Source organism: Photorhabdus laumondii subsp. laumondii (assembly GCF_003343245.1).
In the GTDB taxonomy this organism is placed as follows: Bacteria; Pseudomonadota; Gammaproteobacteria; order Enterobacterales; family Enterobacteriaceae; genus Photorhabdus; species Photorhabdus laumondii.
Map to the genome: position 1 here is coordinate 3,690,973 of NZ_CP024901.1, position 230,686 is coordinate 3,921,658.

General features: G+C 44.6%; 166 protein-coding genes, 1 tRNA gene and 12 pseudogenes (2 of these 179 running past the window's edge). 43 read left to right on the top strand and 136 right to left on the bottom strand.

The window, feature by feature from the left end; all coding sequences use genetic code 11:
- Both PluTT01m_RS16165 and PluTT01m_RS16170 read left to right on the top strand, forming a co-directional pair.
- Positions 1-381 carry the 3' end of an Rpn family recombination-promoting nuclease/putative transposase gene (locus tag PluTT01m_RS16165; protein ID WP_011147344.1) on the top strand. It extends 594 nt beyond the left edge of the window, so the window shows 381 of its 975 coding nt (coding positions 595-975); its start codon lies beyond the left edge, outside the window; it ends in the stop codon at positions 379-381.
- A 108-nt stretch (positions 382-489) separates the two neighbouring features.
- Positions 490-762, top strand: a pseudogene (locus tag PluTT01m_RS16170) (ISNCY family transposase); the annotation flags it as partial.
- Between the two features lie 204 nt (positions 763-966).
- Here PluTT01m_RS16170 and PluTT01m_RS16175 read toward each other — a convergent pair.
- The 10 genes from PluTT01m_RS16175 to lsrR form a co-directional block, all read right to left on the bottom strand.
- Entirely contained in the window at positions 967-1,209 is a 243-nt protein-coding gene (locus PluTT01m_RS16175; RefSeq protein WP_125026243.1) for a hypothetical protein, read from the bottom strand.
- Between the two features lie 732 nt (positions 1,210-1,941).
- Positions 1,942-3,264, bottom strand: coding sequence for an MFS transporter (locus tag PluTT01m_RS16180; protein WP_011147346.1), 1,323 nt, complete (start codon positions 3,262-3,264; stop codon positions 1,942-1,944).
- A 309-nt stretch (positions 3,265-3,573) separates the two neighbouring features.
- Positions 3,574-5,184: an AMP-binding protein gene (locus PluTT01m_RS16185; protein WP_011147347.1), complete on the bottom strand. Its 1,611-nt coding sequence runs from the start codon at positions 5,182-5,184 to the stop codon at positions 3,574-3,576.
- Positions 5,177-6,343, bottom strand: coding sequence for an MFS transporter (locus PluTT01m_RS16190; RefSeq protein WP_011147348.1), 1,167 nt, complete (start codon positions 6,341-6,343; stop codon positions 5,177-5,179). Before PluTT01m_RS16190 ends, PluTT01m_RS16185 begins: the two co-directional genes overlap by 8 nt.
- Positions 6,344-6,367: 24 nt before the next feature.
- Positions 6,368-7,732, bottom strand: a complete 1,365-nt coding sequence (locus PluTT01m_RS16195; RefSeq protein ID WP_011147349.1) for a Gfo/Idh/MocA family oxidoreductase — start codon at positions 7,730-7,732, stop codon at positions 6,368-6,370.
- Complete coding sequence (locus PluTT01m_RS16200) at positions 7,729-8,940, bottom strand: citrate/2-methylcitrate synthase (protein WP_011147350.1); 1,212 nt, start codon at positions 8,938-8,940, stop codon at positions 7,729-7,731. The genes PluTT01m_RS16195 and PluTT01m_RS16200 overlap by 4 nt, the downstream gene beginning before the upstream one ends.
- A gap of 161 nt (positions 8,941-9,101) precedes the next feature.
- Positions 9,102-10,115, bottom strand: a complete 1,014-nt coding sequence (locus PluTT01m_RS16205; RefSeq protein WP_041380187.1) for a nucleotidyltransferase domain-containing protein — start codon at positions 10,113-10,115, stop codon at positions 9,102-9,104.
- A gap of 122 nt (positions 10,116-10,237) precedes the next feature.
- A complete protein-coding gene (locus PluTT01m_RS16210; protein ID WP_011144720.1) occupies positions 10,238-11,263 on the bottom strand; it encodes an IS630-like element ISPlu19 family transposase in 1,026 nt (341 codons plus the stop codon).
- A 783-nt stretch (positions 11,264-12,046) separates the two neighbouring features.
- Positions 12,047-13,639, bottom strand: a complete 1,593-nt coding sequence (gene lsrK, locus PluTT01m_RS16220; protein ID WP_011147352.1) for an autoinducer-2 kinase — start codon at positions 13,637-13,639, stop codon at positions 12,047-12,049.
- 215 nt (positions 13,640-13,854) lie between these two features.
- Positions 13,855-14,856 carry a transcriptional regulator LsrR gene (lsrR, locus tag PluTT01m_RS16225; RefSeq protein ID WP_173362512.1) on the bottom strand — a complete coding sequence of 334 codons (1,002 nt, stop codon included), beginning with the start codon at positions 14,854-14,856 and terminating at the stop codon, positions 13,855-13,857.
- A gap of 231 nt (positions 14,857-15,087) precedes the next feature.
- Between lsrR and lsrA the strand changes: the two genes are divergently transcribed.
- From lsrA to lsrG, 6 genes are all read left to right on the top strand, one after another.
- A complete protein-coding gene (lsrA, locus tag PluTT01m_RS16230; protein ID WP_011147354.1) occupies positions 15,088-16,623 on the top strand; it encodes an autoinducer 2 ABC transporter ATP-binding protein LsrA in 1,536 nt (511 codons plus the stop codon).
- Positions 16,617-17,618: an autoinducer 2 ABC transporter permease LsrC gene (gene lsrC / locus PluTT01m_RS16235; protein WP_011147355.1), complete on the top strand. Its 1,002-nt coding sequence runs from the start codon at positions 16,617-16,619 to the stop codon at positions 17,616-17,618. The genes lsrA and lsrC overlap by 7 nt, the downstream gene beginning before the upstream one ends.
- A complete protein-coding gene (gene lsrD, locus PluTT01m_RS16240; RefSeq protein ID WP_011147356.1) occupies positions 17,618-18,619 on the top strand; it encodes an autoinducer 2 ABC transporter permease LsrD in 1,002 nt (333 codons plus the stop codon). The genes lsrC and lsrD overlap by 1 nt, the downstream gene beginning before the upstream one ends.
- A gap of 62 nt (positions 18,620-18,681) precedes the next feature.
- Positions 18,682-19,701 (top strand): autoinducer 2 ABC transporter substrate-binding protein LsrB, encoded by a 1,020-nt coding sequence (gene lsrB, locus PluTT01m_RS16245; protein ID WP_011147357.1) that lies wholly within the window; start codon positions 18,682-18,684, stop codon positions 19,699-19,701.
- Between the two features lie 68 nt (positions 19,702-19,769).
- Positions 19,770-20,645 carry a 3-hydroxy-5-phosphonooxypentane-2,4-dione thiolase gene (gene lsrF, locus PluTT01m_RS16250; RefSeq protein ID WP_011147358.1) on the top strand — a complete coding sequence of 292 codons (876 nt, stop codon included), beginning with the start codon at positions 19,770-19,772 and terminating at the stop codon, positions 20,643-20,645.
- 11 nt (positions 20,646-20,656) lie between these two features.
- Positions 20,657-20,956 carry a (4S)-4-hydroxy-5-phosphonooxypentane-2,3-dione isomerase gene (lsrG, locus tag PluTT01m_RS16255; protein WP_011147359.1) on the top strand — a complete coding sequence of 100 codons (300 nt, stop codon included), beginning with the start codon at positions 20,657-20,659 and terminating at the stop codon, positions 20,954-20,956.
- Positions 20,957-21,031: 75 nt separating this feature from the next.
- On the opposite strand, the gene tnpA (PluTT01m_RS16260) is transcribed toward lsrG, so the two are convergent.
- From tnpA (PluTT01m_RS16260) to PluTT01m_RS16275, 4 genes are all read right to left on the bottom strand, one after another.
- A complete protein-coding gene (tnpA, locus tag PluTT01m_RS16260; protein WP_011145659.1) occupies positions 21,032-21,460 on the bottom strand; it encodes an IS200/IS605-like element ISPlu2 family transposase in 429 nt (142 codons plus the stop codon).
- 401 nt (positions 21,461-21,861) lie between these two features.
- Positions 21,862-22,266: a type II toxin-antitoxin system YafO family toxin gene (locus PluTT01m_RS16265; RefSeq protein WP_011147360.1), complete on the bottom strand. Its 405-nt coding sequence runs from the start codon at positions 22,264-22,266 to the stop codon at positions 21,862-21,864.
- A 2-nt stretch (positions 22,267-22,268) separates the two neighbouring features.
- Positions 22,269-22,448, bottom strand: coding sequence for a hypothetical protein (locus PluTT01m_RS16270; RefSeq protein ID WP_011147361.1), 180 nt, complete (start codon positions 22,446-22,448; stop codon positions 22,269-22,271).
- Positions 22,439-22,753, bottom strand: a complete 315-nt coding sequence (locus tag PluTT01m_RS16275; protein WP_011147362.1) for a hypothetical protein — start codon at positions 22,751-22,753, stop codon at positions 22,439-22,441. Before PluTT01m_RS16275 ends, PluTT01m_RS16270 begins: the two co-directional genes overlap by 10 nt.
- 686 nt (positions 22,754-23,439) lie before the next feature.
- Here PluTT01m_RS16275 and PluTT01m_RS16280 point away from each other — a divergent pair.
- Complete coding sequence (locus PluTT01m_RS16280; protein WP_011147363.1) at positions 23,440-23,919, top strand: Hcp family type VI secretion system effector; 480 nt, start codon at positions 23,440-23,442, stop codon at positions 23,917-23,919.
- Positions 23,920-24,028: 109 nt separating this feature from the next.
- On the opposite strand, the gene PluTT01m_RS16285 is transcribed toward PluTT01m_RS16280, so the two are convergent.
- Genes PluTT01m_RS16285 through PluTT01m_RS16295 form a run of 3 tightly spaced genes read right to left on the bottom strand, consistent with a single transcriptional unit; the run spans position 24,029 to position 25,500 of the window.
- Positions 24,029-24,391 (bottom strand): hypothetical protein, encoded by a 363-nt coding sequence (locus tag PluTT01m_RS16285; RefSeq protein ID WP_125043777.1) that lies wholly within the window; start codon positions 24,389-24,391, stop codon positions 24,029-24,031.
- A complete protein-coding gene (locus PluTT01m_RS16290; protein ID WP_041380192.1) occupies positions 24,384-24,737 on the bottom strand; it encodes a hypothetical protein in 354 nt (117 codons plus the stop codon). The genes PluTT01m_RS16285 and PluTT01m_RS16290 overlap by 8 nt, the downstream gene beginning before the upstream one ends.
- Positions 24,730-25,500: a DUF4225 domain-containing protein gene (locus tag PluTT01m_RS16295; protein ID WP_011147365.1), complete on the bottom strand. Its 771-nt coding sequence runs from the start codon at positions 25,498-25,500 to the stop codon at positions 24,730-24,732. Before PluTT01m_RS16295 ends, PluTT01m_RS16290 begins: the two co-directional genes overlap by 8 nt.
- A 586-nt stretch (positions 25,501-26,086) precedes the next feature.
- Between PluTT01m_RS16295 and PluTT01m_RS16300 the strand changes: the two are divergent.
- Positions 26,087-26,296: pseudogene (locus PluTT01m_RS16300) on the top strand (AraC family transcriptional regulator); the annotation flags it as partial.
- A gap of 244 nt (positions 26,297-26,540) precedes the next feature.
- Here the strand turns inward: PluTT01m_RS16300 and yfcD are convergent.
- Both yfcD and PluTT01m_RS16310 read right to left on the bottom strand, forming a co-directional pair.
- The gene (yfcD, locus tag PluTT01m_RS16305; RefSeq protein WP_011147367.1) at positions 26,541-27,107 is read right to left on the bottom strand and encodes an NUDIX hydrolase YfcD; all 567 of its coding nucleotides are present in this window, start codon (positions 27,105-27,107) and stop codon (positions 26,541-26,543) included.
- Positions 27,108-27,588: 481 nt separating this feature from the next.
- On the bottom strand, positions 27,589-29,466 hold the full coding sequence (locus tag PluTT01m_RS16310; RefSeq protein ID WP_011147368.1) for a lipase family protein: 1,878 nt from the start codon (positions 29,464-29,466) through the stop codon (positions 27,589-27,591).
- A gap of 683 nt (positions 29,467-30,149) precedes the next feature.
- On the opposite strand from PluTT01m_RS16310, the gene PluTT01m_RS16315 reads away from it, so the two are divergent.
- The 5 genes from PluTT01m_RS16315 to PluTT01m_RS16335 all read left to right on the top strand — a co-directional run bounded on the left by PluTT01m_RS16315 (position 30,150) and on the right by PluTT01m_RS16335 (position 35,498).
- On the top strand, positions 30,150-31,190 hold the full coding sequence (locus PluTT01m_RS16315; protein WP_011146697.1) for an IS630-like element ISPlu16 family transposase: 1,041 nt from the start codon (positions 30,150-30,152) through the stop codon (positions 31,188-31,190).
- A 441-nt stretch (positions 31,191-31,631) separates the two neighbouring features.
- Positions 31,632-32,042, top strand: coding sequence for a type III secretion system chaperone (locus PluTT01m_RS16320; protein ID WP_011147370.1), 411 nt, complete (start codon positions 31,632-31,634; stop codon positions 32,040-32,042).
- Between the two features lie 69 nt (positions 32,043-32,111).
- Positions 32,112-33,641, top strand: a complete 1,530-nt coding sequence (locus tag PluTT01m_RS16325; protein ID WP_011147371.1) for a hypothetical protein — start codon at positions 32,112-32,114, stop codon at positions 33,639-33,641.
- A gap of 169 nt (positions 33,642-33,810) precedes the next feature.
- Entirely contained in the window at positions 33,811-34,431 is a 621-nt protein-coding gene (yfcG, locus tag PluTT01m_RS16330) for a GSH-dependent disulfide bond oxidoreductase (protein WP_011147372.1), read from the top strand.
- 152 nt (positions 34,432-34,583) lie between these two features.
- Positions 34,584-35,498, top strand: a complete 915-nt coding sequence (locus PluTT01m_RS16335; RefSeq protein WP_011147373.1) for a TIGR01777 family oxidoreductase — start codon at positions 34,584-34,586, stop codon at positions 35,496-35,498.
- Here the strand turns inward: PluTT01m_RS16335 and PluTT01m_RS16340 are convergent.
- The 14 genes and pseudogenes from PluTT01m_RS16340 to PluTT01m_RS26945 form a co-directional block, all read right to left on the bottom strand.
- Complete coding sequence (locus PluTT01m_RS16340) at positions 35,479-36,063, bottom strand: UbiX family flavin prenyltransferase (RefSeq protein WP_011147374.1); 585 nt, start codon at positions 36,061-36,063, stop codon at positions 35,479-35,481. The genes PluTT01m_RS16335 and PluTT01m_RS16340 overlap by 20 nt on opposite strands.
- A 46-nt stretch (positions 36,064-36,109) precedes the next feature.
- Positions 36,110-37,627 (bottom strand): amidophosphoribosyltransferase, encoded by a 1,518-nt coding sequence (purF, locus tag PluTT01m_RS16345; RefSeq protein WP_011147375.1) that lies wholly within the window; start codon positions 37,625-37,627, stop codon positions 36,110-36,112.
- A 14-nt stretch (positions 37,628-37,641) separates the two neighbouring features.
- Entirely contained in the window at positions 37,642-38,148 is a 507-nt protein-coding gene (gene cvpA / locus PluTT01m_RS16350; RefSeq protein ID WP_011147376.1) for a colicin V production protein, read from the bottom strand.
- 214 nt (positions 38,149-38,362) lie between these two features.
- Positions 38,363-39,046, bottom strand: coding sequence for a cell division protein DedD (dedD, locus tag PluTT01m_RS16355; RefSeq protein ID WP_011147377.1), 684 nt, complete (start codon positions 39,044-39,046; stop codon positions 38,363-38,365).
- Positions 39,036-40,334, bottom strand: a complete 1,299-nt coding sequence (folC, locus tag PluTT01m_RS16360; protein ID WP_011147378.1) for a bifunctional tetrahydrofolate synthase/dihydrofolate synthase — start codon at positions 40,332-40,334, stop codon at positions 39,036-39,038. Before folC ends, dedD begins: the two co-directional genes overlap by 11 nt.
- A complete protein-coding gene (gene accD, locus PluTT01m_RS16365) occupies positions 40,327-41,271 on the bottom strand; it encodes an acetyl-CoA carboxylase, carboxyltransferase subunit beta (RefSeq protein WP_011147379.1) in 945 nt (314 codons plus the stop codon). The genes folC and accD overlap by 8 nt, the downstream gene beginning before the upstream one ends.
- A gap of 102 nt (positions 41,272-41,373) precedes the next feature.
- Entirely contained in the window at positions 41,374-42,063 is a 690-nt protein-coding gene (locus PluTT01m_RS16370; RefSeq protein WP_041380194.1) for a DedA family protein, read from the bottom strand.
- A gap of 46 nt (positions 42,064-42,109) precedes the next feature.
- Positions 42,110-42,904, bottom strand: coding sequence for a tRNA pseudouridine(38-40) synthase TruA (truA, locus tag PluTT01m_RS16375; protein WP_173362530.1), 795 nt, complete (start codon positions 42,902-42,904; stop codon positions 42,110-42,112).
- A 41-nt stretch (positions 42,905-42,945) separates the two neighbouring features.
- Positions 42,946-43,956 (bottom strand): aspartate-semialdehyde dehydrogenase, encoded by a 1,011-nt coding sequence (locus PluTT01m_RS16380; protein WP_011147382.1) that lies wholly within the window; start codon positions 43,954-43,956, stop codon positions 42,946-42,948.
- Positions 43,957-44,007: 51 nt separating this feature from the next.
- Positions 44,008-45,135, bottom strand: coding sequence for a 4-phosphoerythronate dehydrogenase PdxB (gene pdxB / locus PluTT01m_RS16385; protein ID WP_011147383.1), 1,128 nt, complete (start codon positions 45,133-45,135; stop codon positions 44,008-44,010).
- An 89-nt stretch (positions 45,136-45,224) separates the two neighbouring features.
- A pseudogene (locus PluTT01m_RS16390) lies at positions 45,225-45,314 on the bottom strand (AraC family transcriptional regulator); the annotation flags it as partial.
- 284 nt (positions 45,315-45,598) lie between these two features.
- Positions 45,599-45,841 carry a hypothetical protein gene (locus PluTT01m_RS16395; RefSeq protein WP_041380197.1) on the bottom strand — a complete coding sequence of 81 codons (243 nt, stop codon included), beginning with the start codon at positions 45,839-45,841 and terminating at the stop codon, positions 45,599-45,601.
- 91 nt (positions 45,842-45,932) lie between these two features.
- Positions 45,933-46,187 carry a colicin Z C-terminal domain-related protein gene (locus PluTT01m_RS28290; RefSeq protein ID WP_158538248.1) on the bottom strand — a complete coding sequence of 85 codons (255 nt, stop codon included), beginning with the start codon at positions 46,185-46,187 and terminating at the stop codon, positions 45,933-45,935.
- Between the two features lie 4 nt (positions 46,188-46,191).
- Positions 46,192-46,344 carry a hypothetical protein gene (locus PluTT01m_RS26945; protein ID WP_157852121.1) on the bottom strand — a complete coding sequence of 51 codons (153 nt, stop codon included), beginning with the start codon at positions 46,342-46,344 and terminating at the stop codon, positions 46,192-46,194.
- Between the two features lie 601 nt (positions 46,345-46,945).
- On the opposite strand from PluTT01m_RS26945, the gene PluTT01m_RS16410 reads away from it, so the two are divergent.
- Positions 46,946-47,833 (top strand): DMT family transporter, encoded by an 888-nt coding sequence (locus PluTT01m_RS16410; RefSeq protein ID WP_011147384.1) that lies wholly within the window; start codon positions 46,946-46,948, stop codon positions 47,831-47,833.
- Here the strand turns inward: PluTT01m_RS16410 and PluTT01m_RS16415 are convergent.
- The 3 genes from PluTT01m_RS16415 to PluTT01m_RS16425 all read right to left on the bottom strand — a co-directional run bounded on the left by PluTT01m_RS16415 (position 47,830) and on the right by PluTT01m_RS16425 (position 51,024).
- Positions 47,830-49,251 (bottom strand): sensor histidine kinase, encoded by a 1,422-nt coding sequence (locus PluTT01m_RS16415; protein WP_011147385.1) that lies wholly within the window; start codon positions 49,249-49,251, stop codon positions 47,830-47,832. The genes PluTT01m_RS16410 and PluTT01m_RS16415 overlap by 4 nt on opposite strands.
- Positions 49,238-49,915 carry a transcriptional regulator TctD gene (tctD, locus tag PluTT01m_RS16420; protein WP_011147386.1) on the bottom strand — a complete coding sequence of 226 codons (678 nt, stop codon included), beginning with the start codon at positions 49,913-49,915 and terminating at the stop codon, positions 49,238-49,240. The genes PluTT01m_RS16415 and tctD overlap by 14 nt, the downstream gene beginning before the upstream one ends.
- Positions 49,916-50,367: 452 nt before the next feature.
- The gene (locus tag PluTT01m_RS16425; RefSeq protein ID WP_011147387.1) at positions 50,368-51,024 is read right to left on the bottom strand and encodes a DUF7424 family protein; all 657 of its coding nucleotides are present in this window, start codon (positions 51,022-51,024) and stop codon (positions 50,368-50,370) included.
- A 376-nt stretch (positions 51,025-51,400) separates the two neighbouring features.
- Between PluTT01m_RS16425 and PluTT01m_RS16430 the strand changes: the two genes are divergently transcribed.
- Genes PluTT01m_RS16430 through PluTT01m_RS16440 form a run of 3 tightly spaced genes read left to right on the top strand, consistent with a single transcriptional unit; the run spans position 51,401 to position 54,357 of the window.
- On the top strand, positions 51,401-52,381 hold the full coding sequence (locus tag PluTT01m_RS16430; RefSeq protein WP_011147388.1) for a Bug family tripartite tricarboxylate transporter substrate binding protein: 981 nt from the start codon (positions 51,401-51,403) through the stop codon (positions 52,379-52,381).
- A gap of 13 nt (positions 52,382-52,394) precedes the next feature.
- Positions 52,395-52,826 (top strand): tripartite tricarboxylate transporter TctB family protein, encoded by a 432-nt coding sequence (locus tag PluTT01m_RS16435; RefSeq protein ID WP_011147389.1) that lies wholly within the window; start codon positions 52,395-52,397, stop codon positions 52,824-52,826.
- A 10-nt stretch (positions 52,827-52,836) separates the two neighbouring features.
- Positions 52,837-54,357, top strand: coding sequence for a tripartite tricarboxylate transporter permease (locus tag PluTT01m_RS16440; protein WP_011147390.1), 1,521 nt, complete (start codon positions 52,837-52,839; stop codon positions 54,355-54,357).
- 486 nt (positions 54,358-54,843) lie between these two features.
- Here the strand turns inward: PluTT01m_RS16440 and fabB are convergent, their stop codons facing one another.
- Positions 54,844-56,058, bottom strand: a complete 1,215-nt coding sequence (fabB, locus tag PluTT01m_RS16445; protein ID WP_011147391.1) for a beta-ketoacyl-ACP synthase I — start codon at positions 56,056-56,058, stop codon at positions 54,844-54,846.
- Positions 56,059-56,795: 737 nt separating this feature from the next.
- Between fabB and mnmC the strand changes: the two genes are divergently transcribed.
- Positions 56,796-58,838, top strand: a complete 2,043-nt coding sequence (gene mnmC / locus PluTT01m_RS16450; RefSeq protein WP_011147392.1) for a bifunctional tRNA (5-methylaminomethyl-2-thiouridine)(34)-methyltransferase MnmC2/FAD-dependent 5-carboxymethylaminomethyl-2-thiouridine(34) oxidoreductase MnmC1 — start codon at positions 56,796-56,798, stop codon at positions 58,836-58,838.
- Between the two features lie 74 nt (positions 58,839-58,912).
- On the opposite strand, the gene PluTT01m_RS16455 is transcribed toward mnmC, so the two are convergent.
- From PluTT01m_RS16455 to hutU, 8 genes are all read right to left on the bottom strand, one after another.
- Positions 58,913-59,191 carry a YfcL family protein gene (locus PluTT01m_RS16455; RefSeq protein ID WP_011147393.1) on the bottom strand — a complete coding sequence of 93 codons (279 nt, stop codon included), beginning with the start codon at positions 59,189-59,191 and terminating at the stop codon, positions 58,913-58,915.
- 21 nt (positions 59,192-59,212) lie between these two features.
- A complete protein-coding gene (locus PluTT01m_RS16460) occupies positions 59,213-59,764 on the bottom strand; it encodes an elongation factor P hydroxylase (RefSeq protein ID WP_011147394.1) in 552 nt (183 codons plus the stop codon).
- 22 nt (positions 59,765-59,786) lie between these two features.
- Complete coding sequence (locus tag PluTT01m_RS16465) at positions 59,787-60,590, bottom strand: sulfite exporter TauE/SafE family protein (protein ID WP_011147395.1); 804 nt, start codon at positions 60,588-60,590, stop codon at positions 59,787-59,789.
- An 88-nt stretch (positions 60,591-60,678) separates the two neighbouring features.
- On the bottom strand, positions 60,679-61,764 hold the full coding sequence (gene aroC / locus PluTT01m_RS16470) for a chorismate synthase (protein ID WP_011147396.1): 1,086 nt from the start codon (positions 61,762-61,764) through the stop codon (positions 60,679-60,681).
- A 74-nt stretch (positions 61,765-61,838) separates the two neighbouring features.
- Entirely contained in the window at positions 61,839-62,771 is a 933-nt protein-coding gene (gene prmB / locus PluTT01m_RS16475) for a 50S ribosomal protein L3 N(5)-glutamine methyltransferase (RefSeq protein WP_041380199.1), read from the bottom strand.
- 231 nt (positions 62,772-63,002) lie between these two features.
- Positions 63,003-64,397 carry an amino acid permease gene (locus tag PluTT01m_RS16480; protein WP_011147398.1) on the bottom strand — a complete coding sequence of 465 codons (1,395 nt, stop codon included), beginning with the start codon at positions 64,395-64,397 and terminating at the stop codon, positions 63,003-63,005.
- A gap of 87 nt (positions 64,398-64,484) precedes the next feature.
- Positions 64,485-66,029, bottom strand: coding sequence for a histidine ammonia-lyase (gene hutH, locus PluTT01m_RS16485; protein WP_011147399.1), 1,545 nt, complete (start codon positions 66,027-66,029; stop codon positions 64,485-64,487).
- An 8-nt stretch (positions 66,030-66,037) separates the two neighbouring features.
- A complete protein-coding gene (gene hutU / locus PluTT01m_RS16490) occupies positions 66,038-67,717 on the bottom strand; it encodes a urocanate hydratase (RefSeq protein WP_011147400.1) in 1,680 nt (559 codons plus the stop codon).
- A gap of 727 nt (positions 67,718-68,444) precedes the next feature.
- Here hutU and PluTT01m_RS28295 point away from each other — a divergent pair.
- Positions 68,445-68,651 (top strand): HAD hydrolase family protein, encoded by a 207-nt coding sequence (locus PluTT01m_RS28295; protein ID WP_255562394.1) that lies wholly within the window; start codon positions 68,445-68,447, stop codon positions 68,649-68,651.
- A 34-nt stretch (positions 68,652-68,685) separates the two neighbouring features.
- On the opposite strand, the gene hutC is transcribed toward PluTT01m_RS28295, so the two are convergent.
- From hutC to hutI, 3 genes are all read right to left on the bottom strand, one after another.
- On the bottom strand, positions 68,686-69,417 hold the full coding sequence (gene hutC / locus PluTT01m_RS16500; RefSeq protein ID WP_011147402.1) for a histidine utilization transcriptional repressor HutC: 732 nt from the start codon (positions 69,415-69,417) through the stop codon (positions 68,686-68,688).
- A gap of 105 nt (positions 69,418-69,522) precedes the next feature.
- On the bottom strand, positions 69,523-70,479 hold the full coding sequence (hutG, locus tag PluTT01m_RS16505) for a formimidoylglutamase (RefSeq protein WP_011147403.1): 957 nt from the start codon (positions 70,477-70,479) through the stop codon (positions 69,523-69,525).
- 10 nt (positions 70,480-70,489) lie between these two features.
- Positions 70,490-71,737 (bottom strand): imidazolonepropionase, encoded by a 1,248-nt coding sequence (gene hutI / locus PluTT01m_RS16510; protein WP_011147404.1) that lies wholly within the window; start codon positions 71,735-71,737, stop codon positions 70,490-70,492.
- A 278-nt stretch (positions 71,738-72,015) separates the two neighbouring features.
- On the opposite strand from hutI, the gene smrB reads away from it, so the two are divergent.
- Positions 72,016-72,549, top strand: a complete 534-nt coding sequence (smrB, locus tag PluTT01m_RS16515) for an endonuclease SmrB (RefSeq protein ID WP_041380200.1) — start codon at positions 72,016-72,018, stop codon at positions 72,547-72,549.
- 20 nt (positions 72,550-72,569) lie between these two features.
- On the opposite strand, the gene sixA is transcribed toward smrB, so the two are convergent.
- The 3 genes from sixA to fadI form a co-directional block, all read right to left on the bottom strand.
- Positions 72,570-73,052 (bottom strand): phosphohistidine phosphatase SixA, encoded by a 483-nt coding sequence (gene sixA, locus PluTT01m_RS16520; protein WP_011147406.1) that lies wholly within the window; start codon positions 73,050-73,052, stop codon positions 72,570-72,572.
- Positions 73,053-73,458: 406 nt separating this feature from the next.
- Entirely contained in the window at positions 73,459-75,642 is a 2,184-nt protein-coding gene (fadJ, locus tag PluTT01m_RS16525) for a fatty acid oxidation complex subunit alpha FadJ (RefSeq protein ID WP_011147407.1), read from the bottom strand.
- The gene (gene fadI, locus PluTT01m_RS16530; protein ID WP_011147408.1) at positions 75,642-76,952 is read right to left on the bottom strand and encodes an acetyl-CoA C-acyltransferase FadI; all 1,311 of its coding nucleotides are present in this window, start codon (positions 76,950-76,952) and stop codon (positions 75,642-75,644) included. The genes fadJ and fadI overlap by 1 nt, the downstream gene beginning before the upstream one ends.
- Before the next feature lie 584 nt (positions 76,953-77,536).
- Between fadI and fadL the strand changes: the two genes are divergently transcribed.
- Entirely contained in the window at positions 77,537-78,874 is a 1,338-nt protein-coding gene (gene fadL / locus PluTT01m_RS16535; RefSeq protein WP_041380202.1) for a long-chain fatty acid transporter FadL, read from the top strand.
- Positions 78,875-79,077: 203 nt separating this feature from the next.
- Here fadL and mlaA read toward each other — a convergent pair whose 3' ends face one another.
- Positions 79,078-79,830, bottom strand: coding sequence for a phospholipid-binding lipoprotein MlaA (mlaA, locus tag PluTT01m_RS16540; protein WP_011147410.1), 753 nt, complete (start codon positions 79,828-79,830; stop codon positions 79,078-79,080).
- A gap of 189 nt (positions 79,831-80,019) precedes the next feature.
- Between mlaA and PluTT01m_RS16545 the strand changes: the two genes are divergently transcribed.
- Positions 80,020-80,094 (top strand) — tRNA-Arg (locus PluTT01m_RS16545).
- 298 nt (positions 80,095-80,392) lie between these two features.
- On the opposite strand, the gene PluTT01m_RS16550 is transcribed toward PluTT01m_RS16545, so the two are convergent.
- The gene (locus PluTT01m_RS16550) at positions 80,393-80,746 is read right to left on the bottom strand and encodes a hypothetical protein (protein ID WP_011147411.1); all 354 of its coding nucleotides are present in this window, start codon (positions 80,744-80,746) and stop codon (positions 80,393-80,395) included.
- Between the two features lie 455 nt (positions 80,747-81,201).
- Complete coding sequence (locus PluTT01m_RS16555) at positions 81,202-82,455, bottom strand: dicarboxylate/amino acid:cation symporter (protein ID WP_011147412.1); 1,254 nt, start codon at positions 82,453-82,455, stop codon at positions 81,202-81,204.
- Between the two features lie 490 nt (positions 82,456-82,945).
- Here PluTT01m_RS16555 and ybfF point away from each other — a divergent pair, with 490 nt between their 5' ends.
- Complete coding sequence (gene ybfF / locus PluTT01m_RS16560) at positions 82,946-83,707, top strand: esterase (RefSeq protein WP_415881255.1); 762 nt, start codon at positions 82,946-82,948, stop codon at positions 83,705-83,707.
- 66 nt (positions 83,708-83,773) lie between these two features.
- Here ybfF and PluTT01m_RS16565 read toward each other — a convergent pair.
- The 4 genes and pseudogenes from PluTT01m_RS16565 to PluTT01m_RS16580 form a co-directional block, all read right to left on the bottom strand.
- Positions 83,774-86,833: pseudogene (locus tag PluTT01m_RS16565) on the bottom strand (C80 family cysteine peptidase); the annotation flags it as partial.
- Positions 86,834-86,844: 11 nt separating this feature from the next.
- A complete protein-coding gene (locus PluTT01m_RS16570) occupies positions 86,845-87,729 on the bottom strand; it encodes an IS982-like element ISPlu6 family transposase (RefSeq protein ID WP_011144786.1) in 885 nt (294 codons plus the stop codon).
- Complete coding sequence (rtxA, locus tag PluTT01m_RS16575; protein ID WP_082303130.1) at positions 87,717-94,901, bottom strand: MARTX multifunctional-autoprocessing repeats-in-toxin holotoxin RtxA; 7,185 nt, start codon at positions 94,899-94,901, stop codon at positions 87,717-87,719. Before rtxA (PluTT01m_RS16575) ends, PluTT01m_RS16570 begins: the two co-directional genes overlap by 13 nt.
- Positions 94,902-95,467: 566 nt before the next feature.
- Positions 95,468-95,861, bottom strand: a pseudogene (locus tag PluTT01m_RS16580) (antitoxin Xre/MbcA/ParS toxin-binding domain-containing protein).
- Between the two features lie 263 nt (positions 95,862-96,124).
- Here PluTT01m_RS16580 and PluTT01m_RS16585 point away from each other — a divergent pair.
- Positions 96,125-96,379 carry a type II toxin-antitoxin system Phd/YefM family antitoxin gene (locus tag PluTT01m_RS16585; protein ID WP_011147415.1) on the top strand — a complete coding sequence of 85 codons (255 nt, stop codon included), beginning with the start codon at positions 96,125-96,127 and terminating at the stop codon, positions 96,377-96,379.
- Positions 96,380-96,558: 179 nt separating this feature from the next.
- Here PluTT01m_RS16585 and PluTT01m_RS16590 read toward each other — a convergent pair whose 3' ends face one another.
- Complete coding sequence (locus PluTT01m_RS16590; protein WP_011147416.1) at positions 96,559-97,497, bottom strand: Rpn family recombination-promoting nuclease/putative transposase; 939 nt, start codon at positions 97,495-97,497, stop codon at positions 96,559-96,561.
- A 490-nt stretch (positions 97,498-97,987) separates the two neighbouring features.
- Complete coding sequence (locus tag PluTT01m_RS16595) at positions 97,988-99,004, bottom strand: formamidase (RefSeq protein ID WP_011147417.1); 1,017 nt, start codon at positions 99,002-99,004, stop codon at positions 97,988-97,990.
- 485 nt (positions 99,005-99,489) lie between these two features.
- On the opposite strand from PluTT01m_RS16595, the gene PluTT01m_RS16600 reads away from it, so the two are divergent.
- A complete protein-coding gene (locus PluTT01m_RS16600) occupies positions 99,490-101,043 on the top strand; it encodes a Fic family protein (RefSeq protein WP_011147418.1) in 1,554 nt (517 codons plus the stop codon).
- Between the two features lie 282 nt (positions 101,044-101,325).
- Here the strand turns inward: PluTT01m_RS16600 and PluTT01m_RS28300 are convergent.
- From PluTT01m_RS28300 to PluTT01m_RS16630, 6 genes and pseudogenes are all read right to left on the bottom strand, one after another.
- A pseudogene (locus PluTT01m_RS28300) lies at positions 101,326-101,505 on the bottom strand (hypothetical protein); the annotation flags it as partial.
- A gap of 56 nt (positions 101,506-101,561) precedes the next feature.
- Positions 101,562-101,963: a hypothetical protein gene (locus PluTT01m_RS16605; RefSeq protein WP_011147419.1), complete on the bottom strand. Its 402-nt coding sequence runs from the start codon at positions 101,961-101,963 to the stop codon at positions 101,562-101,564.
- Positions 101,963-102,523: a Panacea domain-containing protein gene (locus PluTT01m_RS16610; RefSeq protein ID WP_011147420.1), complete on the bottom strand. Its 561-nt coding sequence runs from the start codon at positions 102,521-102,523 to the stop codon at positions 101,963-101,965. Before PluTT01m_RS16610 ends, PluTT01m_RS16605 begins: the two co-directional genes overlap by 1 nt.
- 204 nt (positions 102,524-102,727) lie before the next feature.
- Positions 102,728-102,811: pseudogene (locus PluTT01m_RS27655) on the bottom strand (tail assembly protein); the annotation flags it as partial.
- 205 nt (positions 102,812-103,016) lie between these two features.
- Positions 103,017-113,597 (bottom strand): MARTX multifunctional-autoprocessing repeats-in-toxin holotoxin RtxA, encoded by a 10,581-nt coding sequence (rtxA, locus tag PluTT01m_RS16620; protein WP_041380207.1) that lies wholly within the window; start codon positions 113,595-113,597, stop codon positions 103,017-103,019.
- A gap of 1,150 nt (positions 113,598-114,747) precedes the next feature.
- The gene (locus PluTT01m_RS16630; RefSeq protein ID WP_011147422.1) at positions 114,748-115,389 is read right to left on the bottom strand and encodes a hypothetical protein; all 642 of its coding nucleotides are present in this window, start codon (positions 115,387-115,389) and stop codon (positions 114,748-114,750) included.
- 959 nt (positions 115,390-116,348) lie between these two features.
- Between PluTT01m_RS16630 and PluTT01m_RS16635 the strand changes: the two genes are divergently transcribed.
- The 3 genes from PluTT01m_RS16635 to PluTT01m_RS16645 all read left to right on the top strand — a co-directional run bounded on the left by PluTT01m_RS16635 (position 116,349) and on the right by PluTT01m_RS16645 (position 118,745).
- Positions 116,349-117,038 carry a PAS domain-containing protein gene (locus PluTT01m_RS16635; RefSeq protein ID WP_011147423.1) on the top strand — a complete coding sequence of 230 codons (690 nt, stop codon included), beginning with the start codon at positions 116,349-116,351 and terminating at the stop codon, positions 117,036-117,038.
- A gap of 39 nt (positions 117,039-117,077) precedes the next feature.
- The gene (locus tag PluTT01m_RS16640; protein ID WP_011147424.1) at positions 117,078-117,764 is read left to right on the top strand and encodes a helix-turn-helix transcriptional regulator; all 687 of its coding nucleotides are present in this window, start codon (positions 117,078-117,080) and stop codon (positions 117,762-117,764) included.
- 312 nt (positions 117,765-118,076) lie between these two features.
- Positions 118,077-118,745 carry a helix-turn-helix transcriptional regulator gene (locus PluTT01m_RS16645; RefSeq protein ID WP_011147425.1) on the top strand — a complete coding sequence of 223 codons (669 nt, stop codon included), beginning with the start codon at positions 118,077-118,079 and terminating at the stop codon, positions 118,743-118,745.
- 324 nt (positions 118,746-119,069) lie between these two features.
- On the opposite strand, the gene tssE is transcribed toward PluTT01m_RS16645, so the two are convergent.
- The 33 genes from tssE to PluTT01m_RS16825 form a co-directional block, all read right to left on the bottom strand.
- The gene (tssE, locus tag PluTT01m_RS16650) at positions 119,070-119,498 is read right to left on the bottom strand and encodes a type VI secretion system baseplate subunit TssE (protein ID WP_011147426.1); all 429 of its coding nucleotides are present in this window, start codon (positions 119,496-119,498) and stop codon (positions 119,070-119,072) included.
- A 4-nt stretch (positions 119,499-119,502) separates the two neighbouring features.
- Positions 119,503-120,042, bottom strand: a complete 540-nt coding sequence (gene tssJ / locus PluTT01m_RS16655) for a type VI secretion system lipoprotein TssJ (RefSeq protein WP_011147427.1) — start codon at positions 120,040-120,042, stop codon at positions 119,503-119,505.
- Positions 120,020-121,108, bottom strand: coding sequence for a type VI secretion system baseplate subunit TssG (gene tssG, locus PluTT01m_RS16660; RefSeq protein WP_011147428.1), 1,089 nt, complete (start codon positions 121,106-121,108; stop codon positions 120,020-120,022). The genes tssJ and tssG overlap by 23 nt, the downstream gene beginning before the upstream one ends.
- Positions 121,072-122,832 (bottom strand): type VI secretion system baseplate subunit TssF, encoded by a 1,761-nt coding sequence (tssF, locus tag PluTT01m_RS16665; protein ID WP_011147429.1) that lies wholly within the window; start codon positions 122,830-122,832, stop codon positions 121,072-121,074. Before tssF ends, tssG begins: the two co-directional genes overlap by 37 nt.
- A gap of 526 nt (positions 122,833-123,358) precedes the next feature.
- Positions 123,359-124,342 (bottom strand): T6SS immunity protein Tli4 family protein, encoded by a 984-nt coding sequence (locus PluTT01m_RS16675; RefSeq protein WP_011147430.1) that lies wholly within the window; start codon positions 124,340-124,342, stop codon positions 123,359-123,361.
- A gap of 43 nt (positions 124,343-124,385) precedes the next feature.
- Complete coding sequence (locus tag PluTT01m_RS16680; RefSeq protein WP_011147431.1) at positions 124,386-126,863, bottom strand: T6SS phospholipase effector Tle1-like catalytic domain-containing protein; 2,478 nt, start codon at positions 126,861-126,863, stop codon at positions 124,386-124,388.
- Entirely contained in the window at positions 126,851-127,363 is a 513-nt protein-coding gene (locus PluTT01m_RS16685; protein ID WP_011147432.1) for a Tli1a family immunity protein, read from the bottom strand. Before PluTT01m_RS16685 ends, PluTT01m_RS16680 begins: the two co-directional genes overlap by 13 nt.
- Before the next feature lie 51 nt (positions 127,364-127,414).
- Positions 127,415-127,927, bottom strand: a complete 513-nt coding sequence (locus tag PluTT01m_RS16690) for a Tli1a family immunity protein (protein ID WP_011147433.1) — start codon at positions 127,925-127,927, stop codon at positions 127,415-127,417.
- Between the two features lie 574 nt (positions 127,928-128,501).
- Positions 128,502-128,642 carry a hypothetical protein gene (locus PluTT01m_RS26950; RefSeq protein WP_157866904.1) on the bottom strand — a complete coding sequence of 47 codons (141 nt, stop codon included), beginning with the start codon at positions 128,640-128,642 and terminating at the stop codon, positions 128,502-128,504.
- 72 nt (positions 128,643-128,714) lie between these two features.
- Positions 128,715-132,086: an ImcF-related family protein gene (locus tag PluTT01m_RS16695; RefSeq protein WP_011147435.1), complete on the bottom strand. Its 3,372-nt coding sequence runs from the start codon at positions 132,084-132,086 to the stop codon at positions 128,715-128,717.
- Positions 132,083-133,201: a hypothetical protein gene (locus PluTT01m_RS16700; protein WP_041380211.1), complete on the bottom strand. Its 1,119-nt coding sequence runs from the start codon at positions 133,199-133,201 to the stop codon at positions 132,083-132,085. The genes PluTT01m_RS16695 and PluTT01m_RS16700 overlap by 4 nt, the downstream gene beginning before the upstream one ends.
- 553 nt (positions 133,202-133,754) lie before the next feature.
- Entirely contained in the window at positions 133,755-134,759 is a 1,005-nt protein-coding gene (locus PluTT01m_RS16715) for a T6SS immunity protein Tli4 family protein (protein WP_228957283.1), read from the bottom strand.
- 98 nt (positions 134,760-134,857) lie between these two features.
- On the bottom strand, positions 134,858-136,471 hold the full coding sequence (locus PluTT01m_RS16720) for an esterase/lipase family protein (protein WP_041380217.1): 1,614 nt from the start codon (positions 136,469-136,471) through the stop codon (positions 134,858-134,860).
- A gap of 3 nt (positions 136,472-136,474) precedes the next feature.
- The gene (locus PluTT01m_RS16725; protein WP_011147441.1) at positions 136,475-139,000 is read right to left on the bottom strand and encodes a type VI secretion system Vgr family protein; all 2,526 of its coding nucleotides are present in this window, start codon (positions 138,998-139,000) and stop codon (positions 136,475-136,477) included.
- Between the two features lie 838 nt (positions 139,001-139,838).
- Positions 139,839-143,225 carry an ImcF-related family protein gene (locus PluTT01m_RS16730; RefSeq protein WP_165828660.1) on the bottom strand — a complete coding sequence of 1,129 codons (3,387 nt, stop codon included), beginning with the start codon at positions 143,223-143,225 and terminating at the stop codon, positions 139,839-139,841.
- Entirely contained in the window at positions 143,206-144,357 is a 1,152-nt protein-coding gene (locus PluTT01m_RS16735; protein WP_011147443.1) for a hypothetical protein, read from the bottom strand. Before PluTT01m_RS16735 ends, PluTT01m_RS16730 begins: the two co-directional genes overlap by 20 nt.
- Positions 144,354-144,611 carry a PAAR domain-containing protein gene (locus tag PluTT01m_RS16740; RefSeq protein WP_011147444.1) on the bottom strand — a complete coding sequence of 86 codons (258 nt, stop codon included), beginning with the start codon at positions 144,609-144,611 and terminating at the stop codon, positions 144,354-144,356. Before PluTT01m_RS16740 ends, PluTT01m_RS16735 begins: the two co-directional genes overlap by 4 nt.
- Entirely contained in the window at positions 144,608-147,097 is a 2,490-nt protein-coding gene (locus tag PluTT01m_RS16745; protein WP_011147445.1) for a T6SS phospholipase effector Tle1-like catalytic domain-containing protein, read from the bottom strand. The genes PluTT01m_RS16740 and PluTT01m_RS16745 overlap by 4 nt, the downstream gene beginning before the upstream one ends.
- On the bottom strand, positions 147,085-147,597 hold the full coding sequence (locus PluTT01m_RS16750) for a Tli1a family immunity protein (RefSeq protein WP_011147446.1): 513 nt from the start codon (positions 147,595-147,597) through the stop codon (positions 147,085-147,087). Before PluTT01m_RS16750 ends, PluTT01m_RS16745 begins: the two co-directional genes overlap by 13 nt.
- Positions 147,598-147,648: 51 nt before the next feature.
- A complete protein-coding gene (locus tag PluTT01m_RS16755) occupies positions 147,649-148,161 on the bottom strand; it encodes a Tli1a family immunity protein (RefSeq protein ID WP_011147447.1) in 513 nt (170 codons plus the stop codon).
- 51 nt (positions 148,162-148,212) lie between these two features.
- Positions 148,213-148,728, bottom strand: a complete 516-nt coding sequence (locus PluTT01m_RS16760; RefSeq protein ID WP_011147448.1) for a Tli1a family immunity protein — start codon at positions 148,726-148,728, stop codon at positions 148,213-148,215.
- Between the two features lie 9 nt (positions 148,729-148,737).
- The gene (locus tag PluTT01m_RS16765; protein WP_011147449.1) at positions 148,738-149,520 is read right to left on the bottom strand and encodes a toxin Tle1 chaperone Tla1; all 783 of its coding nucleotides are present in this window, start codon (positions 149,518-149,520) and stop codon (positions 148,738-148,740) included.
- Between the two features lie 3 nt (positions 149,521-149,523).
- Positions 149,524-151,923, bottom strand: coding sequence for a type VI secretion system Vgr family protein (locus tag PluTT01m_RS16770; protein ID WP_011147450.1), 2,400 nt, complete (start codon positions 151,921-151,923; stop codon positions 149,524-149,526).
- Between the two features lie 522 nt (positions 151,924-152,445).
- On the bottom strand, positions 152,446-152,586 hold the full coding sequence (locus PluTT01m_RS26955) for a hypothetical protein (RefSeq protein WP_157866905.1): 141 nt from the start codon (positions 152,584-152,586) through the stop codon (positions 152,446-152,448).
- A gap of 72 nt (positions 152,587-152,658) precedes the next feature.
- Positions 152,659-156,030, bottom strand: coding sequence for an ImcF-related family protein (locus tag PluTT01m_RS16775; protein WP_011147451.1), 3,372 nt, complete (start codon positions 156,028-156,030; stop codon positions 152,659-152,661).
- Complete coding sequence (locus PluTT01m_RS16780; RefSeq protein WP_011147452.1) at positions 156,027-157,145, bottom strand: hypothetical protein; 1,119 nt, start codon at positions 157,143-157,145, stop codon at positions 156,027-156,029. Before PluTT01m_RS16780 ends, PluTT01m_RS16775 begins: the two co-directional genes overlap by 4 nt.
- Positions 157,146-157,686: 541 nt before the next feature.
- Positions 157,687-158,691: a T6SS immunity protein Tli4 family protein gene (locus tag PluTT01m_RS16795; protein WP_232507871.1), complete on the bottom strand. Its 1,005-nt coding sequence runs from the start codon at positions 158,689-158,691 to the stop codon at positions 157,687-157,689.
- Between the two features lie 223 nt (positions 158,692-158,914).
- The gene (locus tag PluTT01m_RS16800; RefSeq protein ID WP_011147455.1) at positions 158,915-160,006 is read right to left on the bottom strand and encodes a T6SS immunity protein Tli4 family protein; all 1,092 of its coding nucleotides are present in this window, start codon (positions 160,004-160,006) and stop codon (positions 158,915-158,917) included.
- Positions 159,999-161,609, bottom strand: coding sequence for an esterase/lipase family protein (locus PluTT01m_RS16805; protein ID WP_011147456.1), 1,611 nt, complete (start codon positions 161,607-161,609; stop codon positions 159,999-160,001). The genes PluTT01m_RS16800 and PluTT01m_RS16805 overlap by 8 nt, the downstream gene beginning before the upstream one ends.
- Before the next feature lie 2 nt (positions 161,610-161,611).
- Positions 161,612-164,140: a type VI secretion system Vgr family protein gene (locus PluTT01m_RS16810; protein WP_011147457.1), complete on the bottom strand. Its 2,529-nt coding sequence runs from the start codon at positions 164,138-164,140 to the stop codon at positions 161,612-161,614.
- A 176-nt stretch (positions 164,141-164,316) separates the two neighbouring features.
- Complete coding sequence (locus PluTT01m_RS16815; RefSeq protein WP_011147458.1) at positions 164,317-164,808, bottom strand: Hcp family type VI secretion system effector; 492 nt, start codon at positions 164,806-164,808, stop codon at positions 164,317-164,319.
- A gap of 18 nt (positions 164,809-164,826) precedes the next feature.
- Complete coding sequence (locus PluTT01m_RS16820) at positions 164,827-166,554, bottom strand: OmpA family protein (RefSeq protein ID WP_011147459.1); 1,728 nt, start codon at positions 166,552-166,554, stop codon at positions 164,827-164,829.
- Positions 166,551-166,820, bottom strand: coding sequence for a DotU family type IV/VI secretion system protein (locus tag PluTT01m_RS16825; RefSeq protein WP_071824125.1), 270 nt, complete (start codon positions 166,818-166,820; stop codon positions 166,551-166,553). Before PluTT01m_RS16825 ends, PluTT01m_RS16820 begins: the two co-directional genes overlap by 4 nt.
- 109 nt (positions 166,821-166,929) lie before the next feature.
- On the opposite strand from PluTT01m_RS16825, the gene tnpA (PluTT01m_RS16830) reads away from it, so the two are divergent.
- The 3 genes from tnpA (PluTT01m_RS16830) to PluTT01m_RS16840 all read left to right on the top strand — a co-directional run bounded on the left by tnpA (PluTT01m_RS16830) (position 166,930) and on the right by PluTT01m_RS16840 (position 169,130).
- Complete coding sequence (tnpA, locus tag PluTT01m_RS16830) at positions 166,930-167,232, top strand: IS66 family insertion sequence element accessory protein TnpA (RefSeq protein ID WP_011144474.1); 303 nt, start codon at positions 166,930-166,932, stop codon at positions 167,230-167,232.
- Positions 167,226-167,561: an IS66 family insertion sequence element accessory protein TnpB gene (gene tnpB / locus PluTT01m_RS16835; RefSeq protein WP_011144475.1), complete on the top strand. Its 336-nt coding sequence runs from the start codon at positions 167,226-167,228 to the stop codon at positions 167,559-167,561. Before tnpA (PluTT01m_RS16830) ends, tnpB begins: the two co-directional genes overlap by 7 nt.
- Positions 167,562-167,624: 63 nt before the next feature.
- Positions 167,625-169,130, top strand: coding sequence for an IS66-like element ISPlu20 family transposase (locus PluTT01m_RS16840; protein WP_011145417.1), 1,506 nt, complete (start codon positions 167,625-167,627; stop codon positions 169,128-169,130).
- 49 nt (positions 169,131-169,179) lie between these two features.
- On the opposite strand, the gene PluTT01m_RS16845 is transcribed toward PluTT01m_RS16840, so the two are convergent.
- The 7 genes and pseudogenes from PluTT01m_RS16845 to prtA all read right to left on the bottom strand — a co-directional run.
- The gene (locus tag PluTT01m_RS16845; protein ID WP_041380999.1) at positions 169,180-169,572 is read right to left on the bottom strand and encodes a DotU/TssL family secretion system protein; all 393 of its coding nucleotides are present in this window, start codon (positions 169,570-169,572) and stop codon (positions 169,180-169,182) included.
- Entirely contained in the window at positions 169,569-170,918 is a 1,350-nt protein-coding gene (gene tssK, locus PluTT01m_RS16850) for a type VI secretion system baseplate subunit TssK (protein ID WP_011147460.1), read from the bottom strand. The genes PluTT01m_RS16845 and tssK overlap by 4 nt, the downstream gene beginning before the upstream one ends.
- Positions 170,919-170,933: 15 nt before the next feature.
- On the bottom strand, positions 170,934-172,460 hold the full coding sequence (gene tssC, locus PluTT01m_RS16855; RefSeq protein WP_011147461.1) for a type VI secretion system contractile sheath large subunit: 1,527 nt from the start codon (positions 172,458-172,460) through the stop codon (positions 170,934-170,936).
- A gap of 31 nt (positions 172,461-172,491) precedes the next feature.
- Positions 172,492-172,989: a type VI secretion system contractile sheath small subunit gene (tssB, locus tag PluTT01m_RS16860; RefSeq protein WP_011147462.1), complete on the bottom strand. Its 498-nt coding sequence runs from the start codon at positions 172,987-172,989 to the stop codon at positions 172,492-172,494.
- Between the two features lie 1,155 nt (positions 172,990-174,144).
- Complete coding sequence (locus PluTT01m_RS16865; RefSeq protein ID WP_011147463.1) at positions 174,145-189,795, bottom strand: non-ribosomal peptide synthetase; 15,651 nt, start codon at positions 189,793-189,795, stop codon at positions 174,145-174,147.
- Between the two features lie 119 nt (positions 189,796-189,914).
- Positions 189,915-190,061 (bottom strand): hypothetical protein, encoded by a 147-nt coding sequence (locus PluTT01m_RS26960; RefSeq protein ID WP_011147464.1) that lies wholly within the window; start codon positions 190,059-190,061, stop codon positions 189,915-189,917.
- Between the two features lie 908 nt (positions 190,062-190,969).
- Positions 190,970-191,944: pseudogene (gene prtA, locus PluTT01m_RS16870) on the bottom strand (serralysin); the annotation flags it as partial.
- Between the two features lie 56 nt (positions 191,945-192,000).
- On the opposite strand from prtA, the gene PluTT01m_RS16875 reads away from it, so the two are divergent.
- Positions 192,001-193,026 carry an IS630-like element ISPlu19 family transposase gene (locus PluTT01m_RS16875; RefSeq protein WP_011144720.1) on the top strand — a complete coding sequence of 342 codons (1,026 nt, stop codon included), beginning with the start codon at positions 192,001-192,003 and terminating at the stop codon, positions 193,024-193,026.
- Here PluTT01m_RS16875 and PluTT01m_RS16880 read toward each other — a convergent pair.
- From PluTT01m_RS16880 to PluTT01m_RS16890, 3 genes are all read right to left on the bottom strand, one after another.
- A complete protein-coding gene (locus PluTT01m_RS16880) occupies positions 193,002-193,484 on the bottom strand; it encodes a zinc metalloprotease (RefSeq protein ID WP_232507872.1) in 483 nt (160 codons plus the stop codon). The genes PluTT01m_RS16875 and PluTT01m_RS16880 overlap by 25 nt on opposite strands.
- A gap of 142 nt (positions 193,485-193,626) precedes the next feature.
- Positions 193,627-195,243: an IS1634-like element ISPlu4 family transposase gene (locus PluTT01m_RS16885; RefSeq protein ID WP_011144714.1), complete on the bottom strand. Its 1,617-nt coding sequence runs from the start codon at positions 195,241-195,243 to the stop codon at positions 193,627-193,629.
- Between the two features lie 367 nt (positions 195,244-195,610).
- Positions 195,611-196,624: an IS630-like element ISPlu10 family transposase gene (locus tag PluTT01m_RS16890; RefSeq protein ID WP_011144854.1), complete on the bottom strand. Its 1,014-nt coding sequence runs from the start codon at positions 196,622-196,624 to the stop codon at positions 195,611-195,613.
- A gap of 781 nt (positions 196,625-197,405) precedes the next feature.
- On the opposite strand from PluTT01m_RS16890, the gene PluTT01m_RS26150 reads away from it, so the two are divergent.
- The 5 genes from PluTT01m_RS26150 (at position 197,406) to PluTT01m_RS16905 (ending at position 200,677) form a co-directional block, all read left to right on the top strand.
- Entirely contained in the window at positions 197,406-197,615 is a 210-nt protein-coding gene (locus PluTT01m_RS26150) for a helix-turn-helix domain-containing transcriptional regulator (protein WP_011147465.1), read from the top strand.
- A gap of 82 nt (positions 197,616-197,697) precedes the next feature.
- Positions 197,698-198,345, top strand: a complete 648-nt coding sequence (locus PluTT01m_RS16895; protein ID WP_011147466.1) for a hypothetical protein — start codon at positions 197,698-197,700, stop codon at positions 198,343-198,345.
- Positions 198,309-198,659: an ABC-three component system protein gene (locus PluTT01m_RS27660; RefSeq protein WP_324251490.1), complete on the top strand. Its 351-nt coding sequence runs from the start codon at positions 198,309-198,311 to the stop codon at positions 198,657-198,659. Before PluTT01m_RS16895 ends, PluTT01m_RS27660 begins: the two co-directional genes overlap by 37 nt.
- Complete coding sequence (locus PluTT01m_RS16900) at positions 198,643-198,894, top strand: ABC-three component system middle component 8 (protein WP_011147468.1); 252 nt, start codon at positions 198,643-198,645, stop codon at positions 198,892-198,894. Before PluTT01m_RS27660 ends, PluTT01m_RS16900 begins: the two co-directional genes overlap by 17 nt.
- Positions 198,881-200,677 carry a DUF2326 domain-containing protein gene (locus PluTT01m_RS16905; protein WP_011147469.1) on the top strand — a complete coding sequence of 599 codons (1,797 nt, stop codon included), beginning with the start codon at positions 198,881-198,883 and terminating at the stop codon, positions 200,675-200,677. Before PluTT01m_RS16900 ends, PluTT01m_RS16905 begins: the two co-directional genes overlap by 14 nt.
- A 91-nt stretch (positions 200,678-200,768) precedes the next feature.
- On the opposite strand, the pseudogene PluTT01m_RS16910 reads toward PluTT01m_RS16905, so the two are convergent.
- The 11 genes and pseudogenes from PluTT01m_RS16910 to trmJ all read right to left on the bottom strand — a co-directional run.
- Positions 200,769-201,161, bottom strand: a pseudogene (locus PluTT01m_RS16910) (enhanced serine sensitivity protein SseB C-terminal domain-containing protein); the annotation flags it as partial.
- A 65-nt stretch (positions 201,162-201,226) separates the two neighbouring features.
- On the bottom strand, positions 201,227-202,522 hold the full coding sequence (pepB, locus tag PluTT01m_RS16915) for an aminopeptidase PepB (protein WP_011147471.1): 1,296 nt from the start codon (positions 202,520-202,522) through the stop codon (positions 201,227-201,229).
- A gap of 308 nt (positions 202,523-202,830) precedes the next feature.
- A complete protein-coding gene (gene iscX, locus PluTT01m_RS16920; protein ID WP_011147472.1) occupies positions 202,831-203,031 on the bottom strand; it encodes a Fe-S cluster assembly protein IscX in 201 nt (66 codons plus the stop codon).
- Positions 203,032-203,049: 18 nt separating this feature from the next.
- Positions 203,050-203,385 (bottom strand): ISC system 2Fe-2S type ferredoxin, encoded by a 336-nt coding sequence (fdx, locus tag PluTT01m_RS16925; RefSeq protein ID WP_011147473.1) that lies wholly within the window; start codon positions 203,383-203,385, stop codon positions 203,050-203,052.
- Positions 203,386-203,387: 2 nt separating this feature from the next.
- Positions 203,388-205,238 (bottom strand): Fe-S protein assembly chaperone HscA, encoded by a 1,851-nt coding sequence (gene hscA / locus PluTT01m_RS16930; RefSeq protein WP_011147474.1) that lies wholly within the window; start codon positions 205,236-205,238, stop codon positions 203,388-203,390.
- An 11-nt stretch (positions 205,239-205,249) separates the two neighbouring features.
- Positions 205,250-205,771 carry a co-chaperone HscB gene (gene hscB / locus PluTT01m_RS16935; protein WP_011147475.1) on the bottom strand — a complete coding sequence of 174 codons (522 nt, stop codon included), beginning with the start codon at positions 205,769-205,771 and terminating at the stop codon, positions 205,250-205,252.
- Positions 205,772-205,808: 37 nt separating this feature from the next.
- Positions 205,809-206,132, bottom strand: coding sequence for an iron-sulfur cluster assembly protein IscA (gene iscA, locus PluTT01m_RS16940; protein WP_011147476.1), 324 nt, complete (start codon positions 206,130-206,132; stop codon positions 205,809-205,811).
- A gap of 109 nt (positions 206,133-206,241) precedes the next feature.
- Positions 206,242-206,628, bottom strand: a complete 387-nt coding sequence (iscU, locus tag PluTT01m_RS16945; RefSeq protein WP_011147477.1) for a Fe-S cluster assembly scaffold IscU — start codon at positions 206,626-206,628, stop codon at positions 206,242-206,244.
- A gap of 24 nt (positions 206,629-206,652) precedes the next feature.
- On the bottom strand, positions 206,653-207,867 hold the full coding sequence (locus PluTT01m_RS16950) for an IscS subfamily cysteine desulfurase (protein ID WP_011147478.1): 1,215 nt from the start codon (positions 207,865-207,867) through the stop codon (positions 206,653-206,655).
- Between the two features lie 49 nt (positions 207,868-207,916).
- On the bottom strand, positions 207,917-208,411 hold the full coding sequence (gene iscR, locus PluTT01m_RS16955; RefSeq protein ID WP_011147479.1) for a Fe-S cluster assembly transcriptional regulator IscR: 495 nt from the start codon (positions 208,409-208,411) through the stop codon (positions 207,917-207,919).
- A gap of 86 nt (positions 208,412-208,497) precedes the next feature.
- Positions 208,498-209,223, bottom strand: a complete 726-nt coding sequence (gene trmJ / locus PluTT01m_RS16960; RefSeq protein ID WP_011147480.1) for a tRNA (cytosine(32)/uridine(32)-2'-O)-methyltransferase TrmJ — start codon at positions 209,221-209,223, stop codon at positions 208,498-208,500.
- A gap of 133 nt (positions 209,224-209,356) precedes the next feature.
- On the opposite strand from trmJ, the gene suhB reads away from it, so the two are divergent.
- The gene (suhB, locus tag PluTT01m_RS16965; RefSeq protein ID WP_011147481.1) at positions 209,357-210,160 is read left to right on the top strand and encodes an inositol-1-monophosphatase; all 804 of its coding nucleotides are present in this window, start codon (positions 209,357-209,359) and stop codon (positions 210,158-210,160) included.
- A 102-nt stretch (positions 210,161-210,262) separates the two neighbouring features.
- Here suhB and treC read toward each other — a convergent pair whose 3' ends face one another.
- From treC to glyA, 5 genes are all read right to left on the bottom strand, one after another.
- Positions 210,263-211,924, bottom strand: a complete 1,662-nt coding sequence (gene treC / locus PluTT01m_RS16970) for an alpha,alpha-phosphotrehalase (protein ID WP_011147482.1) — start codon at positions 211,922-211,924, stop codon at positions 210,263-210,265.
- A gap of 99 nt (positions 211,925-212,023) precedes the next feature.
- The gene (gene treB / locus PluTT01m_RS16975; protein WP_011147483.1) at positions 212,024-213,445 is read right to left on the bottom strand and encodes a PTS trehalose transporter subunit IIBC; all 1,422 of its coding nucleotides are present in this window, start codon (positions 213,443-213,445) and stop codon (positions 212,024-212,026) included.
- 148 nt (positions 213,446-213,593) lie between these two features.
- On the bottom strand, positions 213,594-214,541 hold the full coding sequence (gene treR / locus PluTT01m_RS16980) for a trehalose operon repressor TreR (protein ID WP_011147484.1): 948 nt from the start codon (positions 214,539-214,541) through the stop codon (positions 213,594-213,596).
- Positions 214,542-214,613: 72 nt separating this feature from the next.
- On the bottom strand, positions 214,614-215,759 hold the full coding sequence (locus PluTT01m_RS16985; RefSeq protein ID WP_011147485.1) for a 3-phenylpropionate MFS transporter: 1,146 nt from the start codon (positions 215,757-215,759) through the stop codon (positions 214,614-214,616).
- 319 nt (positions 215,760-216,078) lie between these two features.
- On the bottom strand, positions 216,079-217,332 hold the full coding sequence (gene glyA / locus PluTT01m_RS16990) for a serine hydroxymethyltransferase (RefSeq protein ID WP_011147486.1): 1,254 nt from the start codon (positions 217,330-217,332) through the stop codon (positions 216,079-216,081).
- A 368-nt stretch (positions 217,333-217,700) separates the two neighbouring features.
- Here glyA and hmpA point away from each other — a divergent pair.
- Positions 217,701-218,894: pseudogene (gene hmpA / locus PluTT01m_RS16995) on the top strand (NO-inducible flavohemoprotein); the annotation flags it as partial.
- Between the two features lie 655 nt (positions 218,895-219,549).
- Here the strand turns inward: hmpA and PluTT01m_RS17000 are convergent.
- The 4 genes from PluTT01m_RS17000 to PluTT01m_RS17015 form a co-directional block, all read right to left on the bottom strand.
- Entirely contained in the window at positions 219,550-219,972 is a 423-nt protein-coding gene (locus tag PluTT01m_RS17000; protein WP_011147489.1) for a regulatory protein RecX, read from the bottom strand.
- Complete coding sequence (locus PluTT01m_RS17005) at positions 219,969-221,363, bottom strand: DUF6880 family protein (protein WP_011147490.1); 1,395 nt, start codon at positions 221,361-221,363, stop codon at positions 219,969-219,971. Before PluTT01m_RS17005 ends, PluTT01m_RS17000 begins: the two co-directional genes overlap by 4 nt.
- A 59-nt stretch (positions 221,364-221,422) precedes the next feature.
- A complete protein-coding gene (locus PluTT01m_RS17010; RefSeq protein ID WP_011147491.1) occupies positions 221,423-222,004 on the bottom strand; it encodes a recombinase family protein in 582 nt (193 codons plus the stop codon).
- 347 nt (positions 222,005-222,351) lie between these two features.
- Complete coding sequence (locus PluTT01m_RS17015) at positions 222,352-222,672, bottom strand: DUF3846 domain-containing protein (protein WP_011147492.1); 321 nt, start codon at positions 222,670-222,672, stop codon at positions 222,352-222,354.
- Between the two features lie 194 nt (positions 222,673-222,866).
- Here PluTT01m_RS17015 and PluTT01m_RS28305 point away from each other — a divergent pair.
- Positions 222,867-223,481: pseudogene (locus PluTT01m_RS28305) on the top strand (transposase); the annotation flags it as partial.
- Here the strand turns inward: PluTT01m_RS28305 and PluTT01m_RS17030 are convergent.
- Positions 223,478-224,503 carry an IS630-like element ISPlu19 family transposase gene (locus PluTT01m_RS17030; protein ID WP_011147494.1) on the bottom strand — a complete coding sequence of 342 codons (1,026 nt, stop codon included), beginning with the start codon at positions 224,501-224,503 and terminating at the stop codon, positions 223,478-223,480. The pseudogene PluTT01m_RS28305 and the gene PluTT01m_RS17030 sit on opposite strands and share 4 nt — an antisense overlap.
- A gap of 62 nt (positions 224,504-224,565) precedes the next feature.
- Between PluTT01m_RS17030 and PluTT01m_RS17035 the strand changes: the two are divergent.
- Positions 224,566-224,808 (top strand): annotated as a pseudogene (locus PluTT01m_RS17035) (transposase); the annotation flags it as partial.
- Here the strand turns inward: PluTT01m_RS17035 and PluTT01m_RS17040 are convergent.
- The 6 genes from PluTT01m_RS17040 to PluTT01m_RS17060 form a co-directional block, all read right to left on the bottom strand.
- On the bottom strand, positions 224,795-225,445 hold the full coding sequence (locus PluTT01m_RS17040; RefSeq protein WP_041380234.1) for a DUF4276 family protein: 651 nt from the start codon (positions 225,443-225,445) through the stop codon (positions 224,795-224,797). The pseudogene PluTT01m_RS17035 and the gene PluTT01m_RS17040 overlap by 14 nt on opposite strands.
- On the bottom strand, positions 225,442-226,530 hold the full coding sequence (locus PluTT01m_RS17045; protein ID WP_041380236.1) for an AAA family ATPase: 1,089 nt from the start codon (positions 226,528-226,530) through the stop codon (positions 225,442-225,444). Before PluTT01m_RS17045 ends, PluTT01m_RS17040 begins: the two co-directional genes overlap by 4 nt.
- A 559-nt stretch (positions 226,531-227,089) precedes the next feature.
- Positions 227,090-227,677 (bottom strand): hypothetical protein, encoded by a 588-nt coding sequence (locus PluTT01m_RS17050; RefSeq protein WP_011147497.1) that lies wholly within the window; start codon positions 227,675-227,677, stop codon positions 227,090-227,092.
- Positions 227,601-227,942, bottom strand: coding sequence for a hypothetical protein (locus tag PluTT01m_RS26965; RefSeq protein WP_146748378.1), 342 nt, complete (start codon positions 227,940-227,942; stop codon positions 227,601-227,603). The genes PluTT01m_RS17050 and PluTT01m_RS26965 overlap by 77 nt, the downstream gene beginning before the upstream one ends.
- Positions 227,943-228,161: 219 nt before the next feature.
- The gene (gene tssI, locus PluTT01m_RS17055) at positions 228,162-229,283 is read right to left on the bottom strand and encodes a type VI secretion system tip protein TssI/VgrG (RefSeq protein WP_082302925.1); all 1,122 of its coding nucleotides are present in this window, start codon (positions 229,281-229,283) and stop codon (positions 228,162-228,164) included.
- Between the two features lie 423 nt (positions 229,284-229,706).
- Positions 229,707-230,686, bottom strand: partial view of an aldehyde dehydrogenase family protein gene (locus PluTT01m_RS17060; RefSeq protein WP_011147499.1) — the 3' portion only. The gene runs 412 nt beyond the window's last position; only the last 980 of its 1,392 coding nucleotides appear in the window; the start codon falls outside the window, past its right edge; the stop codon is at positions 229,707-229,709.

Below are 230,686 nucleotides of genomic sequence, written 5' to 3' on the forward strand. Positions count from 1 at the left end.
TTGAATGCGGGGTATAATACAACTGAGCAGCGCAATGTGGTGTTACGCTATATTTTACTGAATGGACATACGCCGGATCTCTCACAATTTGTCCATCAACTGATTGAACAATCTCCGGAGCATGAAACGATGTTGATGACTATTGCAGAACAGCTTGAACAAAAAGGGCTTGAGCGAGGTATCAAGCAAGGTATTGAGCAAGGTATTGAACAAGGTATTGAACAAGGTATTGAGCAGGGTATTGTGCAAGGCCGAGAGGAAGGCCGAGCGGAAGGTAAACTGGAAACGGCTCGTGCCTTATTACGGCATGGCGTGAGTTTGGATATTATTGTCACCAGTACCGGGCTGAGCCGGGATAAAATTGAAATGTTAAAGCATTAAATTCATCTTCTCTTTTACAGTAAAATGCCGATATTTAAGATCGGCATTTTTGTTCTTATTCAGGATGATGGTTACTTTTACGTTTGCCCGGCGAAGCTGAAACCGGTCAGACTGAAACAGCAATCTCCGGAGCATGAAACGATGTTGATGACTATTGCAGAACAGCTTGAACAAAAAGGGCTTGAGCGAGGTATCAAGCAAGGTATTGAACAAGGTATTGAACAAGGTATTGAGCAGGGTATTGTGCAAGGCCGAGAGGAAGGCCGAGCGGAAGGTAAACTGGAAACGGCTCGTGCCTTATTACGGCATGGCGTGAGTTTGGATATTATTGTCACCAGTACCGGACTGAGCCGGGATAAAATTGAAACGTTAAAGCATTAAATTAATCTTCTCTTTGTACAGCAAAATGCCGATATTTAAGATCGGCATTTTTGTTCTTATTCAGGATGATGGTTACTTTTACGTTTGCCCGGCGAAGCTGAAACCGGTCAGACTGAAGCAACTTTATAGGGGGCGAAATGACACCCTAAGAATATGGGGAACGCGGTTAGGTGAGTTGTTTGCAGAAACAAATGATTCGAAACTTCAATGTTCATGCGCCTGATGTGACCGTTTATTACTGATTTTGGCATCTGAACAGAATTCATGACACCCTTTATTGATGAGATCGGCGGTTATTTTATTGATGAGAGCTTGCCGAATACCCTGCTGTTGACCCAGATCCCATTCAGAAATGGAATGGGCTGAGGGTTGACCAGAAAAGCTATATATTGGATGATGAGCTATTGATAATTTCAATTTGGTGATGGGTAAGTCATTTGACTTCATTCTGAAAATATTATCTGGCGGTAATCGATATTTTGATAAAGTGGTTATTATTATGCGAATACAAGTTAAAAACTCATTTAAATGAATGGCATTCATTGAATAGTTGTTGTAAATAAATAACTATTCCAAAATAGTACTCCACTTCGTACAACTCCTTGTGTAGCAAGGGCATACATAGCAGAGTTATGAGTTAGTACGGTCTATCAAGCATCAAATTTGCACTATTCAGATATCAATCAAATAGACTAACTGTATCGGTATTATGAAATCCTATTTATACCCGTTATCCTTCAAGTTGCCTCTTTGTTGGCTGTACTCGCTCACCCCGGTCACATAGTTACCTATGCTCCCAGGGATTCACTCCCTTGCCGTCACGATGCATCTTAAAATCCATAGGGTATAAACACCCTCCAATTTAAATAATTTAATTTTAAGACATACTATATTTAATTCAAATTTAAAATATAAAATATAACTTTTTCACTATATATATTTATAACTAAATACCTATATTCAATTATTTATTAAAATCATAAAAACCAATAGCGAAATTAATTTAAAATTTATGATTGATATTATTTTAAAAACAACATAGATATTAAAATTTACAATCCAACATAGTATCAAACATTCTTTACCAATTAATTAACAGCAAAGTATCCCCTCATATTTCAATTATTCAAGATTAATCATTTAGAATATATTAACCACCTATTATTCTTATAAAATCATCTATTTATGCCTTCTATAACTCACATCCTTAAATGTTAAAGATAAAGCGGCTATAATAGCTGGAATGGATAAAATGGCAAAAATAGTGCTATAACTTAATTCAAGCCTGATCAATTCTGCGCCAAATAAAGTACCGAAAATCCCACCAAATCTTCCAAATCCTAACATCCAGGCAACTCCCGTAGCCCTACAATGAGTCGGATAAAATTGTGCAGAGATTGATCCCATCGACGCCTGAGCGCCATTCATCGTTATCCCGGCAAGAAATATAAGAATACTCAATAATAATACATTTTCTTCCTGACCAATAAAAAAGACCAAAATACCAGCCAGGGCATAATTAGTTGCAACTACTTTATGAGGATTAATTCGATCCATTAACCAACCGGAAAAAACCGTGCTTATTACGCCTCCTAAAGGAAATAATGCTGTCAATGTTGCCGCCATGCTAACACTGAAACCAACATCGTTCATTAAAAACGGCATCCAACTTGTCAGAACATAAAAAACCAATGCTCCCATGCAATAGGTTATCCATAACATTGCCGTCCCAATTAAGAATCGATTAGATAAAACCGTTTTAATTGACGACTTATGTATAATTTCTTCTCCATCAAAGGTAAACTTATTTATATCATTTAAAGTATTACCGGTCATTTTAGACAAAATTCGTCTTATATTACCTTCTGCCCCCCCTTTCGAAACCAAATACCTAAGTGATTCAGGTAATAGAGAAAAGAGAAATAGCGATAGAAATAACGGCAGAATACCCCCTAAAATCAAAACCCCTTGCCAACCAAAATGTGGAATAATCCATGCAGAAATTATCCCACCCACCGCTGCACCAAGAGGAAAACCACAAAAAACGATATTTATTAACAAAGATCGCCGATTCTCTGGAGCATATTCAGATATTAAAGTTATTGCATTTGACATTGCCGCACCAAGACCTAACCCAGTCAAAAAACGCAAAATAGTTAATGTCTGTATTGAATCGGCAATAGCGGTAGCAAGACTAAGCAGGCCAAAAACAGTGACAGATATTGTCAACACTGACTTTCGACCGAACCGATCCGCAAGTGGACCGGCAAAAATCGAACCCAATGATAACCCAACAAGAGCGGCGCTCATAGCCGGCCCAAGAATAGCACCTTCTACTTTAAAATCATTAACCACGGCTGGTGCAATATACCCCATTAATACCGTGTCAAAACCATCAATCACAACAATTAAGAAACATAAAATTAATACTTGCCATTGAACTTTCGAGAATTTTTGATTATTAATAACATGTTGGATACTGACTGTTTTAGTGCTATTCATCTTGAATCACCAATGTCATAAAATTCACTCCTCTTAACTATAAAGATAAATTATCAGTTTAATAATAGATGTAAAGAAAATTTATTTTCAATGTTTCCTGCGTTAATTTTATTAATATCCATATTATCATCATGAAAAACATAATTGACGTTATTATTTTCACTTTAGAACATTTCCCTGAAATATTTCCATTGACTAATAATCATCTCTTTAATTTAAAATCTCTGTTCTCTGAATTCACAGATAAAAATCTGCATTAATAACAATGAAAGACATGTGATTCTAAAAACCTATCCCACTCTTGAGATCTCAGGAATTCCTAATCAATTGTCTCAATTGCCCTTTTATGATTTTTCCACTTGCGTTTCTGGGTAAAGTTAAAAAAGTATAACCTTTAGGGCGCTTATAGCGCGCCATTACCGTACAAATATAATTGTCCAATTCATACTCTGTAACTGATGAAGTTTCTTCGAGCTCTATAAATGCATACGGTACTTCACCCCAATGTGAATCTGGCTTTGCTACAACGGCGGCAGCTAAAACACCGGGATAGTTTGACAGTATATTTTCCAATTCCAGACTAGAAATATTCTCACCACCAGAAATAATAATATCTCTCTTTCTATCTACAATTCTGACATAGCCATCATTTTCAACGACAGCCAGATCCCCTGTGAAAAGCCATTGACTTGCTGCATCAAGAGTCACATGCCGATCTGGATCATAAGATGCAACCATATTTCCACGAATTACAAGCTCACCAACAGTCTTTCCATCAAAAGGCACCTGTAATCCCGTATTTTCCTCAATAACACAAACTTGACCTTGTAAATTTGAGACAATGCCTTGACGCATCCTCTTGGATATTCTTACGGATTTAGAGAGCTTCTCCCAATCGCTCTTCTCTTCACACACAACGACCGGGCCATATGTCTCAGTCATACCATAGACTTGCGTTACTGCTATTCCAATGGAATCTAATAGAGAAAACATCATCTCTGTAGGCGGCGCACCTGCGACTAATCCATGAATTTTCTCCTTAAAATGCAGCCCTTGTTTCCGCGCAATAGTACCTAATGCGCAATGGACAATAGGCGCTCCACAATAGTGTGTTACCTTATGCTTCTGCATTAGCAATATCGCTTCTTCTGCGTCAAACTTGCGCATACAGATGTGTGTACCTCCCCGAGCAGTGATAGCCCACGGAAAACACCACCCATTACAGTGAAACATTGGTAACGTCCATAAGAACGTCGGTCGTTTTGGTATATCCCAATCCAGAACATTAGAAATAGAATTAAGAAACACGCCACGGTGAGAATAGACAATAAGTTTAGGTTGTCCACTTGTTCCTGAAGTTACATTTATGCTGATCGCCTCTTGTTCATCTCGTAGAGAAAAAGACAACTCTCCCGATTTATGCGTAGTTATCAGCGATTCATATTGAATAAATTCCCGGTCAGAAATTGATTCTGAAATGACTGCGCCATCCACATCAATAACGATGATCTTTACTTGTTTGTCTAGAGAAACATCATCCAACAGTGAAATAAAGGTTCTATCAATAAACAATACCTTAGGATTAAGTTTTTTAAATATAAAATTTAAAGTATTTGAGTCCGTTCGGGTACTGAGCGCATTCAAGATACCGCCTGCCATTGGAACCGCAAAATGTAATTCAAGAAGCTCGTGTATATTGGGTAGAAGCGCGGACACAACTGTTTCTTTACAAACGCCCATTTTTTTCAAAGCTATTGCAAGCCTTTCACACCGAGATGCATATTGGCTCCAAGTCCAATGACATTCTCCATCTATGACAGCAATATCATCTCCATTACTCAGTATTGCTCGTCTTAGAAATGAAATAGGCGAAAGCGCGACACCATCATATTCACTTAAGAAAAAATTAGAATCAGTCATATTTCTCACTCCCTTTTTTATATATGCTAAAAGCGATTGATATCATGATAAGAAGCAATATAGCGTCGATAATAATTGGTGCATCAACTCCACCAAATTGCTGAGCATATGGTGTTACAGCTTGGCCGACTGCTTGAGCTAAGAAAGTACTTGTTCCTAAGAATCCATAAATTGCAGGTATTTGTTCAACAGGATAAGTCTTCGATATAAACTGATGAAAGGCAGTGAAATAAATGGTACTGCCAAGACCACCCAATAGTAACATTACCCAAAAGCCTAAGTGAGCTGATATCAAAAGAGCACCGCTCGGTTGCAAAAACAAAAGTATAAGAGAGATGACGAATCGTGCCTTTAAAGCTATTTTTCGTAACAGCTTACGCAGTGGTAAAACAAAAAAACCTCCCGCAGCCGCAACAGCAAACGAATAGCCAACCTCTATTGGATTGAATCCACTAGCGTATACAGCAAAGATAGGCCATGAGGCTAACCATAAACCAAGACACATAAATTCCAGATGGTGAACCAGAAGTAACCTCCAATTACGACTAAGGAGTTGAGCTAACGTTATCCGAATATGTTCACGACTATGATTGTCAGTAGATGTAATAGCAGTTTTTTGGGGCAATATTATCAGACACAAGGAATACAGAATTGCTGAGAATAAGAAAACACTATAAAGGTCAAACTTCGCAACGATAATCCCACCTGCCATTGGACCCGCTAAACGCCCAGCATTTTGGGAAATAACATAGCTATCATTCACCGACTCAAAATTCGGAGATTGGGAAAATCTATTAAGCTGCGTTCGCCAAGAGATAATGAATCCTGAAAAAAAAGCCCCTTCCAGCAGTCTGGAACACAATAGTAAACTAACAGGGTTGCTAAAAAGGAATAAACAGATGCTACAAGACATAAGTCCAATTAATGCACCGGTATATATCTGTAAACAATTTTTAGGTGAGATAAATTGCCCCATAATAGGCTGGAATACCATTCTTCCAATAGCAGTTCCCGATAGGAAGACGGCTGCTTGTGTTGTGGAAAAATCCGTTGTTTCTACAAACAAAGGTATATAACCCACGGCCGCAGTAGCTGCGGCCCAAAAAAGGAAACCTCGAACAAATGTAGTAAAAGGTAGCAGATCTAATTTTCCGTTCATAACTCGGCCTCTACTCTACTTGAACTATTGAGGAACTGTGTTTGTCTTAGAGACCTGTTCATAAACCGCAGCAAGCAATGCAACTGAATTTTCGTGAGTTGATAACTCTGAGTTCGCATCTCCACCACTTAAAAAATCGCGAAGCTGCTCTTTTCTTGCGTGGACATTCAAGCCCGCGCATAGAGGGAGGCTTGGGTTTAACTGTGATAGATCTTTGCGGTTGATTCGTAACACAGTTTGTTCTCCCCTCCGGGTAAACATTGGATGGGTAGCAATAGTTATATTAAAATCTTCCGGTATCGTGTCACCTTCTGTCAGTTTCCGAAAAGAATTCGATACGATGCTAATTGAGCAGAAATGCCCTAGATGAATATTTACGATTTCCTGTCGTATTCGTCCATCGCTTGGAATACTATTCGGCATTATCCTGCCAGTTAAGGTTGTTTCTATCAGATCCATGCTGAAAAACATTCGATGTTGAATACCTTTGGAATAATTTCCTATTACTGAGAAGTCTAACTCACCATAGTCCGACAATTGATGTGCAATTTGATCTTGATTTTTATCCTCTTCCTTAAGGGCATGTGAATAAGTCGTAAATGGTAGAGCTTCCGCTAGCGCATTTGGGCGGACTACCATTGTTTTGACATGTGGTTTCAGGAGGTCTATATCCTGTATTTTTTTATTGTAGAGTGCAAAGCGAGCGACCAGATCTAAATAATGATACCCAGAATAAAATAATACTCCATAACCGTATTTAAGTGGATGGTTTTCCAAATTGAGCATTTCCGATGGAATTACCCACCACCCGCCACCAAAATGAACATGCATTGATGTGATAGGTATTTGGAATGAGCTCATGAATTCAGTTAGAAACTTTTCCACATATCTATATCCAAATTGCATTCGACGTTCACAACTGATTACAAATCTACTGTTGGTTTTTCTCGAAGCAGTCAATAGTTCTGCAAAATCTACCATTAAATTTTCCGCGTTTGACGAATAAGGGGCGGTTATTGGTTTATCCATGAACACGTTCAGTCCATTTTCGGCTGCCCATAGAGCATATACTTTATGAGCTTTTGGTTCAGTGCTCACTATAACAGCATCAGCCTGATAGACTTCTGGAATTGCAGAAAGTAACCTGTAAATTTCGTCTGAATCTGGATAATTTCTGTATTTTTCATCAAGAAATAAGTATGCTCTGGGCTTTAATCCCTTCTCATTTAATGCACAGCGAATTTTCATTTCTCGGCATTTCAAGTCAACTATAAGCATAACCTCAATGGTATCGCGGTACTCCAATAGAACATCTAAATATCTATTTAAAAAGTGAGGACCACATCCAAATACGATTAGTTTCCGTACTGGTTTATGCTTTTTTTTCATAAATATAGCTCCTGTGGTCGCAGAATTGGCGCTTTACTGTCAATACTGTCATAGTAATGAGCCAACCAACCAGCAGCACGACTAAAGCAAAGGAGAGCAGTATTCATGTGCGACTTGAAACCAGCTCTACGAAGTAGCAACCCATTAAATAGATCCGGATTTGGGTATAATCCCCGTTGCGAAAAATACGGCCTTTTCGATACTTCCGATGCAAGTTCCTGTGAAATATTTACATAGGAAGAAATAACATCGAATTTTGCCTTCTGTTTGATAAGAATATCGCTCATGTAAGAAGCTCGTGGGTCTGGTTGTTTGTAAATTCGATGACCAAATCCCATAAGACGTTGCTTTCTTTCTACTAGTTCATCAATAAAAGTACTAATATTTTTAGAATTGTCGTGTATATCATCGATCATTAAACCAACTGCCCCACTCGCTCCGCCATGAAGAGGACCGCTGAATGCGCAAATACCCGCAGCTACAGCATTAAATGGATCTGCACCGGAACTCGCTACAGCTCTAACGGTTGCAGTTGAGCAGTTCAGCCCATGTTCTGCATGAAGAATTAAAAACTTGTTTAACATTTCTTCTGCTACATCGTCACACTGTTGGCCAAAACATGTTGCTAAAAAGCTTGCAAAGAATCGATGCTTAGTACCGAAAAAAGTTTTAAATACAGGTTCGGATATAGCATATTTCTGAGCATATATAGCAATTGCGGCAGCTATTGCTGCCAAAATAGATGCAGTAATTATCAAACGTTCGTCCTTTGTTTTTACAGAACAGTCAGAAAGCCATTTACCCTGCGAAGATAAAACTGCAATTGTGAGGAAATCAGTGGGAGTAGTATCGAATATTACTGGTGTTAACTTTTCAATATGCTTGAGTGCTGATAGGTAATTGTTATGGAGCATATCTAAAAACTCTTCACTTCCTTCTGAATTTAGTTTTCCTGTAATCAGAAGATACACAACATCACTAAAAGAATAGTTATTTGCTAGGTCTCGGACATTATGGCCTCGGTACTCAAGCTTCAACTCTTTTTCATCGATTCGACCTATATTACTTCTACAGATGGCTGTTTGCATTAAACCTTCATCGAGTATCTTCATCTTTATTTTTCGATTTGGCTTGAGAATAGTTTGGTCTGACAATTGTTGTACTTCAAAAAATTCGTTAATTGATCTTGCCAAAATTTTCGATGTCATGCTCTATTCCTCTTCATAATATATGTTCATTAAACTGACACATTGATTTAAATAGGATTACAATAATCAAATTATTACACTAGCTAATGACGATGTTTGGATACGAATCAATATCTTACTCATCGTAATATGTTTAGCTAAAAGAACTAACATCATTCCGTCTATAAAATTGACTTCTCGACCTGTACCATATGTAATTTCTCTGCCACTATTTCACATGCGTCAAGTAATGAATAGAATAAATTTTCTAATTCCGCTCGACTTCCAATAAGCAATTTTTGCTTCAGCGTATTCTCACTTTCTTTTAGGTTTTGCGTATATTTAATAATGTCGGTGAAAATTTCGTTGTCTCTGTAATATTCCAAAACCTGAGTTTTCTTTGTTGGATAGAAACCACTTTTTAGGATTTGCAAAGGGCGTAAGCAACCGTGATCGGTAAGTTTCATCATCAGCCCAAGCATATAATGTGCTCGATGTCCATATGTACCAGAAATCAGATAAGAACGAGCTATTTGCCTTATAGTAAATAAATTATTAATAATGCCATATATATCGCTTTTCAATGACGGTTTCATTTCTAAAGCAAGATCCCCATAGACACGCTTAGTTCCATTAATGAGCGCATATGCTCTGAAACTAGGATACTGGTGAACATTCGATTCACTATATACAGAGATGGATAAATCCTTGAACCTAGATTGTGTTGAGCGAATTGCTTCAAGGATAACTGTATCGACCTTATCCACGATAACAATAGAGTCTATATCTGAACCACTTCTCATATCACCTCGGGCAGCACTACCGTGGAGATAAAAGGCTAATAATCTATCTCCAATAAACTGCCTTAAAAGAATAATCACTTGATCAATAATCGGTTGTAATGAAAGAAGATCGTCTACTTTACCCTGTGCTGAAACAATACGTGTCTCCGGGTAAAAGTGCTGCAACAACGTCGAATAGTACTCCGCGATTCCACTTAACCGTGCCGCTGCATCACGAAAAATATTAATATTGGATAAAAGTTCTTTTTCAAACTTTTGCCAAGATGTATTGCAAGTGACCAGCCAATTAAGATCTTCTGTTGGTATTTTCAAAACATATGCACTATTTTTGTGAATACAAGATAGTTCCTTCGATTCGAGCAAACGATATAGCCCCAATTCGGCGTAACGCATTGCCCAACCAAGCTGGCGTACTCCCCAAACGTGAGTCTTTGGCGTCAAGTTTCTGAGGTAGTAAAGACGTGCAATATGAGCAACGCTAAAAACTGCTTGTCTATATATATACCCAAGAAACTTCAAGATGCAGTTTTTAGCACCTGAAAATGGTCGTTAATTCTAGACATCAGCGAGTCCGCTATATCCGGTAGCGTTGTGGTGAAAAATTTGAAGACGTTGTCTCGAAATTCATGTTTATCCGCAAAATAACGGTTATTTCGAACCTGTTCATTCATGACCTTCCATAATCGCTCTATTGGGTTTAAATTTGGGCTATAGGGAGGAAGGTAATGTAACTCAATATTGCTAACATAAGCCCACTCCTTAACAAGATGAGCTTTGTTGTAACCCGCCCCATCCACAATAAGATGAATTTTTTGATGATAGTCAGGATAAGACTTTCTTATTTCATTGAAAAAACAGCAAATGTTGTAGTCATTGATGGTTTGATATTCCTGGAACACCGTACGACCAATGGCATTCAGGTTGAGCGCGCCCAATATATTCAGGCGAGTCCGGCTTCCTGTTGTTTTTACTGTTTTTTTCTCGCCTTTTCGCATCCAGCCATAACCGAGTTTGGTGCCTTGAGTCGGGTGAACAGCATCAAGAAAAAGGATGGGTTCGTCTTTCGCTGTGACTTTAAGATTCTCATAATATTCAATAAATTGTCGCTGTTTTTCTGCGTCGAATTTATGAGGGACGCCACAAGGTTTTTTATAAGAAAAACCCTGACGGTGTAGCCATTTATTCATGCCGGGAATGCTAAAGGTAATATTCCAGAGCTGAGCAACATAGGCCACGATTTCATGGGTGTGATGGAAAAGATGTTGAGATAAGTGATTGATTAAAAAATCAGTTTGTTCTTGAGAAAGCAAACTATCAGACCCCCCATTATCAGATTTAAGTTTACCTTGATTAAGGTAATCGCTGATATGACGGTTAACGGTCATTTCATGAAGACGCAGGGCCTGAGCGATCATCACTGAACTCCAGCCTTCAGAGGCCAGCAGGACCGCTTTGATGCGATCACACTCCCTCTTATCACGGCAGGTGTGATGGAGATGTTCAAGTTCGGCTTTTTGTTCATCGGTAATGAATATTTTCATAGCGAGGATAATGATCTCCATTTCGGATAAAATCAAGCATCTTCAATGATTACGGGTATATCAAGATTTCCTTTGATATTAGGGAGTACCACATCACTTATTTTTTCCGACCGTAAGAGCCAAGGATTCTTAGTAAATTGCCACATACAATGAGGCGGATAATATGACAACTCATTAATCGTAAGATAATTTAGGGTAAACTCAAAAAACTCCGCCTGAAGGTATCTTAGCGATGTAATGCAACCTGTGACGAAATTATCAGGTAAAATCACGTAGAAATGCCTCACACACCGAGAAGAATAATCGGGTTGACGGAGATATGAATCAGTTTCCACAATACCAAGGAGATTCTCTCCAAAAACTTCTAATGCGGACTGAATAAAATAGTCAGTTCTTGCGTCCATATAAATTTACTCTATAAGTATATCAAATCCATAAATCATGCATCGAATCAAGCTACATGCTTTAATAGGTTATAGTCGTAAGCAACAGGGATCTCAATTAAAAACGGTTCATTAAGAAGATATGCCTGTTCCAAGACTTTCGGAAGTTCTTCTTTTTGAATTTGTTCCCATATTAAGAAATACAATCGGTACCTTTCAATTCTAGATCCACATCACAGTATTATTGAAGCAGCCAGACCATGAATACTGGTAAATTCACTGTTATCACAAACCACTACCACGACATCACACAATTTCAGGCATTAAGGGAATACTTGGTGCACAAGTCGCCTATCAGCACGAGCGCACCCAGCAATACGGCAGATTAACTCATTGCAAGCTATAATCCCGGCGCCTTCCATAATGAAGTTGTCAAACCATGATCGACCAACGTTAATTGATCGGCGTATATCGCCTGCCAGTCCTGTTTAGCCTTCTGATACACTTCACAATGTTCAGGATTTGGCTGATATTCATGTTGCCAACGCACCAATTTTTCCCCCGTCGCCCCCATTGCATCATAAAGCCCAACCCCCACTCCGGCAGCAATGGCACACCCCAAAGCGGTCGATTCTTTAACCATCGGCACCCGAACCGGCAACCCTGTCACATCAGATAAAATCTGACTCCATAATTTTCCTTTTGAACCACCACCCGCGAATACCAGTGAATCCGGTTTCACTGCGGAAAAAGCAGAAATCAGATCCAAGTTACAGGCCGAGACAATCGCGGCATTCTCTTCCAATGCACGAAATAGAGTCGCTTTATTGCATTTCTCAGGATCAATGGAAAGGTTAATAAAGGAAGGTGCTGCGTGATACCAAGCTTTAAACCGCATCACATCAGAGAAAATGGGTATGACACCGTAAGCGCCCGCCGGAACTCTGGCCGCCATATCTTCCAGTAAGCTATAAGTATCAACGCCAAGACGCTCCGCCAACAGCTTTTCTTCCGCGCAAAATGCATCCCTAAACCAACGCATGGTTAAGCCAGTAAAGAAACTAATCGACTCCGCCTGAACCATGCCGGGAATAACATGAGGATTTATCCGTGTATTCATATTTGGGTCAGTGACCGGTTCAGGCAGATTAACAACCTGCTGCCAAAATGTGCCACCAATAACGGCGGTCTGGGCAGGTTTGACCACACCTAAACCAAGACAGCCGAGCTGTACATCACCACCGCCCATAATGACCGGTGTGCCAATATTCAGTCCACATTGAACAGCGGCTTTCTCCGTGACGTAACCTAACAAGGTTCCCGTCTCTTTTACCGGCGAAAGAATATCAGAACGCAATCCTGCCATTTCCAGTAGATCGGGACGCCAATCACGGCTTACCAGATCCAGCATGCCTGTCGTACCGGCATTGGAGGGATCGACTGCCAACTCACCACTGAGCATATTTGCCAGCCAGTCGCTGATCATGGTTAAGGCCGTCGCCTGATGATAGATATCCGGGCGATGATGAGCTAACCATAACAGACGAGGCATTGCACCCAACGCTAATGTTTGCCCTGAACACCGATACACATCATATTCAAAAGTGCTGTCATACAACGCCTTCAATTCACTCACTTCTTGGCTGGAACGCGCATCCACATTAGCACAAGCCCAGATCGGCTCACCATTGCGGTTATAAAGCACGATACCTTCCCGCATAGAGCAAGAAGCCACTCCCTGAATAGCACTGGCAGGCAATTGTGCGGTTTTCAGCGCCTGACGGATACATTGGCAAACAAGCTGCCAGTTCGTCGCTAAATCAAACTCCATTGAACCCGGTACATCAGGTACAGGCTGATGTATCCATTCAGCCTGCCCTGCGGCAATCTGATTTCCTTCAAGATCAAATATCACTGCACGAACACTCCCTGTTCCTGCATCAAGCGCCATCAGATATTTTCCCGATGGATTAGCACTACGGCGTTGATTCATGATGCTATCCTCAGTTCAATTACTTTTTGAATTTATATACCCGTCATCTTTCAAGTTGCCTCTTTGTTGGCTGCACTCACTCACCCCGGTCACATCGTTACCTATGCTCCCGGGGATTCGCTCCCTTGCCGCCGCGATCCATCTTGAAATCCATTGGGTATAGCTTTACCTCAAATTTTTTCTGCTTACTTTCACGGATAGAATAAATATAGGGTTTAACGCAGCAAATTCAGCATGACTCTGGCAGTCTGTTCTTCCGTCACCAGCCCATTGATATATTGACCATTCAGCGCAGCAATAATGGCTTCCGCTTTCTCTTCCCCTCCCGCAACACCAATCACTGTCGGGATGGTTTTCAGTTCTGGCATGGAGATACCAATCAGCTCCTGATGAATCTGCATATCCTCCACCAGTTCACCATCAGCGCGCATAAAATAACCAAGGATATCGCCCACAGCGCCTTTCCGACCAAACATTAGCTGTTCACCACCACTGATATAACCAGAACGCATAATTGTCGCCTGCTGTTGCTGATTAACTGCACCAATACCAACGATAGCAATATCAGCCGCACAAGCCGCTAGCAAAACATCTCGGACGCTGCTCTCCTGACGAAATGTTTCAGCAACCTGAGCAGTGGAAGCACGTAATGGGGCAGGGATAATATTGATTGAACAGGCGGCATCCAGTTGACCAATACCGGTCATATAAGGACCGACACCTCCAGATAGTGTGACTAACCTAATTTGTTGTGATGAGATAAAACCACTTAAATGTTGCAATGCGCACATGGTGGTTTCACCAAATCCCACGGCCAATAATTGCTGCGGTTCAATCAATGCCATCAGCAAATGTGCCGCACCAACCCCTAATCTGGCACTAAGATTCATATTCGCCAGTGCAGGCAAAACGCGCACCTGTTTCAAAGAGAAATGTTTTTGCAGGGTATCTTCCAGCGCCAAACACCCCTCGTAACGAGAGTTAATTTGTACCCGAATGACGCCTGATTGCCGCCCTTTCTCCAGTAATCTGGAGACTTTTAACCGGCTCAAACCAAGCAAATCGCCGATGTCACCTTGTGTCAGGCCATCGTGATAGTAAAACCATGCAATACGCGCAAGTAGCTCTTCTTCACTCATGCTATTACCCGGACTGGCGTCCTCAGACGGTATATTTTTCTCTTTAGCTGATTTTTCTTTCACTGATTTTATCGACATAACCACTTTCTTTTATCCGCACTCAACAGATAACCATTAAAACGTATAACACGCCAGAATTTTACCGCAAAAATTTGAACACAATTCAATGAATATATAAATTTTTCACAAAGTATGATTTAAATATTGCCAAGATCACAATTTAACAGCTACCATGCTGAACAATTGTTTTTTAAATAGATAAATGTTCATTTTGTTTGCCTCCGCACCTGCATGTAAGAGGATGCCGCGATGTTACATAACAACACCGCAGTACCACCGCTATTAGAAGTCAGTGGCATCAGTAAGCAATTTTCCGGCGTAATGGTACTGAAACATATTGATTTTACTCTGTTTCCAGGGCAGATACAGGCTCTGTTAGGGGGTAATGGTGCGGGCAAATCAACACTGATGAAGATTATTGCTGGTCTCGAACAGCCGGATAAAGGCACGCTCAAGATTAGCGGTCATCATGTTAGCCATCTTAATCCCACTAAAGCCCACCAATTCGGTATTTATCTGATACCACAAGAACCACTGTTATTTCCGAATTTGTCTGTACAGGAAAACATCCTGTTTCGTTTGCCAAAGCATCAGGTAGATAAGTCTAAAATGAAACAGCTACTGGCATTACTTGGCTGTCAATTAGATCTACATGTCAGTGCTGGCAGCCTTAATGTTGCCGATCAACAACTGGTCGAAATTATGCGTGGCCTGATGCGTAATTCGAAAATCTTAATCCTTGATGAACCTACCGCCTCCCTGACACCAGTAGAAACCGAACGCTTATTTGCCCAGCTCCGTGAGCTACAACAGCAAGGTGTCGGCATCATTTTTATTTCCCACAAAATCCCTGAAATTTACCAACTAGCAGATCAGGTCAGTGTCATGCGTGACGGCACTATTGCCTTAAGTGGCAAAATCCGCGATTACACAACGGATGACATTATTCAGGCTATTACACCGGCCGCAAAAGATCAGCCATTAAATGGCACCCCAAAATTGGGTCTGGATCTTAGCAATAACCAGCACCAGACAGTACCTGATCGACCAATACTGACAGTCACCAAGCTGAGCGGTGAGGGTTTCAGCAATATCTCATTCTCAGTGAAACCGGGTGAAATTCTTGGTTTGGCCGGGGTTGTTGGTGCTGGCCGTACAGAACTGGCTGAAACACTTTATGGCCTGCGCCCTGCGGTATCCGGCGAAATTAAGTTAAAACAACATACTGTTAATGGGCTAAAAACTGCTCAACGTCTGGCCCAAGGTTTGGTTTATTTGCCGGAAGATCGACAGTCATCAGGATTATTTCTGGATTCATCACTCGGCTGGAATATCTGCTCACTAACCCACAACCGCAATACATTCTGGATACGCCCTGCCTATGATACAGCGGTACTTGAACGCTATTGCCAAATCCTAAATATCAAATTCAGCCATATCAACCAACCAATCAAAACGCTGTCCGGTGGTAATCAACAAAAAATTCTGATTGCTAAATGTCTGGAAGCTCACCCCGCCGTCCTGATTATTGATGAACCTACACGTGGTGTGGATGTCGCGGCACGCAATGATATTTACCAACTGATTCGTCATATCGCCCAACAGCAAGTGGCCATTATTTTTATTTCATCGGATCTGGATGAAGTGGTTCGAATCGCTGATCGGGTATTAGTCATGCATCAGGGAGAAATCAATGGCGAGTTAACTAAGCAACAGATGGATGTTGACACCATTATGCATATCGCTTTCGGCGAACATAAACCACAACAGGCGGCATCATGTTGAAACTTATCCAGAATAACCGCGAAATTACCGCATTGATTGCCATTCTCTGCCTGTTTGGCTTACTCAGTGTTATCGACCACCAGTACTTTAGCTTACAAACTGTCACCCTCGTTTTTAGCAGTGCGCAGATCCTTATCTTGCTTGCAATGGGGGCAACACTGGTCATGCTGACTCGCAATATTGATGTCTCTGTCGGCTCGATTGCTGGCTTATGCGCGGTCATTATGGGAATGTCACTGAATGCCGGCTTTAGCCTGTCCGTTTCCTGCCTGTTGACTCTTCTGCTCGGCATGTGTGCCGGATTTTTCAATGGCGCACTGGTCACCTGGTTGAAAATTCCTGCGATCGTTACCACCCTCGGCACGTTGGGGCTTTACCGCGGGCTGATGTTATTGCTTACTGACGGTAAATGGATTGAAGGCTTACCAGACGAATTAAAACGCCTTTCCGCACCTTTATGGCTCAATATCTCACCGATCGGTTGGTTGTTAATGATCCTGATATTAGCAATGGCGTGGATACTAGCAAAAACCCCATTTGGCCGGAGCTTTTACGCCACCGGAGACAACCTGCAAGGCGCTCGTCAACTGGGCGTTCGTACAGATAGCATTCAAATTATCGCCTTTTCCGTGAATGGTGTCATGGCCGCGCTGGCCGGAATTGTTTTTGCCTCCCAGATCGGTTTTATCCCGAATCAGACCGGCAGTGGGCTGGAAATGAGAGCTATCGCAGCTTGCGTGCTAGGCGGTATCAGTCTGCTTGGCGGCACCGGTACAGTGATCGGTGCTATTTTAGGCGCATTTTTCCTGACGCAGATAAACAGCGGATTAGTACTGCTAAAACTCCCTGCCTGGTGGAATGATTTTATTGCCGGATTTGTTCTGCTGGCGGTATTGATTTTTGATGGACGCCTTCGTTGTGCCATCGAAAAAAATATCCGCCAACAGAAATATGCCCGTTTCCTCAAAAATGACAAAAGTAATCAGGTGACATAATGAATATCGGTCAACGTTATGGCTGGGAATTCGCCTTAGCCGCATTACTGATTATTGAAATTCTGCTGTTTGGCATAGCAAACCCGCGCATGCTGGATATCAATATATTGTTGCTGAGTACCAGTGATTTTATCTGTATCGGGATTGTGGCCTTGCCACTGACTATGGTTATTGTCAGTGGCGGTATCGATATTTCATTCGGTTCAACTATTGGTCTGTGCGCGATATCACTCGGAGTGATGAATCAGACTGGTATTCCAATGGCCGCCGCTATTCCTTTGACACTACTGGTCGGTGCAATATGTGGAATAATCAATGCAGCACTCATTTTATATACCGGCATTAACCCGTTGGTTATCACACTCGGTACCTTATATCTGTTCGGTGGCAGTGCCCTGCTGCTTTCCGGCATCTCCGGTGCAACCGGTTACGAAGGTATTGGTGGCTTTCCACCCGCATTGACTGATTTTGCCAATTTGACTTTGTTTGGCCTACCTATGCCATTGATGCTATTTCTACTCTGTGTCCTTATTTGCTGGCTGTTCATGCATCGTACCCACAGTGGACGCAATATTTTTCTGATTGGGCAAAGCAGTAAAGTTGCCCGTTACGCGGCAATTCCTGTTGCCCGAACCCTATATCTTCTCTATTCCCTGACCGGCATAGCTTCTGCTATTGCCGCCATTGTATTAGTTTCTTATTTTGGATCAGCGCGCTCCGACCTTGGCGCGTCATTTCTGATGCCAGCCATCACCGCGGTAGTATTGGGCGGAGCCAATATTTATGGTGGTTCAGGTTCAATTATCGGTACCGCGCTGGCTATATTATTAATTGGTTATTTACAACAGGGGTTACAAATGGCCGGCGTCCCCAGTCAGGTATCCAGTGCCCTTGCCGGTGCCCTGTTAATTATTGCCGTGGTAGGACGTTCCATCAGCTTGCACCACCACCAAATCCGTGACTGGATACAACGATGGCGAAATCAGAGATTGTCTTCATAAACCTACAGATTGAATTTTATGACATTACAGTCCCTCTGAAACCCAACAATATGGAGAGAGTAATGAAAACCCTAATCCTGAAAAAACTGGCTCTAATTAGCCTGTTAAGTCTGGCTTGCGCCTCTTGGGTACACGCCGCCGAAAGAATCGCTTTCATCCCTAAACTGGTCGGTGTCGGCTTTTTTACCAGTGGCGGCCAAGGTGCGGTAGCCGCCGGGAAAGCCTTGGGTGTCAATGTGACCTATGATGGGCCAACTGAACCCAGTGTTGCCGGGCAAGTTCAGCTTATCAACAACTTTGTGAACCAAGGCTATAACGCTATTGTGGTCTCTGCGGTTTCACCGGATGGCCTGTGCCCCGCGTTGAAACGCGCCATGCAACGGGGAGTGAAAATCCTGACTTGGGATTCAGACACTTCACCGGAATGCCGTTCAATTTATATTAACCAAGGAACGCCAAACCAACTGGGCGGAATGCTGGTGGATATGGCTGCCAATCAGGTGCAAAAAAAGCAAGCCAAGGTCGCGTTTTTCTACTCCAGCCCAACGGTCACTGACCAGAACCAATGGGTAAAAGAAGCTAAAGATAAAATTGCCGCGGAACATCCAGGTTGGGAGATTGTTACCACCCAGTTTGGTTACAACGATGCAACCAAATCCTTACAAACCGCAGAAGGGATCTTAAAAGCCTGGAGTGATCTGGACGCCATTATTGCCCCGGATGCCAATGCCCTGCCAGCCGCGGCACAAGCAGCAGAAAATCTGAAACGACAAAATGTTGCAATCGTGGGTTTCAGCACCCCCAATGTCATGCGCCCTTATGTTGAACGCGGAACCGTCAAGCAATTCGGGCTATGGGATGTGGTTAATCAAGGCAAAATTTCAATCCATGTCGCCAATGAATTACTCAAGAAAGGTGATTTAAATGTCGGTGATAAACTAGATATTCCCGATATTGGCATGGTTGAAGTTGTACCAAACCGCGTTCAGGGTTACCGCTATGAAGCTAAGGGAAACGGTATTGTTGTTCTGCCTGAACGGGTCATTTTCACCAAAGACAATATCAATCAATACGATTTCTAATACGACTGTCCAGCAATCTCTACCATGCAGGGTTGCTGGACCAATGTAAGTGAGTTAGGAGAAAAAAAATGGCAGATTTAGATGATATTAAAGATGGTAAAGATTTTGGTATTGATATCCCGCAGAAGAACAGCCTGTTTGAACTGAAAGGCTGCGGCGCGCTGGATTGGGGAATGCAATCACGACTTTCACGCATTTTTAATCCCAAAACCAATCGAACGGTGATGTTGGCTTTCGACCACGGTTATTTTCAGGGGCCAACAACCGGGCTTGAACGCATCGATATCAATATTGCTCCGCTGTTTCCCCATACCGATGTCTTGATGTGTACCCGCGGTATTCTGCGTAGTCAGGTTCCACCCGCGACCAACAAACCGGTGGTCTTGCGGGCTTCCGGTGCCAACTCAATTCTGACGGAGCTGTCCAATGAGGCGGTCGCGGTTGCGATGGAAGATGCTTTGCGCCTGAATGTCTGTGCAGTAGCCGCTCAGGTCTATATCGGCTCTGAATATGAGCATCAATCAATTAAGAATATTATCAAATTAGTCGATCAGGGAATGCGTTACGGTATGCCAACAATGGCAGTCACCGGCGTTGGGAAAGATATGGTTCGGGATCAGCGCTATTTTTCTCTGGCGACGCGCATTGCGGCCGAGATGGGCGCACAAATCATTAAAACTTATTATGTCGATACTGGCTTTGAGCGTATTGCCAGCGGATGTCCGGTTCCTATTGTGATTGCCGGTGGTAAAAAGTTACCAGAAAAAGAAGCTCTGGAGATGTGTTACCAGGCTATTGATCAAGGGGCTGCCGGTGTTGATATGGGACGTAATATTTTCCAATCCGAAGCACCGGTTGCCATGTTAAAAGCGGTTCAAGCAGTCGTACACCAGAATGAGAATGCCAGCAAAGCTTACGAGTTATTTTTAAGTGAAAAACAATAAGGAGAATCGAGATGCACGTAACTTTGGTTGAAATTAATGTTAAGCAAGACAAATTAGACGAATTTATTGAAGTTTTTCGCCTCAATCATCTGGGATCAATTAAAGAAGCAGGCAATTTACGTTTTGATGTATTACGGGATGAAAATATCCCTACCCGCTTTTATATTTATGAAGCCTATGTTGATGAAAACGCGGCTAACACACACAAGCAAACCTCTCATTATCTGAAATGTGTTGAACAACTTGAATCTCTGATATCTGAGCCCAGGAAAAAGAGATCGTTTATTGGTGTGATGCCAGAAATAAAATAAACAACCACCTACTAAAGTAGGTGGGTTAGTGATTAACGGACTGAAAGTCCGGATACGCGTCGGCTAAACGACGCGTCAATTATCCATCCTGAAATTATCATTCGGATTGGGTTCAAAATGATGTTCTAAATAGCTTTTGATCATTTCCTCCGTTAACTGCCCCACCGTTGCACAAAAATAGCCTCGCCCCCAAAAATGTTGGCCCCAGTACCGCTTTTTCAAATGCGAAAATTCTTCAAACAGCTTACTGGCCGTTCTCCCCTTCAGCCTTCTCATGATTTCACTTGGCGCTAATGTTGGGGGACTGCTGACGAGTATATGCACGTGATCTTGACTCACAACTCCCTTTAATATTCTGATTTCAAAGGAGCCGCATGTCTGACGGATTAATTCTCGCACTCGACTTGCCACTTCTCCTGTCAGCACTTTGTATCTGTATTTCGTTACCCACACAAAATGGTATTCAATCTGAAATACCGTGTGGCTGCCATATCTGTAATCCATGTTGCACCTCCGGTACAACACAGTATCGCAGCTAAAGCTGACCGGCTAAAGCCGGTGGTTTTAACCTTTCATTTGGAAGAATAAATATACCCGTCACCTTTCAAGCTGCCTCTTTGTTGGCTGCACTCACCCCGGTAACATAGTTACCTATGCTGCCGGGGATTCGCTCCCTTGCCGTCGCGATGCATCTTGAAATCCATAGGGTATAAAACGCTTCAATATAACGAGAAAATACAACTTCGCTTAAATCACTAAATTACCCGGGACAGAATATTCTGCCCGGGGGTTTTGTTCTCGTATCACTCTTAATATTTCACAACCAAGAACAACATTGCGTCCATTAGGTATATCAGTAAAATCAATCAACAATAAATTCATATAAAGATTGAAGATCAACAAAATTAAAATTTTTCCCTGAAGCGTTCGGCAATCTTTTCAAGCTCGTCCATTAATCCAATGTCTCTGTCAGTTCCCACTATGTCATTAGATTCATTGTGATTCCAGTGCTTAATAATCGCAATTAACAAATAGGTACTTCGGTCAAAGAACCCAGAACAGTAAACTAGAACATAACCGCTCGTTCGTCTAAATTGCACCAGCTTGAGTGAAAAACCACTTTCTCTGTAATGCAAGTGTTGCAACTCAAGGTAAGAACGGTTATTCGTGAACTTATAGGGAACATCCCGACCAAAGGTAATGGGCAAACCTTTTCCTTCTTTGTAGGCTTTGAAGTCATCAACCAAGGCTTTGGTTTTTTGTTCACCCAAAGCATCTTTCAAATTGCTGTATGTGAATATTCTTACCACCGTTAATTTCCCTTTTTCTTGATCAGCAATTCCGCCATTTTATCTGCAACTTTTTTCATCTCACTTTCATTAAGGTGAAAATTGCCGGTAGCTGAAAGCACTCCTTGTTCATCAAACTCGCAAATCACTAATGGCTTGCCTTGCCCCTTCTTTGAAGAAATTTGTATGTTTTTTATGACCATTCTTCGTAATCTCCAGTGGAGCCGTGTTTAAGCTTCGTTGCCATCTCAGTAGCAATCTGATTCATATCCAAACCTTCACCAGTAAAATTAGCAGGAATGTTTTTTAACTCAGTTGTCCCCCGTTGAGCAAACTCAACAAAATTAATAATCTCTTCATACATATGTGCAGGCACAGCATAAAACTGGATCTGATTGTTTGATGAGACAGCAATAGCATCTCCTTGGGCTTCCGCCAAGGCCGCGCTAGGATTGGATTTAAACTTGCTTATCGGTATGGTGTAACCACACATAACCTTCTGTAACATATAGAATACCTCCACTTTACACTGCCATATATAGTTCCAAATTCAGCTCTAAGTATAGATCTATATTTGGAGACAACCAACATTTTGTTGGTTGTAGACAACAACCTATCAGCGTCTAGCGAGCAATCCGCTCCTACACTTTTTAGTTACCGTTTACTCTGAATATACATACATATTAATTAAACACTCGCCTATAGTGCAGTTATTAGTCCTGATGAATCATTATAAAGCAGCTATATATTGCCGTTTGCAAAATGAATTTATTGACTTACAGAATGCTTACAACAAACTTTATCTTCCAAGAATAACGCTGCATTCTTCCTGTCTATTAATAAAATCAACCAACAATAATTCCCAACAGAATCTCTCAAAGTCAAAATCTGCATTACTGAATGTCGTGTTAATAACACCGATATCGTCAATAAACAATTGCTTTAAAACCAACCAAAAAGATTGACTTTTAATCAAATTTCGCTATTTTTGAGGAATGGAAAGAGCCTTGATTAGCATTCTCCTCTTTGATACTAACTTAGGATATTTCAAAATGCTCTCCAAACAGGCAAGCATACTTATGTTTTACCTTCTTGGCAGCATGACGAAAGTTAGAAGAAAGAGAGATGAGTCTGAAAACAAAACTACTTTCTTATCTACATCATTCATACCAATAACATAGGAGTAAATATATTTTGGCTGACTTAATCTATCTGACGATAAAAGGAAAAAATCAGGGACTCATCTCTGCGGGTTGTTCATCAATTGACTCGATTGGTAATAAATACCAAGTTAACCATCAAGATGAAATTCTGGTTTACGGTTTGAGCCACTCAATGTTACGTAAGAAAAACGTTAAACATCAACCGGTGATAATTAGAAAACCCATTGATAAATCAACACCTCTGTTAGGTGTTGCAATTTCCAATAATGAAGTAATGGATTGTTTTATTAACCATTATCGGACAAGTTTAAATGGAGGATTAGAATTATATTTTAATTTAAAGCTAATCGGAGCTCAAATATTGGAATACAGTGTACTCCATCCTAACTCTTTAGAAAATAATGACCAGCAACCTCAAGAAACGCTATCGTTAATATATAAAAGTATAACGTGGAACCATATTATCGCAGGGACCGGCGGTTATAGTATATGGGAAGATACGGTATATTAACTCTCAATAAAATACCACCTCCCAAACGGGAGGTATTTAGATAAACCTCAAAACAAACTTCAAAACAAACTTCAAAATAAATTTCACTCTATAATCCATTAAATAAATATCAATTATTTTCTTTTTCTTTTTCTTTTTCTTTTTCTTTTTCTTTTTCTTCACTATCAGATTTATTCATAGTAAGAAGACAAGAATATGCAATTGCAAAAAACAAAGCACCAAACCGGATTGATCTATAATCATAAATACTAAAATAATGTGGAAATATATATACCAGTACACCGCCATTTACAGCAATGTTATGCTGTACAGTATTAACAATCACAAAGATAACAGTAAAAAGCACCGTTCGAATATGACCCCTTACATATTCCCTCAACTTAAACAGTACAATAAGCACCAAAATAGACATTGCGTAATAAATAATTACAAAAAAGACATTGTAATAGGATAATGTCACATCATCACTCATCTTTTTCACCATTATCTCTGCTTTCCTTTTCTTTACTATAGGGTCTATCCATAATAAGAAGACAAGGATATAAAAATAAAAGAAAATTCGCACCATATCTAATTGAATCATAATCGTCAATGCTAAAATAATGTGGGAATATATATACCAGCACACCACCATTTACAAAAATACCATATTGAATAGCACCAATAACCACAATAATAACAGTAAAAATCACCTCTCTAATATAGCCCCTGACATATTCACTCAGCTTAAACAGTACAATAAGCACCAAAATAGACATTACGTAATAAATAATTACAAAAAAGACATTGTAATAGGATAATGTCACATCATCATTCATGTTTCTCACCTTCAGAAATCGAATAAATACTGAGACCTGTCACCATATCACCAATAAGTTCAGCAATCAAAGGTATCCTCCCCATCACCTGCCATCCCCTAATGTAATCAGTTTTTATATACCGAAATAAACGAAAAGTTCCGGGCCTCACAACAGATCTTGCCATTCCGTACCCAGACAACGCCAGATCTACATAACCGTAAACTCTATCACCATCAGTTTCACTATAACCAAGCGTTTTAGCTGCATCACGATAAACATCTCTTACCGGACCTGAAACCTCTTTCCTTAATAACAGGTAATACCCATTCTCATAAACATTATTTCCTCCCTGTATCAGTAGAGGTACACCAAAACCGGCACAAGCGGCGCCAAGAGAGGCCACACATACGCCAAGACCGGCAAAAATCTGAGAACCACCGCTAACAAAACCAATTCGTTTCAAAGTTAAATTGGTTTTTTCATCCTCTTCTTCTTTTTGAACAATCATATATATCTGGCTATCATTCATTAACAGGTCAAATTCCTGTCTCTTTAGGTTATCTATTTCATCTTGCAGGATTGCAATACCACCATCAGCAGATAAGCAATTTGTACCTATCTCATGATTAACCGTTCTGATGAGTTCATTTATTTCAAAAAGGAAACGACTTCCGCTTCTAACATCAGAAAGATATCTAAAATTAAGCTTGGATGATATCTCATGTAATTCTTGGATTTTGGGCTCTAAATAATGCCAACTCTGTCTTGATGAAAATACCATGTTAAACCTCTATAACTCGTTAATTTTGACTCATGCGATCCCCAAACAATGTGATAACCATTCCATGATCCTGTCCAAAAGAACATTGTAAGCCCTTAACCTTAGAATGCTGATTGTAAATTCCAATGGATAACCGTTATATAAAAAGGTCCTCATCCACGGCTGAATCAGATAGCTATGATTTGGTCCCACATGATCCTAATTCCTGACAATACCTATTAAGGCACTCCAATATCGAGAAATACTTTTCCATAGCGAATACCCAGATTATCTGGGCCATACAATATCTTTACGACTTCTATCAAACCAAACCCATTAAATCACAACAATAGAACAACAAACAGTCTTTTTTCCCCGGATATTCTATTTCCTAAACACTAACCATTATTCAAACCTAATTTTTCTCTAAACGCTATCTATTATTCAAACCTAACCATTCCCTGCTATATGCTATTATTTTCTTCCTTACACGATTAGAGTTTCATTTGAAATAACATTTTCCACATCGGCTTAATGCCAAAATCAGCAATATCAGTCAGGCAATGTCTCTTATGCTCAGGCATAGTGTTCTCAATTGGAGGATACAATGCACAATGATAAAACTGACGCCTACGTCAAACGATTCAATCAGGTATTTAATTATATTGAGCGTCATTTGGATGAACCGCTCACATTGGAACAACTGAGTGAGGTAGCGAATTTTTCGCGTTATCACTTTCACAGGCAGTTTGCCAATTACTGCGGTATACCGGTAGGGCGCTATATCCAATTAATGCGATTAAAGCGTGCTTCCTACCTTCATTACCTTAATTTTGTGCATGAAGTCGCTACACACGAATTACTGACGGATATTTACTTACCGCTTAAATAGAGTGGCGCTTGTGTCGCAGGCACATATTTTACGGCACGTTATTAACAGTTTGCTCAAAACCTCGAAAGAACGGTACTGTCGTATTGGAGGATGGCTAACAGCCCCCCTCCAGCTCTTCATCAATAATCAATAAGAATGTAAAACCTCATTAATTTCTACTCAGATTACTTTAGATAACTCTTTTTGGACTATTCTCATTTTTTTTATAAACAATAATTTCATCAAAATCGTTATTACGTGTCAGCCACAGAGAAAGTGCTTTCAGCGAATCAGGGGTGAATTCATCACAGCGAGCGGTTATCTCCTCCGGTGTCAACCAGCATACATCATCAATTTCCGCTTCCTGTAAAGCAAACGGACCGTGACTGATACAACTGAATAGTGCGCCACAAATACGGCAGTCCTCTGCTTCATAATAAAAACTACCATGTTCTGCAAAAGGCACACCGGCAATACCTAACTCCTCTTCCGCTTCGCGCCGGGCAGAATCCAGCATATTTTCACCCGTCAGCACCACACCACCTGCGGTCGCGTCCAGATTTCCCGGATAAAAATCTTTAGTCACTGTACGATGTTGAACCAAAATCTTTCCCATGCCGTTGTGAACGACAATATAAGTCGCACGGTGTCGTAAACGTTGGGCACGCATTTGCCGACGCGTAGCCTGAGCGATGACTTCATTATTTTCATTAACGATATCAATCCACTCAATATTCACTACATTCTCTTGTTCCATCTTCAAAAAACCTTTTTTATTAGCAAAAAATTGCAAATCTACAAGACGTTTATTTTACTCAAAACAACCAAATCGATAGAGGCTCTACGAAGTTATTCGTTTCGGACGGCTCATGCAACCTTTTCGCTAAACTTGAAATAGAACAGCAACGAAACTGTAGCCCGATAAGATTTTTACTGGTAATGATAACAGGGTTGATAGCTTCATTTTATCAACCCTGCAAATTAGAAAAGAGAATCTCAACCATCATCCGCCCATATTCCTCATTATGGCGGCATTATTTCCTAGCGTTCTATTATTCGGTTATATACCCGTCATCTTTCAAGTTGCCTCTTTGTTGGCTGCACTCACTCACCCCGGTCACATAGTTTTCTATGCTCCCGGGGATTCGCTCCCTTGCCGTCGCGATGCATCTTGAAATCCATAGGGTATAAATATCAATTCACTAATCTTAATATTTAATTTATTCACCTTTATTTCATCATAACTCTTTCTCAATCCGTGTGGCAATATTGGTATAACGCGTTAAGGCCAAAATACTCTGTTTATCTTGTAAAGTATCAATAAGTGCTTGTTCTAACTGGTTATCCATATTCAAAAATAGTGTATTACGTTGCCGAATATCAGGAATAATATCACTCCTTTCATTCATTGTATTTTCAAATAATTGCTTCTGATCTTGATAAAAATAATATTTGTCTGGCGCAAACAACTCTGCAATTCGATCGCCAATGTAATGAATATATTTAAGCATACGATGATCAGGCACCCCCAAGGCATATTTCAAAGTCGGGTTTGCATTACGTGGAAACCATTTGTTCTTATCAGCGTCGCTTATCTGTTTAAAAAATTCTTTCTGAATCTCCAATGCCACCTTCATATTATCTTTCGTTTCATTATTCAATGACGGAATCAAATACAATTTTGCCATGACAGGTAATATTTCTGTGAGCCGTATAAGATCGTTTGAATCACTCTTTTTTAAAGTTTCAATAATGAGATCAGCTTTATAAAAGTGAACGATTTCCCCATGATGCAAGAAAACTTCCTGACCGTTTGTTAAACCTAACAATTCAATAGTACTAAATAGATAACCCAAAGGCCCCCAATAATTATAAAGCCAATTATCTAAGTCTTTTTCCGGGGGCATAGAGGGGACTAGATCATTTTCATTCACATGACGGTAATGTGTAATTTCTTCTAATTCTTGTACTGCACTACGGGTTAATGTCCGCGGCATCCCATAACTATATAAGCAAGGATGATATTTTTTCAGTTGGGCACTATGTAATAACCCTAAAGCGCCCCCCAAACTGTGTCCACAAATAAATAAGTTTCGACTTCTAGCTAAATCAATAACTTTATCAAACACATTTTCATCAGAACCGGGAGCTTTTAACTGACCAATAAGATTAAATGCCTCCCAAAAACCCCGATGAACCTTACCATTATTAATAAAACCACTGCATACACCGTCTGGCTCACAACCCAATTTCAATGGTTGATACATAATGTCAGTGAGGGCGTCATTGACACTCGCCGTTCCCCGCCAGCTAACAATAATTTCCTGTTGATTAGCGACATAAAATAACTCCGTATCTCCTATCCCACTTTCACCCGCTTTTGAATCAATAAATACAACATCAGTATAACGTTCACTAAATGGCACATCATAAACAATGGGCGTACGTGATATTTTTTCCACCTTACTCGGTAATTGGGATATATCCAGCATTTGTCGGTTAAAAAAATGAGTAATAGAACCGGCTATATCAACATTATCATCAAAATATGACAGCAATCCCATTAATGCCAAATTATAAGCATTCACCAGGGAATAATCTTTCTGATGATGTAACAATAGTACCCATGCACGAAACGGGCACACTTCCAAAATATATCGGCAGTTTGTTGAGAGAACACGAAAACCTTTCGGTACTGGGTCTGGGAAATGATAACGTGGCGGTTTCTCCTCTATCCATTTATCAATGACAGGCAAGCCATCACTTATCTGTCCAATTGTCACATAACGGTGTTGATGACCTTCCGTTTCTGCTTTTGGTTTGACAACTGACGCCCTAATACTGCGTTTTTCCCGTAATGGACGCTGTTCCATTTCATCAGCTAATGGTTGAGCACTGATATATAACGTTACCGCATCAGATGACAAGTTTTCTTCCCGAAGCAATCCTTGATTATTAGTCACACCTTTGCGCTCATCTCGCAACCTCCCGCTGCTTATCAGACGATAAGGCATATTCACTAATGGATTACCTTGTTCATCAACTAATTGAAACTCCACCCAATTTTCTGTCATTTTTTGGCTATCAATAGTGCCGCTTGGGCATAATTCGCTCATAATTATTATCTTCCTTTTTTTATTCTGGAATATTAGTTCGACACTTATTATCAGATCGATACACTAATAATAGTGGGAGAGAAAATTCATTCACTCAAGTCTGTAATTGTAATAAAATTCAATAAATGCAAAACGAATATAATTATGAAAAATATAAAGTGAAAAATGGCAACAAAATAACAATGAAGATCATTGATTTATTTAATTTCACAAATGCTAAATCCACAAAAAATAAAAAACCCAAACGTATTCACCTGACATAGAGTTATAATCACCACAAAAACAAAAAAATAATATTTTGATTTACATGATAAAAATATTATCCTTACTAACTATCATGATTAATCATTAAATTTTATTTTTGATGAATTAAATAATGAAAAAATTCCATCTATGCTCAACTAGAACAGCAATAATAAATTCATTAATAATATACTGATGTTTTATTATTGATAATATACCCGTCATCTTTCAAGTTGCCTCTTTGTTGGCTGCACTCGCTCACCCCGGTCACATCGTTATCTATGCTCCCAGGGATTCACTCCTTTGCCGTCGCGATGCATCTTGAAATCCATAGGGTATAAATAACTTTTCAAAATAATAGATCACTTGGAGGGAACTCAGTCCGATTTTTGCGATCTGATCAATTGCGAAAAATCCCAAACCCCAACACGGACTGAGTGATGCCTATCATAGCACCTATACCTCAAGATGAATGCCAGAAAATGAGAAAACTTATCCATAAAACCCGTGATAAGAACTATTCCCGTCGATTAACCGCGTTATTGATGCTCAATGAAGGATTGACAGTGACTTATGTCGCCAAGACCCTTCATGCCGCACGCTCTTCCGTCAATCGTTGGGTTCAGTGGTTTACATTATATGGGCTGGAAGGACTCGAAAGTTTACCCGTTGGCCGACCTGTTGTCTGGGATCTCTCCCCACTCTATAACCTCTTACTTTTCTTATTACAGCAATCCCCCCAAAAGTTAGGCTATCTCCGCTCTCGCTGGAGCCTTGAACTCATGACTCATACCCTCAATGAATTACTCAACCTCTCTCTGACGCAAAATGTCCTTTATCGTTACTTTGCTCAGGTGGGGATTGTCTGGCGTAGAGCGGCACCCACAGTGAAACAACCTGATCCCGAATACGATGAGAAAATGGCAAAGATCGCGGAAGCCAAAGCGAACATTTCAGAAAAACATCCCGTTTTTTATGAAGATGAGGTGGATATTGATCTAAACCCGAAAATCGGCGCGGACTGGTGCTTCAAAGGACAACAAAAACGGGTTATCACCCCGGGAAAAAACGAAAAACATTACCTTGCGGGCTGCCTTAATGCCCAAACAGAGCAAATCACCTATGTTAAAGGAATAAAAAAGAATTCTGATTTATTTATCAAAATGTTAGATGAACTGAATCATCAATATCCCCATGCGGAAACCCTCACATTAATCTTAGATAACTACTGTATTCATAAAAGTCAGAAGGTAAAGGACTGGCTGGCACGACATCCAAAATTTACCCTGTTGTTTTTACCGGTCTATTCACCGTGGCTAAATAAAATAGAACGGTTATGGCAATCGCTCCATGAGACAATAACGCGAAATCATTGTTGTCAATTTATGTGGCAGTTACTGAATTATGTTGATGCCTTTTTGGCATCGTTTTCATCACAGCAAAAGCCAGGAAGACAAAAAATGGGTGTAGCACAATTATGAAATCTTATTTATATTTTCATTTTAATATTATTAAATAATATGCAGATTACTGTCGCGGTCATATAAAGCATTGTAGTTTTAAATAATCAGATAAAATCCAAGTATATCAAAGTAATAGCAGCACCTTAAACGTCTCTATTTTTTTACTATATTACCACGCAATATATTCGTTCTACCCCTTCAGTCTAAAATGACCCAAAAATTATCACCGAGGACCGTATTGAAATTGGCAATATCACCTTATCCCGCTAAGTTTATCGCCAAATTCTTCATAAAAGCTAACCGTCACTATACGTTGACGATATTATTTGGTTACCACCCATAATCCATCTATCTGATTAATTCTTACAATATTTTTGTCTATTTTTGATAGACTACCTTGTGTTTCAACTTCATAATTAGGCAATATTTTACTGTTGATTTTTTTGATGAGATTTATTTATGTCCAAATTAGAAAAATTATGCGCAGATTTTGCCGATCAAACCAACATTATGTTGAATCTTTCTACCGGCGCAGTGCAATTGAACATTGGTGATTATGGTCCCTGGTGGTTAGAAGTAGATTCAACGGGATCAATGCTGACTTTTCATCATACAGTAGCTTCATTTATTAATAGTGATGCGGAATTTTGGCTCTCATTAAACAGTAATATAAATATACTTGGCGGAGCATGGCTCGCATTACATCAGCCAACACAAACTATTCGTCTCTGTTTATTACAAGATATAGAACGAATCGATGCTACTGACTTGGATAATATTCTGGGGAACCTGCAAAAAATAAGAGCTGAACTTCCTTTTCCAGAAACTAAGCCCACCACTTCAGCTTCATCCCACAATATTTTGGTTTGACCTGTTTTCTCAAGCCGTAAATTTAAAAAGTTCACAGCAAAAAATACAATAACATCATGGAGAAAAAATATGCCAGACTTTTCAATACAGAGAGCTAATACTAGGATTGATATTCCTCAAAATGAGTTGCATCAAACAACTACAACAGATAAAACTTGCCACTGCTGTGAACCGTTGCTGAATAATACTATTGATAATCCACTTACAGCACCAACTTCTGTTATCACACGATGGAATGAAAAATCCGTCGCAACCAATAAACAAATTGAAGCTAATATTTCTCGCTTAGCCGGCGAAAGCACTGCTGCCCACAAAACGGTTAATTCTCTCTTATCCAACCTAGTGAAACTTTTTGTTCGGGCAGAGGGTAATGAATTAACCGCAATCACTAAGATGCTTAATGCCTATACCGGTGATAAACCCGGTTTTAGTATTGTCGGTCAGCTTGGCGCAGGTGGATTTACTCGCATCATTAGCGAAGCACGGCAGAATGGTGCCAGCTCTGATAGAGCTAATACAGAACCGCTAACATTGAGGGAGAAGGCCACTGCTTATTATGATCTCACCAACTCAGCTTATTTCCGGGACACTCTGGAGAAGATCTATTCATCACCCGAATTGAAATCAGAATTCAAAGATATAATTGATATTGGTTACTTGGAAAGTAAAAACTTTGCACCTGCCCGCGGTTCCACGAAGGAAAAGCCCTTACCTGATCAATTAGCGCTCTATACTTTTAAAAATGAAAATCAATTTAATGCCTCTGAAAATCCCGAATTATATCAGGTGACTAAACAGGTAAATGGGCAAGAAGTTATCAGTAACCCGGCTCTGGCTGGCAATAGTCTTACAAAAGTTCAGAATGATTTCAGAGCACCGGCTCCTGATAAGGATAGTGTCTGGTCAGCCGCCGCTTCACTTGAGGCTGATAATCGTTTGACCAACCGGGAGTTGGCGTTTGCCAGTTTAAATCCTCGCAACCGGCTGGATAGAACTGACTATCAATTTGGTCAATCAGAACCTATCAAAGCACATCAAGAATTAGCTAAGGAAAACATTATCGTACAACGTGGTAACGGTTTTTCTGTCTGGAATGTGAAAGAAAATACCGGATTTTCCAAGGATGCAGCTTTGCACAATTTGCCAACTGTCGCTGCACCTTCCGGCACCACAGATCGTTTTATTACTGCGGCCAGGTTGTTGGGTGCGGGCCTGAAAAATGATCTTGCTTTAGGTACGCCTACTAGCAGTGAATCAACAGAGCAATCAATTCAACGCGGGGAGCGGGAAATGAAAGAGCTCACTCGATGGCTGGCAACAGGTTATCTGGTTGATGATAATCATCATTCTATGATTGAAGTTAATTTAGGTGCGGCTAACCACGGTTTAGCGCCTCAGTGGGGATTGAATCTCTATACCGAACCCTTCTCTTCTCCTATACATGCCAAAGGATTTAGCATATCCAGCCAGGAAATATTGGCACAATTAGAAGGCCGTGATGATGTCCACACAGATTACTCTACTTTCAGGAAAGATCTGTACGGCGGAAGTCGGGCAACAGTTAACGCGGATGGCAGCATAAAAACAAGCTCCAGATAAATATGCTTTTCTCCAGAAGAAAAGCTGATCACCTCTTTTATTAATAGATCTTCCTGTCGTGCTGTTCAGGAAGATCATTATTCATGCCAAGAAGGGTATCAACATAGCTTACACGCTACACCAATTAATGATAATGTGTGATGCCATTACGTGTTCCACTGGAGGTTCCATGATCGATCTGTATTATGCTCCAACGCCAAACGGCCATAAAATCACACTCTTCCTGGAAGAAGCTGGCCTTTCCTATACTATTCACCGAATTGATATTAGCGCAGGAGATCAATTCAAGCCTGAATTTCTTGCCATTTCGCCCAATAATAAGATTCCCGCGATTGTTGATCAGCAACCAATCGATGGTGGCAAACCTATCGCTATTTTTGAATCTGGTGCCATTCTTACTTATCTGGCAGAAAAAACGGGCAAGTTACTTAGCAAAGATATGCGTGAGCGTGTCCAAAGCCTGCAATGGCTGTTTTGGCAGGTCGGTGGCTTTGGCCCGATGCTAGGGCAAAATCACCATTTTAGTCATTTCGCACCGGAAAAAGTCCCTTACGCGATTAATCGTTATCAGGAAGAGACAAAGCGCTTGTATCAAGTCCTGAATACCCAATTGGAAAAAACACCCTATCTGAGCGGTCAGGAATACAGTATTGCTGATATCTCAACTTATCCGTGGGTTCGTGCTTATGAACGTCAGAGTATTGATCTGAATGATTATCCGGCAGTGAAAAAATGGTTTGACGCTATCAGTCAGCGCCCCGCTACTCAAATTGCCTACAGTAAAATCTAATATGTCTGCGGGGTAACTATTTCCCCGCAAAACTTGATCAGGCTGACAGATAGCTATATCTTTAACTACCAACCCTTATATCTCTGCTATATGCTATAGTTTTTATATCAACAACAGTTCTTATATCAACAATTTAGGTTATAGGAGTGGTTATGCGTATTTTAATCACTGGAGGAACAGGTTTGATTGGTAGCCGTCTGGTTTGCCAACTTCTTTCCCTATCCCATTCCATTACTATTCTAAGCCGCTCACCTCAAAAAGTTTATTCTCTATTCAGCAATCAAGCTGAATGCTGGACCAGTCTGAAAGATAAAACCGATCTCAACGATTTTGATGCCGTAATCAATCTTGCTGGCGAGCCCATAGTAAACAAACTATGGACTTCAACGCAAAAAGAGAAGCTGTGCCAGAGTCGCTGGACATTAACAGAGCAACTCAGCAAGCTGATTAATGCCAGCCAGACACCACCAGAAGTCTTTATTTCCGGCTCTGCGGTAGGCTATTACGGGGATCAGAATCAAACAATTGTCACAGAGCATGAGCCACCTCATGATGAATTTACTCATCAGCTCTGTAAGCAGTGGGAACAACTTGCATTACAGGCAGCCAGTGATAAAACCCGTGTTTGTCTTTTACGTACTGGTGTTGTACTGGCAAAAAACGGCGGAGCACTGAAAAAAATGCTTCCCTTGTTCCGTCTCGGACTTGGTGGCCCGATGGGGAGCGGAAAACAGTATCTGCCCTGGATTCATATTGACGATATGGTGAATGGTATCTATTACCTGTTAATGACGCCCGGTTTGAGTGGTCCTTTTAATATGACCGCCCCTTATCCAGTACATAATGATCAATTTGCCGCAACACTGGGAGAAGTATTGCACCGTCCTGCCATTATCCGAACGCCTGCTTTTGTGCTGAAATTACTGATGGGAGAAGCTGCGGCTCTGGTACTGGGCGGACAACAGGCCATACCGCATAACTTGGAACAAGCGGGTTTTGGCTTCCGTTATTTTCAGCTAAAAGAGGCATTTCAAGACTTACTGGATGCTAAATCTCAACGCTTTTAGCCCCTTGCCAGCGGGTAAATAGATCATGAGGTAGCTCAATATCAAACTGATCAAGCACGCGGTTAACTGTCTGGTCAATAATATCCTGAATCTGTTGAGGCTGATGATAAAATGCAGGCACAGGCGGCATAATCACCGCGCCAATTTCTGCCGCTTGAGTCATCAGCCTGAGATGCCCCAAATGCAACGGCGTTTCCCTTACCCCAAGCACTAACTTACGACTTTCTTTCAATACAACATCTGCCGCTCTGGTCACTAATCCATCAGTATAACTATGGACAATACCTGATAGGGTTTTCATTGAGCATGGTAGAATTACCATGCCCGAAGTTTTGAATGAACCTGAAGAGATGGCAGCAGCGATATCTCTGTTGTCATACACAACATCAGCCAGCGCCTGCACATCCCGTAAACTATAATCTGTTTCAAGTGCCAGTGTCTGGCGAGCGGAATGACTGATAACCAGATGTGTTTCTATCCCTTCAACTGGCTGTAAAACTTGCAGTAGCCTTATACCATAAATGGCCCCACTTGCTCCTGTAAGCCCTACGATCAATCTTTTCATTTTTTCCTCATACAAACACTGAACAACTCGCTAAACCCGAAAGTCATCAACCTTCATTATAGATATCCAGATTTTCAACTTCATTCTGATTATTCAGTTTTACTTCATCGTCTTTACGCAGATTCTCCAGATAATAGAGATAAGTCTGGTCAACGTCTTTGGTAACATAAACACCATTGAATACTGAACTCTCAAACCCGTCAACATCCGGGTTTTCTTCACGAACAGCGTCGATCAGATCAGTTAAATCCTGAAATATCAATGCATCTGCACCAATAAGTTGGCGAATTTCATCCACTTCACGCCCATGAGCAATCAGTTCATTTGCATTGGGCATATCAATGCCATAAACATTCGGGAAACGTACTTCCGGTGCTGCCGAAGCAAGATAAACTCTCTTCGCGCCGGCTTCACGAGCCATATCGACAATCTGTTCTGACGTTGTACCACGCACAATAGAATCATCCACCAATAGCACATTTTTATCACGGAATTCTGCGCGATTAGCATTCAATTTACGGCGGACTGATTTCCGGCGTTCCTGTTGCCCAGGCATGATAAATGTCCGGCCAACATAACGGTTTTTCACAAATCCCTGACGATAGGGTTTACCGAGTATGCGCGCAATTTCTAACGCAACATCGCAAGATGTTTCGGGGATTGGAATAACCACATCAATATGTAAGTCTTCCCATTCGCGGGCAATTTTCGCCCCTAGCTTATGCCCCATCCGTATGCGGGCGTTATAAACCGAAATTTTATCAATAAAGGAATCTGGGCGAGCCAAATAGACAAATTCAAATAAACAGGGAGTCAGAGAAGGATTTTCAGCACATTGACGAGTAAATAACTGACCTTGTTCAGTAATATAAATCGCTTCACCTGATGCAACATCCCGCAGGAATTCAAAGCCTAGCGTATCTAATGCAACGCTTTCAGAAGCGACCATATACTCATTACGGCCATCATCCAAAGTGCGCTTACCTAAAACCAACGGACGAATACCATGCGGATCACGGAAAGCAACTAACCCATGACCAATAATCATCGCAATGCAGGCATAAGCACCACTCACCTGTTTATGCATTGCCGCTACTGCCGCAAAAATATTGTCAGGCACCAATGGATAATGCTGGGAGCAATCCAGTTCACTGGCAAAAACGTTGAGCAAAATCTCAGAATCTGACGTAGTATTCACATGGCGACGGGCATTCTCAAACAACTTTTTCTTCAACTCATGAGCATTCGTCAAATTACCATTGTGTGTCAATGTAATACCAAATGGAGAGTTCACATAAAACGGTTGAGCTTCCGATGCACTGGAACTGCCCGCTGTCGGATAGCGAACATGACCAATCCCAATCGTTCCCTGTAAACGCAGCATATGCCGGGCTTCAAACACGTCTCTCACTAAGCCATTGGCTTTGCGTAAACGAAATCCATTGTTACCATCAATAGTAGCAATGCCCGCAGCATCTTGCCCACGGTGCTGAAGCACCGTCAACGCATCATAAATCGACTGGTTAACCGGTGTAAAACCGACGATACCAACAATACCGCACATGTAGTTCTTCCTCATCAGCCAAACGGAGAGGTATATTTCTCCGGCAAGAAACTTGACGCATTTTGCAGGTAGTCAAAGAACCACCTTATGATATGACTGAATTGCGGGATCAATTGTGACTGTTTCCAATCCTCACTTCGAGCCAATGGTGTAAATGTATCCAGAAAAAACAGAATAGCAGCGACAATCAGCACACCACGCAATGCCCCAAAGCAGACCCCCAGTACTCGATCAGTACCTGACAATCCAGTCCGTTGCACAAGAGAACCTATCACATAGTTCACCATAGAACCGACAATCAACGTAGCAATAAACAGCAACGCAATAGCGATCCCGTTACGCACCAATTCATCTTCAAAACGGGTGAAATAGACCGCTAAGTAAGTATAGAAATGGCTTGCTACAAAGAAAGCACACCCCCAGGTGACCAGTGATAATGCCTCACGAATAAACCCACGAATCAGGCTAACTAATGCCGAGAAGCCAATAATGGCGATAATAGCGTAATCAATCCAAACCATGTTTTAATTCCAAAATAGACACCTCGGCATCCGTTTCAGGTGCATTCTAACAGAAAACGAAAACGTTTGCGTAGCAGATTTCCTATCCCACTGAAAATAATTAAGACGACGAATTTGAATAATTATCATCGCCGCAGTCACTTAATATTTACTTCTTCATGATAGTTGTCCTATTTGTCACATAGATTTGTCACATAGGCATTACCCACTTTTATTACGGCCTGTAACTCCTTACCTGCCCTTGTAATCCAGTCAAACTTTTCAATTCTGATAATGCCGAGTCAAGTTGTTGCTTAGACGCATTTGGACCGACATATATCCTCGTTAATTGCCCCTGAACCGGAGATGAAGGAACCGTATAAACCTGATAACCAGACAAACGCAGTCTGGCAACGATTTCATCTACCTTTCCGGCATTTTTCAAAGCACCCAGTTGTACGATATAAGCCTGCCCTTGCGGGGCTGTTTCAATCGGTTTAACTTCAGGTTTCGACTCTGACTTAATGTCTGGTTTAGACTTAAGCGCCGGTGCCGACGGCTTAGTATCTGGTTTTGGTTCAAGCTTAATCTGTGGTTGAGGCTTCACTTCTGGCTGAACAGCAGGAGGGACTATCGGCGCAAGCTGAGGAGTGGTAACCAATGGTATTTCCGGCTGCTCCAGTGTTTCTGGCTGCAATGCCTCTGTTTCATCTTCCAGAGGCACTGATAATATTGGTGGATTTAGAGGAGATATAGAGTCAATTTCTTGCTCATCCCCTGGCTTTGGAACCAAGGGAATTGATGCAAATTTATCTTCGTTATATTTCTTATTGCCGTCTAGCAACGCAGGCAGCACAATGACACCCAATGCTACCAATACAATTGTACCAACCAAACGATTCTGAAATTTACTTGCCACTTCCTTTCTCCCTGTCCAGAGCCTCCATGACATGCACTACCGTGTGGAATGAGCCACAAACGACAACAATATCTTGCTCATCAGCATCAACCATCGCCTGATGCCAAGCACTTTCCACATCAGTAAATATCCGTGGCTGTCCAAGATGCTGAGCCAGTGTCTGTGCATCTGCACCACGCTGTTCAGTCAACGGAGCGCAATACCACTCATTTATTTGCTGTGACAGGCAAGTCAGTGTACCGGCAATATCTTTATCACCTAGCATACCCACTACACCAAGGATTCTACTGCCCGGCTGACGGGGCAACTGGGCCAATTTCTGTACCAGATAAGCCGCCGCATGGGGATTATGAGCCACATCCAAGATCAACAATGGCTTTTCACGAACTATCTGGAAACGCCCAGGCAACTGCGCATTCTGTAGCCCTTGATGGATTGCACTCTCATTAATAGCTCGACTGACTTTATCATCTTGTCGTAACAGGCAACAAATAACACCCATCGCCGTTGCGGCATTCATCAGAGGAACATTTGGCAAAGGTAAGTTGCTAAATAGCCTATCATCAGATTGCCAGTGCCAGTTTTTATTCTGTTGAGAGAAACGCCAGTCAATGCCACAACGGAACAACTTGGCTCCTAATTCACCCGCAACTTCCGCAATAGAAGATGGCATATCCGGCTCACCGACCACGGCAAAGCGATCTTTACGGAAAATCCCTGCTTTCTCACGACCAATATGTTCGCGATCGGCACCCAACCAATCAATATGATCAATTGCAATACTGGTAATCGCGGCAATATCGGCATCCACAATATTTGTCGCATCCAGTCGCCCACCTAAGCCTACTTCTAAGATGACCACATCCAAACAAGCTTGTTTAAACAGTTGCAAAGCCGCTAATGTGCCATATTCAAAATAAGTCAGCGAAATATCACCGCGACGAGATTCAATATCCGCAAATACACGACAGAATTCCTGTTCAGGTAACTCTTTACCCTGAATACGAACTCTTTCGGTATAACGTACAAGATGCGGAGAGCTGTAAACACCCACTCTCAGCCCAGCCGCCAACAGAATAGATTCTATCGTGCAACAGGTAGTACCTTTACCATTAGTACCGGATACGGTTATCACCTTAGGTGCAGGATTAACCAACGCCAAAGTTCGGGCAAGTTTCCCCACACGCTCAAGCCCCATATCAATGGCCGTAGTATGCAGGTTCCCAAGGTAGGAAAGCCACGTCATCAATGGCGACGTGGCTTGAGGAATTTGTAAAGTGTCAGGCATCTTCTTTATTGGTACTTATTTGAATATCCGCCTCAACATCAGCGGGTTCTGCCACAAATTCAGCAACAATTGGCTTAGTACCTGGCTGCGACTGATGAGTTAGTTTAGAAAGTAAACTTGCAAGTGTGTCACGCATTTCAGGACGACGAACAATCATGTCAATCGCTCCCTTTGCCAGCAAAAACTCACTACGCTGGAAACCGGACGGTAATTTTTCACGAACAGTCTGCTCAATCACTCGTGGCCCGGCAAAACCAATCAATGCTTTTGGTTCAGCAATATTGATATCACCCAACATCGCCAGACTTGCTGAAACACCGCCCATTGTCGGATCGGTCATGATAGAGATATAAGGCAAACCACGTTCCTGCATTTTTGCTAAAGCAGCACTGGTTTTCGCCATCTGCATCAGTGACATCAATGCTTCTTGCATACGAGCGCCACCACTGGAAGAAAAACAAATCAGAGGACAATTGTCTGCCAACGCCTGTTCTACGGCACGGACAAAACGGGCACCAACAACCGAAGCCATAGAACCGCCCATAAATGCAAATTCAAAAGCAGCAGCAACAACTGACATACCACTCAGGGTACCTTTCATCACGACTAACGCATCTTTTTCTTGGGTTTGCTTCTGCGCCGCTGATATACGATCTTTATACTTTTTGGAATCGCGGAATTTAAGAATATCTTTTGGCTCTAATTCCCCCCCTAATTCCGTCGTTGCTCCTTCATCAAGGAATGTAGCCAATCGGGTACGCGCCGAAATACGCATGTGATGATCACATTTAGGGCAAACCTCAAGATTGCGCTCTAGCTCAGCACGGTAGAGCACCTGACTGCAACTATCACATTTAGTCCAAACCCCTTCTGGGATATTCGCTTTACGCGTTTGGGTAATGTTGCTTTTATTAAGAATTTTTTCAATCCAGCTCATTGAATGATCTTTCCGTCTGAATCTGGCTTATGCCAGTTTTGTTATTGTGTGCCATTAAACCACAATGCTATTACAGTGTGGATAAAAAACTGCTCAAACCTGTTACCGGTTATCACTCTTCTGCTTCATCACCGTACGACGATGACGCCAGATTTCAATCACTCCGGGCAGGATTGAAATAAAGATGATAGCGACAATCAACAGTTTCAAATTCTGTTGTACCATTGGCATATCACCGAATATATAACCAGAATAGGTGAATAACAGTACCCATACTAGTGCGCCAATCACGTTATAAGCAGCAAAACGACGATAAGACATTTTCCCCATACCTGCAACGAATGGTGCAAATGTTCTGATAATTGGTACAAATCGCGCCAAAATAATTGCCTTCCCACCATGTTTTTCATAAAACTCATGTGTTTTATCTAAATAACTGCGGCGGAAAATTTTTGAATTTGGATTAGTAAATAACCTTTCGCCAAAGATGCGACCAATAGCATAGTTCACTGCATCACCAATAATAGCCGCAATAATCATCAATGCCACCATGATATGCACATTCAGATCATTTGAGCCCAGAGCCGCTAAAGCGCCGGCAACAAATAACAGCGAATCTCCCGGTAGAAACGGAGTAATCACTAACCCTGTTTCACAAAATAAAATCAGAAACAAAATGCCATATACCCAATCACCATATTGTGCGACCAGTTCGGCTAAATGAATGTCAATATGGAGAATGAAATCAATAATAAATTTAGCAAAATCAACAAAATGAGTCAGAAATTCCATAATATTCCCCACTATGCCAAAACATCCGTGTCGGCAACTAGAAATGTTAAATCAGATCATCTGCCAAAAACAGAGGTCCCATAACAGCGCAAGGCAAATCAAATTGCACCGGATAATCAACAGCAACCAGATACAACCCTGCGGCTTTTGCCGTCGCAGCGGCTTTCGCCCGATCTTTTAAAGCAAGCAACTGGGCCATCCAGTTAATATCCTGATTCCCACAGCCAATTTCCATCAGACTACCCGCAATATTACGCACCATATGATGCACAAAAGCATTGGCTTTAATATCTATGACAACGTAATGTCCGTAACGATTGACATTAATATGCATCACATTACGCCAAGGCGTTTTAGATTGGCATTGAACTGCACGGAAAGAGGTAAAATCATTTTCTCCTAATATACATTGCGCAGCCTGATGCATCCGCTTTTCATCCAGTGGATAGTGAAAATGGGTCACACCATTGGCCAGCACTGCTGGACGATAACGATGATTAAAAATAATGTAACGATATCGCCGAGCAGTTGCACTAAAACGGGCATGGAAACCCTCATCCACGGTTTTCACCCAACGAACAGCAATATCTGGCGGTAAATGTACGTTCACGCCCATTGTCCACGCCGCATCCTTGCGCTGAACAGACGTTTCAAAATGCACAACCTGCCCTGTTGCATGTACTCCAGCATCGGTCCGACCAGCACAAAATACCGATATGGGTTCATCGGCGACTTTTGATAGTGCTTCCTCAAGGCATCCCTGAACACTTTTTACTTCCTGCTGACGCTGCCAGCCATAATATCGGCTGCCATCGTACTCAATTCCCAATGCAATTTTCATCTTTGAACCTGGCACAGATTCTGTTTGTTCTGTACCGAACATCAGTAAAATTGCTCCTGAATCAGTTTTTCCGCTGTCTCAACAGCCATTAATGCACCACCAAACCGGATGTTATCGGCCACAGACCAGAATTGTAATATTTCCGGCATACCATAATCATGGCGCAAACAACCAATACTCAGCACATCATTACCCGATGCTTCCGTCACTGGAGTTGGATAATCGCCTTCATCTGCAACGTTAATATCAACCATCCGCTCTAATTCTTCTCGAACTTCTTCCACCCCAACCGGACGCAATGTTTCCAAATGGACTACTTGAGCATTGCCATAAAAAACGGAAGACTGAACGCAACTCACTGAAATGGGTAATCCCTCATCCTGTAAAATTTTGCGTATCTGATCCACAAGGAGACGCTCTTCACGCACAGAACCTTCAGCTTCTGTTGGCAACGGCAAAAGATTAAATGCCAGTTGTTTACTGAAATGACCTGGCTCCGGTGGAATGCCATTAAGCAAACGGGCGCTCTGTCCAGCTAATTCATCAACGGCCGCTTTGCCGTGAACAGAAACAGAAAACAGATTAGTCAAATGCAAACGTGCAATTCCAGCCGCATCCACCAGCGGTTTAATGGCTGTCAGTACCTGACTGGTCATACTATCTGCTAAGGCAATAATATTTCGGTTACGATAATCCGCCAAAACATGAGGATTCACCCCTGGAACAACTAAAGGTACATCAGGCTCCATAGCAAACAACCCACTGCTATCGATAACCAAACAACCTTCTTCTGTCGCTTTTTCAACATATTGTGCCGTAGCCTCTAATCCAGCCACAAAAAAAGCGAGCTGTACCTGTGACCAGTCAAAATCAGCAGCATCACCAACAACAAAATTTTTGCCATTAAAACGCAAGCTTTCACCGGCACTACGCTCACTGGCGAGAGGATACAATTCACCAACGGGAAACTGACGCTCTTGTAATAACGCCAATATCGCTTCACCTACTGCCCCTGTCGCACCCAATAGGGCAATATTCCAACCTTCTGACATGTTGGTTTTCTCCATCTATCTTTCTGACATGTAGATATATTTCTGCACGGATTAAATCAGTTCTGTACTGAAACCAAGAGCAGCTAGCAACTCAGCACTCTCTCTATTATCACAACATACAGTTAGGGATGACCATTCCCGGCGTTCTAAATAGTTTTTACGCAGATAATCAAATTGCCCTTTTTGACCGGCAACTTGCCGTAACGGGGTATCATCGCGGCGTACATCATACACTAAATGCATCAACCGCTTCAGTGTGCTTTGAGTGACATTCCCATGTAGGGTAACCCGGCTGAAATCTGGTTCTGGCAATAAATCAGATAAAGCCACTTTACGGGGTTGACCAAGGAATTCACAGTAAGCTTCAAATACCTGTGTGGTACCACGCGCTTTACCTTCGAGGGTATAACCCGCGATATGCGGTGTACCAATATCAACTAATTCCAGTAATGGTAGGGATAAATCAGGTTCCGGCTCCCATACATCCAGAACAACACGGAGTTTCTTGCCACATTTCAATGCAGTAAGCAGCGCTTGATTATCAATAACTTCACCGCGACTGGCGTTAATCAATATGCGGTTATCCGGCAAAACCGACAATAATTCCACATCCACCAGATGATGTGTTTTATACGGACCTGATTTATTGAGTGGCGTATGGAATGTCAGAATATCCGCCTCTTTAACCAATTTTTCCAGTGACCAAAATTCACCAGCGTCCCCTCTGTCAGCTCTTGGAGGATCACATAAAAGTGTCCGGATACCAAGGACGGCTAACCGTTCAGCCAGTCTACTTCCGACATTACCGACACCAACGATTCCGACAACTTTATCCTTAAGCTCAAAATTATCACGTTCCGCCAGCAACATTAACGCTGAGAAAACATATTCAACCACAGCAATGGCATTACATCCCGGCGCTGCTGAAAACCCAATTCCTGCCTGTGATAACCATGACTGATCCACATGGTCAGTCCCTGCCGTTGCCGTACCGATAAATTTTACCGCGCGGCCTTTCAGTAATTCTTCATTAACTTTAGTCACTGAGCGGACCATAAATGCATCAGCATGATCCAGTACACCTTCCGGTACCGGACGCCCCGGAATAGCTTGTACATCCCCCAATTGCTGAAATAGTTGATCAGCATAAGGCATATTTTCATCAACCAGAATCTTCACTTAATTCCATCCTGTGGCATTAAAACTGACGTAGCGAGCTATTCTGCCATTTAATTATAACAAAACCCATAATAACGGTTTTTTTGTTGTTAACTTTTCCTGAAACGTTCCGGTGTCGTGCCTGCCAATTGCTGAAACATAGCGATAAAAGCAGAAGATGAGCTATAACCCACATCAAAAAAGTTGGCTGTATTCACGCCCCCCCGATCACATAGTTATCTATGCTCCCAGGGATTCGTTTCCTTACCGTCGCGATGCATCTTGAAATCCATAGGGTATAATTGATTTTTTAGCAAGGAACTGATTACTATTTAGTTTTTCAATATATCAACGATATTCATGGCTTGTTGTGTATCTTTTACCGCCATTCTGAATGAAGGGCCTAAAGCAGTTTGGATGGTATTCAATATAATAGGTATACCTTTGAATGATATTGTCACTTGGGAGCCGATATTTTTATTGATTAATGTATCAAGGTAGGGAAAACAGGGTTTATTTTTTTTACCACTATTGCTAATTGGTTATTACCGCCTTCATCTACCCCTATATAATCGATTTGATCTGTACAGGCTCGGGTTAAGATAAATTTATCACCGGATGAGAATGTAAATTTCAATCCATCTTCTCTTTGTACTTGTTTATCTGGATTACTAGAACACCCTGTTATGGCAGATATAAGTAACATAATAACCAATAAATTTCTCATAATTTTGATCCTACTATACTGAACGATTTTACAGAATATAGCCCTACTTAAAGTTCGGGTAGGGCTGCAATTAACAGTATATTAAAATAAATTACCAAGTAATTCTAATGTTTTGTCCTATAGAATGACTTCTACACCTGATTCTATCTGTTCCTATTCCGCCGTTACTACGGACCAGATAATCACCAGGGCCTATAGTTTGTATCGTTTTTAGTGTTGGTTCATCTACATATTGTATTTCAACGAAAAAAGTGGATGGAGCCTGTGATTCTGTATCGAAAGTATATCTATACCCGTTATCCTTCAAGTTGCCTCTTTGTTGGCTGCACTCGCTCACCCCGGTCACATCGTTACCTATGCTCCCGGGGATTCACTCCCTTGCCGCCGCGAAGCATCTTGAAATCCATAGGGTATAACACCGTGGCTGTTACTACCAAACCATCCTTGTAAATCAATCCAAGGCCCCAAAAACCGGGTGGAGCATAAGCTTGAGCTGCTGGCATATTTAACTCCTTAAATATAAAAAGTTAGTTATGTTGGCAAAAAAACGATATTTCAAAGGACTCTTTTATTATAATAAGAATTTCATTTATTATAATTTATTTTTATGTTTTATATGTGTTTATATTTAACATACTGTTTTCAAATGAAATTTTTCACATGAGAACTCTTAGCTCGTTGATTCCTCTTTTGACTGTGATCATCAGTATATTTGTCTTACGTGTTGTCCCCACTGTTGGCCTTGCTCTTGGAACCGTTCTATCTCTGTCTGGTTTAATCTGATTGATCAGCGCCGGTGATCCCATATCATTATTGCAACACGGTTTAGTACTACAGCCGTAGATACCAGAAAGTTGCATTTTCTTTGATGCTCACAATTCTGAGAAACCGCATGAATTAAGCTTTTCTATGAGTGTCTTTTCTGTTAAGAGAAATAAGTACGGCTGTCGTATTAGGCCACGGCGAATTGATGATGTTACTTGCTTCCATCTCCTACGCACTCTTTGGCGTATTAACCAAACATAAATCCATAGGATATGTATATAATAAATCAGACACTATTAGACTAAACACACTCATTTTTATCTCAATGCGACTATCTATATGAATATAATTTTCCCGTTTCTAGCAGTCCTGATTTGGTCAATTAATGCCGTAGTAAGTAAAGCCTCCGCTACAGCTATTGATCCGGCGGCAATTTCTTTTTATCGCTGGTTCCTAGCCTTTCTCACATTAACCCCCTTTGTTGTACTCTCGGTCATTCGGCGATGGAAAACAATCTGTCAATATTGGTGGAAATTATTAATTCTTGGCGCACTTGGCATGGTACTTTATCAAAGCTTGGCCTATTACGCTGCGCACAGTATCAGTGCAACATTTATGGGAATTCTTAGCTCATTGATTCCTCTTTTGACTGTGATCATCAGTATATTTGTTTTACGTGTTGTCCCCACTGTCGGCCTTGCTCTTGGTACCGTTCTATCTCTGTCTGGTTTAATCTGGTTGGTCAGCGCCGGTGATCCCATATCATTATTGCAACACGGTTTAGGCCGCGGCGAATTGATGATGTTGCTTGCTTCCATCTCCTACGCACTCTATGGCGTATTAACCAAACATTGGTCTATTCCATTACCCAACTGGCAATCCCTATATGTACAAATCACTTTTGGTGTCCTGTTATTACTGCCAAATTTCCTATTGACCAAAGATGTTCAATTGAATGCCAGCAATATCTCGTTAGTCTTATTCGCCGGTATTCCAGCTTCGATCATTGCCCCCTATTTATGGATACAAGGCGTCATAAAACTTGGTGCGAATACCACCACCATATTTATGAATTTGACGCCGATATTTACAGCTATTATCGCTATTCTGGTTCTGCATGAAGAGATGCACAGTTACCACCTGATTGGTGGCAGTATAACGTTATTAGGCGTTATACTGGCACAGCAACTACGTACCCCTCTTATTAGAAAAACCTCAGGAAATTAATCATCAGAAAGCCTAAAAGGGATTCTTACTAATAAACCGCCCAGTGTTTCACTGGGCAATAATTGGGGATGAGTACCATGATAAATACCGATATCTTTTACCAGAGCTAATCCTAATCCTGCCCCTTCATGCCCCGCAGCATTATCAAGACGATTAAAAGCCATCAGAGACAAATTGACGTCTTCTTTAGCAATCCCCGGCCCACTGTCATCCACTTCCAAATAACAATATGTCTTACAAGAGTTGAGAATCACTCTAGCCGTAACAATGCCACCTTCCGGTGTATATTTAATTGCATTGTCCAATAAATTAGCACACATTTCCGTCAGTAATACAGGTTCCCCCTTGATCCATTGAGCATTTTCGCCTTCATAACCCAAATCAATATTCTTACTTTCAGCCTGTTGCAAACGAGAAAAACATGCCTGTTGCAACAATTCGACTAGATTAACCGGCCTATAATCCCGAACGGCCTCCTTTTCATGCGCTTTCAAACGAGAAAGTTGTAATAAACGATCCGTCAGAGAGATAGTGTTATCCAATGTACTATCAATGGCCTGTAAGCTTTCTTTCCATTGCGCTGGATCTTTGCTGGCAAGCGCTACCGCTACTTGCGTTTTTAATACTGTTAATGGCGTTCTAAGTTGGTGAGAAGCATCCGCACTGAACCTCTCCTGCCGACTCACCATCAATTTCAGTCGCTCTATATAACGATTAAATGCATATAACAATGGGGAAAGTTCCGACCAAGGCAACATATCCGGTAACGGAGTAAGATCATTTGCGGGACGACGGACCATGACGCCAGAAAGTTTATGTAGCGGTTTAAGTAACTGCTTCAACAGAAAATAAGCCAGAATCAGAGTCAACCCAACCACGGTTCCTTGGCTCATCAAAGAAGATATTAATAATTGTTGCGCAAGATAATGACGGGAAGCCACTGTTTCAGCAACTAGTATCAACGCCATTCCCATCATTCCCCCTTCATTGATCGGCTGATAAAGGGCAGCAACCCGAATGGGCCGGCCGTGATATTCAGCATCATAAAAATAAACTAGAGCCGTGTATAAATTGGAGCGAAGCGTATCTTTAGGGATCAAAGGCAAATCATCATAACCGGAAATTATTTCCCCTTCGGGTGATAACACCTGATAAAACAGCCTATCATTCATATTTCGCTCAAAACTATCCAGAACCACATAAGGTACATCGACAATTAATTGGTTATTTTTAACAGTCAGCCGTTCTGCCACAGTTCGAGCAGATGCCAATAAAGTACGGTCATAAGCCAATGTCGCCGCATTCTCTGCACTAAAATAATGGGTGCCAACCGATAAACAACCCAACACAAACAATGGGACACCAAAAAACAAGAGTAACTGATGAAACAATGAGTTCGGTACTTTAAACCATGTCATCTTTCTGACGCTCCAGACGATAGCCTAATCCCCGTAATGTACTGATCCCCACATTACTGCCTGATAATTTTTTCCGAATCCGGTGCACATAAAGTTCAATACTTTGTGGATTCGCTTCATCTGACAGTGCAAATACCTGTTCAAAGAGCTGTTGTTTAGAAACAGGCCTCCCCCGACGATGGAACAATGTTGTCAAAACCGAAAGTTCCCTTGGTGTCAAAGCCAATGGCTCATCGTTCAGAACAAAGTAACCATCATCCTGATAAACAAGGGAGCCGAATGTCAGCGTCTCCTGTAGAACACCTGCACTACGACGAAGTAATGCCCGGATACGTGCTTCCAATTCCTGTAAATCAAAAGGTTTCGTCAGATAATCATCGGCACCAGAATTAAGCCCTTTCACTCGCTCAGAAACATCAGTTTTCGCCGTTAATAATAATACCGGCAAATTTTGCCCACGCTTACGCAAACGAACTAATAGAGAAAGCCCATCCAACCTAGGCAAAGAAACATCCAGAATCAATAATGCATAGTTTTCTGTCTGTAATAATTGATCAGCAACTATACCATCACTAGCAACATCTACGGCAAATCCTGAACTACTCAGTGCTTTTTGCAGCCAATGCAATAATTCAGGGTGGTCTTCCACTAAAAGTAAACGCATATTTTCAATATCTAATCGATTAATATATACCCGTTATCTTTCAAGTTGCCTCTTTGTTGGCTGCACTCACCCCCGGTCACATCGTTATCTATGCTCCCGGGGATTCGCTCCCTTGCCGTCGCGATCCATCTTGAAATCCATTGGGTATAAATATAATTACAGATATAACTATATTTCCAGTTTATACCCGTTATCTTTCAAATTGCCTCTTTGTTGGCTGCACTCGCTCACCCCGGTCACATAGTTATCCATGCTCTCGGGGATTCGCTCCCTTGCCGTCGCGATGCATCTTGAAATCCATAGGGTATATCGCCACACCTATTTTTCTGAAAAATAGTCAGACACTAACTCAATTCAACTTAATTCCATTTTCATGCCAAAATACTTCGCTATAAATAACAGGGTATTTTGCCATACCAAATTAAGTAATAGATCTCTATTACCGCTTCCATTTACTCAGATATTGCCATGAGCACAGGAGTAAAATCAAAACGTTCATCCAATGCAGACGCCACAGAGACATTAGACAAAGTGAGTTTTATTTCACTACCTACTTTTAAACTAAAATTCGATATCACCATCGGCTCTTTATCATTAAGGAATGCGGATAAACCCGTCATTTTTAAAACTTCACCAGTATCATTCTTAATATTAATTGAAATTTTGGTCTTTGATGCCATTGAACTATCTATCTGGTTAATTTTCTCCTTTATCGCTTTTGGTACGCTTATCACCAAGATATCTGCGCCATTACCATAAAGATGAATGCCCTTAGTAGAACCAGTTATACTTGAATTCCCTACACTCACAGGAACTTTAAAGTGAGCAAACGAATCCATACTTTTTCTAAAACATTCCACGTATTCCGCATTGGCAAAAATAGCCGGTACTTTTTCTTGAGTGTCTAACAATGATTTTGATGATTGTCTGGAATCTTTATAATCACCACAGGCACTGACTTCAACTAACAAATCAGATGTCACCGTTTTAACTTGTTCAGATAACAGTTGGTTAACAGATACCGAAGTACTGAGTTCTGTTTTACATCCCGCCAAAGTAAAAGCCATAGCACTACCCATAGCACTGCAAAGAATCAATTTTCTCATCATTTCCTCAATTCAGACTTCCTCAAGATAAAGTCTGATTATATTCAATAAATTTTCCATTTAATTTGACACATTGCATAAATAAATAATTACCATTTGCATAATACCTCCTTAGTCGAATGTAAAGTTACCGCGAGTAAAACAGAACAACATCAAAACTACGAGAAACTTACAACAAACCAAAACAAAAAAGGAAGCCTGTAGCCATTTGTAAACTCATTAATGCGAAACGCTACGCAAATTTAAGCGATTGAAATCACATATCAACAACTTTTCTTGTTACTGAAAGGTAAATGAAAGGTTTTGTTATTACTAATTAAGCCAACCAGGTCTGTTTGTAGTGATTATATCTTACAAGGGTATTGATGAGAGCAAACAAATGAAAACTATAACGATCAAGATGTTAGCGGCAACCGCTTTACTATTTGGCACAAGTAGTGTTTTTGCTGCCAGTGCACCTAACCGGACCGAATGTATTGCCCCTGCAAAACCGGGTGGCGGGTTCGACCTGACCTGCAAGCTGGTCCAAGTTTCACTACTGGATACGAAAGAGATCAGCAAGCCTATGCGTGTCACTTTTATGCCCGGTGGTGTTGGTGCTGTCGCTTACAATGCTATCGTCGCACAGCGACCTACTGAAGCAGGAACCATTGTCGCCTTTTCTGGCGGCTCTCTACTCAATTTGTCTCAGGGAAAATTTGGTCGCTATAACGTTAACGATGTTCGCTGGCTGGCAAGTGTTGGTACTGATTATGGAATGATCGCTGTCCGTGCCGATTCACCTTACCGTACCCTGAACGATTTGATGAATGCTTTTAAGGATAATCCCAGCAGCATTGTATTTGGTGCCGGCGCTTCTATCGGTAGTCAGGACTGGATGAAAACCGCACTGCTGGCAAAAGAGGTTGGAATTGATCCTCACAAAATGCGTTATGTCGCTTTTGAGGGAGGAGGTGAACCTATCACCGCCCTGCTGGGTAATCATATTCAGGCGGTTTCCGGTGATCTGAGCGAGATGGTACCTTATCTGAATGGAGACAAAATCCGGGTTCTGGCTGTTTATGCAGATAAACGACTGGATGGTGATTTAGCCAATATTCCTACTGCCAAAGAGCAAGGTTATGACCTGATATGGCCAATTATCCGTGGATTTTACATGGGACCAAAAGTTTCTGACGAAGAGTATCAATGGTGGGTTGATGCTTTTAATAAACTACAACAAACAGATGCTTTTAAAAAACAACGTGATATCCGTGGGTTATTTGAATTCAACATGACCGGCAAAGAGTTGGACAGCTATGTGAAAAAACAGGTTGAACAATATCGTGAACAAGCCAGAGCTTTTGGTTTAGCCAAATAACAGAGTCATCATCATGAACGATCGTATCTTTGCTACTATCTGGTTAGTACTCTGTGCCATTGGGATAGTTATTGGTTGGGGAATTCAGAGCGAATACACTTATGAACCTCTGGGGCCCAGACCTTTCCCAATGATCATTCTGTCTCTGATGGCACTCTGTGCTTTACTACTACTTTTCAAAAAACCAGAGCAGAGCAATTGGCCTAGTGCCCCCGTTATCCGTCGCCTAATGCTGTTGATTCTCTCTTTGGTTATTTATGGTTGGTCATTCGAGTGGCTTGGTTTTCCTCTGGCTACAGCGCTGCTGACATTCAGTGTCGCGCTGTTGTTTAACGCAACACTGCCTGCCGCAATCATTTCCGGGGTGTTCCTTGGCGTCACATTATATTTCGCCTTTGACCGCTTACTTGACGTAACCCTGCCTCTCGGTAGCTGGCTCAACTGACGGAGAATTTATGGAAACCTGGATGTATCTCAGTCAAGGGTTTGAGGTTGCAATGGTGCCGCAAAACCTGATTATTGCTTTAATTGGCTGTTTTGTCGGTACGATTGTTGGGCTGTTACCGGGGCTTGGGCCAATTAATGGTGTCGCGATTCTGCTGCCACTGGCTTTCGCTTTAAAACTGCCTGCTGAATCTGCCCTGATCTTATTGGCAACTGTTTATATCGGTTGTGAGTATGGTGGGCGTATATCATCGATTCTGCTGAATGTTCCCGGTGATGCCGCTGCCATTATGACCGCATTAGATGGTTATCCGATGGCCAAACAGGGCCGTGCAGGTGTGGCGCTATCTATTTCCGCGGTAAGTTCTTTCTGTGGTTCTTTGCTGGCAATTTTCGGCATTATTTTGTTTGCACCATTACTGGCGCAGTGGTCACTGGCTTTCGGCCCTGCTGAATATTTTGCACTTATGGTTTTTGCTATTGCTTGTCTGGGTAGCATGATGAGCCAGAATCCGCTGAAATCACTATTAGCAGCATTAATAGGATTGGGTCTGGCAACTGTCGGAGTAGACGCCAACACCGGGGTTTATCGTTTTACTTTCGACAACGTTCATCTGTCAGATGGCATTCAATTTATTGTTGTGGTAATAGGTCTGTTTTCTGTCAGCGAAATTTTGCTGATGTTAGAGAGTACCTCGGCCGGCAAAACCATTATCCGCAAAACAGGCCGTCTGCTGTTCAATCGCAAGGAAGCGGCTGAATGCGCTATGCCAACGCTTAGATCATCCTTTATCGGTTTCTTTGTCGGTATTTTGCCTGGTGCAGGAGCGACTATTGCCAGCGCAATTACCTACATGACTGAGAAGAAGCTCAGTGGGAATAGCGATTCATTTGGTAAAGGTGATATTCGCGGCGTAGCAGCACCAGAAGCGGCTAATAATGCTTCGGCCTGTGGCTCCTTTATTCCAATGCTAACATTAGGCGTGCCAGGTTCAGGTACCACTGCCGTTATGATGGGGGCATTAACGCTCTATAATATTACGCCTGGGCCGGGAATGTTCACTGAACAACCGGATATCGTCTGGGGGTTAATTGCGGCTTTATTGATTGCCAATATTATCCTACTGATTATGAATATCCCAATGATAGGTCTATTTACACGGATGCTCACTATCCCACTCTGGTTCCTTGTTCCAGCGATTGCTACTGTTTCAGCGGTTGGTGTATATGCCATACACAGTACGACATTTGATCTTCTGTTGATGGTAGGATTGGGTATTTTTGGCTACATTCTGAGAAAGATGAATTTCCCGATGTCGCCATTAATCCTCGGTTTCGTATTGGGAGAAATGCTGGAACAAAATTTACGTCGCGCACTTTCTATTAGTAATGGAGAATTTGGCATTCTGTGGAGCAGCACAATTACTCAGAGTTTATTGATACTAGCAGCTCTGGTTCTGATTATTCCACCAATATTACGAATTATCCGTAAGCGCCGTATTCAGCAAATGGCTACTGAAAATAAAACGTAACAAATAAAAGCCTATAATATTACAAGATCATCATTATTATATACCCTATGGATTTCAAGATGCATCGCGGCGGCAAGGGAGCGAATCCCCGGGAGCATAGATAACTATGTGACCGGGGTGAGTGAGTGCAGCCAACAAAGAGGTAACTTGAAAGATGACGGGTATAAAAATATTATGGGCTTTTCTACCGTAACAGGAATATACTTCCGTATTCACATTATATTTCACACAAAATCAAAATTCAGCAAAACAGGTTTGAATTTATACCCTATGGATTTCAAGATGGATCGCGACGGCAAGGGAGAGAATCCCCGGGAGCATAGGTAACGATGTGACCGGGGTGACCGAGTGCAGCCAACAAAGAGGCAACTTGAAAGATAACGGGTATACATACAAAGGTGACTCGCTGTACGCAGTCACCTAAGATAAATCAAATAACGACCATTGTTGTTTGGACACGATCGAAACAGTCTGTGATGAGGGAAATTAAGCTGAATACTTGCTCATCACCAAAGAAGCATTAGTACCACCGAAACCAAAACTATTGGACATCACGGTATTCAATTTTTGCTCAGTAGGTTTAGTGATGATATTCATGCCTACCGCTTTATCATCAAGAGCTTCAATGTTAATACTTGGTGCAATAAAACCATGCTCTAACATCAGTAGGCTATAAATTGCTTCGTGTACACCAGCAGCACCCAGTGAATGGCCGGTCATCGCTTTTGTTGCAGAAATTGCCGGTGTTGTATCACCAAAGACTTCCCTGATCGCCTCCAACTCTTTCACATCACCCGCAGGAGTAGATGTACCATGCGTGTTCACATAATCAATGGAACCTTTCACATCTTGCAGTGCCATATTCATACAACGAACCGCACCTTCGCCAGATGGAACAACCATATCTGCGCCATCAGAGGTTGCTCCATAACCAACAATTTCAGCGTATATGTGTGCGCCGCGTGCCAATGCATGCTCTAATTCTTCCACAACAACAATACCGCCGCCACCAGCAATAACAAAACCATCACGGCTCTTATCGTAAGTACGGGACGCCTTTTCTGGCATTTCGTTGTATTTCGTTGAAAGTGCACCCATTGCATCAAATTCACAACTCATTTCCCAGCAGAGTTCTTCACCACCACCAGCAAAAACAATATCCTGTTTTCCTAACTGAATAAGTTCAGCCGCATGACCTATGCAATGGGCAGAAGTAGAACATGCAGAACTGATAGAGTAGTTTACCCCTTTGATTTTAAAGGGAGTTGCAAGGCAAGCTGACACACCGGAAGCCATTGAGCGGGTTACCATATAAGGCCCCACACCACGCAAACCACGAGTACGCATCCCATCAGCACCCGCAACCTGGTTATGCGGGGAACCACCCCCAGAACCCACTACCAATCCGCTACGAATATTAGAAACCTGATCATCAGCCAGGCCAGAATCTTTAATTGCCTCTTCCATCGCCAGATAAGCATAAACAGAGGCATCGCTCATGAAGCGCTGAATTTTTCGGTCTATTAATCCGGAGGTATCCAGCTTTACATTACCCCAGACATGGCTTCTCATTCCTATCTCTTTGAATTTTTCAGAAAAAGTTATCCCGGAGCGGCCTTCTTTCAGAGATGCCAGTACTTCTTTCTGATTATTACCAATGCTGGAGACAATACCCAAGCCAGTGATCACTACGCGCTTCATTAAATACCTCATTAAATGTGTTTATCTGCGGGATTTCTATCTATAGCTATGTAGCACTTTAGCGTACACTTGTACGCTGAACAAGTCCGATCAGGATAAAATTACGAATAAAAATTCATCTCTCTAAAAATCCCAATATGTTTTCACGTCAAAATGACTGTTAACTCTCATAGAATACAGTAAAAAAAATTCAGATTTTAATAGATAAAAATAAATTTCAGATAGGAATTATGTTGGTAAACAATAAGATCAAAAAAACACTCTTAATTTCCATCAAAAATTTATGTTAAGGATAATAATATCAATGCAATACACATGAACTTGTCAAGCATCCGAATAATGATTAGTAGACTTATATTTATATAGAGGTTGCTATACTTGCCATTTTTATTAAATTTCTTGCTAATTAGAAACAAATTTAATAACTAAGAATAATAAGGATGAATAAAATTTTTATGAAATGAATCAATCCCTATGTTATATTACTGACTGAATTACGGAAAATACTCAAGATTATAGCAACAAATGTTTTAGAACAAAAAATTTTCCAACTTTATCAACTGATAAAGCCATTATTCACACAAAAATGATGGTAATAATGACCCCTGCTTCTTCCAATAACCGTACACACCGCAAGCAAGGCTCAACACTTTTCCACCCTTTTCTTCTGTCAGGTGGTACATCAACCCCAACCTCGCTAAAATCGCATTATTATCAGCAATATTACAGGCATTACCGTGAAAAATTCTGCTATTTGTACCGCAACCTTAAGTTGGAATGATCAAGGTACTCCGATTTCAACACAGTTTGATGACGTTTACTTCTCAAATCAGGATGGACTGGAAGAAACCCGTTATGTATTTCTCAACGGTAACTGCTTCCCCCAACGATTCTGCACCCATTCCCGTTCTAGTTGTGTAATCGCAGAAACCGGTTTCGGAACAGGATTAAATTTTCTGACGCTCTGGCAAGCATTTGATGCATTTCGACAGCAAAATCCTGATGCGCCATTGAAACGTCTACATTTCATCAGTTTTGAAAAGTATCCACTGAAAACCAACGACTTAAAAGCCGCGCATCAACGCTGGCCTGAGCTTGAGATTTTTTCACAGCAACTTTACCAGCAATGGCCTCAACCACTGGCAGGCTGCCACCGGTTGATTATGGCAAATGGCGCTGTCACATTGGATTTATGGTTTGGTGACGTCAATGATCTATTGCCAACAATGGATTCAAGTCTTCACGGCAAAATAGATGCCTGGTTTTTAGACGGCTTTGCACCTGCCAAAAACCCACAAATGTGGAGTGAACAGTTGTTTACTGCAATGGCGCAATTTGCTCATCCAGAAGGCACTTTTGCAACCTTTACTTCTGCGGGTATCGTCCGTCGTGGTTTACAACAGGCTGGTTTTAATGTCAGTAAAATCAAAGGATTTGGCCGTAAAAGAGAAATGCTGGCCGGAGTTCTGGCAACTCAGAAGTATCAACCATTACCAGCACCTTGGTTTGCCCGTCCGTCAGCAAGCCACAACGATGATATCGCTATCATCGGCGGCGGGATTGCCGGTATTCTTACCGCACTCGCGCTATTGCGTCGTGGAGCACAGGTGACGCTTTATTGTCAGGATGTAGCTCCGGCACAAGGTGCGTCTGGTAATCGCCAAGGAGCACTTTACCCGCTACTGAACGGTAGTAATAACGGACTCGAAAAATTCTTTACCTCTGCATTTACCTTTGCCCGCCGCCAATATGAGCAGTTCTCAGCGCAGGGAATTGATTTCGACCATCAATGGTGTGGTGTCAGCCAGCTTGCTTATGATGAAAAAAGTAGCAAGAAAATTGAGAAAATGCTGGCAACAGAATGGCCGAATGAACTCGCCATCGGCATGAATTGTCACCAGTTGAGTGAAAAATGTGGGCTGGATATTCATCACCACGGCATTCACTATCCACAGGGCGGATGGCTATGCCCGGCAGAACTCACTAAAGCAGCAACAGAGTTGGCACAACAGCAAGGCATGCTCTGTTGCTTCAATCATCAAGTTACTGCGCTTAGCCACAACCAACATGGCTGGCAATTGCATCTCATGCATCAAGGACAATCGTTAAATGCACAACACAAAACGGTGGTGATTGCCAACGGTCATCATCTACCCCAGTTTGAACAAACCGAGAAACTGCCAGTAACTGCTGTGCGTGGTCAAGTCAGTCACATTCCAACCACAACTGACTTGAGCCAATTGCAAAATGTGCTTTGCTACGATGGTTATATGACACCGGCTAATCCAGCCAATCAACACCACTGTATCGGCGCCAGTTATCAGCGTCATCGGCTTGATAATGAATATTCTGAAACAGAACAACAGGAAAACCGTGACCGGTTGCTGAAATGTTTATCTGATGCCGAATGGGTAAATCAGGTTGATGTTTCTGCTAAACAATCCCGTCAAGGTATTCGCTGCGTTATCCGTGATCATATGCCAATGGTGGGAAATGTGCCGGATCTCAATAAAATAATGACAGATTATCAAGATTTACCAGAAAAAATCCGCACAGGGAGCCCCATTACAGATGCACCCTGTTATTCCAATCTATTTGTTATCGGGGCATTAGGTTCTCGTGGATTATGCTCTGCGCCACTCAGTGCAGAAATTCTTGCCGGGCAGATCTTTGATGAGCCATTACCACTGGATAATGAAATACTGGCGACCCTTCACCCAAACCGTTTTTGGATCAAAAAACTACTGAAAGGTCGTAAATTGAAAATTGAAAAGCCATAAGGAACTGCACCACCAACTATCAGATATTCATATGAATTTGGGTAGTACAGTTCGTTTTCTGCCTCTTAATAAAATTATTGAGTTTTAGCATTATCCAATAGGCGCTGCCAGGTATTAAGCACAAGAACCTGATCCGGTGGTGCCAATTCTCCCGCTTTAATTGCAGTTTGGATACTTTCTTCAACACGGTCATGAAGCTGTTCAGCCGTATGTGCGCCTTCCTGCTCCAATTCTGCTACTGCTAAGGTGAGATGCCCGCGGAGATAACCACCAGCAAACAATTCATCATCACTGGCATGATCTACCATGTCATCAATTTGCGCTAAAATACGCGTTTCAAACTCAGCGAGCATCATTTTTCCTCAAATTCAGTTTCATTCTGCGAATATATCTTCCGGATAAGGAAAATATTCCGCTTTCAATGGGGGCGTATTGTAGAACGAGTGCAACCCCTGAATAAAGCACTCCGCTCTTGCAGGTATCCCCTGCGCTAAATAATCCATGATCTGAGCATGAACTTTACGCTGAAAAGCTAATCTGTCAGGTTCAAAATCCCCTTCAAGGTTGTCACAACTAACATTAAACGGAAAACCTGCCGCAGTACAAAACAACCAATCAAGTGCTTGTGGTTTAGTTTCTACTTTTTCAAATTCACTTTGCCTCTGTGCATCACGCCCATCCGGGCAATACCAGTAACCAAAATCCACTAGTTTACGGCGTTCTTTACCCGCAATGCACCAATGAGCAATTTCATGTAATGCACTGGCGTAGAAACCATGAGCAAACACAATCCGGTTATAGGGGACCTCTTCATCTGCCGGCAGGTAAATAGGTTCGTTATCACCTTTAACCAAATGCGTGTTGTATTCGTCACCAAAACGGCGATTAAAAATATCAATAATTTGTTGATAGTTATGCGTTATCATGAATTAAAAACAAAACCCTGAATCAGAAATAAAATGCCAGCCAGCTACGGATCGTATCGCCGTGATTATCATTCAGTAACTTAATACTCATCAAAAAGGAGATGATGACAATCATAGGGCGAATCAATTTCTGCCCATGAGTCAAAACCAAACTTGCGCCCAACCGCGCACCAATCACCTGCCCTGCCAACATCACAAGGCCCAATACCCACAAAACTTGACCGCCAAGGATAAAAAGCGCCAGTGAACCTATATTAGAAGCAAAGTTCAGTACTTTAGCATGAGCAGTGGATTTCGCCAGGTTATAGCCGCACAACACAACATAAGCTAACGCATAAAATGAGCCAACCCCAGGGCCAAATATGCCGTCATATAAACCAAGCCCACTCCCAACAAGCAAGGCGAAGACCACCGGCGTCAAGCGACGATGGCGATCTTCCATACCAATGGCTGGCGTCAAAAGGAAATAAAGACCAATGATAATGACCAGAACCGGTAATAGCTGACAGAGAAAATCTGGCTTTATAAACTGGACAATAATCGCACCAGCCATTGAGCCAAGTAATGTCATCAGTATGGCAAAACGTTGAGATTTGATATCAACCTCACCGTAACGAACAAAATAGAGACTGGCAGAGAAAGAGCCTCCCACTGCCTGCAACTTGTTGGTCGCCAACGCTTGCACCGGAGAGACACCAACGGATAACAGCGCAGGGATGGTCAATAGACCACCACCACCAGAAATCGAGTCAATAAACCCAGCCATTACTGCAACCAGAAAGAGCAGAACGTAAACTTCCGCACCTAATGACAATAACCAGTCCATATTTCATCCCATCAAAAGAAACCGCTTATCAACATTAAGCTACCCATTTCAGTCTCTGGGATTTTCAAGGCTAGCTTCATTCTCAAATTCACCAGCGAGGAAGGCTGGATTCGACATCAGCACACTGCGCCCGCTGGCGTAATAGGTGATCCATCAGCACAATCGCCATCATAGCTTCTGCAATCGGTACAGCACGGATACCAACACAGGGATCATGGCGACCACGAGTGACCATTTCCACTTCTTCACCCTGACGGTTAATCGTTTTGCCGGGCACCATAATGCTAGAAGTTGGCTTCAACGCAATATGAGCAACAATTGGCTGGCTACTGCTAATACCCCCCAGAATTCCTCCCGCATGATTACTGGTGAATCCCCGAGCAGTTATTTCATCTCTGTTTTCGCTGCCGCGTAAATTGATAACACCGAAACCATCACCAATTTCAACACCTTTTACTGCGTTAATACTCATCAGCGCATGAGCAATATCAGCATCAAGGCGGTCGAAAACCGGTTCTCCCAAACCAGCAGGAACATTTTCCGCGACCACGGTCACTTTCGCACCAATAGAATCGCCCGCCTTTTTCAGTTCACGCATCAGGGCATCAAGTTGTTCAAGCTTAGTTTCATCAGGACTGAAAAATGGGTTTTGTTCCACCAGTTCCCAATCTTTCAATTGGCAATGGATATTACCCATTTGGGTCAAGCAAGCACGGACACGAATACCATATTTATCCAGCAAATATTTTTTCGCTATTGCACCTGCCGCAACACGCATTGCCGTTTCACGAGCAGAAGAGCGACCACCACCACGATAGTCGCGGATACCGTATTTCTGCTCATAAGTGTAATCGGCATGGCCTGGACGAAATACATCTTTAATAGCGCTGTAATCCTGAGAACGCTGGTCAGTATTTTCAATGAGTAAACCGATACTGGTGCCAGTGGTTACCCCTTCAAATACACCAGAAAGAATGCGAACCTGATCCGGCTCACGGCGCTGCGTTGTATAACGGGAAGTTCCCGGACGACGCCTATCTAAATCAACTTGCAAATCAGCTTCTGTGATTGCAATGCCCGGTGGCACACCATCGACAATACATCCCAACGCCAAACCGTGAGATTCGCCAAAAGTGGTGACCCGGAAAAATTGCCCGATACTATTTCCCGCCATCCCAATTCCTTCCTGTTAACCGTTCTTTTATTTAACGCTGCCCGTTTTGCGTTATTACCGCAGCTATAACCTATTCAATCTTTGAATAAGCGAAAATGCTCGTGATGTTCAATAAGCTGTTGGCGCGTCAACATAAATACGCCATCACCACCATATTCAAATTCCAACCAAGTAAATGGCACATCAGGATATTGTTCAATCAAATGCACCATACTGTTACCAACCTCACAAATCAATACACCCCGTTCGGTGAGAAAATTTGGCGCAGTTGCCAGAATACGACGTGCCAATTTCAAACCATCTGAACCCGCCGCCAAACCTAACTCAGGCTCACGGCGAAACTCTTCCGGCAAGTCGCTCATATCCTCGGCATCGACATAAGGCGGATTGGTGACAATAAGATCGTATTTAACCGGTGGCATATCGCGGAACAGATCAGAGCGAATCGGAATGACCCGGTGGTCAAGGCTGTGATTCTGAATATTCTGTTCAGTCACAGCCAGCACATCTGCGGAAATATCCACTGCATCTATTTCTGCTTCCGGGAAAGCATATGCACAAGCAATGGCAATACAACCACTACCTGTGCAGAGATCGAGAATATTGGCAGGCTGCTCAGGGATCAATCCTGCAAATTCATTATTAATTAATTCACCAATCGGTGAACGCGGAACCAAAACCCGCTCATCAACATAAAATTCATGACCACAAAACCAAGCTCTATTAGTCAAATAAGCAACTGGAATACGCTCATTAATACGGCGCAATACCCGTTCAACAATACGATGACGTTCAGTGGATGTCAGTCGCGTAGTCAGCATCTCTTGTGGGATATCCAGCGGCAGAAACAGCGATGGAAGAACCAGTTGCAGTGCCTCATCCCAAGGATTGTCTGTACCGTGCCCGTAATAAATATTCGCCGCATTAAACCGGCTAACAGACCAGCGCAACATATCCTGAATGGTATATAACTCAGCTACTGCCTCATCGATAAAAATCTTGTCCAAAAGCGCCTCCAGCCCTGCAAATTCATTAGCCTGCTAGTTTGCCACGATCATTGAAACAAATCAGCTTTATATCAGGTTAATGATATAGAATTTTAAGTACTAATGTTGAGCTAGCAATGAATTAAGGAACGATAACTAAAAAGGCAATCCAGATATTTTATCGCAGATTTTTAATTAATTTTCGGTGCAAACCGTCTTATTCAACAACAAGACGGTTTGGTTTCTACCTATTTAACACCGTGTTTCTTTGGCTGATTGAGCGCTCACAATAATGACATTTTTTCGTATCCATAAATAATAGGCGGATGTTAACAGCGCGATCCATGCGCCTCCCACATAGAATGCAATTCGTGTCGCAGGGAAGTAACTGAGAACAGCAATAATAAATATCATAAACACGATGGTTAAAATCGGCGCAACAGGCCACATCGGTACTGGGAATTGTAATTTTTGTGCTTCTCCCGGTGACATTTTTCTGCGCATAGCAAATTGAGATAGCAAAATCATTAACCAGACCCACACGGTGGCAAAAGTCGCAATTGAAGCAACAATGACAAATACCTGTTTAGGGAGCAAATAATTGAGAACCACAGCACACAATAACGCCAAGGTCATAACCATAATCGTCACCCAAGGCACGCCATTACGGCTTAAATGCATAAATTTTTTATGGGCTAATCCTTTCTCGGCCATACCGTACATCATACGACCCGCACCAAAGATATCGCTGTTAATGGCCGAAATTGCCGCCGTAATGACGACAATATTCAGAATATTCGCCGCCGAACCAATGCCTAGCCCCTGAAATATTGCGACAAATGGGCTACCTTCTTGGCCGATACTATTCCAAGGGTAAATCGCCATTAATACAAAAATAGTGAGTACATAAAACAGAAGAATGCGAAACGGAATAGAGTTAATCGCTTGCGGGATCACTTTCGCCGGATTTTTAGCTTCGCTGGATGTAATACCAATGATTTCAATGCCACCAAAAGCAAACATCACAACAGCCAGAGACTCAATAATGCCCCCCAGCCCATTCGGCATAAACCCGCCGTGTTGCCACAGATTCTGAACTCCCGTTGCCTGAAAATGACCGCTAAAACCAAACAGAATAATACCGGTTCCGGCAATAATCATGGCGCTGATTGCAGCAACTTTCAGAATCGATAACCAGAATTCCATTTCGCCAAATACTTTGACTTTACAAAGATTGAGCGCGCCAATAATGAAAATAATGCTCAGTACCCATATCCAACGCGGCACTTCCGGGTACCATAGCCCCATATAAATGCCAAAAGCAGTCACATCCGCCAGACAAACGATGATCATTTCGAAAGTATAGGTCCAGCCAGTAATAAATCCGGGTAACGGGCCTAAATATTGATGAGCATAACTGGCGAAAGAGCCGGCATCCGGTCTGTGGACTGCCATTTCCCCTAAAGCACGCATCACCATAAAGACAGCAGCACCGCCCACTAAATAAGCTAATAATACCGCCGGACCGGCCATGTTTATTGCTTCAGCAGAACCATAAAAAAGACCCGTACCAATCGCAGAGCCCAACGCCATAAACCGGATATGGCGTGCGTTGAGTCCTCGCTCTAGTTGTAATGAAGCTTGCATGATTTACCCTCTTATCTTTTATTATTGGGTTTTATGAGAAAGATAAATGTGACAATCAGGCCGGTCAGGTGCCGGCCATTGGTTTATTTAACGGTTATTCTTACGCTGTAATATCTGTCCAGAAGGAAGTAATGAGGAGAGATGTTGCTCGGCTAATAATTTCACAGCAGCATCAATATCAGGTGCAAAAAAACGATCCTGATCGTAATAATCTACTTTTGCTCGCAAGATAACACGCGCTTCTTCCAAAATCGGGCTGCTTTTCAGACCATTGCGGAAATCGATCCCCTGGCAGGCAGATAACCATTCAATTGCCAGAATACCTCGGGTATTTTCTGCCATCTCCCATAAACGACGTCCCGCAGCCGGTGCCATTGATACATGATCTTCCTGATTGGCCGAAGTTGGTAAACTGTCAACACTCGCCGGGTGTGCCAATGCTTTATTTTCGCTGGCAAGCGCCGCTGCCGTCACTTGTGCAATCATAAAACCTGAATTCACACCACCATTCTCAACCAGAAAAGGCGGAAGCTGTGACATATGTGAATCCATCAACAACGCAATACGTCGTTCTGACAATGCCCCTATCTCTGCCAATACCAGAGCCAAATTATCAGACGCCATTGCAACAGGTTCAGCATGGAAGTTACCACCGGAAATCACTTCTCCCTGCTCAGCAAACACCAATGGGTTATCAGATACGGCATTAGCTTCAGTCAGAATAACATCCGCAGCATGGCGCAACTGAGTCAGGCAAGCGCCCATGACTTGTGGCTGACAACGTAATGAATAAGGGTCCTGTACCTTGGGGCAATTGATGTGAGAATCTGATAGCTCGCTGCTCTCCTCTAATACATGACGATACAATGCGGCAACATCGATCTGCCCCTGTTGCCCCCGTACCACATGTACACGGGCATCAAATGGTTTGCGGGAACCCAATGCCGCCTCTACGGATAAAGAACCACAAACTATCGCTGCCGCCAACAGATCTTCTGCCTCAAATAACCCACGTAACGCAAAAGCAGTGGATACTTGAGTTCCATTGAGCAACGCCAAACCTTCTTTAGCCGCTAATGTAATAGGTTGTAAATTGGCCTTTGCCAGCGCTTCTTTGGCTGGCAGCCATTCGCCCTGATAACGCGCTTGTCCTTCCCCAAGTAATAACAAGCTCATATGTGCCAACGGTGCTAAATCACCAGAAGCCCCCACCGATCCTTTACAGGGAATATGAGGATAAATTTCCGCATTAACTAACGCGATTAATGCCTGAATAACAGCGAGACGAATACCTGAGTAACCACGGGAGAGACTGTTAATTTTCAATACCATGATCAACCGGGTCATATTATCGTCCAACGCTTTGCCGACCCCGGCAGCATGAGAGACGACAAGCGAGCGCTGTAATTTTTCTAAATTATCTTCTTCAATCCGTGTACTGGCTAATAGCCCGAACCCGGTATTAATCCCATAGGCAGTGCGATTTTCAGCAAGAATCGCATTAACACACTCTACGCTGCGTTCAATAGCAGGAAAAATCTGGCTATCCAGAGTGATTTTTACTGGTTGTAGATAAACCTGACGTAGTTCATCAAGGGTCAATTTTCCTGGATAAATAGTTAGTTGCTTCATAATGTTCCTTATTTTGTATTAAGCATCGGCAAGTCTAATCCTTGCTCTTTAGCACAATGGATAGCAATTTCATAACCTGCATCAGCATGACGCATAACCCCAGTAGCCGGATCGTTATGCAGCACCCGTGCTATACGTTCTGCGGCTTCATCAGTTCCATCACAAACAATCACCATACCGGCATGTTGTGAGAAACCCATGCCGACACCACCGCCATGATGCAGAGAAACCCAAGTAGCACCGCTGGCGGTGTTAAGTAAGGCGTTTAACAACGGCCAGTCCGAAACGGCATCAGAGCCATCACACATGGATTCGGTTTCGCGGTTCGGACTGGCTACAGAGCCGGAATCCAGATGGTCACGACCAATAACAATCGGTGCCGAAAGTTCACCGCTGCGTACCATTTCGTTAAAAGCTAACCCTAGCTTGGCTCGTTGCCCTAAACCAACCCAACAGATACGGGCAGGTAGCCCCTGAAAGCTGATGCGCTCCCTCGCCATATCTAGCCAATGATGCAAATGTTGATCATCGGGGAGTAATTCTTTAACTTTGGCGTCAGTTTTATAGATATCCTGTGGATCACCGGAAAGCGCTACCCAGCGGAAGGGCCCGATACCCCGGCAAAATAACGGGCGAATATACGTAGGAACAAAACCAGGAAAATCGAAAGCATTTTCTACGCCAACTTCATATGCCATTTGGCGAATGTTGTTGCCGTAATCAAAAACAGGAATGCCCTGCTGCTGGAAAATCAGCATCGCCTTAACATGTTCCACCATTGAGGATTTTGCTGCTTTGATGACCTCTTCCGGTGCTGAAATAGCACGTTGGCGGTATTCTTCCCAACTCCAGTTTTTCGGTAGATAGCCATTGAGAGGATCGTGTGCACTTGTCTGATCAGTGACCAAATCCGGGCGTACGCCACGACGAACTAATTCTGGCAAAATTTCAGCGGCATTGCCGCACAGTGCAATAGAGATGGCTTTACCTTCCTGAGTGTATTTTTCGATCCGAGTCAGGGCGTCATCCAGATCTTTCGCTTGTTCATCGACATAACCAGTACGCAGGCGGAAATCAATCCTGCTTTGCTGACACTCAATATTTAGCGAACACGCTCCAGCCAGTGTTGCAGCCAGTGGTTGTGCTCCCCCCATACCGCCTAAACCCGCAGTTAACACCCAACGGCCCTGTAAATTACCGTTATAATGCTGGCGACCAGCTTCCACAAACGTTTCATAGGTGCCTTGAACAATTCCTTGGCTGCCAATGTAAATCCAGCTACCCGCCGTCATTTGGCCGTACATCGCCAGCCCTTTAGCATCCAGCTCGTTGAAGTGTTCCCAAGTCGCCCAGTGCGGCACCAAATTCGAATTTGCAATGAGTACCCGTGGGGCATTGCTATGGGTTTTAAATACCCCAACAGGCTTACCCGATTGGATTAACAACGTTTCATCATCTTCCAACTCTTTCAGTGTTTCAATAATCTTGTCATAACACTCCCAATTTCTAGCAGCCCGACCAATACCACCATACACCACCAGTTCATAAGAGTTTTCAGCAACTTCTGGATCAAGATTATTCATTAACATGCGCAGAGGAGCTTCGGTTAGCCAACTTTTGGCTGTTAATTGTGTTCCTCTGGGTGCCCGGATACCGACACTACGGAATTTACTATTTTGGGCGGTCACGGTCTGGCTCCTTTTGATCTTTAGATATTTGCTAAATGTATAGTTGTATATACATGTATATTCAATAGATCAAACCATTAGCCAAAATGACAAATTGATCAGTTTATTATTTTTATTTTCTTATGAATCAATTTGTTAATATTATTTCTCTCCAATTATCAAGGAATCATATTTTTCTTATTTTTGTGTTTATAATCACAAATTATTTACATTAATTTTACAAAAATATGATTTAAGGAAGGAAAGGTTTTCCTAGTACTACAGTCATAACCCGTATTGCGCACGCATCTAGTTCATCTATTTTTCGACGATGGTGGTCGATCGCTGACCTGTCTTTTTTCAAAACAGAACGAGTCATCATGACGGCATTACCTTGTCAGGAGTTACATTGTCTGTATTTCACTCAATTTGACCACTGAGAAAAGTTTTTAGCGCTATTCCTCCAAATTAATTGATCTATTCTTTATACCCTAAAGATTTCAAGATGCATCGCGACGGCAAGGGAGTGAATCCCCGGGAGCATAGATAACGATGTGACCGGGATGAGCGAGTGCAGCCAACAAAGAGGCAACTTGAAAGATGACGGATATATTCGTGATTAAAAAAACATTAGCGATCTTGCCCTAATTAAAAAGCTTGTTATACAATATAGGCATCAATTTAAATGACAATCATTATTACGCCGCAAAAAACTATGATTATAGTACGATAAATACAGATAATAATAATTTCCGAAAGTAAATTACAGATAGTGAAAAAATATGTACAGGAACATGGGCTAAATTTGGAAAAATGTGTTGCCTATGGTGATTCTGGCTCTGACATCCCCTTATTTAATGCGCTTACCAATACGGTTGCCATAAATGGGACGGATAAAATACGGGAAATCGCATTAATCCATTATGAAGGTAATAATCTATGGCAACCCTATTAGCTCATACGGAAAAAAATCAGTGATGAGAATATAGCTATGAGTTGAAACGCCCTTTCAATTTATACCGATTACCGGGAAATAACAGACTGGCACTGGAAACAATGTAATGAATCGACCAAGTTCGGCGACTAATTAATAAACAAGGAGCCCCTGACTCAATTTGCAACAACTTGCAGGATCGAGGATCACCAGCAATCGCTTCCACAATGTGTTCACCTTCCGTTAGAGGTGCAATCATTGACAAATAATCGTGTGGCGTAAGTTTCGTAAAATCCTGTTGCAAATAATCAGGCACCGCTTGAGCATTGACATAACGATCTTCTATTTGAACAGGAACATCGTTTTCATAATGGACAATAACCGAATGATAAATCGGCGTACCAACAATAATGTCCAATTCAGCGGCCTGTTTCACATCCGCATCCAGCTCGGATAATTTTAATATTTTACAGCGATGCTGATGAGAACGAGCTGAAATCTCATCAGCAATGCTGTGAATTTCAAACAGAGCGGATTGCCCCTTCGGTTCAGCGACAAACGATCCCACGCCTTGCAGCCGTACTAATAGCCCTTCAGCGGTCAACTCACGCAGTGCACGGTTAGCAGTCATACGGCTACAGTTAAACTGTTTAACCAATTCAGCTTCAGAAGGAACACGATCATTTGATTTCCATTCACCAGTGTAGATTTTTTCAATGATGGATTGTTTCACTTTGGCATACAGAGGCACAGGTTTGGCAAATGATCCTGATGAGTGAGTCGTCACAATAAATTCCTTATGCTGTAAAAATATTAAGTGATTAATTACACTCACTGTATCAAGCTATCTTTGCCAAAATAGAAAACACAATAGTACTGTTATTTTAGATAATCAATACCACCAATGTGCTAATTGCCAGGCAAGACGTGCTGCTGCTCTTCCACCTATACCTTGTATATCAAATAGTGGATTGAGCTCAACCAAATCAGCCGCCTGTAGTTTACCGCTCTGACAAATTGGCTGAATTAATTGCAGAAGGCGCTCCAATGGCAGCCCCAATGCGGCTGGCGCAGAGACTGCCGGCATCTGATAAGCAGGTAATACATCCAAATCGATCGTCATGTAAATCAAATCAACTTGCTGGAGTATATCTTGTATCTGCTGTTGTACCTTGTCCAGCATAGTTTCACGACATTGATTATCCCATATAATCGTGGCGTTCAAGCGATTTGCTTCATCCACCAATGCCTGCGTATTAGACGCCAAACTTGCGCCAATGCAAGTATAGTGAAACAGACGTTGATGTTGCTGACAATATTCAGCAAGCTGACGAAATGGTGTACCGGAAGTGGGCTGCGGCGACCGACGTAAATCGAGATGAGCATCAAAGTTAATAATACCAACACGTTGATGTGGAAAAGCATCATAAATTCCAACACCATGAGCAAAAGCCGTTTCATGTCCACCACCCAATACCAAGGTACGTACATTCTGACATTGACATTGGGTAACGGCATCAGACAAAGCTTGTTGTGCTTCACTCAATTGATTGGGATTAGCACGAATGCTTCCCAAATCTACCAATTTATCATGCCCTTTATGACTAGCCATATTTGCCAACGATTGCCGCAAATAATCAGGACCTTGATTGGCACCGGGCCTTCCCTGATTGCGCTTCACACCTTCATCACATTCAAACCCTAATAGAGCAACATAGTGAGAAAATTCTTCCGGCGTAAAATACGGAGATAGTTTAACTGTTTGAAAAAGCCGTAGTGCATTATCCGCTTCTGCCAAATCATTTCGTCCTTGCCAAATAGTCGGCGAAGTAGCATGCCATAAATTCATTTACCGCTCCTTATCTGTTATATATGCTGGAATGAGTCATAACACCACGAAACACTCTGGTATTCAAAGGGTTATGACCCAACTCATAGAAAATATCAACGGGATTCTCTGCATCCCAGACCACAAAATCGGCGTAAGCTCCTGCGCGCAACTGTCCGTGACGCGGTTCTCTGCCCAATGCACGAGCCGCATGTCGGGTTACACCTAACCATACCTCTTCAGGAGTCAATCCAAATTGAACACATGCCATATTCATGGCCATTCGCAAAGAAGCAAATGGGCTGGTTCCAGGATTAAAATCGGTAGATACGGCTATCGGCACATTAAATTGCCGCAATAAATCAATAGGAGGGCACCGTGTTTCCTGCAAAAAGTAGAATGCACCAGGAAGCAAAACAGCTACCGTACCACTGTGACTGAGCGACTCAACTCCCGCCTGATCTAAATATTCAATATGATCCACAGAAAGACCATGATAGCGAGCGACCAGTTCACTCCCGCCTAAATGAGATAACTGCTCCACATGACCTTTTACTGGAATGTTCCAACGCTGTGCCGCCTGAAAGAGCCGCTCAGTTTGCGCCAGATTAAATCCTACACTCTCACAAAAAACATCTACTGCCTCAAACAGCCCTTTTTGCCAAAGTTGTGGAAGGATATCTTCGCAAATCAGATCCATATAAGCATCGGGATTATGCTTATATTCAGGTGGACAAGTATGAGCAGCAAGCAATGTAGGGCTGATCTCGATCGGGTTATGTTGCGCTAAGTGCTGCACAACCTGTAGCAACTTTTCTTCATTTTCCAGATTTAATCCATAACCCGATTTAATCTCAATGGTGGTCACACCTTCGGCCATAAATGCAGTAAGACGCTGTTGCGCAGAACGCTCAAGTTGTTCATGAGAACTGGCCCGAGTCGCAGACACTGTCGCATTAATCCCCCCTCCTTGGGCACTAAGTTCAGCATAGGACATACCATTTAAACGCTGTTCCCACTCATAAGCCCGGTTACCACCAAACACTAAATGGGTGTGACAATCGATTAAACCAGGGGTAATTAAGCGTTGTTGAACATCAATGACCTGACAACGACTCGTCTGTAATGCTGCGGTGGGCAAAATAGCTAAAATTTTGTCATCACGCACGACAAGATCATATTCTTTTAATAATCCGTAAGCTGCATTGACAGCAGGATCCATTGTTGCCAGTCTTGCATTACGCCAGATGATATCAGTATCACGCAGTTCTATTACCATGATCAGCATCCTGTATTGGTCTGTATCTGATATACCCGTCATCTTTCAAGTTACCTCTTAATCCATAGGGTATAAATCAGGTTTTTAATTGTATATACATTTATTTTCCAACCAACTGTCATTGTCAAATTATTTTATTAACTACCTGGATATACCTTCTTATCAGCATTTTTAAACCACAAACTCGGTAAAATCAGGTTTTATTAAATATAATCAGGTTTAATAGTTAAAAAGATGCAGTACACTTGTCACAAAATGGTTTAATTAACTGAGCAATGATGAAAAATAAATACTCCCTGAATGAGGAAGAGATTCACTTATTTCAACAATCGGTAGCAGGCACTAAACGCATCAACCAAGATACCGTCTTACATTCTCCCAGAAGAAAAAAAACCAGCTATATTGCCCCTGAACGAATTCAGCAAGAGCAAATTGATGCCAGCTACTATTTTTCTGATGAATTTCAACCCAACCTTGATAGTGAGGGCCCTACCCGTTACGTAAGGGGAGATACAAACCATTATGAATTGAAGAAATTACGTCGAGGTGACTATTCGCCAGAACTGTTTCTTGATTTACACGGATTAACTCAAATGCAAGCCAAACAGGAAATTGGAGCCTTGATCGCTGCTTGCCGTCGTGAACATGTCTATTGTGCCTGCATCATGCACGGCCACGGAAAACACATTCTCAAACAGCAAACACCTCTGTGGTTAGCCCAACACCCAGATATCATAGCCTTCCATCAAGCGCCAAAGGAATGGGGAGGTAACGCCGCACTATTGATACTTATCGAACTTGATGAGCCTTGAGCCAATACGCCGCTGAATCATTAGGCTTTTGCTGCCAATTGAGACGGGCTGACCTGCCAGACAAGAGTCCCTTTGCCAGTCTGGCTGTTTAAATCCACGCATATCATTGCAGAAGTTGCAAACATCGGTGGTGTTTCTGCCGGACATAGCTCAGCAACTAAGTAGCTGACTAATGGTAAGTGAGAGACCACTAAAATAGCGTTATGACCTTGCTCAGCAAGAAACTGGAGATAACTACTCACTGTAGTCGCATCACCTGACGGCGTTAACCCCAACAACACCTCTTCACCATCCGGCAAAGATAAGGATTTACGAACAATCTGTAACGTTTGTTCAGCGCGAATATAAGGACTCACCAATACGAGATCAATCTGATGCTTTTGCTGTGCTAACCAACAAGCCATTTTTTGCGATTCATCACAACCGCGAGGAGTGAGTTGCCGGGCAGCATCGCTAATTGCCTCTAAAGCCGCGTCACCATGACGCATAATAAAAATTTGCATAGTCCACCGTATGAATGAGTAAGTGCAGTTATACTTCTGATAATAAATATCAGTAATCTCAATCTGAGTTATACAATAAAAATTGTTACTACAAAAACATTTCAGACAGGGTGAACAAGCATTCTACTCAAAACAAAAATAAATAAAATGGTTGAACGACAACCCAATAATAGATGTTGCTTGAATCTATACCCGTCATCTTTCAAATTGCCTCTTTGTTGGCTGCACTCGCTCACCTCGGTCACATAGTTTGCTATGCTCCCGGGGATTCACTCCCTTGCCGCCGCGATGCATCTTGAAATCCATAGGGTATATAAAGAGATCTTTTTTATTCAAAAACACTCAATATGATTCCGGAGCCCCAACGGCACCGGAATCCCTCTTTTCATCAATACAGTACAAGCCACTATGGATAAAAACTTTTATTCTGTTCAGCCATATTCACTAAACACTCACAAGGTACAAATCTGTCTCCATACTGGCTTTCCAGCCTGCGCAGAATCTCCACCACTCTGGCACAACCAAGGCTATCAATATAACGGAATGGACCACCAAAGAATGGCGGAAAACCAATGCCAAATACCGCCCCAATATCACCATCACGTGGACTTCTGATAATGCCTTCATCCAAGCAACGAACAGCTTCATTAAGCATTAGCATCACACAACGTTGAGCAATTTCTGACGAGAGCATATGCGACTCAGGCGTTATATTCAGCAAGGTATACACTGAGCTATCAACTTTTTTGTCTCTCTTACCAAACTGCCAGAATTTTCTGGGCCCTGGGGCATATAAATAGAAACCACGGCCATTTTTCCTACCCTTACGACCATCTTTCAGTACAGCATCGAGAGATTCAGGTGCAGCAAAACGCGGGCCTAATTGTTCTACCAGAACTGGCATGATTTTGGTGCCAACGTCAATACCTACTTCATCCAATAAATTAATCGGCCCTACCGGAAAACCAAAATTAACCAGAGCTCCATCGATATGGTCAATAGGTTCTCCTGCTACCAAGCAATGCGCGGCTTCACTGATATAAGGAACAAGAATCCGGTTTACATAAAACCCGGCTTTATCACCCACCACGATCGCGGTTTTACCCTGCTTCTTCGCCAAAGAAACGGCTGTAGCAATCGTTTTCTCACTGGTCCCTTGATGTGGAATAACTTCCACCAGCGGCATCTTATCCACTGGACTAAAATAATGCAGACCAATAACCTGCTCTGGTCGTTGAGCTTTTTCAGCAATCTGATGGATAGGTAGTGAAGAGGTATTAGATGCAAATATGGTTTCTGGTTTAGCATTCGTTTCAATTTCTGCCACCATTTTCTGCTTTAGTGACAAATCCTCAAACACTGCTTCAACAACAATATCAGTTTGTGCGAAACCACGATAATCCGTCGTTCCTGAAATCAGCATCATTTGTTGAGCACGCTCTGCCGGGCGTAGTCGTTTTTGCTTCACCCGCTTGGACAACAAATCCCAAGTATATTTCAATACCTGACTAATGCCCTTTTCATTAATATCTTTAATCCGCACCGGTAGTTTGCCTCGGGTGGCTGTTACATTGGCAATGCCTCCACCCATCAAACCACCACCTAATATACCAACGTGCTTGATCTTCGCCGGCTTCTCTGATGACCCCGTTTCATTCTTCAACGAAGTTGCAGCAAAAAACAGATTACGTAAAGCAGCAGATTCCCGTGTCATTGCCAATTCACCAAATGCCACCGCCTCAGCCCGTAAACCCTGGCTCATACCTTTTTCAAGACCTTCTTTGACAACTTCAATAATTCGTTCAGGTGCAGGATAATGTCCACGAGTTTTCGCCAGTGTCTTTTTACGAACGATATTAAACAAAAAGTATCTTCCGACGGGGCCAACTAATAGCCGCTGTTGCCACGGCAAAGGCTTACGCACAGGAATACCCTTTTTGACTTTTTCGATAGCAATATCCAGCAAAATATCCAACGGCACAGCATCATCCACCAATCCGAGCCGTAATGCCTGTTTCGCCCGTAGCTGTTTACCTGTCAGCATGATATCCAACGCTGAACTAACACCAATAAGCCTTGGCAACCGCTGAGTACCACCAGAGCCAGGTAATAACCCAAGTTGAACTTCCGGTAATCCAAGACGAGTTTTATCATCCTGTGAACATACACGCCAATGACATGCAAGCGCCAATTCCAAACCGCCCCCCAAACAAGCGCCATGAATTGCTGCTACGACAGGCAAAGGGTAATTGGCTATCTGAGAAAATAGTTTCTGACCTTTTTCAGCCAAATCTCGCGCATCTTCTTTGGTCTTACATCCGGCAATCATAGAAATATCAGCACCGGCAATAAACGTATCCGGTTTACCGGAAATCAATATTAATCCTTTAAGACCAGAAGATTGCTGAGCTTGCTTGAAAACATTCAGAAATTGATCAACAAATTCTGCTTTCAGCGTATTGACCTTTTCTCCCGGTACATTAATGGTGATGATGCCTATCTTATCTGGCCTGACGTCAAAACTGAAAACAGAAGCAGTTTGGTTTGTACCCGTAGTGATGGGTGCAGCATCATGCTGAGCTTGAGTCATTATTCCACCTCCAATACCATAGCTGTGCCCAACCCGCCAGCAGCACAAGCGGTTGTCAGCCCAAGGCCACCGCCACGGCGACGCAACTCATTCAATACCTGCGTCACCATACGAGCTCCTGTTGCTGCAAATGGGTGCCCATAAGCGATTGAACCCCCTAAGACATTAAATTTGTCCATATCGACTTCACCAATTGCCTGAGCACGCCCTAATTTATTACGAGCAAATTCATCACTGGCAAACATTTTCAGGTTTGCCAGTGTCTGAGCCGCAAAAGCTTCATGCATATCAATCAAAGTTAGATCTTTCAGTGTAATACCTGCACGATCGAGCGCTATTGGCGTGGCGTATGACGGCCCTAATAACATATCTTGCCAGACATCAATGGCCGAGAACGCATAGCTACGCAGATAACCAAGCGGTTTTGTTCCCAACGCCTTAGCCACTGATTCACGCATCAATATGACCGCCGCAGCACCATCTGTCAGTGGTGTACTGTTTGCAGCAGTGACCGTGCCATACTTACGGTCAAATGCCGGACGCAGCTTCGCATAAGAGGTCAGTACAGAATTTTTACGAATATTATTATCTTCAAGCAATGCTTCACGGTATGGAGGGAAATGAGCTGTCATGACTTCATCAACCAACAACCCCTGTTCCCAAGCTTTTGCTGCCAGAATATGGGAGCGATGTGCTAATGCATCCTGGTCTTCTCGACTGATACGGTAAGTCTTCGCCATCTGTTCTGCGGTATCTCCCATACGCAGACCTGTCGAATATTCCGCTACCGCCGGGGATACAGGCAATAAATCGCGAAATTTAAGGCGGCTAAGTAACTTAAGGCGTTGCGATAGCGTTTTAGCCTTATTCATCTCCACCAGAGTACGAGCCAAGGATTTAGTCACACCAATCGGCAATACAGATGAGGAATCTGCTCCACCAGCAATCCCAATATTCACCGTGCCAGCCATAATGCTTTCAGCCACATTGGCAATCGCCTGGAAACTAGTAGCACATGCACGGGATACACTGTAAGCATCAGTACTCACACTTAACCCAGCACCGAGAACAATTTCACGGGCAATATTCGGCGCTTCAGGCATTTGTACTACTTGCCCAAACACCAGTTGGTCAATCTTTTCAGGGAGTAAACCACTCCTAGTCACAAGTTCACTGACGACTGATTTACCCAAATCCACAGCCGGTATGTCGTGATACGATGTTGCCTGTTTAGCAAATGGAATGCGTAGCCCACTGACAATGGCGATACGATCACCTTGCTGTGTCACTTTTGTTAACGGACGACTCATAACGGCTCCTGAAAGATTATCGTTAACTGAATCAAATTACTGAAAAAACGCTTCAACCAACCTAGACAGGTCTGACCTGATAGATCATTGTTAGCGTAATGTTTATAAATAGCAAACCGGAATAAATCAAAAATGAGAGGAAGCGCAACTTTAATTTATTTAATAACTAAATGGTTTCAATACTTATTCGAACATGTTCTCAAGCTTCTTTTTGCGACACGGGTCTATTACACCAGCCATAATTTCATTACTAAAATATTCATAATGAATTTTAATATCTTATCCCTCTTAACTACCGGGAAACTCACACTACCTCTTACAGAATATTTATCTGCCGAAATTTGATCTTAAAAAATCGTTTTTAAACGTTTTTATTAATATCAAAAATCATTTTTTTGTTAACTGAGTCGCGTTTTTGATATCAACTTGGTAATATTTTAAAAACATTCTTGCAACACCAACTGTTATCAGACCTATACTTCACAACTGGTCTGATTTGTCATCAAGACAAACCGATCCTACAATCCTGCGCTCCTTGCTAAGATAAGTGGCATAGTTAAATAATAAACAAGAGGGTTTTGGTTATGAACCAGAAAAACCTGTTCACCCGTTCAGCATTAGCGGTTGCAGTGGCAATAATTTCATCGAATGCTGGCGCTGCTGGTTTCCAGTTAAATGAATTTTCTACTTCGGCTTTGGGCCGCGCTTTTTCCGGGGAAGGCGTTGTTGCTGATAACGCAGCGGTAGGAAGCCGTAACCCAGCAGCAATGACACTGTTTGATCGCCCATCATTCTCTATTGGCGCCGTCTATATCAACCCAGATGTTGATATTACCGGTAAATCCCCAGTAACAGGCAAAAGTACTAACGCTAAAAATATTGCTCCTACCGCTTGGATACCTAACATACATTTCATTATGCCAATCGATGATCAATGGTTTGTTGGTACCTCGGTCACCACCAATTTCGGCCTGGCAACCGATTTTAGCAATAACTATGAAGCAGGCCCTATCGGCGGTAAAACTGACCTGACAACGTTGAACTTCAATCTGAGCGGAGCTTATCGCCTGAACGATCACTTTAGCTTTGGTTTAGGACTGAACGCTGTTTATGCGGATGCAAAAATTGTCCGTCATGCGGGCGCTCTGTCATACATGCTGGATCAGCACCCCAAGATGCCAAAAGGTCTCGTAAAACCAACAGATGAGGTTGCTAATCTGGAAGGTAAAGATTGGGGCTATGGCTGGAACGCAGGCATTATGTATGAAGTGGATGAAAATAACCGTTACAGCCTGACTTACCGCTCTAAAGTTAAAATTAAGTTTAAAGACGGTGACTATAAAAATGACGTACCTGTTCAGCTAGGTCAAATGCTGCAAAAAGCGGGAGTGAATTTACCTGCTACTGGAGGCCAAACCATTGGCGGTAGATTGGATCTCAATTTGCCAGATATCTGGGAGGTTTCCGGTTACAACCGCGTAGCACCTAAATGGGCTATTCACTATAGCTTGGCATATGCAGGCTGGAGTGAATTTAATGAACTGAAAGGGACCAGAAAAAAAGACGGTGCAGTTTTGTTTAGTAAACATGAAGGCTTCAAAGATGCCTACCGTATTGCTTTAGGTACAACGTATTATCACGATGACAATTGGACATTCCGTACAGGTATCGCCTTTGACGATAGCCCGATTCCTGCTGAAAACCGTTCTATCTCCATTCCAGATCAAGATCGTTTCTGGTTGAGTGCAGGTGCAACCTACGCATTTAACAAAGATGCTTCCGTTGATGTAGGCGTTTCATATATGCATGGTCAGAAAGTCACTGTTAAAGAGAAATTGTCTGAAGCGTTACCTAACGCATACGAATTCGAAGCTAAGGGTTCTGCCTGGTTGTATGGTGTGAACTTCAACTACGCATTCTAACAATATGCCACTCTAAAAAAGGATAGCTCCATTGCTATCCTTTTTTATCTACGCAGTTCAACACCAAATAAAGATTTATACCCTACAGATTTCAAGATGCATTGCGGCGGCAAGGGAGAGAATCCCCGGAAGCATAGATAACTATGTGACCGGGGTGAGCGAATGCAGCCAACAAAGAGGCAACTTGAAAGATAACGGATATATCAATCAATGCTATCCAAATCACCCTGTAATGCTTCAGCATTTGGATTTTCCGTGGCTTTCAGTTTACCGCCGCTTGCCATAAAATCATGACTCTGGAAGTAAGCCTCACGCATCATCAAATAAGGATCTGACGAGTTCTTCAACAAGCCATCAGAATCCAGTAAACGAGCACGGGTTTCAATCCCTTCAAATGCCCACTTTCCGGCTGACATCCAAATAGTCAGATAACTCAGCATTGGATAAGTCATATCCGCCCAGTTACCCCCTTCATCACGTAGGGTAAAATTGCCATAGCCCGGTAATACAACATAAGGGCCATACCCCACCTTATGATAGCCCAAAGTACTCCCAAAGCGTTTTGGCTCTTCTTTTGCCAATTTGGGGTTTGCCATCGTTGCAACATCAATCAGCCCCCCCATACCCAAGATGGTATTTAGGAAAAAACGGTTAAAATGTTTCATTCCCTGATATGGGTTACCGCGCAAAAAACTGTTCACCATACTAGCCGGCTCTTCGAGATTACTCAGAAAATTACCCAAACCATTTCGAGCAGGCATCGGCACATAATCGCGCCACGCTACCGCGACTGGACGTAAAACATAAGGGTCAAGAACATCATAATTAAAGTTGAACATTGTACGGTTAAAACCTTCCAATAGGTCTGAACGCTCCTGTTCAACAGTATCAGATGAATTAGCGCATCCCACTAGTAATGCGGCGGCAAGAGCGATTCCGCCCAAACGATACTTCATACATCTCTCCAAGTAATAACCTTCTAGATCCGGCAGATCAGTTTGTTGCACGACTCGCCGATGACCATCAATAATGTAAATATTACTGACAATCCAACTTGAATGGTACTCAATTCAAGCGATCATTAAATAGGCAAACAGTTTATAACGCCTTATATTATGAATGAAAAGCCGTTATAATAAAGCTATGTCCCCTTAGTTAAATGGATATAACAAGCCCCTCCTAAGGGCTAATTGCTGGTTCGATTCCAGCAGGGGACGCCAGAAGCACATCCCACCAAGGTTAATGAACTTAGATTTTTCCAATTAAATCATGTAAATAAATTCAATGCTTGTCTAAGCAAGTCCGTTTTTGTTTAGTGGAATCTATACCTAATAGATTTCGAGTTGCAGCGAGGCGGCAAGTGAACGAATCCCCAGGAGCATAGATAACTATGTGACTGGGAGCAGCCAACAAAGCAGCAGCTTGAAAGATGAAGGGTATAAATACAATCATTATTGATTCTCTTATCCATACAAAAAATAAGCGCCTTACTTGGCGCTTTTATTCAAAATAGAATTTTTACTTTTTTTCTTTCTCTGCACAGCTTTTATCACGATAGATTTGCTGTAGTTTTTCGTACCTATCTTTTGCTGCCTTTCCTTCTACCGTTTTTGCATCGCTAGTATCTATGAAGAAAAGCGGAATCAGCAAAAACACTCCAGTGACACCCAAGGCTGAATTTTTCGCTATTTGTCCATTCAATTCACTATCCTTCTGTTTAACAAGATTCTGCATTTTCTCCATTTCAAAAATGACAGACTCGCATGACATCAAATTGTCACCAGGTTGTGATATTTGAACAGGCATAGGAGTAGTGTGAACACATCCAGAAAGAAATATGGCAGTTAATGGTAAAGTTAATTTTTTAAACATTTCATATTATTAAGTTGTTGACGTTTAGTTAATTTACCATTTTGTGCTATTCAATGTAAGCCCTACATGGCGTTTTGTTATTCATCTTCCTTAATTACGCGTTATATACCTAATTATGCCACCCTATAAAACCTGATTTCTTTATCTGATTCAGGTAAACAAGACCACTCTCCAGCACTGACTACCAAAACACCCAACTCTAGAGATAATATTGACCACATTGTCACCAACCTGCTTATGTTGCCCTATCCATTTCTTTGAAACCTTTCGCTACATCTCAACTGAAATAAATCACATATATCAATAATCAGTACAATACAGAAATGCTATCCATTCAAATAGTCAGCTTTTTCAAATTACACGGTACTCTATTATTGATTAGAATTAATGCCGACCAAAGGTCGGCATCATTTTATTAATTGGTCATCGAATAGATAAAAACCTAAAGATTTTGCTTATTTGGCATTTAACACTTCGTTTAATTTGCCTTCATCAAGCTGACGACAACGTTTCGCGACCACAATCGTTGCAACACCATTGCCAATCAGATTTGTTAAAGCTCTTGCTTCTGACATGAAACGATCTATTCCCAAGATTAATGCCAGCCCAGCTAGTGGTAAATGCCCAACAGCAGAAATTGTCGCAGCTAATACAATAAACCCACTACCTGTTACGCCAGCAGCACCTTTAGAAGATAAAAGTAATACAACCAATAGCGTTATTTGATGCACAATATCCATATGAGTATTTGTTGCTTGAGCAATAAATACCGCAGCCATTGTCAGGTAAATAGAGGTGCCATCCAGATTAAAAGAGTATCCCGTCGGTATTACCAATCCAACAACAGATTTCTGGCATCCCGCTTTCTCCATTTTATCTAACATACGCGGTAATGCAGATTCAGAAGATGATGTTCCCAATACAATTAATAACTCTTCTTTAATGTAATTAATAAACCGGAATATACTAAATCCTGTCGCTTTTGCAATTGTCCCTAAAACAAATATAACAAAAAGAATACAGGTGATATAAAAGCAAACTATTAATTGTCCTAATTGTACCAACGTACCAATACCATATTTACCGATGGTAAATGCCATTGCACCAAAAGCACCTAAAGGAGCCAATCGCATTATCATATTGATAATACCGAAAATGACATGCGAAAAACCATCAATAATATTGAAGATTGGTTTCCCTTTCTCTCCTAAACGATGAAGTGCAAAACCAAATAACACAGCAAATAATAAGACCTGCAAAATATTACCACTGGCAAATGCCCCGATGACACTGGCCGGAATAACATCAAGTAAAAATGCTATTATCCCTTGTTCAGCAGCCTTCTCCGCATATAGGGATACCGCTTTAACATCTAACGTAGAGGGATCAATATTCATCCCTGCACCAGGCTGCATAACATTGACAACAATTAGCCCAATAATCAAAGCAATTGTGCTAACTATTTCAAAATACACCAGTGCAATAGCGCCCGTTTTACCAACAGCTTTCATACTTTCCATACCTGCAATGCCAGTTACAACAGTACAGAAAATAACAGGAGCAATAACCATTTTGATTAATTTAACAAATCCATCACCCAATGGCTTCATTTCTGTACCAAGCTCCGGATAGAAATGACCCAGAAGTATACCGATAGTTATTGCGAGCAAAACTTGAAAATAAAGACTCTTTAGTAAATTTTTCTTCACTTCTTAATTCCCTAATCCATAGTATAAATCAGATTCTATTTATTCTTATTAGAACGATATAGTTTTTGTTAAATGCACTTTATACCTTTATTTAATAAAATATAAAGTAAATTTTCATTATTTTTTCACAAAAAATTAAAATTAACACACAATTTTTTAAGATATAGATCACATAAACACACAATCAATAACCCCACTAAGATGATTGAACCAATAATCATCTCACAAGTTATTTAAAACTTTCCATTTAAAAATATTATTTATTCGAAGAACCTTTATTTTTCAATTCATTAAGTATTACTATAGAAAAATTAACAAGTTTTTGATACATGAACATTTTGAGAACGATGTAATTATAAGAAATTATTAACTATAATTGTACAGCCTGGTTGCTTTTTTATAATTTAAGCAACAATATACACGGCATGATATCAATACCTGAAAGAAAACAATTCTCATCATGAAATTAGTCAACCCATTAAACTACCATATGCAGATACCGGAAAATCCGCTCTCTCCTATCCCTGTGGTATTAATCCACGGGTTATTCGGTGATCTCAATAATCTTGGGGTTTTGGCTCGTGATTTGCAGCAATACTATCCCGTCATTCAAGTCGATGTACGCAATCACGGTTTATCTCCACGGGCAAATAACATGGATTACCACGATATGGCACAAGATGTTATTTCCCTGCTGGATCATCTGCAAATTCAGTCCGCCATTATTATTGGTCATTCAATGGGCGGTAAGATCGCGATGGCAATGACTGCACTAGCACCAGAGCGGATAGAAAAAATTGTTCTTATTGATATAGCCCCCGTTGCCTATCAGGTTCACCGTCATGACCAAATTTTTACCGCACTGAACAAAGTGACAGCAGCCGGAGTTAAATCCCGTCAAGACGCCGCTAAGATTATGCGAGAAAATATTCAGGAAGAAGGTGTCATTCAGTTTTTACTGAAATCATTCCATCAGGGGGAATGGAAATTCAATTTACCGGTATTAATTAACCAGTATGAAAAGATCATCGGCTGGCAAGAAATCCCTACATGGCCTCGCCCTGCCCTGTTTATTCGTGGCGGCCTTTCCTCTTATATCCAGGAAGAGTACCGGAATAATATCACCAGACAATTTCCACAAGCCAAAGCTTGGGTTATCGCCGGTTGCGATCACTGGGTTCACGCAGAAAAACCCGACGCAGTGTTAAAGGCAATTCATCATTTCCTTAATACTAATACGGAATTAATGTAGAAAACCGGTTAATTAGCGATAAAAGTGGCTCACTTATCTTGAGCCACTTAATTATCATGAAGTTAATTAGGCAAATTTCCCTTTGCCAATCGTGACATCGGTCCATGCCGTTGTAATAGCCACTTTCGCTTGACTCTCCAGCCCCTCAATAAAACCATTATCACCGACTGTCGGAGCAAAACTACTCATTGCCTGGATCAAAGAATCCACCACATTATCTGACAGTGCAGTAAATTCACGCTTCCCTAATGCGTTCTTATCACCTATCTGAGTCACCAATTTGGCACGATTGCCATTAAAGTAATTATCAAATGTCACCGAACCTACTGACTCAAACACCCCCTGAGCATCGTTGTCCCGAGTTTGGCGCTTCACCGACAACACCAGATCATATCCGCTGCGCTGCAACCATAGGTTTCGCCAGTCAACGTTATTAAGCAATATCATGTCTTCTGCGCTGATATCATTGACCGATGTATCAATCACCTCTCCGCTAACCATAAAACTGTCTGCCCCCGAACCACCGTGGAAGCGGTTCTGATACCCACCCAGCACCAGCAGATCCTGACCATCACCGCCATTAAACTCACTGAACTTCGAAATCGCTGCGGCTATCAGATGATCATCACCTTCTCCACCGTTAATTACCGCATGGTAGCCCATCAGTTTTATCGCATCATTGCCGAAATAGCCGTCGATCCGGTTGTCATTACCAAATACTCTGGCAAAATCATTGCCTTCACCTAACTCAATCTGGTTATTATTGCCGATGGTGACAACATAATCCTGACCTTCACCGCTATCCACCCGGTTATAGTTGCCGGAAGCGACGACGTAATCCTGTCCGTTACCCGCCTCAATAAAACCACCTTCGCCAAAAACAAATGCCTGGTCATTGCCTTCACCCATAAATACATGGTTAATTCGCCCAGCCACCACTGCGGTATCATCGCCATGACCGCCAAACATCCAGTTTTCACGTCCCATCAGGACGCCCAGATCATCTCCTTCACCGCCTGTAAAGAGGTTGGAAGTACCAATTGAATAATAAACATCATCACCGCGACCACCCCAGAAGTTGTTGTTATCGCCCAGATAAGCACCAAGATCTTTACCGTCACCCCCCCAGTTGAAGTTATAGTTCCCCAACGAGATATGGATATCGCCATCATCATGCAAATGGCCGCTGTTACGCAGGAAATCAAACGTTTTTTCCTCCATATTAAGCAAATCAGCCGTCAAGTTCTCTTTCAGATGCGTGACTAAGGAGTGCATTTCTGTCTGCTTATCTTTACTGAACATCGTTGCAAACAGATTAGGCAAATTCAGTGAGTTAAAGCCAAATGCAGGTTTTGCTTTATCATCGGCCTGAGCACGCTTTCCATCGACACTCACTGGAGATTCCGGTGTATGGTTTTCGTCAGGCGCTTTCCCTTGCAGGCCATGACTTTCTGCAAATGATCTGATGCCATCCGCCCCCATATCCATACCCGCTTTCAAACCATCAAGCAACTTCTTCGGATTTGTAAACGCTTTCAGTTGATCCCCACTAAACTCTGCAATCACGGCCAGCATTTCTCGCAGAATCGCTTCGCCATCAACCGGTTCTCCTGTACAGGAAACCATTTGTCCCTCTGCGGTATAATTGACGCCAAAAATGTCCGCTAAAGTCGTCTCCTCGTTTACACTGGCTAACCGGCCAAGCAATTTGTTCTTAAGCTGACGCGGCAAATCTTGCGGATGATAGGTAAACGTAGTCTTCACCATACCCGTTGCCGAATATTGCTGCGTCATCAGGCCAAACAACGAACCCAGGTTGGTATCCAGAATCGACTGGATATGGTCACCGAACATAAAATTCCAGTTACCGGCTGTTACCTGAATATCTGCCCCCTGCCCCCCGACGGCAAAGTTAAAAGCCAACTTCTCATTAGCCTGACGGAATCTATTTGCGCGGCTCATTGTGCCCATATCAGTCACATTGCAGGTTAGCCATTGGTGATATTTTTTATTCAATGTGGTTTCAATATCTCGCTTCACACCGCGGCTACTACGTTCATGCTGTAAATCCAGCTCAACCAGCGTTTTGTAGTTCACACTGCTGGTTTGATCCAAACCGGACATATCCCGTACAAATTTGCTCGCACCGGTGAGTGTCCATTGCTGATCTTGCGCGATTAACCCATCCCGTTCTTCGCCAAAGTGAGCAATACTTTGTAGTACTCCGGTGACATGCATCACGCCATCAAATGGATTAACCAACGGCGGCGTTGGCATGGATTTATCCATCATCACAATCAGGTCATTACTGCTGCCCTGATTGAAGCTGACATTACGATTACCAATAAACATCTGCGCCCCTTCAAGCGCCTGATAACCCCTGATATCGAAGCTGTGTTTGCTATCTCCGTCACCGAGATGAACCATCACATTATTGTCACCGAAGGCCAGCGATTTAAAGCCTCCGTTACCCACTTTAATACCGACATTTGATGTTCCCCAATTGAGCGCAGTAAACTCCCCTTCACCCACATTAACCTGAATGTTGCCGGAGTAGCTAAGCTGATTATTCGATTTATTATTGGCGTCAATCTGAATGGTATTTTCACGTTTCTTTGGCGCAGTAAAAGGATAACGATAATCTGCAACTGCCCCTCTCGTCACCACATCAGCACCGGTATATCCCACTTTGGCAAGGGTGATGTCACTTTCAGTAATTCCGCGAATCACCCTTTCTGTACGGGGCGTCAATTCACCCTGTTTATTCCATTCGAATACAATTTTGTTATCAGGCAAGTTATTAACCCATTGGTTGTTTGCATCACGGGTCAATTTACGGCCTGTTGCATCAATCGCGACTTCGCTACGGCGGGCAGAAACATGACTGCGAATACCTTGCTTATCTAACGCTGTGATAAAGCGACGAGCAAAACCGTCCCGCTTATCATCACTGATCAAAGAACACCCCACGAGGCTGATATGGTCAAGTTTGCCCACCGGTTTAAGATCGTGACTGAACTGCTTTAGTCTCACAGCAAGTTCGTCGGCAGTGTAACCACTCAGGCGAATGTTATTTTGCGCCGACGTATCACGGCCATGACCAACAATTTGCCAACGTAACTTAACCCGAATTCTGCTTAATCCGTCATTGAAAAATCGTCTTCTGAGTAGAAAACTTTCAGTGATGGCTTCTTCAATTTAAGGCAGTAAGCAATCAATCCACCTAAAACGCACAACAGAAAGCCTTTTATACTTCGGTGGCGGGAATGCTCTATTTGAGAAAGAGTTTTTAATTGCCCATTAATCGTTTCAATGATAAAACGCTTTTTTAACATTATCTTATCCCACTCAGCTTGCATACTCGCTTTCATGTTACGCCGTTTTTTCGTGATGAAAGTGACATCGGTTTTAGCTAAATCGTCCGCCAATTCCTGGCTGAGGTAACCTTTGTCACCGTAAAGAGAACCCGTTAATTCTTTTGATAATTCACGAACAGGTTCCCGATCATCCACATTACCCGGAGTCACTTTAAGCGCGAGAATTTCACCCTGATGATTGACAACCAGGTGTAATTTGAAACCGTAAAACCAGCCCATTGAATTTTTTCCGCGCTTTGCTATCCCCGCAAAGACCTTATGTCGAGGGATGCGAATGTTATGGCAGACACTCAAACGGGTGGAATCAATAAAAGCAATGCCTGTGGGTTTCCCTTTTAATTGAGTCAGATAGCTGCATAATGGCACCAAAACGGAAGGAGCCACACTGACAAAACGAGGATAGCTAAGCAAGGTTGGAAAATCCTTATGGTGATATTTCCAAATATGTTCTAGATAAAAATGTTTAAAATCACGGTAATGCGACATATGAAAAAGGATCAAAATGGTCATGATTTCACTGGGATACATATGACCTTGTCGGCGGCGTAAACGATGCCCGCTATCGAGACAAAATTGTTCCCATTGAGGGATGAAAAAACGGCAAAAATCATCGACATCACAGAAAATTTCAACTAAGTTGTCCATAGCCTGTTCCCCCCTCGGAGCTGTTTTTGGTGCACACCAAAACTTTGCTCCTGGAACAGGCTTCTCGTCAATTTCTTATCCAGAATTCGGGTTAACTTACCGGATAATCTGGCAGAGTCGCCATAAACGACACGATATTTACCGTCAGCATCGAGTTGTACAACCACACTGGAATCTGGGTGTTTACCGGCCAGATTGGCGGCGGCTTTGGCAACGACCGGGTCATCCTCCATTTGAATAATGACCTGATGACTAAAACGAGTTGTACGATCATCGGTTTGTGGGGTGACGGTTACCTGCTCCCACGCCTCTGCATTTTTATTTTTGATCGCGTCACTTGATGACCATTTTTCCAGTAAGGGGCTTGCCGCATCCCCCTCAACCGGCACTTTCAGTATCAGCCGGTTTGCTGCCGGATAAGAGAGGACTTTATTGATATTCGACTGCACAAAGCTGGCAGCTTGCTTAAAGTTATTGCTCTCAACGTCAACCAGAACCTTCTTCGTTTGTTTACCTTGCTTAGCCGTTACTTCCAAGGTGATATCACCTTTCCGGTAATCAATGACACGCCCAGTGACGTTTGAACCTAAGTTAAATACCGTGCCTTGCTCTTTCAATGCACGCAATACGTAGTTTTGTTCACCATCACGTGACGTTTTCCAAACGCCGTCATATCTCGCAATGGTTCCCTCTTCAAACTTATTAAAGTGAATATAAAAGCTTTGGCCAGACTCTTTACTTGCCTGGAATTTATAACTCGTTATAAACCCTTTATGAAACGTATCCATAAAACGGCGGAAATCGTTATAGTTAGCAAACGATTTACCACCATAATTAGGATCATAAAATGACCAAACTGTTTGATTAAGTTTTTTATGCACCACAACGGACATGGCATGTTCTTCAGACATGAATGATATGTAAGTCGACTTTCTCACATGACGCAACTTATCCATGACGGATTCATAGCCTTCAACAGAGTAATTCAGTGCATTATTAATATTCGGCCCGGCCAATCCATTAGCTTTCAATTTGCCGCCATAAGCAGCATTCGCTTTTCTATAAGCTTCAGGGGTAGAGCTATCCATAGACTGGCTGTACTGCATCGATAATAAATCTTCAATAACCAGCCCAATATTTTGACGGCGATATTGAATCAACAAAGCCGATTCAATGGCGTTAATATCGGCTTTCTTATTGACTGATTTGTCGTTATAGGCTTTTACCGTGTCTTTTAACCACAACATATAAGCTTTACCTCCCCCTGAACCCTGTACACGTTCTTCCATTAAGTAACGGGCAGATAAAGCAAAACACAATCCTTGCATGAACTTTTTAGACTCAGCGGTATCCCCTTTAGTCAGGAGCACACTGCCAATTTCCGGGATGATTTTGCTGATTTTTTCCAACACATTACCATCCTGGCTAAAATGGAATGAATAAGCCTCCAGCGCTTTCCCATTCGCGATAAGGTCGAAGATCTTATTATCAATTTTTTGTAGCACATCCCCTTTGATTGCCCCACGATGTTGAGAAGATGTTGTCAGCAGATTTTTATCCAACAGTGCTAGCTTATTGACCGGCAACTGATTAATCCTGTTTTTTGCCTCTTTCAGTACGGCCAGATCTTCTTCCATCAATCCTGCACTGAATCGTCCATCTGCCTGTACAACAAACTCGGGGTTAACATAACTGCTAGTTTCAACTATAGCCGTGGACTGGTAAGCCTCTCCAGACAAACCACTGCCAAGGGCACCCACTCGCTGCGGTTTAGCATTGTCTCTCTGTTTCGCTTCCTTTGCATTAGTCTGTGCCTGAACCACTTTATCCTCAGCCACGGCAATATCCTGTTTGCCTCGATTCTCCGCCTCTTGGTAGGCAACGTTAGCCTCATTTTTGGCTTTTTCTGCTCGCTGTTGTTGTAACTGTACCGCTTTCAAATTTATTCTTTTATAAGCATCTATGACATCTTGTTGCACACCAATACGATGCTGCTCACTTTTCGCTACACCAGCCTCCGATTGCGCAATCGCTTTTTTTACTTGTTGTTGATTATCGGTAACATTTTGCTGAGCATTAAATAACTCTTCCTGTGTAGTAGATTTGGTGCGTTCCCATTGACTCTGAACATTGTTCAATAATCCAGCGGCAAATTGATTACGCCATTGGTTACCTGATTTACCGTGGTAATTATCAACGTCATTCAGTGCATCCAGACCTTGAGTCATGGAGAGCAGTTCATCTGTTACTGCGTGTGATTCTTCTTTTACCGCATCACGCTGCGCTTGCCCATTGGTGTTTAGCGCTGCCTGATCTGTTGATTCCAGTTGAGTCTGCATTCCTGCAATTGCTGCCAGTTGCTGCTCTTTTTCTTGTTCTAAGAGACGGCGATCTTCTTCAGCTCTATCTTTATCACTTAACGCATTTTGCGCCGCATTATCCTGTTTCGCCTGTTCGATAACAGACTTGGCGGGTAGTGAGCTCTCAGATTTCGCAACAATATTATCGAGAATATAACCTACGCCATCATTTAAACCTGTACCCTTAAATTCGATTCGGTTACTACCCGTTTTTGCTGTTAGCGCCAACGTTTTGTTTTGCCATCCAGCGACATCTCCAGAAGTTGAGAATACCCGTTCACCATTCCAGAAAACATCCATGCCATTGTTAGTAAGATAAGCATTATGACGATTGGCAAAATCAAAGCTCAGTGAAATAACTTCTCCTTCGAACAAGTTTTGTAAATCCTGATAAATCGTGGTGTTCACATCCGCATCAAGTTCACTGACGCGTTCTCCATGCCCCTTGTTATCAAGACCATAAGTACCGGCTGAGTGAGATGCTTCAATACCATTAGTTGTCAGCCAGCCATAATTAACTTGTTCAAAATTACCATTGATGATCAGATTGGCTTCCTGCCCCGGAGCATTGCTTTCGTTAATATTCAATGAATCATGGATACTTCCGAGCTCAGGCGTTTCGACCGCTGTTACAGAACCTCTCAAACGACCGCTTAAATCTGAACTTACCGGCGCAATTTCATCTATCTTAAAACCATCAATAGCAGAAACTTCGGCTAAATGAATCGCCCCTCTGCCTTTGTGCATCCCAGACGTATTAGCCTCACCGCCCTGAACCAGATAGTTGATCGCCTGACTGCCCCCTACACCTAACGCTGTCTGCTTGATCTGTTCAAAGAAGGAAGAGAGTCTGTTGCTTTGCGTATTGCTTTCTGCAACAGAGAAACTATAGAAATCACCGTTGCCAATCTTAATCGCCACATTATTGTGTGCATAAGAGGCATTCATCCCCAGACCATCACCAATATGAATATTGGTGTTATTTTTACCTTTCATCACCGCAACATTCAGGCCATTACCAACCTCAGTATTAACATTGAAATTACCCCACGCCACGTTAACGGAAACACCCTCACCCACTTTGGTATTCACATTCAGGTCGCCATGCGTCGCTGTTACATTTAAGCCATTTCCCACAGTGGTGGTGATATTCGCTTTGCCTTTTGCCACGGTGACTTGCATGCCATCACCCACTTTGGTGACAACATTGCCTTCACTCCATAAGGCATTAAAACTGTCACCGTTACCTACCTGAGTGACAATGTTAGCCTTACCTTTAGCCAACACCACATTACGCCCATCACCGACCTTGGTAATGACATTCGCTTTGCCCCAAGCGCCAGTGTAATCATTACCGTGACCAACATGAGTGATAATATTGGCGTCACCCTGAACGATCGTCACTTCTTGTCCATCACCCACTTTGGTTATGATGTTCGCTTGACCTTTCGCGAAGTTATAACGGTCACCACTTCCCACTTGGGTCAGGATATTCGCTTCACCCCAAACCGCATTTACGCCGGTACCATTACCAACCTTCGTGATGATATTGGCTTTACCTTTGGCAAACCCCACCGTTGTGCCATGACCAACATGGGTCATGACATTCCCCACATTCGACACCAGCAAGCCGACGGTTGTCCCCTCTCCCACTTTGGTCAGAATATTACCTTCGCCAAGCAGTACGCCAGCAGTCATCGAGTTGCCTACATGCGTAATAACGTTCGCTTTCGCCCCCGCAACAACCCCCATAAAATCATTACCAGTTTTGGTAACAACATTCGCTTCTCCTAATGCCAAAACACCGGTTAAGCCATTGCCAACATGGGTCATGATATTAGCCTGACCAAACATGGCCGCCAACGTTGTACCATCACCGACTTTCGTCATCACGTTCAGTTCACCGGCAAACAAACCGATACTGGTGCCATTGCCCACATGCGAATAGATATTGGCTTTCCCTACCATTAAGGCGGCGGTCAGGTCATTACCGACTTTGGTCAGCACATTGGCCCCACCGATCATAGCCACAAAAGTATTACCATTCCCGACATGGGTAAAGATATTGGCCCCACCAATCATTGCGGCCAGCGTCATACCATTACCCACTTTAGTCGCAACATTGCCTTTTGCCAGCATCAGGGCAACACTGGTACCATCCCCAATATGCGTAAACACGTTACCTGCGGCTATCATCAGTGCCAACGCATTACCGTCACCCACTTTAGTAAAGATGTTTACTGCACCCCCCATCAATGCCCATATATCGCCTTTACCAACATGAGTAAATAGGTTGCCTGCACCAATCATGGCGGCAATCACAACTCCATCCCCGACTCTGGTCAAGAGATTGCCTGCGGCCCCCATCACCGCCAAAGTCTGGCCGCTACCGACATGGGTCAGTACATTACCTACCCCAAACAGAGTGCCAGTAGTATCGCCGTCTCCTATTTTGGTCAGGATATTGGCACCACCGAGCATCACACCTGTCGTATTCCCGTTACCAATATGAGTCAGAACGTTTGCGCCGCCGCCCATGACTGCTAGTACATCACCATGCCCTTTCCTGGTAAGAACATTAGCCCCACCCAATGCAATTGCCCGGGTATTCGACATTTCGGCATCATCAGTGATATGCGTGATAACGTTAGCGCCACCGAGCATACCGGAAACCAAATCACCGGCACCAAGCTTAGTCAGGACATTGGCACCACCCACCAATACCGAGGAAACACGGCCACTGCCTTTTTGGGTCATGACATTAAAACCACCGGCACCTAACCAGCTCGCTCTACCCTTGCCTATCTGCGTGTGCGTATTGTAGCCACCTAGCATCACCACCCGGCTATTACCATTACCTTTATGGATCGAGATATTACCCACTGCCAAAAGATGAGCCAGAAATCGTCCATCCCCAACCCGCACCACAACATTTGCCACCCCTCCGGCATTAACATCCATTTCTCCACGCTGACTCTGATGAACAAGGACGTTAGCAGCACCAGCACCGTTAAAATTAACATTGCCTTGCGTGACGCTGGATATAATAATATTTCCACCGCCAGCGCCACTAAATTGAATATCACCGGAGCTCTCACCATTACGGGCAAATGAGTTCACAAGTTCTTGCTGACGATACTCTTCGGTATGCGCTAATCGATCAGAAGCACGACGTATTGTTGTATTAAGACTATATTGCAGTTGACTTAGTGTGCAGCCACCCGCATTTATAGCGCGATAACCGTTCGCCAGCGAAATATCTTCATTTGCCAAATTACCGGTATGATCACCCGCTTTGTACCACGCGCTGGCAAAATATTTAAGTTCCTGCGTAACAGGATCATTTTCCAATTTAACTACCACTACTTTAGTGCATGATTCCAGATACTTGGCATACACATACGTATTTGGTTGACGATTCGATCTCATCGCGGCAACATCAACTTTCTGACGATCAGAAAAGATCGCATACCCTCCCATCTTTGCCTCAAAGAGGGTAATATCTTCCGCCCTGACTATTACCCCGCCAGCACAAATAACCCACTCGTTTTCAGACAAACCCTCTCCAACCGCATGAATAGTGATCGGTTGGTGATGTTCAATCATTAAATTAAAAAGACGATAAGCATCGTTGGTATTGGTATTGACAAAGCCATTACCAGAAGAAATTTCCGTTGAAGCGAGACCATTAAGGTAATTACCTTCCTTATACCAAGAGGTGGCGTAATAATTGAGCTTACCGGTTTCGGGATCATTTTGGAGCTGAATTTTGCTGATTTTTGTATACATTTCGTCAACAAACGCAAAGAGATAAGTATCAGGCTCAGTCGTTGATTTAATGCCTGTCACTTGCTGGTTTTTTTGAATCCAACTTCCACCCATCGTTGCTGTAGTTAATATGATATCTTGAACTTGAGTATATTCCAGCGCCTCATCACGAAAATCGTCATTCATACCTATTCTAGATATTTCGTTGTAAGCACCGGCACCGGAGAAATGAATATTACCGTGTGCAACATCAGAATAAATTTTGTTATAACCCCCTAGACCTTCAAAGGAAATATCACCACGAGTCTGCGCATAAATATCTTCTTTTTGGCGAATACGCTTAATTCGGTTCAATGCCCCTGCACCATGCAAGATAATATTACCTTCTTTACCTCTACGTATAATGTGATTATCAGCACCGGCCCCATTGAAAACAATATCACCGCTCTCTATCCGCGAGCTAATACTGTTTGCAGCCCCTGCGCCATTAAATGTGACATCGCCACGGCTTCCATTGTAATTGTCATACCAAGTGCGGTCGATTTTGTTACCCGCGCCAGCACCATTAAAGTATAAATTGCCCTGATTGGTTTCGTGCCATAATTTGTTGTAACCGCCCGAACCTTCGAAGATCATATTACCCGTCAAACCGTCACGGTTCATTTCGTTATAAATAGCCGTGCCGGTAAAGTCCAAATCACCGTGATGGCCGGTATGATCCATAACAACGCCACCCGCAGCGCCAAAAAACGAAATATCACCATCACCATCTTTATCAATATCAACGTAACCCGCACCACCTTTTACGGTCAGATTACCGGTAGAATCCTCGACCGATAAATATGCTGCACCACCAACTACGGTATCATTACCTGTGCCGGTATAGACTTTGGCGGCAATCGACCCCAGCGTAATATGGTCATTTCCTCCGCAGGCATAAATGTAACCCCCAAATCCAATGGCCTCAATGTCATTATCATTGTCATCAGCGAAATAATTCCCGGTAAAGAAATATTCCGCGCTCCTGTTTGATGATTTCCCCATAAACAATCCTTTAGTTTAATAGAAGTTAAAACCGCCCTCGACGAATATCATGATTACATTGAACATCCCATTTCACAAACAATACAAATCCTCTGTCTTTCCTCAGCAAAAAAAGATAACAGAGCAAATTATTAGTAATGTTATAACTGTAACCAAAGAGCATGACCATTCTGGCAGAAACAAACATTCCTGCTCAATGATTAAGCTTTATCTGAAATACTGAGTGCAGGAATTAACAGTCAAATAAATCTATCAAATAAAACAAAACCAACATTCAAAAACAATATTTAACGCAGAAAACTTTTTTCTTTCACATAAGATATAACGTTTCACTAATTATGATCAATTATTTATTTTTTCTTTATTAAAACACCAAAAATATATTCTCACGAATAATATTAATTTCACAAACATAATATATATTTACAATAATAATCATTTGAAATAATTAATATCGATTCTATCTATCCTGACGTTAAAAAATGCCCAGTTCACATTTAACTGGGTATTAATCTAGACAAGAGAGGTTAAAGAAGGAGAATGATTTTTCGTAATTCTATAGAAAATCACGAGAACACCCCATGTTCCAGACGCCCAATGAGATCTAACACTTCAAGTGCACCACTTTCAGTCGCAATTAAGAGACATTGGAGTAACTGCACCAAGCCCCCTCACAGGATTTTTTAACCATGTCCATGCTTCATTCTTATTTCCGCCAAAAAGTTGTACTGCGGCATCAAACACACGAATTAATCGGGCAACGTTTCGCTCCTTAATCCCGGCGATACGCATAATGTCGGCTTTAGACATATCTGACCATTTGTGAATGCTGTCAAAGACTTCTATAGGCAAACCAGACTGTAGGACATTAGTCAGATCAAGTCCTCGATTACCTGGTAGACCTGCGAAACGCCAAAGCGTCTTATCAATAGGTTGAGCAAAGGGAGTATAAGCTCGCATAAAACCCCCTTAACCGTCATTTGTCATGTTCAACTATAGCCAAATGTCATTACTATAAAAAGATGTTTATGTTCATATTTGTACTTGTCACAATGTACATATTACATCCCGGTTAATCTGATAATAATGACCGCTATCGCTTAGCTACCACAAATTACAAACTTAGAAGTCTGCAAGATACAAAAAAAATCGTACAATATGCTATACGATGAATGGATATTTCGTTGTATTTTTCAGGTTATTTCTTGGCATAGGTAGGATAAATGAAAGTGTTAACTTACTCAGAAGCAAAACAAAATCTTTCTGAAACGATGACAAATGTCGTGAACGATTGTAGCCCAGTGATTATCACTCGTAAAAATGGCGAAAGTTGCATACTTATGTCATTAACTGATGTCGAATCTTTGCAAGAAACAGCTTATTTGATGAGATCACCAACCAACGCGAATCGTCTTCTGGAATCTACCTCTCAGTTAAGAACCAGAAAAGGGAAGCTCAAGGAATTGGATTTAGACTGATAGTACAGAGCAGGAAAAACTCCCTGCTCTGACTGCTAACGAGGTTTGCACTACTACAGTTTGACCGGTTTCAGCTTCGCCGGGCAAACGTAAAAGTGCCTTGTATAGCCATTACCTGGAATAAGAACAAAAATGCCGATCTTGAATATCGGCATTTTGCTGTAAAAGAGAAGATGAATTTAATGCTTTAACATTTCAATTTTATCCCGGCTCAGTCCGGTACTGGTGACAATAATATCCAAACTCACGCCATGCCGTAATAAGGCACGAGCCGTTTCCACTTTACCTTTCTCTCGGCCTAGTTCAATACCTTCCTCTCGACCTAGCTCAATACCTTGCTTGATACCTCGCTCAAGCCCTTTTTGTTCAAGCTGTTCTGCAATAGTCATCAACATCGTTTCATGCTCCGGAGATTGTTCAATCAGTTGATGGACAAAATGTGAGAGATCCAGCGTATGTCCATTCAGTAAAATATAGCGTAACACCACATTGCGCTGCTCGGTTGTATTATACCCTGCATTCAAGAGTTCCACCAATTGGAGGAGCCATTCCTGCATATCCCGACAGCGAATATGTTTTTGCACCAGCTCCATCAGGGCTACCCCTTTATGCGTCAGGATCTCTTCATCGCTGAGCACACTGACGTCCACCAACGGAAACGCCTGACGGTATAAGCGAGCCGCCTGTTCGGGGAGCGTGAAACAATCCAGCCACCGGTTTGAGTAAGGATACGGCCGAATCTCACCATGATAAAACAGCAGAGGTGCCACCAACGGGAGTTCAGTATGGCCTTTTTTCAGGTGAGCCGCCATGGCTAACATGGCATAATACATCAGCCGCCAGGCCATTAACGGGTCAGGGGTGGACTGATGTTCAATCAGGCAATAGATATAGCCCTGTCCCCGGGCCGTTTCGACCGAGTACAACACATCACTGTGCAGTTGACGTAAATGCTCATCCACAAAACTGCCGGGCTCCAGTTTCAATGTGGCTAAATCACACAACGACTGGATTTCTTCGGGCAAATAAAGGGATAGAAACTCTCTGGCCGTTTCAGGCTGCGTTAAAAAATATTTAAATAATCCGTCATGGTGAGGCCGTTTTTCTTTCTTTGCCACAATCTGTTTCTCTGTCTTATTAGTTAGTCATTACCATTTATAGTATTTCTACCAAGCTACAAAAAACATCTTCCCATATTTTCTCAGGCAAATCTTTACCGAATGCATTAATAGAAGAGCCTAAAGAATCAAATACCAGAAAAGAAAAAAAGAGAAAACATTATATTTACAACAATTACTTTATGAAAACCATTCATTTCAATCAGTTTTTAACTTGCATTCGCATAATGATAATCCCTTTATCAAAATATCGATTACTTATATTTCCGTTAATCTTGGATGTTAAGATCGCAAAAATTTAACTGAATCCCTTCCAGATGATCACTTATTTTTAATAAATCATTTAGGGCAGCCAATAATTAATATAAAAATTAATTTTATTTCGTAAATAAATAATTTAAAATTAAATTAGTCTATACCTTATGGATTTCAAGATGGAAAAATAACAACACCACAATGACCTTGCGGTGCCGTATTATCAACCTGTCAGTTATTCATCGATTTTCGGTAATGGCCCCAGTTTCACACCTTCTGGGTAATATTTCCAGCCATCACGAATACGGATATTTTCATCCCAAGGCAGTTTATATTCACCGTTTGCCAAATCGCGCACCCAAGTCAGATAATTAGCTCTCTCTCCGCCCGGCTTACCGACATAACCTCGGCAACCGAGATTAAAAATACTGTTCTCTAGCGCCCAATTCTCACGAGCCTTATCCGCCAGACGCGGGAACAGTTCGGCGGTAACAATTTCCCACGGATTACGCTGCCCTTGCTGGATAATATTACCGTCGTAATTACAAATTGTACCTTCACCGAAATAATAAAAAACCTCATCATAGCCTGCCAGATTAACCGATACGGTATACATTAAGTTCTGCCAGGCATTAGTACGATTCGTCCAAATCCATTGATCGTTAACTTGGGTAGAATAACCAGAAATGCGAATAAAAACGTTACAACCTTTATAGGCGGCTTCGCGTGCCAATTCAGGAAACATACCATCATGACAAATACACACCGCCAATTTTGCACCTTTTGGCCCCTCACAGACCGGCATACCCAGATTGCCCGGCATCCAGGGTTCAATCGGCACCCAAGGCTGCAATTTACGGTAATGCAATACAATTTCACCATTGCTGTTAATAATAATCGCGGTGTTATAAGGTATCTGTGACGGATCTTCATTACGTTCCATTATTGAAAACACACCCCAAACATCATTACGAATACAAGCTCGACGAAAACAGTCAATTTCTGGACTGTCCAACGATAATAACATTTCATCATAGGTCCAGATCTTGGTATTTAATCCCTGAGCAGAATATTCAGGAAATACAATAAAATCCAAGTCAGGATAACCGGCTTTAGTTGAATCCATTGTTTTACAAATCTGCTGCACTTGAACCTGAATATCTTCAGGTCCCCTAATAATAGGAACAGGATATTGAATAGCCGCAATTAATAACGCTTCATCCCACGCACTGACACTTCCGGTACTGCCCATAAAGACCTCTGAATGAATAGTAATTATTAAGATTGAATAGCAGGTTTTATCGTTATATGGACAAATAGACTACAACCTCATCTTTGTCCGTCGTTAAGCGATTTCACTATGCATAATAGCGTCTCTTTGGTTCACAAAAATGCGATCTGTAACATTAAATAAAAAAATTAATAACTTTGTAGTAAAGAATACTGTTATTAATATTATGGTTAATTTGCTCTAAATAACTTTGCAAATAGTCGAGCACTTTGAAGGAACTCAATTCGGTTTGAGCAATATGAGGAGTTATAAAAAATCCCAAACGATCTGTTTGGCCTTTGCAGCATGTTGACCATCAGCAATCAGTTGATAGAGGACTTAGATTTACTGTATTTGAGTGTAAAAGCTAATAATGTAAGTTCGTAAAAGCTAGTAATTCAATATCGTAATAGCTAATATTGTATTCCCGTATTAGCTAATACTTGAACATCTGCTGGAAGAAAGACATGGCAAAAACTGGAAACGAAAGGTTGGCAGAAGCGCTGAGAGCTGCAAGCGATGCGGCCGTGGGCAACGTGCTGAGTTCTAAGTCAATCACTGATAAACAACGCACACTTCTGATCAATAAAGGCTATTTCAAGCAAATCATCAGAGGATGGTATCTCCTGGATGCAGATCTCACCACTGAAAAAGCGGGTGATTCAGTACTTTGGTATGAATCCATCTGGTCTTTCGTTGGGCAGTACGTCGAAAGTATCTTCGAAGATGATTACTGGCTAAGTCCTGAATCCTCTCTTGATTTACATACAGCAAACAATGCCTTACCAAACCAGATAATCGTCTACACCTCAGACACGACGCCTCGCACACTTAATCTACCTAACAACATGAGTATGGTGATCATCAAGGGAAGGGTTCCCTGTAAGACTGTCAAAGTAAACGGTATAAATGTTCATTCGTTAGAAAGCGCACTCGTTGAAACTGGCCCACAAACTTTCAGAGCCAACCCTATAAGCATTCAGCTAGCACTCAGGAATGCTGATCTGAGTCTGCTTTCAGAAGCAGTACTGACAACCAAGAATGTTGCTTCAGGGAACAGATTAATTGGTGCCTACCAGCAGCTAAAGATGAGGGCCGAAAGCCGGAAACTACAAACCATCATGGAAGGAGCCGGTTTTGAAGGTATTAAGCAGGTTAACCCATTTGGCCATATTCCGATGATAGTAGGCGGTAGTCGGGGAGAATCCCCAAGCGCAGTTCGTGTGAGGCTCTTGTGGCAGGAGATGAGACAAGAAGTCGTCGAGGTATTTGATGACTTTCCACCACCTTTTGACTTCTTTGAGCGCTCAATCGAAAAAACACACGCCATGATGAGCAGCCTCTACATAAGCGATGCCTACAACTCACTATCCATCGAGGGTTACAAGGTTACGCCAGAATTAATCGAGCGTCTGTCTAAAGGTGACTGGTCGCCGAATACCATCCAAAGGGACAAGGAGCAGAAGGATGCAATGGCTGCCAGAGGCTATTACGATGCCTTCAACAAGGTGAAAGAGCTACTGCGTGAAGCACATGAAGATAAGGAAGGCTTGGACATCCACTACCTGATTGACGTTGGCTTGACTGACTGGTTCACTGCGTTGTTCAATCCCTGTGTAGATGCCGGAATTATCGACAGACTGGATTTGGCGGGATTTCGCAAAGGACCAATCTATATCCGCACTTCAATGCATGTACCGCCCTCCAGCGAGCAATTGATGGACTGTATGGAAGCACTGAAAGAGTTGATCGCTACTGAGAAACACTTTGTGGTAAAGGCTATCTTGGGGCATCTTTTTCTGGGTTATATTCATCCGTTCCCCGATGGTAATGGCCGCACTGCCAGATTCTTAATGAATTTCTTGCTGGTAATCGGAGGATACCCCTGGACGGTGATTAAACTCAAAAATAGAACTCAGTATCTATCAGCGTTAGAATCAGCCTCGGTAGGAAAGAATGTGAAGCCATTTGCAGAGTTCGTGCAGCAATCTATGCAGGAGGTAGAACACAATATGAAGTGAATATTGACCTGAATCCTAAAATCGGGGCTAACAGGCCCCTTAGAGACCAGCAAATCTTCCAATCTTATTTGTGTCTATTACAACAAATACCAATCCCAACAAAAGTCTTCCATCAATCAGGAGAGATCAACCCGCTCTTCTCAGATTGAAGTTGCTGGCATAACTACAATATACCTTATGGATTTCAAGATGCATCGCGACGGCAAGGGAGCGAATCCCGGGAGCATAGAGAACGATGTGACCGAGTGCAGCCAACAAAGAGGCAACTTGAAAGATGGCGGGTATAGAGGTATCGTCCAGATAGACATTGCTACCATCTAATCCACCAATAAATTCACCTTCACCAAGAGCTATTAGTAGCTTGACCTCAGATATTGATTAAATTGAGTCTAGGGCCTCAATTAGAGTTCGTTGCTTACCGCCATCGCCTTTTTGACCTTTGATTTTTTTGCCATATTCCACCCATAAAAAAAGGCCACACCGAAGTGCAGCCTTGAATTTAATATTTAAAACGAAATTCAGTTAATACAATATTTTTTATAGAAATTTCTAATTTCTAAAGTTACATGCGGAGATATATCAAACCCAGAAAGAATCCGATCAAAAACAGAATCACCACATGGTTCATGGATTTTAATATCACCAGCAGCCATATGCTGTTCAACGGTTACTGAGCCAAAAATATCAGCGCGACCATAGAAAACAAAACTCGGATGTCTAATAAAAGGATGATCGCCACAATTCAATATACACGTTCGATCATACGGTATGTCCAGTTTTAAAGAGCTAATATTTACAGCCAAAAAACATGTCTTCGTTTTTTTAGGGTAAAAAACTGGATCACAGCAGATAATATATAAGTGATCTGTATATCCAGATGGGATAAGTAAACTTCCTTTCCTTAAAATCCCACCCGGCATCACCGCAATCCTTGAAGAAAACAGTCCAGTTGTTGCCTTTCTATTAACTCTTGCGCCAATTTCTCAGCAACTTCTGGTGATTTACCGACAGCAATAAAAACAGAACTTGGTGAAATAGGATAAGAACTGCCGCCTGGATCTTGCCACTCAGTACAATGTTTATGGGTATACTCCACAATATCAAAGCGGCTCATATGACCGAATTGTTCCCAAATGGCATCCAGAACTTCTAATTCAGCATCAGAAAGAGATTCAAAATCATCCCTTGTTATACCTTTCCGTTTGAGTGAAATTTCATAATTCTTTTCACTTTTAATCCATGCCCCCCACCCAAATTCATCACTGGCGTAATCTCCAGTAATTAAATTTAAGGTTTGCGATAAAACTGGCCCTCTCGGCATAGATACCATTCGATCGCCAGTGATAGGATAGCCATAGTCATTCATAGATACCCTATCTGCCAGATAAAGCAACTTCATAAGCTTCAGATATGCCATGCGCCCGCCGCGCTTATACAGCAAGTAGGCAGCCATTTGGGCTACTTTTTCTTCGCAAAACATAGAAACCTCCAAGACTTTTTCGAAATACCAAACTGGCAATCTACACATATAGTGTACCTCTAAATGCGCAACCCTGACAAGGTTAACTCTAATAAAGTCAATGAGTTAGAAACTATATGCCTGATATATAAAGAATTAAAGATTCTTTATCTTTAGGCTAAAAAATGTATAGCAACCAACACAACCCAAAATGTTGCTGTATGATCATTGTTGATCTTCGGTATATATCCTGGCTGAAATAATTGCCCCACCAATCTCACGGGTTCCGTATAATATAGGAACGGGAGAAACACCGAATGAATTATTTAAGGGAATACAAATGTGTTTACTTCCAGGTTAACAATGTTGCACTTATTATGTGAATCTACCGAGAATTAGTAAAAGCATTAACAAATAAAACTCAGAAATAATTCCTGAATAAAAATCCCCAAAATGGCCCACTTTTCTGTGAGCCACCTTATTAAAACTTTTTTACTGATTTATAAAGAGCTGATTAAGCAAATTTCCCCTTACCAATCGTCACATCAGTCCACGCCGTTGCGATAGCCGTTTTCGCCTGACTGTCCAGACCCGCAATAAAACCATTATCACCCACTGCCGGAGCAAAACCGCTCATTGCCTGGATCAAAGAATCCACGGCATTATCTGACAATGCCGTAAATTCGCGTTCCCCTGACGCGTTCTTATCACTCATCCGAGTCACCAATTTGGCACGATTGCCATTAAAGTAATCATTAAAGATGACAGAACCCTCCGATTCAAATCTCCCTTGAGCCGTGTTGTCCTGAGTATGGCGCTTCACTGACAGCACCAGATCATACCCACTACGCTGCAACCACAAATTTTGCCAGTCAACACCGTTAAACAAGATCATATCTTCTGCGTTAATATCGCTCACTCGGTTATCAATCACTTCTTCGCTGACCACAAAACTATCCACACCTGCACCGCCCCGGAAATGGTTCTGATACCCACCTAATACCAGCAAATCCTGACCTTCACCGCCATCAAGCTGGCTGAACTTCGAAATCGCCGCGGCTATCAGATGATCATCACCTTCTCCACCATTGATCACCGCATGGTAGCCCATCAGCTTAATCGCATCATTGCCGCAATAACCATCAAGCCGGTTGTCATTGCCAAATACTCTGGCAAAGTCGTCGCCTCCACCCAATTCGGCTTGATTATTATTACCAATGATCACCGCATAATCCTGACCTTTCCCAGTATCCATCCGGTTATAGTTGCCAGCGGTGACAACGTAATCTTGTCCGTTACCAGCATCAATAAAACCGCCTTCACCAAAGACAAATGTCTGGTCATTGCCTTCCCCCATAAACACGTGGTTAATCCGCCCAGCCACCACTGCGGTATCATCCCCCTTACCGCCAAACATCCAGTTTTCACGCCCCATCAGGACGCCCAAGTCATTGCCTTCACCACCTGAAAAAATATTGGAAGTCCCTAGCGAGTAATAAACATCATCACCGCGGCCACCCCAGAAGTTATTGTTATCGCCCAGATAGGTACCAAGATCTTTACCGTCGCCTCCCCAGTTGAAGTTATAGTTCCCCAACGATACGTGGATATCGCCATCCCCTTGCAGATGGCCGCTGTTACGCAGGAAATCAAACGTTTTTTCCTCCATATTAAGCAGATCAGTCGTCAGATTTTCTTTCAGGTTAGCCACTAACGATTTCATCTCCCGCTGCTTCTCTTCGCTGAACATCGTTGCAAACAGATTAGGTAAGTTCAGCGAATTAAAACCAAATGCAGGCTTGGGTTTATTATTGGTCTGAACATTTTCTCCATTGATATTCACCGAAGATCCTGATTCCTGACGCTCATCGGGCGCTTTCTGTTTCAGGCCATGACTCTCCGCAAATGACCTGACGCCCTCCTCGCCCATATCAATACCCGCCTTCAGGCTATCAAGTAACGTTTCTGGATTGATGAACGCTTGCAGTTGATCACCGCTAAACTCCCCAATCACTTCCAACATCTCTTGTAGAATCGCCTCACCATCAACCGATTCGCCTGTGCGGGAAATAATTTTCCCCTCTGCGGTGTAGTTCACGCCAAAAATATCCGCTAAGGTGGTATCTGCATTTACACTCGCTAAGCGGCCAATCAGTTTATTCTTAAGCTGACGCGGCAAATCCTGTGGATTATAGGTAAAGGTGGTCTTCGCCATGCCAGTTGCTGAATATTGTTGTGTCATCAGGCCAAACAGCGAACCCAGATTGGTATCCAGAATCGACTGGATATGGTCACCGAACATCAGGTTCCAGTTACCGGTTGTCACCTGAATATCCGCGCCACGCCCGCCTACAGCAAAGTTGAAGGCCAGCTTCTGATTAGCCTGACGAAACTTATCCATGCGACTTATTTTGCCCATATCAGCGCCATTGCCATGTTCCCCTAGCCACTGATTAAACTTCTTGTTCAAGGTTAATTCAGCATCATATTTCAAACCACGGCTGCTACGTTCATGTTGCGAATCCAGCTCAACCAACGTGTTGTAATCCACATTGCTGGTTTGGTCTAAGCCAGAGAGATCCTGTACGAACTTCTTCGCACCGGCAATGGTCCATTGCTGATCTTGTGCCGCTAACCAATCCTGATCCTCACTGGCACCCGCGACACCTTGCAATACATCGGCAATACGCGCCACACCATCAAACGGATTAATCAATGGCGGCGTTGGAATGGATTTATCCATCATCACAATCAGGTCATTACTGCGACCTTGGTTGAAGCTGACATTACGATTACCGATAAACATTTGCGCTCCTTCAAGCGCTTGATAGCCTGCAATATCGAAGCTCTGTTTACTATCACCATTACCGATGTGCACCATCACATTGTTATCACCGAAGGCCAGTGATTTAAAACCACCGCTACCCACTTTGATACCAACGTTCGAGGTTCCCCAATTGAGTGCGGTAAACTCCCCATCTCCCACATTCACCTGGATATTGCCGGAGTAACTGAGTTGATTATTCGTTTTCTCATTGGAATCAATCTGAATCGTATTTTCACGTTTGTTTGGTTTAACAAATAGTTCAACGTTACCCGAGATCGCTCCGTTAATAACAGTATCAGCTTCGGTATACCCTACCTTGGAGAAGTTAATATCACTTTCGGCAATACCACGGCGAACTAGTTCGGTATGTGTGATCAGCTCATTTTGGTCATACCAACTTAATACGATTTTGTTATCAGGCAGATTGTTAACCCATTGGTTATTTTGATCACGGGTAAATTTGCGTCCACTGACATCAACAGCCACTTCACTACTGCGAGCGGAAACATCACTGCGAATGCCTTGCTTATCTAACACAGTGATAAAACGACGAGCAAAGCCATCCCGTTTGTCATCACTTATCAAAGAACAACCCACAATACTGATGTGATCAGGTTTGTGAGTTATGCTTTTACCCTGATTAACGTCCTGATAAAACCGCGTTAATCTGGTCGCCAATTCATCAGCGGTGTAACCACTCAGGCGAATGTTATTTTGTTCCGACGTATCACGGCCATGACCGACAACCTGCCAACGTAACTTACCGGATAATCGGGTAAGATCGCCATAAACCACACGATATTTGCCCTTAGAATCAAGTTGAACCACTACGCTAGAATCTGAGTGTTTACCCGCCAGATTGGCCGCGGCTTTAGCAACGATCGGATCATCTTCCATTTGGATAATGATCTGACCATCAAAGCGAGTTTCACGGCCATCAGCTTGTGGCGTCACCTGCTCCATTTGCCAATCACCGAGTAGTCTGCTTATTTTTTTATCCTGATGAGTATCGTCGATGATAGTAGGCTCTGGCCGCTTATTCTTACCCGATAACCAGTCTAACGCTTCCACCGCTGGGCGACTTTGTGGCTTCACCTTGGCATGTTTCTGATAGAACTCCCCAGTTTCCCGGAAAGCGTTATCCAGCGCCTGGCTTACCCACACTTTGCCTTCTTCACCGGCAATATCCACCAGCTCCCTATAATTGGCAGTGTAGCTATTGAGTAACTGCTTACGTTGTTCATCATCGGTTACCTGTAGTGCCCGATAAACCGCCAGACTTTCGTTGACAGAATGACCACCATCAAATACCAGAAACACCAGCGTGTTGAGATAGCTCTGTCTAACCGAGAAAGTAGGCTGTTCACTGGCAATCTGTTCACTAGCAATATAGTTATTGAGGTGAACCATGATATTGGTCGAGCCGGAGGCTCCTGTCACCACAGAGTGGCCTTGCGCTAACGCATTATGCTCAAATCTCGTTTCCCATCCGGGGACCAAAATTCGGCCCGCAGCAACCTTTCTGCCATACAAAAAGTCATCATGCTTGTTATTAGCAGGCTGGTAGGGCAACGCTGTACCATAATCGTTAGTCTGCTTTTCAGTTATTTCAACGTTATATGTGACATCAGCCCCGCTAGTCAGTTGACTGCTGGTCGAACGGGCTTTGGTGATAACCTCCTCATAGAAGCGATCCCCTGCAACCTTCCACTGTGCACGCCCCATCCCCATTCCTGAGGTAATGGCCATTTTTACGGCCAGAAATGGTATCTTAATCACAGCAAAACCATCATCAACCTGAGTCATCATGATTTTGAAATTGGCAAAAGTCGGTTCGTCCAGGAACGTCGTCAATTCAGGTACCCGACTAAACCAGGGACGAAAGTCCTTGTTAATGGCCCTGGCAAAGCCGGCCATCTTTTTAGCAATAATCTTTTCACGCTCGGCGACATCGGGATAAAAACCCCCTATCCACTGTTCAAATCTCTCTACCAGAAATTGTCCTGTCTGCCGGGCTGTGGTCATAGCATCCTGTGGCGCTGTTTTCACCAACTCATCGGCCAATTCAGAATCAAAATGGCGGCCAAACAGGTTGTCAATATATTGTCCCGTGGTCTTTTCTTTACGAGCATCAGCCAATAACTGCTGAGCTAACGTGTGTAATTCAGGATGTGTCTGCAATTGGCTAACCGCATCCTCAAATAGCTTAATGGTTTCCTGTCGTGTGACTTGTCCGCTAAGCCAAAGGTTTTTGGCTCGTTCAATTAGCGGCATCCCTTCGGGAATCGCTTCTTGTTGCAATCGGCTAACGAAAACAATGAGACTTTCACTTTCAGTTTTAGGCGCTTCCCGCTCCGCCGCAGAGTTAATCTGGGTCAATGGCTTGATTTGTAAATCAGTAAGACGATGAATGTCGCTTTGTGCGATATCGCCTTTCAGACCCACCACACGCCCGAACCCGTCAAAGGATACCTGTTGGTCAAACTGTGCAACATGGTCAGGCGCTAAGCTAACCCCTAAAATCCCGGCTGATTCAGCTCTTTTTGCCTGAAGGTAGGCAACCAGTTCCCCCATCTCAAAACGCAGGCTTTTGACTAATCGACCACGCTTGGCAAATTCATTGGGATCATGCTGTTGCCAATGAGCAAGCGCTTGCTCAAGTTGCAACACATGCTGTTCATCAGGTTGTTCGGCCGCATTGTTGAACGCCTCACGTACTGCCACCAGCGCCTTACTGGGCCGATCGGTATTTATCTGACCAAGATATCTTTTCGTTGAAGCAATAAACCGTTTGTCACCCTGACTCAGCAAAAAAGGCTCAAACTCTCTCAAGATGGAAGAATGGGATTTAAAGCTATCTCCACCGATAACTTGCCCTAACCCTTGCAAATTGATACCCGACATTACAGGGGCTGTTGTGATTAACTTTCTGGTTTGATTCGAGATAGGTTCCACAACCCTATCAGATGGCGTTCCGGTAAGCAGCGAAATGATCGAAGCACCGACATTCTCAGGGCGACTACTCCTGTTGATCTGTAGCCGATTAATCGCCCGTTGCGCACTATTCAATCCCGCCAAATCTGCGGCTGTTAATGTGAGATCTTCACTGTTCCAGCCATTAGCTTCCATTTTGGCTTCAGGATTGATATGACTTTTCGGTTTCGCTACGTCGATTGGTGTATAAGCCTTCCCAGACAAGCCACTGCCGGTCGCCCCGCTACGCTCGGGTTTTACATCACCAGTCTGTTTCGCACCTTTCGCATCAGCCTGTACCTGAGCGGCTTTATTTTTCGCTACCGAGCTATCATGTTCACCGCGTTGTTTCGCTTCTTCATACACGGCATAGGCGTCACTTTCCGCTTTTGTTGCCCGCAGACGTTGTAAATCTGCTTCTTTCTGTCTTGATTTCGCTTTTGTATGCGCATCCTCAATATTGTCGTCTGCGTTCTTTATATTGTGATAACTTTGCTCTAAACCTGTTTCTGATTTACCAACTGCATTTTTGACTTGTTGTTGGTTATCAATAAAGCGCGGCGATAAATCAGCTAATTTTTTCTGTGAGATCAATTTGGTGTCATCTAATTTCTCCTGAATACGGTCCAAATATCCCACAGCAAACCGATTACGCCACTCATCACCCAATTCCCCAGCGTAATTCCCATCGTCATTAAGCGCATTCAGACGTTGAGTCATGGAAAGCAACTCTTTCGTTACTGCCCTAGACTCTCCACTTATTGCATCACGCTGTACTTGCCCATTGGTATTCAGCACATTCTGATCTGTTGATTCCAATTGGAATTGTGGTTTTGAAATTTCTTTAAGTTGGTTATCCCTTTCTTGTTCCAGAATGCGATAATTTTCCTCCGCCTTCTCTTTATCATTTAACGCATTTTGCTCAGCGCTGTCCTGTTTTGCCTGTTTAATAACAGCGTCAGCTTGTGATGATGATTCACTCTGCGTCGAATCAACTTTGTCTCCAATATGCAAGGCGTTCTGGATAGCCTCAGTATCAGGAATCTCCACCTGAGTTACTGTGCCGCTTAATTTATCACGCAGATCCGAACCAACATCATCGATGGCATTCATCTGGAAACCATCAATGGCAGAAACTTCAGTTAAATTAATCGCCCCTCGGCTTCTATATGTACCAGAACTATTCGCCTCATTACCGTGAATCAGGTAGTTAATTGCCTGACTACCTTCCACACTTAACACAGTTCGTTTAATACTTTTAAACAGAAAAGGAAGGTTATTACTTTGCGTATTGCTTTCAGCAATAGAAAGCGTGTAGAAATCGCCGTTACCCACCTTAATCGCTAGATTATTACGGGCATAAGAGGCATTAATCCCCAGACCATCACCAATATGAATATTGGCATTGCCTTTACCTTTCATGATCGCAACATTGAGACCCTGCCCAACTTTAGTATTAACGTTATATTCACCCCACGCTGCGTTAATAGAAATACCATCACCCACGTTGGTATTGATATTAAAATCGCCATGCGTCGCGGTGACACTTAAACCATTCCCCACCTTGGTCGTGATATTGGCTTCACCTTTTGCCGCAGTAACCTGCATACCGTCACCCACTTTAGTGACAATATTTCCTCTGCTCCACAAGGCATTAAAGCTGTCACCGTTACCGACCTGAGTCACAATATTAGCATCAGCTTTGGCAAGCACGACATTGCGCCCATCACCGACCTTGGTAATCACATTAGCTTTGCCCCAAGCACCGGTATAATCATCACCTTGCCCCACATGGGTGATGATATTGGCATCACCCTGAACAACCGTGATTTCCTGATTATTACCCACTTTGGTAATAATGTTTGCTTTACCTTTGGCGAAGTTATAACGGTCACCATCACCAACCTGCGTCAGAATATTCGCGTCCCCCCAAACCGCATTAACGCCGGTACCGTTCCCCACTTTGGTAATGATATTGGCTTTACCTTTAGCAAAGCCCACTGTTGTGCCATCACCAACATGGGTCATGATGTTACCCACATCGGAAATAAGTAAGCCGACTGTGGTCCCGTCGCCCACTTTCGTTAGGATATTACCCTTACCGAATAGCACGGCAGCAGTGGTTGATGATCCCTTATGGGTGATGACGTTAGCCTCCGCCGCCGCAACCACTCCCATAAAATCATCCCCCACTTTGGTGACAATATTCGCCTCTCCTAAGGCTAAAACGCCGGTTAAACCATTGCCGGAATGCGTCATGATATTGGCTTGACCAAACATTGCCGCCAATGTTGTGCCATCACCTACCCTAGTCATTACATTCAGCTCACCAGCAAACAAGCCAATACTGGTGCCATTACCTACATGCGAATAGATATTGGCCTCACCCACCATCAAACCGAGCGCCAAATCATTGCCCACTTTCGTCAGGATATTGCCCTGCCCGATCATCGCAGCAAAGGTTGAGCCATTACCAATATGGGTCATCACATTGGCCTCACCGATCATGGCTGCCAGCATCATGCCGTTGCCCACTTTGGTGGCGATATTGCCTTTAGCCAACATCAAGGCAACACTCATTTCATCACCAATGTGAGTAAACACATTACCAGCGGCTATCATCAATGCCAGTGCTTTACCATTCCCCACTTTGGTAAAAACATTCCCCAAACCTCCCATCAATCCCCATGCATCACCGTTACCAACATGGGTAAAGATATTGCCTGCACCAATCATGGCCGCAATCGTAGTTCCACTACCCACTTTGGTAAAAACATTGCCTGCGGCTCCCATAACTCCCAGCGTCTGGCCGCTACCGACATGAGTCAACACATTGCCCAGGCCGAGCATGATACCCGTGGCGTCACCGTTTCCGACTTTAGTCAAGATATTAGCGCCACCTAACATCATCCCCGTCGTACTCCCATTGCCAATGTGAGTCAACACGTTGGCACCACCACCCATCAGCGCAATAGCTTTACCTCTGCCCTTTTTCGTCAGAATATTGGCCCCCCCTAACGCAACCGCCGTGGTACCTGATATTTCACCATCGTTGAGATGCGTGATAATATTCGCACCACCAAGCATACCGGCATCCAAATCACCGGCACCAAGCTTAGTCAGCACATTGGCACCCCCCGCCAGTACCGAGGAGACCTTCCCCTTACCTGTTTGGGTCATCACATTAAAACCGCCTGCACCTAACCAATTGGCGTTGCCATTACCTATTTGGCTATGAGTGTTGTAACCCCCAAACATGCTAACTCGGCTATCGCCATTGCCTTGATGGATCGAGATATTACCTATCGCCAAAAGACGAGCCAGATATCGCCCATCACCGATCCGAACCAATACATTCGCTGCACCGCCGGCGTAAACATCCATTTCTCCACGTTGGCCTTGATGAACCAGTACGTTTGCCAGACCTGCACCACGGAACGTCAAATCGCCCTGTTCCCCCTTTTTCACGATGACATTAGCAGCACCCGCGCCTTCAAAATTGATATTGCCACGAGTTACACTGGAGGTAATGACATTGCCACCGCCCATGCCCTTGAAATTAATGTCACCGGAGCTGTCACCCATATCCGCGGATGATTTCACCAACTCCTGATGACTATATTCTTCTGTCTGTGCTAAATGTTCAGAAACACGGCGCACTGTATTCACTTGGTATTGCAGATTGGTTAACGAATATCCTCCTATATCCATTGAGCGATAACCATTTTGGGGGGAAACCTTTTCAGCAGCCAGATTGCTTGTATGATCACCCGCTTTGTACCACGCACTGGCGTAATATTGCAGCGCACCGGTTTTAGCATCATTTCTCAACTCAACCATCACTACTTTGGTATATGACTCAACATACTTGGCATAGATATACGTGTTCGCTTGACGGTTAGATTTCACCGCTGAAACATCTAATATCAAACCACCAGAATGGATTGCATTCCCATGCATTTTGGCATTAGTCAGCATGACATTTTCTGCTCTGGCATTGGTTCCACCGGCATAAGTCACCCACTGGTTTTCCTGCAAATCTTCTTCAACAGTATGCTGAATAATAACGGGGTGATGATGTTCAAAGATTAGATTAAAGAGACGGTAACCCCCATTGGAACGTATATCGAAAAATCCATTACTTGAAGAGATATTCTCCGTAGCAAGATTATTAAGGTGATTGCCCTCTTTGTACCAAGAAGTGGCGTAATAACTGAGCTTACCGGTTTCAGGATCATTTCGGAGTTGGACTTTACTAATCTTAGTGTACATTTCGTCGGCAAATGCAAAGAGATAAGTGTCAGGCTCGGCCGTTGATTTAATACCGGTTACTTGTTGGGATTGCTGAATCCAACTCCCTCCCATCATTGCTGTTGTTAATACAATCTCTTCAGCTTTAGCATATTCCAGTGCTTCATTACGAGAATCACTATCTTCGCCGATTCTTGATATTTCATTGTAAGCACCGGCCCCTTCGAAGGTAATATCACCATGAGCAATATCAGAATAAATTCGGTTATAACCACCAGTGCCTTCAAATTCGATATTACCGTGGGTCTGTTCATATTGATCTTGATTTTGACGCAAGCGTTCAATACGGTTCGATGCCCCTGCACCATGCAAAATAATATTGCCTTCTTTACCTTTACGTATAAGGTGGTTATCAGCCCCGACACCTGTGAAATTAATATTGCCACTTTCAACCCGCGAACTGATACTATTCGCTGCTCCCCCACCGTCAAATTTCACATCACCGTGGCTTTTCTCATAGTGATCATACCAGGTACGGTCAATTTTATTACCGGCCCCAGCGCCGGCAAAATTTAAATTACCTTGATTCGTTTCATGCCATAATTCGTTATAACCACCAACACCGTTAAAAGTCACATTACCGGATTGTCCTTGGCGATTCAGGCCATTATAAGCCGCTGCTCCTGAAAAATTGAGATCACCGTGGTCACCCCGGTGATCCATAGAAACGCCCCCCGCCGTACCGGTAAATGAAATATTACCATTACCACATTTATCAATTCCTGAATAACCTGCGGCACCATGTACGGCCAGATTACCTTCCTTATCCACTATTTTTAAATATCCGGCACCACCATTGACAACCTTATTACCCGAATCAGCATAGACCGTTGCTCCAATTGACCCGAGGGTTATACGATCATCTCCTCCTTTGGCATAAATAATCCCTCCGACACCAATGGCAACAATATTATTGCCATCATCATCATCGTAGTATCTTCCAGTAAAGAAATATTCTGCACTGCGGTTTGATGATTTCCCCATAAACAATCCCTTAATTTAAGCTGAGGTTAAATATACCCGTTATCTTTCAAGTTGCCTCTTTGTTGGCTGCACTCTCTCACCCCGGTCACATCGTTATCTATGCTCCCGGGGATTCGCTCCCTTGCCGCCGCGATCCATCTTGAAATCCATAGGGTATAGAAAACCACTGCATCTGAAAGATACAGCAGCGGTTTTGAGAATCTAGTTTTCCGTGGGCAAAGCAACTCCACCGTTATTCCCACGGTAAAAAAATATAATGACAGCTATCAATCAGGCATTATTTATATAATCCAGTCTAATTAGTCAGATTATTCTAACTCTATTAAGCTATTATTCCACTAATTGTTTTCTTTCCAACCAACGAAATAATGATAAAAAACGCCTTTGTTATAACTGATATCAGAAGTGATTCGTTATAATTTTTTAAACATATTTCTTCCTCAACAAGAAATTTACTCACAAAAATTGTGAAATATATAGTGAAGCAAAAACCCTAAGCTCAGAGACATAATGAGTTTATACCCGTCATCTTTCAAGTTGCTTCTTTGTTGGCTGCACTCTCTCACCCCGGTCACATAGTTATCTATGCTCCCGGGGATTCGCTCCCTTGCCGCCGCGATGCATCTTGAAATCCATAGGGTATATATATCTGCAAATACGATTAAATGAATATACCCGTTATCCTTCAAGTTGCCTCTTTGTTGGCTGCGCTCGCTCACCCCGGTCACATAGTTTGGGGATTCACTCCCTTGCCGTCGCGATGCATCTTGAAATCCATAGGGTATAAGCAGAATAAAATAATATAGAGCAAAAACTCAAAATCAACATTAATACATAAAAAAGTCTGTTTACCCCCTATATATTGCCCTATATCCCTACATTAATGTTAACAATGCAAATAAAATAGTCAAAAAACAAGATTAAAATTCAATTTAAATAATTGTTTTTATTTTAATTATTGAAAATTTTTCATAACTGAAATTAATAACGTTAAGTTATTAATGTTGTTGCATCAGAAATGCAGGAAAATTTAACTTATTTATTTGCAATAAAATATCTATAGTGAAAAATAACCCTTTAACCCCATCACTCTTATCTGAATAAATACGACCAATAAGTACAACATTACCAACTATAATGTTATGAACTTTTATACCCCATAGATGGGTAATTCACTTTTCGAAATAATTGCCAATCTATTCTGATGGTGTTCAGGATCTCCCCATAACCAAGATTCTTGGCGACTAACATCATTCTGGGTCAAAATCTTACGCAACTCACAGGTAATCATATCATAAGCATAAACATGCATATTATATGCTAGTGCGTCGTACATTCTATCCTGCCAAAAAGCGATACCATCCGTCGTTTGATTCATATCCGACACAATCACGTTGTAATGTTCAAGCAAGTAATCAAAGAACACCTTACCAGCCAGATCACGTAGAACAGCGCGGTGTTGAGGCGTCCTGATACGCCAAACAAGAATTTGGGTTACTGGGCGACAATTTGATACCACATCTGGCTGTATAACCACTCGATTATAATAGGCAACTTCTTTAGACACATCGTTAACCAATGCCAACTCGAAGTGGGATTGACTGATACGATTACCAAATCGACCATCAACACGAACCATGCGATAACCTGGTGAAAGCAACAACCCTTTTATCTGATCAGTAATATCAACCCCATTCATCAACGCAGTATAGAGGGTATGATTATCTGAGCTTTCATTCAGATGAGCGAAAACCTCATTAACCTTTTCAGGATTTACCAATCTTGCTGGCATATAACCTCCTCCTATTCCCCGCTAATCATCTAAAAAGGACAATACAGTTATCAAATTGATAACTGCACCTTCGATCGATGGTGGCGATATTGAACCCTAAGTTCAATAACAACGGTTGCGTTTCTACTGTTGATATCCTCCATGACCTAATATACCCGTTATCCTTCAAGTTGCCTCTTTGTTGGCTGCACTCACTCACCCCGGTCACATCGTTATCTATGCTCCCGGGGATTCGCTCCCTTGCCGCCGCGATGCATCTTGAAATCCATAGGGTATAGCATTAAGAAAAAATTAAATTCCAATAAAAAAACCAAATTTATGTTAGCGTCGTTGATTAAGTATTTACGACTTAATCCCAAGAGAGTCACTCTTGGCAACACCCCTTTTAAAGGGGTAATGAGCACAAACAATGTAAAAAACCAAGAGCATATACTTAACACAACAGGCGTAATTTATTGAGTTTAATCTTTATGTCACATCAAAAATATGACCAAAAACCCTCATTTTTTTCATGCCGCTGCTCAGATTTGTTCTTTATTACAAAGACGAGTAAATCAAATAGTTTAACAGAACAGCTCTTAAGCATTAGGACAAATAACTATTGAGCAACTGACAACAATGAGGATGCTGATAATTTCAAGTATAATTTGCACTCATTTACCATTAACAGTACCTATTTTTTAGCTAAAAATAGCTGATATCAGGCACCGCAGCGAGCATAACAACAACTTTTACCTACTCTTTCAATAAATCATTTAAATAATCTTCATCTAAAATAGTATATATAGTTATATTCCTATCAATTTAAAGTTTCATTATTAAATAGTAAAAATTCAATTAATAAACATACGCTTTTTGACGAGAAAAGCATTATATTCTATTATATGGCTGTCAACTTAAGATATAATCGAAAGAGCAACCATTCAGATAATGATTTAAATAGGAATTTAGGAGTTACTATGTCAAACATACGAAACAAATCCACCCTTATTACACCACAATTAACCCTGATGTGGGACAAAAGCAATGAACCTTGGGGTGCCAGAGATCATCAGTCAAGATTTATTTATGCTAACCCTGCTTTCTATCAACTACTCAACCTTCCTGAAGATTTCGATATTATCGGGCTTACCACGGGTGAATTGCCCTCGCCTATCGCCGAATATGCAGAAGAATTCCACCGTCAGGATCAAAAAGCCATCCAAACTATGCAACGCATCACTTCACTGGAAACACATCGGTTTGGAGAAAATAACGTCCAACAAAGCTATATTTGTGATAAATTTCCCCTTTATGATGAGAATAATGATTGCATTGGGATCTTCTTTCATATGTATCAACCTCAAGATTTTTCTGTTTCTTACTATTATGACAAAACATTGCCATCAAACCTGCAATTTACGCCACCAAATAATATATTGACGCAAACTGAGTGGGAAGTGCTTTTTCTAACCCTGCGTTCACAGGATGAAGAGAGCATCGGTGAAGAATTAACGATGAGCACAGAAGATGTTGTTAATCATATTCAGTCAATTTACCAGAAATTTAATTTACCACTACAGATAGAATTAGCGGATTTCTGTCAGAAAAATAACTATCATCTTTATATTCCTGAACGTTTTATCACTATTGGCAGTAGAGAGTTATAAACCATAATTACTAACTTAACTTTACAATAGGATCTCATTATGAACAAAATTAATAAGGTAGATATTTCACCTTCAGTTATTAACACCATGCAGCAAAGTAATGAACCTTGGGGGATCAAAGATAAAAATTCATGTTTTATTTATGGTAATTTAGCGCTTAAGCATATCCAGAATCTTCCAGATTCATTTGATTATGAAGGGCAATATGATGATGAAATTCCCTGGGATGGAGCGGGGTTTGCAAAAGAATTTGTTATTCACGATAAAACTGTAATGGAGAAAGACTCAAGAGTATGTTCGCTTGAAACACATATGTTCGGGAAAGATAATTTTCTTTCATCTTATTTCCAAGAAAAATATCCATTCTATAATGATGATAACGAATGTGTCGGTACCATGTTCCACGGATGGAAAGCTCAGGATTTCTCATTTACCCGTCTATTTTATGGGAAACTACCATCATCTATTCTGTTCTCTCCACCAACCGATATATTTACGAAACGGGAATGGGATGTTATTTTCCTCATGTTACATAAGTATACCAGTAAACAAATCGGTAGGATGTTAAATATCTCCTATCGTACGGTTGAAAGCCATTTCTCACGAATATATAAACGAATTGGTGTTCATTCCAGTCGTCAATTAGAAGACTATTGTCGCACGAATGACTATGACCTCTACGTGCCAGAGAGATTTGTGAAACGGAAAAGCAAAATGTTTTCTTAGGCGCTAAATCACAACGAAATTTTCATGAAGAAGAACTATGCAATATCACCTCAGATTGTCAATACAATGGATAATGAATTGTAGAGGAGTAAAAGATAGTTCTTCATGTTTTATTTACGGCAATCCAGCAACAAAATAATTTATTCATAATCTTGAAAAATCATTCGATTGCAGAAAGCTTTATAATCATGAAATCATATAACACTAGAAAATTCTTATGAAAAACATCAATTTTATCGCTATATCTCAGAAAGCGCTAGGGAATCTCAAAGTAGAATGTTCATTCAAGCTGAAAATTTTCAAGGAGTCTTTATGAAGAACTATATAATATCACCTCAAATTATCAACACGATGGAAATCAGCAATGAGCCGTGGGGAATAAAAGATAGTTCTTCAAATTTCATTTATGGTAACTCAGCAACAAAGAAATATATTCATAATTTTAAAGCCTCATTTAATTATGATGGGCTTTATGATCATGAACTCCCTTGGAACGGCGCTGAATTTGCTAAGGAATTTATTATTCAAGACAGAATGGTCATGGCAAAAGAACAGAGAATATGTTCAGTTGAAACACATATATTCGGACAAGATCAAATCCTGTCATCTTACTTTTGTGAAAAATTGCCTTTTTATCATGAAGATGGAAATTGTATCGGCGTCATGTATCATTGTTGGGAAGCCAAAAGCTACTCATTAGCCAGCCTACATCAATATTATAAAGAACTACCGACATCCATTATACTTCAACCACCAAGCGATATTTTTACGCCACGTGAATGGGATATCATTTTTTTCTTTTTACAAAAATACACCAGGCAACAAATTAAACAGATATTAAATATTGCTTATCGCACCATTGAAACCTATATGGCTCAGATATATAAAAAGATAGGAATTCATTCTAGCCAACAACTGGAAGAATACTGTTTAGCGAATAATTTTCATCATTATGTACCAGAAAAATTCTTATTGTCATAGCAATTTTATTATTAAACTCTTCTGCTCCTGACAATAATATTCAATCTGGATTGACCAGAAGAAATAACGGTAGCCTTGATCTATTAATAAGGCTACCGCTGAAACAACATCATTAATTTCATTATGGAAAAACGAATTAAAATAATTTCGCTCTATTTTTTATTTAAAAATTTATTTACTCCGATATTGAAAAATAACACCAGAAATTTCCAAGCAAGGGAGAGAATCCCCGGGAGCATAGCAAACTATGTGACCGGGGTGAGCGAGTGCGGCCAACAAAGAGGCAACTTGAAAGATGACGGGTATAGCTCAACAGCAATAATGCTAATCCACATACCCTTGCTGGCGTAAATGGCGGATCAACACATTCCCTTCCGGTACAAACTCAGTGCTGAAACGCACCAGCCCCACACCTTTGAGTTCAGCATTGATGTCATAACGCAGATGCCCCGGTGCCAGCTCCGGCAATAACGTGATATCAACTCGTTTCAAACGCGGTTCATAAGTCAACAAGGTATGTTCAATCGTCGAGATCAAGCGCTGTGACGACGTAGGCAACCCTCGCAGAATAGTGTTGAGATCAGGCAGGCCATAATCGGGCAGATGGGTAAGCGAACCGGCACGACTATTGAGGATACGCTGCATATTGTCTAATACCGACAAAATAACTTGCTCTTCTTCACTCACCTGATGCAACTCCAGACCGCAATTAAAATTGCCGAAAAGGCTTTCATACAGAGAAGGTTTTTTCATTTACTCACCCCTTTTCAGGTAATAAAGTCAAGCCACCGGCATTAAGCGCAATAATACGAGGACTATCTGGTAACAACTCGTTGCGTTTTATGATCCGACGCCAAGTCCCTTTGGCTACATCGGGGTTTCTGAATAATCCCACCACCGCCACATATTTCGCCTGCGCCGCCATCGGCATATCAAGCGATGCGTGACTACCCGGTTTCACCACTACCTCTTCACTCGCCAGACAATCAGCGCCCAGTATCCGGTCGCCGTCATCCAACAAATCCGCATAATCCACCTTTTTTATAGCGTTGTTATCCCGCAACTGATAAACCCGAACTAATGCCGGAACGGACAGAGCAACACTTTCTCCCGTGTCGGTATTAACCGCTGCCCGTGGAATAAAATCCAGATGCAACGTTTTCACCCGCTTATGAAAAAAGGACCGGGTGGCCGCTGCCGTGCCATCAGTCACGGTCTGAGTCAGACCACAGCCTGTCAGTAGTAATGCTATCGTCGCCATTACCGGCACCATTTTATAAAAAGGGATAGTTAACATAATCTCCCCCTTTGTCTTGATTGCTGTCTGGTGATATCCCCTGATAACACCCCAAATTCACCGTAATGTTGTCAGGCACTGCTAGCTGATGATTTTCAGCCTTTAACCCTAATACTCCTGTTAGCCCTAACCGAACAGGCTGACCACCTAGCAGCGGTGGCGGTAATATTCGGGTCGGCAGAGTCAGTTGCAATCTGGCTTGGTATCGCCAGCCTAAATAAACCCGTAACAACACCAAAAAATCAGTGTGCAACTGCCCGCCCGGCAACCAGCCCCACGCTTCATCCGGGCAATCGGTATGCAGCGCCAGCAATAACTGGCTATTGATATCAGTGCCCATTCTGCCTAGCACGGTACGCTGCGAGAGGGAAATTCGGTGAGTGTCTGAAAGATTCGCCGGTTGCATCAGATGGATCTGTCGCGGGCAAGCAGGTGTCACCACGATCCGGGTTTGCGGTGCCAACAATGCCACCAGCGCCGATACGCCTTCAGCGGTTCGAGTTGGCAGACGCATAACACTGAGCAGCGCCAGAAAACGGGACATCGGCGTGGCAATCTGTTGCTGACTACCCGGTATCCCTAAGCCAATCAATCCGAGCAGACATTGGGAGGTTCTATCGGTTCCTCCGGTAGCAAAAGTTGCCGGATAGGAGTATTTACGCCAGATACGATAAAACTGGGTGAACATCCGGTGGTTAAAAATATCCAGAAAGGCTTCGATAGTTTCATTCCCTTCCCTTTGCTGAACGATATCGTTCAGGTAAGCGGTTGGCAACGAAGAATCTACTCCATACAGTCCCATAAAGTTTGTTCTGGCTGTCGGTGGACGCTCTGGATGTTCACTGTCAGTTTCTATCGCTTTCAATTCACTGGCGGGAAATCCCAGACCAGGATGAGGCCGCAAACGTATCGCATCATCAACCGGATTTTCCGTACTCCCCAGAGGCGGCCGATCAGGAACTGCACGTTCAATCATCTGACAGAATTGGTAGAAATCGAGTGTCGAAATCTCCGATTCCAGTATTGCCATCAACCGGGAATGTTCTGACAGTGTTGTTCTTCCCATAACAGTCGTTCCCCCGTAGGTTGTAAAATCAGCGTAAGTCGGTTAAACAGATGAATATCGGTGTACAAGGCAAAGAAGCGGCTGAGCATTTCGCCAAACAAGCAGATATCACCGGCACCTGCAAAGCCGTTGCTATCCAATGTCACTTCAATGTGCACGCCCCGCCGCAAACTTCCCTGCTCAAATCGCTCAATCAGCGAATGCTTCACCGCGACAATCGCCTCCAGACGGCGATAGTTCATCTCATTGTCGGACCAGTCATACAGGGCTAATGTCCCGCGTAGCACTTCCGGGTTATCCATCATGCTAAGAAAGTTAGAACCCAGATGGCTGAGCACTCGCCAGTGGAAACGGTCCCGATTGGGTGGATAACAGGGCAATGTCGGTTCACACAGGTTACGTACCGTAAATTCCGCCAACGGAGGATTAACGGCGGTATTCAACAGCGTATCCTGCAACGCCCTACGCGGCAGTTGACCATTAGTGCCAGTCAACGTGAGAGATAAGATATCTTCTTCGTCCAGTTCATTATCATCAAAATCCGCTCCACCCAGAATAATCCAGGTGTCACACAGACCTGATGGCCCGCGTTTCACACGGGTATGGAAGTAGCACTCCGGTGCATCATGGCGCAACATGCCGCCTTTATGACGGAAACTACTGAACGGCACATACTGATGGCCCTCGCGTTTCGAAGAAGACACCTCATCCACGGAATAAACCTCGGTATGCCCATCCTGATAGCGGACCGGATACAGCAAATACTCAGTTTGCAACGGTGCCAGTTGAAGCGGATCGGATTCCAACCGAAACAGATTAATCACCGGGGTACAGTGCAAACGGATATGCTCGGCAGAAAATGGCAAATCAAAGGGCCAACTTTCACGCAGAACCACATCCAGCTCAAACCACGGCGTTCTCTCGGGGAGAGTCAACTTTTCCAGCCCACAGAGCGTAACAAACATAAACTTTTCACGGAAAGTGAAATACTCCAGCAGTAGTTGATAACCACTGAACGAACTTTCCCCTTTCGGCCATAACCTTTCCTCTTCGCCAAACCCCATTGGTGAGAATCGGCCGTCAAATGGCTGACGATCGGGCTGACCGGGTAAACGCAGGTAAAGCTGTTGGGTTTGCAGCGTAAACGCTCGATGTAACGCATAGGCCAGCGGACTGTCAGCACTGAGATACAGCGGTAAACAGCTCAAATCAATTTGGTGCCAGTCCACCAGTGTTCCACAGTCAAAACGCAATCGAATCACGGAACGCCCATTCGGTTCCTCTTGCAGGGAAGCGTCGGTCAGTGCCAGAGGCAGTAACTGGACCGCCTGAGTTGTGGTATAACGACACCGAGTCTTGCTTGGGCCGATCGGTTGCGAAAGGATCTCAAAACCCTTTTTCACCTGTACCGAATTTTTCAACTGTGCCCAATCCATCCCAAATTCAACAATGGAAAGGGACGGAATCGTGCGTAGGTAATGCGGCCACAACAAACTAACCAGCCCTTCCGTCAACTCCGGCAAGTCATCATCCAGCTTCTCACGCAGACTCCCGATCATAAAAGCAAAGCCTTCAAACAGACGCTCCACAAAAGGATCACGCATAACGATTTTATCCAGATTAAGCGCGGCTGCTCGGTCAGGATGGGCCTTAGCAAACTCTCTGCCTGCTTCACGCAGATAGCGCATTTCTGCCTCATAATAGCGCAGGGTTAAATCATCCATAGGATGGTCCTCCAAAAAAGTTATTAAAAAATATCGTTTCCCGTTCAGAATAAATAATCAGAAGGGAAGTAAAATAGTAGAGAAAAATAGCTGTAATCTGATATCACCTAAAAAAAATAATGCCAGACATAACGATATTCTCTATTTTATTGCCAGAGCAATCACACAATAAGCAATTAATATTCAAAGGCAATACTTCATATCGAAATACCTTGCTATTGATGTTGAAATTATTGCCATTAACCAAAATGGTCACATAAAAAACCGAACAACATGATAACGGCGGAGGTCACACCAATAACCAAGACACTCATCAATAACACACCAGGAATTAAAAAAAACACAATTTTATATTTTTTCCACCCACCACGTTTAACTATCCGACAAATGATAAGTATATCAACAAACAATATTACCGGACTTAAAAACAACATATGAATCAAAAAAAACACTGGAAAAATAAACCATAACACATTGGACCTCTCATTAGTGAATTATTTAAAACACTCACTCTCTCACTTTATTACTATTCGAAAGCATCCGGTCCTCTACGAAAAGTTTTCGTTATTGCATCCCAAAACATGATCAATTCATCTTCGCTATATGGCGTTGCAGGTAACTGATAATTCATTAACATAATAACAACACAGATTTTTTTATCATCCAACATCATATCATTTGCAATAAAATCAAATTGATAACGCGGGCTATTGTCAAAAGATTGCAGACCTACTGCTAATAACTCCTCCCCATAAATCCCATTTATTTCTCTTTCCCCCTTTCTTATTATCTTGCCATAATTAATAAACCAATCCCTTTCAACCTCACTAATACGTTCAAGTAAAGTGCCTTCCCCTTTAAGGTCATTAATGATTTCAACACTGAGCGTAAAATTGTCATCCTGATTTCCTTGATAGACAAACTTTATACTTTCTTTTTCATCATTATAGTCGGCAATAAAACCGTCAGGGATACAGATTCCTGCCACTGTCGGAATATCGCTATCCTTTCTGCCGCTGACTCTGGTAATTAGCCTTTGCATTTTGTCCAGAGTTTGAGAAAGCATTTTATATTGGCTTTCATTCAATCCGGATTTTATATAACGGTCCTTTGAATAACTGTATTTATCATCTGATATTTCTGTAAACTTCATTTCTATAATAAAAGCCACCCCATTATCATATAAATGGGCTTCTAATACTCGGGAAAAACCGGGTTCACTGACACTATTATTTCTGTCAAAAATCACGCCATATAAGTTTCCCTGGAGGTGATAAATCTTCTTTAAAAAGGGCAGATCTTTCGGATCGGTAGTCTTAGTCGTCCTCAATTTTTGCTCTCTTATCTCGATCCGCTGTTCAAATGCGGATAAATGCGTACGCTTGGTTTCTATTTTTGCCTCACCAATAAATATCTCATTATTGATGATGTTTTCAAATGCCAAGGGAATATCAATCAGATAATGCCCGATACAACGAGTCTGCATATTGGCTAATATTTCAGTTTTCATTTAATTTTCCTTTTTAGGTTAAAACAAAGTAATATTACGTTTTTCATTTCTCAGGCTCCTTGAACGGAGTCGGCTCCAGCGTTTTTCCCGCCCAACGCGCTTTGAGATCATCTTTGGTCATTTGCAACCGCCGCTCTTTAAGAAATTCCCTCTGCTGACGGGTCACTTCGCCCACATTATGGGTGAACGCTTTTCTATACTCCGGTCCAGCTAACAGCGTGATCAGCTCGCCGGAAGTTAAATACCGCGCGGTCACTTCCCACGTTGTGACGGGTACCTTGTCGGCGGCATCCGACAACATGTTGCCGACTTTTTTATCTTTCAAGAAAAGCAACGCTGCACCAACCGGGGTCGTCGATCCGACGACATTGCCGGCTATCGTCAGGGGTGATAAAGGCTTGTTACATTCCGTACCGAAATAAATTATCCGGTAACGGAAGTAACCGCCTTCCGGCTCGCGGGTGTCCAGAATAGAGTACATAAACCAGGCGCGGGAATCATGAACCTGATTGTCATACAGAGCGACCAACAATGACTCGGGTGACTCCTGCTGGCCGGTTTTTCCCACTGGGGCAGGCCGGAAAAGCGGTTTGACCAACGCTTCTCCCGCCGTTTTCATTTGCTGATATTCCTTAACGTCATCATTACTGTCCCATATATAGAGCATGTGGTATGCGAGAGTTTCAATAGCAAATTGTTTTAGATTGCTTTGCTCACGACTTTCTCCCCGGTAGTCACGACCAAATTCCGCTGCCGCTTCTCGCAACTGGTTCTGGGCGGTTTCCGGGTCAAAATCCGGCACTCCCTGCATTAACAACGGCGGCGTTTTTCCTCCATCGCGAAAAAATTCATTCCACTGCACTTTCCGTTTAGCCTCGACCTGCTGTTGTGCCGCTTTTTGTGCCTGTTCACTCTGTTCATAATGCGCCTTTTTCGCATCACGATTAGGAGCCTCATGAAAAAACGGCGCACCGAGCAGCGTGCCGTTGGCGTAACGATTGATACGCCAGGCCGTCAGCCAGTTCATCTGGTTTTTCATCGCCTGTTCCAATGCCACAGAGGCCCGCACCGGTTCAAAGCGGGCCGCTTCTTCATCTGACAGGGGTTGTTGGGGCATCTCCAACCCCAGAGTCACTTGACGCCAGGCGTTGAAGCGGTTGACTAATTGTGTGTCAATATCAAATTCCCGCTGGATATCAGCACTCATTGCCCGCCACAATTGATCTTGTAAATCGTCAGGTAATACCTCCTTCGGGACCTTAAGGGGTGCCCCAGTCTGAAAGGCTGCCGCATACATTTCATGCAAAGCAATCTGTGATAACAGCAAACCATCGGTTTCACCTATTGCCTTACCCTGCTCTCCCGGTGGATAACCGCCCCCCAAATCAGAGTGCACACCGGGATAAATCACCTCGGTGCTGCCTGTCAGGTAAGTACCGTCCGCCCGGCGAATGGAATCCATCGGGAAACACAACCGCTGTTCATGGGTCGAGACCAAGTGCACACAACGTTTCACCAGACCACCGTAAGTTTCCTCCGATGGCAGTTCCTGCGTGCCGTCTGCCCAGGCCATATGACCTTCAACAACAGGAATCATATGGGGCACCCCGACCGACGCCACCGTGTCAAACAATCCGAGAAATTCTACGCTGATGGGTAAATTGCTATCCGGGTCTGTATCGTGTTTATGTTGCAGACACTGAGCCGGTTTTTGGCCTGCTTCTCTCGACGGCGGAAACAGTTCAGTCAGCCAGTTAACAAAAGTCCGCGCCTCCGCAGCCCCACGGGAAAAACCATACACATACAATTTCATGCCCAACAACTTACACTTACCCCGCCCGGGCTGACTGCGGGCTATCCTCAGTTCACGTTTTAAGCTCGCAAACTGCTTATAAAACTCCTCATAGCGGTTATTGCTACCGCCCAACTCCAGCATATTCCATGTGGTTGCCATCGCTTTCAGGGATTTTTGACAAGCAACATCATCAATTTTGTCGTTTACCAATACGCGCTTTAATACATCAATCAACCGCAGTAATGCCCAATTGATCCGGTCTTCTCCCCCGCTAGCAACCGCCAGCCCCAATTTGCTGTAATCCAGCTCATTAATTTCCGGGAAAGGGGTTCCCACCCCGGGAATATAATACTTAAAGTACTTTCTTCCGATGCTCTCAATATTATCCAGTAACGGCTTACCTGATGCCCCTCCGGCATAACCCGCCCCAATGGTTGCCTGGAAAAGACGGACAACATTGGTCGGATGGTTAGGAACAGCCTGATAAAGGTCGTTATATAAATTATTGCCGGTGCCATCAAAAAACAGGCTGACATGCAACGTGTTACAACAGGGACGGATTACCCGGCGATTGGCGGCCAGACAAAGTTCCTGATAGTAAGCTTTTTCCTGACTGCTCTGTTGCTGACAGTTTTCCCTGACCAGATAACTCTTGGCAGGTAACCGCCCCTGAGACGGAAAAGGGGCTGGCAACCAGACAAGATCATGATGTTTTATTTCGGACATACTTTTGGTTCCTTCATTTCCAAGGGTTCTTTAATTGGGTAGTTCGGGCTACCGTAGGTGTTACAGGAAGTGGTAATTTTGACCTGATCACAGGGTAAGAAGTGCACTGTAATGCCGCAGGTGCGCTGCCCGGTATAATCGGGCAGCGGTACTACCTGGCTATGCTGGCGTTTCTGGGCGTTAATCTTGTCCCTCCACGCCAAATACTTCTCATCATTTTCATAACCGGGAAAGTCGTCGGAAAAAGCGACACCGGTCTCCCAATCCACCTTAACCGTCATCCCCGGTCGCCACTTATCTGGAGCCCGATAGCAACAACCGCCACCACCGCCCTGATATGGGCCGATACTGTCGATACCCGGTTGATCATCCACAGTGAACCGGTTAATCGCCCATTTGGTATGGTTAATGGCGATAATGATGCCTGCCTGTGCCGGAAATTGGCTACAGGCGACCAGTAGCAGGCATAAAACCGCCAGCCTCAGTTGTTGTTTTTTCATCTTCTACTCCTTCACATTAGTGACAATCTGGACTTGAGGTGCTTGCATGCATTACTTCGGACATACTTTTGGTCCCTTCATTTCCAAGGGTTCTTTAATTGGGTAGTTAGGACTACCGTAGGTGTTACACGAAGTGGTGACTTTGACCTGATCACAGGGTAAGAAATGTACTGTAATACCGCAGGTACGCTGCCCGGTATAATCGGGCACTGGTACGACCTGGCTATGCTGACGTTTCTGGGCTCTAATTTTTCTATCCCATTCCAGATATTTTTCTCTATTTTCATAGCCGGGAAAATCGTCGGAAAAAGCGACACCAGTCTCCCAATCCACCTTAACCGTCATCCCCGGTCGCCACTTCTCCGGGGCCCGGTAGCAGCAACCACCACCACCGCCCTGATATGGGCCGATAATATCGATACCCGGTTCACCATCCACACTGAACCGGTTAATCGCCCATTTGGTATGATTAATCGCTTCAATGATTCCCGCCTGTGCCGAAAACTGGCTACAGGCGGCCAGTAGCAGGCATAAAACTGCCAGCCTCAGTTGTTGTTTTTTCATCTTTAAATACCTACTCCTATTTACTCTATGGTGTCTCAAATACTGGCGACGTTATTAATAATTTTTACGGTCGTTGGCAGACAACACAAAACTAATAAAAGTTCGGCATGTCATTATCGTCATACCGGGAAATAACCTCACAGGTATTTCCCAACCGGTAGTTAACCGGATAGAAGATATTTACACAGGCCACTCACCTTTTCGCAATACATCAATGGGTGAACAGAATGAGCGATTTCTGAATTTTACTATCTTCTTAACGGGTGCCTATAAAAATCAACTCTTTTTTTCAAAAAAATACAATTTTTAATGCACTTTCCTTTATCACCGCCGATATAACAGCATGTCGAACAGAATAATTTAAACTTCATGACAATAACATGACATTTATTGACAAAAGTAAACTGGCATTGATTGCCATAAAATGAAGGCGGCCTGAATACGCTATTTTAATCACATCCCTATGATAATAATGCCTATTTTTATTTTATCTAATAGATTATCGCTGTTTCAGTCTCATCACTCCTTTTTAAATCTTATTCACTCCATCACGATAAAGAAGAATAATTCTCATTCATGCCACACGAATAATAAGATAGCCAATAACATCAAGAAAACCCCATAGCAATATTCCCTCTTCACTGAGAAAAGTGAAATCAGGCTTCTCACCCATATAGCCAAACATCTTCATCGGAATATCTGTAGTGATATTCATTCTGACCGCTATTTTGTTAATGAAAGCAGTTAACGGTTACGCTATTTCCTCATTTATCGCCAATCGCATGCACTATTCCTCTATCAAATCATCGTCATTTACCGCTGATATTGTCGTGTGATTACCCGGCATCACTACAAAGATATTTTTCGGCAATTTAAATCCGCGCAGTTTTAATAACGCCAGCGGCCCTTCGCCCAATTCTGTGCGCAAAATCCAGGTTAACGGTAATCCATCCGGCGCGGTAAATATCAGTCGGTAACGGCTTTCATCCAGCCTCTCCGCTTTCGCCTGTGCCAGCCAGCGGATCAGCCCCCAGTTCCCCTGATAATCACCAAACAATCTCGCCCCGGCATTGACACTGGTCCACGTCAGCATCACACCCGGTTTATAGGTCTCTCCCGGCCAGCGAAAGCTCTGCCAGCTTTCCATCTGGTTAAAATAACGCAGTTTCTGCCCATCTATCGTCAGGTCAGTTTCCACCACATCCCGCACCGCTCTGGCCCGCAGTTCAAACCGCAATCCCTGACTGCCATCCGCAAACAACAGGTCCGATAACTGACTGAGCTGATTTATCGCCTTTAGAAAATCCGGGTTAATCTGCACGCCCTGACCATTCACCTCATCCACTACCCACTGGTTACCCGCTTTATGCAGTATCCCGCCTAACTGACGCGTCAAGAACTGCTCTATCCGCCCCGAATCTGACCGGATAAATTGCCCCAACATCGGCAATGAAATTTCACTGTCGCCACCGGCAAACGGATAACGACCCGCAAATGCCCGATCCCAGTTGTCCACTATCGCCGTCTGCCACTGGCTATTCAGATTCGCCGTCGCCGGTTTCAATACTCCCTGCCACGCCTGCGCTAATGGCTCGACAAACAGCGTCTGACCAAAACTCCGCCATTGGCCGCCCAGACTGGCGGCTATCAAGCGCCCATAACCCTGAGTATCGGTCAAATCAGTACTTTTCCCTTCAAATACCGTCTTAGCCAGCGCATTCGCCATTGCCGGTGGGTCGTCGCTGTTGTTCATCTGTTGCAGTTTCAGACGCACGTCGGTTACCCGGGTCAAGAAGGTTTGTAAATTCAGGGTACTGTCCGCCTTGATTCTTCCTTCTGCCTGATTTTCTCCCATCAGCGCCAGCAACGGCCCAAAGGTTTCATCCATCGGCCCGTGCAAGCCAGCCGTCTGTTGATTAATCATTCGCGGCGTTTTTTTATTCAATAACGTTTTAGCGGATTTCACCAATGAGTCCGATAAACTCGGCCCCTGTTGCCCGGTTTCGCCCTGATAGGCCAGCGTGTTCATCAGCGCAATCAGCGGAGACTGCCGTCCATCCGCCATCAACGTTAGCTGGTCGATGACATCCGACAGGTTACGGGTTTTGTTCCAGCGCAGGCTGTTGAGAAAATCCTGCCACACCCTGGCGAAATCGGTAAAGTAACGGGCGGTCAAACGGGCTTTCAGCTCTTCGGGCGATACCGACGCCGAGACTGCCTGACGGTTATCACTCAGCACCCAGTCAATTGCCTCTTTACGTGACGCCACCGCCTTCGCTATCGCCTTTTGTATCCCGCCTTCCCACGCCTGACGGGTAAACATCCCCGGTATCACGTGAGAGGTGGTAAACAGCCGCGCCGCATCGGTGTCGCCGGTCATCTGCCTTAACGTCAGGTCCGAATAATTTTTCTCCACTGATTGCAGCATCTGCTGGTAAAGCGCCGCTTCGGCATTGTGCTTACCTGGCTGGAGCAGCAACAACTGACGCACCTGTTTAATCAACGCCTTATCCGCGGTTATCCGCCATTCGGGATGCGCGGCCAGATTCTCCGCATAAAAACTCCACAAATCCCACGCCGTATCCAGCCAGACACCGGGGGCAATACCGGCCCGCTCGGGTTCATTTTCATCCAGTATCCGGGTTAAAAACACAGCATCCACTTTTTCCGGCCGCGCCATCATCAGGTAGGCTTTCAACTGGTCATGACCGGCTTGCGCCCGCTTAGCCCGCAAAGGGCTGCCCGGCGGTAAATTCACCAGCGCACTCAGTTTCGCATGCAACACCGCAGCGGCTTTGTCCCGTATCAGGCGGTTATTAACCTGCGCATAATCGGGCAGCACCGCCGTCAACAGTTTCTGATTCTGACTCAAACCAAAGCGCTCATACCACGGCACGCCGTGTTCAGCCCGGTCTTGCAGCCGGTCCACCTCGTTACGCAGATCCTTCAAGGCCATCAACTGGGCATCAGAATTCTCCGGCTGGACTTTCAGGTCAGTTACCGCCGCCTGCACCACGGCTAGCTGGTCACGGTTGGTGAAAAAGGAGAGCATCATTCCGGCCCCCCATAACAAGCCCAGCACTATCAGGCCACGACAAACGGTCTGTGTGTGGAGCATGCCCACCCGCCGACCGTGGAAACAACGACTGCCCTCCAACACCCCCTGCCATGCCGTGTCGGGCAGCCAGATCTGCGGGAGGCGAGTCGTCTGCGCTTTAAGCGGCAAACTGAACATCAAACCCCGCAGCGACACCACATCACCATACTCCGCTAACCACGGCGTCAGGACCTGTTGCCAGTGCGCAATCCCCTGTTGTTTCAAGTTCGCGGACAGACGACAGAGAAAATCGTGGGCCGTCTTCTCCAACAGTTGCTGCATCCCGCGCTCGCGCAACGGGTCAACCAACGTTTGTAACTGTGTCGCCACGATATCCGGGGTACAGCGTTCAGGAAAAAAACAGCCGACGGTCTGAGTGATACGACCTTCCTGAGACCAGGTACTGTGACACACCTGCCACAGGTAGACCGGAGCCTGCCAGCGTAACTGTTGGGCCTGTTTTTGCAACATCCTCAGGGCCTTGTCCATCCATACCGGCTGCGCACTTTGGTTTTCGGTCAGCGCCCAGACAATGGCATTGAGCGGGCGGTAACGGCGCAAGCGACGCAGGGCCATCAATTGAGCGGTATTCGGTTCCGCTTGCAAACTGCCGCCCCAGAGCAACAGCGTGCGATAACCCTCCTGCCAGTGCGTCGTGGTCAGCCCCGGCGCGATGGCTTCCACCTGCTCCACTTCGCCCACCACCAGTAAAATGCGGACTTTATACCACCAGAACCGCCCGTAACGGAGGCGCATGCGATCGCCCAAGTCACTCAGTACCAAAGCAGACTGGCTGGAGCGATCCGCTGTCCGCTCGGTTTCAGGTCTGAGTTTTTTCTGCGCTTTATTCTGCCGAATATGCCACCAGACAGCATTGCCAAATAAGCCTATTAATAGGATCGGAAAAACGGTAGCGTAGGCATACCATACGGATTTAAGCAGCCCCCGTTCCTCAAGTAATGTTTGATTCAAGTAGATCAACATGAGAAATATCCCGGCAAGGCTAAGGGTAATAAAAATATACCCAAAATAGCCATATTGGTGGTGACGATTAACTTTCATTGATGTAATTCCTTAGTCATTAAATAGAGGCTAGCGCTCCCCTCTGGTAATTGATTGATAACGATATGATCGCTACCGGTCAGGCTAATTGCCTCAGTTAATATGGCTGATGCCAAAAATATCGATAGCGGCCCCGGTGGGCCAAAAGTATGATCAATTAAATGAACCGAATTTTCGGTGAAAAGATTAAACGCAGAGTCATGGCTGTTAATTGTCAGTTCAGTCAGGACATCATTCGTGACACCCGTTATCCAAAGGTGCCGCATGTTATTTTTATCAATACGGTTATATTCAAACAATATCTGTAAGTCTTTGATTATTTCTCCGGGTAATGAAGGTAATGTTCTTCCCATACCGGCAAGGACAGTGAGTTTTTCCTGCGTGGCAAATTTTGTCGACGAAAATAATTGAGCCGAGACAAATTCACTGTACGCTTTCTTATTATTTTCAGAAGGCCAGCACTGGAACGCAATAACCATTATCAGCCCTTCGAAATCATCCTCATCGTATAATTTATCGATCTCATCTCGGTTTATTATCGGTAAGATGCTTATTTTCCACTGTTGATATATCGCAGATTCATAAGAAGCGTGATCGTCGGAAGCAATATAAATCTGGCGTAAAAGAGAACGATAACCCGGACACTGTTGTTCAAAATCCTGATCCATTTTAGCCAATAATTGCCGCCTATCGCTCGATGGCAGAGATAATGCCCGTCCTTGTTCAGGAAAAGCAGGGATCTCTTCCGCATCACCTAACAGTGGCGCAATACCTTGTTGCTCAGGCGTCAGAATAATATTACCAATCACCGCCAGTTGTTTTCTGCTCCATTGCTGCCATTGGAAACGAGTTTCAGCACTGGCTTCTTCCCAAGCGTATGCTGCCGCGCAATATTGCTCATAGCGATTTAATACCGCACCAAATAATAGCAACCACACCAGAAAGGACGGTAAGCTGCTATAAATCGCCGCGTGATAGAAATCGGTGGTATCTTTTAGCACAGCGTAAACCAATGTGCCGACAATCAATATCAAAAGTAAAATGATAAACCATAATCGATAACGCAGAGGCGACACTGCTTTAAGTTCCGGTATTTCAGGTATGGGCCAACTCATAATAATAACTCGATATTATCCTGGGTAATGGAATCGAAAACGGGCAACAACAATCATATATCACCATTGAATGCATACCCTGTTTCGCATTTAAATAAAAAATCAGGCCACCGATTAATTTAACCGGTTTGTCCTTATCATAGAACGTTAACGCTGTCACGCTTACGATTCTACTTTGATCAGTGATATGGCTGAAACCAATCATATTAAACATAATCATCTCCTCATCTGTTTAATTATATAAATTTATCCATATTATGAAGGCGATAAGGGAACCACTCATGAATACAGCAGCAAAAATCAAGCGTGACGCACGCCCGTATTCCTTATCTTTAATGCATTTCTTTATCCGATAAAGAGTAAATACATCCAGTATCAGAATTATCGGCCAAGTGTAATATAGTAGTAAAAGATATATGCCTAATACAAGTTGCCAAAGCTCAAAATGAATCATATCAACCCCCACTAACTGGTTATTTCTTTAAACATCTGGTTTCTCCTTCTGCTGATGGTTAACCCTTACATCCCTATAAGGGGTTTTATTTGAAGCATGTTATTGCCGTTTAAAAGCACCGGGTCTTTTACGAAAAGTACTCGTTACCGCATCCCAAAACTTTATCAGTTCATTTTCACTGTACGGCGTTGCGGATGACCGATCATTTCTCAGATTAATTCTAACAAAAGGGTTCTTATAATCCCCGATTGTTTCATTAGCAATTAAAATAAATTTATATCCCGGAATTTTGGTTTCCGGTTCTTCAATTTTTTCTGTCGGCGCAGTTGTTAAAACTTCCTCCGTATAAGTGCCATTAATTTCCCGTTTCCCTTTCCTTATTATCTTAGCATGCATGGACAAAAACATACCTTCCATTCCCCTCAGACGCTCTAACAGATGGTCTTTCTCTTGAAGATCATTCAATATTTCAACATTGAAAGTAAAATGATCACTTTCATCTCGCTTATAGACAAAAGTCATATTCTCTTTCTCATCATGACTGCCAGTAATAAAACCATCAGGAATACAGGTACCTGTCTCTGTAGGTATTTCTGTATCTTTCCGGCCGCTGATTCTGGATAGCAGTCTTTTCATCTTCTCCAGAGTTTGATATAACTCATTGTATTGCCTTTCAGAAAACCCTTGCCTTATATAAAAATCTCTATCTTCCTTATACTTATCATCTGATAACTCCATAAATTTCATTGTTACGGTAAAAGCGACACCATTACTATACAAATGCGCTTCTAATACTCGGGCAAAACCGGGAATACCAAAACTTTCATTCCTGTCGAAGATCACACCCTCCATATTATCCTGGAGGCGATAGGCTTTCTTTAAAAAAGGCATATCTTTCGGTTCAACAGATTGCATGGTCTTTAATTCCTGCTCTCTTAGCCGTATCCGCTGTTCAAATGCAGGTGGATATAAACGCTCGGTTTCTATTTGCGCATCACCAATAAATATCCCTTGTTCGGCAACATTGCCAAATCCAGCAGGAAGATCTATCAAATAACGGCCCACACAATGAGGCTGCATATTCACTAACATTTCAGTTGTCACTTTCTTTTCCTTTTCAGTTAAAATCGGGTAATAAAATACGGGCATATACCACCATAAGGTACAAATAACCGCTAAAGTCAGTAAGGTTGTTTTCCTATTCAATTTTCACCTTTCACCGCTTGCACCATCTTCACAATTGAACGCAAAGTGAATAACCGGGCAAACGTCTCTTCCGTCTCGTTATCCTGTTTATATGCGCCTTCATGGTCGACTTCTGTTGCCAGCAAGCTGCGTAAATATCTGGCTGCAATACGGCCAGACTGTACCGGCACCGTCCCATCTCCCGGCTCTTTGGGCGGTGCCAGCTTAAAAGTTTTCGCCGCAATATCCTGAAAAGAAGGGCCAACAGAAAACTGCACCATACGGGTTGCGCCCGTCTCCAGGTTATAAGGATCGTATATCGGCCGATCAAATGTCAGGCCGGAATAATCCTCCGTTTTATTGTAATAATCCTTACTGGCTTCTTGCCAGGAGATAACTCCATAGGATAAATGTTTCTCGCTGGCACCATAAAAGGCATAAGTATTCGGATGGTACTTACTGGTTAACTCTTCAATAAATGGTTTGACTGTGTTTCTTATCAATTTCCGATAACTATTCCAGCTTGCTCCATCTTTCCACTTATCCTTTTTATCCGGGTTTAAAAACCGGGTTTCACATAACCCCCACCAGCGATCCTTTTCCAGATAAATCTCCTCATACGGATCTGATTTCGGCAGTTTATGCGTCATTTTACCATCGGCGATATGTAACCAGCCTCGACCATACTCCTTTCCCGGCAGAAGCTGTAATGGGCCGGGAGACTGCGCCAGCACCGGAGTCATATCTTCACCATCGTAACCCACAACCAGCCCGGTCACACCATCTTCACCGGTTTTCATCCTTTTATAGGTGGTCGGCGCCCCCGTAGCGGGCATCACCCCATGCACAATGCCTAAAATTTTATCTCTGCCATTCAGCAATTCTGAATAATAACGAGCAACCAGCCCTCCCATTGAGTGAGTGACTAAAATCACCTTTTTAGTTGCACACCGTTTACCATAGAAAGCTAAAACCTTATCCACATATTGCTCCAGCCTCTTGGCAGACTCCTCATTAGATTGCAACCAGTTATAGCCCATCACATGAACCGGGTAGAGAAAATCATAACTATGGTCAACCTCTGCCTCGGTCAGCGGCTCTTCCCCCCACTCCGCATTCAAACTCATATCAACCATACGTTGCCGAAGGGTTTTTTCCCCCTTCTCTGCCAGACAGTACTCAAAGGCCAGACGCTCATCATCCAACACCGCCTGAAGCCAGGGCAGGAAAGTGCCATAGCTCATATGGGCTATCTCCCCCCAACCGCGCTGCTTGCAAGTCTGGAATTTATTCTTCTCAGTGTGATCAGGCGTGATATCCCCGGAATCATCAACCTTTGTTTTATTCGGGTCTAAAGTTTTCTTCCTGTAAGACGCACCCGAGCACATCCAACCTAAAACATCAAAACTTAATATCCTGTTTAGCCGCCAGACTGACTCCCCCTCTGTCGATTTCAAATTACTCCCCATCACCCCCGGCAGGAAAATTACCGGGATCACTTTAGTCGCGTACTTCAAACACGTCGCCACCAGATTTTCTTCAATTCTGGCATTCGGCACGTTGTAATAAGGGAGGCCCAGTTCATCATATTCAGGGTGAATAAAAATCTCATTTTCTTTCGGCTCACTCATCATTTACTCCTCATCTTTTATTTTCAATTGACTGATTTCCACCCCAACCTGCTTTTGCAAAGGGGTTTTTCCATTCTGTATGGTTGATAATGCCTGTACGCCGCCATCTTCGGCATGGAACTGCATATTTTGACGGTCTAACGGAGAAATCTTATAAGCCCGTACAGCCTTCGGCGTTACCGCATAATTCGCGGTTTGCCATTGCTGTACTGTCTGACTAACACTCTGCCCGTCAAACTTCTGCCACACTGCCGCCCGTTGGATGATGTGATTGGGCGCACCACACTCCACCTGACCATTTCCTATTCGGATATAACCACCGCCACTGACCAGCAAGATCTCCTGTTTGGCGCTGATGATCACTTTTCCCTCATGGCTATTCACCGTGATATCTTTCAGTGCCGCCAGCCCCATCTCATCACCCTGCGCTTCAATATCTACCCGGCCTTTGCTGGCAAACAGTTTGATGCCCAGTTTTTGGGCAAACAGGCTGATCCTTTCACCCGCCGCCACCGTGAATTTTTTCAATACGCTGAAATCGGTACTTTTCCCACTGGTGACGATAATATTTTCCCCGGCCGCCAACTGGAGGCTTTTTGCCGTCGTCTGCGCGATCCCTTCTGGCGCGGAGAGTAACAACGCGGATTTTTTCAGCTCGGCTAACGTTTCACTTAACAGCGCCTTCTGTTGCTGCAAATCCGCCAGTTCCGCTTTAGCCATTTCAGCCGCGCCGTATAATGCCTCGGTTAAGGTCTGCGCTTGTTGAAGTTGATTCAGCGCCGCCTCCATCTCCAGCACTTCACCGCCCGCGCGGGCCTGTTTATCCGCACTGATAAACAACCCCTTACCGGCCCGGATCGCGCCCCAGTCGTCGGTTCGCAGCTCAAAGCCTTCTCCCCGTTTATCCGGGTGTGGGCGCTGGCTATCAACGAGATGGCCGAGATTTAACTGGCTTTTACCGCCGTACTCGGTACTCAGTTTGATATGTTCCCGACCGCGTTCGTCATCCATCCGCAGTTTGTTATTCGCCGGGGTGCGCAGAACGTTGCGTTTGTAGTTGTAGAGATTGACGTGATCCGGGTGCACTGAGTCGTGCAGAGCATGGGCAATATAGGGCCGGTCCGGGTCGCCCCCTTCAAAGGCGATCGCGACTTCGGTGCCTTCCAGCAACGGCCAGTGAAAACCATAGTTCTCCCCCGCATACGGGCGCGCCAGACGCACCCACAAGCTTTCGCCGCCTTGCGGCCATTTCTCCCGGTCAAAATTAAACACCACCCGATATAAGCCGTCTTTGTCGATATCGCCGTAGGTATCATTCACTTTGGTACTGCTCACCCGCGCGGGTATCGTGCCGGCCATCACCGGTTTCGGCACCCGCTCCGGGCGAAAGCACACGGTCTCGGAATAGGGAATGGCAGTGAATGTCATCTCAAAACTGCTGTCCCGGCGGGCACTGTTGGTGATCTGGGTGATGATCGCCCCTTTGCGAAACGTTTCCGGGGCGTCACCTTTCACTTTCAACTCCTGTCCCGGCACCAGCGTGGCGGAGGTGGTCATTCCCCGCAGGCGGATGCGTTGATTCAGGTAACGTTCGTGATGCAAACGGGCATAAAACACCCCGCTTTCCGTCTCCGGTTGATAGGCGTAACGATCACCGGGTATTCGGTAGTCGTCACGGTAATGGTACGCTTCGCCATAAGTCGTTCGATCGCCCCGTGTCACATCCGCCTCGGTGTTCAAGCCGGGATACGGCCGGGCATCGTGGTAGTCATAATTCCGAGTCGCAATTTTTCCCTCCACCACCTGATACGCGGTCTCCATGCCCCACACCACCGCGTCCTCCTCGCCGTGCATACCTGACGGATTGCGGGCAGGCAGGTAGACATTGAACTGGTAGTCACGCTGGTCGTCGTAAAACTCCACCACATCGATCTTTAACCGGTCATCCGCCGTCACTTTGTACCAGATACCCACTTCCGCCAGCATGCGTTGGATAAAGCGCAGGTCATCTTCGCCATACTGCATCACCTGTTCCCGCCTCGGGTAGCTGTACGCCAGACTGAACAGGAAGTCCTGCCCGCGAAAACCATGTCGCTCCCGCAGGATTTTCTCCACAATCTCCGGCACGGACAGTTTTTGGTAAATAGCGTATTGATGGCTTCTCGCCAGCAGCGCCAGCCGGGGCTCCAGCGTCACTTCGTAACGGCTTTCGTCCCGCGAAGTGGAGAGCAGTTTAAAGCCGCTGATCACCCCGTAAACCGAGCGCAGCGGCTCCGGCGGCACAATCGGCATCCACCGTATCCCCGGATTGATCGCAGGCGAGGTCAGGGTAAATGAGGCTTGCTGCATCAGCATCTGTGCCGGTTCAATCCCTTTCTCCGCACTGGTGAATTCAATGGCATAGCGAAACGGCTGGCTTAAGGCTTCCTGCCCGGTAAAGGCCAGCACATCCAGCGGTGCTTTATTGCGCCACACTTTTAGTCTGTAACGGCTGTGATCAAAGATGATCATCGGTGTTAGGTTCGTCATATTTTCTCCTAAATTTTCTGCGGCCATTAGTCAACAATAAGAACTCAATATCAGGCCATATCATTATTGTCATACCGGGAAATAACCCACGCCACTATTTCCCGGTCGGAAGTTAACTGAGCCGTAAATATTTACACAGGCCATTCATGTTTTCGCAATATATCAAGGGATGAACAAGGCAAGCGATTTATAAATTCTCCCATCTTCTTAATGGGTGCCTATAAAGATCAACTCTTTTTTCAAAAAAACGATTTTTAATGCGCACCCTTTTATCTCCGCCGATATAACAGCATGTCGAACAGAATAATTTAAACCTCATGACAATAACATGACATTTATTGACAAAAGTAAACTGGCATTGATTGCCATAAAATGAAGGCGGCCTGAATACGCAATTTCAATCACATCCCCATGATAACAATGCCTATTTTCATGTTACCCAATAGATTATCGCTGTTTTAAATAACGTTTCGTAATTATGCTACACATAGCCCCATCCAACCCATTGTTATACATAGAATTATGAGTGGTATAAGATGTAGCGCTATTTTGAAATCTTATTTAATCTCATCACTCCTTTTTAAATCTTATTCACTCCATCACGATAAATAAGAATAATTCTCATTCATGCCACACGAATAATAAGATAGCCAATAACATCAAGAAAACCCCATAGCAATATTGCCTCTTCACTGAGAAAAGTGAAATCAGGCTTCTCACCCATATAGCCAAACATCTTCATCGGAATATCTGTAGTGATATTTATTCTGACCGCTATTTTGTTAATGAAAGCAGTTAACGGTTACGCTATTTCCTCATTTATCGCCAATCACATGCACTATTCCTCTATCAAATCATCGTCATTTACCGCTGATATTGTCGTGTGATTACCCGGCGTCACTACAAAGATATTTTTCGGCAATTTAAATCCGCGCAGTTTTAATAACGCCAGCGGCCCTTCGCCCAATTCTGTGCGCAAAATCCAGGTTAACGGTAATCCATCCGGCGCGGTAAATATCAGTCGGTAACGGCTTTCATCCAGCTTCTCCGCTTTCGCCTGCGCCAGCCAGCGGATGAGTCCCCAGTTCCCCTGATAATCACCAAACAATCTCGCCCCGGCATTGACACTGGTCCACGTCAGCATCACACCCGGTTTATAGGTCTCTCCCGGCCAGCGAAAACTTTGCCAACTTTCCATCTGGTTAAAATAACGCAGTTTCTGCCCATCTATCGTCAGGTCAGTTTCCACCACATCCCGCACCGCTCTGGCCCGCAGTTCAAACCGCAATCCCTGACTGCCATCCGCAAACAACAGGTCCGATAACTGACTGAGCTGATTTATCGCCTTTAGAAAATCCGGGTTAATCTGTACGCCCTGACCATTCACCTCATCCACTACCCACTGGTTACCCGCTTTATGCAGTATCCCGCCTAACTGACGCGTCAAGAACTGCTCTATCCGCCCTGAATCTGACCGGATAAACTGCCCCAACATCGGCAATGAGATTTCACTTTCGCCACCGGCAAACGGATAACGACCCGCAAATGCCCGATCCCAGTTGTCCACTATCGCCGTCTGCCACTGGCTATTCAGATTCGCCGTCGCCGGTTTCAATACCCCCTGCCACGCCTGCGCTAATGGCTCGACAAACAGCGTCTGACCAAAACCACGCCATTGGCCGCCCAGACTGGCGGCTATCAAGCGCCCATAGCCCTGCGTATCGGTCAAATCAGTGCTTTTCCCTTCAAATACCGTTTTAGCCAGCGCATTCGCCATTGCCGGTGGGTCGTCGCTGTTGTTCATCTGTTGCAGTTTCAGACGCACGTCGGTTACCCGCGTCAGGAAGGTTTGTAAATTCAGGGTACTGTCCGCCTTGATTCTTCCTTCTGCCTGATTTTCTCCCATCAGCGCCAACAACGGCCCAAAGGTTTCATCCATCGGCCCGTGCAAGCCAGCCGTCTGTTGATTAATCATTCGCGGCGTTTTTTTATTCAATAACGTTTTAGCGGATTTCACCAATGAGTCCGATAAACTCGGCCCCTGTTGCCCGGTTTCGCCCTGATAGGCCAGCGTGTTCATCAGCGCAATCAGCGGAGACTGCCGCCCATCCGCCATCAACGTTAGCTGGTCGATGACATCCGACAGGTTACGGGTTTTGTTCCAGCGCAGGCTGTTGAGAAAATCCTGCCACGCCCCGGCAAAATCGGTAAAGTAACGGGCGGTCAAACGGGCTTTCAGCTCTTCGGGCGATACCGAAGCCGAGACTGCCTGACGGTTATCACTCAGCACCCAGTCAATTGCCTCTTTACGTGACGCCACCGCCTCCGCTATCGCCTTTTGTATCCCGCCTTCCCACGCCTGACGGGTAAACATCCCCGGTATCACGTGAGAGGTGGTAAACAGCCGCGCCGCATCGGTGTCGCCGGTCATCTGCCTTAACGTCAGGTCCGAATAATTTTTCTCCACTGATTGCAGCATCTGCTGGTAAAGCGCCGCTTCGGCATTGTGCTTACCTGGCTGGATCAGCAACAACTGACGCACCTGTTTAATCAACGCCTTATCCGGGGTTATCCGCCATTCGGGATGCGCGGCCAGATTCTCCGCATAAAAACTCCACAAATCCCACGCCGTATCCAACCAGACAGCGGGGGCAATACCGGCCCGCTCGGGTTCATTTTCATCCAGTATCCGGGTTAAAAACGCAGCATCCACTTTTTCCGGCTGCGCCATCATCAGGTAGGCTTTCAACTGGTCATGACCGGCTTTCGCCCGCTTAGCCCGCAAAGGGCTGCCCGGCGGTAAATTCACCAGCGCACTCAGTTTCGCATGCAACACCGCAGCGGCTTTGTCTCGTATCAGGCGGTTATTAACCTGCGCATAATCGGGCACCACTGCCGTCAACAGTTTCTGATTCTGACTCAAACCAAAGCGCTCATACCACGGTACACCGTGTTCAGCCCGGTCTTGCAGCCGGTCCACCTCGTTACGCAGCGCCTTTAAGGCCATCAACTGGGCATCAGAATTCTCCGGCTGAGCTTTCAGGTCAGTGACCGCCGCCTGCACCACAGCTAGCTGGTCACGGTTGGTGAAAAAGGAGAGCATCATTCCGGCCCCCCATAACAAGCCCAGCACTATCAGGCCACGACAAACGGTCTGTGTGTGGAGCATGCCCACCCGCCGACCGTGGAAACAACGACTGCCCTCCAACACCCCCTGCCATGCCGTGTCGGGCAGCCAGATCTGCGGGAGGCGAGTCGTCTGCGCTTTAAGCGGCAAACTGAACATCAAACCCCGCAGCGACACCACATCACCATACTCCGCTAACCACGGCGTCAGGACCTGTTGCCAGTGCGCAATCCCCTGTTGTTTCAAGTTCGCGGACAGACGACAAAGAAAATCGTGGGCCGTCTTCTCCAACAGTTGCTGCATCCCGCGCTCGCGCAACGGGTCAACCAACGTTTGTAACTGTGTCGCCACGATATCCGGGGTACAGCGTTCAGGAAAAAAGCAGCCGACGGTCTGAGTGATACGACCTTCCTGAGACCAGGTACTGTGACACACCTGCCACAGGTAGACCGGGGCCTGCCAGCGCAACTGGTGGGCCTGTTTTTGTAACATCCGCAAAGCTTTATCCATCCACACCGGCTGCGCACTTTGGTTTTCGGTCAGCGCCCAGACAATGGCATTGAGCGGGCGGTAACGGCGCAAGCGACGCAGGGCCATCAATTGAGCGGTATTCGGTTCCGCTTGCAAACTGCCGCCCCAGAGCAACAGCGTGCGATAACCCTCCTGCCAGTGCGTCGTGGTCAGCCCCGGCGCGATGGCTTCCACCTGTTCCACTTCGCCCACCACCAGTAAAATGCGGACTTTATACCACCAGAACCGCCCGTAACGGAGGCGCATGCGATCGCCCAAATCACCATAATCATACGGTTCGCTGGCTGGCAAAAGTGGCCGGGTATCGGACTTCACATCGGTGACTTTGTTTTTGACAAACAACGTTACCGTGATAAAACCTAGCATACTCACCACCACAGTGAGCACCCAAGCTATTCCACAAACCCACAACAGATGGTTGAAAGTTTCGGCATCAGTGGTTCGGTGTTCTCCCCAAACCCACCATCCCAGACCAGCCAACGAAACCAGCAGGGTAATGGTGCCTATCAGTAAGATAAGTGTCTTCACCACCGAAATAGGCGGTATTTTATTCTCTTGCAGTGCCATAAGATTTTACTATTCCAAACGCTAAAGTATGTTGAGGATCACGGGCTAACCACCCACAGGGTTGGCCGGTATTTTCCGCCGAGATCGCCGCCAGTGTTTGCACTACGATCGCCTCCATCCCGCCAATATTGCCCCAATTGAGATCCTGTTGATGTTGAGTGATATTCCAGCCGAGTTTCTCCAGTGAGGATATATCCGGCTGAGAAAACAGAAAGCAGGTTGCCGGTGGCTGAGACATATCCGCTTGAACCCATGTTCTGGCCGCGACGTCAACAACCTCTTCATCACTTTGAGAACAAAAAAATTCACCACGGGTTAAACAGACGTTGCCCTGTTTTTTCAATAACCAGATAAATGCTGCTTCACCGGCGGGTAAGGCTGACTCAGCCTCGCTGTCTACGCACTGACAACCTGCACACAAAATAGTCGCGTGTTGGTCCTTTGTCGTGTTGAGCAAATCAATTATTTCATCCAGCGTATCGATACCACACCAAGGCTGTGGCTGTTCAGGCAACTCCACATCAGGAAACCGCTCCGCCATCTGGGCGGTAAACTCTTGCCAGGCAGCGACAGAGCCTAACCAATAACAACGTAATGGCGTACAACGCAACGGCGACTGCGCCTTCCTTTGTTTATGCCACTGTTCCACCGACATGCCCGCCAGTTGTATTTCCCGCTGTTCAATATCAGCGGCAAAAGAACGCAGCAGACGCACCGACTGACCACTCTCTTCCTCGATAGGTTCCACGTGGCAATGAGGCTGATTAACCACTTTATTCCATACATCGGGCGTGCACCCTAGCGGCCCAGCTAATACATAATCCACCAACGCAATCTGTTGACGGTGTTTACGCCACCACTGTTGCTGAACCCGCTCGACCTGCTGCTGGTAAGTCCAGGCGTTATGCACAGCAAAGCGGTAAAACAGCACGCGAAATAACAGACATAACAGCCATAACGCCGCCAATCCAGGGATCAGGGCATATAAGGAGAAAGTGTCACCGATTTCAGGTCTTATCAGCGCGACGATGTTACTGATCAACAAAACCAATCCGGTGCCGACTCCCAACCAACGTTTAAAACGGGGAGGCGAAGCCTGACAATAAGGCGGAAAAAGAGGGATCGCTTTCATGACGTCACCTGATAATCGGGAAAAGAGCTGACTAACGTACAACCACATTCACAACGATGACCATGCAACGCCACCGGCTGGCCGTCTATCAGGCAGGCCGCACTCCCTTGAGCAATGGTAGTCATGCCATGACGGTGACACTGAACAGGATCACCCTTGCAAGCAATGGGTTGTCCGAAACAAAGATAGTGGCCCGACAATACCGTACCGCCATATTCGCGCAGGCTATCACCCTGACGGATTACGTTTTTCATTTCTCAGGCTCCTTGAACGGGGTCGGTTCCTGCGTTTTTCCCGCCCAATGCGCTTTGAGATTATCTTTGGCCGTTTGCAACCGCTGCTCTTCGATAAACTTTCTCTGCTGGCTGGTCATCTCGCCCACATTATGGGTGAACGCTTTTCTATACTCCGGTCCTGCTAACAGGGTGATCAGCTTGCCGGAAGTTAAATACTGCGCGGTCACTTCCCACTCAGCAGCGGTGCCCTTGGACACTTTGTCGATGGCATCCCCCATCGTGTTTGCGACTTTATTCTGTTTAAACAAAAGCAGTACACTCTCTGCGGCCGGCGACATGAACCCCGCCACAGTGCCAGCCACTGACAGAAGTGACAGCGGTCTGCTGCAAATTGTACCGAAGTAAATGACTCGGTAGCGGAAATAGCCTCCCCACGGTTCACGTGAACCGAGTGTCGAGTACATAAACCAGGCACGGGAATCGTGAACCTGATTGTCATACAAGGCGACCAGCAATGACTCGGGTGGTTCCTGTTGACCGGGTTTTGCCGCCGGAACAGGCCGAAAAAGCTGTTTGACCAATGCCTCTCCCCCTGCTTTCATTTGCAGATACTCCAGGAGGTCATCATGATCATCCAACATGTAAATTGCCTGACGTGGCACAGTATCGAAAAGAAATTGCCACTTACTGTGTTGTTCCCGCCGGTCACCGTAGTAGTCATTGCGAAATTCCGCGGCCGCTTCTCGCAACTGGTTTTGAGCGGTTTCCGGGTCAAAATCCGGCACTCCCTGCATTAACAACGGCTGCGTTTTTCCTCCATCGCGAAAAAATTCATTCCACTGCACTTTCCGTTTAGCCTCGACCTGCTGTTGTGCCGCTTTTTGTGCCTGTTCACTCTGTTCATAATGCGCCTTTTTCGCATCACGATTAGGAGCCTCATGAAAAAATGGCTCACCAAGCAGCGTGCCGTTGGCGTAACGATTGATACGCCAGGCTGTCAGCCAGTCCATCTGGTTTTTCATCGCCTGTTCCAATGCCACAGAGGCCCGCACCGGTTCAAAGCGGGCCGCTTCTTCATCCGACAGAGGTTGTTGGGGCATCTCCAACCCCAGAGTGACCTGACGCCAGGCGTTGAAGCGGTTGACTAATTGTGTGTCAATATCAAATTCATCACCGACATCTGGTGGCATAGAACGCCAGCTATATTGAGATAACTCTTGTGGCAAAATATCTTTAGGAACTTTCAATGGAGCTCCAATCTCAAACGCTGCCGAATACATTTCATGTAATGAGATCTGTGAGAGTAATAGATTGTCACGTTTTCCTATTGCCTTACCCTGTTCTCCCGGTGGATAACCGCCCCCCAAATCAGAGTGCACACCGGGATAAATCACCTCGGTGCTGCCTGTCGGGTAAGTGCCATCGGAACGGCGAATGGAATCCATCGGAAAACACAACCGCTGTTCATGGGTCGAGACCAAGTGCACACAACGTTTCACCAGACCACCGTAAGTCGCCTCCGATGGCAATTCCTGCGTGCCGTCTGCCCAGGCCATATGACCTTCAACAACGGGGATCATATGGGGCACCCCGACCGATGCCACTGTGTCAAACAATCCGAGAAATTCTACGCTGATGGGTAACTTGCTATCCGGGTCTGTCTCGTGTTTATGTTGCAGACACTGAGCCGGTTTCTGGCCTGCTTCTCTCGACGGCGGAAACAGTTCAGTCAACCAGTTAACAAAAGTCCGCGCTTCCGCAGCCCCACGGGAAAAACCATACACATACAATTTCATGCCCAACAACTTACACTTACCTCGTCCCGGCTGACTGCGGGCTATCCTCAGTTCACGTTTTAAGCTCGCAAACTGCTTATAAAACTCCTCATAGCGGTTATTGCTGCCTCCCAACTCCAGCATATTCCATGTGGTTGCCATCGCTTTCAGGGATTTTTGACAAGCAACATCATCAATTGTGTCGTTTACCAATACGCGCTTTAATACATCAATCAACCGCAGTAATGCCCAATTGATCCGGTCTTCTCCCCCGCTAGCAACCGCCAGCCCCAATTTGCTGTAATCCAGCTCATTAATTTCCGGGAAAGGGGTTCCCACCCCGGGAATATAATACTTAAAGTACTTTCTTCCGGTGCTCTCAATATTATCCAGTAACGGCTTACCTGATGCCCCTCCGGCATAACCCGCCCCAATGGTTGCCTGGAAAAGACGGACAACATTGGTCGGATGGTTAGGAACAGCCTGATAAAGGTCGTTATATAAATTATTGCCGGTGCCATCAAAAAACAGGCTGACATGCAACGTGTTACAACAGGGACGGATTACCCGACGATTGGCGGCCAGACAAAGTTCCTGATAGTAAGCTTTTTCCTGACTGCTCTGTTGCTGACAGTTTTCCACCACCAAATAATTTTTGGCAGGTAACCGCCCCTGAGACGGAAAAGGGGCTGGCAACCAGACAAGATCATGATGCTTTATTTCGGACATATTTTTGGTTCCTTCATTTCCAACGGTTCTTTGATTGGGTAGTTCGGACTACCGTAGGTGTTACACGAGGTGGTAACTTTGACCTGATCACAAGGTAAGAAATGCACTGTAATACCGCAGGTGCGCTGCCCGGTATAATCGGGCAACGGTACTACCTGGCTATGCTGGCGCTTTTGGGCATTAATCTTGTCCCTCCACGCCAAATATTTTTTTCTATCTGCAAAACCGGGAAACCCCCCCATGTCCCCAACACCAGTCTCCCAATCCACCTTAACCGTCATCCCCGGCCGCCACTTATCTGGAGCCCGATAGCAGCAACCGCCACCACCGCCCTGATACGGGCCGATAATATCGATACCCGGTTGATCATCCACAGTGAACCGGTTAATCGCCCACTTAGTATGGTTAATGGCGATAATGATGCCTGCCTGTGCCGGAAATTGGCTACAGGCGACCAGCAGCAGAGATAAAACTGCCAGCCTCAATTGTTGTTTTTTCATCTTCTATTCCTTCACATTAGTGACAATCTGGACTTGAAATGCCGGTATGCATTACTTCGGACATACTTTTGGTTCCTTCATTTCCAAGGGTTCTTTAATTGGGTAGTTCGGGCTACCGTAGGTGTTACAGGAAGTGGTAATTTTGACCTGATCACAGGGTAAGAAGTGCACTGTAATACCGCAGGTACGCTGCCCGGTATAATCGGGTACAGGCACTACCTTGCTATGCTGACGATCATTAGCCCGCAACTTATTACGCCAAGATAAATACTTCTCTTCATCAGCAAAACCCGGAAAGCCTTTTGTGGATGCTTCACCTGTCTCCCAATCCACCTTAACCGTCATCCCCGGTCGCCACTTCTCCGGGGCCCGGTAGCAGCAACCACCACCACCGCCCTGATATGGCCCGATAATATCGATACCCGGTTCACCATCCACACTGAACCGATTAATTGCCCATTTGGTATGATTAATCGCTTCAATGATTCCCGCCTGTGCCGAAAACTGGCTACAGGCGACCAGTAGCAGGCATAAAACCGCCAGCCTCAATTGTTGTTTTTTCATCTTCTATACCTTCACATTAGTGACAATCTGGACTTGAGGTGCTTGCATGCTTTACTTCGGACATACTTTTGGTTCCTTCATTTCCAAGGGTTCTTTAATCGGGTAGTTCGGGCTACCGTAGGCATAACACGAGGTCGTAACTTTAATTTGATCACAGGGTAGGAAGTGCACCGTAATACCGCAGGTATCACCACCATTCTGATAATAAGGAACCGGCACTACTTGGCTATGCTGGCGTTTCTGGGCGTTAATCTTGTCCCTCCACGCCAAATACTTCTCATCATTTTCATAACCGGGAAAGTCGTCGGAAAAAGCGACACCGGTCTCCCAATCCACCTTAACCGTCATCCCCGGTCGCCACTTATCTGGAGCCCGATAGCAGCAACCGCCACCACCGCCCTGATACGGGCCGATACTGTCGATACCCGGTTGATCATCCACAGTGAACCGGTTAATCGCCCATTTAGTACGATTAATGGCGATAATGATGCCTGCCTGTGCCGGAAATTGGCTACAGGCGACCAGCAGCAGGAATAAAACCGCCAGCCTCAATTGTTGTTTTTTCATCTTCTACCTCTATGACGATAATCTGGCTTTAAGGTGTTTAAGTACGAACGACTCTCTGTCGTCATCCAGTAAAATGTCTTCACCAGATGTCTCTATCATCAAGGCATAACAATTGTTGAACAGTTGTTCGCGGGAAAATTCTGAATATTCAACCTGACTACTCAGTTTCAACATCAGTATGTGAGCATCAGAAACGCACAAGAGATGTTCTAGCTGCTCATCTGTGAGATCAATTTTCTGAAAGGTTTCATCAACCGGCCCTGCATGGCCTTCACGCCAGATAACATGTGGAGCCCCATCACGATCAAGCCAACTCCAGAACAGCGCGGGCCTGAAAAATTGTTGTTGCTGTTCCTTGTCCAATACATGGGAAAACAACACAGGAAAAATACGCGGATCATAAAAACGTAAGATCCCGCCTTTCTCGGCGTAGGCTGCATCCACGCACTGAATCAAATATTGGGACAAGCGATCAAACGACCATGAAGAACATAAAATCAGCAACATAGGCTTGCCGCCTAAGCGCATCATGATTTCATTCATCCATTGCCGTTGAACAGGTTGTGTTAGATCAATCCGAATTAAGATCGGGGCTTTATCTGTCACAATCTCCTCCGGCAATCCCTGAAATAGCGAGCACCAATCCATCTCAGATGAAAAACTTTTTAATGCCGGAATTAGGGGGAACTTACCCCCTGATTGATCCACAATCATATCGATACAACTTATGCCGGTTTCCGTTACAGACGATGCAAGTGATGCAATCCAGTCAGCTATTTGATGGTCATTCATTGGTTAACTCCTCAAAACAAACCCCTGCGACAATTCCTGCGCTTTTTCCAAACACGTTTTACACACCGATTCAGGCAGGTCAGGCAAAGGAAAGTCCTGTTTCGCCGGTGACGCCATTTTGTGCTGCCCTTTCAGGCTTAACAGGCCCGGCCCGTGAATTTCAATTTCTCCTGCCGGAGAAAGACGGATGTACGCGCCTCCACACGCCAATGTCAGGCCATTTTTCGCCGTAATCTGGACGTGACCCTGTGTTGAATTGACGGTGACATCGTTTAATGAGGTGAGACCTAAACTATCGCCATGTGATTCAATGGCGAGCGGCCCTTTCCCTGACACCAGACGCATCCCTTCGTTTTGTGCTAACAGGGAGATAGCCTGTATCGAATTCATCCCAATCCGGTTTGCACTGGCAATATGCACATCCCCCGCACTTTGGGCATAGAGCGCCTGACCACTTTGCACCATCACAGTCTGCGGGCTGACAATCCCCACCCCTTCCGGCGCACTGAGCAGCATGGCCGCCATTTTCAGTTGATCCACATGCTGTAAGTAGGTTTTCAGGCTTTCAGTATCCGGCTGATGATTCAGGTGAGTTTTGGTCACTGTTCCCCACTCCAGCACCTGATTCACCGCACCTTTTACCAGACTGATTGCCGGGGCCATCTCCAGCACTTCACCGCCCGCCCGGGCCTGTTTATCCGCACTGATAAACAACCCCTTACCGGCCCGGATCGCGCCCCAGTCGTCGGTTCGCAGCTCAAAGCCTTCACCCCGTTTATCCGGGTGTGGGCGCTGGCTATCAACGAGATGACCGAGGTTCAACTGGCTTTTACCGCCGTATTCGGTACTCAGTTTGATATGTTCCCGACCGCGCTCGTCATCCATCCGCAGTTTGTTATTCGCCGGGGTGCGCAGAACGTTGCGTTTGTAGTTGTAGAGATTGACGTGATCCGGGTGCACTGAGTCGTGCAGAGCATGGGCAATATAGGGCCGGTCCGGGTCGCCCCCTTCAAAGGCGATCGCCACTTCAGTGCCTTCCAGCAACGGCCAGTGAAAGCCATAGTTCTCTCCCGCATACGGGCGCGCCAGACGCACCCACAAGCTTTCGCCGCCTTGCGGCCATTTCTCCCGGTCAAAATTAAACGCCACCCGATATAAGCCGTCTTTGTCGATATCGCCGTAGGTATCATTCACTTTGGTACTGCTCACCCGCGCGGGTATCGTGCCGGCCATCACCGGTTTCGGCACCCGCTCCGGGCGAAAGCACACGGTCTCGGAATAGGGAATGGCAGTGAATGTCATCTCAAAACTGCTGTCCCGGCGGGCACTGTTGGTGATGTGGGTGATGATCGCCCCTTTGCGAAACGTTTCCGGGGCGTCACCTTTCACTTTCAATTCCTGCCCCGGCACCAGCGTAGCGGAAGTGGTCATTCCCCGCAGGCGAATGCGTTGATTCAGGTAACGTTCGTGATGCAAACGGGCATAAAACACCCCACTTTCCGCCTCCGGTTGATAGGCGTAACGATCACCGGGTATTCGGTAGTCGTCACGGTAATGGTACGCTTCGCCATAAGTCGTTCGATCGCCCCGTGTCACATCCGCCTCGGTGTTCAAGCCGGGATACGGCCGGGCATCGTGGTAGTCATAATTCCGAGTCGCAATTTTTCCCTCCACCACCTGATACGCGGTCTCCATGCCCCACACCACCGCGTCCTCCTCGCCGTGCATACCTGACGGATTGCGGGCAGGCAGGTAGACATTGAACTGGTAGTCACGCTGGTCGTCGTAAAACTCCACCACATCGATCTTTAACCGGTCATCCGCCGTCACTTTGTACCAGATACCCACTTCCGCCAGCAGGCGTTGGATAAAGCGCAGGTCATCTTCGCCATACTGCATCACCTGTTCCCGCCTCGGGTAGCTGTACGCCAGACTGAACAGGAAGTCCTGCCCGCGAAAACCATGTCGCTCCCGCAGGATTTTCTCCACAATCTCCGGCACGGACAGTTTTTGGTAAATAGCGTATTGATGGCTTCTCGCCAGCAGCGCCAGCCGGGGCTCCAGCGTCACTTCGTAACGGCTTTCGTCCCGCGAAGTGGAGAGCAGTTTAAAGCCGCTGATCACCCCGTAAACCGAACGCAGCGGCTCCGGCGGCACAATCGGCATCCACCGTATCCCCGGATTGATCGCAGGCGAGGTCAGGGTAAATGAGGCTTGCTGCATCAGCATCTGTGCCGGTTCAATCCCTTTCTCCGCACTGGTGAATTCAATGGCATAGCGAAACGGCTGGCTTAAGGCTTCCTGTCCGGTAAAGGCCAGCACATCCAGCGGTGCTTTATTACGCCACACTTTTAGTCTGTAACGGCTGTGATCAAAGATGATCATCGGTGTTAGGTTCGTCATATTTTCTCCTAAATTTTCTGCGGCCATTAGTCAACAATAAGAACTCAATATCAGGCCATATCATTATTGTCATACCGGGAAATAACCCACGCCACTATTTCCCGGTCGGAAGTTAACTGAGCCGTAAATATTTACACAGGCCATTCATGTTTTCGCAATATATCAAGGGATGAACAAGGCAAGCGATTTATAAATTCTCCCATCTTCTTAATGGGTGCCTATAAAGATCAACTCTTTTTTCAAAAAAACGATTTTTAATGCGCACCCTTTTATCTCCGCCGATATAACAGCATGTCGAACAGAATAATTTAAACTTCATGACAATAACATGACATTTATTGACAAAAGTAAACTAACATTATTTTCCATAAAATGAAGGCGGCCTGAATACGCAATTTTAATCACATCCCTATGATAATAATGCCTATTTTAATTTTATCTAATAGATTATCGCTGTTTCAGTCTCATCACTCCTTTTTAAATCTTATTCACTCCATCACGATAAAGAAGAATAATTCTCATTCATGCCACACGAATAATAAGATAGCCAATAACATCAAGAAAACCCCATAGCAATATTGCCTCTTCACTGAGAAAAGTGAAATCAGGCTTCTCACCCATATAGCCAAACATCTTAATCGGAATATCTGTAGTGATATTCATTCTGACAGCTATTTTGTTAATGAAAGCAGTTAACGGTTACGCTATTTCCTCATTTATCGCCAATCGCATGCACTATTCCGTTATCAGATCATCGTCATTTACCGCTGATATTGTCGTGTGATTACCCGGCGTCACTACAAAGATATTTTTCGGCAATTTAAATCCGCGCAGTTTTAATAACGCCAGCGGCCCTTCGCCCAATTCTGTGCGCAAAATCCAGGTTAACGGTAATCCATCCGGCGCGGTAAATATTAGTCGGTAACGGCTTTCATCCAGCCTCTCCGCTTTCGCCTGTGCCAGCCAGCGGATCAGCCCCCAGTTCCCCTGATAATCACCAAACAATCTCGCCCCGGCATTGACACTGGTCCACGTCAGCATCACACCCGGTTTATAGGTCTCTCCCGGCCAGCGAAAGCTCTGCCAACTTTCCATCTGGTTAAAATAACGCAGTTTCTGCCCATCTATCGTCAGGTCAGTTTCCACCACATCCCGCACCGCTCTGGCCCGCAGTTCAAACCGCAATCCCTGACTGCCATCCGCAAACAACAGGTCCGATAACTGACTGAGCTGATTTATCGCCTTTAGAAAATCCGGGTTAATCTGTACGCCCTGACCATTCACCTCATCCACTACCCACTGGTTACCCGCTTTATGCAGTATCCCGCCTAACTGACGCGTCAAAAACTGCTCTATCCGCCCTGAATCTGACCGGATAAATTGCCCCAACATCGGCAATGAAATTTCACTGTCGCCACCGGCAAACGGATAACGGCCCGCAAATGCCCGATCCCAGTTGTCCACTATCGCCGTCTGCCACTGGCTATTCAGATTCGCCGTCGCCGGTTTCAATACTCCCTGCCACGCCTGCGCTAATGGCTCGACAAACAGCGTCTGACCAAAACTCCGCCATTGGCCGCCCAGACTGGCGGCTATCAAGCGCCCATAACCCTGAGTATCGGTCAAATCAGTGCTTTTCCCTTCAAATACCGTTTTAGCCAGCGCATTCGCCATTGCCGGTGGGTCGTCGCTGTTGTTCATCTGTTGCAGTTTCAGACGCACATCGGTTACCCGCGTCAGGAAGGTTTGTAAATTCAGGGTACTGTCCGCCTTGATTCTTCCTTCTGCCTGATTTTCTCCCATCAGCGCCAGCAACGGCCCAAAGGTTTCATCCATCGGCCCGTGCAAGCCAGCCGTCTGTTGATTAATCATTCGCGGCGTTTTTTTATTCAATAACGTTTTAGCGGATTTCACCAACGAGTCCGATAAACTCGGCCCCTGTTGCCCGGTCTCGCCCTGATAGGCCAGTGTGTTCATCAACGCAATCAGCGGAGACTGCCGTCCATCCGCCATCAGGGTTAACTGATCGATGACATCCGACAGGTTACGGGTTTTGTTCCAGCGCAGGCTGTTGAGAAAATCCTGCCACACCCCGGCAAAATCGGTAAAGTAACGGGCGGTCAAACGGGCTTTCAGCTCTTCGGGCGATACCGAAGCCGAGACTGCCTGACGGTTATCACTCAGCACCCAGTCAATTGCCTCTTTACGTGACGCCACCGCCTCCGCTATCGCCTTTTGTATCCCGCCTTCCCACGCCTGACGGGTAAACATCCCCGGTATCACGTGAGAGGTGGTAAACAGCCGCGCCGCATCGGTGTCGCCGGTCATCTGCCTTAACGTCAGGTCCGAATAATTTTTCTCCACTGATTGCAGCATCTGCTGGTAAAGCGCCGCTTCGGCATTGTGCTTACCTAGCTGGAGCAGCAACAACTGACGCACCTGTTTAATCAACGCCTTATCCGGGGTTATCCGCCATTCGGGATGCGCGGCCAGATTCTCCGCATAAAAACTCCACAAATCCCACGCCATATCCAGCCAGACAGCGGGGGCAATACCGGCCCGCTCGGGTTCATTTTCATCCAGTATCCGGGTTAAAAACACAGCATCCACTTTTTCCGGCTGCGCCATCATCAGGTAGGCTTTCAACTGGTCATGACCGGCTTGCGCCCACTTAGCCCGCAAAGGGCTGCCCGGCGGTAAATTCACCAGCGCACTCAGTTTCGCATGCAACACCGCAGCGGCTTTGTCCCGTATCAGGCGGTTATTAACCTGCGCATAATCGGGCAGCACCGCCGTCAACAGTTTCTGATTCTGACTCAAACCAAAGCGCTCATACCACGGCACGCCGTGTTCAGCCCGGTCTTGCAGCCGGTCCACCTCGTTACGCAGATCCTTCAAGGCCATCAACTGGGCATCAGAATTCTCCGGCTGGACTTTCAGGTCAGTTACCGCCGCCTGCACCACGGCTAGCTGGTCACGGTTGGTGAAAAAGGAGAGCACCATTCCGGCACCCCATAACAAGCCCAGCACTATCAGGCCACGACAAACGGTCTGTGTGTGGAGCATGCCCACCCGCCGACCGTGGAAACAACGACTGCCCTCCAACACCCCCTGCCATGCCGTGTCGGGCAGCCAGATCTGCGGGAGGCGAGTCGTCTGCGCTTTAAGCGGCAAACTGAACATCAAACCCCGCAGCGACACCACATCACCATACTCCGCTAACCACGGCGTCAGGACCTGTTGCCAGTGCGCAATCCCCTGTTGTTTCAAGTTCGCGGACAGACGACAGAGAAAATCGTGGGCCGTCTTCTCCAACAGTTGCTGCATCCCGCGCTCGCGCAACGGGTCAACCAACGTTTGTAACTGTGTCGCCACGATATCCGGGGTACAGCGTTCAGGAAAAAAGCAGCCGACGGTCTGAGTGATACGACCTTCCTGAGACCAGGTACTGTGACACACCTGCCACAGGTAGACCGGAGCCTGCCAGCGCAACTGGTGGGCCTGTTTTTGCAACATCCTCAGGGCCTTATCCATCCATACCGGCTGCGCACTTTGGTTTTCGGTCAGCGCCCAGACAATGGCATTGAGCGGGCGGTAACGGCGCAAGCGACGCAGGGCCATCAATTGAGCGGTATTCGGTTCCGCTTGCAAACTGCCGCCCCAGAGCAATAGCGTGCGATAACCCTCCAGCCAGTGCGTCGTGGTCAGCCCCGGCGCGATGGCTTCCACCTGCTCCACTTCGCCCACCACCAGTAAAATGCGGACTTTATACCACCAGAACCGCCCGTAACGGAGGCGCATGCGATCGCCCAAGTCACTCAGTACCAAAGCAGACTGACTGGAGCGATCCGCTGTCCGCTCGGTTTCAGGTCTGAGTTTTTTCTGCGCTTTATTCTGCCGAATATGCCACCAGACAGCATTGCTAAATAAGCCTATTAATAAGAGCGGAAAAACTGTGGCGTAGGCATACAATGCGGATTTAAGCAGCCCCCGTTCCTCAAGTAATGTTTTATTCAAGTAGATCAACATGAGAAATATCCCGACAAGGCTAAGGGTAATAAAAATATATCCAAAATAGCCATATTGGTGGTGACGATTAACTTTCATTGATGTAATTCCTTAGTCATTAAATAGAGGCTAGCGCTCCCCTCTGGTAATTGATTGATAACGATATGATCGCTACCGGTCAGGCTAATTGCCTCAGTTAACATGGCTGATGCCAAAAATATCGATAGCGGCCCCGGAGGACCAAAAGTATGATCGATTAAATGAACCGAATTTTCGGTGAAAAGATTAAACGCAGAATCATGACTGTTAATTGCCAGTTCAGTCAGAACATCATTCGTGACACCCGTTATCCAAAGGTGCCGCATGTTATTTTTATCAATACGGTTATATTCAAACAATATCTGTAAATCTTTGATTATTTCTCCGGGTAATGAAGGTAATGTTCTTCCCATACCGGCAAGGACAGTAAGTTTTTCCTGCGTGGCAAATTTTGTCGACGAAAATAATTGAGCCGAGACAAATTCACTGTACGCTTTCTTATTATTTTCAGAAGGCCAGCACTGGAACGCAATAACCATTATCAGCCCTTCGAAATCATCCTCATCGTATAATTTATCGATCTCATCTCGGTTTATTATCGGTAAGATGCTTATTTTCCACTGTTGATATATCGCAGATTCATAAGAAGCGTGATCGTCGGAAGCAATATAAATCTGGCGTAAAAGAGAACGATAACCCGGACACTGTTGTTCAAAATCCTGATCCATTTTAGCCAATAATTGCCGCCTATCGCTCGATGGCAGAGATAATGCCCGTCCTTGTTCAGGAAAAGCAGGGATCTCTTCCGCATCACCTAACAGTGGCGCAATACCTTGTTGCTCAGGCGTCAGAATAATATTACCAATCACCGCCAGTTGTTTTCTGCTCCATTGCTGCCATTGGAAACGGGTTTCGGCACTGGCTTCTTCCCAAGCGTATGCTGCCGCACAATATTGCTCATAGCGATTTAATACCGCACCAAATAACAGCAGCCACACCAGAAAGGACGGGAAACTGCTATAAATCGCCGCGTAATAGAAATCAGTGGTATCTTTTAGCACAGCGTAAACCAATGTGCCGACAATCAATATCAAAAGTAAAATGATAAACCATAACCGATAACGCAAAGGTGCCACGACTTTAAGTTCCGGTATTTCAGGAATAGGCCAACTCATAATAATAGCTCGATATTATTCTGGGGAATGGAATCGAAAACGGGCAACAACAATCATATATCACCATTGAATGTATACCCTGTTTCGCGTTTAAATAAAAAATCAGGCCACCGATTAATTTAACCGGTTTGTCTTTATTATAGAACGTTAATGCTGTCACGCTTACGATTCTACTTTGATCAGTGATATGACTGATAAACATAATTATCTCCTCATCCGTTTAACCATATAAACCTATCCATACCATGAAGAAGATAAGGGAGCCACTCATTAATACAGCGGCAAAAATCAAGAATGACGCACGCCAGTATTTCTTATCTTTAATGCATTTCTTTATTCGACAAATGGCAGATACATCAAGCATCACAATTATCGGCCAGGTGTAGAATAATAAGAAAACATAGGCGTATAATGCCAAGCCCCAAAAACCAAAACTAATCACATCGAACCCCACTAACTGGTTATTTCTTTAAACATCGGGTTTCTCCTTCCGCTAACGGTTAACCCTTACATCCCTATAAGGGGTTTTATTTGAAGCATGTTATTGCCGTTTAAAAGCGCCGGGCCTTTTACGAAAAGTACTCGTTACCGCATCCCAAAACGTTATCAGTTCATTTTCACTGTACGGCGTTGCGGATGACCGATCATTCACTAATTCGATATTAACAAAAGGATTCTTATAATCACCGGCTGTTTCATTTGCAATCAAATTAAATGCATATCCCGGGATTTCAATTTCCGGTTGATCGATGACTTTTGTCGGCACTTTTGCTAAAATTTCCTCCGTATAAGTGCCATGAATTTCCCGTTTTCCTTTCCTTATTAGCTTAGTATGCATAGCCAGTAATACACCTTCCATACTGACAATACGATCTAACATATGGTCTTTCTCTTGAAGATCATTCAATATCTCAATACTAAAAGTAAAATGATCACTTTCATTTCGCTCATAGATAAAGGTCATATTTTCTTTCTCATCACGACTGCCAGTAATAAAACCATCAGGAATACAAGTACCTGCCTCTGTAGGTATTTCTGTATCTTTTCGGCCGCTGATTCTGGATAATAAGTTCCTCATTTTCATCATCGTTCTATCTGTAGCCTTTAATTTATCTTCAGAAAAACCATCTTTGATAAAACCGGCTCTATCACGAGCATATTTTTCATCAGACAAATCCATAAATTTCATTGTTATAGTAAAAGCAACCCCATTGTTATATAAGTGAGCTTCTAATACCCTCGCATAGCTCGGAATGTCAATATCTTCGTTTTTTTCGAAAATCACACCTTTCAAATTATCTTGAAGGCGATAAACTTTTCTCAAAAAGGGCATATCTTTAGGATCAATAGTTTTAGCTTCCTTTAACTTCTGTTCTCTTAACTGTATCCGCTGTTCAAATGCAGGTGGATATAAACGCTCGGTTTCTATTTGCGCATCACCAATAAATATCCCTCGATCGGCAACATTGTCAAATCCAGCAGGAAGATCTATCAAATAACGGCCCACACAGCGGGTCTGCATATTTGATAACATTTCAGTTGTCATTTTCTTTTCCTTTTCAGTTAAAATCGGGTAATAAAATACAGGCATATGCCACCACAAGGTATAAATAACCGCTAAAGTCAGTAAGGTCGTTTTCCTATTCAATTTTCACCGCCTGTACTGTTTCAATAGCAGAACGTAAAATCGCTGTTCTCGTATCTGCTCTTCTTTCTCCATTCCGATTATTAACCCTTACATCCCTATAAGGGGTTTTATTTGAAGCATGTTATTGCCGTTTAAAAGCACCGGGTCTAACCCTGACGGTCTGACTAATCGCATCCCAAAATGCCACGATTTCATTCTGAGTATAGGCTGTTGGTGTTTCTTCATCATTAACCACCGTTAAATCAAACACCGGTGTTTCCTTTCCGCCAGTTTTTTCATTTGTCAGTAATGTAAACTGATAACGAGGATCATCACTATTCGGCTGCTGCCCCACCAACAGCAACTCTTCGGTATCCAACTTATTAATTTTCCTCACTCCTTTACGGAAAATGCTGCCTCGATACAGACTCGCTTTAATTACACCGAGGCGTTCCAGCATGCTGTCTTTTTCCCGGATAAAGTTATCCGTCTGTATCCTCACATTCAAATAATTATCCGGGTTCGTTTTATATAATGAACCAATATCTTCCTTATCCCTGTGATTATCGATAATAAACGCATTGGGAATACAACTCCCAGCGGTAGTGGGTATTTCCGTCTCCTTACGTCCTTGTATACGGGATAATAAATTTTTCAGCTCAACCAATTTCTCTGGCACATCATTATCATAAATATCAGGAAAAGTTTGCCTCCCTTTGTCATAACGTGCAGCAGAAGCATTTGAAACTTTCATTTCTACTTTAATCGCCACACCATTATTGTACAAATGAGCTTCCAATACTCGGGCTGCATCCGATACACTCTGATCTTGCACACGTTCAAAAATAATCCCTTGCATTCCCTCAGGTAAGCGGTAGATATTTTTCAAATAGGGCATATTAACCGGATTCACTGTTTTTGTTTGCCGTAATGCTTCTTCCCGTAACTGAATACGCTGTTCAAAAGCAGGTAAATAGAGCCGTTGAGTCTCTACCCAACTATCATTTACCCTAGCCATATTTACAGTGTTATTGTAGTCCGCTGGCAAATCAACCAAATATCGGCCAATACAACGGGTTTGTAAGTTTGTTAATAATTTATCCACGGCTAATTTTTCCTTCTGATTTAACATAGTATGAGGGGGATAAGGCTGTAACTGTTGCCATAACCCGTAAAACACCACCACCAACAAGCTGACAATTGCAATAATGATTAATACTCTTTTTCTATTCATCGGGATAAGCCAAGGAAGTTTGTTTAACTAATTGCGCTATTTTGATAATTGCCCGCAGAGTAAAAAAACGGGTTTTATCAGTATTATAGGCATGCTCATGATCAACCTCCGCTCCCAATATTGAACGCAGCCCTCCAGCGGTAAACTTTCCACCCTGCACCGGTACTGTTCCATCACCGGGTTGCTGCGGCTTTTCAAGAATAAAAGCTCTTAAATGGCTATGGTCATCGGGTTTGTTTGGGTCGAGGGAATATCCCACCATGCGTGTATCGGAAAGGTGATTATTAAAAGGATCATATACCGGTCTATTAAATGCCAGATTAGGATCATCTCCCCGGTCAACATAACTTCTACGAGTCCACCTCACGACGCCGTAAGAGAGGTGTTCGGTACTGTTACCATAAAAGGCATAGGTATTGCCGTGGTAACAACCAGTTAACTCTTCGATAAAAGGTTGGACTACACGAGACAGTATATGAGTATATTTTTTCCAATCTGCCTGCATTACTACCGGATTTCTTTTCTCATTGGTCGGATTAATTAGACGATCTTCACATAACCCCCACCACTTATCACGTTGCAAGTAGATTTCTTCATAAGGATCGCGTTTGGGTAAGGTATAAAGTGTCTTACCATCTTTAATCTGCAACCACCCAGTGCCATATCTCAAACTAGGTAATAGTTGAAGTGGTCCCGGTGATTGCGCCATCACTGGCGTCATCTTGGCGCCATTACTGCCGATAACCAGTCCGACTCCCCCCCCTTCACCCGCTTTCATCCGTTTATAAGCCGTCGGCGCGCCATAGGTCGGCATGACACCGTGTACAATACCTAATATTTTCTTACTTCCCTCCAATTTCTCTGAATAGTGACGCGCCACTAGTCCCCCCATTGAGTGTGTCACCAGAATCACTTTTTCACAGGGCTGACCACGCTGTTTATAGTGTGTAATAATATCAATAAGATGCTCAGCCAGTTGATTTGCGGAATCCGCATTAGACTGGAGCCAGTTATAACCCATGACATGAACCGGAAACTGATATTGATAACTCAGTTTAATCTCTTTCGATAAAAGCTTTTCTTCCCCCGTTTCCGCCTGTAGATCCATAAACTCCAGTTTCTGGCGCAGGGTCAGTTCTCCTGTCTTATTCAACCGGTTAAACAATAACTCATCCTGATCATCCAACGCAGCCTGGAGCCAGGGTAAAAATTCTCCATAACTCATATAAGATGCCTGCCCCCAACCTCGCTCTTGACGAGAAGGAAATTTGGGGCCTTCTTTATGATTGTCATCTACCTTTCCACGCGAATCGACCACAGTATTTTCCGGATCAAGCAATTTTTTTCGTGTTTCTGCTCCTCTAATAAACCATTCCAAGGTGCTCGATATGCCGTCTAAACGCCAGACTGACGTTCCATATTGATCTTGCAAATTACTCCCCATCACGCCGGGCAGAAAAATCACTGGGATCACCCGGTTAGGCACCTTATAGCAAATCGCCGTCAGGTCCTTATGGCTGGGCGCACTCACTAGCGGGTAATACAACCTGCCATGCTCATCATAAACAGGATAAACAACCACTTTTTCTGATGAATCAGTCATAATCACTCCTTACCTTCTTTTAAATAAAACTTTATTGCTTCCACACCCAATTTCTTCTGTTTAGCCGTCTTACCGTCTGCACCCGTTATCGAAGAGTGCTGACTATCGTCATGATTGTGCAAAAAGGCATGTTGATCCTTCACCGGCATATCATCAAAAGGCCAGAGCACCTGCGGTGTGACGGAAAAATCCACTGTTTCACGTTGGGAAACCATCTGACTAACACTCTGCCCGCCAAACTTCTGCCACACTGCCGCCCGTTGGATGATGTGATTGGGCGCACCACACTCCACCTGACCATTCCCTATTCGGATATAACCACCGCCACTAACCAACAAAATCTCCTGTTTAGCACTGATGATCACTTTGCCCTCATGGCTATTCACCGTGATATCTTTCAGTGCCGCCAGCCCCATCTCATCACCCTGCGCTTCAATCTCTACCCGGCCTTTGCTGGCAAACAGTTTGATGCCCAGTTTTTGGGCAAACAGGCTGATCCTTTCACCTGCCGCTACCGTGAATTTTTTCAATACGCTGAAATCGGTACTTTTCCCACTGGTGGCGATAATATTTTCCCCGGCCGCCAACTGGAGGCTTTTTGCCGTCGTCTGCGCGATCCCTTCTGGCGCGGAGAGTAACAACGCGGATTTTTTCAGCTCGGCTAATGTTTCACTTAACAACGCCTTCTGTTGCTGCAAATCCGCCAGTTCCGCTTTAGCCATTTCAGCCGCGCCGCATAATGCCTCGGTTAAGGTCTGCGCTTGTTGAAGTTGATTCAGCGCCGCCTCCATCGCCAGCACCTCGCCGCCCGCCCGGGCCTGTTTATCCGCACTGATAAACAACCCCTTACCGGCCCGGATTGCTCCCCAGTCGTCGGTTCGCAGCTCAAAGCCTTCTCCCCGTTTATCTGGGTGTGGGCGCTGGCTATCAACGAGATGACCGAGGTTCAACTGGCTTTTACCGCCGTACTCGGTACTCAGTTTGATATGTTCCCGACCGCGTTCGTCATCCATCCGCAGTTTGTTATTCGCCGGAGTGCGCAGAACGTTGCGTTTGTAGTTGTAGAGATTGACGTGATCCGGGTGCACTGAGTCGTGCAACGCGTGGGCGATATAGGGCCGGTCCGGGTCGCCCCCTTCAAAGGCGATCGCCACTTCAGTGCCTTCCAGCAACGGCCAGTGAAAGCCATAGTTCTCTCCCGCATACGGGCGCGCCAGACGCACCCACAAGCTTTCGCCGCCTTGCGGCCATTTCTCCCGGTCAAAGTTAAACGCCACCCGATATAAGCCGTCTTTGTCGATATCGCCGTAGGTATCATTCACTTTGGTACTGCTCACCCGCGCGGGTATCGTGCCGGCCATCACCGGTTTCGGCACCCGCTCCGGGCGAAAGCACACGGTCTCGGAATAGGGAATGGCCGTGAATGTCATCTCAAAACTGCTGTCCCGGCGGGCACTGTTGGTGATGTGGGTGATGATCGCCCCTTTGCGAAACGTTTCCGGGGCGTCACCTTTCACTTTCAACTCCTGCCCCGGCACCAGCGTAGCGGAAGTGGTCATTCCCCGCAGGCGAATACGTTGATTCAGGTAACGTTCGTGATGCAAACGGGCATAAAACACCCCGCTTTCCGTCTCCGGTTGATAGGCGTAACGATCACCGGGTATTCGGTAGTCGTCACGGTAATGGTACGCTTCGCCATAAGTCGTTCGATCGCCCCGTGTCACATCCTCCTCGGTGTTCAAGCCGGGATACGGCCGGGCATCGTGGTAGTCATAATTCCGAGTCGTAATTTTCCCCTCCACCACCTGATACGCGGTCTCCATGCCCCACACCACCGCGTCCTCCTCGCCGTGCATACCTGACGGATTGCGGGCAGGCAGGTAGACATTGAACTGGTAGTCACGCTGGTCGTCGTAAAACTCCACCACATCGATCTTTAACCGGTCATCCGCCGTCACTTTGTACCAGATACCCACTTCCGCCAGCAGGCGTTGGATAAAGCGCAGGTCATCTTCGCCATACTGCATCACCTGTTCCCGCCTCGGGTAGCTGTACGCCAGACTGAACAGGAAGTCCTGCCCGCGAAAACCATGTCGCTCCCGCAGGATTTTCTCCACAATCTCCGGCACGGACAGTTTTTGGTAAATAGCGTATTGATGGCTTCTCGCCAGCAGCGCCAGCCGGGGCTCCAGCGTCACTTCGTAACGGCTTTCGTCCCGCGAAGTGGAGAGCAGTTTAAAGCCGCTGATCACCCCGTAAACCGAGCGCAGCGGCTCCGGCGGCACAACCGGCATCCACCGTATCCCCGGATTGATCGCAGGCGAGGTCAGGGTAAATGAGGCTTGCTGCATCAGCATCTGTGCCGGTTCAATCCCTTTCTCCGCACTGGTGAATTCAATGGCATAGCGAAACGGCTGGCTTAAGGCTTCCTGTCCGGTAAAGGCCAGCACATCCAGCGGTGCTTTATTGCGCCACACTTTTAGTCTGTAACGGCTGTGATCAAAGATGATCATCGGTGTTAGGTTCGTCATATTTTCTCCCGATTATTCCTCAGTCGTGCGGGTACGCTACCGCCCATAGCCGTATACCGAGGCCCATAAGGTCATGATTTATCTGGTTTTCAGTTTTTTATCGCGGGGCCTCCCGCCCCCGCAATTACGCAAAAAATGAAACAACAGCAGACGGATTAATCCGTCTGCCAAGCTTGTTACGCCGTCGTGCGCTCATTCCACGCATCAGCATGAATGATGTTGCCGTCTTTGTAGGTCCAGGTGATTTTTTCGTAACGCAACTCAATGCGTTCCAGATGGTTGTGCTTCTCTTTGGTAGGGTCTTTGATGTCATGCATCAGCGGTGCCACTTTCACCACCTTCACGTTGTCCAGTTGGGTGATGAAGTACTCTTTCTCCTGACCTGCGTCGTCAATGTTGTACCATTTGATTTCAGCAGATTTCAGGGTCTGGCCGGTGGTGACCGCTTTATACAAATAGGGACTTGATGCATCCACCTCTTTGGTGAATACCAATGGGGCATGCACACGGGTCCCCGTCAGTTTGCCGGTATTGTTGTCCGTCGGGATGTGCAACATATGTTCCAACGCCACAATTTCAATACTACCTTCCCGGCCCCGTACCTCGACAGAGCCCTTGATGTCAGCACCGCCGTCATCTTTCAGCCATAAATAAGCGGGAATCGCCATAATGATTACTCCTAATTGTTACTTAAGTGATGTCGCCGGTAGCGGCGACGTTGTTGATAAGGTGTCCGGTACTTTCTGCGGTCGCGCACAGGCGGCCACATGCGGTATCAGACGGATTTCAACCCTGCGATTGGCAGCTCGCCCCGCAGCGGTTGTGTTAGTCGCAATTGGACTCGTTGCTCCCTTGCCTTGTACAGTGAAGCAAGCCGGCGATATGTCGCTGGTTTGTAACATCCAATCGCGTACTGCTTCGGCGCGTGCCAGTGACAGCACCTGATTTTTCGTGGCATCACCGGTGGAATCAGTATGTCCGGCGATGAGGATCATCCAGCCCGGTTTGGCACGGATGTTGATTAGTGCGTTGACTAATACTTTGGTCGAACCCGCTTTCAGTTTCGCCTGTCCCACATCAAACAGCGCCAGACTGTTAAGGCTGATGGTCTGTGGTTCCCCCGGCGTTACCGGCGTTTTCTCCCTCGGTTTAGCGTGGTAACCGGCAATGGCCGCATGCAATGGCGGAGGTAATCGTGCTCCTTGATATAGCCCCAATCCCAGACGCCACGGCACGCCATCCCGGTGATACTTCTCAAGCCGATCGGCATCATCCCTCAGTACCGCCACCGCCTGTGCCTTGCGGCTCTCATCCGTCGCGGCAATAGACCGGTAATGCAGCAGGTCACTCTCCACCTGACGCAATAACTGTCGGTTATGCCAGGCCGAGCAACCTAGCGCTGTTATGCCCGCCAGCAGAAACAGCCCCAGAGCTATCCCCACGGCCCGCTGTAGCGCTGTTTGTAGCGCACTGGTGGGCAGCAGCCGCACTACACTGTCCGGGAATGGCAATGTAGCGGTAGCCGATGTGGCTATCGGATCGCCCGCCCTGTTCAGCGCCGTTTTGGTTTGTAACCACTGTTGCCAGACATGGCCGGTTACCCAATGCGGTAATGCCGGTACAAACTTCAATACCATCGCCAGCGGCGGACAAGGAGATAAGCCATCTTCCGGGGTCAGGCAGACGGGCAATACATGCGCCTTCATCCAATCAGCCCAGCCAGTCAACTCAACCCCACACTGAAAACGTGCCATCTGTTCTGCCAGCGTGCCCTGTTCCAACCAATCCGCGAGTGGTTGAAAAGAGGCACCTTCGCGCCAAGCCGTTACCGTGGTTCGTCCTGATTGCCACTCAAACCACGGTGAATCGTCAGGTTGTCGGGACGGCCCGGCTACGTAACCCGCTAGCAGTAAAGGCAGCGGGATAGCATGTCGTTGACGCGCTTGAGATAACTGCCAGCGTAGTTCTCGCACCCAACCAGCCAGTACGGCGGCGTCACGGTATTGCTGCGGGTTTATCACCGCCATCACACTTAACTGACCGCCCCAAGAGGGCCGGGCGGCCAGCAAGCTAACTATCGCGTCAGACAGAGAAGTCCCTGTCGGTAAGCACAACCAATAGCCTTGTGGCGTCTGACGCAACAGTTCATTACCAAACAAGCTGTCCTGAATGTCGCTATATACCAACACCACCGGCAGGCGATTACTTTCAGGCGGCAGTACCGCTGACAGGCTGTTAAGGCGCTCTCGCCGTTGAGAACGCCCGCGATAAAACAGCCCCATCAGCGTACAGAGCAGGATAATGACTGCCCCCACCCACCGGCCCACCGGCGATAAGGGCAACCAGACCAGACAGAGCAGCAGCGCCAGCCCGGCCCCCCATCCCCATAACACCCGTCGCAACATGACACTCATCTCGCCAACCCCGGAAATAGCGTTGCCAGATAGTGACCTAACCCCCACCAGACACCGAACAACACGATGACCATCCCAGAGATCGCCACGGCTAGTTGGCCGACGATGGAGCGTAGCCTGAGATGGGACAATGGCACATTGGTTAACACCGGTGATTGCTGAGCCGTGCCGAAAGGTACGACCTGTTGACTCAAGCGAGTCACCAGTTGTTCACGTATCAATGAGGTATCCTCCTGACACTTTCCCTGAAATCCCAACAGCAACACGCGGTGAAAACAGGTCAGTACTGCGTAAACGTCCGGTCATCTCACCTTGTTCTTCCTCTCCGGCCCATGCACGCTACCGCTTCCTTATCTTCACCTGGAGACTGACACCATGAGCCGTAGCCGATATACCCCGGAACAAAAACAACACCATGTGACCCAATGGCGCCACAGTGACCTGACCCGAAAACAGTATTGCGAACAGCATCAGCTGAGTTTTTCCGCTTTCCGCGACTGGATTGCCGACAGTAACAACATCCCCCAACCTCTCAGCCAGACACTGCCCGCCCTCTTACCGGTTTCACTCCAGCCTGACGACGCGCGCACCGTCACCCTGCATACCCCAGACGGCTATGCCATCGCCTGTCCATTGACGCTGTTGCCTGACGTGATGCGGGTACTGACCCGATGCTGAAACCGCAACAGCTCTTTCTGGTGCGAGAGCCCGTCGACATGCGCCGGGGCATTGATGCCCTGACCCAGCACCTGGAGGGGCTGAATTTGCGCTGGCAGGACGAAGCCGCTTTTATTTTCTGCAACAAGGCCCGCTCCCGTCTCAAGGTGTTGCGCTGGGACCGACACGGCGTCTGGCTGTGTACCCGCCGTCTGCACCGGGCCCATTTTGTCTGGCCGAAGCAGGGCGAGCGCAGCTGGGTGATGACGCCCGCCCAGTTTGACTGGCTCATCCGCGGCATTCACTGGCAACAGGTCGAGGGAGATGACCTGTCCGGCTGGCGAAACTAATTCCGCTACCCCGGTCACACTTTTACCGGATAACGACGGGGAATTATCCGGTACACTGTCGGCATGACGCTCAATGACTTAATCGCGCTGGATGACCCCGGCCAGTTCCGCCTGCGGGCACTGGCGCTGCTTCAGCAACAAGGTGATTATATTCGCCAGCTGGAAGAGGCCCTGAAACAGGCGCAACGCTGGCGTTTTGGCGCGCACAGCGAAACCCTGCCTGCCGGTCCCAAACGCAGTCAGTTTGAGGAAGATGCCGATACCGATATCGCGGTGCTGGAAACCCGGCTGTCACGCCTGCATATCAAGGAAAACGCGACCCCGGCCCAGCCTAAACGTCAGCCTTTGCCGGCGACTTTACCCCGTGAAGATATCCGGCTGGCGCCGGAGACGGAGAGCTGCCCGGATTGCGGTCATGCCCTGCGCTTTTTGCGTGATGAAATCAGTGAGCGACTGGAATACCGTCCGGCCACGTTTATCGTCCGGCGCTATATCAGCCCGCAGTACAGCTGCGCGCGCTGTCAGTGTGTGCATGCTAAAGCCCAGCCCGCCCATCTTATTGAAAAGGGCCTTCCAGAGCCGGGGTTGCTGGCTCAGGTGGTGGTCGCTAAATATCGTGACCACCTGCCGCTCTACCGTCAGCAGCAAATCTATGCCCGCAGCGGTGTCACCCTGGCCCGCAGCACCCTGTCGGACTGGGTGGGGCAGGTGGCGGTGGCGTTGCAACCGTTAGCCGATGCCCTGAAGCAGACGCTGCTGACGTCCCCGGTGCTGCATGCCGATGAGACCCCGTTGCCGATACTGGCCCCGGGAAAAGGCCAGACCCAGCGAGCTTACCTGTGGACGTCTGTCACCGGCCCCGATACCTCGCCGGCAGTGGTATACTATGAGCTGCATCCCGGCCGCAGCGGCCGTTATGCCCAGAGCCTGCTGAAAGACTGGTCGGGCGGCACGTTGGTGACGGATGACTATGCCGGTTACAACGCACTGCATGCCCGGGCGGATATCACCGAAGCGGGTTGCTGGGCTCACGCCCGCCGCAAATTCTTTGACCAATACAAAGCGAGCCAAAGTCCGGTGGCGAAACAGGCGCTGGATGGCATTCGTGACCTGTACAAGCTGGAGCGAAAAATCAAACACCGGCCGCCGGATAAACGGCGTCAGTGGCGGCAGCGTTATGCCCGGCCGTGGCTGAATGAGTTCCGGTCCTGGTTGCAAACGATGCAGACCCAAACGGCCCCCAACTCGGGGTTACGCAAAGCGATAGATTACACGCTGAAGCGCTGGTCGGCGCTGGTGTGTTATCTGGATGACGGGGGGGTGCCGATAGACAACAACCGGGCGGAGAATGCGGTCCGGGGTGTGGCGCTCGGCCGAAAGAACTGGCTTTTTGCGGGTTCACTGGCCGCGGGGCAACGGGCGGCCATGATAATGAGCCTGCTGGAAACGGCCAAAGCCAACGGACATGAGCCCTGGGTCTGGTTACGTGATGTCCTCAGCCGGCTGCCTGTCTGGCCGAACAATCGGTTGAATGAGCTGTTGCCCTGGCCTGAGAATCCCTTCCGTTAACATCCCATTTTGTGGTTATCTGACCACGCAAGGTGAGTTCACCGGAACATTACAGTACTGCCCGATCGGCGGCCGGTTCATTCAGTACAGTACGCATCCGTTCATACAACTGGTTACCGGCCTCGGCGGTATCAAAGAAATGCTCCTGTAATGATGTTGCCCGCCAGGCTGCATATCCCTGTTCCGGCGCTCGCTCCAGCACGGTTTCATCCAGCAGGGCGCACTGGGCGTAGCTGATATGATTTATCGCGGATTCGCTAACATCCGCATCACTCAGCGCTTGCCGTGTCTGTTCTATCTCGCGGGTGCAGTGCTGCCACACCACCTCCGCCTGTTCCACCGATGCGCCCTGACAGAGCTCTGCCACCAACAGGTAGCTGTTCTGTAACAAGGCATCGATATCCGGTGGCGATTTTTTAGTTGATAAAGGTGATTTATTCATGTCCTCAATACCGCAAACAGTTCAAGCTGAATATCGCCCAGTACTCCGGGCACGTAGAAAGCACAGCTCCCTGCCGCCAGCATGGCTTTGCCCGCCGGATGGGTGAGATCAAGGGCAAAGTACTGGTTCTCCAGCCGCAACGGGATCGCGGCCGGGACATGGCTAAGTGCGACTAAGGGGATGCCGGTTAATGACCGGCTAATCATCCGATCAACCTCATCCGGCGCACCGGCTTTACATAACAGCGGGAACCGGGTGTACAACTGGTGTGCCGGTATGGAAGAGCGGACAGAGAGATAAAAATCCGCCGCTTCACATAAACGGGCATCGTGGAGAGTGGCTATCCACTGCTGTTCCGATGGTTTCTTCAACTCAATCGTCACCATCCGCGACGGCAAGCTGATCTCCAGCAATTGTCTCAGCAAGTCAAATAACGGCGGGAATACCGCCGTCAAATTATCGTGCTGATAACGCGGGATCACGCTGGCGTTATGGTCCAGTGAAAAGGTCAACAGACTGCCCGCCAGCCTTACCGCTTCACGGTAGAACAGTTCTGGATGCACATCTGGATGGGCCTTAAAATCACTCAATATCGGTTCATAACTGTTAAGCGCATTAAGCAGCCAGAACAACGACACATCCGCCACCGCAAAATCCGCCATCCGCTCATTGCTCTCTCGGCGCATTGCCATCAATCGAGCCTGTTTAGCGCGTAACTGCGTCAACAACTGATCGAGCCGAGCTATCGAACCGGCATGTGCGCTAAGACGCAGTAATGGCGGCACAAATTGCTCATCAAAAATCCATTTTCCTTGAGCATCGCGCAACAGACGCGCCACCGGGCAGGTGAGATATTGACCGTTTTCCATGCTGTCAAAACGCAGCGATATCGCATAACGAGCAACCGCCATCGATTCACTGCGATCACTGAATTCATCCTGTACCGGTACCCACTCCTGCTGGTAACGCACCGGACGATCGGCGCGTTCATCGGGTTTAAGACAGTTACCGCCATTGGCGTAAGTGTACGGCAATGCCAGTAAGACCGTGACCTGCTGCGCATCTGTCGGCAAAACGGCGGCCAATTCCAGCACCGGCGGTAGGCGATCGGCCTGATCGGTGTCAATCAGCGATCCATCGGCAAAACGCACACACAGGTGATCCGCTTTCAACTGCCCCAACGCTAAGGTGTGTTGATCAAACACCGCGGTCAGCACGCCCCAAGGATGCGCCAGTCCCAGACGAGCAATCGACTCATTGGCATATGCCTCCCAACGAGCCTGCTGCTGAAACTGTTGGGGAGACAAGATGGTTCCTGTTACCCATAGCGGGCGCTCAATTTTCATGATGCTCCCCTATTGTTAACCTTTGGATTTCGGCATTTGAGAAACCAGCGACAGATTGACGTCAAGCCCCTCTACCTGAAAATGCGGCACCGCATACAACTTGACCCGGAAGAAACCGGGGTTGTCGTCAATATCTTCGACAATGACGTGCGCTTCACGCAGCGGATGAGATGCCTGCAAATCATCGGAAGGATCGGTCATCTCAGTTACCAAGGTGTTGATCCAGTTGTTCAGTTCGATTTCAAGCAGACGTCGATCTTTCGTGGTGCCGATGTTCTCCCGTTGAATCAGTTTCAAATAATGGGAAATACGTGACAGCAGGAAAATATAGGGCAGACGCGCATTGATACGGCTGTTAGCCGTCGCTTCATCGGTGTCATACAATGCCGGTTTTTGCGCCGAGTTAGCGGAAAAGAAGCAGGCATAATCCCGGTTTTTGTAGTAAGAGAGCGGAATGAAGCCCAGATTCGCAAATTCAAATTCGCGGGTTTCTGGAATCATCACTTCTGATGGAATTTTGACCTGATTACCGGTCCCCAAATCGTAGAGGTGGATCGGCAAATCAGTCACCGCTCCCCCCGCTTTTGGACCGCGGATCTGGACACACCAGCCATTACTGACAAAGCTCTTGATCATGTTTGCACCAAAAGCAAAGGCGGCGTTGGCCCATAAATATTTATCGTGATCCGGACCGGTGACCTCTTCAACATAGTTAAAAGTCCGCACCGGTACGGTGTCCGGGCCATAGGGCAAACGCCCTAGCACGCGGGGTAAAGTCAAGCCGATATAGCGTGCATCGTCGCTGTCGCGGAACGCTTGCCACTTGATGTATTCGGCGCGGTCAAAGTAGTTACCGATATCTTTAATCGCGGCCACTTCATCCATCGTTTGTTTGCCAAAAAAAGCCGGACCAGCAGCGGCAATGAATGGCATATGCGCCGCCGCCGAAACTTTGGCGATATTACGCAACAGCGCAATATCCTGCGTGCCGGCATCAAATTCATAATTGGCAATCACCGATCCGATAGGTTCACCGCCCGGTGTATCGTATTCTTGAATGTAAGTGTGGTGATAGAAACCGCTCTGAACAATTTCCGGCGCATCGTCAAAATCTTGCCGCAAATCCTCTTTGGTGACGTCCAACACTTCAATCCTGACGTTCTGACGAAAATCAGTACGATCAACCAAGAATTTCAGGCCGCGCCAGGCAGATTCCACCTGCTGAAACTCAGGGTGATGCATGACCACATCCAATTGACGGCTGATTTGCTCGTCCAACTCGCGGATATGGTTATCCAATAATGCCTTATCCAGCCGTTTAACCCTTTGCGCCGAGGTTTTCAGCACAGAGAGAAAAACGCTGACAGCCGCCGTGACCCGCTCGTCTACCGTCACATCAGCCAGCGCATCACTGCTCTGAAAGCGATCAATATCGCTTAACTGCTCCACCGGCTGTAAATTGATTTTCTTAAATAACGATTGATAAACACTGCCTTCGGCGTGAGTCGTTATCGCCGCCGCAGCGGTTTGTTGTTCAGTCATTAATCCTATCTCCTGATATATACCGTAATAATCAAATCGTTTTTGGTGCCAGTGCGGCCAGTTCAGCCCGTAACTCATCGCTTAACGCTTGATCCTGGAGGATATGTTCCAGTTCCCGGCGAAAGGTGGTGTTATCGAGCAGGTTAGATCTCAGATCGCGCAATAGATGGCGCATAGAAAGCAGGGCCCGCAGTTGCGGGATTTGACGAGCAATTTGTTCAGGCTCGAAGTCTTTTATTTGCCGAAAAATAAGGGCGATATTCTCCTCGCTGCCATCTCCGGCCAAGGTATTTTTGACCGTCAAGTTAATCGCGGGACTGAATTCAGCCAGTACGCTATCAAAATTGTTTTTATTGATAGCCACTTTTTTTCTTTCCCCAAGAGGGAGATGTTCCTGCCCGTTGCTATAATCCCCCATGACCAATAATTTCAGCGGCAGCTCAACTTTTTTCTGCGCACCTCCTGTATGTAAATCTAACTTGATATTAATACGCGATTTAGGGATCTCGTTTTGAAAACTATGGGTCATAAGTGACTCCTCAACAATAAAATAGAATGAGTGACATGATGTTCATGCCACAACGCATTTCAGAAACAAAACCGGATTCAGATATTTCAAAGCAGGCACTAACCAAGCGGAAAATAAGAGAAAACCGACAACACCCACTGCAATAGATAAATGGATTTATCAGGCAGGCTATTTTTCTGGGTAAAGGGATTCTCTAAACAGATTTATATAAAATCAAGTCATTTTTTATCTAAAAGCATTTTTTGCTTCATCTCAATCAGATGATAAAACATCTTAATCAAGAGATTGAATAAACAATATATCAACGAAATATAAACGAAATTGAATTTATTTTCATAAAAATTGAACTTGTTTTAAAAATATTAATCGGCCGGTGAATCATATCATCCATATAGGTCAAACAAATGTTTTAAATATTAAATTATCTTTTATTTTCAATTAATTAATAAGATAATCAACAGCCAAAATAATTTTCACCCCCACGGCACAACAGGTAAAATATTTAGTGGAACAAGTAAAATATACCCTATGGATTTCAAGATGCATCGCGGCGGCAAGGGAGCGAATCCCCGGGAGCATAGATAACTATGTGACCGGGGTGAGTGAGTACAGCCAACAAAGAAGCAACTTGAAAGATGACGGGTATAAGCATGATTATCAGCTTAAGTTAATGCGAATGAGAATAAATTCAGTCATACAGATGAGAATAATCGAGCACGATGAATTAATAAGAACTCCTATTACTCACATTTTCACAGAGCATCTTCTGCTTTAAAGGATAGAAACATAATCATCATTATTTTAAACCTCATAGGATTATAAGTGTGTAAATGACAGAAAATAACTCCCATTATATTCGACATTGAAGCATTAAGAGTGTTTAAATTAATTTAAAAGTGTAATAATTGTTTAAAAGTGTAAGAGTTGTTTAAAAGTGTAAACATTGTTTACAAGCGTAGACAATGCTGAAAAATAGGGTTTCTCCACTAGCATCAGGTGTAGGATTTGATAAAAAAATAAGGCACCGAAGTGATTAACATTCGGTGCCTATATTCAGTAAGATTGTCCGGCTATTATAAAAACTTTTAACCGGACAAATTGATTTTTAACTATCTTTGTTTAAATATAGCTTTTCATCCCACAATATCACTGACATTACAGCGCCTCCGCTTCACAATTCATTGCCAGCGCCATGCTTAAGGTCTTAGCTAAAATAGTTTTATTTTCACTATCTTCCATCAGACTAAAATGATCCCCCGGCACCGAGGTTAACTGTAGCGAAGAGTCAGGAACTATCTGTTCCCAACCTAACGACGGTTCCATTGTGACGGACTGTAGCGCAACATCGGTAACAAACGGGATCTGTGGATAAGATTCCATTGCATAGAATTGATGCAGTGTTATCGCCAGTGCTTTCGGCTGATAATCCTTGACCATCTGGACATAATTTCCCATCTGTAGCCAACGTTTGGCAATTAAGTCAGGACGCAGATTTGATGGGTATAATTCCAGCTCCTGCGCTGCGGCAATAAATTGCACTAAATTAAGTTCATCCATTTTCTGATGCAATGCGGCAATCTCTTGAGGATGTTCATCCACTGATTGCCTTGCCAATTCAGCAAGGAACTGAAGTTTAGGTTGATCAACTCGTGTCTTGAAACAGTGCGGAGCCGGTGTATCAATTAGCCCCAAGAAATTAACTGTCTCTCCGGCATGCAGCAGTTGCTGAGCAATGGCATAAGCCAGTATACCGCCAGAAGAGTAGCCGTATATCCGATACGGGCCTTCTGATTGCACGGCCTTCACAAAGGTGATCATTCTGGTCGCCAGAGCTTCAATGGTCGACGTCTGCTCCTCATTGATAGACGGCCAAGGTAGCGCATAAATCGGGTAATCCGCCTGAATATGCTGAGCCAGCCCAAAAACATAGGAATAGTCATCCATGCCACTCGGCACGAAGAAGAGCGGCGGTTCGGTTCCATCCGGTCGCACCGGTATGGCGCTGCTTTGCGATTGAGACAGCGAATCTGAGGTGATCTCTGCCACCAGTTCCGCTAGCACCGGGAATTGGAACAGATTATTCAATGAGCAAATCAACCCTCGTTCTGCGGCCAGATTGATCATCCGCATAGCGAGCAGCGAATGTCCACCCAAGGTAAAGAAGTTGTCATGCCGGCCAATTCGCTCAACCCCCAGTAATTCACGCCAGACAGCCGCCAAGGCGATCTCTGTTTCTCCTTGTGGCGCTTCATAGATCTGACGAGCAAAGGCGTTCTGATCAGGCACCGGCAATGCCCGGTGATCCAATTTGCCGTTTGGCGTCAACGGAAAGGCGTCCAGACGCACAAAGGCTGACGGTACCATATAGTCAGGCAACAAGGCTCTCAAATGACGATGTAATTGGCTTGCCAGCTCGTTATCCTCTAGCACCGCGACATAAGCCACCAGCCGTTTATCCTGACCATCTCCCAGTGCCAATACAATCGCCTCACGCACATCAGAATACTCCATCAACCGCGCTTCGATTTCACCCGGCTCAATGCGGAAACCCCGGATTTTAATCTGTTGATCATTACGCCCAACGAACAGCAGATTGCCATCTGGCAGGTAGCGGGCTAAATCCCCGGTTCGGTACATACGAGCATCCGGTTGATCGCTGAACAGATCCGTCAGAAAACGTTCAGTCGTCAAATCAGAGCGGTTGAGATAGCCACGCGCGACACCAGTACCACCAATGTACAGTTCCCCCACGGCTCCAAATGGCACTGGCTGGCCCTGATTATCCAAGAGATAAATAGAGGTATTCGCTGTCGGACGCCCGATAGGGATCAGCATATCAGTATAGTCTGGCGGGCAACGCCAGCAGGTTGCACAGACGGTGATTTCTGTCGGGCCATAAGCATTAAACAGCGTTGCCCGACCACGTAATGCTTGCAACAACGCCGCACTGGGTGCTTCTCCGCCCAGTATCAAGGTGGGCTTTATCGTTATCGCCGGTAAATCGGCCCCATCCCGTAATAGAGCCGGGGTCAAACAGGCGTGTGTTACCCGCCGTTCTTCCAGATAACGCCACAGACGCAGCGGGTCTTGACGAACGCTATCAACCGGAATGTCTAGGGTAGCTCCCCCACACAGTGCCATCATGATTTCCCAGACACTGGCATCGAAACCAAATGAAGCAAATTGCAACATCCGGCTATCCGAGTGAATGTCAAATTGGGTGATTTTCTCCCAAATTAAATTGACCAAGCCATGATGTTCGACCATCACCCCTTTTGGTGTACCGGTGGAACCAGAAGTGTAAATCACATACGCCAGATGTCGTGAGGTCAGCGCCGGGATGTACGGATTGTTATCCGGTTGATCAGGCAGAACATTCGGATCAAGTACCGTTAACGCGGTAAGCGCCTGTTCACCTAGAGCAGTACGACCCACATTATCTGCCAGTACCACTGACGGTGCCGCATCCGTGAGCATATAAGCTAACCGGTCACCCGGGTAGGCTGGATCTAAGGGAACATAAGCCCCACCCGCTTTGAGTACCGCCAGTAGCGCCACTACTCTTGACGGTGAACGCGTGACACAAATCGCCACCCGTTGATCGGGCTCCACTCCGAGTTCAATTAACTGATGAGCCAGTCGGTTAGCACATGCATTCAATTCTGCATAGCTGAGAGCCTGTTCTTCATAGACCAGTGCCGTAGCCTCAGAATTTTTCGCCACTTGCTGTTCAAACAGATGATGAATACACAACGAGCCGGGATAGGCCGTTTGCGGGCCATTGCCGACTTTCAGTAACAGTTTCCTTTCTACTGCCGGTAAAATTTCCAACCGCTGAACCGGGGTTTCCGGGGCGTGTTCCAGTGCGCCCACCAGACTTTCCAGCGCCTGTTGCATATAACCACACACCCGCTCGGCATCAAACGGCTGGGCGATTTGCGCTGTCAGCCCCAGTGCATCACCAAAATCTTCTACTGACAGCGTAAACGGATAGTTAGTCCGCTCCTGTGCACCGAGAAATTCAACACCACTCATGATTTCATTCGATTCCACCGAAGCTATATTGTGTCGGTAGTTCAGCAAGGTACTAAACAGCGGCGTTCCTCCCTGCACCCCGCTACAACGTTGAGCCAGTGCCAACGAGGCATATTCGTGTTCCAACAATCCCGCCAACCGGTGATGCGCTACCTGTACGCTTTCTCGTACCGGGGTATCATCCACATCCAACCGTAGCGGCAAGGTATTGATAAACAGCCCCATGCCATTTTCAGCCCCTTCACCCGCCGCCATGCGTCCAAACAACACGGTACCAAATACCACTTGCTGCTGTCCGCTGGTACGCGATAACACCTGTGCCCAAGCCAGATGACATAGGGCAGCCAGGCTCACTCCCAATCGCCGCGCCTGACCACGTAAACTGCTATTTAACTCAGGGGTCAACATCCGGTGCGATTCAGTCATCTGCGAGCCATCATGGCGAACTTCCGCCAGCCCAAACGGTAACGTCGGTTCATCAACCTCAGCCAACATTTCAGTAAAGAAACGGGTATGTTCAGCCTGACTCATCCCTAACCGGGACTGCGCTACCAGATTGCGGAAGGGTGCCGGCGCTGGCAGGTTGCCGCCCTGTCCGTCAAGGTATGTCTGAACTTCATTACTCATCACGTCTAGCGCGGTATGGTCACCAATTAAATGGTGCATCAGTTGCAACACAATCCAACGGCTATCACTTTCCTGTGCCACCACAAAACGCAGCAACGGCGCTTGACCCAAATCGAGGCGATATTGACGTGGGTTAAAACGTTGTGCTAATTGGTCGCTGATCGGCCCGTCAGCCACATCTAATGTCAATTCCGTCACCGACAACGGTGCCTGACGACAAACGACCTGAGCCGGTACAGACAATCCTTGCCAGATAAAGGCGGTCCGCAGGATGTCATGACGGTTAATTACCTGCTGAACCGCCGCCAGATAACGATCCAGCAAAGGCCGATCAGCAAAGGCCATTTGACCCGCTAGCAGGTAAGGATCACCTTCGTCTGCCAGTAAATGGTGGAACAGAATCCCATCCTGCAACGGCGATAAGGCATAGATATCCTGAATATTGGCTATCCCACCCGGTACCTGTTCGACGATGCGATCAATCTCAAGCTGAGTGAGATCAATCAGCGGTAACATTTCTGGCGTTAACACCGTGGTGGCCGGTGTAATCACATTGGCCGGCACTTTTTCGGTCTGATTCAGCCTTAATGTTTGCGCCAGTTCAGACAATATCGGGGATTGGAACAGATCACGTACTGCCAGCGTTAAACCCAAATGACGCAAACGTTCAACCATCCGTACCGCAAGCAACGAATGGCCCCCCAAGGCAAAGAAGCTGTCGTACCGGCTGATCTGCTCAACGCCGAGTAATTCACGCCAGATAGCAGCCAGTGCGGTTTCGGTTTCTCCTTGCGGTGCAGCATAAATCTGGCGGGCAAAAGCATCCTCCCCCGGTGCGGGTAATGCCCGGCGATCCAGCTTGCCGTTAGGCGTCAACGGAAAAGCATCCAGCCGCACAAAGGCCGCCGGTACCATGTAATCAGGTAACAATCCACTCAGATGTTCACGCAGACGGTTAACCAACCCGTCATCCGCTTCCGCCGCCACATAAGCCACCAGCCGTTTATCCTGTCCGTCGCCCAAGGCCAGTACCCGCGCTTCACGCACCCCGGAGTATTCTGTCAGCCGGGCTTCGATTTCTCCCGGTTCAATGCGGAAACCACGGATTTTAATCTGCTGATCGTTACGACCAACAAACACCAGATTGCCATCCGGCAGATAGCGAACTAAATCCCCAGTTCGATACATCCGGGCGTCAGCAATATGACTAAATGGGTCTGCCAGGAAACGTTCGTCAGTCAGTTCAGGACGATTGAGATAGCCACGCGCCACACCGACGCCACCAATATAGAGTTCACCCACTGCCCCTAGCGGCACGGGCTGACCGAGGGCATCTAGCAGATAGAGACAGGTGTTGGCTGTTGGGTGCCCGATGGGAACTAACACATCGGTATATAACACATCGGTATAGTTTGGCGGGCAACGCCAACTGGTTGCACAAACGGTGATTTCCGTTGGACCATAAGCATTGAATACCGTGGCCTTGGTGCGCAACGCTTTAAGCAACGCCACACTGGGCGCTTCACCGCCTAATATCAAGGTAGGTTTTACCGTTATCACCGGCAAATCAGCCCCATCCCGCAGCAAAGCCGGGGTCAAACAGGCGTGCGTCACTGACTGCTCTTGCAGATAATGCCAAAGGCGCTGTGGATCCTGACGGACAGATTCATCAGGAATGACCAGAGCACCACCACCGCATAGCGCCATCATCATTTCCCAGACACCCGCATCAAAACCAAATGAAGCAAACTGCAACATCCGACTAGCGGGGCAAATGTCAAATCGGGCGATTTTATCCTGAATAAGGTTGACTAACCCACGATGTTCCACCATCACCCCTTTTGGCGTGCCGGTCGAACCAGAGGTGTAAATCACATACGCCAGATGACGGGAGGTCAATGTAGATAGTTGTGGGTTGTTATCCGGTTGATCAGGCAATGAATGCGGATCAATCACTGTCTGCCCCACAAGCATTTGCTCACCTAAGGCTGAACGACCAACACTATCGGCCAATAAAATAATCGGTTCAGCATCAGTCAAAATATGGGCCAGACGCTCACCCGGATAGGCCGGGTCTAACGGCACGTAAGCGCCTCCCGCTTTTAACACCGCCAACAGCGCCACTATCCGCGCCGGTGAACTTGCTACACAAATCGCCACCCGCTGATCCGGCGCTACACCCAGCGCAATAAGTTGGTGAGCCAATCGGTTAGCATCAGCATTCAATTCCACATAACTAAGGGATTGGTTTTCATGTATCAGCGCCGTGGCATCCGGGGTCTTTTCCACCTGCTGTTCAAACAGTTGATGAATGCACAACCGCTCAGGATAGGCTGTTTCAGTGGCGTTCCAAGTTTTTAACAACAATGTGCGTTCAGTTGCCGGCAGAATGTCTAACTGCTGTACCGGCATATCGGACGCCTGCTCAAGCGCCTGCACCAAACTTGCCAACGCCTGTTGCATATAGCCACATATCCGTTCTGGATCGAATGGTTGCACCACTTGAGCCGTCAGCCCTAGATCAGAGCCACTATCCTCTACCGATAACACAAATGGATAGTTGGTCCGCTCCTGTGCGCCAAGGAATTCGATGCCGCTCACGATTTCATCTGGTGTGACCGGCTGGGTATTATGTCGGTAGTTCAACAGCGCATTAAATAATGGTGTACCACTCTCTACGCCACTGCAACGTTGCGCCAGCGCCAGTGAAGCGTGCTCATGTTCCAACAATCCCGCCAGTCGGCTATGGGCTGCACGTACACTGTCCCGCACCGGGGTATTATCGATATCCAATCGCAACGGCAAGGTGTTAATAAACAGCCCCATGCCACTATCAGATCCTTCACCCGCCTGCATACGTCCAAACAGCACCGTACCGAACACCACTTGCGTTTGCCCACTGGTACGCGATAACACCTGTGCCCAAGCCAGATGACATAGCGCCGCTACACTGACGCCCAACCGCCGCGCCTGACCACGTAAGCGCTCGTTCAGTCCCGCTGTCAGCATCCGGTGAGATTCCGTCACCTGTGAACCGTCATGATGTGCTTCCGCCAACCCAAATAGCAGCGTCGGTTCATCCACCTCAGCCAACATGTCAGTAAAGAAGCGAGTATGTTCTGCCTGACTGACACCCTGCCGAGCCTGTGCCACTAAATGGCGGAACGGGACCGGCGCAGGCAGGCTATCCATTTGCCCCAAGAGGCAAGCCTGTACTTCGCTGTTCATCACCTCCAACGTGGTATGGTCGCCAATCAAGTGATGCAACAATTGCAGCAAAATCCAACGACCATCGCTCTCTTGTGCCACAACGAAACGTAATAACGGTGCCTGATTCAGGTCAATACGATGCCGACGCGGGTCAAAACGTTGAGCCAATTGATTACTGATCGCTCCATCAGCCGGATTGAGCGTCAATTCCGTCACTGACAAAGGTGCTTGACGGCAAATTACCTGAGCCGGCACAGACAACCCTTCCCAGATAAAGGCGGTACGCAAGATATCATGGCGGTCAACCACTTGTTGAACCGCAGCCAGATAGCGGTTAAGTAAAGGTCGATCAGCAAAAGCCTGTTGAGTAATCAGTAGATAGGGATCACCCTCATTTGCCAATAGATGGTGGAATAAAATGCCATCCTGTAACGGTGACAACGCATAGATATCCTGAATATTGGCAATTCCACCCGGTACTTGCTCAACAATACGATCAATTTCAGCTTGAGTCAGATCAATCAGCGGCAACATTGCTGGCGTCAGCACAGTGGTATCCGCGGTAATACCGTTATCAGGCACGCTAATTTCACGATGCGGCACCAAAGATTGGGCCAATACACTTAATGTCGGATGCTGGAATAGCGTTTGCACCGACAGGCCCAATCCTATACGCCGTAAACGTTCGATCATCCTGACTGCCAACAGCGAGTGACCGCCCAAGGCAAAGAAACTGTCATGTCGGCCAACCTGTTCAACATTCAGCAATTCGCGCCAAATAGTGGCTAATGCTATCTCAATTTCCCCTTGTGGCGCTTGGTAAGCTTGGCGAGCAAAGGCATCCTCCCCCGGTGCTGGCAGCGACCGGCGATCCAGCTTACCGTTAGGGGTCAGCGGAAAGGCATCCAAACGCACAAAAGCCGCCGGTATCATATAGTCAGGCAAAATATCACTCAGGTGCTCACGCAATTTGGTCGCCAGTCCGTCATCCGCTAGCGCCACCACATAAGCCACCAGACGTTTATCCTGACCGTCACCCAACGCCAATACCAGCGCTTCACTTACCTCAGAGTGTTCAACCAGTCGTGCTTCAATTTCTCCCGGCTCAATGCGGAAACCACGGATTTTAACCTGTTGGTCATTACGGCCGACAAACACCAGATTGCCGTCCGGCAAATAGCGAGCCAAATCTCCTGCCCGGTACATTCGGGCATTCGTTTCATCGCTAAATGGATCATTCAGGAAACGTTCAGCCGTCAATTCAGGACGATTGAGATAGCCACGCGCTACCCCAACGCCACCAATATACAATTCTCCCACTGTGCCCAATGGAACTGGCTGGCGGTGTTCATCCAGCAGATAGAGACGTTTGTTGGCGACCGGGCTGCCGATGGGGATGACTCCTCCGGTATAATCGGCCGGGCAATCCCAAGTGGTTGCACACACGGTGATTTCCGTCGGCCCATACGCGTTAAACAAATCGGCCCGGCTGCACAGTGCCTGAAATAGCGCGGGACTCGGCGCTTCTCCTGCAAATATTAAGGTTGGTTTTATCGCTATCGCCGGTAAATCGGTGCCGTCATGAAACATAGCCGGTGTCAAACAGGCATGGGTTATCGCCTGCTCTTCCAGGTAACGCCAAAGGCGCTGTGGATCTTGCCGCACGGTTTCTGTAGGAATAACCAGCATAGCCCCACAACTCAGCGCCATCATGATTTCCCAGACACTGGCATCGAACCCAAATGAGGCAAACTGCAACATTCGGCTGGTGGCGCAAACATCAAACTGGGTAATTTGTGTCAGCGTCAAATTAACCACACTACGATGTTCAATCATCACACCTTTTGGTCTACCGGTTGAGCCGGAAGTGTAAATCACATAGGCCAGATGCTGTGGGGTCAGTCCAGAGACTTGCGGATTATGGTCTGGCTGCTCCAGCAAGGTATTCGGATCGAGCACCGTCAGCGTCGCCAGAATGTCTTCACTTAATGCTGCCCGCCCGACATTATCCGCCATCAAAATAACCGGTGTCGCATCAGTGAGCATATAAGCCAGACGTTCACCGGGGTAGGCTGGATCTAACGGCACATAGGCCCCGCCCGCTTTCAGCACCGCCAATAACCCGATGATTCTCGCAAGTGAGCGCGTCACACAAATCGCCACCCGCTGATCTGGCGCTACGCCTAAAGCGATAAGCTGATGGGCTAGCCGATTGGCACGGGCATTCAGTTCTGCATAGCTGAGCGTCTGGTTTTCATAGATTACCGCTATGGCGTCCGGAGTCTTCTCTATCTGTTGTTCAAACAACTGATGGACACATACCTGAGTAGGATACGGTTCTTCGGTCGCATTCCAATTTTCCAGTAATAACTCCCGCTCAGAGGATGACAAAATATCGATAGCCGTGACAGGTTGTTGAGGCTGGTTCACTATTGCCCACAATATAGCCTGCAAATAACCCACCTGTCTTTCAATGGTTTCATGGTCGAACAGGGCAGAAGAGTAGTTCAGCTCTCCAACAATTTCGCCCGCCTTCTCCGTTAATTCCAGTTGCAGATCAAATTTCGCTATATCGTATCCTAGCTCAAATGGCGTTACCGCCAATTCCGGTAATTGCCATTCCTCTGTTTCACTCTCTTGCCAGGCAAACATTACCTGGAACAGTGGTGTATGCTCCGGTCTACGCGGCGGTTGAACAATTTCCACTACCTGCTCGAACGGCAGATCTTGATGCTCCTGCGCTCCCAGTGTCGTCTGCCGTACACGCCGCAGTAGTGTGGCCACATCCGGCATGTCGGATAAATCGATACGCAACGCCAATGTGTTAACAAAGAAGCCAAGCAGTGGTTCAATTTCCCGCAGATTGCGGTTAGCGCTTGGTATACCAATGACCACATCATCCTGCCCAGACAAGCGCGATAGCAATGCAGCCCAAGCGGTTAACAGCGTCATAAACAGTGTGGCACCGTGCTGTTGCCCCAGATGTTTTAGGGCCTGTACCAACGGGGCATCAATGTGCACCGCTACCCGGCCGCCGGTAAATGATTGCTGAGAGGGTCGAGGTCTGTCTATCGGCAATTCAAGTAACACCGGTGCATCTGCCAACGTCCGACGCCAATAATCACTCTGTGCCTGTACTCCTTCACCTGAAAATACCTGCCGCTGCCAAGCCGCATAATCAGGATATTGAATGGTCAATGGCAACAACGGATCTGGCTGTTGATTTAGACCCGCCGCGTAAAGTGCAACCAGTTCTGATTCAAGTATCTTTAAAGACCAAGCATCAGAGATAATATGATGCTGAGTCAGTAAGAATATATGCTCTTCATCGGCCAGTTGGATCAATGCGCAACGAATTAGGGGGCCACGAGCAAGATCAAACGGCGTTTTGGCTTCCTGTACACACAAACGCTTAAATTGTTTGTCCACGTTAGATGCTTTACGCAAATCGTATTTTTTCACCGGTAGACCAAATTCCGCCGGTAACAGTTCAACCTGAGGCTGACCATCAACTGTGATAAAAACAGAACGAAGCGCCTCGTGGCGAGCAAACAGGCGATTCAGAGCCTGCTGCCAGGCAGAAAAGTTTAGCCGTCCACGTAAACGCAAGGCTGTCGGAATATGGTAGGTATCACTAACTCCCTCAAATTGCGCCAGAAACCACAGACGCTGTTGACCAAATGATAACGGCAAGACACTATCACGGGATATGGACCTAATTTCAGGCAATTTATCACTGCCCGTATTACGTTGTGCACAGATCTGTGCGCAGATTTTCTCGGTAAATGTCGCCAATGACGGAGACACAAACAACGCGGCCAACGGCAGGTCAACACTGAAAGCGGCTATCCGGTTCATCATCCGCACGGCCAACAGGGAATGTCCGCCCAAGGCAAAAAAATTATCGTGTCGGCCGATTTGCTCAATGCCCAGTAATTCACACCAGATAGCCGCTACTGCGATTTCCATGTCTCCCTGTGGCGCGACATAAATTTGGCGAGCAAAAGCATCCTCTCCCGGTGCCGGTAATGCCTGATGATCCAATTTACCGTTTGGCGTCAGCGGGAAGGTCGCCAAACGCACAAAGGCCGCTGGCACCATATAATCAGGCAACATCGCGCTCAAATGAGTGTGCAAACTGGCCGCCAGTCCACTATCCGCTTCGGCTACAACATAGGCAACTAAACGTTTATCCTGCCCATCTCCCAAGGCCACGACCCGCGCTTCACGCACCACCGGGTGCTCTGCCAACCGAGCTTCAATTTCTCCCGGCTCAATGCGGAAACCACGGATTTTAATCTGCTGGTCGTTACGGCCAACAAACACCAGATTGCCGTCCGGTAAGTAGCGCACCAAATCCCCGGTCCGGTACATCCTGGCATCGGCAGCATCACTAAATGGATCAGCCAGAAAGCGTTCATCGGTCAGATCTGGCCGATTGAGATAGCCACGGGCGACACCATCCCCACCAATATAGAGTTCCCCCACTGCGCCCAATGGGACTGGCTGGCCGTGGTTATCCAGTAGGTAAATACGGGTATTCGCTGTCGGACGCCCAATGGGAACCAACACATCAGTATAGTGTGATGGACAACGCCAACTGGTGGCACAGACGGTAATTTCTGTCGGGCCATAGGCATTAAATAGGATTGCTTGATGACTTAGCGCCCGTAGTAGCACGGGGCTAGGGGCTTCACCGCCCAATATTAATGTCGGTTTTATTGTTATCGTTGGCAAATCGGCCCCTTCTCGCAACAAAGCAGGGGTCAAGCAAGCGTGCGTCACCGATTGTTCTTCCAGGTAATGCCAGAGGCGACTCGGATCTTGACGAACGGTTTCGGCCGGAATAACCAAACAGGCTCCACTGCCTAATGCCATCATGATTTCCCAGACACCGGCATCAAAGCCAAATGAAGCAAACTGTAACATCCGACTAACAGGGCGAATGTCGAATTGGATAATTTTATCCCGGATCAGATTGACTAGCCCACGATGCTCAATCATCACCCCTTTGGGTATCCCGGTCGATCCAGAAGTGTAAATCACGTAGGCTAGGTGGCGAGAAGTTAAGGCAGAAACCTGCGGATTGTTATCCGGCTGATCAGGTAAGATATTCGGGTCTAGTACCGTCAGCCCCGCAAGCATTTGCTCACCCAATGCAGCCTGCCCAGTACTATCCGCCAACACTATTGCCTTCACCCCCATTGCCTTCAACCCGATTGTCTTCACCCCCTCAGCCGGGACGGCATCGGTCAGGATATGTGACAATCGTTCTCCCGGATAAGCCGGATCCAGCGGTACATAAGTTCCGCCTGCTTTCAGCACCGCTAGCACCGCTATCACCCGCGCCGGTGAACTTGCCATACAAATCGCCACCCGTTGCTCTGGCACAACACCCAAGGCAATCAGTTGATGAGCAAGCCGGTTAGCGCTGATATTCAGTTGTCCATAGCTAAGCGTTTGATTTTCATACACCAACGCCTCGGCCTCTGGCGTTTTCTCCGCTTGTTGTTCAATCAACTGATGAATACAGCGTTGTTCAGGATAGGGGGTTTCTGTCGCGTTCCACGTTTCCAGCAACAACGTGCGTTCCGATGCAGGCAAAACATTTAGCGCCCGTACCGGCGTTTCCGGGGCCTGTTCAAGGGTATCCGCCAGACTTTCCAGCGCCTGTTGCATGTAACCACATACTCGTTCTGAATCAAATGGTTGTACTACCTGAGCAGTCAGCCCCAGGGTATCGCCACCATCCTCCACCGACAGCACAAACGGGTAGTTGGTCCGCTCCTGTTCACCGAGAAATTCAATACCCGGCATTACCTCATGCGGGATCATCGGTTGCTCATTATGCCGGTAATTCAACAGAGCACTAAAAAGCGGCGTGCCGCCCTGTACCCCACTGCAACGTTGAGCCAGCGCCAATGAAGCATGCTCATAATCCAACAATCCAGCTAATCGGGTATGCGCCATCCTGACGCTATTGTGTACCGAGGTATCATCGATATCCAGCCGCAACGGTAAGGTATTGATAAACAGCCCCATGCCACTGTCGGCCCCTTCCCCGGCGGCCATACGCCCAAATAGCACGGTACCAAACACCACTTTCTCTTGTCCGCTGGTACGCGACAGCACCTGTGCCCAAGCCAGATGGCACAGGGTTGCCAGACTGACACCCATGCGTCTCGCCTGAGCACGTAGACGATCATTCAGCAGAGGAGACAACATCCGGTGCGCCTGTGTGACCTGAGAACCATCACGATGTACCTCGGTCAGCCCAAACGGTAATGTCGGTTCATCCACTTCTGCCAACATGTCGGTAAAGAATCGGTGATGTTCTGTCTGGTCAACCCCCTGCCGAGCCTGAGCCACCAGATTGCGGAAAGGTACCGGTGTCGGCAGGTTATCATCCTGTTCGTCAAGATAGGCCCGAACTTCGAGGTTCATGACTTCCAGCGTGGTATGGTCGCCAATCAGGTGATGTTGTAATTGCAATACATACCAGCGGCCATCCTCTTCCTGTGCTATCACAAAGCGTAACAACGGTGCCTGACTGAGATCGAGACGGTATTGCCGCGGATCAAAACGTTGCGCCAGTTGATCACCGACGGGCCCGTCAGCCGAGTTCAGCGTCAGTTCAGTGACTGACAATGGGGCCTGACGCCAAACCACCTGCGCCGGAACAGATAATCCTTGCCAGATAAAAGCGGTACGCAAAATATCATGACGGTCAACCACCTGTTGTACCGCAAATAAATAGCGGTCTAGCAAACCACGGTCAGCAAAGATCATTGGATAGGCCAGCAAGTAAGGATCACCTTCTTTCGCCAGCAGGTGGTGAAACAAGATACCGTCCTGCAACGGTGACAGTGCATAGATATCCTGAATATTAGCCCCCCCACCCGGCACCTGCTCGACGATGTGATCAATCTCAGGCTGAGTCAAATCAATCAGCGGTAACATCTCCGGTGTCAGCGCGGTGGTCGCCGGGGTAATGACATTCGGCGGCACTGTCACAATCTGATGCTGCCCCAATGTTTGGGCCAACTCCGCCAGTATTGGTGATTGAAACAGGTCGCGGGCAGATAACGTCAGCCCTAAATGGCGTAGCTGTTCAATCATGCGTACGCCGAGCAGTGAATGACCGCCTAGGGCAAAGAAGCTGTCATACCGACTTATCTGCTCAATACCCAATAACTCACGCCAGATAGTAGCCAATGCAATTTCCCGCTCCCCTTGCGGTGCGGCGTAAACCTGACGGGCAAAGGCGTTTTCACCCGGTGCCGGTAACGCCCGACGATCCAGTTTGCCATTAGGTGTTAGCGGGAATTCATCCAACCGTACAAAGGCCACCGGCACCATATAATCAGGCAATCGCGCACTTAGGTGCTCACGCAAGTGGGTAGGCAATTCGTTATCCGACTCTGCCAGCACATAAGCAACTAACTGCTTGTCCTGCCCCTCACCTAACGCCAACACCACCGCTTCACGTACTGTCGAATACTCCACCAATCGGGCTTCAATTTCTCCCGGTTCAATCCGGAACCCGCGGATTTTCACCTGCTGATCGTTGCGGCCCAAAAATTCCAGATTGCCATCCGGCAGGTAGCGAGCTAAATCGCCGGTCCGGTACATCCGCGCATCCGGCACATCACTAAATGGATCAACCAAAAAGCGTTCAGCAGTCAATTCAGGGCGATTGAGATAACCACAGGCCACCCCGTCGCCACCAACATAGATCTCGCCCATCCTCCCCAACGGCACGGGCTGGCCCTGCTCATCCAGTAAGTAAACCCGCGTGTTGGCAATTGGTCGACCAATAGGAATGTTGGTCACTCCCGTGGGCAAGGTTTCAATCCGATATGTGGTGGTAAAGGTGGTACCCTCGGTCGGTCCATAGGCATTCAATAACTGCTGAGGTGGGTTGTTGCGTAAAACCTGGGAAATCACATAGGGATCAAGAATATCGCCGCCGACAATCAGGTTTTTCAACTGCGGCAAAACTGGAGACAACTCCGCCGCCAGCCGGTTAAACAGGCCGACGCTTAACCATAAGATATTAATTTGATAACGGTCTAATTCCTGTACAAATTCCGGCGGCGTCAACAAAGTGGTGTGGTCGATAACCACCAATGCCCCACCATTGAGTAAAGGGGCCCACACTTCAAAAGTACTGGCATCGAAAGCCGGGTTAGCCGCGAAAGCAACCCGATCATTGGGTTCAATTTCAACATAACCATTATTAATAACCAGTCGGACCACAGCGCGGTGAGGCACGATCACCCCTTTGGGGGTGCCAGTCGAGCCGGAGGTGTACATGATATACGCTGGCGCAGTACCGGAATAAAGTAAGTCAGGATTAAAACTCTCTTCCGCCTTGTCCGCGTCTGTCTCATCAGAGAGACGAATTAGCGGGATATCCAGATTAGCCGGGATATTCGCTTGTGCGCCGGTGAGCAACAATTTGGCGAAGCCATCGTTTATCAACCACTTTTTTCTCTCGTCCGGCACGCTGGTATCGATAGGGACATAAACCGCCCCCGCCTTGAGAATAGCCAATTGAGCTACCACCAATTCGATAGATCGCTCTAACAGGATTGCCACATGATCATTCGGGCCAATCCCCTGCTTAATCAGTTGATGAGTCAGTCGGTTAGCACAAGCATTCAATTCCGCATAACTCAGGGTCTTATCCCCTGCGATTAACGCCGTCGCAGTCGGGGTTTTCTCCACTTGTCGTTCAAACAACTGATGGATACCTAACTGGTCAGGATAGACGGTTTCAGTGGCATTCCAAGTTTCCAATAGCAGTGTACGTTCAGCCTCTGACAACAAATTAAGTTTCTGAACAGATATGTCGTCACCGACCTTGTTTGACAGTACTTGCACTAATCCAGCATCAAAGATAATTTCCTTTTTAGCCATGCTATCTTTCATCTACTTACTACCTCAATGAATCTGTTAGTTATTTGAAAACTGTCATTCTCAACAGTCATCACAAATGTTTTGCCCTTCTTCCTTCCCCCCAAGAAATAAAAACGGGCACACATCAGGCATCAATTAAAATCCTCAGACAGCACATTCTCTTGGACGCTGGAGGTAATAGCCCGGTTAATAGCCTCATAATTAGCAATTCTTCGACAATTATTTTCCTGATAACGGAATAAACGATTCACCAAGTGAACCGGCAAAAGATATTCCATTTTTTTCCTATTTTTTTAATAAGCGCCTTTGATTTTGTGCAATTTTTTATTGGCTGACGCTGAATTCCATAACTAAATAAAAATGGATTTATACCCGTTATCTTTCAAGTTGCCTCTTTGTTGGCTGCACTCACTCACCCCGGTCACATCGTTATCTATGCTCCCGGGGATTCGCTCCCTTGCCGTCGCGATCCATCTTGAAATCTATTGGGTATATTGAATATATTTACTGGCATGAGTATTAAATCCCTGCTGTATTCTGTCCATTTTGAATTAATATCATATGTGAATTATTTCACGAAAAATTAAATAATTATCGAGACAAACTAAACCTCCTGCTCCCCAATTAACACCGAATTTACTTTGATAATTCTCTGAAAAATGGACCTATCCGCATTCCAATAGGAAACAGATTCCACCATAAAAAGACATTATTTATCACTTGGTTATATTGATTAATGTATATTTATACACATAAAAATTATCAACTAGTCTGATTACATATTATTTTATAATAATCAAATTATACAACTAATGTAAACGTTAATTACATTTAACACCGGCATGAAACAATTTCAAACTAAAACTAACTTCCACATATATTGTTTTGTCATAATGAAATAATACGAGCAATGTATGCATTAATTACATTTAATATCATCAGTAAATAATTTTAAATTAAAAATAGATTATTTGTTTATTGTTATAAAATAGAAAAATCACACTATTAATTACTTATTCAAATGTATTTGACTTATTATATAATAGAAAAATAATAGATTAGGAACTCCAACCACATGGACAGAAAACAGAAGACAGAATACAGAAGAGAGCAAAATTGCACGCCCAAGCGCTCAAAGTGACTAAACGAATAACCGCATCCGGTCAGATGCGGTTGTGTGGTTGTGTTATGAAAGGATGAAATCGGCCTCTATCAGCGGTTCTCCAACGATCTTCACCCCAAAACCATCTTGAGATAATTCTCCTCCCATATTAATAACGAAATCATTTACCTTGTTAACGCTGTCATAGCTGATCACAGCTTCCCCAATAGCACCAGTGAATTCCTCGACAAACTTAATAGTGCCTTTTCCTGCTGCACCCAGATCGAACAATGACAAATCAATCTTGTCTTCACCGGAAACAAAGTCATGAATCCAATCACGCTCAAGAAACGATGATTCTTCGGCATTCAAGTAGACAAAGGTATCTTTGCCTTCCCCACCCCAAAGATGATCAGCTCCCAATCCACCGTAAATGATGTCATCACCTGTACCACCCTTCAGAGTATTATTGGCATCATTCCCGATCAGAATGTCATTACCACTGCCGCCAATCGCATTTTCAATCGTGACACCACGGGCGATAGAGATGTTTCCTTTCAAACCACCCACATCCGAGAAAGAAGCTTCATTCAAGTTAATGCGTTGATCCTGAGTAAAACCAGAGAAATCAAAGGTATCATTACCACCCGCATCCCAAGCAGTGAACACAAGTTTGCTCTTTGCATCTTTTGCCGTAAAGAAATCGCGATCAGTGTTGGAATTAAAACCATATACCGTGTCATCGGTACGAGTAGTATTATTTGCACCATACAACGCCTGAATAGCAGAAATATCGTTAAGTAATGGCGCAGAAGAATCAATACCTTTAAAGTCCTGCCCGGTATTTTTTTCACTGAAATAACCCATGATGGTATAAGCACCGCTATCTTCAAAATAAGTCGCCTTATTCTTGTAAGTCGGTACTACCTTATCAGACGCATCATAATCAGCCGGATGATCCAACCCTAATGTATGGCCGATCTCATGAGTAAATGTATGGCGACCATAGCCATTCACTCCAATATCATTTTTTAAGAAAGTACCGCTTTCCGCGTTATACCCGTAATCATTGAAGATGCTTGATTTTATCCGAAATGGAGATCATTATCCTCGCTATGAAAATATTCATTACCGATGAACAAAAAGCCGAACTTGAACATCTCCATCACACCTGCCGTGATAAGAGGGAGTGTGATCGCATCAAAGCGGTCCTGCTGGCCTCTGAAGGCTGGAGTTCAGTGATGATCGCTCAGGCCCTGCGTCTTCATGAAATGACCGTTAACCGTCATATCAGCGATTACCTTAATCAAGGTAAACTTAAATCTGATAATGGGGGGTCTGATAGTTTGCTTTCTCAAGAACAAACTGATTTTTTAATCAATCACTTATCTCAACATCTTTTCCATCACACCCATGAAATCGTGGCCTATGTTGCTCAGCTCTGGAATATTACCTTTAGCATTCCCGGCATGAATAAATGGCTACACCGTCAGGGTTTTTCTTATAAAAAACCTTGTGGCGTCCCTCATAAATTCGACGCAGAAAAACAGCGACAATTTATTGAATATTATGAGAATCTTAAAGTCACAGCGAAAGACGAACCCATCCTTTTTCTTGATGCTGTTCACCCGACTCAAGGCACCAAACTCGGTTATGGCTGGATGCGAAAAGGCGAGAAAAAAACAGTAAAAACAACAGGAAGCCGGACTCGCCTGAATATATTGGGCGCGCTCAACCTGAATGCCATTGGTCGTACGGTGTTCCAGGAATATCAAACCATCAATGACTACAACATTTGCTGTTTTTTCAATGAAATAAGAAAGTCTTATCCTGACTATCATCAAAAAATTCATCTTATTGTGGATGGGGCGGGTTACAACAAAGCTCATCTTGTTAAGGAGTGGGCTTATGTTAGCAATATTGAGTTACATTACCTTCCTCCCTATAGCCCAAATTTAAACCCAATAGAGCGATTATGGAAGGTCATGAATGAACAGGTTCGAAATAACCGTTATTTTGCGGATAAACATGAATTTCGAGACAACGTCTTCAAATTTTTCACCACAACGCTACCGGATATAGCGGACTCGCTGATGTCTAGAATTAACGACCATTTTCAGGTGCTAAAAACTGCATCTTGAAGTTTCTTGGGTATATACCAAGTTCCGACTTGTTTCAAACCTGGATTCGGCATCTCGGCAAACGCATAATCACCTGTTAAACTAAAATCAAAGAAACCAAAAGTGATATTCGCTTCCTTGACATCATAGGTTTCGGTGAATTTAATATTCGCGACATCAGCCCAAGATTGAATTGACAGCTTTGCAGCAGCTTCTTGTTCTTCATTAAATGCTGAAAATCCAGAAATAATCCACGGCATATTATCCGGTTCATTCTCCAGGAAATTATACGTTAATTGGAAAGTTTCAGATTTGTCATTACTCTGATGCCCCCAACGGTAATCACTTCGGATTAACTCTTTCGCCGCATCTTTACTGGGCTCATGCCCAACGACAATATTAGGATCTTTACCTGGAATATAAGCCTGTAGCCAGGTCAATACCTCATTTGCCTTTGCTGAACCACTAACTTCTTCCAAATATGAAATTTTCCTCTTTAAAGACATATATTTCTCCATAAGTTCAAAGCTTAGATATATACCCGTTATCTTTCAAGTTGCCTCTTTGTTGGCTGCACTCACTCCGATCACATCGTTCTCTATCCTTCATTCCGCACCTAATTCAGGAATAAACCGCTTTATATTGTGCACCTAATAAACTCAAAAGCTCATGGTGGTAAGATTGCATTCCTGTCACCATTTTATGTTCTTGAAATTCAAAGGTGCTGATCCCTTCAAAGGCCAGAAATACCCAACGCGCGGTGGGGGATTGTGTCGGTTTGTTCTTCATATCGGGGAAAAACGGCACATTTTGTTTCAATTCATGGCGAATTTTATGTTCCAGCGCCGCATAAACCATGAGACAACATGTCATCACCATTAACAGCGCTTCTATCCGCTCCGGTTTTTTCAGGAAAATGGCAGACGTCAGGAATTCCGGACTTTTCAGGAAGCGAAAACCCCGCTCCACCTTTTGTTGTGCCTTATAATTAGCCAGTAACGCCGCCATATCAAGCCGTCCTTCATCCCGTTCATTGGTCGCTAAAATAAACCTCCCGACCCGCAATCTGGCCTGCTTCACCTTGTCTAACCGGGTATAAGCCTGACCGGCTAATTGATAATGAACCGATTTGGGGGGTTGATGCTTGCCGGGTTTCCCGCGCCCCGCATACGCGGTAATCGCCTGAATTTCCGGCGAGGCGATGCCGATAAACTGGCATTGAGACTCAAAATCATGCAGTGCCTGTAAGGCATCCTCCCGGCAGGCAAAGGGCTTTTTGCCCAGTTTGTCGAACTGTTTAGACTCGTTTTCTGTTTCCCTGAGTGTGTTTTTCCGGAAAGTCTGGTTTTCACGTTTTTCTGCCGCCGTACTGTTCACCAGTAACCAACGCTGAGGAACGCCGCCATATGATGACGTCACCCAGCAGCCTGAATAGCCCTCACTGATGGGGCTGAATTGCTCCGCTGTCACGTTCAGGAGAGACTGTTTAGCTTCCTTGATCGTCAGGGGAACACGCGTAATAAATCGTTGTTTTTGCTGATGAAGCGAAGCGATCGCGGCTTCAGTATAAAGGGCGGCATCGGCCACAAAGTAGCGGCTGTTTTGTGCTGCTTTCAGGCATTGAATATGGGTTTTGATCGTCTGGGCAAAGGCTTTGGCATCATTCGTATTCCCGCTCATAGCCTGCATATAGACAGGGATACCTGCCTGATTTTCGCAAATCAGTTCAAGGACAACCTGGTTCAGTTCAGGCCGGTGATCCCGGCTATAACCCGGCACCAGTGCAATGCGTTTTGTGTCATCTCCCAACGCGCTGTCATAGTCACCATCGACATGAAAACTCGTGATATCCAAATGAACGGAATCGGGATTTAACCCTAATTTATCAACTACTTGCTCAGCAAGCACCTGATAAACTTCCGACACCCCCGCTTCATATAAGGCATCCAGTGTTCGGCCGAGCACATCATCATTAAGGTGTTCAGCTTCAATGTCAGCGCCAATTAAACGCGCAATCGGCTTATGTTGAAAAAAGCCGGAAAACATGTGCAATGTCCGGCTGTGAAACCCCAGCCCGTTAAGGATCATCGCCAGAAAAGCGTCGCCGTGAGAGACGGTATGCGATGAATATTTTGGGATAATGGCATCAATCATGCGGGGTAAACCGGCTTCATGACAAAAAGCGGCGATAAGGCCAAGATGATCGAGACGTTTAATGGCAGGTATAGGTGTGGACATATTCGCTTTCCGGCAAATAAAAGTAATAGATCAAAATTGGCGATTACCGTCAACCCCACCGATGTCATCAATACAAAAAACCTGTGTAAGATCACATTATTTTTAAATCAGAAATACGGTGCGGAATGACGGCTCTATGCTCCCGGGGATTCGCGCCCTTGCCGTCGCGATCCATCTTGAAATCCATTGGGTATAAAACCTGTCTATTTAATTAAACACCTGTCAATAAAACCTAGAAACAATGGGCTATCCCGGCCACGCAATTTAAAATCCCTGTCCATAAAAGTAACACTAAAGTTAATTACGTAAAAAATAATTAACATATTTTTTTAAATAACTTTTCATAATTATAATACACTCACTCTTTTTATTCTCTGCTATTCCTGTAGGGACATGAATTTAAAAACGTTTTCACTTTCTCAAGCAATTGCCACATATACTGACAGCCATGATTTCGTGTCACCGTTTCATGTAAGGATTGCCACAGACGCTCAATTTTATTCAGCCAGGGTGAATAAACAGGTAAAAACAACAGATTAAATTTAGGATGACAAGCCAGCCAATCTCTGACCCGTCGGCTTTTATGGATACTGTAATTATCCAAAATCAAAGTGAGGGTTTCAGCATGACAATACTGGCGTTCAAGTTCTTCCAATACATTGATAAATAACTGAGAATTCTTATTTAACCCGTCAGCATAAGTCACTTTTCCCGTTTGAACATTCAGGCAACCTGCAAAATAATGTTTTTGGTTTTTTCCTGGTGTCACTATACGTTTCTGTTGCCCTTTTAAATACCAGTCAGCCCCGATTTTTGGATTCAGCTCGATGTCGACTTCATCTTCATAAAAAACGGGATGTTTTTCTGAACACGTTGACAATGCCTCGGTAATTTTCGCCATTTTTTCATGGTACTCGGGATCGGGTAATTTAAGCGTCGGGGCTGCCCTTCGCCACACGATACCCATTTTATGTAAGTAACGATAGAAGGTACTGATGGATAATTTTATGTTTAATAATTCATTGATTTTAATTATAAAAAACTCAAGACTCCAGCGAGAACGCAGGCAGCCCAATTGCTGGGGAGAATATTGCAATAAAAAAGACAGTAAAGGATAAAGCGGGATTAAATTCCAGACAGCGGGTCTGCCCACAGGCAGGCTTTTGAGTCCTTCCAGACCATATAAAGTCAACCAGTTTATCCAGCGATAGACAGAAGAACGACTGGCGCAAAGGGTTTTGGCGACCAGAGAGACAGACTCGCCTCGATGCAGCATCAATATGGCCATGAGCCTGCGAGCATAATCTTTATCTCGGGTGTTCTGGATAATTTTTTTCATCTGGCGTCGTTCATTGCGGGGTATAGGTGCTATGATAGGCATAACTCAGTCCGTTTAGTGGTTTGGGATTATCTACAATTGATCAGATTGCAAAAATTGGACTGAGTTCCCTCCAAGTGTTCTACTATTTTGAAAAGTTATTTAATATAAACGTGATAAAAATAGCATAAAACAAATAAACAATTGTTTTGTATAACATAGCTATTTAAGGCAAAAAAATATTGCTAATTTTTATCAATGTTTTCTTATAAAATTATTATCTATTTAACTATTCATATAGTGAATTTAAAAATTTTTATAAAATCATTTATTAATAATTTTATTAAGTGACTATTAAAACAATCTAAAAAATAAGGAAAATTCGTATTAACAGGTAACGAACACTTTATCTATTCTGTAAGTTTATTTCTGAAAAAATAAAATTAGATTTATTGTAAAAAATAGAAATGTCAATTGAAAACTATTTTATTTATTTAAAAGACAAGAGGTTAATATATAATGTAGGAGCCGAGTTATTTACAGGTTGTCAGGATTTGAATTTATTTGTTTCGTTATTATCTTTGGCATTGAATTTTACTATTATTTTCTTAGTTTTTAATTTATTAATTTAAATCTCCGATTTAATATTATCCTATTATATATAAAATAAAATTGGATTATAATTATCACTTTCTGATTTTTAGTTTATTCATTATAGTTAAAGGATAGCCTATTGATGAATAGACTATCCCAGTTTTTTAGCTAAGATTACTATTTATAGTTTATATCTTTTAAGCTACAGTACACTAACTTCTGATAACAAGTTAAAAGGGGGGTAGGAAAATTGGGTAAATCTGTAAAAAACAAGAGTGCTATTGGACACCTTAACCCAGAATTGAATGAGAGCAGGAAAACTCAAGATGTTCGTTTGTTACTGGAAACTGCAAGACAAGTTGCCAAGGCGCATGGTGGATTCTCCTTTATTGCCAAAGAGACTGGTTTATCTAGAGAATCTCTCTACAAAGCACTCTCAGCAACAGGAATCCGACCATAAGAACTCCGTGTTCATCATTAAATGCGATTGGAATGCGGCTTGAAATTATCCCTATTAAACCAACAGGGGAATTTATAGATAAATGAAGTATGCTTATGAAGATTTGGGTGACGACCAATTTGAGCAACTGATCGTTTTTTTATGCCAAGAACTACATGGGATTGCCGTACAAGGCTTCTCGAAAGGCCCCGATGGCGGCAGAGATGCCAAGTTTATAGGTACCAGCGCTCTTTATCCCAGCATATCTGCACCTTGGAGTGGCACCATCATTATCCAAGCAAAACATACTAACGGGTACAACAAGCTCTTTTCGGAGTCTGATTTCTACAACCCTGATGGCAACTCAAGTGTTTTAAGTAAAGAAATTGTCAGGATTAAAAAGCTACGAAATGCGAAACAATTAGATCACTACATGTTGTTTTCTAACAGGCGGCTGGCAGGTAATGCAGAAAGTGAGATAAGATCCTATTTAGCAAAAAAGTGCGATATACCCGAATCCTCTATTTGCCTTTGTGGTATAGAATTATTGGAAACATGGCTTAAATCTTTTCCGAAGGTTGCTGGGAGAGCTGCTCTTGATCCGGTGGACTCCCCTTTAATCGTAAGCCCCGACGCTCTTTCTGATGTTGTATACGCTTTAGCGGCTCAGCAAAAAAAGGTTTATCTACGAAAGACGATCCACCAACCCCCAGAATACCCTATAGTCAGAAAAACCAAATTAACAACATGAGCAACGAATATGCTGAAATATTAAGAAGGAGATATCTGAAAGAGACAGCTCAAATTAAAGCTTTTCTGGCTGCACCGGAAAATGCAGAAATTATGCAGCTCTATGAAAATGTAGTTGAAGAGTTTCAACTTAAAATAATTGCAAAAAGAAAGGAATATCAAAACTTTGATAGCGTAATGAATTACCTTTTCGATCTTCTTTTTGGAAGGGATCCTGTTCTAAAAAAGCATAGACGACTTACTAAAATAATGCTTTTTTACATGTATTGGAATTGCGACATCGGTAGTGAAGAAGAATATGCTGCGACCAACTAAACATTCCCATCCAGACAGAACAGTAATCAATGTTGCTTTGATTATTATTTCACGTCTTAAAGGATTGAGAATTGAGAATTATAGCGACCTGCTGAGCTATACAAAGAAAGCAGTTTCCGGTGGTGATGTATTGTTTCTCCCAGCTCTAAACTTTTTATTTATTATGGGTATCATTGAATATCGTCCTAAAACTGATGCCATTGAATATGTAGCTAATAACAATGAAACTATCTAAGATTTATTCAAACAAGCCATCTCTTTTTGAGCCCATTGCTTTTCACGAAGGGCTTAATGTTATATATGGTGAAATTCGGCTCCCAGAAAACAAAGAAAAAGACACACATAATCTAGGGAAAAGCACATTGGGTCGTGTGATAGACTTCGCACTATTATCTAGGCGAAATACAGACTTTTTCCTATTTAAACACCCTGACATATTTAATCAGTTTGTCTTTTTTCTTGAGATCGAACTAAAAGATTCAAGTTTCTTGACTATCCGTAGGGATGTTGCCCAACCCTCGAAGATATGCTTCAAGAAACATCAAGAAAAAAATCAAGATTACTCTCTTTTGCCTACAGATCAATGGGATCATGAAGATGTCTCTTTTGATAAAGCCAAAGAGCTGCTAGATAGTTTACTTGATCTTAGCGTGATAAAACCCTGGAGTTATCGCAATAGTCTTGGATACCTTATTCGATCTCAGGATGATTATAGCGATGTTTTCCAATTGAGAAAGTTTCGTTCCAAAGATGCATCATGGAAGCCCTATCTCTCTCATATACTCGGATTTAATGCAGAGCTTATAAAAGAACACTATAAAAAAGAAAAAGCTCTGGAAGAGAAACAGACAACTGAAAAAGCGGTAAAGAAAGAGTTGGGGGGGTCACTCGAAGACATCAGTAAAGTTGAAGGTATTTTGCTATTAAAGAAGAAAGATGCGGAGAAGAAACAGGAACTTCTTGATGCGTTTGATTTTCGACAACAAGACAAAGAGAAAACAAAAGTACTTGTTGAAGAGATAGATGAAGAGATCGCAAGTCTTAATCAGGAAAGATATTCGTTAAATCAGAATAGAAAGAAAATCCTAAAATCCTTAGAGGAGGATAAAGTTTTATTCAATACTGAAGAAGCTGAAAAGCTTTTCAATGAGGCAGGCGTGCTTTTTAGCGGTCAGATAAAAAAGGACTTCGAACAACTGTTAGGATTTAATAAAGCGATAACTGAAGAACGATTTGGATATCTGACCGAAGAAAAGTCAGAAATTGAAGCCAAATTGAGAATCATAAACACTAGGCTAAACGAACTAGGAACACGTCGTTCGAAAAGTTTGTCATTCTTAAGTGACACAGAGGTTTTTTCCAAATATAAAATTCTCTCAAGAGAACTCGTTTCCTTACGTGCAGATATTGAAACTCTAGAGAGACAAAAGGCACATCTACACAAGTTGCAAGAGCTTAGAACTGAAATTCGATCGCTTTCCGAAGAGTGTAGTCATTTACAATCCAAAATTGAGAATAATGTTGAGTCTCAGAACTCCGATCAAGCTAGCATTTTCTCTCAAATTCGGCTCTATTTTAGTGAAATTGTTGATACTGTCATTAGCCGTAAAGCATTGCTCAGTGTATCTCCAAATCGAGAGGGACACTTGCAATTTAAAGCGGAAATTCTTGATGAATCAGGCAACGCAACGAGTGCAGATTTAGGACATACTTATAGAAAGCTGCTATGTATCGCTTTTGATTTAGCTGTACTAAGAGTTCATAAAGGTGAGAAATTTCCTCATTTTGCCTTTCATGATGGAGTATTCGAGTCTTTGGATAATAGAAAGAAAGAGAATTTATTGGCTATTTTACGCGATTACGTTGAATTAGGTATTCAGTCTGTTATCACACTAATAGATTCAGATCTTCCTACTAGATCTCCTAAAGAGCTGCCAGTGTTTGACAGTACAGAAATTGTTCTTCAACTGCATGACGAAGGAGAATCTGGTCGGCTTTTCAAGTTAAAAACCTGGTAAAAGTTATTGAGCTTGACTACCAGATACAGATAAAGCTGCTATACCCGTTATCTTTCAAGATGACGGGTATATATTATCACCCGCTAAATAATCACTTATTCATAACCGGAATGCTTTCACGTAACCAACTGCCTAATTTACGCTGGTAAAATGGCTGAGTATGCTGAATCAAATAATGGCTGATGCCACTCTCTTTTTCATCAACTAAACAGAAGTCAATCGGCTCTTCTTCCGATGTGTATTCACAAGCAATAGTGCCCGCTTCATGGATCAGTTGCTCAATTTCGTCTGCGGTGCCATTTATTTCCAGTCCAATTAATAAATTGGGGTTTTCATCCACATTTTTATCATGAACCTGAATGATAAAAGCACGGCGAACAGGTTTACGTTGGCTAAATAAACTGACTAAAGCTTCAATGAGCGGTGAAGGATATTCTTCCGGTTGGCTAAGCGTTAGCTTACTACCACTTGGAACATCAATTTCAACCGAAATTAATTCACTTAATGAACCCATAAAAATCTCCAATCAGTTTTTTAGATAAAATAAATTTATTTCGCCTTCGCCAACAATAAATTAGCAATTGAACGAACTCCATAACCCGTTGCCCCAGCGGACCAATGTTCTACCGCAGATTTACGATAAGTTGCCGAGCAATCAATGTGAATCCAACCTTTTTGGTATTCTTCCACAAAGTGAGACAGGAAAGCCGCCGCGGTACTGGCACCCGCAGTATGCGGTGACGCAGCAACGTTGTTCAAATCAGCAAAATTCGAGGGCAGTTGGCTACGATGGAATTCAGCTAATGGTAAACGCCAGAACAGTTCATTCTCGGATGCAGCCGCCGTCAACAGATCATCCGCCAGTTTGTCATCAAAGCTGAGTACAGAGTGGTAGTCATTACCCACAGCCGTTTTCGCTGCACCAGTCAAGGTTGCCGCATCAATGATTAATTTCGCTTTCTCTTTGCTGGCATCAATTAAACCATCAGCCAGCACCAGACGACCTTCCGCATCCGTATTCATCACTTCAACAGATTTGCCATTACGGTAATGAATAACATCACCCAGTTTAAAGGCGTTACCACTGACCATGTTATCCGCTATGCAGAGGAACAGTTTAACTCGCTGTTTCAAGCCACGACTGATTGCCAGCGCCAATGCACCTGTCAGAGTTGCGGCTCCCCCCATATCCGATTTCATGGAATCCATAAAGGAAGATTGTTTCAGGCTGTAGCCGCCAGTATCAAATGTGACGCCTTTACCTACCAGACAGGCAAACACCGGCGCTTGCGGGTTGCCAGTTGGGTTGTAATCTAACGCCAACAAAATAGGATCACGCGAAGAACCACGGCCAACGGTGTGAATACCCGTATAACCCTGCTCACGTAAATCTTCGCCTTTAATAATGCGATAACTTACTGATTCACAAGCCATACCACACATCAGGTCAATCGCACGCTTCGCCAATTGTTCCGGCCCAAGCTCTTCCGCTGACATGTTGATGGTGTCACGCACCCAATCAATAATTTTAATTCTGCTTTCCAATTCCTGTTTTTCAGCCGCAGGTAATTGAGGCCATTCAATAGAACGATTACCTTTCGGCGCACGGAAGCCTTGCCAGAAAGCCCAACTTTTCTCTAAATCCCAACCTTCACCCACCAGAGCCACATGACGAATTCCCTGCCCGTCAATTTTACGTCCAGCACGTTGCACTGCCCCTAATTTACCTTTACCAACCAGGTGAACCATCACCCCTTGCTCACTGGAACTAATCAGCGCTTTTTCACCCCAGCAAGCTGCTGCTGGTTCATAAGACAGTGTTATTGGCATGATTTGTTTAGTCATTCTTTTCTCACCTCTTATTATTACCGCTTGATGGCAGTGAGGAGCTTATTCAAGCTTCTATACCCGTTATCTTTCAAGTTGCCTCTTTGTTGGCTGCACTCGCTCACCCCGGCCACATCGTTACCTATGCTCCCGGGGATTCGTTCCCTTGCCGTCGCGATCCATCTTGAAATCCATTGGGTATTACCTACATAATTCTTCGCCTGCCAGATATTCACCCTACAAAAAAACCGGCCAAAGCCAGTTTTTCATTGAAGAGCAGCCTAACTTAAAACGATGACAGATAAATAACAAATTAATGCTATTTGTTATTCAAACTCATCCAACCAAACGAGCAGAATCGATTCTAAAATCTTTTCATTGGATTTCTCAGCTACATCATCAAAATCGTCCAGCTCGCAAATCCACTGATGCATATCAGTAAAGCGAACGGTTTTTGGATCTACCTCTGGAAATTTGTCATATAGCGCTTCACCGATTTCACGGCTGTTAGACCATTTCAGGCTCATTTATTTTTCTCCTGCCAATCAGTGCTCACGGGCATGGTTAATGGTGTATTTTGGAATTTCTACCACCAAATCTTCGTCAGAAACTTTAGCCTGACAACTCAGACGACTTTCTGGTTCCAGCCCCCAAGCTTTATCCAGCATGTCATCTTCCAGTTCAGAACTCTCTTCCAGTGAATCGAAACCTTCACGAACGATGCAATGGCAAGTTGTGCAAGCACAGGATTTTTCACAAGCATGCTCAATTTCAATCCCATTACGCAATGCAACATTCAGAATGGATTCCCCCTCTTTGGCTTCCAGAACTGCACCATCAGGGCAAAGATCGTTATGAGGTAAAAATACAATTTTCGGCATAATTAAATCTCGTCCACAGAATGGCCCGCCAACGCTCGACGAATAGATGAATCCATCCGACGTGCAGCGAATTCCTGCGTTTGCTTATCCAGTTGTTTAATCGCGTTTTCAATAATTTCAGGATCATTGCCCTGAACGCTTGTTATAAGTGTTTCTACGGCAGCATCAATTGCCGCCTGTTCTTGTTCATTCAGTAGATCGGCATCTTTTTCTAACGCGCTGGTGACACTTTCCAGTACCCGCGCCGCTTCAACTTTTTGTTCTGCCAGTTGGCGTGCATTGATATCTTCCTGAGCATTTGCCATAGAATCTTTTATCATACGAGCAATTTCTTCATCAGATAAGCCATAGGAAGGCTTCACCTGAATAAAAGCTTCGACACCAGTGGATTTCTCCAGCGCACTGACATTCAACAAGCCATCAGCATCTACCTGGAAAGTGACCCGGATATGGGCCCCACCAGCCGGTAATGGCGGAATACCACGTAGGGTAAAACGGGCCAGCGAACGGCAATCACTTACCAATTCTCTTTCCCCTTGCACCACATGAATACTCATTGCACTCTGGCCGTCTTTGAAGGTGGTGAATTCCTGCGCTTTGGCAACCGGAATGGTCGTGTTACGCGGGATAATTTTTTCAACCAAGCCCCCCATCGTTTCCAGCCCAAGTGAAAGCGGAATCACATCCAACAGCAGCATGTCGCTATCTGGCTTGTTACCCACCAGAATATCCGCCTGAATCGAAGCACCCACAGCCACCACTTTATCTGGATCAATGGAAGTCAGCGGTTCGCGGCCAAAAAATTCGCCAACCCTATGACGAACCAACGGCACACGGGTCGAACCACCCACCATAACCACCTGTAGAACCTCATCCGCAGAGACTTCTGCATCTTTCAATGCCCGGCGACTTGCCAGTAAAGTCCGTTTTATCAACGGGGTTATCAGGGCTTCAAATTCGCAACGGGTGATTTTACCTTGCCAGCCAGCAATGTTTATCTCTGCAATATCAGCATCACTCAAGGCGATTTTTACCTGAGTAGCCATATCCAGTAGCTGGCGTTGCAAACTATGGTCATCTCGACTGCCAATCCCCGCTTGTTCACGGATCCAGTCAGCCAGTATTAAATCGAAATCATCACCGCCAAGGGCTGTATCACCACCCGTTGCCAACACCTCAAAGACACCGCGGCTTAGCCGGAGAATAGAAACGTCAAATGTTCCGCCACCTAAATCATAAACGGCGATCACACCTTCCTGACCAGAATCCAGTCCATAAGCAATCGCAGCCGCAGTCGGTTCATTAAGTAAGCGCAAAACATGTAACCCGGCTAAACGCGCCGCATCTTTTGTTCCCTGACGCTGTGCATCATCAAAGTAGGCCGGAACAGTGATCACAACACCATCAAGCTTACCATCCAGTGTTTCTTCTGCACGCTGCACCAGCGATTTAAGAATATCCGAGGAAACCTGAATGGGATCGACCAAACCCGTTGCGGTGTTAATTAACGGTAACCCGTTTTCACTCGCTTGAAATTGATAAGGAAGATTTGGATAACGTTGCTGAATGTCAGCCAGAGAGCGTCCCATCATACGTTTTACTGAACTGATGGTATTCGCAGGATCATACGCAGCCTGTTGACGGGCCAGCCAACCAATTTCAGGACCCTTTTCATGGTAGCGAACAACCGAAGGAAGCAGGTAACGCTCTTCACTATCCATCAATGTTTCCGCTTGCCCACTGCGAACAGTGGCAACTAATGAATGTGTCGTGCCTAAATCAATACCGACAGCTAAACGACGTTGATGTGGTGCAGCGGATAAACCCGGCTCGCTAATTTGTAATAAAGCCATATACGCCTTCCTTAAAAGTCGTCCAGTAAACGTTCTTCTAGTTGCTCAACCTGCTGTTGCAATTTATCCAAAAAACGTAATTTACGCACCGTATCGGCTGCTTGTTCCCACTGCTGTTCATCCAATTGCTGCACCATTAGCTGACTACGGGTTTTAATCATCCCATTCAGGCGCGCAGCGAAATCAGCCAATGCCACTTCTGGATTAGCTTTGTCCGCAATACATTCCAATTCTTCCCGCAACATAAGCTGTTCCATCAGGAAAGCATTGTCATTCATGGTGTGCTGTTCATTGGCTAAATCAAAACCATGCAGAGAGAGCATATATTCAGCGCGTTTCAGTGGATGTTTAAGCGTTTGATAACCGTCATTGATAGTCACTGCCTGCTGCAATGCCAGCGTTTTTTCACGCTCTGGCTGACTCGCAAAGCGATCCGGATGAAACTGACGCTGCAATTCTTGATAACAGCTTGCCAGTTGTTCTCGATCAACAGTATAACGAGCCGGCAGCCCAAATAAAGTGAAATAGTCCATAATCTAAACTTACTCTGGATTTGGCCGAAAAACGGAATTAAACGTTAAAACTCTCTCCACAACCACATTCGCTGGAAACATTTGGGTTGTTGAATTTAAAGCCTTCGTTAAGGCCCTCTTTAACAAAATCCAATTCCGTACCATCGAGATAGACCATGCTCTTGCCATCTACGATAACTTTGACACCCTTATCTTCAAATACAGTGTCATCTTCGTTAATCATATCGGCAAATTCAAGCAGATAGGCCATACCTGAGCAGCCTGATGTTCTGACGCCCAGACGCAAACCAACACCTTTTCCACGGTGACTCAGGAATGACGAAACGCGTTGTGCGGCACTTTCTGTAAGGGAAATTGACATACAACAACCTCACTTATTAAAACCAGCAAAGGCGGATACCGGATGGTATGTAACAACCCGTATCCCGTATCCACCAAATTTTTTTCTATTTTGTTATTATCAAGGGCAATTATCTGCCCTGGCGTTTACTTTTGTAATCCGCAATCGCTGCTTTAATCGCATCTTCAGCCAGAATAGAACAGTGGATTTTCACTGGCGGCAATTCTAATTCATCGGCAATTTCAGTATTTTTAATCGCTTCTGCCTGCTCCAGAGATTTGCCCTTCATCCATTCAGTAACTAAAGAGCTGGAAGCAATCGCAGAACCGCAACCGTAAGTTTTGAAACGCGCATCTTCAATAATGCCTTCATTATTGACTTTGATTTGCAGTTTCATCACATCACCACACGCAGGGGCACCAACCATGCCGCTGCCAACCATTGGATCTTCACTATCGAAAGAACCGACGTTACGTGGATTTTCATAGTGATCAATTACTTTTTCGCTGTAAGCCATGTTATTACTCCTGAAACCGTCTGATTAATGATGAGACCATTCGATACTATTTAGATCCACACCTTGTCTAAACATTTCCCACAGCGGAGAAAGTTCACGCAGGCGGCCAATAGATTTGTGAATCAATTCAATGGCGTAGTCGATCTCTTCTTCTGTCGTAAAGCGCCCTAAAGAGAAACGGATAGAGCTGTGAGCCAGTTCGTCATTCATTCCCAACGCACGCAATACGTAGGAAGGCTCCAAGCTGGCAGAAGTACATGCAGAACCCGAAGAAACCGCCAGATCTTTTAATGACATCATCAGTGATTCACCTTCAACATAGTTGAAGCTGACATTCAGAATATGCGGCGCACCGTGCTCTAAATCCCCGTTAAGGAAGACCTCTTCAATATCTTTGATCCCCTGCCACAGACGCAACCGCAGACCACGCAGACGCTGAGATTCACTCTCCATTTCCTGCTTGGCAATACGGTAAGCTTCACCCATACCCACAATCTGATGAACAGGCAAAGTACCAGAACGCATCCCACGTTCATGACCGCCACCATGTTGTTGTGCTTCAATACGAATGCGGGGTTTACGGCGAACGTACAGTGCGCCAATCCCCATCGGCCCGTAAATTTTATGGGCGGAGAAAGACATCAGATCGACTTTCAATTTGGTTAAGTCAATTGGCAGCTTGCCTACGCTCTGAGTAGCATCAACATGGAAAACGATACCGCGACTACGGCACATTTCACCGATAGCAGCAATATCCTGTACCACGCCAATTTCATTGTTAACATGCATGATAGAAATCAGAATGGTGTCATCACGCACCGCAGCTTCCAGATCGTTTAAATCAATCAACCCGTTGCTTTGAGGTGCCAAATAGGTAACTTCAAACCCTTCACGTTCCAATTGACGGCAAGTATCCAGCACCGCTTTATGTTCGGTTTTGCTGGTGATGATGTGTTTGCCCTTTTTCTGGTAAAAATTAGCCGCCCCTTTAATGGCAAGATTGTCAGATTCCGTTGCGCCAGAAGTAAAAACAATTTCTCGCGGATCCGCACCCACTAAATCAGCAATCTGATTACGGGCAATATCAACCGCTTCCTCAGCCTGCCAGCCAAAACGATGTGAACGAGAAGCGGGATTACCAAATATCCCGTCCCTGGTCAGATAGTTCATCATCTTTTCAGCAACACGCGGATCAACCGGTGTCGTTGCTGAGTAATCTAAATAAATGGGTAATTTCATTGGTCACATGCTCCCTACTTCTAATACTTCAATTCATCACAAGTTCTGCTTATGGGCGCAGATTGACATTAATTGTTTCTTGTGCTCTGCCGTTAGGTGCACGGCGTTTATCGTTATCCTGGCGACCAGCAACATCCAATACTTCTTGGTTATTGACCAATTCTTCTAAACTGATACTGCTCAGGAAACCGGTAATACGATCACTTAAATCGCGCCATAAAGCATGAGTCAGACAGCGATCACCGCCCTGACACCCTTCTCTACCCTGACAACGGGTAGCATCTACTGATTCATCAACTGCGAAAATCACTTCGGCAACAACAATTTCACTGGCATCTTTGCCCAATAAGTAACCACCACCCGGACCACGGACACTTGAAACCAGACCATTTTTGCGCAGGCGAGAAAATAACTGTTCAAGATAGGAGAGGGAAATACCCTGACGTTCAGAAATGTCGGCCAATGGTACCGGACCTTCTTGTGAGTGTAACGCCACATCAAGCATGGCAGTTACTGCATAACGCCCTTTAGATGTCAATCTCATAAATGAATTACCCCGTGGTGAAATATGAAGAAATTGTGTCATTCCTGAGTATTTTAGTCAACTATTTAACCTAGTAATTTACTCAACTATTTCTTCGCCCATTTTTCAACGGAGGACAAGATGCCACGCAGAATATTCAGTTCCTGCATTTCAGGCCGGGCACGGGTAAAAAGGCGTCTCAATCTATTCATTATTTGACCTGGGTGTGCTTTTCTAATGAAACCCGAATCATTTAACACACATTCAAGATGATGATAAAAGCGTTCCATATCATCAGCTAATGGATATTCCACTTCATCAGTTTTTTGCTCAGTTTTATCCTGACGCGCCAAATAGGCCATACGGATTTCATAACTGACAAGCTGAACCGCCATTGCCAGATTTAATGAACCGTACTCCGGGTTAGTTGGGATATTCAGGTGATAATGGCACTTCTGCAATTCTTCATTGGTCAACCCTACCCGCTCACGGCCAAAAACAATGGCAACCGACGCATGTTCAGCTTGTTGAACACTACGTTCACCACATTCACGAGGTTCAACCATCGGCCATGATAACGTTCTTGAACGGGCGCTGGTCCCAATCACCAAGCCGCAACCCGCCAGCGCTTTATCCAAACTATCGACAATCGTCGCATGACCAATAACATCACTAGCACCCGCAGAAAGTGCAATCGCATGAGAGTCTGGCTGAACTAAAGGATTAACCAGATAAAGATTGGTTAATCCCATTGTTTTCATTGCCCGGGCGGTTGACCCCATATTTCCGGTGTGGGAAGTTTCAACCAGGATAATGCGGATATTTTCTAACATGACAACTTCTGAATAGTCTGGATAGTTATAAGAATCAAATATCTTAACACAGCATTAGTCATTTTTCCGAATTACTGCTATACTACGCGCCGATTAATTACCCGTTCTTTAACATCCTGGTGGAAGATATCCCATGCATCCGATGCTGACTATCGCCATACGCGCAGCGCGTAAAGCCGGCAACCTAATTGCCAAAAATTATGAAACTCCCGATGCGGTTGAAGCTAGCCAAAAAGGCAGTAACGATTTTGTTACCAATGTTGACAAAGCCGCAGAAGCACTCATTATCGACGTTATTCGCAAATCTTATCCTAAACACTCGATTATTACCGAAGAGAGTGGCGAGCTTTTAGGCGAAGAGGCTGATATTCAATGGGTAATCGATCCACTGGATGGCACGACTAACTTTATCAAACGCCTCCCTCACTTCGCCGTCTCTATTGCGGTACGCATTAAAGGCCGTACTGAAGTTGCAGTTGTTTATGACCCAATGCGTAATGAGCTTTTCACCACAACCCGAGGTCAAGGGGCACAGTTGAATGGCTACCGTCTACGTGGTACCAATGCCCGTGATCTGGATGGCACCATTCTGGCAACAGGTTTCCCATTTAAAGCAAAACATCATTCCACTGTTTTTATTAATACTTTAGGTAAATTATTTGTTCGTTGTGCTGACTTCCGTCGTACAGGCTCCGCCGCACTGGATCTGGCTTATGTTGCGGCTGGTCGGGTGGATGGTTACTTTGAAATTGGCCTAAAACCGTGGGATTTTATGGGTGGCGAACTGTTAGTTCGTGAATCTGGCGGTATCGTAACTGATTTCGTTGGCGGTCATAATTATATTCATTCCGGCAACATTGTTGCAGGTAATCCACGCGTTGTTAAAGATATTTTGGCTGAAATGCGTGATGAATTATCAGAAGCATTGAAACGTTAATTCCAGTAAATCCTAAATAAGAATTGACGGATGGTAATTTAGGTAGACCGCAAAAAACGCGGTCTACCTTACGATTCATTTAACTAACAACAAAGACCGTTGTTACTCCGCTAACCAGTAAACGGCTTCATAAGGCTGTAGCTGCATATCTTTTGCAGGTACATGGTTTTCAGGATAGTTCCCCATCAATTTAACCCATGAGCAATCGGATAAAGAAGCGTCCAGCGACCATTTCTGCACTTCAACACTGAGATTAGCAATAACCAACAACGTCTGATTTTCCCAACGACGCACATAGCACCAAAGAGAAGGATGAGATGGTAATAAGTCTTCATAGCTGCCATAAGTCAATACAGGATATTCCTTACGCAGCTTGATTAAACGTGCATAACAATGGAAAACTGAATCATCATCCTGCATCGCATTTTCAGCATTCACATCCTGATAATCACTATTCAGCGCTATCCACGGCTCTCCTTGAGTAAACCCTGCATTAGCAGTCGTATCCCACTGCATTGGCGTTCGCCCATTATCACGAGATTTCTTCGCTAAGACCGATAAGATTTGCTGTTTATCATTGCCCTGCTCAATCTTCTCTTGATAAATATTTAAACTTTCTATATCCCGGTACTCTTCAATATGAGAAAAGTGAGGATTAGTCATCCCCAGCTCTTCTCCTTGATAGATATAAGGGGTTCCCTGCATACCATGCAGTACCATTGCTAACATTTTAGCGGACGGCACCCGCCAAACACCTTCACCGCCAAAGCGTGAAACAATACGCGGTTGATCGTGATTACACCAGAACAGCGCATTCCATGCCCGTTCGTACATACCTTGCTGCCACTTGGCAAAAATTTTCTTCAATTCAATAAAATCAGGTGGCGCTGCAACCCATTTCTCACCATTGGGGTAATCGACTTTTAAGTGATGAAAAGCAAAAACCATCGACAACTCTTCACCATCCAATGAAGAATAGCGATGACAATGTTCCAGTGAAGTAGAAGACATTTCCCCAACCGTCATCACTCCGGCAGGCTGGAATACCTCTCTGTTCATTTCTTGCAGAAATTCATGAATACGCGGGCCATCGGTGTAGAACTGACGCCCATCCCCCTGAGTTGACTCAGGGAAGTCTTGCTGTTTAGAAACCAAGTTAATGACATCCAGACGGAAGCCATCAACACCAAGGCCAGCCCAGAATTCACAAATCTTTTTCAATTCAGCCCGTACTGGCTCATGTTCCCAATTTAGATCAGCCTGCTCAACAGCAAACAGGTGCAAATAATACTGTTGGCTTGCTTCATGCCACGCCCAAGCATTGCCACCAAATTTCGACAACCAATTATTAGGCGGGGTTCCAGGTACCCCATCCCGCCAAATGTAATATTGCCGATAAGGGCTATCAATATCCTGTGCTTGTTTAAACCACGGATGTTGAGTCGATGTATGGTTGAAAACAATATCCACGATGATACGGATATCACGTTGATGTGCCTCATCAACCAAACGCTTAAAATCATCCATTGAGCCGTAAGCCGGATCAATCGCATAATAATCAGCGACATCATAACCATTATCTACCTGTGGTGAGAGGTAAAAAGGCGTCACCCAAATAGCGTCTACGCCCAGTTTCTTCAAATAATCAAGCCGGTAAGTAATGCCGTTAAGATCGCCCGTTCCGCTACCCGTCGTATCCTGGAAACTCTTAGGATATATCTGATAGATGACACCTTGTAACCACCACGGAATGATTTTGTCCATCAAAAACACCTTATCAATATATTTCCTGAATTAAATAACCATGAATTGAATAACCACATGGTTATTTTTATATCTGTTACTTGTGAAGATTTAGCCGCATTATTCAACCGCTAACATACCGGCCATATTCTTCCTGCGATAAACAACAGTCGTGAGAATCAACGGAACAATGATGGCGACAAACATAGCTAATGCGTAAATTAGCCAAAATTGCGGTTTGATCGAAAGAATACCTGGCAGACCACCCACACCAATACCGTTTGCCAATACACCACTCAACCCACAAATCAACCCAGCTAAACCGGAGCCAATCATGGCACAGAGCATAGGGAATCGATATTTAATGTTAATACCGTACATTGCCGGCTCAGTCACACCCAAATAGGCGGAGATAGCCGCAGGTACGGATAATTCACGTTCATTATGCTTCTTACTGACTAAAATAATACCAACAACCGCCGATCCCTGAGCAATATTGGATAATGCAATAATAGGCCAGATCGGTGTTCCACCTATACTTTGAACCATCTGCATATCTATGGCTAATGTGGTCTGATGTATGCCGGTAATCACCAACGGCGCGTAAAAGAATCCAAATAAAGCTGCACCAATAGGAGCAAAACTTCCGGTCATCAACGCCTTCACAACCCAAGCTACCCCATCACCCAGTAACCGACCAAATGGTCCAATAAGACTATGTGCTAAAAAGGTTGCCAATATTAACGAAACGACCGGAACAATCACCAAATAGAGATAACTAGGAACCACCCGCTTTAACTGAACCTCAATCCACCCCAAAGTAATACCCGCCAAAAGTGACGGAATAACCTGCGCCTGATAACCCACTTTCCCAATCGTGAACAAGCCGAAATTCCATATATCAGGGATTTGTTGCCCTATGTGATAAGCGTTCATTAATTGTGGAGAGACCAGTGTTACTCCCAATATAATACCCAATATCGGTGTTCCACCCATCATCCTAACCGCCGACCAACAAATACCCACTGGCAGATAGAAAAATATTGCCTCTCCTAGCAGCCATAAAAAATCATATATCGTTTTCCAAATAGGATATATTTGAGCTAAAGTTTTGCCTTCACTAAAAGGAATATCACCAATAATGTTACGGAAACCTAGAATAAGCCCACCGCTAATTAATGCTGGTAAGAGAGGAAAAAATATTTCTGCAAACTTAGAAATGAAACGCTCTTGCCATTTCATGTTTTTCTTCTCAACCTGCTGTTTATCTTTTTTATTCAATTCAGATTGGTCAAGATAACGATTTAAAACCTGATAATAATCACCAACATTCGTGCCTATCACTACCTGGAATTGCCCAGCATTGGTAAAACAGCCTTTAACCATCGATAAATTCTTTATCTCATCCGGCTTGGCTTTAACTGGTTCAACTAATATAAACCTCAATCGGGTAATACAATGAGTTACACTGGCTATATTTTCACAACCACCGATTAATGTAATTAGTTTTTCTATATCTTTAGAATTTATTTTGTTTTTCATAATAGCCAGTCATCATAAGTTAGTATCAATTACTAATTAGCATGCTTAGTAAACTAATTTCATCCTAATATCATTTGGTTATGCTTGTCATGGGAACGTTCCCAAAAATGGGTTGAAGATCACATTGAAACGGAAATATTTTTTATTTTTAAGCCAACTTACTCGGAATGATTACTTTTTGTTTGAAGTATTGACGATTTATTTGAGAAATTAATTGATCAGATGCATATTTACCAGCCTCACTATAACCCAAATCAATAGAAACCGTGTTAGGGTATAAAAAATTCAATAAAGGTGTATTACCAATACTACCTATTTGTATATCTTCCCGACTATTTTGCTGCAAATATTTATATGCACCTAATGCCAAACTATCGGTTGCACAGATTAAAGCTGTCGTTTTCTCTCTCAATACCTTATTAATATGTTGAAACCCACTCTGATAGCTTAAATCACATTGAACAGAAAGCGGGCGCAAACCTTGCTGTTCACAACAAGCCAGATAGGATTGATGGCGAAGAAAACCTGTCGTGGTATCACAATCATCTACACCAAGAAAACTAATCTCTCTGTGCCCCCGCCGATAGAATTCATTCATCAATAAACGGACAGCACCAATATCGTCATAACATACAGAAGAAAAACCGGTATATTCACGAGCAAATACCACCATTTTGTCACGCCAAGGGAAGAGAGACTCTTCTGACAATCCAGTAAAACCGAACAAAATAATGCCATCTGCATGACGTAATGCCAACTGACGTAGATGTTCCTGTAAAAGCTGTGGATCAAAATTACTTTCCATAATAATGGGGTCGTAACCATGCTGGTAAAACAGGGGTAACATGGCACTTATCGATAAATTTTCTGAAAAAGATCCCAGACGCGACACAATTAAAGCAATGATTTTGTCACTCTTTACTCGCATCGCTCTTGCTGATTTAGAAGGAATAAAATTATTTTGTTGGATAATCGTTTCAACTCTTTCACGTACTTGTGGGCTGACACTATTCTCATTGTTTAATACTCGCGAGACGGTTGATTTACTGACATTAGCCAAGCGAGCGATATCTTTTATTGTTAATTTATTCGACATGATATCTCATAAAAATATTATTGAGGTATTTAGTTTCTTACAAAAATATTGTAAGAAACTAAATTTATGTTGTTAATAATTATGAGCTTTAACCTGCGGTCGCAAGAAGATAGCAGGAAAAGCAACTAAGGCCATCATCCAGAAAATTCCACTGTGCAGATAATCATACATAAATCCTGCAATTACCGTCATGACAGCGATACCGCCCCCCATTGCCAGTGCAGAATAGGCCGCTTGCAAACGCACAATTTCCCCTTCCTTTCTCGCACCGATAAAACGCATCGCTGCCAAATGACAGACAGTGAACGTACCACAATGCAAGATTTGGACGATAATTAACACCGGCAATGAAGTGTATGTTCCCATCAATCCCCAACGAACAACACCACAGATACCGGAAAGCAGCAGAAGATTACGGGCACTCCAGCGCCGAAATAATTGATTACTCAGAGTAAAAATAATGACTTCAGCCACTACGCCCAATGACCAAAGATAACCGACTACCGAGGCAGAATAGCCCGCGTTTTCCCAGTAAATTGCACTAAAGCTGTAATATCCCGCGTGGGCACCTTGCAATAAAGCCACACATAATAGGAATCGACGTACCGATTTTTCAGACAACAACTGTTTAAATGACACGACATCCACTTTGGCAGATTTGGTTTCACCAACCGGCATGATAGAGGGCCTAAGCAATGTCACCAACAGCGTAGAGAAGACGCTAAACAATATCGTGATGAGGATGGCACGATGTCCCCAGACAGAGATTAATTCCCCGGTTAATGCTGAACTGATAATAAAGGCAATTGAACCCCAAACCCGTATCTTGCCGTAATCAAAAGGAAATTGCTTTTGCCATGTTCCCGCCAGCGCATCACTCAGTGGCATCATCGGCGAAAAAAATAGATTGAAGCCAACCATGACGAACAGGAGCCACGCCCAATGATTTCCTAATGTAAAGCCAACAATGAAAACAAAGGTTATCAATGCTGATATACGTAGCGCAAAAATAAGTTTTGCGGGATCTTTAACTGTAGGTGCAATTAATAAACTGCCCAAAAAACGGGAAATCAAGCCTGCACCCAATAGAACCCCTATCATATCGTGCTCTATACCTTCACCCTGTAGCCAGATTGCCCAGAAAGGTAAAAATATCCCGTAAGAAAAGAAATATGTGAAGTAATCTAACGCCAGCCAGCGCGTCGATCGAATAACCATTAGTCCTCCCTGGTAAAAAATGCAAAAAAACCCGCCCTTAACTAACTTGATTAGCTCAAGAAATTAAGATATTGAGAGTTATCTTGAAGTGGATATCCCCCGGGGGGAAAATCCACGCATCACTCCTCAATATCTCACTTAAGCAAACGATGTTAGCCGGAACAGGTTTTGTAATGAGCTATACCCGTCATCTTTCAAGTTGCCTCTTTGTTGGCTGCACTCGCTCACCCCAGTCACATAGTTACCTATGCTCCCAGGGATTCAATCCCTTGCCGTCGCGATGCATCTTGAAATCCATAGGGTATATTAAAATTTTAATTTATGCGTAAACCGGATATTTTGCGCAAATAGCCAAAACTTTCTGCTTAATCATTTCAATGGTCACTTCATCATTGATGTTGTCCAATACATCACACATCCAGCCAGCCAATTCACGTGCTTCGGCTTGTTTAAAGCCACGGCGGGTAATCGCAGGTGTACCAATACGCACACCAGAAGTCACAAATGGGCTCTTCGGATCATTAGGTACGCTATTTTTGTTTACCGTGATATTTGCACGACCCAATGCAGCATCGGCATCTTTACCAGTGATGTTTTTATCAACCAGATCCAGCAGGAACAAGTGATTTTCTGTACTACCAGAAACCACTTTGTAACCACGAGCCAAAAACACTTCAACCATCGCTTTCGCGTTATCAGCAACCTGATGTTGATACGCTTTGAATTCTGGTTCCATTGCTTCTTTCAATGCCACCGCTTTGCCTGCAATCACATGCATCAGAGGCCCCCCCTGACAACCAGGGAATACAGAAGAGTTCAGTTTTTTATACAACTCTTCGTCGCCACCTTTTGCCAAGATCAAACCACCACGTGGACCCGCCAGTGTTTTATGCGTCGTGGTAGTAACGATGTGAGCATGAGGAACCGGGTTAGGATACACTCCTGCGGCGATTAGGCCAGCAACGTGTGCCATATCAACGAACAGGTAAGCACCAATGCTGTCTGCAATTTCACGCATTTTTGCCCAATCAACCACACCGGAGTAAGCCGAGAAACCACCGATAATCATTTTTGGCTGGTGTTTTTCAGCTTGTGCCGCGATATCGTCATAATCGATTTTACCGCTTTCATCGATACCATAAGGCACAACGTTGTATAACTTACCAGAGAAGTTAACCGGAGAGCCGTGAGTCAAATGACCACCATGTGCCAAATTCATCCCCAGAATCGTATCGCCCGGTTGCAGCAAAGCCATATAAACTGCCGCATTCGCCTGAGAACCAGAATGTGGCTGAACGTTGGCATAATCAGCACCAAACAGTGCCTTAGCACGATCGATAGCTAATTGTTCAACAACATCTACATATTCACAACCACCGTAGTAGCGTTTACCCGGATAACCTTCAGCATATTTGTTAGTAAGTTGAGAGCCCTGTGCCTGCATAACTCTTGGGCTGGTATAGTTTTCAGAAGCAATTAACTCGATATGTTCTTCCTGACGAACAACTTCTTGCTCCATCGCCTGCCATAGTTCGGGATCATAACTAGCAATATTCATTTCACGCTTTAACATTGGGTTCTCCTGACTCAGCTAACTTCTCTTCAAACAACACCCCCAAAGGGCCGAATGGCACACAGTGTAAACCCTTTTCACCGAATGAGATAGTCTTGACAAAATATTTTACGCAAACGATTGCATATCCATTACAAGCAAGGTATCGGTTCTAAATAGTGTAATGAAAATTACGCTACATTTTTCCTCATTTTGTCGGAATTTATGACCTAAAGTAGTCCTTTCCTTAGTGTAAATATCTTTTAGGGGCATTTTTTTCACCATAAAGACCACACGTTATATTTACAAAGTCCCCAAAAGGGTATAAGTTGCATTTAAATTACATGTTATAACTTTCATTACCCACTTGAAAGAAATTCAGGAGCTTCACCATGCTGGATAACCAAACTATTGCAACTGTCAAATCAACTATTCCCCTACTTTCCGCGACTGGCCCAAAACTGACAGCACATTTCTATGAGCGGATGTTTAAACATAATCCTGAGTTGAAAAACATCTTTAATATGAGCCATCAGCTTAACGGCGATCAACGTGAAGCCTTGTTCAATGCGATCTGCGCCTATGCAGCCAATATTGATAACTTAAAGGTACTACTACCCGCAGTGGAAAAGATCGCTCATAAACACGCGAGTTTGAATATTCAACCAGAGCATTATCAGATTGTCGGTACTCACCTGCTGGCAACGTTGAATGAAATGTTCCAGCCGGGAAATGAAATTCTGGACGCCTGGGGAAAAGCTTACGGTGTGCTCGCTGATATTTTTATCAATCGTGAAGAGCAAATCTATCATAGTGGTGAATTAACAGATGGTGGCTGGCGTGGTTTACGCCCATTCCGTATCAACCGGAAAGAAGTAAAAAGTGAGGTCATTTGCAGCTTTGAATTTGCACCACAAGATGGTGGGAAAGTAATGGACTATAAGCCTGGCCAATATCTAAGTATTTATCTGCAAGATGATAGTTTTGCTAACCGAGAAATTCGCCAGTATTCACTAACGGCAGCACCAAACGGCTCCAGCTACCGGATTGCGATTAAACGTGAGCCACAAGGAATCGTTTCCAACCATATGCACGATAAGATGCAAGAAGGCGATACCGTCTGGCTGACCGCCCCACGCGGTGATTTTTTCCTTGATATTAAACCAGAAACGCCGGTTACTTTAATTTCTGCGGGGGTTGGCCTGACTCCCATGATGAGCATGTTGTATCACCTCCACCAGCAAAATCACAATAGCCCGATTAATTGGTTACATGCGGCGGAACACGGCGGTCATCACGCGTTTAGCCATGAAGTCGCAGCGATCGCGCAAGCAATGCCGAATTTTGCTGGCACAATTTGGTATCGCGAACCAAGGGATGAAGATCAACAAGGTATTCATTATCAACACAAAGGTTTTATGGATCTGACGGTTCTGAATGAGGCGTTGAAAACAGAAGGAATGCATTTCTATTTCTGTGGCCCAGTCGCCTTTATGCAATATGTCGCGAAGCAGTTATTAGATATGGGGATAGATAAACAATTTATTCACTATGAATGTTTTGGTCCACATAAAGTGATTTAAATTTTCAACTTAATATTAAAAACGTTATAGGGTGATAATAGCCAATAAAGTGAACTGAACAGAAACTATTTTTAATTTATGGGGTTCTGATATTCATGTTTATTGAATGTGCTTAATATGACTGAAAAAACCAATTCATCATTATCTTAGAGACCTTATGGCGTTTGTTTATCGTGGAGCCCGTCCTATTGGACGTCAGCTCCTTACGATTCATTTTCATAAAATAAATCTCTCGGATTTGACTATTCTCATGTTTAGTTATAATGATAGATATATTAAATGAGTTAATATATTAGCGATTAAAATTGAATAAATGAGATGTAATACGGAAGTTACTTTAATTATTTGTACTGATTCAGTTCTAACAGCCCATTCTAACAGGGCTGCTTTATTTTCCCTTGTTCATAGTAAAGAGGAACCTGGACGGTACTCCGACAAAAGACGCTACAGTTTGGCCTGAATACGACGGTGTGGCTCCACATTTTTGTTGCTGATGTTCCAGATAGCGCAGGGCCACGAACAAATTGTTCTCAAATCCAGAAACGAAGTCGTTCATTTGCTTGTTGGAGATCGTGTCCTACCCACAACACGGGGTAATGGGAGCGAAGCTACAATATGACGACATTTGTCTTGGATGGGGCTCTGACAACCATGATCAGCTTAACGCCTCAAATATCATGTCCATCGAAAACCCCTTGTACTGGAGGTAGCGAATCTGTTTGTTTTTTTCTTTGGCTTCTGATACCACCGCATCACCAAATTTACTGACTTTCAGGTCCCTTGCCATGGCATACCAGTCCACATCCACTTTCTCCAGCATCTGCTCGACCAACTCCTGAGAAAAACCTTTTTGCCTGATCTCCTGTTTGATTCTGGCCGGGCCATGTTTTTTTCGAACATGTTTATCAATCAGGCGGTTATCATCCAGATAACCACACTCACCCAGTCTCGACAACGCCCTGTCGATATTCTCTCTGTTTTCCGTCATCTTACTCAGAGCCCGTGTCAACTCACCGGATGCGTAATCCCGCCTTGCCAGCAGTGACACCGCGTGGTCATACAGTTCCTGTGATGTCATGAGGCATCTCCGCTGTAGCGTAGGCCGTCCTTTCCTACGGATAATCCTTTGATTTTATCTGTCATCAGCGGCCAGAGTGCGGTTTTACGTTTATGTTGTTCGTAGAGAGTTCTGAGGTAGCCCTCTGTTTCCGGAAGCTGAGGGCAATCCTCCAGACCTTCGCCATAATCGATGGCTTTTTTCATGTCTGAGGCGGCATAGCTGTAATACTTGCTTTTTGATTTCTGAATGTTGTCCTCCACCAAAAAGCGGCGCAAAAGGGTCGCCGTATGCGCATAGCCGTGTTTATACAGGGTACTGGATAATGTCCGTAAATATGAATGGGTGATATAAGCCAGCGAGTCGGCGAGGTTGTTTTTTGGCGTGCCCATAATGCAGGCGTCGATTAAGTCATACCGTTCAATGTCTGATGCAAAACAGACATATGGCGCTAATCCTGTATCTTTTGCTATTTTCAGGAATGCCGGGCTGTGATCGACATCTTTTTCAGCAGCTTTTGTGTACAGATGATAAAAACGGGTATCACCTTGAAAGGTGAATGCTGTAATACAGTGGGCTTTGGCCTCTTCTTTTCTCCCTTCCTCAATCAGGGCCTGAATGAATAGTTCATTCCATATGATATTATCTGTGATATCCTCATCGTCATTCCGCTGACTTTTTAATACGGCGAGTGCATCATCGGACCGCAGTTCTTCCATAAGTAATCTGGCATAATCAAAATAATGGGTGGAATGGCAAAACTCATCGTTTTTAAACGCCATCGTCAGAAAATCCAAGTCTTTCATTATCATGCTGAGACCCAAAGCTTCCCGGTGGAGTTTTTTTTGATAATACATGTCACGAATTATACGTAAAATATCTGTACCGAGTAAGGCGCGGTATTTTTTAAAGATTTCAATCCCAAAATAAAATTCTCTTTCAACAACGGTGAATATTTTTTTAGCAATGAATGCAGGATCGTTGTTTTTTTGCGCTCCCAGTGATTTCATCCACGCATCCAACAAAATGGTGTAGTAGTCCATCCAACTTCCGCTGGAGGTGTCCACGTTACCGGTGAATTTTTCGAACTCAAGCATCATTTTTACGCTCAGACTTTCCACCTGCTCGGGGAGCGCGTGGGCGATACCCACAAGGGGGGTCGCTATACTGCGTGTCAGCTCGTCAAAAAAGGCATCGGCATCATAGTAATCATAAAAACGTTTGCTTTTGGCGCGTCGGACATACTCCTTCTCGACGGCTTTGAGTACCTCCGCTGCCGATAACAGATACCCGTTCACCAGTGCGTTCCTGGCCTGTTTATTATCCTGTATCAGGTCATGAATGATATTGAGTAGCACGTCATGACCCATCTCTGAAAGCTGTGCGGTTTGTTTTTTTGTTAACGATACCATGAAACTCCTCGTGGGGCAGGCTGTATGAAACACCAGGGCGAATTATTTGCCCCTTCAAGTTATAAAATCATCCCGGCTTTTATTCTGTGAATGGTTTGCCGAGCTGTACTGAACTGACGGGCAACAGCACTGATGCTGTCTCCAGCTTTCAGACGAATGATCACCGCCTGCTGCTGTTCCTCATTTAATGCAGGTGGACGCCCGAAGCGTTTTCCTGCCACTTTTGCTCTGGCAATACCAGAATGAGTGCGTTCAAGAAGCAAATCACGTTCGAACTCAGCCACCGCCGAAATGACCTGCATGGTCATTTTCCCTGCCGGGCTGGTAAGATCAACTCCGCCCAGCGCCAGGCAGTGAACCCGAATATCTGACTTTGCCAGCAGCTCTACTGTCTTTCGTACGTCCATCGCATTGCGCCCCAGACGGTCAAGTTTGGTGACAATCAGTACGTCGCCATTTTCCATACGATCAAGCAACCGGGCAAAACCGGGACGTTCGCTGGCGGCCACCGAACCGCTGATTTGCTCCTCAATCAGTCGCTGGGGTCTGATGGCAAAACCAGCCGCCTCAATTTCCCTGCGCTGATTTTCGGTGGTCTGTTCGAGAGTGGAGACCCGGCAGTAGGCAAAAACTCGTGACATAGTGAAAATTCCTGTACGTAATGGATGTCCGAATTATAATGCATGTACGAAATATAATGCATGTACGAAATAAATTATACTTACTTTCGTACATCTTTTGCAGAGGGTGTACGAAACCGGTGGGTTTGCGGCAACTTTGTATCTGGCGTTACTCCATCGAATGACGTTGTTGTTAAGCGCCCTCTACGGCTTGGTATTTTTGGAAAACGACTGATATGCGCGAAGAGCTTAACCGGCTAGCCGAAGTGCAGTTGCTGCGCTGTGGACGTGTGCCGATTGAACAATTCTGGGATTGATGCTGGTGGCGGGTATATCTTAATGGTTACTCGCCTTCAGTTAAGCGTGGTTCATGAAATTTCGTGTCGTTCGAGGAACACAACATCACCTACAACAAAGTCACTTCCTACTAAATGGGAACCGACAAGATACTCGCACGCGATGTAATTGACCGGATACTCTTTCCGCTTACCGTCTTCATCGCAAAGCATATAGCAGTATTCTTTTCCGTTGATGTTTAGCGGTGGCCGCAGCGTTACCATTTCAAGATACCCGCCCACAAAATTAGTGAGATCCTGAACATCAAACTCGCCCTCCATGCCCTTATTTGCCGGGAAGTCCTCGGCAAAAACCTCTTTGGTTGTACGATCTGCTTTAACCAGAAAAGCCATATCCATTATTCCTTTCAAGCAAAACGTTGAATCAATCATAGCAGACCGAAACACTGCCCCGAACAGGAAAAACTGTTTTTTTACTGTCATACTTGGGGGCAATCATACACATACACCCAAATCACCCTCACAAAGAACCTAAGGAATGATGAAGTTTTTGCTAAAGAAAACAAAATCGTGGATATCTTCAGGCTATGGTTACTTTAAAAGAACTTTACTGCTGCGTGTCGATGACTTTGTGCCTCTCTGGCATCAGCAATTCATTAAGGATAGATTACGTCAGCTTAATCGACCGTCTTTTCTTTCTCTCAGCTAAGTGATGACGCTCCTTATCTTATTTCACATCAGTCATTACCAGAATCTTAAATCCTTTTACTTTGAGTATGTAACACCTTATTTCCAGAAAGAATTCCCCGGATTAGTCAGTTATACTCGAATGCTCGCACTGAAAAAAAGAGCGTTCACCCCTTTTCATTGCCCAAGGCTAAGACAGCAAAGATGGCTTTTATTGATTCGACCAGAATAGCGGTATGCCATAACTTGCGTCGGGTCTTTGATGACGTAGTGAGTCGAGGAAAAAGCAGTACAGGCTGGTTCTATGGCTTTAAACTTCTCTTGGTTATCCATGATTGCAGGGAGTTTTTGGAGGTCAAATTGATCCCGGTAATACGAATGATAGTCAACCGGTCAAACAGTGAGTGAAAAGGTTAAGTGGATATGGAGATAAAGGTTATCTTTCACAAGCCCTGTGTGAAGACCTGGCTGTGGAAGGAGTTACGTTGGTGACGAATATACCCAAGAAACTTCAAGATGCAGTTTTTAGCACCTGAAAATGGTCGTTAATTCTAGACATCAGCGAGTCCGCTATATCCGGTAGCGTTGTGGTGAAAAATTTGAAGACGTTGTCTCGAAATTCATGTTTATCCGCGAAATAACGGTTATTTCGAACCTGTTCATTCATGACCTTCCATAATCGTTCTATCGGGTTTAAATTTGGACTATAGGGAGGAAGGTAATGTAACTCAATATTGCTAACATAAGCCCACTCCTTCACAAGATGAGCTTTGTTGTAACCCGCTCCATCCACAATAAGGTGAATTTTTTGATGATAGTCAGGATAAGACTTTCTTATTTCATTGAAAAAACAGCAAATGTTGTAGTCGTTGATGGTCTGATATTCCTGGAACACCGTACGACCAATGGCATTCAGGTTGAGGGCGCCCAATATATTCAGGCGAGTCCGGCTTCCTGTTGTTTTGACGGTTTTTTTCTCGCCTTTTCGCATCCAGCCATAACTGAGTTTGGTGCCTTGAGTCGGGTGAACAGCATCAAGAAAAAGGATGGGTTCGTCTTTCGCTGTGACTTTAAGATTCTCATAATATTCAATAAATTGTCGCTGTTTTTCTGCGTCGAATTTATGAGGGACGCCACAAGGTTTTTTATAAGAAAAACCCTGACGGTGTAGCCATTTATTCATGCCGGGAATGCTAAAGGTAATATTCCAGAGCTGAGCAACATAGGCCACGATTTCATGGGTGTGATGGAAAAGATGTTGAGATAAGTGATTGATTAAAAAATCAGTTTGTTCTCGGGAAAGCAAACTATCAGACCCTCCATTATCAGATTTAAGTTTACCTTGATTAAGGTAATCACTGATATGGCGGTTAACGGTCATTTCATGAAGACGCAGGGCCTGAGCGATCATCACTGAACTCCAGCCTTCAGAGGCCAGCAGGACCGCTTTGATGCGATCACACTCCCTCTTATCACGGCAGGTGTGATGGAGATGTTCAAGTTCGGCTTTTTGTTCATCGGTAATGAATATTTTCATAGCGAGGATAATGATCTCCATTTCGGATAAAATCAAGCATCTTCAATGATTACGGGTATATACGCAAAAATATGAAAGCCAAAGCTTTATTACTATGGGATAACCTGATGTTAAAAAAATGTTTTGTGGTAGAGACCGTAGTGAATCAGTTGAAAAATATTTCTCAAATAGCACACTCAAGACATCGTAGTGTTCTCGGCTTTCTGCTGGAAGTCGTGTCAGGATTAATTGCCTACACTTTTCAACACAAAAAGCCGAGCTTAAATTTACGTAATTTTGAAATAGCTATCCCTAAACAAAACTGAGGTTAGTTAGCTTATTTAACCACTGATTGAAATGTGGGCATTGGGAACGAATTGTATCTAATCCAATATCACCGGCGATGAGTGGGCCGTGTAAGGTCTTATGGTAATTGGGTACTATCGCCAAAATACGCTTAGATGGTGCAGTTTGTGGGCTATTATTAATATCTTCAGGGCTATCAAATTGAGCTTTGATGGTTTGTAATACTGAAATGGGGGCGTTGTCATCAAGCCAATCCGCAAATTTTTCAGGTTGGCAAAACAATAGTGCTTCAAATTCATGTAATAACAGATTGGGAATAAAATTAGTTTGCCCAATATCATTAGCGAAAGCTTGCTCTAGCTTAACTACCCGTTCGTTGGCTGCATTATCCTGTTGTTCATTATAATCAGGGAAATCAGTAGGCAGGCCATAGTAGTCAATTAATGTTGTGACGAATGCACCGGGATCTTGTCGACATAAGCGAGTAATTTGATATTTTACCTTACCATAACTTGTAATACCGCCTTTCTGACTGGTACTCGTCTGAACTAATATTGGTGTCAGATAGATTTGCTGTGCTACAAAATAGGGAGCTAACACATCCCGCACAAAAGTTTCTTCCGTTTGCCCTTCTACAAAAACATTGATACGGATCATCGCTGTGGCCTCCCGCCGAGTAAATTTTTCTTCCATAATTCACCAAGGCTATAGTCTTCAAGCCATTCTGAAAGAAAGTCACTATTCAGACGCTTAAAGGTAGATTCCCCTTGTTGTTTGTCAACGATAATCAAATCATCAGCATCAAATTGATTGACCAGTTCGACTGACTGGGTAGAAATAATCAGTTGGTGCTTACTGCTGGCGTTTTTGATCAAACCAGCCAGTACATTAATAGCATAGGGGTGAAGTCCAAGCTCTGGTTCATCAATAATAATTGAACTTGGCATATAATCTTCGGGTTGCAGTAACACGGTAGTCAATAAAATAAATCGTAAAGTACCATCGGACAATTCACTCGCTTTAAAGGGAATATCCTGCTCTTTCTCTGTCCATTCGAGTTGAATGTAATCAGTATTATCCGGGGTGGGCCGCAAGTAAAAATCACCAAAAAATGGTGCAACCATTTGAACGGTTTTGACAATGCGTTTGTAATGCAGAATATGATTTTTTTGCAGACGATATAAGAATGCCGCTAAATTAGCACCATCTTCCCGTAAATAGTCATTATCATTAATACGATGAGTTTGTTTAACTCTAGCATTATCACTCGTATCATGGAAATGGTAAACCCTCCATCGGAGCATAGTAAGTAATGCGTAATCCTCAATGTTATGATGCTGACCGATCTGAGATTCAAAGTGTCCAGCACCAATATTAAAATCCCCTTTGATGTCCAAAAAGAGTGATTCATGTTGGAACATCATACGGTTATCATTTGTGGGTTCCAGTTCAAACTTATAACCATTGTGATCAAAATAAAGCTCAGTGCTCATAGACTCAGTTTTTTTACGACCAAAATGCAATAATGTGTCGGGGCCACCCATTTTGCCAACAAGAGATTGTAAATGATGATCAAGTACAACGGTGATTAGACGAAAAAAACTGATGAAATTGGATTTCCCAGCACCATTGGCACCAATGAGTACATTTAGACATCCCATTTGTAAATCACATTCTGAGATAGATTTGTAGCCTTTTATATTAATTTTTCTTAGGAAATTATTGTTGGTTACTGGTTTCATAATTTTGCCTTTTCAGCATTATGCGACTCAAATATGCCCTATGTTAGAGCAAATAATAGGTTAAGTATTATCTTGATTGCCAGGTTTGCGTCCAGCTCTTCCTCTAAAAATTTTTCTTTAGTGGAATACATTATCATTAAAATAATCTTCCTAATACACCATGCTTTGTTACCGCCACGACTGCTCTAATGGGTACCGGGCGAGATTCGCACCCACTGAAAGACCGTGCCTCTGCACGGCGCATAAAAACATCTAGGGATTATCTTAAAAATATTCTGATGTTGAGGGTGTGATTTTGTATTACCACACTGCGATGCCTATTGTGGTTCAGTGTGAGTGGAACTACGAAATTAATCAGGATGGAACTATCCCGGGGCAGCTGGTAATCTCTCTTATGCTGAGTCGTGGGAAGCAATGAGAGGGCAATTCAGAAGAATATTGGTATCTTGGCTGTTTCAGTTTCACGTTAATACCTCACTTTCATATTAATCAGATTAGCAGACTTGTGAGATGTCCGAAATTTTTGCTCCACTACATCTTCCGAAGCACACCCACTATGTCACTGACTTTCATCAGTCAAGTATTTTTTCCTTACCTGAAAAACCGGTACCATCATGACAAACATGCTGCCGACAGCAAAAGCCCCTACTGCAAGCAACATATTCGCGACATTCCCCTCACCGAGGTGATCCCACAGAGTCATCGCTACCACAAAAATCAGCATGAACACGAAGATATGGGTAAATTTTTTACGGACTGGGAGGAGATGAAAAAGCGTGGTACGGATGAACTCTTCCCCCTCCTTCTTCTTAGTGAACGCTACTCTGACTTTATCGAGATCGACTACCGGCCGGTAAAAAAGCTTGTTGTTAACAGAGGTGCTAGCATAAGCCCGGATATCATCCGTTGATGGTAAGTCACTAGGCCACTTACGTGATACGATGACTCCATAAGCCTGAAGGACCGGTAGTGCAAACGCATAATGGTTAACCTTCTGAACATAGCGATTATCTAGAACAGCCAAAACGTCTCTACCAGCGGCTTCCTCTTTGACATAAAGCTTTATTCTGTCAGCCTTCGGAATGATGGGATGGAATAGCGCTAATGTTGTGATGACGGCAGAAATTAACCCGGTTTTTCCCTTCACCGGGCAGAAACAAGCCTAGTTCAGGTATGTAAGTATAACTGGTACTACGAATCCCATAATCCGAAAAAATGTGTAATTTTATTCCTTCTTCGTTCTCTTCCGATAGATAATGGTCAGGCCACCACCGCCAACTGCATCCCAGTGTATGTGCTATCGGCACATACAGGATCTCCGGCTCATGAACCTCAGAATCACAGGGCAGAAAAGGAATGATTCTATTGAAGAAACACATACCGTGAGATGGGCCGTACTCACCGCCACCCATAGTGCCATGCAGGTCATCCGGTGATCTCTTGCCATCGTATCCACCTGAAACTTGAGATCGACAAATCTCCTGGCAGCTTCAGCCTGTTCGGATGACAGATGAGAGAGATCGGCCATTTTTATTGACCAACGATACTGGCTAAGCATTTTCTCTATCCTATCAAACTTCCTGTGCCATGTGTAAAAGGTGGCATCAGAAAAGACATTCCTACAACAGATTTCACATGCGAATAAACCTCTTTAGCCTCACGGAGAAATTGGGACTACCAAAGGTAAAACCGTTCGTCAAAGTCGTCCCTCTGCTACCAAAATGGGATTCATCCGCTTGAGGTTGATGACCGCGGTGAGTAATTTGGATTATTTGCCACGGCGCATTAAATTTTTCTTTCGGATGATCGGTAAGCGTAAACCACATGCCCGGTAAAAGAGCAAAACTGTCACTTTGCCCACTGCCAAGCAAAGCATCATTACGCAATGCCTCCAACCGGTATTGACTTATTCGCTGCCCATTTCCATCTTTATAACGTCCGGGAAAGTCATAGTAATAGTAGCTATTTAAATCCGAACGCTGATTGCCGATGTACCTGTGATTTTCATGGAATTGAAAATCTGAAAGCCACCGGGGATGTTTAAATGTGTAATCTCTCACCGAAATTTCAGCAATGCCCACTCGTTCTCCCCAACGAAACTGGCTGATGCAACACTGGTTGCCTGTAACATCAGGTTCTGGGTTGTAGGGCAGTGAAAGAGAACCATTCTTGGTATAAGAGTCGACAAAAATCATTGCCGGCTCGCCCTTATCCTGATCAAAGTAATAGTAATAAAAGATCCCTTCATCAGCTAACAGACGCTGTAAAAAAGCCAAATCACTCTCATCGTACTGAACACAGAACTCCCGCACGGGATGTTCATAGCGCAATAGACAAGAGAATTGCCGAACGCCATTTTCTTTCAATAGCCTATCAATAATATCGGTGACGGATTTATTCTGAAAAATTCGAGAGTTAACCCGCAATCCGGCACGCCACAAGGAAGGGTGGAGAGTCAAGTAATAACAACTACGATAACGGCCCGTTGTTTCCTGCACAAAATGAGTCACAATCCCGGTGATATAACGCTCAGGCTGCCCATCACGATAAACGGTCAATGTGGCGTATTGATCCAAAATATCCGCAAAATCAATATCTGAATTGGCACAAGTCACTGTGGCTTGCAAACTGAATAGCATTGACAAGACTTCATTCAGTGTAAATTCAACCACAACAAAAGTTTTCACAGGGAGATTACCGGCCGTAAGAGTAAAAACCAGCCCGGTTCGTTCCACATTTAAATCATTAGCCATAAGCAACTATTACCTATAATTGAGTTATCAGTCTGAAATATACCCTAAACGAAATGATCACAAAAAAAATCAATTATGATGTTTTTTAATCAATCAGGCAATGAAGTCATAAGGAAATATGATGAAATGCAACGTTAGCATCAAAGTGGAATTTGATAACTTTCAAACAGGCTTTGTTTTGGATATGTAATATGTCGCTAAACAGTGGTTGGATATGGGAATAGATAAACAATTTATTCACTATGCATGTTTTGGTCCACATAAAGTGATTTAAATTTTCAACTTAACACTAAATAATAAAAAACCGCGCCATGAATGACTTATGGCGCGGTTTTTGTATATACCTGTCATCTTTCAAGTTTGAATCAATTCGGTCACGGGTCTTTAGCATAGATTGATATCGTTACATTTCTCTTTATCATTTTAAGTAAACCAATTCTTCTGAATACGAACCCCTCGGCTATGCATCAAAAATTCTGACAAATATCCGTCATGCGGTACAAGTGGTGCCATCCAGGTTGTCGGAATATCTCCTGCATAAACATTACTGATAGTTGTATTACTCAGAACGGCACCCAGAATTTCTGGTTTTTTCGAGAATACAGTAACAACTAACGAATCTGATAACATTTGTGAACTCTTCAAACGGTCATAAGGTGCAACAGTGACGCATGGAAATGGAAGTTCGCGTTGAATTAAAGGATCTATTGGATTATCGACAACAGTAACGCAAGGTCTAAGGATATATCCTGATGATGTTTGTTCACCAAACAACCGAAGATCTTCATTTTTTTCAGGATAAAGTGATTTCTGTAATAAAGCCGTGGTATTCGATGACCCTAATGGAAATGTCTCCTCAGCATCCATCTGATCAAACGCTTCCGATAAACGTTGACCAAAATCAACAGGGTCCCCTTCTATTAATACCGCGCTGGCAGAAACACATGCGGTACCACCAAGAGCACTGACCGATCGGGCAACAAGTGAAACTGCTTCATCAATATTGACATCTGAACCTACCACAATTTTCGAACGCCCCGGTCCTTGGATTAAAACTTTAGGATTCGAATGATATTTATTAACGATATCTTGCCCGCCATAAATAATAGACAGATCTGCCGCAGAAACCATTTCGTCAGCACCTTGATGATCTGTCGGTATGAGCGCAACATAGTTTCCGAGCCCAGCCTGTTGCAATGAGGAGACTAATCGTTGAGCGGTGAATGGTTCACGAACAGAAGGCTTAATTAAAATTCGATACCCAAAAGCAAGAGCTTGCGGCCACAAAGCATGCGCTCCCGGCCCATTACCACCAGTCAGAACAGCCAGCACATCCGCTCGTCGGCTGAATAAAGCACATCCTTCTGCAACTCTGCTATCATCCACATGCCAAATAGCGCCAT

What these genes read in the sequence shown, in the direction of transcription:
- PluTT01m_RS16175 (WP_125026243.1), bottom strand. Translation starts at nt 1,209, where the DNA reads ATGAAGTCAAATGACTTACCCATCACCAAATTGAAATTATCAATAGCT.
- PluTT01m_RS16180 (WP_011147346.1), bottom strand. Translation starts at nt 3,264, where the DNA reads ATGAATAGCACTAAAACAGTCAGTATCCAACATGTTATTAATAATCAA.
- PluTT01m_RS16185 (WP_011147347.1), bottom strand. Translation starts at nt 5,184, where the DNA reads ATGACTGATTCTAATTTTTTCTTAAGTGAATATGATGGTGTCGCGCTT.
- PluTT01m_RS16190 (WP_011147348.1), bottom strand. Translation starts at nt 6,343, where the DNA reads ATGAACGGAAAATTAGATCTGCTACCTTTTACTACATTTGTTCGAGGT.
- PluTT01m_RS16195 (WP_011147349.1), bottom strand. Translation starts at nt 7,732, where the DNA reads ATGAAAAAAAAGCATAAACCAGTACGGAAACTAATCGTATTTGGATGT.
- PluTT01m_RS16200 (WP_011147350.1), bottom strand. Translation starts at nt 8,940, where the DNA reads ATGACATCGAAAATTTTGGCAAGATCAATTAACGAATTTTTTGAAGTA.
- PluTT01m_RS16205 (WP_041380187.1), bottom strand. Translation starts at nt 10,115, where the DNA reads ATGCGTTACGCCGAATTGGGGCTATATCGTTTGCTCGAATCGAAGGAA.
- PluTT01m_RS16210 (WP_011144720.1), bottom strand. Translation starts at nt 11,263, where the DNA reads ATGAAAATATTCATTACCGATGAACAAAAAGCCGAACTTGAACATCTC.
- lsrK (WP_011147352.1), bottom strand. Translation starts at nt 13,639, where the DNA reads ATGAATCAACGCCGTAGTGCTAATCCATCGGGAAAATATCTGATGGCG.
- lsrR (WP_173362512.1), bottom strand. Translation starts at nt 14,856, where the DNA reads ATGTCGATAAAATCAGTGAAAGAAAAATCAGCTAAAGAGAAAAATATA.
- lsrA (WP_011147354.1), top strand. Translation starts at nt 15,088, where the DNA reads ATGTTACATAACAACACCGCAGTACCACCGCTATTAGAAGTCAGTGGC.
- lsrC (WP_011147355.1), top strand. Translation starts at nt 16,617, where the DNA reads ATGTTGAAACTTATCCAGAATAACCGCGAAATTACCGCATTGATTGCC.
- lsrD (WP_011147356.1), top strand. Translation starts at nt 17,618, where the DNA reads ATGAATATCGGTCAACGTTATGGCTGGGAATTCGCCTTAGCCGCATTA.
- lsrB (WP_011147357.1), top strand. Translation starts at nt 18,682, where the DNA reads ATGAAAACCCTAATCCTGAAAAAACTGGCTCTAATTAGCCTGTTAAGT.
- lsrF (WP_011147358.1), top strand. Translation starts at nt 19,770, where the DNA reads ATGGCAGATTTAGATGATATTAAAGATGGTAAAGATTTTGGTATTGAT.
- lsrG (WP_011147359.1), top strand. Translation starts at nt 20,657, where the DNA reads ATGCACGTAACTTTGGTTGAAATTAATGTTAAGCAAGACAAATTAGAC.
- tnpA (WP_011145659.1), bottom strand. Translation starts at nt 21,460, where the DNA reads ATGGATTACAGATATGGCAGCCACACGGTATTTCAGATTGAATACCAT.
- PluTT01m_RS16270 (WP_011147361.1), bottom strand. Translation starts at nt 22,448, where the DNA reads ATGGTCATAAAAAACATACAAATTTCTTCAAAGAAGGGGCAAGGCAAG.
- PluTT01m_RS16275 (WP_011147362.1), bottom strand. Translation starts at nt 22,753, where the DNA reads ATGTTACAGAAGGTTATGTGTGGTTACACCATACCGATAAGCAAGTTT.
- PluTT01m_RS16285 (WP_125043777.1), bottom strand. Translation starts at nt 24,391, where the DNA reads ATGAGTGATGATGTGACATTATCCTATTACAATGTCTTTTTTGTAATT.
- PluTT01m_RS16290 (WP_041380192.1), bottom strand. Translation starts at nt 24,737, where the DNA reads ATGAATGATGATGTGACATTATCCTATTACAATGTCTTTTTTGTAATT.
- PluTT01m_RS16295 (WP_011147365.1), bottom strand. Translation starts at nt 25,500, where the DNA reads ATGGTATTTTCATCAAGACAGAGTTGGCATTATTTAGAGCCCAAAATC.
- yfcD (WP_011147367.1), bottom strand. Translation starts at nt 27,107, where the DNA reads ATGGAACAAGAGAATGTAGTGAATATTGAGTGGATTGATATCGTTAAT.
- PluTT01m_RS16310 (WP_011147368.1), bottom strand. Translation starts at nt 29,466, where the DNA reads ATGAGCGAATTATGCCCAAGCGGCACTATTGATAGCCAAAAAATGACA.
- PluTT01m_RS16315 (WP_011146697.1), top strand. Translation starts at nt 30,150, where the DNA reads ATGCCTATCATAGCACCTATACCTCAAGATGAATGCCAGAAAATGAGA.
- PluTT01m_RS16320 (WP_011147370.1), top strand. Translation starts at nt 31,632, where the DNA reads ATGTCCAAATTAGAAAAATTATGCGCAGATTTTGCCGATCAAACCAAC.
- PluTT01m_RS16325 (WP_011147371.1), top strand. Translation starts at nt 32,112, where the DNA reads ATGCCAGACTTTTCAATACAGAGAGCTAATACTAGGATTGATATTCCT.
- yfcG (WP_011147372.1), top strand. Translation starts at nt 33,811, where the DNA reads ATGATCGATCTGTATTATGCTCCAACGCCAAACGGCCATAAAATCACA.
- PluTT01m_RS16335 (WP_011147373.1), top strand. Translation starts at nt 34,584, where the DNA reads ATGCGTATTTTAATCACTGGAGGAACAGGTTTGATTGGTAGCCGTCTG.
- PluTT01m_RS16340 (WP_011147374.1), bottom strand. Translation starts at nt 36,063, where the DNA reads ATGAAAAGATTGATCGTAGGGCTTACAGGAGCAAGTGGGGCCATTTAT.
- purF (WP_011147375.1), bottom strand. Translation starts at nt 37,627, where the DNA reads ATGTGCGGTATTGTTGGTATCGTCGGTTTTACACCGGTTAACCAGTCG.
- cvpA (WP_011147376.1), bottom strand. Translation starts at nt 38,148, where the DNA reads ATGGTTTGGATTGATTACGCTATTATCGCCATTATTGGCTTCTCGGCA.
- folC (WP_011147378.1), bottom strand. Translation starts at nt 40,334, where the DNA reads ATGCCTGACACTTTACAAATTCCTCAAGCCACGTCGCCATTGATGACG.
- accD (WP_011147379.1), bottom strand. Translation starts at nt 41,271, where the DNA reads ATGAGCTGGATTGAAAAAATTCTTAATAAAAGCAACATTACCCAAACG.
- PluTT01m_RS16370 (WP_041380194.1), bottom strand. Translation starts at nt 42,063, where the DNA reads ATGGAATTTCTGACTCATTTTGTTGATTTTGCTAAATTTATTATTGAT.
- truA (WP_173362530.1), bottom strand. Translation starts at nt 42,904, where the DNA reads ATGAAAATTGCATTGGGAATTGAGTACGATGGCAGCCGATATTATGGC.
- PluTT01m_RS16380 (WP_011147382.1), bottom strand. Translation starts at nt 43,956, where the DNA reads ATGTCAGAAGGTTGGAATATTGCCCTATTGGGTGCGACAGGGGCAGTA.
- PluTT01m_RS16395 (WP_041380197.1), bottom strand. Translation starts at nt 45,841, where the DNA reads ATGAGAAATTTATTGGTTATTATGTTACTTATATCTGCCATAACAGGG.
- PluTT01m_RS26945 (WP_157852121.1), bottom strand. Translation starts at nt 46,344, where the DNA reads ATGCCAGCAGCTCAAGCTTATGCTCCACCCGGTTTTTGGGGCCTTGGA.
- PluTT01m_RS16410 (WP_011147384.1), top strand. Translation starts at nt 46,946, where the DNA reads ATGAATATAATTTTCCCGTTTCTAGCAGTCCTGATTTGGTCAATTAAT.
- PluTT01m_RS16415 (WP_011147385.1), bottom strand. Translation starts at nt 49,251, where the DNA reads ATGACATGGTTTAAAGTACCGAACTCATTGTTTCATCAGTTACTCTTG.
- tctD (WP_011147386.1), bottom strand. Translation starts at nt 49,915, where the DNA reads ATGCGTTTACTTTTAGTGGAAGACCACCCTGAATTATTGCATTGGCTG.
- PluTT01m_RS16425 (WP_011147387.1), bottom strand. Translation starts at nt 51,024, where the DNA reads ATGATGAGAAAATTGATTCTTTGCAGTGCTATGGGTAGTGCTATGGCT.
- PluTT01m_RS16430 (WP_011147388.1), top strand. Translation starts at nt 51,401, where the DNA reads ATGAAAACTATAACGATCAAGATGTTAGCGGCAACCGCTTTACTATTT.
- PluTT01m_RS16435 (WP_011147389.1), top strand. Translation starts at nt 52,395, where the DNA reads ATGAACGATCGTATCTTTGCTACTATCTGGTTAGTACTCTGTGCCATT.
- PluTT01m_RS16440 (WP_011147390.1), top strand. Translation starts at nt 52,837, where the DNA reads ATGGAAACCTGGATGTATCTCAGTCAAGGGTTTGAGGTTGCAATGGTG.
- fabB (WP_011147391.1), bottom strand. Translation starts at nt 56,058, where the DNA reads ATGAAGCGCGTAGTGATCACTGGCTTGGGTATTGTCTCCAGCATTGGT.
- PluTT01m_RS16455 (WP_011147393.1), bottom strand. Translation starts at nt 59,191, where the DNA reads ATGCTCGCTGAGTTTGAAACGCGTATTTTAGCGCAAATTGATGACATG.
- PluTT01m_RS16460 (WP_011147394.1), bottom strand. Translation starts at nt 59,764, where the DNA reads ATGATAACGCATAACTATCAACAAATTATTGATATTTTTAATCGCCGT.
- PluTT01m_RS16465 (WP_011147395.1), bottom strand. Translation starts at nt 60,590, where the DNA reads ATGGACTGGTTATTGTCATTAGGTGCGGAAGTTTACGTTCTGCTCTTT.
- aroC (WP_011147396.1), bottom strand. Translation starts at nt 61,764, where the DNA reads ATGGCGGGAAATAGTATCGGGCAATTTTTCCGGGTCACCACTTTTGGC.
- PluTT01m_RS16480 (WP_011147398.1), bottom strand. Translation starts at nt 64,397, where the DNA reads ATGCAAGCTTCATTACAACTAGAGCGAGGACTCAACGCACGCCATATC.
- hutH (WP_011147399.1), bottom strand. Translation starts at nt 66,029, where the DNA reads ATGAAGCAACTAACTATTTATCCAGGAAAATTGACCCTTGATGAACTA.
- hutG (WP_011147403.1), bottom strand. Translation starts at nt 70,479, where the DNA reads ATGAATTTATGGCATGCTACTTCGCCGACTATTTGGCAAGGACGAAAT.
- hutI (WP_011147404.1), bottom strand. Translation starts at nt 71,737, where the DNA reads ATGGTAATAGAACTGCGTGATACTGATATCATCTGGCGTAATGCAAGA.
- smrB (WP_041380200.1), top strand. Translation starts at nt 72,016, where the DNA reads ATGAAAAATAAATACTCCCTGAATGAGGAAGAGATTCACTTATTTCAA.
- sixA (WP_011147406.1), bottom strand. Translation starts at nt 73,052, where the DNA reads ATGCAAATTTTTATTATGCGTCATGGTGACGCGGCTTTAGAGGCAATT.
- fadJ (WP_011147407.1), bottom strand. Translation starts at nt 75,642, where the DNA reads ATGACTCAAGCTCAGCATGATGCTGCACCCATCACTACGGGTACAAAC.
- fadI (WP_011147408.1), bottom strand. Translation starts at nt 76,952, where the DNA reads ATGAGTCGTCCGTTAACAAAAGTGACACAGCAAGGTGATCGTATCGCC.
- fadL (WP_041380202.1), top strand. Translation starts at nt 77,537, where the DNA reads ATGAACCAGAAAAACCTGTTCACCCGTTCAGCATTAGCGGTTGCAGTG.
- mlaA (WP_011147410.1), bottom strand. Translation starts at nt 79,830, where the DNA reads ATGAAGTATCGTTTGGGCGGAATCGCTCTTGCCGCCGCATTACTAGTG.
- PluTT01m_RS16550 (WP_011147411.1), bottom strand. Translation starts at nt 80,746, where the DNA reads ATGTTTAAAAAATTAACTTTACCATTAACTGCCATATTTCTTTCTGGA.
- ybfF (WP_415881255.1), top strand. Translation starts at nt 82,946, where the DNA reads ATGCAGATACCGGAAAATCCGCTCTCTCCTATCCCTGTGGTATTAATC.
- PluTT01m_RS16570 (WP_011144786.1), bottom strand. Translation starts at nt 87,729, where the DNA reads ATGGACAACTTAGTTGAAATTTTCTGTGATGTCGATGATTTTTGCCGT.
- rtxA (WP_082303130.1), bottom strand. Translation starts at nt 94,901, where the DNA reads ATGGGGAAATCATCAAACAGGAGCGCGGAATATTTCTTTACCGGGAAT.
- PluTT01m_RS16585 (WP_011147415.1), top strand. Translation starts at nt 96,125, where the DNA reads ATGAAAGTGTTAACTTACTCAGAAGCAAAACAAAATCTTTCTGAAACG.
- PluTT01m_RS16595 (WP_011147417.1), bottom strand. Translation starts at nt 99,004, where the DNA reads ATGGGCAGTACCGGAAGTGTCAGTGCGTGGGATGAAGCGTTATTAATT.
- PluTT01m_RS16600 (WP_011147418.1), top strand. Translation starts at nt 99,490, where the DNA reads ATGGCAAAAACTGGAAACGAAAGGTTGGCAGAAGCGCTGAGAGCTGCA.
- PluTT01m_RS16605 (WP_011147419.1), bottom strand. Translation starts at nt 101,963, where the DNA reads ATGCCGGGTGGGATTTTAAGGAAAGGAAGTTTACTTATCCCATCTGGA.
- PluTT01m_RS16610 (WP_011147420.1), bottom strand. Translation starts at nt 102,523, where the DNA reads ATGTTTTGCGAAGAAAAAGTAGCCCAAATGGCTGCCTACTTGCTGTAT.
- rtxA (WP_041380207.1), bottom strand. Translation starts at nt 113,597, where the DNA reads ATGGGGAAATCATCAAACCGCAGTGCAGAATATTTCTTTACTGGAAGA.
- PluTT01m_RS16630 (WP_011147422.1), bottom strand. Translation starts at nt 115,389, where the DNA reads ATGCCAGCAAGATTGGTAAATCCTGAAAAGGTTAATGAGGTTTTCGCT.
- PluTT01m_RS16635 (WP_011147423.1), top strand. Translation starts at nt 116,349, where the DNA reads ATGTCAAACATACGAAACAAATCCACCCTTATTACACCACAATTAACC.
- PluTT01m_RS16640 (WP_011147424.1), top strand. Translation starts at nt 117,078, where the DNA reads ATGAACAAAATTAATAAGGTAGATATTTCACCTTCAGTTATTAACACC.
- PluTT01m_RS16645 (WP_011147425.1), top strand. Translation starts at nt 118,077, where the DNA reads ATGAAGAACTATATAATATCACCTCAAATTATCAACACGATGGAAATC.
- tssE (WP_011147426.1), bottom strand. Translation starts at nt 119,498, where the DNA reads ATGAAAAAACCTTCTCTGTATGAAAGCCTTTTCGGCAATTTTAATTGC.
- tssJ (WP_011147427.1), bottom strand. Translation starts at nt 120,042, where the DNA reads ATGTTAACTATCCCTTTTTATAAAATGGTGCCGGTAATGGCGACGATA.
- tssG (WP_011147428.1), bottom strand. Translation starts at nt 121,108, where the DNA reads ATGGGAAGAACAACACTGTCAGAACATTCCCGGTTGATGGCAATACTG.
- tssF (WP_011147429.1), bottom strand. Translation starts at nt 122,832, where the DNA reads ATGGATGATTTAACCCTGCGCTATTATGAGGCAGAAATGCGCTATCTG.
- PluTT01m_RS16675 (WP_011147430.1), bottom strand. Translation starts at nt 124,342, where the DNA reads ATGAAAACTGAAATATTAGCCAATATGCAGACTCGTTGTATCGGGCAT.
- PluTT01m_RS16680 (WP_011147431.1), bottom strand. Translation starts at nt 126,863, where the DNA reads ATGTCCGAAATAAAACATCATGATCTTGTCTGGTTGCCAGCCCCTTTT.
- PluTT01m_RS16685 (WP_011147432.1), bottom strand. Translation starts at nt 127,363, where the DNA reads ATGAAAAAACAACAACTGAGGCTGGCGGTTTTATGCCTGCTACTGGTC.
- PluTT01m_RS16690 (WP_011147433.1), bottom strand. Translation starts at nt 127,927, where the DNA reads ATGAAAAAACAACAACTGAGGCTGGCAGTTTTATGCCTGCTACTGGCC.
- PluTT01m_RS26950 (WP_157866904.1), bottom strand. Translation starts at nt 128,642, where the DNA reads ATGAATATCACTACAGATATTCCGATGAAGATGTTTGGCTATATGGGT.
- PluTT01m_RS16695 (WP_011147435.1), bottom strand. Translation starts at nt 132,086, where the DNA reads ATGAAAGTTAATCGTCACCACCAATATGGCTATTTTGGGTATATTTTT.
- PluTT01m_RS16700 (WP_041380211.1), bottom strand. Translation starts at nt 133,201, where the DNA reads ATGAGTTGGCCCATACCTGAAATACCGGAACTTAAAGCAGTGTCGCCT.
- PluTT01m_RS16720 (WP_041380217.1), bottom strand. Translation starts at nt 136,471, where the DNA reads ATGAGTGAGCCGAAAGAAAATGAGATTTTTATTCACCCTGAATATGAT.
- PluTT01m_RS16725 (WP_011147441.1), bottom strand. Translation starts at nt 139,000, where the DNA reads ATGACGAACCTAACACCGATGATCATCTTTGATCACAGCCGTTACAGA.
- PluTT01m_RS16730 (WP_165828660.1), bottom strand. Translation starts at nt 143,225, where the DNA reads ATGGCACTGCAAGAGAATAAAATACCGCCTATTTCGGTGGTGAAGACA.
- PluTT01m_RS16735 (WP_011147443.1), bottom strand. Translation starts at nt 144,357, where the DNA reads ATGAAAGCGATCCCTCTTTTTCCGCCTTATTGTCAGGCTTCGCCTCCC.
- PluTT01m_RS16740 (WP_011147444.1), bottom strand. Translation starts at nt 144,611, where the DNA reads ATGAAAAACGTAATCCGTCAGGGTGATAGCCTGCGCGAATATGGCGGT.
- PluTT01m_RS16745 (WP_011147445.1), bottom strand. Translation starts at nt 147,097, where the DNA reads ATGTCCGAAATAAAGCATCATGATCTTGTCTGGTTGCCAGCCCCTTTT.
- PluTT01m_RS16750 (WP_011147446.1), bottom strand. Translation starts at nt 147,597, where the DNA reads ATGAAAAAACAACAATTGAGGCTGGCAGTTTTATCTCTGCTGCTGGTC.
- PluTT01m_RS16755 (WP_011147447.1), bottom strand. Translation starts at nt 148,161, where the DNA reads ATGAAAAAACAACAATTGAGGCTGGCGGTTTTATGCCTGCTACTGGTC.
- PluTT01m_RS16760 (WP_011147448.1), bottom strand. Translation starts at nt 148,728, where the DNA reads ATGAAAAAACAACAATTGAGGCTGGCGGTTTTATTCCTGCTGCTGGTC.
- PluTT01m_RS16765 (WP_011147449.1), bottom strand. Translation starts at nt 149,520, where the DNA reads ATGAATGACCATCAAATAGCTGACTGGATTGCATCACTTGCATCGTCT.
- PluTT01m_RS16770 (WP_011147450.1), bottom strand. Translation starts at nt 151,923, where the DNA reads ATGACGAACCTAACACCGATGATCATCTTTGATCACAGCCGTTACAGA.
- PluTT01m_RS26955 (WP_157866905.1), bottom strand. Translation starts at nt 152,586, where the DNA reads ATGAATATCACTACAGATATTCCGATTAAGATGTTTGGCTATATGGGT.
- PluTT01m_RS16775 (WP_011147451.1), bottom strand. Translation starts at nt 156,030, where the DNA reads ATGAAAGTTAATCGTCACCACCAATATGGCTATTTTGGATATATTTTT.
- PluTT01m_RS16780 (WP_011147452.1), bottom strand. Translation starts at nt 157,145, where the DNA reads ATGAGTTGGCCTATTCCTGAAATACCGGAACTTAAAGTCGTGGCACCT.
- PluTT01m_RS16795 (WP_232507871.1), bottom strand. Translation starts at nt 158,691, where the DNA reads ATGACAACTGAAATGTTATCAAATATGCAGACCCGCTGTGTGGGCCGT.
- PluTT01m_RS16800 (WP_011147455.1), bottom strand. Translation starts at nt 160,006, where the DNA reads ATGAATAGAAAAAGAGTATTAATCATTATTGCAATTGTCAGCTTGTTG.
- PluTT01m_RS16805 (WP_011147456.1), bottom strand. Translation starts at nt 161,609, where the DNA reads ATGACTGATTCATCAGAAAAAGTGGTTGTTTATCCTGTTTATGATGAG.
- PluTT01m_RS16810 (WP_011147457.1), bottom strand. Translation starts at nt 164,140, where the DNA reads ATGACGAACCTAACACCGATGATCATCTTTGATCACAGCCGTTACAGA.
- PluTT01m_RS16815 (WP_011147458.1), bottom strand. Translation starts at nt 164,808, where the DNA reads ATGGCGATTCCCGCTTATTTATGGCTGAAAGATGACGGCGGTGCTGAC.
- PluTT01m_RS16820 (WP_011147459.1), bottom strand. Translation starts at nt 166,554, where the DNA reads ATGAGTGTCATGTTGCGACGGGTGTTATGGGGATGGGGGGCCGGGCTG.
- tnpA (WP_011144474.1), top strand. Translation starts at nt 166,930, where the DNA reads ATGAGCCGTAGCCGATATACCCCGGAACAAAAACAACACCATGTGACC.
- tnpB (WP_011144475.1), top strand. Translation starts at nt 167,226, where the DNA reads ATGCTGAAACCGCAACAGCTCTTTCTGGTGCGAGAGCCCGTCGACATG.
- PluTT01m_RS16840 (WP_011145417.1), top strand. Translation starts at nt 167,625, where the DNA reads ATGACGCTCAATGACTTAATCGCGCTGGATGACCCCGGCCAGTTCCGC.
- PluTT01m_RS16845 (WP_041380999.1), bottom strand. Translation starts at nt 169,572, where the DNA reads ATGAATAAATCACCTTTATCAACTAAAAAATCGCCACCGGATATCGAT.
- tssK (WP_011147460.1), bottom strand. Translation starts at nt 170,918, where the DNA reads ATGAAAATTGAGCGCCCGCTATGGGTAACAGGAACCATCTTGTCTCCC.
- tssC (WP_011147461.1), bottom strand. Translation starts at nt 172,460, where the DNA reads ATGACTGAACAACAAACCGCTGCGGCGGCGATAACGACTCACGCCGAA.
- tssB (WP_011147462.1), bottom strand. Translation starts at nt 172,989, where the DNA reads ATGACCCATAGTTTTCAAAACGAGATCCCTAAATCGCGTATTAATATC.
- PluTT01m_RS16865 (WP_011147463.1), bottom strand. Translation starts at nt 189,795, where the DNA reads ATGAAAGATAGCATGGCTAAAAAGGAAATTATCTTTGATGCTGGATTA.
- PluTT01m_RS26960 (WP_011147464.1), bottom strand. Translation starts at nt 190,061, where the DNA reads ATGGAATATCTTTTGCCGGTTCACTTGGTGAATCGTTTATTCCGTTAT.
- PluTT01m_RS16875 (WP_011144720.1), top strand. Translation starts at nt 192,001, where the DNA reads ATGAAAATATTCATTACCGATGAACAAAAAGCCGAACTTGAACATCTC.
- PluTT01m_RS16885 (WP_011144714.1), bottom strand. Translation starts at nt 195,243, where the DNA reads ATGTCCACACCTATACCTGCCATTAAACGTCTCGATCATCTTGGCCTT.
- PluTT01m_RS16890 (WP_011144854.1), bottom strand. Translation starts at nt 196,624, where the DNA reads ATGCCTATCATAGCACCTATACCCCGCAATGAACGACGCCAGATGAAA.
- PluTT01m_RS16895 (WP_011147466.1), top strand. Translation starts at nt 197,698, where the DNA reads ATGAAGTATGCTTATGAAGATTTGGGTGACGACCAATTTGAGCAACTG.
- PluTT01m_RS16900 (WP_011147468.1), top strand. Translation starts at nt 198,643, where the DNA reads ATGCTGCGACCAACTAAACATTCCCATCCAGACAGAACAGTAATCAAT.
- PluTT01m_RS16905 (WP_011147469.1), top strand. Translation starts at nt 198,881, where the DNA reads ATGAAACTATCTAAGATTTATTCAAACAAGCCATCTCTTTTTGAGCCC.
- pepB (WP_011147471.1), bottom strand. Translation starts at nt 202,522, where the DNA reads ATGACTAAACAAATCATGCCAATAACACTGTCTTATGAACCAGCAGCA.
- iscX (WP_011147472.1), bottom strand. Translation starts at nt 203,031, where the DNA reads ATGAGCCTGAAATGGTCTAACAGCCGTGAAATCGGTGAAGCGCTATAT.
- fdx (WP_011147473.1), bottom strand. Translation starts at nt 203,385, where the DNA reads ATGCCGAAAATTGTATTTTTACCTCATAACGATCTTTGCCCTGATGGT.
- hscA (WP_011147474.1), bottom strand. Translation starts at nt 205,238, where the DNA reads ATGGCTTTATTACAAATTAGCGAGCCGGGTTTATCCGCTGCACCACAT.
- hscB (WP_011147475.1), bottom strand. Translation starts at nt 205,771, where the DNA reads ATGGACTATTTCACTTTATTTGGGCTGCCGGCTCGTTATACTGTTGAT.
- iscA (WP_011147476.1), bottom strand. Translation starts at nt 206,132, where the DNA reads ATGTCAATTTCCCTTACAGAAAGTGCCGCACAACGCGTTTCGTCATTC.
- iscU (WP_011147477.1), bottom strand. Translation starts at nt 206,628, where the DNA reads ATGGCTTACAGCGAAAAAGTAATTGATCACTATGAAAATCCACGTAAC.
- PluTT01m_RS16950 (WP_011147478.1), bottom strand. Translation starts at nt 207,867, where the DNA reads ATGAAATTACCCATTTATTTAGATTACTCAGCAACGACACCGGTTGAT.
- iscR (WP_011147479.1), bottom strand. Translation starts at nt 208,411, where the DNA reads ATGAGATTGACATCTAAAGGGCGTTATGCAGTAACTGCCATGCTTGAT.
- trmJ (WP_011147480.1), bottom strand. Translation starts at nt 209,223, where the DNA reads ATGTTAGAAAATATCCGCATTATCCTGGTTGAAACTTCCCACACCGGA.
- suhB (WP_011147481.1), top strand. Translation starts at nt 209,357, where the DNA reads ATGCATCCGATGCTGACTATCGCCATACGCGCAGCGCGTAAAGCCGGC.
- treC (WP_011147482.1), bottom strand. Translation starts at nt 211,924, where the DNA reads ATGGACAAAATCATTCCGTGGTGGTTACAAGGTGTCATCTATCAGATA.
- treB (WP_011147483.1), bottom strand. Translation starts at nt 213,445, where the DNA reads ATGAAAAACAAAATAAATTCTAAAGATATAGAAAAACTAATTACATTA.
- treR (WP_011147484.1), bottom strand. Translation starts at nt 214,541, where the DNA reads ATGTCGAATAAATTAACAATAAAAGATATCGCTCGCTTGGCTAATGTC.
- PluTT01m_RS16985 (WP_011147485.1), bottom strand. Translation starts at nt 215,759, where the DNA reads ATGGTTATTCGATCGACGCGCTGGCTGGCGTTAGATTACTTCACATAT.
- glyA (WP_011147486.1), bottom strand. Translation starts at nt 217,332, where the DNA reads ATGTTAAAGCGTGAAATGAATATTGCTAGTTATGATCCCGAACTATGG.
- PluTT01m_RS17000 (WP_011147489.1), bottom strand. Translation starts at nt 219,972, where the DNA reads ATGACATCACAGGAACTGTATGACCACGCGGTGTCACTGCTGGCAAGG.
- PluTT01m_RS17005 (WP_011147490.1), bottom strand. Translation starts at nt 221,363, where the DNA reads ATGGTATCGTTAACAAAAAAACAAACCGCACAGCTTTCAGAGATGGGT.
- PluTT01m_RS17010 (WP_011147491.1), bottom strand. Translation starts at nt 222,004, where the DNA reads ATGTCACGAGTTTTTGCCTACTGCCGGGTCTCCACTCTCGAACAGACC.
- PluTT01m_RS17015 (WP_011147492.1), bottom strand. Translation starts at nt 222,672, where the DNA reads ATGGCTTTTCTGGTTAAAGCAGATCGTACAACCAAAGAGGTTTTTGCC.
- PluTT01m_RS17030 (WP_011147494.1), bottom strand. Translation starts at nt 224,503, where the DNA reads ATGAAAATATTCATTACCGATGAACAAAAAGCCGAACTTGAACATCTC.
- PluTT01m_RS17040 (WP_041380234.1), bottom strand. Translation starts at nt 225,445, where the DNA reads ATGATCCGTATCAATGTTTTTGTAGAAGGGCAAACGGAAGAAACTTTT.
- PluTT01m_RS17045 (WP_041380236.1), bottom strand. Translation starts at nt 226,530, where the DNA reads ATGAAACCAGTAACCAACAATAATTTCCTAAGAAAAATTAATATAAAA.
- PluTT01m_RS26965 (WP_146748378.1), bottom strand. Translation starts at nt 227,942, where the DNA reads ATGGGTGGCGGTGAGTACGGCCCATCTCACGGTATGTGTTTCTTCAAT.
- tssI (WP_082302925.1), bottom strand. Translation starts at nt 229,283, where the DNA reads ATGGCTAATGATTTAAATGTGGAACGAACCGGGCTGGTTTTTACTCTT.